The sequence below is a fragment of the Thauera sp. genome (assembly GCF_047601425.1).
Lineage (GTDB): Bacteria > Pseudomonadota > Gammaproteobacteria > Burkholderiales > Rhodocyclaceae > Thauera.
Genome location: NZ_JASGJL010000001.1, coordinates 504,504 through 727,642 on the forward strand (window position 1 = coordinate 504,504; position 223,139 = coordinate 727,642).

The following is a 223,139-nucleotide window of genomic DNA, read 5'->3' on the forward strand; positions in this document are numbered from 1 at the left end:
AACGCCTGCTCGGCGTTCAGGTGCCGGAGCGGGCGCAGTACATCCGCGTGATGTTCGACGAGATCACGCGCATCCTGAACCACCTGCTCAACATCGGCACCCACGCGCTCGACATCGGTGCGATGACGATGGTGCTCTACACCTTCCGCGAGCGCGAAGACCTGATGGACGTCTATGAGGCGGTGTCCGGCGCGCGGATGCACGCGGCCTACTACCGGCCGGGTGGCGTCTATCGTGACCTGCCCGACCGGATGCCGAAGTACGAGGTCAACAAGTTCCGCAACGAGAAGACGGTGCGCGAGCTCAATGCTTCACGCGACGGCTCGATGCTCGACTTCATCGAGGACTTCACCAACCGCTTCCCGACCTATTGCGACGAGTACGAGACCCTGCTGACCGACAACCGGATCTGGAAGCAGCGTACCGTGGGGATCGGCGTGGTCTCGCCGGAACAGGCGCTCGCCTGGGGCTTCACCGGCCCGATGCTGCGTGGTTCCGGCATCGCCTGGGATCTGCGCAAGAAGCAGCCCTATGAAGTCTATGACCGCATGGATTTCGACGTGCCCATCGGCAAGAACGGCGACTGCTACGATCGCTATCTGTGCCGGATGGAGGAAATGCGCCAGTCGAACCGCATCGTCAAGCAGTGCGTGGATTGGCTGCGCAAGAATCCCGGTCCGGTCATCACGGACAACCACAAGGTGGCGCCGCCTTCCCGCGAGGACATGAAGTCCAACATGGAAGAGCTGATCCACCACTTCAAGTTGTTCACCGAAGGCATTCATGTGCCCAAGGGCGAGGTCTATGCCGCGGTCGAGCATCCGAAGGGCGAGTTTGGCGTGTATGCGGTTTCGGACGGTGCGAACAAGCCGTATCGCCTCAAGCTGCGGGCGCCGGGCTTCGCGCACCTCGCCGCGATGGACGACATGACCCGCGGGCACATGATCGCGGACGTCGTCGCCATCATCGGTACGATGGATGTCGTGTTTGGCGAGATCGACCGCTGAGGTCGGATCACTTTACGCGCTATGGCGTGATTATCGGCGTGACATCGGCTAACAAGAGTCGGCAGGCTATCCGGAAGATCAAAACGAAATGCTGAGCCAGGAATCCTTGCAACAGATCGATCGAGAGATCGCCAAGTATCCACCAGACCAGAAGCAGTCCGCTGTGATGGCGGCGCTGCGCATTGCGCAGGTCGAGAAAGGGTGGTTGCCGAAGGAACTCATCGAGTTCGTTGCCCGCTATCTCGAGATGCCGCCGATTGCGGCCTATGAGGTGGCGAGCTTCTACAACATGTACGATCTGGAGCCGGTGGGGCGCCACAAGATCACGGTGTGCACGAACCTGCCCTGTGCCTTGTCAGGCGGCGTCCATGCCGCCGAGTACGTCAAGCAGAAGCTGGGAATCGATTTCAATGAAACCACGCCCGACGGCAAGTTCACGCTGAAGGAAGGCGAATGCATGGGTGCCTGTGGTGATGCGCCTGTACTGCTGGTGAACAATCACCAGATGTGCAGCTGGATGACTACGGAAAAGATCGACCAGATGCTGGCGGACCTGGACAAGAAATGAGCACGCAAGGAATGATCCTCGCCGGCTGTGACGGCGACCGCACCTGGCGGCTCCAGGACTATGTCGTGCGCGGGGGATACTCCGCGCTGAAGAAGATTCTCGCCGACAAGACGCCTCAGGACGCCATCATTGCCGAGTTGAAGACATCGGTGCTGCGCGGCCGCGGTGGTGCGGGCTTCCCCACCGGTCTCAAGTGGAGCTTCATGCCCCGTGCGTTCCCGGGCGACAAGTACCTCGCCTGCAACTCGGACGAAGGCGAGCCGGGGACGTTCAAGGATCGCGACATCCTGCGCTACAACCCGCACAGCGTCATCGAAGGCATGATCATCGCGGCCTACGCGATGGGGGCTGCCCGCGGCTACAACTACATCCACGGCGAGATCTTCGAGGTGTATTCGCGCTTCGAAGAGGCGCTGGCCGAAGCACGGGCTGCCGGCCTGCTCGGGCAGAACATCCTCGGCTCGGATTTCTCCTTCGAGCTGTTCGCCCATCATGGCTATGGCGCCTACATCTGCGGCGAGGAAACCGCGCTGCTGGAGTCGATCGAAGGCAAGAAGGGCCAGCCGCGCTTCAAGCCGCCGTTCCCGGCGAGCTACGGCCTCTACGGCAAGCCGACCACGATCAACAACACCGAGACCTTTGCCTCGGTGCCGTTCATCATGAACATGGGCGGCGAGGCCTTCCTGAACCTCGGCAAGCCCAACAATGGCGGCATGAAGCTGTTCTCGATCTCGGGCCACGTCAATCGCCCGGGCAACTACGAGATCCCGCTCGGCACGCCGTTCTCCGAGCTGCTGGAAATGGCCGGCGGCATGCGCGGCGGCCGCAAGCTGAAGGCGGTGATTCCGGGCGGTTCATCGTCGCCGGTGGTGCCCGGCAACATCATGATGGACTGCACGATGGACTACGATTCGATCTCCAAGGCGGGGTCGATGCTCGGGTCCGGCGCGGTCATCGTCATGGACGAGACGACCTGCATGGTGAAGGCGCTCGAACGCCTGTCCTATTTCTACTTCGAGGAATCCTGCGGTCAATGCACGCCGTGCCGCGAAGGCACGGGCTGGCTGTACCGCGTCGTCCATCGCATTGAGCACGGCTTGGGCCGCGCCGACGACCTCGAACTGCTGAACTCGGTCACGACGAACATCATGGGCCGCACGATCTGTGCCCTGGGCGATGCCGCCTCCATGCCGGTGCAGAGCTTCGTCAAGCACTTCGGCGCCGAGTTCGAGTACCACATCGAAAACAAGAAATGCCTCGTATCGCCTGAAGTGCAGTACGCTGGCAGCCAAATCTACGTGAGCCCGTCATGCTAGAGATCGAAATCGACGGCAAGCAGGTCCAGGTCGACGACGGCAGCACCGTGATGGATGCTGCCGCAGCCGCCGGCGCCTATATTCCGCACTTCTGCTATCACAAGAAACTGTCGATCGCGGCCAATTGCCGGATGTGCCTGGTGCAGGTGGAAAAGGCGCCCAAGCCGCTGCCGGCCTGTGCGACGCCGGTGACCAACGGCATGAAGGTGTGGACGCACTCGGAAGTCGCCGTGAAGGCCCAGAAGGGCGTCATGGAGTTCCTGCTGATCAACCATCCGCTCGACTGCCCGATCTGCGACCAGGGCGGCGAATGCCAACTGCAGGATCTGGCGGTGGGTTATGGCTCGTCGGCTTCGCGCTACCAGGAAGAAAAGCGCGTCGTCTTCAACAAGAACCTCGGCTCGCTGGTGTCGACCGACATGACGCGCTGCATCAACTGCACGCGCTGTGTCCGCTTCACCGCCGAGATCGCCGGCGAGATGGAGCTCGGTCAGGCCTTCCGCGGTGAGCACGCCGAGATCATGCCCTTCATCGAGAAGACCATCGACTCGGAGCTGTCGGGCAACATCATCGACCTCTGCCCGGTGGGCGCGCTGACCTCGAAGCCCTTCCGCTTCGCCGCGCGTACCTGGGAGCTGTCGCGGCGCAAATCGGTGAGCCCGCACGATTCGCTTGGCTCGAACCTCATCGTTCAGACCAAGCACGACGTGGTCAAGCGCGTGCTGCCGCTGGAAAACGAAGAGATCAACGAGTGCTGGCTGTCCGACAAGGACCGCTTCTCCTACGAGGCCCTCAACAGCGACGAACGCCTGACCGTGCCGATGATCAAGCAGGGCGGCGAGTGGAAGCGGGTCGACTGGCAGGCGGCGCTCGAGTTCGTCGCCAATGGCCTGCGCGGCATCGCCAAGGACCACGGTCCGGCTTCGATCGGCGCGTTGGGTTCGCCGCACGCCACGATCGAAGAACTGTATCTGCTGCAGAAGCTGGTGCGCGGTCTGGGTTCGGACAACGTCGATTTCCGCTTGCGCCAGTCGGACTTCCGTGCCGACGGCAAGCGTAGCGGCGCCCCCTGGCTCGGCATGCCGATCGCCGGCGTCAAGGAGCTGGACCGCCTGCTGGTGGTCGGCAGCTTCCTGCGCAAGGATGCACCGCTGCTGGCGCAGCGTGTCCGCCAGGCAGCGAAGAAAGGCCTGCAGGTGAACGCGCTCGGCCCGAATGCCGAAGAGTGGCTGCTGCCGGTGAGGAATCGTGCCCTGGTTGCCCCGTCGGCCATGGTATCGGTGCTGGCCCAGGTGGTCGTGGCGCTGGCCGAAGAGAAGGGCGGTGAAGTGTCGGTGGCGCTGCGCGGCAAGCTGCCCGAGCAGGTTTCGGACGAGGCGCGCACGATCGCCAAGAGCCTGGCTTCTGGTCGCAAGGCTGCGGTCTGGCTCGGCAACCTGGCCGTGCAGCACGCTCGTGCCAGCGAACTGCAGATGCTCGCGCAGGAAATCGCTCATCTAACCGGTGGTGTCTTCGGTTTCATCGGCGAGGCGGCCAATAGCGTTGGCGGTTATCTCGCTGGTGCCGTGCCGGCAAACGGCGGCCTCAACGCTGTGGCCATGATCGGACAGGCGCGCAAGGCCTATGTCGTGCTTGGAGCCGAACCGGCCTTCGATTTTGCCGATCCTTCGGCGGCCGCTGCCGCGTTGGGTTCGGCCCAGTTGGTCGTCGCCCTGAGCGCCTTCGATTCCGAGTCGCTGCGTGGCGTCGCCGACGTGATGCTGCCGGTCGCGCCCTTCACCGAAACTTCCGGTACCTACGTCAATTGCGAAGGGCGGGCACAGAGCTTCAATGCCGTCGCCCCTCCGCAGGGCGAGACGCGGCCGGCCTGGAAGGTGCTGCGCGTGTTGGGCAACCTGCTGTCGCTCGATGGTTTCTCGCAAGCCGATTCCGAAGCCGTGCGCGCCGAAGCGCTGGGTGACGGCGTGGCGTCGAAGCTCGGCAACGGTATCGAAGGAGTCGTCGTCAACTCGTCGGAAGCCTCGGGCGGAGTGCTGGAGCGCGTCACCGACGTGCCGATCCATTTTGCCGATCCGATCGTGCGCCGTGCCGGCGCGCTGCAGAAGACCCGCGATGCGAAGGCGCCGGCGGCGCGCGTCGCACCCGTGACGCTCGCAGCGCTGGGCATCGCCGAAGGCGAGCGTGTCCGCGTGACCCAGGGCTCCGCGTCGGCAGAACTGGTTGTGCAGGCCGATCCGGCACTTGCCGCCAATTGCGTGAGGATTGCGGCTGCGCACATATCGACCGCAACGCTCGGGGCGATGAGCGGTGAATTGAGCTTGGAGCGTGCCTGATGGAATCGATGCTGCAACCCGTCGCCGAGTTCTTCGGCTCTGCCTGGCCCGCAGTGTGGACGCTGGCCAAGATCGTCGCAATCATCGCGCCGCTGATGATCTGCGTGGCCTATCTGACGCTGGCCGAACGCAAGGTCATCGGCTTCATGCAGGTCCGTATCGGTCCGAATCGGGTTGGCCCGAAGGGGCTGCTCCAGCCGATCGCCGACGGCGTCAAGCTGCTGCTGAAGGAAATCATCGTTCCGAGTGGTTCCAGCAAGGGGCTCTTCATCCTCGGGCCGATTCTCGCCATCGCACCGTCGCTGGCGGCCTGGGCAGTGGTTCCGTTCGACGACGGTCTGGTGCTGGCCAACGTCAATGCCGGCCTGCTGTTCCTGCTCGCGATCACTTCGCTGGAAGTCTATGGTGTGATCGTTGCCGGCTGGGCCTCGAACTCCAAGTATCCCTTCCTCGGTTCGATGCGAGCTGCTGCGCAGATGGTGTCCTATGAGGTCTCGATGGGCTTTGCCCTGATCTGTGTGTTGTTGATCTCGGCCAGCCTGAATCTGAGCGACATCGTCACCTCGCAGGCGAACGGTACGTTTGCCGACATGGGCCTGGGTTTCCTGTCCTGGAACTGGCTGCCGCTGCTGCCGATGTTCGTCGTCTATCTGATCTCCGGCATCGCCGAAACCAACCGCGCGCCGTTCGACGTCGTCGAAGGCGAGGCCGAGGTGGTGGCGGGCCACATGGTCGAATATTCGGGCATGGCTTTTGCGCTGTTCTTCCTGGCGGAATACGCCAACATGATCCTGGTCTCGATCCTGACCTCGGTCCTGTTCCTGGGAGGCTGGCTGTCGCCGGTGGGTTTCCTGGCGGACGGCTTCCATTGGCTGGCGCTCAAGACCGCTGCGATTCTGTTCATCTTCCTGTGGGCACGTGCGACTTTCCCCCGTTTCCGCTATGACCAGATCATGCGCCTGGGCTGGAAGGTGTTCATCCCTGTGACCCTCGTGTGGGTGTTTGTGGTGGCGGTGTGGATGATGTCGCCGCTGTCGATCTGGAGTTGAGAAGACCATGGGTGCCAAGGATTACATCGGCAGTCTGTTCCTGAAGGAATTGGTCAAGGGCATGGCCCTGACAGGGCGGCATTTCTTCCAGCGCAAGATCACCGTCCAGTTCCCCGAGGAAAAGACGCCTCAGAGCAACCGCTTCCGCGGTCTGCACGCCCTGCGCCGCTATCCCAACGGTGAGGAGCGCTGCATCGCGTGCAAGCTGTGCGAAGCGATCTGCCCGGCGATGGCGATCACGATCGAATCCGATCAGCGTGACGACGGCTCCCGCCGTACCAGCCGCTACGACATCGATCTGACGAAGTGCATCTTCTGCGGTTTCTGCGAGGAAGCCTGTCCCGTCGATGCCATCGTCGAGACGCGCGTGTTCGAGTATCACGGCGAACAGCGGGGCGATCTCTATTACACCAAGCAGATGCTGCTGGCAGTGGGAGATCGCTACGAAGCGCAGATCGCGGCCGACCGCGAGCAGGACGCCAAATACCGCTAACGGAAGGCGCCCTGCGCGCCATGAGTCAAGAACATGGAATTCAAGACCTTCGTCTTCTACTTTCTCGCCGTGATCATGGTTTTTGCGGCGTTGAGGGTGATCACCGCCCGGAACCCGGTGCATGCCGCCTTGTTCCTGGTGCTGACTTTTTTCAACGCGGGCGGCATTTGGCTGTTGCTGCAGGCGGAATTTCTCGCCATCACGCTGGTGATGGTTTACGTCGGCGCGGTGATGGTGCTGTTCCTGTTCGTCGTGATGATGCTGGACATCAATCTGGACCGTATCCGCGAGGGGTTCTGGAGCTATCTGCCCGTTGGCGCTCTGGTCGGCATCCTGATGCTGGTCGAGATGGTGATGGTGCTCGGCGGCTCCTACTTCGGGCTCGAAGCGATGCCCGCGCCGCCGCCGGTGGGTGAGGGCTACAGCAATACCCGCGAACTCGGCCGCGTGCTCTACACCGACTACGTCTATCCGTTCGAGCTGGCTTCGCTGGTGCTGCTGGTGGCGATGGTCGCCGCAGTCACGCTGACCTTGCGCAAGCGCAAGGGCGTCAAGGGCATGCAGGCCTCCGAGCAGGTGGCGGTCAAGCGCGAAGGCCGCGTGGAGCTGGTCAAGATGCAGGCCGAGAAAGAAGACTGAAACAGCACGCGAACATAGAAACGCACCGGTGACGCACCGGTGCGATCAGGGAGTCACCACAGATGCTTTCGCTTTCCCACTACCTCATCCTGGGCGCGATCTTGTTCGCGATCAGCGTTGTCGGGATCTTCCTGAACCGGAAGAACCTGATCGTGCTGCTGATGGCCATCGAACTGATGCTGCTTGCGGTGAACATGAACTTCATCGCCTTTTCGCACTATCTGGGCGACATCGCCGGCCAGGTTTTCGTTTTCTTCATCCTCACGGTCGCCGCGGCGGAATCCGCGATCGGCCTCGCGATCCTGATCGTCATGTTCCGCAACATGCGCACGATCCACGTGGATGATCTGGACAGCCTCAAGGGTTAAGGAAGCGTCACGATGACGGACATGCAGACTCTCTATCTCCTCGTGCCGCTGGCGCCGCTCGCCGGCGCGATTCTGGCCGGACTGTTCGGCAAGGCGATCGGACGCACCGGCGCACACGTCGTCACCATTCTCGGTGTGGCGATCGCGCTGGCCGCCTCGGTGTACATCTACCAGGACGTGCAGGCGGGCAACACCTTCAACGGCACGATCTACACCTGGATGGTGGCGGGCGGGATCACCTTCGAAGTCGGCTTCCTGATCGACTCGCTGACCGTGATGATGATGCTGGTAGTGACCTTCGTGTCGCTGATGGTGCACATCTACACCATCGGTTACATGGCGGAAGACCCCGGTTACCAGCGCTTCTTCAGCTACATCTCGCTGTTCACCTTCTCGATGCTGATGCTGGTGATGTCCAACAACTTCATGCAGCTGTTCTTCGGCTGGGAAGCGGTGGGCCTCGTCTCGTATCTGCTGATCGGCTTCTGGTATGAGCGTCCGACTGCGATCTACGCCAACATGAAGGCCTTCCTGGTCAACCGTGTCGGCGACTTCGGCTTCCTGCTCGGCATCGGCCTTGTGGCTGCCTACACCGGTACCTTGAACTATGCCGAAGTGTTTGCCCAGGCAGACAGCCTGGCCTCGCAGGAGATGGCCGTCACCGGCTGGCCGCTGATCACCGCGATCTGCATCTGTCTGTTCATCGGCGCGATGGGCAAGTCCGCCCAGGTTCCGCTGCACGTCTGGCTGCCCGATTCGATGGAAGGCCCGACCCCGATCTCGGCGCTGATCCACGCCGCGACCATGGTGACCGCCGGCATCTTCATGGTGGCGCGCATGTCGCCGCTGTTCGAGCTGTCCGACACCGCGCTGTCCTTCGTGCTGGTGATTGGCGCCACGACCGCGCTGTTCATGGGCTTCCTCGGCATCGTCCAGAACGACATCAAGCGTGTCGTCGCCTACTCGACGCTGTCCCAACTCGGCTACATGACGGTGGCGCTCGGCGTGTCGGCCTACTCGGCAGCCGTTTTCCACCTCATGACGCACGCCTTCTTCAAGGCCCTGCTGTTCCTCGGCGCCGGCTCGGTGATCATCGGCATGCACCACGATCAGGACATGCGCAACATGGGCGGTCTGTGGAAGTACATGCCAATCACCTGGTTCACCTCGCTGCTGGGTTCGCTGGCGCTGATCGGCTTCCCCCTGTTCTCGGGTTTCTTCTCCAAGGACTCGATCATCGAGGCAGTGCATGCCTCGACCATCCCGGGCGCCGGCTACGCGCTGTTCTGCGTCATGCTGGGCGTGTTCGTGACCGCGTTCTACTCCTTCCGCATGTACTTCCTGGTGTTCCACGGCAAGGAGCGCTTCGGCCAGGCTCATCACGCACATGATGACCACCACGGGCATGACGACCATCATGCGGAAGCACATGGCGACGACGACCACGGCCATGACGACCATCATCACCACGGCCTCGCGCCGGGGCAGAAGCCGCACGAGTCGCCTTGGGTGGTGACGGTGCCGCTGGTGCTGCTGGCGATTCCTTCCGTGCTGATCGGTTTCTTCACCATCGAGCCGATGCTGTTCGGCGAATGGTTCAAGGGCGTCATCTTCGTCGGTGACAACCACGTCGGCCTGAAGGAACTCGAGGCGAGCTTCCACGGCCCGCTGGCGATGGCCCTGCACGGCCTGCAGACTGCGCCGTTCTGGCTGGCGATGGGCGGTGTCGCAGTGGCCTGGTTCTTCTACATGGTGAGGCCGGACATTCCGGCCGCGATCCAGCGCATCTTCAAGCCTATCCACAGCCTGCTGGAGAACAAGTACTTCTTCGATCGCTTCAACGAGATCTTCTTCGCCGGTGGCGCCCGTGCGCTCGGCAAGGGCTTGTGGAAAGTGGGTGATCAGGCGCTGATCGACGGTGTCGCCGTGAATGGCACGGCCAGGCTGGTGGGCTGGGTGGCGCAGATGTCTCGCCTGTTCCAGACCGGCCACCTGTACCAGTACGCCTTCGTCATGATCATCGGCGTGTTCATCCTGCTTACCTTCTGGTTCAACCGCGGGTAAGCGGGGCTGGGCGATCAGGAACTACACATAACAAGATGGAACGCGCCGTTCGCGGCGCACTGAACGGAAAGCAACGATGACGGACATTCCTCTCCTCAGTCTGGCGATCTGGGTGCCGATTCTCGGCGGCCTGCTGGTGCTCGCGACCGGCTCCGATCGCAATGCCCCGCTGGCACGGATGCTCGCCTTGGCGGTTGCCGTGGTGGGTTTCGTCGTCACCCTTCCGCTCTATACCGGCTTCGACACGACGACCAGTGCGATGCAGTTCGTCGAACTGACTTCGTGGGTGCCGCGCTTCAACATCAACTACAACCTGGGTGTCGATGGCATCTCGGTGTGGTTCGTCATCCTCAACGCCTTCATCACCATCATGGTCGTGCTGGCGGGCTGGAAGGTGATCGAGGATCGTGTGGCGCAGTACATGGCGGCCTTCCTGATCATGTCGGGCCTGATGAACGGCATCTTCTCGGCACTGGACGGCGTGCTGTTCTACGTGTTCTTCGAGGCCTCGCTGATTCCGCTGTACCTGATCATCGGTGTCTGGGGCGGCCCGAACCGCGTCTATGCCGCGATCAAGTTCTTCCTCTACACGCTGCTTGGCTCGCTGCTGATGCTGATCGCGCTGCTGTACCTGTTCATGCAGTCGGGCGGCAGCTTCAGCATCCTCGACTGGCACCAGCTGCCGCTGCCGATGGAGCCGCAGATCCTGATCTTCCTGGCCTTCCTGATCGCCTTCGGTGTCAAGGTGCCGATGTGGCCGGTGCATACCTGGCTGCCGGACGCCCACGTCGAAGCGCCTACCGGCGGCTCGGTGGTGCTGGCCGCGATCGCGCTGAAGCTCGGTGCCTACGGTTTCCTGCGCTTCTCGCTGCCGATCGTGCCGGATGCGGCTCAGGAGCTTGCCTGGCTGGTCATCACGTTGTCGCTGATCGCGGTGGTCTACATCGGCTTCGTCGCCCTGGTGCAGGCCGACATGAAGAAGCTGGTCGCCTATTCGTCGATTTCGCACATGGGTTTCGTCACTCTGGGCTTCTTCATCTTCAATCAGATGGGTGTGGAAGGCGCACTGGTTCAGATGATTTCGCACGGCTTCGTTTCCGGTGCGATGTTCCTGTGTATCGGTGTGCTGTACGATCGCCTGCATTCGCGCCAGATTGCCGATTACGGCGGTGTGGTGCACACCATGCCGAAGTTCGCGGCCTTCTTCATGCTCTTCACGATGGCCAACTCCGGCCTGCCTGCAACCTCGGGGTTTGTCGGCGAGTTCATGGTCGTGCTGGGCGCGGTGCAGTACAACTTCTGGATCGGCTTCGTCGCCGCGACCACGCTGATCGTCGGCGCAGCCTATTCGCTGTGGATGTACAAGCGTGTGGTGTTCGGCAAAGTGGCGAACAAGCACGTGGCGGAACTCGAGGATATCAGCGGCCGTGAGTTTGCTTTCCTCGCCATCCTTGCGTTCTGCGTGCTTGCGATGGGTCTGTATCCCTATCCCTTCACCGAAGTGATGCACGCTTCGGTCAACGAACTCCTGCGGCATGTTGCCGTGAGCAAGCTCTGAGTGCCGTCAGGCTCGAGGCACCTTTAGAGACACTTAACGGACTGGTCAGAAGATGAACTTTGTCGTCCCCGACTTCTACCCCGCCGCGGCAGAGATTTTCGTCGCCGTGATGGCCCTGGTGATCATGCTGGCGAGTACCTTCGCCCGCAGCATCGCGCGCACGTTGGCTTACTACGCAACGCAGGCGACGCTGATCGTCGCTGCCTTCATTACCATCTACACGATGCAAGGCGAGCCGGTTTACACCTTCAGCGGCCTGTTCATCAGCGACCTGATGGGCAGCTTCCTGAAGCTGATGATCTATTTCGCCACCGCCATCGCGTTGCTGTATGGCCGGGGCTACCTCGCCGACCGCAAGATCGACAAGCCCGAGTATTACCTGCTGGCGCTGTTGATGACCTTGGGCATGATGGTGATGGTCACGGCCAACCATATGCTGCCGATGTACATCGGCCTGGAAATGATGTCGCTGGCGCTGTACACCATGGTCGCCTTCGACCGCGATTCCGCGCGCTCGACCGAAGCTGCAATGAAGTACTTCGTGCTCGGTGCGCTGGCCTCGGGGCTGCTGCTGTATGGCATGTCGATGGTCTATGGCGCTACTGGTTCGCTGGAATTCTCCGCAGTGGCCCAGTCGATCTACAACCAGGCCGCGAACCAGACCGTGCTCACCTTCGGTCTCGTCTTCCTGGTGGCCGGCATCTGCTTCAAGCTGGGCGTGGTGCCCTTCCACATGTGGGTGCCCGACGTCTATCAGGGCGCGCCCACTGCGGTGACGCTGATGATCTCGGCCGCACCCAAGCTCGCCGCTTTCGCGATGGCTGTTCGCTTGCTGATCTGGGCGCTGTTCGACGTCGCCGAGGAATGGCAGGGCATGCTGATGCTGGTCGCGGTGGCTTCGATCGCACTCGGCAACCTCGCGGCGATTGCCCAGCAGAACATCAAGCGGATGCTGGCCTATTCGGGTATCTCCCACATGGGCTTCATGCTGCTCGGCCTGCTGGCGGGTGTCGTCGATGGTGACCGGCACTTCGCACTGAATGCCTACAGCTCGGCGATGTTCTACGCCGTGGCCTACGTCATCATGAGCCTGGCATCCTTCGGCATGCTGATCCTGTTGTCGCGCGCAGGCTTCGAAGCCGAGAACATCGATGACTTCAAGGGCCTCAGCAGGCGCAGCCCGTGGTTCGCGCTGATGATGCTGTTCGTGATGTTCTCGATGGCGGGCGTACCCTTCTTCATCGGCTTCTTCGCCAAGCTGGCCGTGCTGCAGGCGGTGGTGGCTGCGGGCTACTTCTGGCTGGCCGTGGTCGCGGTGCTGTTGTCGGTGGCTGGTGCGTTCTACTATCTGCGTGTCGTCAAGGTGATGTACTTCGATGCGCCGGTCGATGAGTCGCCGATCCATGCGCCGGCCGAAGTCCGGGTCATGCTGTCGGCGAACGGTATCGCGATTGCCGCTCTGGGCCTGGCACCACAGATGCTGATGTCGCTGTGCGCCTACGCTTTGCTCGGTTCGCTTTGATCCGGTGATTAGTTCCCAGCCCGATCCGCTGGAAGAACGGGAACTGTCGAGCGAGCAGCTTCTCGACGGCAGGCTGCTCAAGGTCTGGCGTGATCGGGTGTTGTTGCCTGACGGCAGCGAAGGAGTGAGGGAATATATCCGTCACCCTGGCGCCGTCGTCGTGGTTGCAGTTTTGCCGGATGGCCGTCTGCTGTTCGAGCGCCAGTTCCGCTATCCCTTGCGCAGGGTGTTCCTGGAATTGCCTGCAGGAAAGATCGACCCCGGCGAGGACATCCTCGCCTGCGCCCAGCGGGAACTTCGCGAGGAAACCGGCTACGAGGCGCAGCAGTGGCGCTATGTCGGTGTGATGCATCCATGTATCGGTTATTCCAACGAGCGGATCGAAATCTTCCTCGCCACCGGTCTGGGCCATGTCGGGCGCCAACTGGACGAAGGTGAATTCCTCGAATTGCTCGCGTTGAGTGTGGAAGAGGCGGAGGAAGCTATCCATCGCGGGGAGCTTACCGATGGCAAGTCGATCGCCGCGCTCTACCGCAGCCTGCCAGTGCTCGAAGCTGGAGTGGGCTGAGCAAGCTCGCGCCATCTCATCTCCGCCAAGGCTTCTCAGCGATCTTCAGGCTCGGTTCGCTTGTATGGAGCATGCTCGTCGAGTTCGTTCAGGTAGAAGCCCATCTGCGTGCGTTCCCGTTCGAGATAGTCATCCACCGCAGCACTGAAACGCGGATCGGCGATCCAGTGGGCTGACTGTGTCCTGACCGGCAGCAGGCCGCGCGACAGCTTGTGCTCGCCTTGCGCGCCGCCCTCGAAGCGTCGCAGCCCATGCTCAATGCAGTACTCGATCGCCTGGTAGTAGCACAGCTCGAAGTGCAGGAAAGGGAGGGCTTCGGTCGTTCCCCAGTATCGTCCGTAAAGGGCGCTGTCGTCGCGCAGGAAGAAGGCGCAGGCAAGCGGCTGCCGATCCCGTTCGGCGAGCAGCAGCAGGATCTTGTCCGGCAGGCCTGCAGCGAGCTGCAGGAAGAAATCGAGATTCAGATAAGGTGTCGAGCGGTGCGCTGCGTAGGTATTTGCATAGCATCGGTACAGGAAAATCCAGTCTTCTTCCCTGGCGCTATGGCCATCGAGCCAGCGCATCTGCAGGCCATGTGCGGTGGCACGGCGGCGCTCCTGGCGGATCTTCTTGCGCTTGTCGTGGTTCAGGCTGCCGAGGAAATCCTCGAAGTCGAGATACAGGCCTGCATCGTGTGTGTCCGCGGCCCTGGTGCCGTTTTCCCAATGGAATTGCACACCATGGCGCACGGCGAGTCCGCTGTCCTGCAGCAGTTTCAGATCCTGATCGTCCGGGAACAGGACGTGCAGCGACGACAGACCGCTGGCTTCGACATGGCGCAGCACGCCGTCGATGAGCAGCCCGCGCGCTGCAGGCGAACGCCCGAGGATGCGAGGCCCTGGAATCGGTGTGAATGGAATGGCTGCCAGCCACTTCGGGTAATAGTCCAGGCCGTGTTCCTGGTAGGCCTTTGCCCAGGCCCAGTCGAAGACGTATTCACCCCATGAGTGCGTCTTAAGGTACAGCGGCATTGCGGCGATCAGCTGCCCGTTTTCCCACAGCGTGGCATGCCGGGGGACCCAGCCGCTGTGCCTGCCCACACAGGCACTTGTTTCCAGTGTCTGCAGGTAGGCGTGGCTCAGATGCGGAGGGGCTGGATCCAGCGTCAGGGCATCCCAGTGCTGAGGATTGATTCTGGCGATGGAATCGAAAAAATGCAGGCCGTCGAGCAGGGGCATCGGGAGGAGTCGGTGAAGTGCCGGGAGCGTGGCAGTGTCGTGGCAGCACGACCGGGACGCTGCCCAAAAATTGTGCAGCGCAAAGATACGCTTTGGCGACGGCCACTTGCAAGCGCTGTCCACGGCTTATCCACAGGCTTGCGCACCCAGCGTGTGAGTTGTCCACGCCCGATGGCCGCAGCCGTGTCGATTCGGGCGGCCGTGGCTGAGGGGCAGGCGATGCTTCCGTGCTGAACGCTGCTCAAGCAAGGTGGCAGGAATTCGGTAAGGAGGGGCGTTATCCGATAACATCCCGACACCACAACGAATATCAGGATCAGGAGAGGCCGATGAAAAAGATCGAAGCGATTGTCAAGCCGTTCAAGCTGGATGAAGTCCGCGAGTCCCTGTCGGAAGTCGGCATTACCGGCTTGACGGTCACCGAGGTCAAGGGTTTCGGCCGCCAGAAGGGCCATACCGAGCTTTATCGCGGGGCGGAATACGTCGTCGATTTCCTGCCGAAGATCAAGGTCGAGGTGGTGGTGAGCGACGAACTGGTCGATGCCGCTGTCGAAGCGATCGTCAAGGCGGCCCATACCGGCAAGATCGGTGACGGCAAGATTTTCATCATGCCCGTCGAGCAAGTCATCCGCATCCGTACCGGCGAAACCAACGAAGCAGCAATCTGATCGACGAGAAGGGGGCAACGAAGCGGACGGCGAAGGGCCGTTCCAGCTTGCCTCCTCAGTTGCGTGCGGCGTTCTGCGCGCGCAGCAGCACCAGCAGGGCGCCTCCGCCGCCATCGTGCGGGCCGGCCTGGCAGAAGGCCAGGATTTCCTCACGCTGGGCGAGCCAGCCACGCGACAGCTGCTTGAGAATCGAGACTTTGCCGGGCGAGCCATGGCCCTTGCCGTGGATCACCCGGATGCAGCGCCTGCCTTGGAGCAGGCTGTCGCTCAGGAAGTGAGCCAGCGCGTCACGCGCCTCGTCGCGCACCAGGCCGTGCAGGTCGAGCTGGCCCTGCAACACCCAGCGCCCCCGCCGCAGGTCCGTCAGTATCCGCCGCGGCAGACCGGGGCGCAGGAAGGCTGCCTCTTCTCCCATGTCCAGCCTGTCCTCGAAGCTCAGTGGAGCCGCCAGGGATTCGCCGAGTGCCGCACGTTCATCCTCTTCGCGCTTTAACGGTGCGGGCTGGGGCGCGGGACGCTGCAGTTCGACACGGTTGCGGGTGTCGATGGGGCGAGCGTCGCCCACCATGCTGTGGAACAGGGACACGGGGTCGTCGCTGTCGGTGCCGGCGGGCAGAATGAGTCCGTCCGGGCGTTCCACCCGCGCTTTGTCCGCAGCCGGCATGCGCATGCCGTGCCTGAGCGGGGTGTCGAGCTCGACACGACCGCTTGCCCGCAGCGGCACCACACCTTCATAGGCGAGGCTCAGTGCATCCTGTCTTGCGGCTGATTTGCCCGGCCCGGCGTTTTCCTCGTCCTGCTGCGGCGCCCTCGGACGTGGCAGCGGTGCCGGCCGGGCCCGTTCGATCTCTGCGCGGTTGCCGCCGCGGATCGGAGTGGCCATGCCCACGCTCCTGTGGAACAGCGCCAGTTCGGCCTCATCGGGTTGCGGGGACGCTGCGGCTGCTTCTTCGGCAGTACCGGGAACGGAGGAGGGCCGTATTCGCTTGCCTGCAGCAGCTTGTGGCGCCGGTGCAGCCATGTCGCCACCGGTGCTTCGCAATTGCTTGCGCAAACCTGCGAACGGCGCGTTGCCGCTGGTTGGCCGGGACGGGCGGCCGTCGCCGGCATGCTTGTCCGCCGGTTCGGCCGGCGGGGCAGGCGGGCGCGGGCGACGGCTCATGGGGCTGTTCAGTTGCCGAGGCTGTCGAGGTAGCGCTCGGCATCGAGCGCCGCCATGCAGCCGGTGCCGGCCGAAGTCACGGCCTGGCGGTAGGTGTGATCCTGGACGTCGCCTGCGGCGAAGACTCCGGGAATGCTGGTCTGCGTGGCGTTGCCGTTGCGTCCGCCCTGGGTGACGAGATAGCCGCCTTCCATCTCGAGCTGGCCTTCGAAGAGGTCGGTGTTCGGCTTGTGGCCGATGGCGATGAACACGCCCTGCAGGCCGACGTCGCGGGTTGCACCGGTATTCACGTCCTTGATGCGCATGCCGGTGACGCCGCTGTTGTCGCCGAGCACTTCGTCGAGCGTGCTGTTGAGCGCCAGTTCGATCTTGCCCGCAGCGACTTTTTCCATCAGCTTGTCGATCATGATCTTCTCGGCGCGGAATTTTTCGCGGCGATGGACCAGGGTGACCTTCCTGGCGATGTTGGCGAGATACAGCGCTTCTTCGACCGCAGTATTGCCGCCGCCGATCACGGCAACGTCCTGGTTGCGGTAGAAGAAGCCGTCGCAGGTGGCGCAGGCCGACACGCCGCGGCCGGCGAACTTCTCTTCCGAGGGCAGGCCAAGATACTTGGCGGTTGCGCCGGTGGCGATGATCAGCGCATCGCAGGTGTACTCGCCCGAGTCTCCGACCAGACGGAAGGGCTTTTCCGCCAGTTTCACGGTGTGGATGTGGTCGAAGATCATCTCGGTGTTGAAGCGTTCGGCATGTTTCTGGAAACGTGCCATCAGGTCAGGGCCGAGCACGCCGTCGGCGTCTGCCGGCCAGTTGTCAACTTCGGTCGTGGTCATCAACTGGCCGCCCTGGGCGAGGCCGGTGATGAGAACGGGAGCGAGGTTCGCGCGTGCTGCATACACGGCTGCGGTGTAGCCGGCTGGGCCGGAACCGAGAATGAGCAGGCGGGCGTGTTTGGTGGTCATCGGAAGCTTTCCTGCGGGTTGCGGACGAAACTGGAATTATAGCCGAGCCTCGATGGGCCGGCCGCCGCCGCAGACCGGCACAAGCGTGATGACAAACGGCGATCTAGGTCAGCGCGATCGCCGGGGCAATATTCGTTTACACTTGTTGAATATCGTCCAGACAAGCCTGCCAGCGCAGGCTCTTCCATGGAGTCAGCATGTCGAAAACCGCTGCAGTGTCCATCATCGCCCTGAAGACCTTCCCGCTCTTTCACGGGCTGTCAGACGATGTGCTCGCCAACGTGGCCCGCGTCTCCATGATGCGGCGGATCGCGCGTGGCCAGCCGGTCGTCAATGCGGGTGACCGTTCCGATTTCGTCTATTTTGTCCTGACCGGAAGCCTCAAGGTCATCGTCAGCGACGAGGACGGACGCGAAGTGATCCTGTCGATCCTCGGCCAGGGCGAACTGTTCGGCGAAATGGGCATGTTCGACGAGCAGCCCCGTTCGGCCTCGGTCGTGGCGGTCGTGCCGGCCGACCTCGTGCTGATCGCCAAGCAGGATTTCCGCGTGATCATGCGCGACAACTTCGATATCGCCTGGCGGATCATGTGCAATCTGGCCAGCCGCCTGCGCAATGCCGATCGCAAGATCGAGAGCCTGGCGCTGATGGACGTGTATGGCCGCGTCGCCCGCCTGCTGATCGAGATGGCTGAGGACGTGGGCGGCGAGACGGTCGTGGTACGCAAGATATCCAAGCAGGACATCGCCAAGATGATCGGTGCCTCGCGCGAGATGGTCAGCCGGGTGATGAAGGACCTGGGACAGCAGGGCCTGATCGAGGAGCGTCCGCAGGGCATCATCCTGCGGGAACGCCTCAGCGAGGTCTGATTCCGAAAGCTGATCCGGCAGGGGCGCGCTGCCTGGGGCCGGCACGCCAGTACGGCCTGGGGCTTTGTGAGGATGCGCAACGCGGCGCGGGAGCTGGGGGGCGTATCGCTTATAATCGACGCTGTTGTTTCATTCAGGTTTAGCGCCGTCGTCCCATGCAGTCTCGCTCGTCCCGCCCCCAGCCCCTGCCCGAAAAGATCTCGCTGCTGCTGCAGGAGGCTCGCTGGCTGATCCTGGGCGTCATGTCCCTTTACGTCGGCCTGATCCTGCTTGGCTACAGCAAGACCGATCCGGGCTGGTCCCATGCCTCGGATGTTGCCAGCGTGATCAATCCCGGCGGGCGCTTCGGCGCGTGGCTGGCCGACCTGCTGCTCTACCTGTTCGGGCTTTCGTCCTGGTGGTGGGTGATCTTTCTCGGCTACAGTCTGCTGTGGGGCTTCCGGCGGCTGAAGAACCGGCTGACGCTGGACCACCGTTCCTTCATTTTCGTCATGGCCGGCTTCCTCGTCGTGCTGCTGACCAGCAGCGCGCTCGAGTTCCTGCGCTTCCACAGCCATGGCGCCCAGGTGCCGCTCGCGCCGGGCGGCCTGCTGGGGATGGAAATCGGCGGACTCATCCAGCGTTATTTCGGCTTCACCGGCGGTACGCTGCTGCTGCTCGCGCTGATGGCTTCGGGGTTGTCGCTATTCACCGGCGTTTCCTGGCTGGCCGTGGTCGAGCGGGTGGGGTTGCTGCTGGAGCAGACCGTGCTGGCCGTGCAACAGGGCTGGCAGCGCTGGCAGGACCGCCGTGTGGGCCGTGAAGTGGCGCAGAAGCGTGAAGCCGTGATCGAAACCCGGCGGCGCAAGACCGAGAAGGAGCCGCCCGCGCCATTGCGCATCGAGCCGCCGATGATCGCCGTGCAGAAATCCGAGCGCGTCGACAAGGAGCGCCAGCAGACGCTGTTCGCCGATGCAGGCGCAGGTGCGATGCCGCCTCTGGCGCTGCTCGATCCCGCCTCCGGAGATGTCGAGCCGCCCTCGGCCGATGCGCTGGAATTCACCTCGCGGCTGATCGAGACCAAGCTCGGCGACTTCGGCGTCGAGGTCAAGGTTCTGGCCGCTTATCCGGGGCCAGTGATCACGCGCTACGAAATCGAGCCGGCGATCGGCGTCAAGGGCAGTCAGGTGGTCAATCTGGCCAAGGATCTGGCGCGCGCGCTGTCGCTGGTGTCGGTACGGGTGGTCGAGACGGTGCCGGGCAAGTCCTGCATGGCACTGGAGCTGCCCAACCCCAAGCGGCAGACGGTGCGGCTGTCCGAGATCGTCGGCTCCAAGGTCTATCACGACATGAATTCGCCGCTCACCGTGGTGCTCGGCAAGGACATCGGCGGCCAGCCGGTGGTGGCCGACCTGGCCAAGATGCCTCATCTGCTGGTGGCCGGCACCACCGGTTCGGGCAAGTCAGTCGGCATCAACGCGATGATCCTGTCGCTGCTCTACAAGAGCGAGCCGGACCGCGTGCGGCTGATCATGGTCGACCCGAAGATGCTCGAGCTGTCGATCTACGAAGGCATCCCCCATCTGCTGGCGCCCGTCGTCACCGACATGAAGCATGCGGCGAATGCGCTGAACTGGTGCGTCGCCGAAATGGACAAGCGCTACAAGCTGATGGCGGCGGTCGGCGTGCGCAACCTGTCCGGCTACAACAAGGCCGTGCTGGAAGCGCGCAAGGCCGAGACGCCACTGACCAACCCCTTCTCGATCACGCCCGAAAACCCCGAACCGCTCGACACGCTGCCCTACATCGTGGTCGTGGTGGACGAACTGGCCGACATGATGATGGTGGTCGGAAAGAAGGTGGAAGAACTGATCGCGCGCCTTGCGCAGAAGGCGCGGGCGGCCGGCATCCACCTGATCCTCGCCACGCAGCGGCCGTCGGTGGATGTCATCACCGGCCTGATCAAGGCCAACGTGCCGACCCGCATCGCCTTCCAGGTGTCCAGCAAGATCGACTCGCGCACCATTCTCGACCAGATGGGCGCCGAAACCCTGCTCGGCATGGGCGACATGCTTTATCTCGCGCCGGGCACCGGCCTGCCGGTACGGGTGCATGGCGCCTTCGTCGCCGACGATGAGGTGCACAAGGTGGTGGATCACCTCAAGCGCGTCGGTCCGCCGGACTATGTCGAAGGCATCCTGTCGCCGCCCGAGGACGACCTGGAGGCCGCGCTCGGCGGCGGAGGCGATGGTGGCGATGGCGAGGCCGATCCGCTGTACGACCAGGCGGTCGAAGTGGTGATCAAGACCCGCCGGCCGTCGATCTCGCTGGTGCAGCGCCACCTTCGCATCGGCTACAACCGTGCGGCACGCCTGATCGAACAGATGGAACGTGCCGGCCTGGTATCGGCGATGGGCAGCAATGGAAACCGCGAAGTGATCGTCCCGGCCAAGGAGAGCGAATGATGGGAATGCATTTCGGTGCAGGGGCGATGGCTCGCCAACTGGCGGCCCATGCCCCGATGGTTGTGCGTGCGTCGCTGGCCCTCGCATTGGTTTGTGCCGGCGGTGCCGCGCTGGCTGCGGACGGCGTTGCCCAGCTGCGCCAGTTCGTGTCGGATACGCGCAGCGCCGAGGGCGATTTCGAGCAGATCGTCGTTGCCCAGTCCGGCCGCAAGCCGCAGCAGGCATCGGGCAGCTTTGCCTATTCGCGGCCCGGGCGTTTCCATTGGGAATACGAGCGTCCCTACCGCCAGGTACTGGTCGGTGACGGCAGCACGCTATGGACCTGGGATCCGGACCTGAACCAGGTCACGGTACGCACGATCGGCGATGCCCTGGGGGCGACGCCGGCCGCCATCCTGTTCGGCAGCGGCGACATCGATGAAGGTTTCGTCCTGGCCGAAGGCGGCAGTGACGGCCAGCTGGATTGGGTCGAAGCTCGCCCCAGGCAGACCGACAGCGGCTTCGAGTCCCTGCGCATCGGCCTCAAGGGCGGCCGTCTGCACAGCATGGAGATGCGCGACAATTTCGGCCAGACCACGCTGATCCATTTCACCCGTCTGCAGCCGAATCCCAAGCTGGCTCCCGACCGTTTCCGCTTCGAGCCGCCGGCGGGTGCCGACGTGATCGGTGAGCTGCCGGGTGCGGCGGGTGGCGCCGGCACCGCTCCGGCACGTTGACCGTGGCCGATCTGTTCGAGTCCATCGCACCGCCGCAGGTGCCGCTTGCCGAACGCATGCGGCCGAAATCACTCGACGAGGTCGCGGGCCAGGCTCACCTGCTGGGCGAGGGCAAGCCCCTTCGGCTGGCCTTTGCCTCGCGCAAGCCGCATTCGATGATCCTATGGGGCCCTCCGGGTGTCGGCAAGACCACGCTCGCCCGCCTGATGGCGCAGGGCTTCGACGCCGACTTCGTTGCGCTGTCGGCGGTGTTTTCCGGCGTCAAGGAGATCCGCGAGGCGATCCAGCAGGCCCAGGCCGCCAAGGCGCGGGGCCGGCACACCATCCTGTTCGTGGATGAAGTGCATCGCTTCAACAAGTCGCAGCAGGATGCCTTCCTGCCTTACGTCGAGCAGGGGCTGGTGACCTTCATCGGCGCTACCACCGAGAACCCGTCCTTCGAAGTCAATTCGGCGCTGCTGTCGCGCGCGGCGGTCTATGTCCTTGAACCGATCGATGCCGAGGCGATGACCGCGCTGTTCGAGCGGGCACGGCTGGCGGCATGTCCGGACCTGCCGTTCGACGACGACGCCCGCGAACGCATGATCGGTTTCGCCGACGGCGATGCACGGCGGCTGATGAACCTGATCGAGCAGGTTCAGGTGGCGGCCGAGACGGCTGGTGCGGCAAGGGTCGATGCGGCTTTCGTCGATGCCGCTCTGTCGCAGAACCTGCGCCGTTTCGACAAGGGCGGAGAGGCTTTCTACGACCAGATATCGGCCCTGCACAAATCGGTCCGGGGCTCGAACCCGGATGCCTCGCTCTACTGGCTGTGCCGGATGCTCGATGGCGGCGCGGATCCGCTCTATGTCGGCCGGCGTCTGATCCGCATGGCGGTGGAGGACATCGGCCTGGCCGACCCGCGGGCACTCGAAATGACCTTGAATGCCTGCGCCACATACGAGCGCCTCGGTTCTCCCGAAGGCGAACTGGCGCTGGCGCAGGCGACGATCTTCCTCGCCTGTGCGGCCAAGTCGAATGCGGCCTACAAGGCCTACAACGCGGCGCGCAACTTCGTCAAACACGACGGCTCGCGCCCGGTGCCGCTGCACCTGCGCAATGCGCCGACGAAATTGATGAAGAACCTGGGTTATGGCAAGGCTTACCGCTACGCCCATGACGAGCCGGGCGGCTATGCCGCCGGTGAAAACTACCTGCCCGAAGGCATGGAGCGTCCGGAGTGGTATCAACCCACGCCGCGTGGCATGGAAGGGCGCATCGCGGAGAAGCTCGCCCAGCTGCGTGCGCTGGACGAGGCGGCAGAAAGCCAGAACGCCCGGCCGTCCGGTAGGCGGACGGGCGAGCGTTCGGCGTCGGATGATGCTGCTAATGCGTCAGGGGATGATCAGCCATGAAGCGGGCGCACACGGATTTGGCCTTGGCGGCCTTGTCCTTGTCGCCGCATTCGTTGGCGCGCTCGACGAGATCGAGCATGAAGTTCGTCAGCAGCAGGACGCCTTCGCGAGTCTGGACCAGGCCGCAAACCACTTGTGCGGCGGCAACGTCCGGAATCCCTTCATGTTCGGCGACCAGTGCGACTTCGTCATCGGTAATGTCGCAGTAGTCCAGGCAGTCACGAATCGATAGCATAGTTACTCCTCCATTGTTGCGCCGTCTGATGCGGCTTGTTGATTCCTTAAACATATCCGACAAAGCGGAAATAGCAAGTTCAATTTACGTAGGGTCAACTTTGTAAGGAATTGATTTTTTTTAATCGATTGCTCCGACGCTACATTTTTGGAATGTCTGTTGCCCTGTGGCTACAGCCGCAACGACTCCCCGATTCCAGGCTTGTTCCAGGCCGATGACCCATCAACGATTTTCTTCAGGACAACCCGATGCTCGACATTCAGCTTCTGCGTAATCAGATCGACCTGGTCGCCGCCCGGCTGGCCAGCCGCGGCCTGCAACTGGACAGTGCTGCCTTCCTCGCGCTCGAGGAGGAGCGCAAGCAGCTCCAGACCCGGACCCAGGAACTGCAGGCGCGCCGCAATGCGCTGTCGAAACAGATCGGCATGCTCAAGGGCAAGGGCGAGGACGCCGGCCCGGTGATGGCCGAAGTGGCCCAGCTCGGCGATGAACTGAAAGCCTGCGAGCAGGCCTTGCCCGGGTTGCTTGAACGCATCAACGACTTCGTTGCCCGCCTGCCCAATCTGCCGCACGAGAGCGTGCCGGCGGGCGAGGACGAAAGCGGCAACATCGAGGTCCGCCGCTGGGGCACGCCGGCCAGCTTCGATTTCGAGGTGCGCGACCACGTCGACCTCGGTGCGCCGCTGGGGCTGGATTTCGAGACCGGTGCCAAGCTGTCGGGGGCGCGCTTCGCCTTCCTGCGCGGGCCGGTGGCACGGCTGCATCGCGCGCTGGCGCAGTTCATGCTCGACACTCACACCCGTGAGCACGGCTACACCGAGTGCTATACCCCCTACATCGTCAACCGCGATGCGCTGTTCGGTACCGGACAGCTGCCCAAGTTCAAGGAGGACCTGTTCTGGGTGCTGCGCGGCGGCGACGAGGAGGGGCTGGAGCAGTACCTGATCCCGACTGCCGAGATCACGCTCACCAACAGCGTGCGCGAGGAAGTGCTGGCGCTCGATGCACTGCCGATCCGCATGACGGCGCACAGCCCCTGCTTCCGCTCCGAAGCGGGCAGCGGCGGACGCGACGTGCGCGGCATGATCCGCCAGCACCAGTTCGACAAGGTGGAAATGGTGCAGGTGGTCGAGCCCTCGGCCAGCTACGAGGCGCTGGAGCAGATGGTCGGCCATGCCGAAGCCATTCTGCAGAAGCTCGAGCTGCCGTATCGGGTGATCACCCTGTGTACCGGCGACATGGGCTTTTCGGCGAGCAAGACCTACGATCTGGAAGTGTGGCTGCCGGCGCAGAACACCTATCGCGAGATTTCAAGCTGCTCGAACTGCGAGGCCTTCCAGGCCCGCCGCATGCAGGCGCGCTTCAAGAACGCACAGGGCAAGAACGAACTGGTGCACACGCTGAACGGCTCCGGCCTGGCCGTCGGCCGCACCCTGGTCGCGGTGCTGGAAAACTGCCAGCAGGCCGATGGCTCGATCGTGATCCCGAAGGCGCTGGTGCCCTACATGGGGGGCGTCGAGCGGCTCGAACCGGCGCTCTGAGTCCGGTCTCAGTCGGTCTTGCCCAGCCGCAGGCGGGGCAGGACCAGGCCCGGTTCGTAGGGCGGCTCCAGCCGGGTCAGGATGTCATGGTAATTGCGTACGTTCTCGGTCATCACCACCGCTTCGCCGCCGCGTGCCGGGCCCGACTTGAGCCGTTGCGCGTATTCCGGCCGGGATAGCAGCGGCAGCACCGATTTCATCTCCCACCAGGCGCGGTCGTCCTTGCCCAGCCGGCGGGCGATCGCACGGGCGCCGTTCATGTGTCCCATGCCCAGGTTGTAGGCCGCTGTCGCCATCCAGCTGCGATCCGGCTCGTCGATGTCTTCCGGCAACATGTCTTTCAGCATCGCCAGGTAGCGCGCGCCCCCCAGAATGCTCTGGCGAGGGTCGAGGCGATCGTTCACGCCCAGCCGGTCGGCCGTGTCAACCGTGAGCATCATCATGCCGCGCACGCCGGTGAAGGAGGTGGCTTGCGGATCCCAGTGGGATTCCTGGTAGGCCACGGCGGCGATGTAGCGCCAGTCGATGCCCGTCTGGGCCTCGGCCTCGTGGAAATGGGCGCGGTAACGGGGCAGGCGCTCCCGGATGCGGGCCAGAAAGGTGGCGATGTCGGTGTCGTTCAGGCGGCGCACGTAGTCGAAGTAGCGGTCGGCCAGGCGGGCGAGGCGGCCGTCTGCGCTGGCCCGGGCGATGAAGGTATCGACCTCGGCTGCCAGCCCGGTCCTATCGGCTGGCAGCGCCCAGGCGATGGCGGAGCGGCCCGGCAGTTCGTGGACGATTTCCAGCGCGGGATGGAGGTGGGTGGCAAGCGCGTAGTGCAGGCGGTCGGTGGCGACGAGATCGAGCCTGCCCGCAGCGAGGTCGGCAAGCAGTTGCTCTTCGCCGGCCTTGGTCGGGAAATGCACGTTGACGCCGGGCCGGCGCTTGCGGATGTCCATGATCTTTTCTGCCGCCAGCGAGCCGCGGCGGGCCGATATCGTCCGTCCCGCAAGGCCCGCTTCATCGGCAGGTCCTTCTGCCTGGCTGCCGCTGCGGCCGACGACGACGTACTCCACCTCGCGCAGTGGCTTCGACCATTTCAGCGGCAGGCGCTTGTTCATACCCAGGCTCGCGGCGGCCATGTGCGCCTGGCCGTTGATCACCGCATCCAGCGCCCGGGTGGTGTCGGGATAGGGCACGAAAGTGACCGTGATGTCGAGTTCGTCGCCGAGTGCCAGCAGCAGATCATGCTCGAAGCCGCTTGCCCGGCCGTCGTCGTCGAGCCGGTAGGAAATCGCGTCGTTGCGGGTGGCGATGCGCAATTCACCGAGGTCGCGGTAGTCGGCGATGCGCGGCTTTTCGGCCGGCCCGCAGGCCGCCAGCAGCAGGCCCAGCATGACGAGCCAGAACAGCCGGGCGGCTTGCACCGGTCCGGTCGGCGCATGGGGCAGGAACCTGTCCATTGGTGGGCTTCGCGTCAGGGGGTCGAGCGCTGTCTTGCGCCGAGCAGGATGCGGCGGGCAAGGGCTTCGTAGTCACCATCGAAATGATGTCCGCCGGTGGTCCGGATGATCTCCACGCCGGGATTCTTCAACTGCCGGCAGGCGGCCGCTTCGTCGTCCGCGCCATAGAAACATTGGAGAAGATGGGGATCGATGCGGGCAGTTTCGGGCAGCGTCTGCATGGTTTCTCCACGTTCGCGGCCCAGCCAGCCGGCGATGCTCACTTCGAAGCGGGCTGCCGACGAAAAGCCGAGCAACGAGAGCTGTACCACGTGCTGCCTGGTTTCAGGCGGAAGTCGATTGTAGATCGCGGGCAGCACGTCTGCACCGAAGGAGTAGCCGATCAGCACGACCTTGTCCGCCTGCCACTTGGCGCGATAGGCGCCGATGATGCGCGCCAGGTCGTGGGCTCCTTGTTCCGGGCTTCGCCGAGTCCAGAAGTAGCGCAGCACATCGACCCCGACCACAGGCATGCCTTCGCGTTGCAGCAGGGCGGCGACGTCCTTGTCGAGATCGCGCCAGCCGCCGTCGCCCGAATAGAGGACGGCCAGCGTGTCCGCTGCCGGCTGTGCAGCCGGAAGTGAGGCCGGAGGCAGTTCGATCAATGGCAGATCGGCGAGCGCGTCGCCGCCAGGCTGCTGGCCTGCCCGCATGATGCCTGCCAGCAAGGCGTCAAGCGGAGCCTGATTGCTGTCAGCGGAGCTGACATCCTGCCGCCCCGTGCCGAGCTGCCTGACGTAATCCCGCGTTGCCGGAGAGGCGCCCTGCGCAGTACGCAGCACCACTGCGTAAGGAAGGGGCGCCGGCTGCAGGAGATAGGCGCTTTCGTTCAGGCGGTCCGTACCAGGGCGGCCGTGGCCATCGCATAGCACGGCATGGATGGAAGGGAGCAGTGCCGGTGCGGGATTTACCGCAACTGCGCCGGCGATCGTTGCCGCAGCCGCCTGGCCCGCCACCGCGAGCGCGGCCGTTCCGCCGGCGCCGCTGCCTGCCAGAACGGGGAAATGGTAGGCAGCAGCGCCGGCCTGGCGCTGCATGCGATGGCTGACGGCCTCGATTTCGCCGATCAGCGTGGCACAGGCGACGCCATGCGCCTCGATGCGCTGCAGGGTTGCGGGCAGGTCGATGCCGATGACCGCGAATCCTCGCCCGGCCAGGGCAGCGGCGGCTGAGCGCTCGAAGGAGCCCCAACCGCCTGCGTCGGAGAACAGGACGACCGTTCCGGACGGCGCCGTGCCAGAAGGCTGGATCAACTCGGGCTGGCCGATTGCCATGCCGGCCTCGGACGCCCATGCGCTCCGCAAAGCGGCAAGCAGGATGATGGCGGCAAGCAGCGTGAGCTTCGATTTCATTTGCCGATGACTCCCTTCAGGCCGCCGCTGATCAGCACCGTGATGTCGGCCAGCGCCAGCATCGGATTGATTCCGCCGGCAACCGCGAGGTAGCGTGCTTGCCATTCAGGCTGGAATTTCGCCTTGAAGGCGCGCAGGCCGCTGAAATTGTAGAAACGTTCGCCATGCTCGAACACGGTCCGCCCCACACGGTGCCAGATCGGCGCGGCGGCGCTCGTTGACAGGCCGGACAGCGGCGCCATGCCGAGGTTGAAGCAGGCGTAGCCGGCATCCTTGAAGTGCAGGATCAGGCGCAGCAGCAGGATTTCCATGGTGCCGTTGGGTGCGTCGGGGGCGAAGCGCATCAGGTCGATGCTGCACTCCTCGCGCAGATCGGTCAGCAGCAGGGTCGTGAAGGCGACGATGCGTCCTTCCTGCCGCAGCAGCGCGACCGGCTGCCGGCCGACGTAATCCGGGGAAAAGGCGCCGAGCGAGAAGCGTTTCTCGCGCACCTTGTGGTGGGCCAGCCAGGCGTCGGAGACGGCGGCGAGTTCGGCCATGCAGGCACCCAGGCCGTCCGGCGCCACGATTTCGAACTGCAGTCCTTCGCGTTCCGCGCGGTTGAGCGCCGAGCGCAGGTTTGCCCGCTTGCCGCCTTTCAGTTCGAAGGAGGGAAGGTGCAGGCGGGCCTCCTCGCCGAGCTTGAAGGCCATCAGCCCCGTATCCGCGTACAGGCCCAGCGACTCGGGCGCCACCTGGTAGAAGACGGCCCGCCCTCCCGCATGGCGGGCCATCTCGGCAAAACGCCACACCAGCTCGGGCCAGCACTCACGGGGACCGACGGGGTCGGACAGCGCCACCCACGAGCGGCCCTGGCGCCCGTACATGATGAAGGCACGGCCGTCGTCGGAGAACAGCAGGAACTTGTCGCCCATCGCCACCAGCCCGGCATCGACCCGCGGCTGGGCTGCCACGATCCGGCATGCTCGCGCCAGCGCTTCGCGGTCGGGCTGTGCCGTCGCCGTGTTGACCGGCCGTATCAGCATCCACCAGGCGCCGAAGCCCGCGGTGAGGACGATGCCGACCAGCGCCCGCAGGCTGCGCGGCGCTTCGCTGGACAGTTCGAACTGCCACCAGAGCGCGTGGGTATATTCCACGTCCTTGTAGACGAACAACAGCAAGGCGATTGCCGTCACCAGCAGCACCGCCATCGTTGCCAGCCAGCCTGGCGTCATGGCCTGGTGCAGCAGCGAGGCCTGGCGCGAGAAGGCGCGTCGTGACGCCAGCAAGGCGGCGAACAGGGCCAGCAACAGCAGGACTTCGCCCAGCGCCAGCGCCTTGAACAAGGCCAGCACGGCGGAGATCGGCACGATGACGATCGCCAGCCACCATGCTCCATCGAGCCGGTAGACCAGCCCGCGGGCCACGATCAGCAGCATCATTCCCAGCACGCTGCCCAGGAAATGAGCGCCTTCGACCAGCGGCAGCGGGATATTGGCGCCAAGCGCTTCGAGCGCGTCATTGCTTGCCGGCGTCATGCCGGAGAACACCAGCAGTGCCCCCAGCACCAGCGTGAAGCCGCCGATCAGGGGCGGCGCCAGCCGATGCCCGGCCCGGAGCAGTGCGCTCATCGGTGGCGTTCTGGCGGCTTTCCCCAGTTCCAGCCCGGCGATCACGAGTACTGCCAGCACCAGCGGCACCAGGTGGTAGATCAGGCGATACAGGATCAGGGCGCCGAGTATCCTGTCCATCGGCAGCTGGCCGCCAAGTGCCGCGACGATCACCGTTTCGAAGATGCCCAGGCCTGCAGGCACGTGGCTCACCACGCCCAGGCCCACGGCCACTGCGTAAATGGCGATGAATGCCGGCAGGCCGATGCCGTCTGCCGGCAGCAGCGCCCACAGCACGGCGCCTGAAGCGCTGATATCGATGAAAGTGGCGCCGAACTGGCGCGCCATGATCCGCCACGAGGGCAGTCGCGGGGCTGCGCCGAAAAAGCGCACCGTCCTGCCGGGGCCGGCTGCGGCGCACAGCGCGATCAGCGTCGCGGCCATGCCTGCGCCGATCAGCCGCAGCGTGGCCGGCGAGAGCGGCAGCATGGCCAGATCGTCGGCCGCGAGCAGCAGGCCAAGGGCGGTCGTGCCGGCAAGGCCGAGGCCGAAGGCGAGGGTGACGAAGGCGACGACGCGGGCGACCGCGTCGGGCTCCAGGCCATAGGGCGTATAGAAGCGATAGCGGATGGCGCCGGCGGTCAGGGGGCCGAAGCCCACGGTGTTGCCCACCGCATAGGCGCAGAACGAGGTCAGCGCAACCGTAGCTGCCGGCACGCGCTTGCCGACGAAGTCCAGGGCGCCGCGATCGTAGATCGTCAGCGCTGCAAAGCTCAATGCAGTGCAGCCCAGCGCGATGGCAAGTGCCTGAGGTGGCGTGCCGGCCAGCGCGGCGGTGATCTCGGCGTAGGAAACTTCACCGACGAGGTGGCTGATTGCCGTCCAGGCAAGGACGAGAATGACGACCGTCAGCACCGGAATGGCGATCGGGCGCAGTCTTTGCAACCGACCAGTGATGTGCGAGGCCAGGCTGTGGGTGGATTCGATCTTCAAGATCACCTCGCTCCGGAGAGCGAAAAGCAGGGAGCGGCACGCTCGGGACGGAGCGGCATCGGGCAGCCAATATAGCCGAGTTTAGCGTGGCCTTTGTGCGCGGATGCCGCGTTTGCCGCAGGTATCCGGAGCGCGTGGTGGGCAGGGCCTTGGTGGCGCCCCTCAATGGCTGTCCGGCAGCCATCGGGCTTCCCAGGCGGCCAGTTCGGGCAGCGCGTCGGACAGCCGCCGCTGCAGCGCCGTTTCCAGTGCTTCGAGCGGCGCGCGCAGCTCGGCGCCGGCACGGGAAATCATCATCGGCAGGAAGTCGATCACCAGATCCCCGGCGGCCCGGCCGGCGCGGGCGGGAAAGCCTTCGCCCGGCAGGCGGATCCGGCGCGGTGCCGCGTCGCCGGCATCGAGCCTGATCCGGCGGGCTCCGGCGGGGTGGGGGAGATGTACCTCGCCGCCGAGTAGCAGCCGCAGCATGCTGATCGGGCGCTGCAGCAGCAGATCGCGCCCGCTGCGGGTGTAGATCGGGTGGGGAGAAAGCCGGATGCGGAGATGCAGGTCGCCGGAGCGGCCAGCAGGATCGGCGCAGGCCTCTCCTTCGCCTGCCAGGCGCAGGCTGTCGCCGTTGACCAGCCCGGCAGGGAGATTGACCGCCAGCCAGCGCGCGTGCTGCTGCTGTCCGCTGCCATCGCAGGCAGAACAGGGCTCGATGCTGCGATAGCCGCGGCCGTCACAGGCTGTACAGTGCTGCAGGCCCTTGCCGTTGCGGATGCGCCCGGAGCCGCGACAGGGTTCGCACAGGCGCGTGAAGGCCAGCTTGACCTCCCCGGTGCCGGTGCAATCCATACAGGCGGCTGAGCGGCTCAGGCAGATTTGCTTCGAGCCGCCGAGGAAAGCCTCTTCGAGGCTCAGTTCCAGCTCCATCGAGCGGTCTGCGCCGCGCGGACCGTCGCTGGCGGACGTATGGCGATCGTCGGTGGCGGCCGTTTCGTTCTTGTCCGACGGTGCGTCGGCGCCGTCCTCCGTCGTCCTGAACGCGGCAAGCAGGCGGTCGTGGGCCTGGCGAAGGGCCTTGAAATGCTCGGCTGCGGCGGGGGTGGGATTGCGGTCGGGGTGCCACTGCATCGCCAGCCGGCGGAACTTGCGCTTGATGTTGACCGGGGAGGCGCCCGGTACCAGACCGAGCAGTTCGTAGGCGTCGCGCATGGTGGCCTCTGTTGCGGGATGTGGGCACGTGAAACAGCAGCCCATACGCAAAAGGCCCAGTCCGGAGACTGGGCCTTTTGCGCGTATCTGGCGCGCCCGGAAGGATTCGAACCTCCTACCCCCTGGTTCGTAGCCAGGTACTCTATCCAGATGAGCTACGGGCGCAATCTCGAAAACGTTTATGGCCCGTCATCGAAAGGCCGGAAAGCTGGCGCGCCCGGAAGGATTCGAACCTCCTACCCCCTGGTTCGTAGCCAGGTACTCTATCCAGATGAGCTACGGGCGCTTTTTGCTGCACTGCGAAGGAGCGGGATTATAACTGCTATTTCCGCCTCTTCAACTGTTTTTTGGCGGAGAGGGTGGGATTCGAACCCACGGTAGGCTTGCACCTACGCCTGATTTCGAGTCAGGTACATTCGACCACTCTGCCACCTCTCCGCTCGAAGCTCGGCATTATAGGGCGTTTTCAGCGCAAGTAAACGCAGTCGGCGATTTTTTAGGCCGTCGTGGCCTTGGGAGACATCTCTTCCCAGGCGCGGACGGCTTCCGCCGCATACATCAGCGCCGGCCCGCCGCCCATGTAGGTGCATACGGAAAGGGTTTCCATCATCTGCTGGCGGCTGGCGCCGAGACGGATCAGCGCCTTCACGTGGAAGCCGACGCAGGCGTCGCAGCGCTGGGTGACGGCGATCGCCAGGGCGATGAGCTCCTTCTGCAATTCGCTGAGCTCGCCGTCCTGCATGGCCCCCTTGGCCATCGCATTGAAGCCCTGCATCGTATCCGGGGTTTCCTTGCGCAGCGTGGCGAGGGCTCTGGACACGTCGGTGGTGATCTGGACGAAGGACTTGGACATCGCAGTGGCTCCTTTGTTAAGAATTTAATTGAATTCTAATATTATCCCGAAACCAATGTGTTTGCCATCGAAGCGTAGCGACGCTGATGGCGCGGGCTGCATGGATTGAGCCAAAGGCGAAGCCCGCCACGACCGGCACGGGCCGTGCATCCCATGGTCGATGGGGCTTGCCTGCGTCCTGCCCCCACTGCTCATGCGGCGGGGGACGCGGGGGAAGGGAAGGTTCAGCCCTTGCGCTTGTCGCGTTCGATCAGCGCGTATGCCGAATGGTTGTGGATGGACTCGAAGTTCTCCGATTCGACCACGTAGGCGTCGACCCGCGCTTCGGCATTGAGCAGGGCCGCCACGTCACGCACCAGATCCTCGACGAACTTGGGATTGTCGTAGGCGCGTTCGGTGACCCACTTCTCGTCAGGGCGCTTGAGCAGGCCGAAGATCTCGCACGAGGCCTGGCTCTCGACCAGCTGCACCATGTCCTCGATCCACAGGTGGTCGTTGAGCACCGCGGTGACGGTGATGTGCGAGCGCTGGTTGTGCGCGCCGTAGTCGGAGATCTTCTTCGAGCAGGGGCACAGGCTGGTCACCGGCACCACGATCTTCATCGTGAACTCGTAGCGGCCGCCTTCACGGATTTCGCCGATGAAGCTGACCTCGTAATCGAGCAGGCTGTGCACGCCGGATACCGGCGCCGCCTTGTCGATGAAATAGGGGAAGCTCATCTCGACATGGCCGGTCTCCGCTTCGAGGCGCTCGACCATCATGCGCAGCATCGGCTCGAAGGATTCGACCGAGATGTCGCGCTCGTTGGTGTTCAGGATCTCGATGAAGCGCGACATGTGGGTGCCCTTGAAGTTGTGGGGCAGCCCGACGTACATGTTGAAGCTGGCGACGGTGTGCTGGACGCCGCCGGCCTTGTCGCTGACTTTGACGGGATGGCGGATCGACTTGATGCCGACCTTGTTGATCGCGATCTGCCGGGTGTCCGTGCTGCTCTGGACGTCCGGCATGACGGCGTCGATGGGGGTATTCATGGACGACTCTCGGGAAAGGCTGCGGAACGGCGCTCGTTCACGCAAGTAATGCAAGCCTGTTGCAACAGGCTTGCAATCTTAGCTTTCCCGACAAAAATACTCAACTATCGAGCTGATTTACCCTGGTTATGCTGGCGAGGATGCCTTCCTCGTCGAGACCAACCGAAGCCAGCAACTGCGCCTGGTCGCCGTGGTCGATGAAACGGTCCGGCAGGCCCAGGCGCAGCACGCGCGGGCGTGCGGCCAGGGTATCGACGAAGCGCGAAACCTCGGAACCGGCGCCACCGATGACGGCGTTTTCCTCGATCGTCACCAGCAGGTCATGGCTGGCGGCGAGTTCGCTCACCAGCGCCTCGTCGAGCGGCTTGACGAAGCGCATGTTGACCACGGTGGCGTCGAGTCTGTCGCCGACGCGCTGGGCGACATCCACCATGCTGCCCCAGGCGAGCAGGGCGATGCGCCTGCCCTGGCGCCGGACTTCGGCCTTGCCGATCGGCAGCGCGCTCATCCGTGCCTCGGGCGTCACGCCGCGGCCGCTGCCGCGCGGATAGCGCACGGCGGTCGGCCCGGGGTGCTGGGTGGCGGTGTAGAGCATCTGGCGGCATTCGTTCTCGTCCGCCGGCGCCATAACCACCATGTTGGGGATGCAGGCGAGGTAGGACAGGTCGTAGGCGCCATGGTGGGTGGCGCCGTCGGCGCCGACCAGGCCGCCGCGGTCGATGGCGAATACCACCGGCAGGTTCTGCAGCGCAACGTCGTGGATGAGCTGGTCGTAGCCGCGCTGCAGGAAGGTGGAATAGATCGCCACCACCGGCACGAAGCCTTCACAGGCCATGCCGGCGGCGAAGGTCACTGCATGCTGCTCGGCGATGCCGACGTCGAAATAGCGCTTCGGGTACTCCTGCGCGAAGCGCACCAGGCCCGAGCCTTCGCGCATCGCGGGCGTGATGCCGACGATGCGCGGGTCGATCGCCGCGATGTCGCACAGCCAGTCGCCGAACACCTGGGTATAGGTCGGCTTGCCGCCGCCCTTGCCGGTCTGGATGCCCGCGGTATGGTCGAACTTGGAGACGCCGTGGTACAGGATGGGATCGGCTTCGGCGAGCTTGTAGCCCTGGCCTTTTCTCGTCGCCACGTGCAGGAACTGCGGCCCTTTGAGCCGCTTCAGGTTCTGCAGCGTCGGGATCAGCGCGTCCAGGTCGTGGCCGTCGATCGGGCCGTAGTAGTGGAAGCCGAACTCCTCGAACAGCGTGCCCGGACTGATCATGCCCTTGGCGTACTCCTCGACCTTGCGCGCCAGTTCGGCGACCGGCGGCGCCATGCCCAGCACCTTCTCGCCGACGCGGCGGGCGGTGTTGTAGGTCGAACCCGACAGCATCCGGGCAAGGATCTTGGTCAGCGCGCCGACCGGCGGCGAGATCGACATCTCGTTGTCGTTGAGGATCACCAGCAGGTTGATGTCCTCGATGTCGCCGGCGTTGTTCAGCGCCTCGAAGGCCATGCCGGCCGACATCGCACCGTCGCCGATCACGGCGATGGCGTGGCGGTCTTCCTTCTTGTTGCGGGCAGCCACCGCCATGCCCAGCGCGGCCGAGATCGAGGTCGACGAATGCGCCGTGCCGAAGGTGTCGTACTCGCTCTCGCAGCGCCGCGGAAAGCCCGAGATGCCACCCCAGTGGCGCAGGCCGGCCATCGCCTCGCGGCGGCCGGTGAGTACCTTGTGGCCGTAGGTCTGGTGGCCGACGTCCCACACGATGCGGTCATGCGGCGTGTTGAAGACGCAGTGCAGCGCGATCGAGAGTTCGACGGTGCCCAGGTTGGACGACAGGTGGCCGCCGGTCTTCGAGACGGACTCGATCAGGAAGGCGCGCAATTCGTCGGCAACGGCGCCGAGCTCGCGGCGATCGAGGGCGCGAAGGTCGGCGGGGGAGCTGATGCGTTCCAGGGTGGGGTAGGCCATGTGCGGTCCGATGCGGAATCGTTGTTGTCGTGGGCGGCGGGCGTGGGCGAATTCTGCCGCCTCAGAAGGCGCGATGCACGATGTAGTCGGCCAGCGACTCGAGGCGCCCGGCGGCGTCACCGAAGGGCTGCAGCGTCGCCCGGGCGTCGGCCAGCATGTCCTCGGCAAGGCGTTTGGCATCGCTCAACCCCAGCAGGCTGACATAGGTCGGCTTGTCGTTGTCGGCGTCCTTGCCGGCGGTCTTGCCCAGCGTGGCGGTATCGGCTTCGGCGTCGAGGATGTCGTCCACCACCTGGAACAGCAGCCCGACCACCTTGGCGTAATGGTCCAGGCGCTGCATGTCGGCCTCGTCCAGCGCGCGCCCGGCCTGTGCGCCCAGCAATACCGAGGCGCGGATCAGTGCGCCGGTCTTGTGGATGTGCATGAACTCCAGTTCTTCACGGCTCAGCTGCAGGCCGACTGAAGCCAGGTCGATGGCCTGGCCGCCGGCCATGCCGCGCGAGCCCGATGCGGTGGCGAGCATGCCGACCATCTTCAACTGGGTCGCGGCATCGTCGGCCACCGGTCCATCGGCCAGCACCTGGAAGGCAAGCGTCTGCAGCGCATCGCCGACCAGCAGCGCGGTGGCCTCGTCGTATTCGACGTGCACCGTCGGCTTGCCGCGGCGCAGCACGTCGTTGTCCATACACGGCATGTCGTCATGGACCAGCGAATAGGCGTGGATCAGCTCGACGGCGCAGGACACGCGATCCAGCCGTTCCGGCGAGGCGCCCGCCAGCTCGCCCGCGGCATGCGCCAGCAGCGGGCGCACCCGCTTGCCGCCGCCGAGCACCGCATAGCGCATCGCCTGGTGCAGGCGCTGGGGGGCGAGCTCGGTGCCGGGCAGCAACGCTTCGAGCGCCTGTTCGGTGCGCTGCTGGACGAGTCCCATCCAGTCCTGGAACGAAGGGCTGCCGTTCATGACGTGCTGCCTCCATTGGCAAAGTCGGAAAGCGTCTCGCCTTCGAGGACCTTCACCCGCTGCTCCGCATCGGCCAGGGTTTCCTGACAGTAGCGCAGCAGGCCGACACCGCGCTGATAGCGCGCGAGCGCGTCTTCGAGCGGCAGCTTGCCGGATTCCATTTCCTGCACGATGGCTTCCAGCTCGGAAACCGCAGCTTCGAATGACTTGGGAGAGGTCGCCGACTTTGGCATGAATGAATAATCTGGCGCGGCAAAAGCGGGAAAATAACCGATCGCAGGTCTGGCGGTCAAACAGGGGCTGGCTTACACTAACCCGTTTATTTTTCCGGATTTCTTGTCCGCAAGGGAGGTTCGGGGATGTCCGACATCGCTTCCAAAGCTCAACTGGCCCAGGCCGCTTCCCAGCTGCCTGTCTCATGGTACTTCGACCAGAAGGTGTTCGAACTGGAGAAAAAGCTCCTCTTCGATGCCGGGCCGGGGTACGTCGGCCACGAGCTGATGGTGCCTGAAGTCGGCAACTACCGCTCGCTCGAATGGCTCGACCATTCCAAGCTGCTGTTCCGCACCGAGGCCGGCATCCACCAGATGTCCAACGTCTGCCGCCACCGCCAGGCCATCATGCTGCAGGGCAGCGGCAGCACCGAGCACGTCGTCTGTCCGGTGCACCGCTGGACTTACAACCAGCAGGGCGAACTGATCGGCGCGCCGCACTTCGCCGAAAAACCCTGCCTCGGCCTCAAGCGCGACGCGCTCGAGAACTGGCGCGGCCTGCTGTTCAAGGGGCCGCGCTCGGCCAATGCCGACCTCGCCGGCATGACGGTGGCGCCGGCGCTGGACTTCTCCGGCTACAAGCTCGACCACGTCGAAATCCACCAGTGCAACTACAACTGGAAGACTTTCATCGAGGTCTATCTGGAGGACTACCACGTCGTGCCCTTCCACCCAGGGCTGGGCAACTTCGTCACCTGTGACGACCTGAGCTGGCAGTTCGGCGACTGGTATTCGGTGCAGCAGGTCGGCATCACCTCGCTGGCCAAGCCGGGTTCGGCGACCTACGCCAAGTGGCACCAGGCGGTGCTCGACTACTACGGCGAGAAAAAGCCCGAACATGGCGCGATCTGGCTCACCTACTACCCCAATGTCATGGTGGAGTGGTATCCGCACGTACTGGTCGTCAGCACCCTGATCCCGACCGACGTCGATCGCACCACCAACGTCGTCGAGTTCTACTACCCGGAAGACATCGTCGAGTTCGAGCGCGAGTTCGTCGAAGCCGAGCAGGCCGCCTACATGGAAACCGCCATTGAGGACGACGACATCGCCGAGCGCATGGACCGCGGCCGCCTGGCGCTGATGAAGGAAGGGCGCAATGAAGTCGGCCCCTACCAGTCGCCCTACGAGGACGGCATGCAGCACTTCCACGAGTTCTATCGGCGGATCATGGAACCGCATCTCTGAGGCCCCGGCGACGGGGCCGGCCGATGGCCGCTTTCAGCGGTAAGCCGCCGCCGGCTCCTGCACGCCGCTGCCTGCCTGGGTGACGACGCGGACACGCAGCCAGCGGGCGAATTCGGCTTCGTCGATGGTGCCGTCGGCCAGGCCGATCATGGCGACGTATTTTTCCTCGTCGCTGGCGACCAGGTCGCAATTGTTGAGCTTGAGAAAGACGCGATAACACACATGCGCGGTCCGTTTGTTGCCATCGACGAACGGATGGTTGCGGGCCAGACCGAAGGCGAGGCTCGCCGCCAGATCGATCAGATCGGGCGGTGGTTCCCCATAGGCATGAAGTTGCTGCGGACGAGCGAGTGCGGACTCGAGCAACGCTTCGTCGCGCACGCCGCTCGCACCGCCATGCACGGCAAGCTGACGGTCGTGAATGGCCAGTGCAAGCGCTCTGCTGATCCAGACGATCATCGTTCCACCCCACTCATTTCGCCAGCAGGTGCAGAACCTGGCGGTCCTCGCGCATGATCTGTTCCGCTACCGCCATCTGCTCGGCCAGGGTCGGATCGTAGGCAACCAGCTTGATCCCGTCGGGCGTTTCCAGCGCGTACAGCTCGTCGCCCTTCTCGAGGCGCAGGTGTGCTAGCAGTTCCTTGGGCAGGATGACGCCGGCGGAGTTGCCGATGCTGGTGATCTTGAGCTTCATGGCGGGCCTCGCACTGGATGATGTTATAACCGATGTTATCACGTCGTTTCCAGGCCCGGTAAATCTCGGCAATCGGCAGCGTAGGCGCGCTGTTGGCACAGACGTCAGCGCAGTGCTTTGCAACACGGCGCGCTGACTGCAGCCCGAGCCGCCTGCCGGGCGTCAGCCGGCGGACGAAGCCCAAGGCAGCGCAGGCGCCACCAGCCGCTTGCCGCCATCCCCCGGAACGTGGCCGAAGCGTGCCGCGCCCGATTCCCAGTCGGCCTGGGCCTGGGCGACGTAGTCGCGGTCGTGGCCGACGAAGTTCCACCACATCGTGACGTCGCGCCCGAACGGAGCGCCGCCCACCAGCAGCGCACGGCTGGTGGCGGCGAACCCGAGGTCGAGGCGATCTGGCCCCGGGCCGAGATAGGCGAATTCATCCTCGGCCAGGCGCTCGCCGGCCACCGACACCCCGCCTTCCAGCGCCAGCACGCCGTACTCGAAGCCGGGCTCCAGCGCCACCGTGGTCGTGCCGCCCCCGGCGGATGCGAGGTCCATTCCCAGCAGCGGCGTGAAGACCCGCGTGGGCGCCTGGTGTTCCGCATGGCGGCCCGCCAGCAACGTACAGGCCACGCCGTCCTGCGACCAGTTCGGCAGCACAGGGTAATGCTCGAATGCGGCAGCGGTATCCGCATGCTCCGGCGGCAGCGCGATCCATAGCTGGGCCGCGTGCAGCCTTTCTTCCCCCGGCAGCGAGTCTTCGGTATGCACGATGCCCGTGCCGGCGGTCATCACGTTGACCTGGCCCGGCTGGATCACCTGTTCGCTGCCGAGGCTGTCGCGGTGCAGGATGCAGCCCTCGATCATCCACGTGAAAGTCTGCAGACAGGTGTGTGGATGGGCGCCCACGTGCATGCCCTGGCCGGCGCCGAAACTCACCGGGCCGAGGTGGTCGAGAAAACACCACGCACCCACCATCCGGCGCTGGCGCGTGGGCAGGGCGCGGAAGATGGCCAGGCCTTCTCCGATTTCGGCTTTCCGCAGTGAAATGCGCTCGATCGTGCTCATGGGGGACAGTCAGGCCGTGTGGTGGGGGATGCCTGTACTGTAGTGCTGGGGGTGGGAAAGGCCAAGCTTCAGTTTTCTGCGCCGTTCATGGGGCACAGCAAGCTCTGCTGGTGCTGGTACTTTCCCAGGTTTGCTGACGCGACGTGGTGTGGATAGTTCGACCGGGCGTTTATATCTCTACACACTGTGACGGTGCATAAGACATTGCTGTGCTCAATATGTCACACACAGTTCGCGAGCCTTTCGACTATCCTCTATTCGAATCGAATGGGTGAATGACTCTAATCGGCCAGAAGCGGTCATTGCAAGATGCATCACACAAAGACAGCTACTTGCATAATTTCGCTCGTGCCTGATTCAGTGGGTCAAGATCGGAATGGAATCACCGACCGCTCAACTTTCACATTGTTATAGGAGTGTGCTCTCAAAAGTGCGTTAATCGAAGCATAATTGCGCTGAAAATCGACTCCAGGGCCTACAACTATGCGTTCTAGAGGAAGGCGGGGTTCATGGCCATCTCTGAGGAGATTTAATGACATCGGTATATAAGGAATTACATCACTTCCTTTTGCCCTGAATTTAAGGGGTAACTCGTTATGGAAATTATTTTTACCGTCATCAGAATAACTGCACACTAAGCGACTCTCTTGTTCTTCGCTGTAGCTGGAGTCTTTGAAAGATTTAGCTAGAACACTCAATGTGTGAGCCCATTCATCGTGCATACTGTCCCCCCACTTTCCAGTGGCAGACACGAACAAATCAAGAAGGTCCAGAGCAAGATCCTTAAGTCCTTCGTCGCCGTAAATAATATCGTAATAACTAGCGATTTGAGGATGGGGCAGCATACCTTCAAAATTAAGCCCGACTGCGTAACCCTTGCCAAAACTGCCATACCCTCGCCATTGGCTAAGCAGATCACCGCTGATCGAAAGGCTGGCGGCGAAGGTGGAGTAATTCCAACGCGGGTTGAGTAGGGCCTTTTCAAGACCTGTAATGATGCTCTCCTCTATATCGCTGACGCCGCCAGGCTTCGAACTCATGAGTTCCAGCAACCGTTCTGGCAAAAATCCTCCCTCTGAAGGATCATTTAGGAAACGAATATCCGTCGCCCACAATCTACTGTTTTCAATAATTCCTAATAAGCCTGCCGCGTCAGTATAGTGATAACGAAGCCCCTTCCTTCGCCATCCATATTTAGGTAGCTCATGCTTTTCATGCAAGTACCCTAAAAGGACCATCATGTGTGGGCATTTCATTACTTCTTCACGGGAGCACATTTTCTTGAAGTTTTGCGACTGATCTTCACTAGCGGCAGTAAGTTCCGAGTTGTTCATTTGTCTTTGCTCTTCCTTCAAACGCCTGATAATAACTGACCTCTACAAGCTCGATTTAACCAGCTTATCGATTGGCAGCAAGAAATGCCATTGTGTTTCTGAAAGTATCGGGATGCCCCCCATCGCCGCAACTTGTTTGGAGCAAAGCATCCAACCTCACTGAGAACGTCCGGAATGGGTCGATTTCAGCCGCTTAAATTATCGCTCAATCCGTCCTATTACTCGTCCGCCGGAGTCCGCGCTTTCGCCATCAGCTGCCAAGTCATCCGGTCATCATCGAAACGATCCAGGCACTGATCCGGCGCCGGGCACGATTCCTACGCCGTTTCCCGGTTTTCTTCTTGTACGTGGAAAGCGCCGCTGTGCCTACGGCCTTTCCAGCCCGGCGATCTTCAGTTCCCGCAATCTGAAGCGCCCTTCGGCGAACTCATAGCCGATGCGCAGCGGATCGTCCGGGAAGGCGTTCAGCTCGCCGCTGTCGATCAGCGCCTGCGGGTTGGTCAGCGCCTGGCCGAAGCGCGCCTCGTAGCGCTGCTGGGCGGCACGCAGCGCCATCAGGCCCTGCAGCCGGATGATGCGTTTGTCCAGCATGCCCTGCAGCTTGGGATCGCTCGTCTGAGCATGCTCGCGCTGCAGGAACTCCAATGCAGCGCTGTCGTCCATCAACTCGCCCGCGGCCAGCATGATGGCGAACTTGCGAAAGCCGGCCGCGTTGTCGGTGGCACGTTCGGCGGCCGTCTCCAGCGCCGCGCGGGCACCGTCGACGTCGTGCAGGAAGAAATACTGGTTGAAGCCGTAGAAGAAGGGCGGCACCTCGTCCCAGAAGCGGCAATCGGTTGCGCGCCTGAGCAAGTCGTTGCCCTCGGCCACCGCGCCGCCCCAGGTCAGCAATGCATTGCCCTGGTAGTAGTTGTCCTCGTGGCAGGGATTCAACTGCGCCACGACGCGCCGCGCACGGATGGCGAAAGAGGCATTGGCTTCCGCCGCCTCCGGCGCGTCGCTGGCGGTGGCGACAGCGCGGATCGACTCGAAGTTCGCCGCCAGGAAGCGGTCGCCACCGGTCAGCAACAACTGCACCGGCGCCGACAGCACCACGCGGTCGAAGACTTCGGCCGGCGGTGCGGCATTGACGGGCGGACGCATCGCCCAGATCGCCGCGAACAGGCCGAAGCCGGCTACCGCGACCGCCAGTGGAGCGAGGTTCCTGCTATCCATCATGCGAACTTCTTGCGGTTCAGCGCCCACACCGACAGACCCAGCAGGGCCGCCGCATAAGCCAGCGCCGAGACCACGCGCAGCGCCCAGTCCTCGGGCAGGAACTGCCACTGGCCGTAGAGCGAGATCATCCGCACATCCAGTGCGGCCAGATCGGGCAGCAGGTAGCCGAGCAGGCTCAGCGACGACTGGTAAGTGTCGGCATGGCCGACCAGCGTGCTGTCGCGGGTCAACAGCGCGACGATGGCGGAATAGGAGCGGGCCACCAGCATGAAGCCGAGGGTGCCGATGAGGACGAAGCTGGGTGTGGTGGTAGTGACGGCGATCAGGGTGCCGATGGTGAGCACGACCAGCAGGTCGAGGGCGATGAAAGCGAGGGTGACGAGATAGGGCAGGCCGAGATCGGGGGGTGTGGACTGGGCGTAGCCGTGGCCGATCCAGGTGGTCAGGCCGGCGAGCAGGGCGCCGAGCACGGCGAGCAGGCCGAGCATCAGCAGCGCGATGGCGGCGACGCGGCCGAGCAGGAACTGATGGCGCGGGCGCGGATAGGTCAGGGAGGTGAGGTAGAGCTTGCGGTCGAGCTCGTGGGAGATGAGGATCTGGAGAAAGAAAGCGGTTGCAAAAGGTAGGACAAGGCGGATAACAGACAGGCTAACATCCAACCCCACAGTGTTAGGCTGGCGGCTACTGAATTGATAGCTGAATAACGTAGTGATGCCTAGTATGATTGCCGAGCAGAGGGTTAGTGGAATAAGGCGAGCACGACAAGCTAAGCGTAATGCGATGAAAAAATCCGACATTGAATTTTCTGGCCAATACTTACTTTTTGATTATGAGTAAGATGTGGTTATCGTTGATTACGTGCTCTGATTAGAATGGCCATTTCGTGAATTATGGAAATGGCCATTCTAAATTAGTTTTAAGGCCAGATTTTATTAAAGGCGACTGGAGGCAAAATCCTCGGCGTCACCTGCGCTGCAACTTCCTTCCGGATATTCGCTCGTCACCGTGCCGCGAAGAGTGGATGCAGTCGGCATTGCAGGGCCTGAAACACTCTGTGGAGCGGTCGTGCAAGTTGTGTTGTCATTGGGGTCGGTGCAGGTCGTAACGTCAGCACTACGGCTCGTCAGTCGTCCAGCGGTGTGGCATGCTGACATGACGATTTGAGCATCATTGCAGGCAACTCCAGCGACTACACCGGTTGTGAGGTTAATAGTCACATCTTCATTCAACAATTCGCAGTCTGTCATCAAGACACGACCGCTGGGCGCGGTGATTTCAACTGCGCTGGCGAGTCCGGAAAAAACCAAGCCAGCAAGTAGCAAGGAAAGCTTCTTCATTTTCTGTTCTCCGAGAGTTCGTAAAGTTAGCGCAGGGAAGAAATGATGGCGGTGACGCCATTCTTCACGTCTGCAACGGCCGATGTGTCATTCGCACGTTGCCGATACTCGTTAAATTGCGGAATCGCGATCGCAGCCAGAATGCCGATGATCGCCACGACGATCATCAGTTCGATCAGGGTGAAGCCTTTCTGCACTTTTTTCATTTTGTGCTCCCGTTGATTGGAATGCCGGGATGTCGAAGCACTATGCTTTCGCCACCTTCCGGCTTTCCTTTCGCAACTGCCGTGCCAGCCATTCAGGCGTGATCCATTTCACGGAATGTCGGCTGTGGCACAGGGTGGGGATGGCGTCGGCATTGCCGTGGCACGGGCGAGGTTGTGCCACGATGACGAGTGGCACGGCTGGGCGACTTCACATCAGTCAACAGCTTTTAGCTGTGCGATGAAGATGTGTCTGCGTAATGCCGTACATTGGAACCGCACTGATCCATGGAGGCGAGCGGGCTCGGTAAAGCAATGGGTCATGGCTAATCTAGCGATCATTGGTATTACCGACTAGGGCGTGACCCAGCCAGGCAGTGCTAAACTGCCGCAGCAGCAAGACCCTTGGGAAAACGGCATGGACTTCATCAACCTGAGCACGGCGATTTCGCTCACCGGCCTGAGCAAGCGCACTTTGTGGCGACGAATTGCTGATGGGGTCTTGCGAACTGAAGTGAATTCTGTTACCCCCCCCCCCCCCGCAAAACCCACAGACCCGCGTCTGTCTCGATGACGCGCTGAAGCTGTCTCCGCTCGAATTGGGGGCGGATGACCGGGCGCTGATCCTTGCTGCGGATGGTGGCGAGGCCGAAGCGCAGTGCGACCTGGGCCTGCTGTTGCTGGGCCAGGGGCGTGCGGAAGATGCGCTGGGCTGGTTCGAAGCGGCTGCGCGCCAGGATTATCCCGAGGGCATGCACTGGCTGGGGCGCTGCCTGATCGCGGGGCAGGGCGTGGCGGTGGACGAGAAGCGCGGCATCGACTGCATTGCCCGCGCGGCCAATCGGGGCCATCCGACTGCGCGGCGGATGATGCCCTTTCTGTACGATCCGGCGCGGCCGGTTCTGTCTCCTGCCGAAATGGATGCTGCGCTCGATCGCATCGAGCGCAGGCTGGTGCTGGCTACGCTCGAGGAGACGGCAGGGCGGTGAGCGGCTTCACGCCGCCCTCGCGCGTGCCACCATGTTCCTGACCCCCTCGGTCATGTTTATGGGCGTCATCTCGAGCGCCGGGTGTGAGGCTTGGAACACGCGGAATACTTCGTCTGCGAATGCCTGGCCGATTTCCTCGACTCCGGTGAAGTCGAGAACCACTGTCTGAAACCGTTCGAAGCGCATGGTCAATCGTTTGGCCTGCGAGCGTGACACGAGTTTTTCTCCTTCATGTTGCGCAAGCCGTACCGGGACGATCGTCTTTGCAAAGGTGTATTCCTCGGGTGCGGCGAATGTGTCGAACACAGCCTTCAGCGTGCGCGGGCTGTCGTTGGCGAGTGTCATCGCCACTTGGGTACCGGATGCTTCACTGCCGGTGTCCACCAGCCAGTCGGCGCTGGCCGCTTCATGCGAAAAAACCAGGCTGCGTGAAACGATCGAGAAATGATCGAACATGCGTGACGCAAAAAACACGCCTTCGCCGCTATGGCGTGCCGGATCGGTGGTCAGTTTTCCTTTTGCCAGTTCGAGGATCGATTCGCGCGGGTCGTAGAGACCCAGCAAGCGCTGGATGCGATGGAAGATACCTTCGCCGTCGTCGCTTACCTGCATGGCGGTATGCAGGGCAGTGCGCTCGACGGATACGATGACTTGCCGGCCTTCGGAGTGGTCGATTGCGTTATTGACCATTTCGGTGATGCCGTAGCGCCAGATGTCGACGACATTGGCCTGCAGGTCCGAGACGAGTGGTGCAATGTCCGACATCCAGAGGCGATGTTCGTCCAGGCCTTCCAGATCGTGGATCTTGCGAACGGACAGAATGGGGAGCAATTCGTAGCGGCGGCCGCGCCCGATGCCTTCCGCCTTGATGATGCCGTCTTCGGCCATACGCTTGAGGCGGGTGGCGATCGTCTGGCGCGATACCCCAAGCTCCCGGGCTGCCGTGGTGGCAACGTGCGGTTCACCGCTATCGATGATCCGCAGGATGAGTGTGTCGACGATGTCCATGGCCGTCCTGGTTTATGTAAAGCAGAGACAGCTTAAATGTAAAGTCTGGGCCAGGTAATGTAAAGCAGTTGTTTATCGCAAAGGGTCTGCGGCTTCCCTGTTCTGCAGTTCCTTCGGCAGCGGGAAGGTGACCTTCTCCGGCACGCCGTCCAGGTTGCGCACCTGGCCGCCGCTGAGCTCCTTCAGGCGTTCGATGACTTCGGCGACGAGCACTTCCGGGGCCGAGGCGCCGGCGGTGACGCCGACGCGGCGCTTGCCTTCGACCCATCCGGGGTCGATGCTGGCGGCGTTATCGACCAGGTAGGCCGGCACGCCGCGCAGTTCGGCCACTTCGCGCAGGCGGTTGGAGTTGGAGCTGTTCTTCGAGCCGACGACGAAGACCACGTCCGCATGCGGGGTCATGAACTTGACCGCATCCTGGCGGTTCTGCGTGGCGTAGCAGATGTCGTCCTTCTTCGGCCCGGTAATGTTCGGGAAGCGCTCGCGCAGCGCGGCGACGATGGCGGCGGCGTCGTCCACCGACAGCGTGGTCTGGGTGACGTAGGCCAGCATGTCGGGGTTGGCAACCTGCAGGCTGGCGACGTCGGCGGGGGTCTCGACCAGATGGATGCCGCTCTTGACCTGGCCCATGGTGCCTTCGACCTCGGGGTGGCCCTTGTGGCCGATCATGATCAGCTCACGGCCTTGCTCGCGCATGCGGCCGACTTCGATGTGCACCTTGGTGACCAGCGGGCAGGTGGCGTCGAACACGCGCAGGCCGCGCTGCTCGGCTTCCTGGCGCACGGCCTGCGATACGCCGTGGGCGGAGAAGATGACGGTGTTGCCGGCGGGGACTTCGTCCAGCTCCTCGACAAAGATGGCGCCCTTGTTGCGCAGGTCGTCGACGACGAACTTGTTGTGCACGACTTCGTGGCGCACGTAGATCGGCGCGCCGAAGCGCTGCAGTGCGCGCTCGACGATTTCGATGGCGCGCTCGACGCCGGCACAGAAGCCGCGCGGGTTGGCCAGCAGGATTTCCTTGTCGCTCATGTTCTCAACTCTGTCGGGAGAGGGTGTTGCTCAGGACACGCCGATCACTTCCACCTCGAAGCGGATGGATTTGCCGGCGAGCGGGTGGTTGAAGTCGATCAGCGCCGACTGTTCGTCGATCTCGCGCACGAGGCCGGAGTAGCGCGAGCCGTCGGGGGCGGTGAACTCCATGATGCTCATCGCTCCGATCTCTTCGTCGGGCATGTGTTCGCGCTTGACGCGCTCGACCAGTTCCGTGCGGTGCGGGCCGAAAGCCTCTTCGGCTTCGAGCTCGAAGACGTGGCGGGTGCCGGGCTCGAGGCCGATCATCAACTGCTCCATCGCCGGCAGCATTTCGCCGGCGCCGAGCTGCAGCGTGGCGGGCGTGGCGTTGAAGGTGCTGATCAGCGGCTGGCCGTTGGGCAGCGAGATGCGGTAGTGCAGCGTGACGAGGCTGTTGGCCTGGACGGTCTGGCTCACGAGGATTTCTCCGGGGACGGCGGGTTGCCGTGGCGGAACTGGCCCCACAGCATCAACACCACGCCGACGGTAATGGCCGAGTCGGCCAGGTTGAACGCAGGCCAGCTGTAGCCGGCGTAGTGGAAATGCAGGAAGTCCACCACCGCGCCATGCACCAGGCGGTCGTAGACGTTGCCGATGGCGCCGCCGATGATCATCGCGAAGGCCGTCGGCAGCAGCTTCTCGGCGCGATGGCGCCAGGTCTCGACCAGCAGCCAGCTGCAGATGATCACCGCCAGCCCGGTAAAGAACCAGCGCTGCCAGCCGCTGTGCTCGGCCAGGAAGCTGAAGGCCGCGCCGCGGTTGAACACCAGCACGAGGTCGAAGAAGCCGGTGACGGGTATCACCTGGCCGAGGTGCAGGCTGTCCAGCACCCACTGCTTGCTGAGCTGGTCCAGCACTGCAACGGCGATGGCCAGCGCCAGCCAGGGCAGCATGGCGACGAAACCAGGCGGCGAAGAGGCCTCGCGCATGATGGACGAGGGGCGGGGCAGGGCGTCAGGCATGGCGGCGGGTTTCGCCTTCGCCGAACAGGTTGCTCACGCAGCGGCCGCACAGCGTCGGATGCTCGGCATGCTTGCCGACCGATTCGACGTAGTGCCAGCAGCGCTCGCACTTCTGCGCCTCGCTCGGCGTGGCGGCGATGCCTTCGTCCTCGACACTGGCGGCTTCGCTCAGCGTCGCGGCCGAGGTCATGGTGACGAAGCGCAGGTCTTCGCCGAGGCTGGCCATGGCGCTGAACTTGTCGGCGGTCAGCGCCAGTGAGAGTTCGGCCTGCAGCGAGGAGCCGACCTTGCCTTCGGTGCGCAGCGCCTCAATGACCTTGAGGCTTTCGGCGCGCACCGCGCGGATGGTTTCCCAGCGCGCGATCAGGCCGGCTTCGCCTTCCTGGGCCGGCAGGGCGTGGAAGGTGTGCAGCATGATGCTGTCGGCCTCCTCGCCGTCCTTGACCGGGTTCAGGATGGCCCAGGCCTCCTCGGCGGTGAAGGACAGGATGGGCGCCATCAGTTTCAGCAGGGTCTGGGTGATGTGCCACAGTGCGGTCTGCGCGGCGCGGCGCGCCTGGCTGCCGGCGGCCGTGGTGTACAGGCGGTCCTTGAGGATATCGAGGTAGAAGGCGCCGAGGTCCTCGGCGCAGAACACCTGCAGCGCCTGCACGATGCGGTGGAATTCCATCCGTTCGTAGTCGGCCTCGGCCTGCTGCGCCAGTCTGCGGGTGAAGGCGAGCGCGTAGCGGTCGATGTCCATCCACTGTTCGAGCGGCACCGCGTCGCGGGCGATGTCGAAGTCGGCGGTGTTGGCGAGCAGGAAGCGCAGCGTGTTGCGGATGCGGCGATAGACTTCGACCACGCGGTCGAGGATTTCCTTGGAGATCGACAGTTCGCCGGAGTAGTCGGTCGAGGCGACCCATAGGCGCAGGATCTCGGCGCCGAGCTTGCCGGTGACTTCCTGCGGCACGACGACGTTGCCGAGCGACTTGCTCATCTTGCGGCCCTGGCCGTCGACCGCGAAGCCGTGGGTCAGCAGGCTGCGGTAGGGGGCGTGGCCGTCGATGGCGCAGCCGGTCAGCAGCGAGGAATGGAACCAGCCGCGGTGCTGGTCCGAGCCTTCCAGGTACATGTCGGCGCGCGGGCCTTCGGGGTGGCCGTCGTTGTGCGAGCCGCGCAGCACGTGCTTGTGCGTGGTGCCGGAGTCGAACCAGACGTCGAGGGTGTCGCTGATCTTGTCGTAGTGGGCGGCTTCGGCGCCGAGCAGTTCGGCGGCGTCGAGGCGGAACCAGGCTTCGATGCCTTCCTGCTCGACGCGCTTGGCGACTTCTTCCATCAGTTCGACGGTGCGCGGGTGCAGCTCGCCGGTTTCCTTGTGCAGGAAGAAGGGGATCGGCACGCCCCAGTTGCGCTGGCGCGAGATGCACCAGTCGGGCCGGTTGGCGATCATCGCGTGCAGGCGGGCCTGGCCCCAGCCGGGGTAGAACTTGGTGGCCTCGACCGCGCGCAGCGCGCGTTCGCGCAGCGTCGAGCCGTCGGTCGCGGTCCGGTCCATGCCGACGAACCATTGCGCGGTGGCGCGATAGACCAGCGGCGTCTTGTGGCGCCAGCAGTGCATGTAGCTGTGGGTGATCTTGCCGTTCGACAGCAGCGCACCGGCTTCTTCGAGCTTGGCGACGATGGCGGGACCGGCCTTCCAGATGTTCATGCCGCCGAAGAAGGGCAGGTCGGGCACGTATTCGCCGCCGCCCATCACCAGCGACAGGATGTCCTCGTTGCTGCGGCCGTAGGCGCGCCAGGAGTTGAAGTCATCCACGCCGTGGGCGGGCGCCGAGTGCACGATGCCGGTGCCGGCGTCCACGCCGACGTAGTCGGCCAGATAGACCGGCGACACGCGGTCGTAGAAGGGGTGGTGGAACTCGATGCGCTCGAGCGCCGCGCCTTTGGTCGTGGCGACGATGCGGCCCTCGCGCTGGTAGCGCTGCAGCGCGGATTCGACGAGTTCGCTGGCGATCACCAGCAGGCGGTCGCCGACGTCAACCAGGGCGTAGTCCAGCTCGGGGTGGGCGTTGAGTGCCTGGTTAGCGGGGATGGTCCACGGCGTGGTGGTCCAGATCACCGCGGCGGCGGGCTTGTCCAGCTTCGCCAGGCCGAAGGCGGCGGCGAGCTTTGCCGCTTCGCCGTCGGCCAGCGGAAAGGCGACGTCGATGGTCGGCGACTGCTTGTCGGCGTATTCGACTTCGGCCTCGGCCAGTGCCGAGCCGCAGTCGAAGCACCAGTTGACCGGCTTCAGGCCCTTGAACACGTAGCCGTTCTTCGTCATCTCGGCCAGCGCGCGGATCTCGTTGGCTTCGTTGGCGAAGTTCATCGTCAGGTAGGGATCGTTCCAGTCACCGAGCACGCCGAGGCGGATGAAGTCGGCCTTCTGGATCTCGACCTGCTCGGCGGCATAGGCGCGGCACAGTTCGCGCACCTTGTCGGCGGGCAGGTTCTTGCCGTGGGTGACTTCGACCTTGTGCTCGATCGGCAGGCCGTGACAGTCCCAGCCCGGCACGTAGGGCGCATCGAAACCGGCCAGGGTCTTCGAGCGGACGATGATGTCCTTGAGGATCTTGTTCAGCGCATGGCCGATGTGCAGGCTGCCGTTGGCGTAGGGCGGGCCGTCGTGCAGCACGAACTTGGGCCGGCCGGCGCTGGCCTTGCGGATGCGCTGGTAGAGCTTGCGCTGTTGCCAGTCGGCAATCCAGCCCGGCTCGCGCTTGGGCAGGTCGCCGCGCATCGGGAAGGAGGTGTCGGGCAGGTTGAGCGTCTTGCGGTAGTCGGCCATGGCGGAAAGGTCGGTCTCGTGGGGTTCTGTGGGGCGCGGGCGCCGCGGGTCAGGCTTGCAGACGGTCGGGGTGGTCGGCAAGCCACTGGCGTGCGTTGTCGGCGTCGAGCGCGATCTGGGCGCGCAGCGCATCGAAGGATTCGAATTTTCGCTCGGCGCGCAGTTTGTGCAGGAAATGGACGCGGATGTGGGCGCCGTAGCATTCCTGCGTCCAGTCGAAGAGGTGCACTTCCAGCCGGGCGCGGCCGCTCGAAGTGGCGGTCGGGCGCACGCCGATGTTGGCGACACCGGCGACCGGGCCGTCGGCGAGGCCTTCGACGCTGACTGCATAGACGCCGGTGAGCGCCGGGCGGCGGTGCTGCATCTGGATGTTGGCGGTCGGGAAGCCGATCTGGCGGCCGAGCTTGTCGCCGTGGCTGACGCGGCCGGCGATGCTGTAGGGGCGGCCGAGCAGGCGTGCGGCATGGGCCAGGTCGGCCTCCGCGAGGGCATCGCGTACAGCCGAGCTGGACACGCGTTCGCCAGCTACCGCCAGAGTGGGCATGGATTCGACGGCAAAGCCGTGCTGCGCACCGGCGGCCTGCAGCATGGCGAAATCGCCCTGGCGGCGGCTGCCGAAGCGGAAATCGTCGCCGACGAACAGGTGGCGCACGGCGAGGCCGCGAACCAGGGTGTCATCGATGAAGGCCTGTGCCGGCTGTGCGGCAAAGCGGGCGTCGAAGCGGCAGATGTGGGTGCGGTCAACGCCGGCAGCGTCGAGCAGCAGCAGCTTCTCGCGCAACGAGGCAAGGCGCGCGGGCGCATCGGCGGGGATGAAGTATTCGCGCGGATGCGGCTCGAAGGTGAGCACCACCGCCGGCAGGCCGAGCGAACGCGCCTTGCCGGTGAGCAGCTTGAGCAGTGCCTGGTGGCCGAGATGGACGCCATCGAAGTTGCCGATGGTGAGTACCGTGGCCGAGTCCGCGTGCTCGGGAATCCCGCGAAAAACCCGCATAAGCGCCTGAAAAAGGCGCAATTATAGCGGCAAAAAGGGGGCTTTGCGAAACGCTTGACCCACAAACGAACCGCTCAATTCGCTACATTTCTACATGGTGCTGCCAGCACTTCCGACGATCTGCCCCCCCCTGATTCTGCGTTGGGCGAAGGCTGCGGATCGTCTCGGCAGCGATCAGCCCAGGCTGGCGACCCGTGCCGGTCCGGCTGGCGGATTGGTCTCGAAGTAGCGCTTGATGCCGCGCAGCAGGGCGGTGGCCATCTTGTCCTGATAGGCCTCGTCATTGAGCCGCTTTTCTTCCTGCGGGTTGCTGATGAAGGCGGTTTCGACCAGCACCGAGGGAATGTCGGGCGCCTTCAGCACCGCGAAGCCGGCCTGTTCGACGTCGGACTTGTGCAGGCGGTTGATGCCGCCGATCTCGCCGAGCATGGCGCGGCCGAGCTTGAGGCTGTCGTTGATCGTCGCGGTCTGCGACAGATCGAGCAGGGTGCGGGCGATGTGGCCGTCCTGACGGGCGAGATTGACGCCGCCGACCAGGTCGGCGTCGTTTTCCTTCTGCGCCAGCCAGCGTGCCGCGGTACTGCTGGCGCCGCGTTCCGACAGCACGTACACCGAGCTGCCGTTGGCTTCCGGCTTGACGAAGGCATCGGCGTGGATGGAGACGAAGAGGTCGGCCCGCACCTTGCGCGCGCGGGTGACGCGCTGGCCGAGCGGCACGAAGTAGTCGCCGTCGCGGGTGAGCACCGCGCGCATGTTCGGCTCGGCGTCGATCTTGCGCTTCAGGCGGCGGGCGATCGACAGCGTGACGTTCTTCTCGTAGCTGCCGGCGCGGCCGACGGCGCCGGGGTCCTCGCCGCCATGGCCGGGGTCGAGCACCACGGTGTACAGGCGCTTGACCGCCGGTTCGGCGCGTTGGGCGGCGTTGCGTTCCTGCGGCACCGGACGGGTGTTGGAAGTGCTGGCCTGGACGCTGCTCTGCGCGCTGTCGCCGGCTGCGGCGTCCATCGGCGAATCCTTCATGATCAGCGCCAGCAGCGGGTCGTGTTCTTCGGTCGGGTGCAGGTCGAGCACCAGGCGATGGCCGTAGTCGCCGACCGGCGCCAGCGTGAACACCTGCGGGTTGATCGGCGCCTTCAGCTCGATCACCACGCGGACCACGCCCGGACGGTTCTGGCCGGCGCGGATCAGGCGGATGTAGGGGTCGGAGTCGAGCACCTTCGACGACAGCGATTGCAGCACGCTGTTCAGTTCCACGCCTTCGAGGTCCACCACGAGGCGGTCGGGATCCTGCACCAGCATGTGCGTGTAGCGCAGGCTGGTCGAGCCTTCGAGCGTGATGCGGGTATATTCCGGCGAGGGCCAGACGCGGACCGCGAGCAGGCTGGCGGGTGCGGCGAAACCCACCGGGCTGACCAGCAGCGCAAGCGTGGCACCGGCAAACTTCAACAGGCCGCGGCGGCCGACTCCGCGGCTGCCAGTGCCGGTTTCAGGGTTCAATCCGGCTTGGGCGCCGGGTCCGCGCCCCGCAATGCTCTCACCAGTTCGATCACGCATGTCTGCCCCGCATCGGTCCTTCCGTGGATCTCCACAAATCGCCCTGAATCCCGTGCGTCGAGCCGGATTTCGACGTCGGGCAACGGCAAATATGGAAGGGCCTTGTCCGGCCATTCCACGATGCACACGCCCTGATCGGCGAAGTATTCGTCCAGCCCCGCGTCCAGATATTCTTCTGGCGAATTGAAGCGATAAAAATCAAAGTGATATAAGTCTAATCTAGAAACTACGTAAGGTTCAATCAAGGTGTAGGTAGGACTTTTCACCTTGCCTTCGTGACCGAGTGCACGGAGCAGCCCTCGAGTGAGGGTGGTCTTGCCCATGCCGAGGTTGCCTTGCAGCCAGATCTTCAGCCCTGGGCGCAGAATGGCGGCCAGCGCGGCGCCCAGGGCCTCGGTGTCCGCTTCGGCCGGCAAGTGCGCGTGCAGGTGGGCACCGGCGGGGTGGCTACCGTTATCATCGGCGGCGTTGAGCAACTCGATCATGGAATCCTCTTGTCGATGGCGGTGAAGGGCCTGGATTCAGGTGTGGACGCGGGTCCGGTCGATGGACCGGCTGCCGCGGTGGATGGCGCAGCGCTGCTGGCGCAGATTCGCCTGTGGGCGGCCGAGCTGGGCTTCGGCGCCGTCGGCGTCGCCGGGGTGGACCTGGGCAGCGCCGAACCCGGGCTTGCCGCCTGGCTGGAAGCCGGTTTCCACGGCGAGATGGATTATATGTTGCGCCACGGCATGAAGCGCGCCCGGCCGGCCGAACTGCAGCCGGGCACCTTGCGCGTGATCAGCCTGCGGCTCGACTACTGGCCTGCCGCCGCCGAGGCGCGGGCCGCGCTGGCCGACGGCGCGCGCGCCTACGTGTCGCGCTACGCGCTGGGGCGCGATTACCACAAGGTGCTGCGCAATCGCCTGCAGAAGCTGGCCGAGCGCATCACCACCGAAGTGCCGCACACTTTCCGGGTGTTCACCGATTCGGCGCCGGTGCTGGAAGTCGAGCTGGCCAGCCGCAACGGCCTGGGCTGGCGCGGCAAGCACACCTTGCTGCTGGATCGCGGCGCCGGCTCGTGGTTCTTCCTTGGCGAGATCTTCACCGACCTGCCGCTGCCGCTCGACGAGCCGGTGCAGCCGCGCTGCGGCCGCTGTACGGCCTGTATCGACGCCTGTCCGACCGGCGCCATCGTCGCGCCCTACCGCGTCGATGCGCGCCGCTGCATCTCCTACCTGACGATCGAGCTGAAAAGCGCGATTCCGGAGGAGATGCGGACCATGCTCGGCAACCGCATCTATGGCTGCGACGATTGCCAGTTGGTATGCCCGTGGAACCGCTTCGCCAAGATGTCGAAGGAACCGGACTTTGCGCCGCGCCATCGGCTGGACAGTGCCGGCCTGGTCGAACTGTTTGCATGGGGCGAAGCGGACTTCGCCGAGCGCACCGCGGGCAGCCCCATTTACCGCATCGGCCACGAGCGCTGGCTGCGCAACATCGCCGTGGCGCTTGGCAATGCGCCGACCACGGCGGAAGTGCTGGCGGCGCTGCAGTCCCGCGCCGAGCATCCATCGGCACTGGTGCGTGAGCACGTCGCCTGGGCGTTGGCGCAGCATGGCCAGACGATGGCCGGCTAGAAACCCCCGGCCAGGCGCCCCCGCACTAGAATCTTCGCCCCTTGCCTTTCATCCCGGACCCGGACAGCCCATGCAAGACCGCCTCGAATCGCTCGAAACCAAGATGATGTCGGCCGAGGACCAGCTCGATGAATTGAACCGCACGGTGTGGCGGCAGCAGCAGGAGCTGGACCTGCTGCGAGAGCAGGTGCGCCACCTCGCCCAGCAGCTCAAGACCATCCAGCCCGGCGCGCCCGGCCGGCCGGAAGACGAGATCCCGCCGCACTGGTAGCGCCGGGCTGGCGTCATTGCGGCTGAGCGGCGGCCTGCTTCCTGGCCGCCGCCTGTGCGGTGGGATTGGGCGTGGGTTCGCCGATCTTGTGCAGCGTGTTGTGATCCGTGTGGCGGAAGGGTTCTGCCTGGCCCGGGATGATCAGCACGGTTTCCTGCTCGTAGGACCATGTGTCGTCGGCGTTGATCGACACCGTGATGGTGTAGCTGTCCGTTCTGAATGCGTACTCCAGGAAGGGGTTCGACACGATCCCGTTCATCTCGGAGCCGCGCACTGCCTGCAGGCGGAAGGTCTTCGCGTCCGTCGTGGCCTTGCCGACGGCCATCGCCGCCTGTCCGCGCGGTATCGAAAGCGTCTGGATCACGGCACCTGTCGCCGGCTCCCACAGCCAATAGCCGACCTGGTCGTGAAAGGTCTCGACGTCGTCGGGCTTGACGATGCGCGTGTGGTAGCGCAGGCCGTAGAACAGTTGCGGCCCGTTGGTCTGGGCGTCGATGGGCTGCAGTTCGATGCGTTCGATGAATGCCTGCCGTTCCGGGCCGTCGGCCTTCGGATTGACATCGAGGCCGATGGTGCCGGTCCAGATGCCCGCCATTCCCGCCAGCGGCCCCAGATTGGCAAGCGTATCGGGGTCTGGTTCGGGTTCGGTGTAGATGTCCTTGGGAAAGTCGGTCATGGCCGGTTCGGGAGAGATGGAAAGCTGCAAAGCTTGCCACAGCCGATCGGACTCCGGTACGCCTCACAGCAGCGCGCCGGTCACGCGCGCAAGGATGTCGCCGAAGGCGCTGGTCAGGATGACCACGATCGGCATGCCGTAGCAGAAGGTGTACATCGCCCGGCGGATGCGCCGCGTGGCGGTGGGAAGCTCGAGGTAGTAGCCGCAGACGATGCGGACCTTGAGGCCCATCACCAATGCGACCGCCACCGTGACGCCGAAGCCGTGGTCCTGGCCGCCGCCCAGCAAGGCGCCGCCGACGCTGAGCAGCACGAGGCCGAGCCAGGCCAGATCGAGTTTGCGGGTTTCGCTCATGTCGCGCTCTCCGTTCTCATCTCAGCACGTAGAACAGCGGGAAGATCATCAGCCAGATGATGTCGGTGGTGTGCCAATACACCGCGAAGGATTCGAGGCCGGAATATTCCTCGGCCGAGTAGGTGCCGGTCGCGGTGCGCAGCATCACCCAGATCATGCCGAGCAGGCCCCAGAAGACGTGGATCAGGTGGTTGAAGGTCAGGTAGTAGTAGGTGACGATGAACATGCCCGCTTCGCCGTTGAGGCCGTGGGCGAGGTTCCAGCGCACCTCGAACAGCTTGACCACCGGATAGCCGACGCCGAACACGAAGGCGCCGATCAGCCAGCGCAGGCAGGCGCTCTGGCGGCTGGCGCGCATCGAGTGCACCGCGCGCGCCACGCACCAGCCGCTGGTCAGCAGCGTCAGCGTGTAGCCTGTGCCGGCAAGCAGCGAAAGCTGCTCCGGACCGGCATGGAACACTTCCGGGTAATGGGCGCGGGCGATGAAATACACCGCGAACATCAGCACGAACTCGGTGACTTCGCAGAAGATGCCTACCCACATCGCCTTGCTGCCCGGTATGCGGCCGCCTGCGGAAGGGCCTTCGGTGGGCGGGGAGTGCGGCAGGGCGATGGCGGCGTCGGACATGGCAGCTGGGTGAGGCAGGCGGGGGCGGAGATGTCCACGATCTTCCTCCGCTTGACGCGCGCGCACCTTGACCCAGGGTAATTTGCGCCGCGTGATGCGATACTTGCGGCCCTTGCAATCGGAGTTCCGGGAAACGTGAAGAGGATCATGCTGGGCGCCGTGTGCGCCGCATCGCTGCTGCCGTTCTGCGCGCAGGCAGAAACCGTCGGCGCCGTGGATACGGCGTTTAAGTTCATCGGCCGCAACCATCAGATCGTCGTCGAGGCTTTCGACGATCCGAAGGTGAAAGGGGTGTCCTGCTACGTGTCGCGTGCCCGCACCGGCGGCATCAAGGGCACGCTGGGGCTGGCGGAGGATACGGCCGACGCGTCGGTGGCCTGCCGCCAGGTCGGCGAGATCAGCCTGACCGAGGCGCTCAAGCCGCAGGAGGAGGTGTTCTCCGAGCGTTCGTCGATCCTGTTCAAGAAGGTGCGGATCGTGCGCATGGCCGATGCGAAGCGCAACACGCTGATCTATCTCGTCTATAGCGACCGGCTCATCGACGGCAGCCCGCAGAACAGCGTGACGGCCGTGCCGCTGCCGGCTGGCGTGCAGATCAAGCTGCGCTGAGGCGCGTCAGGCCGCGGCGACTTCCTGCAGGCTGCACTTGGCGACGCCGAACTGGGTCTTGACCAGCAGCGGGTAACGCGCACCGCTGAAGCGGCCGTAGTGGCCGATGTTGTAGCCGACGATGCGGCCGGCGACGTGGCCGAGCCGTACCTTGCAGCCGACGCGGTAACCTGCGCCGATCGCGCGGTTGACGGCGATTTCGACACCGTCGGGACATATGGGGGCGTGGGGATGACGGCCCGAGCCTTCCACGACCGTCAGAGGATGGGCGCACATGGTGACCTCTCTGTCTCGATTCCTGAAGCGTGGTTTCTTGCTGCCTGGTTCCGATCTTAGGTCCGGTGACCTTGGGGGCGCGTGAGGCGCGTCACGTCCGGCATGCCCCGACAAGGGCTCCTGCATGGAGGCGTGACGTTTTACCGGCAGCGCGCCAGGCCGGCGCACGGACAGGGTTTTGAGCAAGTCTTTTACACTTTGACGACATCCACTCAGGTAGTCTGGCGCACCTGATTTTCCACCGACGCTTTTGCCCCGAGGAAGCCCCGCCGTGTTCGTGTCCGATCGCCGCCAGCGTGCGCTGTACTGGTTCTTCACCTGGATCGTCTTTGCCCTGCACCTGGGCCGTTTTTTCGACTTTGCCGCGCCGTCGGGGCTGCTGGTCTATCAGCTCGCGCTGGTCGGCAGCTATGCCCTGCTGTTCCTCGCCCCGGTATGGCTCATCGTCCAGCTTGCAGGCCGAATCGCCCCCCGGTCCGCCGCGGTGCTGGCCGTGGTGCTGGCGGGCATCGTGCAGATCGCGCTGTTCGGCGACCACATGTTGTGGAAGCTGTATGGCTTCCACCTCAACGGCTTCGTATGGAACATCCTGACCACGCCGGGAGGCATCGCCGCGCTGGGTTCGTCGGCTTCGACCGAGCGCGATTTTGCCCTGCTCGCCCTTGGCTTCCTCGTGCTGCAAGTCCTGGTCTTCCTCGCTGCACGGCTGCTGGCGCGGGGGGCGGTGCCGGCGCCGCGGCTGGCATGGGTGCTGCCGCTGTTCCTGGTCGTCACCGTCGGCGAGCGCCTGGGCTACGCGGTGAGCCATTTCTACGGTTATACGCCGCTGCTGGAAAACGCCCAGCGCGTGCCTTTCTACCAGCCGCTGACCATGCGCGGCCTGTTCGAGAAGCAGCTTGGCTGGGAGCGTCCGCAGCGGCTCACGGTGGCCGCCGCCAAGCTCGACGGCAGCCTGCGTTATCCGCAGGCACGGCTGCACATCGAGGCGCCGGCCAGGCCGCTGAACATCGTCTGGCTGGTTGCCGAATCGTGGCGGGCGGATACGCTCGATCCGCGGGTGATGCCGCAAACCCATGCGCTGGTCGGCCGGGCACAGCACTTCACCCGCCACTTCTCCGGCGGCAACGGCACCCGCATCGGCGTCTTCAGCCAGTTCTACAGCCTGCCGGCGAACCTGTGGTTCCCGGTGCTGGATGCGCGCGTCGGCAGCCCGCTGATCCAGGTGCTGCAGAATCAGGACTACCAGATCAAGCTGTTCACCAGTGCGCGCTTCACCTACCCGGAGTTCGACAAGACCGTGTTCGTGGACGTGCCGCGCGAGCAGATGGTGGAGGACTCGGAGGGCGAGGGCTGGATGCGCGACCGCCGCAACGTCGATCGCCTGATCGAATTCGTCGATCAGCGTGATCCCTCGCGCCCGTTCATGACTTTCCTGTTCTTCGAGTCGCCGCATGCCAACTACAACTTCCCGCCCGATGCGGTGATCGAGCCGGACTATCTCGAAGACTTCAGCTATGCCGACATGGATCTGCAGCGCAACATCGGCGGCATCCACAAGCGCTACATCAACGCCGTGCATCACCTCGACAGCCAGCTCGGCAAGCTGGTGGAGAATCTCGAACGCCGCGGCCTGCTCGAGACCACGCTGGTGGTCATCACCGGCGACCACGGCGAGGAGTTCATGGAAAAGGGCCGCTGGGGACACAATTCCACCTTCGTCGATGAGCAGGTGCGCGTCCCGCTGCTGCTCCTGGTCCCGGGCCGCGAACCCCGGCGCGTCGATCTCCGCACCAGCCATGCCGACCTGCTGCCCACCGTCCTGCCGCTGCTCGGCGTGACCAATCCGCCATCCGACTATGCCATCGGCCACAGCCTTTTCGATCCTCAGCCGAACCGCGTGCTGCTGGCCGGAGACTGGGACCGCCTCGCCTTCCTGGGTGAGGATTACAAGCTGGTGCTGCCTTTCACCAGCGGCAGCTTCACGGCGATGCAGATCAGCGGCGCCGACGATCGGGCGGTGGCCGACGAATCGGCGGTGCTGCGCGCGACGATGCCGACGGTGCAGGGGGAAATGGGGCGGCTGCGGCGTTTTCTCGGCCACTGAGATGCCGCAGCCGGGGTTCAGTGGCTGGCGTGAATCTCTTTTTGCGCCGCCGCTGGTTTGTTCGGGAAGAAACTCACCTTCTGCGCCACGACGCTGTCGCGCATTTTTGCGATGTGCGGCTTCAGCGCGCCGACGACGTGCATTTCGCAGCGTTTGCAGTCGAAGCGCAGCGTCAGCGTCTCGTTGCCGTTGACCAGCTGCATCGGCTCGGGGCGGATGCCCTTCACTTCCTTGGGGCAGAGGTTGAAGCTGTAGCGCAGGCAGTGCTTGGTGATCATCAGCGAGACCTCGTCGGTGCGCTGGTTCTCCTCGAAGGCGGCGTCGATCAGCTTGACGCCGTGGCGGGCGTAGAAGGCGCGCGCCTTGTCGTTGAGCACGTTGGCGAGATAGCTCAGCGCGTCCTGCGGATAGGGCACCGGCGGCTCGACCGGCTTGGCGCGCGGCGGGCGCGCATGGGCGGCGAGGCGGGCGGCCTCCAGTTGCTCGACGGCATCGCGGCGCAGTGCGTTGAGCTGGCTGGCGGGCAGGAAGGGCATTGCCGGCAGGTCGAGCGCCAGCTTGTCGAGCACGAACAGGGTGTTGCCCAGCTTGCCGATGTGATCGCGCAGCGTGGCCTGGGCGCGCTCGGCGTTCTGGGCCGGCTCGAAAGCGGCGGTGAGCGTGGTCGTGGCGCTGATGCCGTCCTCGTCGGTGAGCGTCAGCGCGAAGCCGTCCGCGGTCGCGGCAAAACGCGCATCGACACGGATGCGGCGCTCGGCGGATTTCTTCTCCAGCGCACGCTCGAATTCATGGTCGTGGTTGCGGAACACCGAAGTGCCGGGTACCAGCTCGGGCGGCAGTGCATCGGCAGGGAAGATGCGGTCGATGCCGTCGCCGCCGCCGTTCGTCTCGGCGCGGTTGACCCGCAGGCCGGCGAGTTCGCCCTTGGGGCCGTACCAGGTCAGGCCGTCGGCGTTGTGGATGGGCGCGCTGCGTTCGACGTCGAAGAACTTGCGGCCCTTGGCGTCGATCTTCGTCACCCGGCCGATCGGTTCGCCGACGAACTTGGGCGACTCGAAGGCCTCGATGCCGTGCCGGCGGTTGTCGGCGAAATAGTCGGTGTAGCCGCGGTTGAAGGTCTTGTCGGCCTGCGGCGTGAACAGGAAGGTGGTTCGGCCGCTGGATGCGCGTCGGTAGGCCGGGCCGTCGGCCTCGGGATGCTCGATGATCTCGTCGAGCAGCGTGCGGTAGTGGGCGGTGATGTTCTTGACGTAGGAGAGGTCCTTGTAGCGGCCCTCAATCTTGAACGAACTGATGCCGGCCGCCGCCAGCGCGCGCAGGTTGGCGCTCTGGTTGTCGTCCTTCATCGACAGCATGTGGCGCTGGCTGGCGATGGTGTTGCCGTCCTTGTCCTTGAGGTCGTAGGGCAGTCTACAGGCCTGCGAGCATTCGCCGCGGTTGGCGCTGCGGCCGGTGTGGGCGTGGCTGATGTAGCACTGGCCGGAGAAGGCCACGCACAGCGCGCCGTGCACGAAGTATTCGAGCTGACAGGAGGTGGCGTCGGCGACCCTGCGCACTTCGGCCAGCGACAGTTCCCGCGCCAGCACGATCTGCGAGAAGCCGACGTCCTGCAGGAAGCGCGCCTTGCTGGCGTCGCGGATGTCCGTCTGGGTGCTGGCGTGCAGCTGGATCGGCGGCAGGTCGAGTTCGAGCAGAGCCATGTCCTGCACGATCAGCGCATCCACGCCGGCGTCGTACAGTTGCCAGATCAGCTTGCGCGCCGGCTCCAGTTCGTGGTCGAACAGGATGGTGTTGGTGGCGACGAAGACTTCGGCGTGGTAGCGGTGGGCATGCGCTGCCAGGCGGGCGATGCCCTCGACGCTGTTGTCGGCCGCCGAGCGGGCGCCGAAAGCCGGGCCGCCGATGTACACCGCATCCGCGCCGTGGTTGATGGCCTCGATGCCGAAATCGGCGGTCTTGGCCGGGGCGAGGAGCTCAAGGGTGTGGCGAGCGGGGGTGTGGCGTGGGTTCATGTCACGGCTCGTCGGCGTTCGGCACGCAAACGCTTGATTGGAAAGGGCGCGATGATAGCAACAGGCCGGCGCGCTGACGAGCGGGAGGCTGTTGCGGAATGCGTTCAGGCCTGCTCGCCGGCGCTACGCCTGGACAGTGCGAAAGGGATCAGCACGAGCAGGCCGATGGCGTCGGCGACCCAGTCCCATGGGTCGGCGGTCCGGTAGCCGGTCTGGCCCTGGGCGATCTCCATCGCCGCGCCGTAGAGCAGCAGGCCGAGGGCGATGCGGAGGGGCCGGTCCGGCCAGCCCGCCAGACCCAGCAATGCGAGTGTGGCGAACAGAGCCGCATGTTCGATCTTGTCCTGCCAGGACACGATCTGCACGATGTCGGGGACCGGCATCAGGGCGAGGTAGAAGGCGGCGATGAGCGCGGCGGCGAAGGCGAAGCGGAAGATCGTGCGAACGGATGAAGTCATGGGGAGTCGGATGGAATGGCGTGCGCCGGTATCGAATGAGGGAGGCTGAAGGAATGAAGGCAACGAGAAAGGGGTTTTATGGTCTGGTATCGGCGGCAGCGTTCGTTGCCGGAGTGTTCGCCTGCGGTCCGGCGGCTGCGGCCGATGCCGTGCTGAGCACCGAGTCCGGACAGGTCAGGCTGGTCGAAGTGGCGCGTGGCCTGGATACGCCGTGGTCCATGGCCTTCCTGCCCGACGGCCGCCTGCTGCTGACCGAACGGCCCGGCCGCATGCGGCTGGTGGGCACGGACGGCACGGTTTCCGCACCGCTGGCGGGCGTGCCCGAGGTGCATGCCCGTGGACAGGGCGGCCTGCTGGACGTGGTGCTGAGTCCGGATTTTGCAACAGACCGGACGATCGTGTTTTCGTTCGCGCAGCCGACGGCCAACGGTGCGCGCACCGCCGTCGCACGGGCGCGGCTGGATGCCGAGGCCTTGAAGCTCGACGAGGTGAAGGTGATCTTTGTCCAGAACGAAGACCCGTCGGGCGGCCATCACTGGGGCTCGCGGCTGGTGTTCGACCGCGAAGGCCGGCTGTTCATCACGCTTGGCGACCGCTTCCATTCGCGCGACCGCGCGCAGGCGCTGGGCAGCCATCTCGGCAAGATCGTGCGCATCGAGCTGGACGGCGGCGTGCCCGGCGACAATCCTTTCGTGAAGCAGGCTGCAGGGGGGGCCAAGGCAGAGCCCGAGATCTGGTCGTGGGGACACCGCAACGTGCAGGGCGCGGCGCTTCACCCGCTGACCGGCGAGCTGTGGGCGCACGAGCATGGCCCGCAGGGCGGCGATGAACTGAACCGGGTGCTGGCGGGCCGCAACTATGGCTGGCCGGTGATCACCTTCGGCCGCGAGTACGTGATCGGCACCCGCATCGGCGAAGGCGCCGAGCGCGCCGACGTCGAGCCGCCGGTCAGGCAATGGACGCCGTCGATCGCGCCCTCCGGCATGGCTTTCTACACTGGCGACGTGTTCCCGCAATGGAAAGGCAACGTGTTCGTCGGCGCGCTGAAGTTCCAGCTGCTGGCGCGCCTGGTGCTGGAGGGCGGCAAGGTCGTGCATGAAGAGCGGCTCGACATCGGCAAGCGTGTCCGCGACGTGCGCCAGGGACCGGATGGGCATCTGTGGCTGCTCGACGAAAGCGACGGGCGAGTGCTGCGCCTCGATCCCGCCTGAACGTTTTTCTCACGTTTTTTGTGCAATGATCGCGCGCTCTTCAAACCACCACTTCAATCCGGAAGCAATCGATGGAAAGCCCGTTCAAAGGCAAGACCGGCCTGCGCAGGGTCTGGAATGCCTTTCACTATTCACTTGATGGGCTGGGTGCTGCCTGGCGCCACGAGGACGCCTTCCGCCAGGAGGCCGTGCTGGCGGTCGTGATGGTTCCGTTGGCGCTGTGGCTGGGCGAGGGCGCGATCGAACGCGTGCTGATGATCGGCAGCGTGCTGCTGGTGTTGATCGTGGAGTTGATGAACTCCGCTGTCGAAGCCACGGTTGACCGGATCTCGCTGGAACGTCATCCGCTGGCCAAGCGTGCCAAGGATGTCGGCAGTGCGGCGGTGATGATCGCCCTGATCAACGTCGCGGTGGTGTGGGGCTTGCTGCTGCTGGGCTGAATATCCGGCGGGCCGCGCAGGTCGGGCCGCGCAGGCCGGATCGGGTCAGGCAGACTTCGGGCCCCAGCTGCGCACCGGCCCGGTGTCGATGTGGACGAAGTCCGAATCCGGGTAATAGCCCACGCCACCGGCGCCGAGTGCCAGGGCCGCGTCGCGCAGGCGCTCGGTGTCGCAGCCGACCAGGCGGACGTCGACCGCCTTGCCGTCCATGTGCAGGCTGCGCTTGGCGACCCCGCCGCCGCCGGTACGGCGCAGCATGCTGTTGGTCTTCGGCGAACGGTAACCCGAGATGATTTCGAAGGTTCCCCCGCCACACGTCACACTCAAGGCGTGGAGGATGTCGTAGAGTCGGGGATCAATGCGGGCGATTTCTCCGGTGCGGAAATCGCGGAACAGCCGGTTCAGGTTCCGCAGCGCAGGTTCGACGTAGCCCTTGCGGTTGCGGTACAGGGTTTCGAGCCGTTCGTCGGTGTGTGTGTGGCGGAAAGCCAGATGGCGGTCCGTGGCAGCATGGGCGGACGAGAACGGCAAGGCCAGCGGCAGCGTGGCAAGCCCTTTCAGGAACAGGCGGCGATGCGCGCAGGCTTGATGGCGGGAAGTCGAGGCCATGGATATTCTTCAACCGACACAGACAGACTCGAAGGCGGCATGCTACCTGAACTCCTGATCGATTGGCGCAAATCATTCGCCACGGCCGGCACGGCATTGGCACTGGCTATGGCCTGTCCTCAGCCGGTGCTGGCGCTTGGCGCCGGACCGGTGGACGAGCGTGTCGTGGAGGACGGCATCGATGGCGGCGCGCTGCCTGAGGCCACCGGCCTGCCGGGCCTGGTCGAAAGCCGTCTGTCGATGCGCGCGGCCGACGATGTCGCCGTGCTGCTCTACCGCCAGCGCGGCTTCCAGCCCGTATGGACGCGGCCGGAACTGCTGCATGGGCTGGTCGAGGCGGTGGAGGCGATCGATGGACATGGCCTCGATCCGGCGGATTTTGCGCCGGAGGCCTTGCGCAGCGAAGCGCTGCGGCTGCAGCAGGAATTGCCGCCCGACAGCGTGGCTGAGCGCGAGCTGCTGTTTACCGACACGCTGGTGCGTCTGGTCCAGCAGCTGCGCTACGGCAAGGTGAATCCCCGCAGCCTTTACCGGGAGTGGAATTACTCCAGGCCGCCGGCACCCCGGGAGCAGGCCGGGCGGCTCGCGCAGCTGCTCGATGCCCAGGCGGGAACGCCCGGGCTGGCTGCGGCCGTACTGGCGCAGGCGCCGGACCTCGAGCTGTACCGGCAGCTGCAGCTCGCCTTGCATCAGTACCGCAGCATTGCTGCGGAAGCGGGTGACTGGCCAAAAGTGTCGATCGGCCCGACCTTGCGTCCGGGTGAGCGCGGCGCGCGGGTGGCCGAAGTGCGTGCGCGCCTGGCGGCCGAAGGCGAGACCGGACTGGCCTCGAGTCCGGATGCCGCGCTGTTCGACGTCGCGCTGGCCGAGGCGGTGAAGCGTTTCCAGCAGCGTGCTGGCCTGGCGGCGGATGCGGCGATCGGCCGCCAGACGGTGGAAGCGCTCAATCTGGGGCCGGCGCAGCGCGTGGCGCAGATCCGTGTCAATCTCGAACGCCTGCGCTGGGTGGCGCAGGACATGCAGGGCGATCATCTGCTGGTGGACCTGACCGGCTACCAGGCTCGGCTCCAGCGTGGCGGGCTGCTCGCATGGTCGTCGAAGGTGGTCGTCGGTTCGCCGAAGCGCGAGACGCCGGCGCTGCTCGACAGCGTGCAGTACCTGGTGCTGAACCCGAAGTGGGTGGTACCGCCGACGATCCTGCGCGAGGACCTGATCCCCGGCGTGATCCGCGATCCGGACTACCTCGCCAAGCGCCGCATGCGGGTGGTGAGCCATGCGGGGGAGCCGGTCGACCCGCAGCAGATCGACTGGGAGGCTGCGCGCAGGCACGGCCTGCCCTACCTGGTGGAGCAGAACCCGGGTGCGGACGGCTCGCTCGGCCGGGTCAAGTTCGCTCTTGCCAATCCTTATCTCATCTACCTGCACGATACCAATGCGCGTTCGCTGTTCAGGCGCGATACGCGGGCGCTCAGCTCGGGCTGCGTCCGGGTCGAGAAGCCGCTCGAACTGGCGGTGCTGCTGCTGGACGATGCGCGGCGCTGGAGTGCGGAAGCGCTGGAGGAGACTTTGGCGTCCGGCAAGACACGCACGGTGACGGTGGTGCGAAAGCTCCCCGTGCTGCTGCACTACGCCACCGCAGGCCAGGACGATGTCGGGCAGCTGCAGTTCCGGCCCGACATCTACGGCCGCGACACGGCAGTGCTGGGGGCGCTGGATGGCCGGGGGCGTCTGGCCGGGGGAGGAGCCTAGTCGCGGACGGCGAGCCGGGCGCGTTGCACCCCGCGCTATTGATCAGCGTTCGTTCGCGCCTGGCGCACCCGGCTCTTCGCGCATCAGGCCAATGGCAAGGCGCAGGCCGAGCCAGGCGTTCATCAGCGCGAAGCCCGCGACCACGGCCATTGCCAGCGGCACCAGCGGATAGCTGCGCAGGAGCCACGCCAGGATCGACGACAGGATGTTGAGCGCCAGCATCATCCAGAATGCCGGATTGCGTGGTTGCCAGAGACGGGAAAACTTCATCGAGGCTCCAGGGGCGAGCGCGTGCCGAGCGTGTTGCGGCGATGGAGGGCATAGACGAACAGCGCCAGCACGACTTCGATGGCGCCGATGCTGACGAACACCGGTGCATGCGGACTGGCGGTGAGGCTGCCGTAGATGGCCAGCAACAGGCTGCTGATCAGCGGTCCGGCGGCGAAGCCGAGCGAGCCGGCCATGTTGAAGGCGGCCAGAGCGCTGGCGCGGCAGTCCTCGCCGCCATAGTGCGCGGCCAGCACCAGTGAGGGAGCGTACATCAGCGCGGCGATGACCCCGCCGGCGGCCATGGTCCAGACGACCCAGGCTGCGGGCACGAAGGCCAGCGCGCCGAGGAATACGCCATACAGGATGCTGCCGACGACCATCATCGAGAATGGGTCCCAGTGGCGCGACAGGTGGCCGGCGGGCCAGGTCAGCAGCGAAAAGGGGATCAGGAAGGCGGCCATCGCCATGCCGATGGCGCGGGTGTCGAAGCCCAGCGTGAGGCCGAAGTAGAGCGACAGCGTCGAGACGATGAAGCCGACGGTGAGCCGGTCGGCGAAGGAGAAGGCGAGCGGTACCGCAAGCGCGCGGCGGGTCCGCAGCGTATCGAGGATCTCGCCGATGGCCATGCGTGGCCGCAGCGTCGTGGCCTCGCGCAGGCCGATGGCGCCGAGCGCCGCCAGAGCCAGCGACAGCAGCCCGCCGCCCAGCGGCACCCACAGCGGATCGATGCCGCCGACCAGACCGCCAAGCGGCGCGCCGGTAGCCACGCCCAGGCTGATCGAGGCGCCGATCGCGCCCATGCGGCCGCCCAGCCCGCCGCGGCCGACCTGGTCCGAACCCAGCGCCATCAGCAGCGACAGCGCGGACATGTGGGCGAAGCCTTCGATCAGGCGAAGACCGAGCAGCAAGGCGTAGCTGTCGAACTGGCGATAGGCGAAGGCGATGCCGAGCAGTGTGAGCCCGTTCAGGGCGAGCGCGCCCACCGCGAGTGTCTTCCGTCTGCCCAGCCGGTCGGACAGCAGGCCGGCGACCGGGGCGCCGATGAGGGCGCCGATCATGTTGATCGACATGAAGAAATGGCTGCCGAACTGCCCCAGGCCGTCGAAGCGCTGCGCGGTGAATGAGGACAGCACCGGCACCATGCCCGTGACCGGCAGCATCAGGCCGAACAGCAGCAGAAGCGGCGCCAGGGCCTGCCACGGAGAACCGTCGCGGGCAGGTGCTGCCGGGAAGGAAGTCGGAATGGCCATGGGCAAAGCGCGGAGGAAGACTGCGCAATGATACGACGCGGGCGCCTGACCAGCCGCGTAGTCAGGGTTTGCGCGTCGGGAACAGCGATCTTGCCGTGCGGTGGCTGGCAGCGAGTTTTTCCGCGGCGTTTTCCATTGCGCTCCAGGAGCCGCCATGCGCCAGATAGGCAGTGACCCAGTCGGGCATCGGATCTTCGCCGGTCCAGGTCAGCGTGCGGCTGGCTGGGTGAACGTAGCGGATCGCGGGCGCGGCTCCGCTTGCCGCTGCCTGGTCGGGCTGCGGGGAGGGCTCGTCCACCGGGGGAGGAGGTGCTGCCGCGGTCACGGCTTCGACTGCAGGCGGTACGGCGGGCGCTTGGGCCGCGCTTTCGCGTGCTGCAATTTCCTGCTTGATCTCGGCAAGCAGCGTCTCCAGTTCCGGGAGGGTGTGCTTGCTCAGGCTGAAAGGCATACGGGGCCGATGCAAAAAAGACCCTGGGAAGAAGCAGGGTCTTTTTGATGACTGTTCTGGCGGACAGGGCGGGATTCGAACCCGCGTCAGGGTATTACCCTGAACACGCTTTCCAGGCGTGCGACTTAAACCACTCATCCACCTGTCCGGGAAGCCGGCAATTATAGTCGCCCGAATGGGAATCGGGAAGAAGATTTTGCAAAGCTTGCGGATTTTCGCACAGGGTTGCCGTGCTGGCCGAATCCGGTATCCGGTGGCATCGGCAGCTCAGCTTCGTTCCAGATAGTCGGCGACTTCGCTGGCAACGGCTGCGAGTTCGTGCAGCAGCGCGTCGATGTCGGACGGTCCGGGCACGAAAGGCGGCGCGGAGGACTTGCAGCGCTGTTCGAGCGTTCTGGCCAGGTCGGCTCCCGCACTGGCGTGGATCTGCGCCAGCGTGCCGCGCAGCGTATGGGTGACGCGCGCGAGTTGCTGAGCGTTGCCTACTTCGGCCGCGGCACGAAGTTCGTGTTCGGCGGTGTTGCGCCAGTCGCCGAAGGCGCCGAGTACCGTGCCGACGATCTCGCGGTTGTCGAACAGGTCGGCGAGCAGGGCCTGGGGATCGAAGTGGGTGTAGGTGGGCATTCAGTCCTGTTCCGGGCTGCCGATGGCTTGCGTCAGCGATGCAAAGGTGATCGGCTTGATCAGGGTGGCGTCGAAGCCGTTGCTCAGAAAGCGCTCGGCATCCTCGCTCATGGCGTGCGCGGTGTAGGCGACGATGCGGATGCCTTGCCATTCGGGCCGGGCGCGGATCAACGCGCAGGCGGCCTCGCCACCCATGTTCGGCATCGAGATGTCCAGCAGTATCGCTGCCGGCTGGATGTCTTCCAGCCGTGCCAGCATGGCGGGCGCGCTGTCGAAGGTTTCGACCGTCCAGCCGAGCCGCTTGAGCAGGGCGCTGGCGACCTTGAGGTTGATGTCGTTGTCGTCGGTGACGAAAGCAAGCTGTGCCGAGATGTTCATGATGTGCTGCGCGTCTTGCTGGATGCGGCCGTGCGGGGCAAGGTCACGGTGAAGGCCGAGCCCGAGCCCGGCGTCGATTCGACGTCGAGCCTGCCGCCCATCATTTCCGTCATCTGGCGTGCCAGGGAGAGGCCCAGGCCGGTGCCGCGATGGCGCCGGGTCAGGAAGTTCTCTGCCTGGTAGAAGGGTTCGAAGATGTGAGGCAGCTCGTTCGCGGGAATGCCGATGCCCGAGTCGGCGACAGTGATCATGATATTTGAATTCTGTTCGCGGACGCGGATTGTAATACGGCCTTCGTGGGTGAACTTCACTGCGTTGGCGAGCAGGTTGTCGATGATCTGGCGCAGGCGGATCGGATCGGCGTTGACCTCACAGGCACTGTCGGGCAATTCGGTGACGAGTTCGACACCCTTGGTGCTGGCGCCGACGCGGTGCAGGGCGGCGATGGCCGACAGCAAGGGGGTGACGGCGACGCGCTGCAGGTCGAGCACCAGCCGGTTGGCCTCGATCTTCGCCAGGTCGAGCACGTCGTTGAGTACCGCCATGAGGTGCTGGCCGCTGTCGCGGATTGTCTCCGCATGCGCTCGCATCTCGTCGTCGGCGGTGTCGAGGCTGAGTACCTCGGCCAGGCCGATGATGCCGTTGAGCGGCGTGCGCAGTTCGTGCGACATGTTGGCGAGGAACTCGCTCTTCATGCGGTTGGCCTGTTCGGCGGTGCGGCGGGCGTCCTCGAGGCGGACGATCGAAGCCTGCACGGCATCGGCCATCCGGTTGAAGGAGTGGTTCAACTGGGCCATCTCGTCGTGGCCGCGGACTTTCAGCCGGTGATCGAGATCGCCGTGCTGGAAGCGGTAGATGCCGCTGATGACGTTGGTGATGCGCCGTGTCAGCAGGTGGGCCATCCAGATGGCGATCAGGATCACGGCGGCGATCATCAGCAGGGTGGATACCGTGATGCCGATGGTGGTCTGGTGCAGGTTGTGGTGGATGTCGGCGATCAGCGCGTCGCGTTCGCCGCGGGTCTTCTGGTCGGAAAGCGCGATCATGTCGGCGATCCGGCGCCCGGATTCGGTGGCGGCGCGGTGGAATTCATCGACGTTGGCGCCGATCGTCACGTAGCCGAAGCCGCGCGGCGTCTTGCCGTAGTCGCCGGTGTAGTAGGGGATCGTCGCCACCGTGGTGAGCTTGTTCAGGCCGCTGAAGAAGATGCTGAACGAACCCGAGCCGCCGTGTTCCGTCAGGTCGTGCCAGCCGCGGCATTGCGGCGAGAAGTTGAGGTAGCGGCAGTCCAGCGAAACCCAGCCGGACGACACCGACGCCGGGTGGGCCTGGCGCGACAGGCGCTGGTCCCGATAGGGTTCGATGCGCGGCGCGAATGCGTGCCAGGGCAGGCCGCTGGCCTGCCATTCGTCGTACAGCTCGGTGTCCAGCAGCGGCGGGGCCGGCTGGCCGGTCGCAGGATCGAAGCCGTGGATGTAGTAGTCGCGGGCGTGAGAGATGTTGCGGCCCAGGTAGTCCCACATGAAGGCGTAGTTGCCCGACTCCGGGTCGGCGATCGGTGCGCGGCGTGCGGCGGTGGGGCGCACATGGTCGGTGAAGGCCATCAGGTGCGCGTGGTCGAGCGCGAGCGTGACGTAGCCGACGATGCTGCCGTGCTGCACGACCGGCGTCGCCCAGCGGATGAGGCCTTCGAAGCGTTTGCCGACGGGATTTTCCAGGCCGGCGTAGCCGGACTGCTCGGGAGCGAAGGCTTGCTTCTTCCCGCGAGCCGCCTCGGGCGTATATGGGCCGATCCAGTGAGTCCGGACCTGGGCGCCGATCACGTCGGAGACGTGGATTTCCCCTGGCTGGAGTTTCTGCAGCGCAGGCCAGTAGCGTTCGGCGTGGACGAAAGTGTTCTCGGGGCGGCTGATGTCGCGCAGTGCGGGCGACAGCAGGCGCGCTCCGCTGGGGCTCAATTGCTTGATCTGCTCGACGCCGTCGAGTCCGATGAAAGTGATTTCGAGGAACAGCGGCTGGGGACGGGTCTTGGCGGCGCTGCTGGGGCCGCGATAGTGGAGATTGTGCGCGTTGTCCGGCAGCGGGGCACGCACCGGACGGGTGTCCGGCGCCGGGGGATCGACTTCGACCCAGCTCTTGCCGTCATCGCTCGGCCGGTAGGCGCCATGATCCTCGAGCAGGCGATGGTGGTTGTCGATGAAGCGCCGGTAGGGGGCCGCCGCGGGCTCGATGGCGGCGGCGCGGCGGATGTCCTGGTCCCGGTCGTAGAGGAATTGCGCGACTTCGTGGGCGATGCCGGTGGTGAGCTCCTCGATGGCTTCGCGCGAGCGGTTGTCGAGTGCTTCGATGGCGTCGTCGATCGCGGTCTTGCCGGTGATGCGCTGGGTCTCGCGCATCGCGTCCGACATCGATACCACGCGGTAGGTGACGCGGCGCGCCAAGTCGCTGGTGGCGCCCCAGGCGAAGAGCGCGAGCAGCAACAGCGGAACCACCTTGATCGCGACGAAGATCGCAATCAGTTTTGCGCGCAGGCTCAGCGCCTCGACCAGGGACAGGATGCGCATTCGCGAACCCGTTGCCGCGAAAAGCTAGCGCATGCGCTTGTGCTGGGCGACCATGGCCTGCATGTAACCCTGCAGCTGATGGAAGGGTACGGGTTTGCGATAGACGGTCACATCATCGGGCAGGCCGCCTTCGGCCTCGATCTCTTCGGCCGTCAGCGCCGAGACGACGACGATTGCGGTCTCGCTGGCGACCGGGTTCTCGCGCAGCCGGCGGATCATCTCGAAACCGTCCAGCCCAGGCATGCGAAGGTCGGATATCAGCAGATCGGGCGGTTGCCGGCCGAGCTCGACCAGGGCGTCGAGGCCGTGGTCCAGCACGCACAATTCGATGTCCATCGGCCAGTTGGCGAAGGTTTCGCGATAGAGCGTCTGCAGCAGGCTGTCGTCCTCGACCACCACCACGCGGAGCTTGCTGCCCTCGTGGCGCTGGCGGGCAGGCGTGCTGGCCTGCTGGCTGCGGGCGAGCAGGGCATCGACCGAGTCCTGCCGGATGCGGCGATGGCCACCGGCCGTCTTCCAGCCGGCCAGCGCACCACTTTCGACCATCTGCTGAACGGCTCCGAGCGACAGGCCGAGCTGGCGAGCGGCTTGGGCGGTACTGATGAATTCGCGATTGGAGTCAGTGTTGCGCGCCATGAGCAAGGAATCCGACAGATTTCGTAAAAGGGCTAAAATAACAGCAATCGCGATGCAGCAGCAAATGCGAATGTAATCTAATCGAGAATGCGTATCGGGCAGACGCATTCCGTAAGCAAAACTCTATCCTGTCCGCATTTCGGCGCAGGAGCGTGTTTGCCGCCGGGGCGGGCAGAGTTGACTGGACAGGCATGAACACCTCGAGAAACGTATTGGGCGGGCCGTTGCTCGCCTGCAGCTACGCACCGTTCACCGGTTTCTTTCGTACCGGCTGCTGCGAGACGGGTGCGGAAGACCTCGGGCGGCATGTCGTCTGCGTGCGCGTCACCGACGAGTTTCTCCGTTTCTCGCGCAGCGCCGGCAACGACCTGTTCTACGCCGAGGCCGGAATATCGCTTTGCCGGGCTGAAAGCGGGTGACCGCTGGTGCCTGTGCGCGCTGCGCTGGAAGGAGGCCTGGCAGGCCGGCGCGGCGGCGCCGGTGGTGCTGGAAGCGACCCACGAAGCCGCGCTGCAGGTTGTCGATCTCGACACCCTGAAGGCCCACGCCTACGGGGCTGCGACGGGACACTGAGCTTGCCGTCGATCCACGACGTCCTCGCCGAGCAGCGCATCGCCGATGCCTTGCGCCGCGGCGACTTCGATCACCTGCCGGGCGCGGGCAGGCCGCTGGTGTTCGGCGACGATGCGCTGGTGCCGCCGGAGCAGCGCATGGCCAACACGATATTGCGCAACGCCGGTTTCTCCCCGCCGGAGATCGGCTTGCGCAAGGAGATCGCCCGGCTGCGCAGCGAGATCGCGGGCCTGGAGGATGGGGAGCGGCGCACCGCCTTGCGCAGGCGGCTGGCGCTGCTGGTCCTGCAGTTGGCGGAAACGAGGCGCTGAACGGCGGCGCCAGCGCTGGCGCCGCCTCCATGTGGGTCAGCGCGCGATCGGCTTGTAGCGGATGCGCTTCGGCTTGGCGCCTTCCTCGCCCAGGCGTTTCTTCTTGTCTTCCTCGTACTCCTGGTAGTTGCCGGCGAAGAAGGTCCATTGCGAATCGCCTTCTGCCGCCAGGATGTGGGTGCAGATGCGGTCCAGGAACCAGCGGTCGTGGCTGATCACCAGCGCGCAGCCGGCGAATTCCAGCAGGGCGTCTTCCAGCGCGCGCAGGGTCTCGACGTCGAGGTCGTTGGACGGTTCGTCCAGCAGTAGCACGTTGCCGCCCTGGATCAGGGTCTTGGCCAGGTGCAGGCGGCCGCGCTCGCCGCCGGACAGGTTGCCGACGATCTTCTGCTGGTCGCCGCCCTTGAAGTTGAAGCGGCCGATGTAGGCGCGGCTCGGCATCTCGAAGCGGCCCACGGTCAGCACGTCGGCGCCTTCGGCGATGGCATCGAATACCGTCTTGTCGTTGGCCAGGCCGTCGCGGCTCTGGTTGACCGCGGCGATCTTCACCGTCTGGCCGACCTCGACGCTGCCGGAATCCGGCGTGTCGCGGCCCTCGATCATCCTGAACAGCGTCGATTTACCCGCGCCGTTGGGGCCGATGATGCCGACGATGGCGCCCGGCGGGATGCTGAAGCTGACGTTGTCCATCAGCAGCTTATCGCCGAAGGCCTTGCTGACCTTGTCGAACTCGATGACCTTGTCGCCCAGGCGCTCGCCGGGCGGGATGAAGATTTCCTGCGTCTCGTTGCGGCGCTGGTATTCGACGCTGGCCATTTCCTCGTAGCGGGCCAGGCGGGCCTTGGACTTGGCCTGGCGCGCCTTCGGGTTCGAGCGCGCCCATTCCAGCTCCTGCTTCATCGCCTTCTGGTGCGCGGCTTCCTGCTTGGCCTCCTGCGCCAGCCGCTCGCCCTTCTGCTCCAGCCAGGACGAATAGTTGCCCTTCCACGGGATGCCATGGCCGCGGTCGAGTTCGAGGATCCACTCGGCAGCGTTGTCGAGGAAGTAGCGGTCGTGGGTGACGGCCACCACGGTGCCGGGGAAGCGGGTCAGGAACTGCTCCAGCCATTCGACCGATTCGGCGTCGAGGTGGTTGGTCGGTTCGTCCAGCAGCAGCATGTCGGGCTTGGACAGCAGCAGCTTGCACAGCGCGACGCGGCGCTTCTCGCCGCCGGACAGATTGCCGATGACGGCGTCCCACGGCGGCAGGCGCAGTGCGTCGGCGGCGATTTCCATCTGGTGCTCGATGTCGCTGCCGGCGGTGGCGAGGATGTTCTCGTACTTCGCCTGTTCCTCGGCCAGCTTGTCGAAGTCGGCGTCCGGTTCGGCGTAGGCGGCGTAGACCTCTTCCAGCTTCTGGCGCGCCTCCATGATCTCGCCGAGCGCGGATTCGACTTCCTCCTTCACCGTCCTGGCGGGGTCGAGCTCCGGCTCCTGCGGCAGGTAGCCGATGCGCTGGCCGGCGAGCCATTGGACTTCACCGTCGTATTCCTTGTCCACGCCGGCCATGATGCGCAGCACGGTGGATTTGCCCGAGCCGTTGAGGCCGAGCAGGCCGATCTTGGCGCCGGGGAAGAAGGAGAGCGAAATATCCTTGATGATCTGACGTTTGGGCGGAACGATCTTGCTCACGCGCAGCATCGACATGACGTACTGGGCCAATTGCTTACCTCGCAGACGGTTGGGGTCGGGCGAAAAGGCGGCAGTCTACCCGAGCGGCGCGGCGCTGGCATCCTGGAGGGGAGGCTTCATGTGGCCTCATCTCTTGCAGGCTGGAGCGAAGTGCTGCCGTCCTCAAGCTTTCTCCGTGCGAGGAGTGCTTTAGCCGGGGGCGCCGAGCCGCGAACAGGGCTGCGATGCGGCTTCCACGGCCGTGTTCGCGGCTGAAGCCGCTCCGACACGCTCTTGCGGGGGACGGGATTTGTTTTTCAGTCCTGTGCTTCAGCCAGCATGGCTTCGATGTCCTGCACCAACTCCTCGGGCGTGGTCGTCGGTGCGTAGCGCTCGATGCGCTGGCCGTCGCGGCTGACGAGGAACTTGGTGAAGTTCCACTTGATCGCCTCGGTGCCGAGGATGCCCTTGGCGTGCTGCTTCAGCCAGACGTACAGTGGATGGGCGCCGTCGCCGTTGACGTCGATCTTGGCGAACATCGGAAAGCTGACGCCGTAGTTCTTCTCGCAGAAGGCGCCGATTTCCTCGGCGCTGCCCGGTTCCTGCGCGCCGAACTGGTTGCACGGAAAACCGAGCACCACCAGGCCGCGGTCCTCGTAGGTCCGGTACAGCTTCTCGAGTCCGGCGTAATGCGGGGTGAGGCCGCACTGGCTGGCGGTATTGACGATCAGCAGCACCTTGCCGGCGTATTCACCCAGCGTGGTGGAGCCGCCGGCCAGGCGTTCGACTTCGATGTCGTGGATGGAAGAAGACATGCGAGGCTCCGAAGGGGTTGGGGAGGGTTGGAGCCCCGCATGCTTGAAAAGGTTGCGCGTTTATTTCTCGACGAAGGCGCGCTCGATCACGTAGTCGCCCGGCTGGCCGATGCGCGGCGACATCTTGAAGCCACGGGCGTCGAGCATGGCGCAGCAGTCGGCGTTCATCGCCTGGCTGCCGCAGATCATCACCCGGTCCCGCGCGGGGTCGAGCGGCGGCAGGCCGATATCTTCGAACAGCTTGCCCGATTCGACCAGCGTGGTGATGCGGCCGTTGTTGCGGAAGGGCTCGCGGGTGACGGTCGGGTAGTAGATCAGCTTGTCGCGGACCTGTTCGCCGAAGAACTCGTTCTGCGGCAGTTCCTGGGTGATGAAGTCGGTGTAGGCCAGTTCGGACGTGAAGCGCACGCCGTGGATCAGCACCACCTTGTCGAAATGCTCGTAGGTTTCCGGGTCCTGGATCACGCTCAGGAAGGGCGCCAGGCCGGTGCCGGTGGCGAGCAGGTAGAGGTTCTTGCCGGGGTTCAGGTCGTGCAGCACCAGCGTGCCGGTGGGCTTCTTGCTGACGATGACCGGGTCGCCTTCGCGCAGGTGCTGCAGGCGCGAGGTCAGCGGGCCGTTCTGCACCTTGATGCTGAAGAATTCCAGGTGCTCTTCGTAGTTGGGGCTGGCGATGCTGTAGGCGCGTGTCAGCGGCTTGCCGTTGACGTCCAGGCCGATCATCACGAACTGACCGTTCTCGAAGCGCAGGCCCGGGTCGCGGGTGGTGCGGAAGCTGAACAGGGTGTCGTTCCAGTGATGGACGCTGATGACGCGTTCGGTAAGCAGGTTGCTCATGGCGGGCGCTCTTGCAGGGCGATTGAAAATGGCCTGCATTCTAGATGCGCCGATTTACTTGTTTAGTGGATAATTTTCATATGAGTTACCAGTGAAATAGATATGAGATTCACCTTGCGCCAGATCCAGGTCTTCGTCGCCATCGCCAGCAACGACAATGTGTCGCGCGCGGCGGAGGCGCTGAGCCTGTCACAGTCTGCCACCAGCGCGGCGCTGGCCGAACTCGAAGGCCAGTTCGACCAGCAGCTGTTCGACCGTCACGGCAAGCGCCTGCGCCTCAACGAACAGGGCAGGCTGCTGCTGCCGCGTGCGGTCGAACTGCTCGACCGCGCCGAGGAAATGGACGCGCTGCTGCGCGGCGAACGCGGCCTGGGCAGCCTGCGCGTCGGCGCCACGCTGACGATCGGCAACTACCTGCTGCCGCTGATCGTCTCCGAGTTCCTGCAACGCCACCCGGAGAGCCGGGTCAAGCTCGAAGTGCGCAACACCGCCACCATCACCGCGATGCTGGCGCGCTACGAGATCGACCTCGGGCTGATGGAGGGCCTGGTGGTCGACCGCGAGCTGGAGACCGAGCAATGGGTCGAGGACGAACTGGTGGTGTTCTGTGCCCCGGGCCACCGCCTGGCCGGTCGCGAGACGGTGGACTTCGGCGAGATCGCCAGCGAACCCTGGATCCTGCGCGAACACGGCTCCGGTACGCGCGAGACTTTCGACCAGGCCTTGCGCCACTGGCCAGGCGGCGTGCTGCCGCGGCTGGAGCTGGAGCACACCGAAGCGGTGAAGCGCGCGGTGGAAAGCGGCCTGGGGCTGGGCTGCCTGTCGCGGCTGTCGCTGCGCGACGCCTTTCGCCGCGGCAGCCTGGTGCCGCTCGAAACCCCCGGACTGGATCTGAAACGGCACTTCTGTTTCGCCTGGCACCGCGGCAAGTACCACAGCGCGGCCATCCGCCGCTTCCTCGACGATTGCCGCGCCTTTGCCGCCGGCGCCCGGCGCAGCGACGAGATTCCGCTGCCGGCGGTGCGCTGAGGCAGAATACACTCTCCCCCCAATGGAATTCCCCACGGTGCAGCCATGAGCCTCATCGAATCCGTCCGTCCCCTGCACGGCAAACTCACCGCCATCCGGCGCGACATCCACGCCCATCCCGAGCTCGCCTTCGAGGAACACCGCACCGCCGAACTCGTCGCCCGCCATCTCGAGGCGCTCGGCATCGAGACCCATCGCGGCATCGGCGGCACCGGCGTGGTCGGTGTCGTGCGCGGCGGCCGCGGCCTGCGTGCGATCGGCCTGCGCGCCGACATGGATGCGCTGCCGATCACCGAGCGCAACAGCTTCGCGCACAAGTTGACCATCCAGGGCTGCATGCATGCCTGCGGCCACGACGGCCACACCACGATGCTGCTCGGCGCCGCCGAGGCGCTGGCGACGCGCAAGGATTTCGACGGCACGGTGTATCTGATCTTCCAGCCCGCCGAGGAAGGCGAAGGCGGCGCGCCGGCGATGATCGTCAACGGCCTGTTCGACCGCTTCCCGATGGAAGCCGTGTTCGGCATGCACAACTGGCCGGGCATGGAGGCGGGCAGCTTCGCCATCCACAGTGGCGCGGTGATGGCCAGCGCCGACCGCTTCGACATCCGCTTCACCGGCGTCGGCGCCCATGCGGCGATGCCCCACCTGGGCGTGGACCCGGTGGTGGCCGGCGCGGCCTTCGTGCAGGCTGCGCAGACCCTGGTCAGCCGCACGCTCGACCCGATCGATGCCGGCGTGGTGTCGGTGACGCAGTTCCATGCCGGCGAGGCCTACAACGTCATTCCCGACCGCGCCGAGCTGTGCGGTACGGTGCGCACCTTCGCTCCTGAAGTGCGCGACCGTCTGGAGCGCGGCCTGCGCCAGATCGCCGAGGGCATCGCCGCCAGCCACGGTGTGCAGCTCGAATTCGAATACCGGCGCGGCTATCCGCCGACGATCAACACCGCCGACGAGGCCGCGCTGTGCGCCGAGGCGGCGCGTGCGGTGGCCGGCCCGGAGCGGGTGTTTACCGACCCCCGCCCGAGCATGGGTGCCGAAGACTTCGCCTATTTCCTGCAGGAGAAGCCCGGCGCCTACGTCTGGGTCGGCAACGGGCCGGGCGAAGGCGGCTGCATGCTGCACAACCCCAACTACGACTTCAACGACGAGGTGCTGCCGACCGGCGTCGCCTATTGGTGCCAGTTGGTGCGGACCCTGCTGTCGGCAGCACGCTGACGCCGACGGAGGAGCGGATGAAGACGCTGCGCCTGGCTTTCCGCATGATGCTGCGCGACCTGCGTGCGGGCGAGCTGCACCTGCTCGGGCTGGCGATCGTCATCGCCGTGGCCAGCCTGACCAGCGTGGGCTTCCTGGCCGACCGCGTCGGCCGCGCGCTGGACCGCGAGGCCAATCAACTGCTGGGCGGCGACCTGCTGTTGAGCGCCGACCGGCCGTGGCCGGCGGAGGTCGCTGGCGGAGCCCGGCAACGCGGTTTGCAGACTGCCGAAACGGTGTTGTTCACCAGCATGGCGAGCACCGAAGAGGCGGCGGTGCTGACCGGCGTCAAGGTCGTCGAGGACGGCTACCCGCTGCGTGGCGCGATCCGCATCGCAGTCGGCCCCAACCAGCCGGACGAAGTTGCCGGGCGCGTGCCGGCGCCGGGTGAAGTCTGGCTGGACGAACGCCTGTTCGCCGAGCTGGGAGTCGCGGTCGGCGATCGGGTCGGCCTCGGCGAAGTCGAATTCCGCGTCGGCGCGATGGTGACGTTCGAGTCCGACCGTGGCGCCAACTTCTTCAGCCTGCTGCCGCGCGCGATCTTCAATCTGAAGGATCTGGATGCCACCGGCCTGCTGGTCGAAGGCAGCCGCGCCACCTGGCGCCTGCATATCGCCGGCGGGCCGCAGGCGGTCGAAGCCTACGAGCAGTGGACACAGGGCAGTCTGGGCCGCGGCCAGCGCGTCGAGACGGTGGAAAACGCCCGCCCCGAAGTCCGTGCCGCACTCGACCAGGCGCAGCGCTTCCTGCGCCTCGCCGCGCTGCTGGCGGTGATTCTCGCTGCGGTCGCGGTGGGCCTGTCGGCACGGCGCTTCATGGCCCGCCACCTCGACGGCTGCGCGGTGATGCGGGTGCTGGGCGCCAGCCAGGCCCAGGTGCTGGGCGTGGTCGTCGGCGAATTCTTGCTGTTCGGCCTCGCCGCCGCAGTGGCTGGCACCGCGCTGGGTTGGATGGTGCAATGGGGGCTGGCCGGCGGTTTGCGCGAGATCCTCGCCACCGAGCTGCCGGCGCCTTCGCTGCTGCCGCTGGCGCACGGCGTGGTGGTCGGCATGGTGCTGCTGGCCGGCTTCGTACTGCCGCAGCTGCTGCGCCTGGGCAAGGTCAGCACCCTGCGCGTGCTGCGGCGCGAGTTCGACCTGGCGGAGCCGCTGTCGGGCACGGCCTGGGCGCTGGGGCTGGCCGCGCTGCTCGGCCTTATCTTCTGGATCGCGGCCGATGCCCGGCTGGGGGCGATGGTGGCCGCTGGCTTCGCGGTGGCGCTGGGCGTATTCGCGCTTGCCGCCTGGTGGGTGCTGAAGCTGGCGGGCAGCCTGAAGGGGCAGGGCAGCCTGCGCGGCGGCGGCTGGCGTTACGGCATCGCCGCGCTGGGCCGGCGCATGGGCGGCAGCGTGATCCAGGCTGCGGCGCTCGGCCTGGGCATGACGGCGCTGCTGCTGCTGACCCTGGTGCGGGCCGACCTGCTCGACAACTGGCGCGCGATGGCGTCGCCGGATGCGCCCAACCGCTTCGTCATCAACATCCAGCCCGACCAGCGCGCCGGCGTGGCGGCGCTGTTCGCCGAGGCAGGGATGCCGGTACCCGACATCCAGCCGATGATCCGCGGCCGCATGGTGGCGATCAATGGCGAGCCGATCGCGCCCGAAAGCTACGAGGACGAGCGCACCCGCCGCCTGGCCGAGCGCGAGTTCAACCTGTCCTATTCCGCCCGCTTGCCCGGCGGCAACGAAGTGCAGGCCGGCAACTGGCACGGCGGCGAGCGTACGCCGCAATTGTCGGTGGAGGCGGGGCTGGCGCAGACCTTCGGCCTGAAGCTGGGCGACCGCGTGAGCTTCGAGATCGCCGGCGAGCGCGTCGAGGCGCCGATCACCAGCGTGCGCAAGCTCGACTGGGACTCGATGCGGGTGAATTTCTTCTTCATCGCGTCGGAAGGGCTGCTGGAGGACTACCCCGCCAGCCTGATCACCAGCTTCAATCTGCCGGCGGCGAACCATGATTTCACCACCCGGCTGGTCAACGCTTTCCCCAACCTGTCGGTGATCGACGTCGCTGCGGTGCTGGCGCAGGTGCAGGCGATGACCGACAAGCTGATCGTCATCGTGCAGTTCGTGTTCGGCTTTGCGGTGCTGGCCGGCCTGGTGGTGCTGTATGCGGCGCTGCAGGCTACCCACGACGAGCGCGAGTATGAACTGGCGATGCTGCGCACGCTGGGCGCGCGCAACCGTCAGGTGCGGCAGGCGCTGCTGGCGGAGTTTCTCGTGCTCGGCGGCGTGGCGGGTGTGCTGGCCGGCATCGGCGCCAGCGCGATCGGCTGGGTGCTGGCCGAGCAGGTGTTCAAGATGAGCTACGTGCCGGCGCTGCTGCCGGTGGTGGTGGCGGTGCTGCTGGGTGCGGCGGGTGTCGTCGCCGGCGGCTGGCTGGGCACCCGCCGGCTGTTGTCGCGGCCGCCGCTGGCCAGCCTGCGTGCGCTGGCCTGAGGCGGCTTCATCGGCGTGGGCTCATTTCTCGACGAAGGCGTGCTCGATCACGTAGTCGCCCGGCTGGCCGATGCGCGGCGACACCTGGAAGCCGCGGCGGTCGAGCAGGTCGCGGGAGTCCTTCAGCATCGCCGCGCTGCCGCAGATCATCACGCGGTCCACCGCGGGGTCCAGCGGCGGCAGGCCGATATCTTCGAACAGCTTGCCGTCTTCGATCAGCGTCGTCAGGCGGCCCTGGTTGCGGAAGGGTTCGCGGGTGACCGTGGGGTAGTAGATCAGTTTTTCGCTGATCGCCTCGCCGAGGAATTCGTGCTGGGGCAGTTCGTGGGTGATGTAGTGGTTGTAGGCGAGTTCGCTGACGTAGCGCACGCCGTGGATCAGCACGACCTTGTCGAAGTGGTCGTAGACGTCGAGGTCGCGGATCACGCTCATGAAGGGCGCCAGGCCGGTGCCGGTGGAGAACAGGTAGAGGTGCTTGCCGGGCTTCAGGTCGTGCAGCACCAGGGTGCCGGTCGGCTTGCGCGAAACCAGCAGGCTGTCGCCCGGCTGCAGGTGCTGCAGGCGCGAGGTCAGCGGGCCGTCCTGCACCTTGATGCTGAGGAATTCGAGGTTTTCCTCGTAGTTGGGGCTGGCGATCGAGTAGGCCCGCATCAGCGGCTTCCCGTCCACTTCCAGGCCGATCATCACGAATTGGCCGTTCTCGAACCGCAGTGCGCGGTCGCGTGTGGTAGTGAAGGAGAACAGGGTGTCGTTCCAGTGATGGACCGAGAGGACTTTTTCAGTGATGAAGGCTGCCATGACGTGAGCGGGGACCTTGAGGTGAAAACGCGATTCTACAATGCGGCGGGCAGCGCTGCTGCCGGCGATAGGCCGCATTGTTCGGTAGAGTATTGGCCGATATGCCGATGATGAATGAAACCGAGCTGCTGCTGGCGGCGCTGGCTGCAGTCGCGCTGCTGCTGGTGTGGGTGCTGGTGCGCCTGCACGGCATCGAACGGGACGTGCCGCGGCGGGCGGTGGAATATCTGGAAGATGCGGTGGAACAGCAGCTCGGCGCCCAGCACCGCGAGATCCTGCGCGACCTGCACGAGGGCCTGGCACGCCAGACCGACCGCATCGGCGAGCATGCGCGTGCCGACCGGGATCTGCTGCAGCGCGGGCTGACTGCCGCGTCGATGCAGCTGTCGCGCGGCATGCAGGCGCTGACGCAAAGCGTGGACGGGCGCCTGGATACCTTGTCCGGCCAGGTCAACCAGCGTCTCGATGAGGGTTTCCGCAAGACCAACGAGACTTTTGCCAGCGTGATGGCGAGGCTGGCGACGATCGACGAGGCGCAGAAGAAGATCGACGGCCTCACCACCAACGTCGTCAGCCTGCAGGAACTGCTCGGCGACAAGCGTGCGCGCGGCGCCTTCGGCGAAGTGCAGCTCGAAGCCCTGGTGCGCAACATGCTGCCGCCCGACGCCTTCTCCTTCCAGCAGGTGCTGCCGAACGGCACGCGCGTCGATTGCCTGCTGAGCCTGCCGGAGCCGACCGGCTGCATCGCCGTCGATGCCAAGTTCCCGCTGGAGAACTACCACCGCATGTTCGATGCCGCCGGACCGGTCGAGCGGGATGCCGCGCAGCGCGCCTTCCGCATCGACCTCCGACGCCACGTCGATGCCATCGCCGGCAAGTACATCCTGCCCGGCACCACGTCGGATGGCGCGGTGATGTTCCTGCCGGCCGAGGCGGTGTTCGCCGAAGTCCATGCCTATCACCCCGAGATCATCGCCCATGCCCAGCTCAGGCGGGTCTGGATCGTGTCGCCGACCACGCTGATGGCAGTCCTGAACACCGCCCGCGCAGTGCTCAAGGACGTCGAGACGCGCAAGCAGATCCACGTCATCCAGGATGCGCTGGGCAAGCTGGCGAAGGACTTCCAGCGCTTCGACGAACGCATGGCGGCGCTGGCGCGCCACATCGAGCAGGCCAGCCGCGACGTGCAGGACGTGCAGACTTCCAGCCGCAAGATCAGCGCGCATTTCCACAAGATCGAGTCGGCGCGTCTCGACGAACTGGAACCCGAGCCCGGCGAGGCGGTCAGTCCCCGCACTTGATCCCTGACAGGTACAGGGCTTGCCTGCATGCCTAGACTGGAATCCTCCGTCCTTTGCCTTGCGAGACCGACGCCCATGTCCAAATTCGTGCCGATGCTGTTCCTGATGGGCTTGTTCTTCTTCATGTGGCTGCTGCTGTATGCGCACCAGCGCCAGGAGAAGCAGAAGCGCGCCCTGCCGCTGCGCGAGGATTTCCTCGCTGCGCACGGCCGCAGCGAACCGGCCTGCCATGCCTGCGGCAAGACCGAGCTGAAGGACGATGGGCTCGGCTCCGGCAAGGATCTGCGCCGCGTCGTCTCCTGCACCGCGTGCAACACCTTGCTCTACCGCTATGAACGGCCGGCGGAGGCGGAAGCGGATTGAACCGCAGCGGCCGGGCCCACGGCCACCGCCGCAGCACTCGTATTACCATGCGCACTCCGCGGTCGAATCGCGATTCCGCTTTCAAGGAGTGATTGCATGAAGCTGGGTACCCCTTTGTCGTCCGGCGCGCTGCGCGTGATGCTGCTCGGCGCCGGCGAGCTGGGCAAGGAAGTCGCCATTGCGCTGCAGCGCCTCGGCGTCGAGGTGATCGCGGTCGACCGCTATGCCGATGCGCCGGCCCATCAGGTGGCGCATCGCGCCCACGTGATGCCGATGACCGATGGCGCCGCGCTGCGCGCCCTGGTCGAGGCCGAGCGCCCGCACCTGATCGTGCCCGAGATCGAGGCCATCGCCACCGACATGCTGGGCGAGATCGAGGCCGCCGGCCTGGCCGAAGTCATCCCCACCGCGCGTGCCGCGCGGCTGACGATGAACCGCGAAGGCATCCGCCGCCTTGCCGCCGAGGAACTGGGCCTGCCCACTTCACCCTACCGCTTTGCCGATTCGCTCGAAGCGCTGCAGGCCGCCATCGACGGCGGCATCGGCTATCCCTGCATCGTCAAGCCGGTGATGTCCTCGTCGGGCAAGGGCCAATCGACGTTGCGCGGACCGGACGACGTGGCCAAGGCCTGGGATTACGCCGCAGCCGGCGGACGGGTGAACCAGGGCAGGGTGATCGTCGAGGGCTTCGTCGATTTCGACTACGAGATCACGCTGCTGACGGTGCGCGCACGCGATCCGGACGGCGTGGTCAGGACGCATTTCTGCGAGCCGATCGGCCACCGGCAGGTGGCCGGCGACTACGTCGAGTCCTGGCAGCCGCAGCCGATGAGCGCGGCGGCGCTGGCCGAGTCGCGCCGCATCGCCGAGGCAGTGACGGGCAATCTCGGCGGCCGCGGCCTGTTCGGTGTCGAACTCTTCGTCAAGGGTGACCAGGTGTGGTTCTCGGAAGTCAGCCCGCGGCCGCACGATACCGGCCTGGTCACGCTGTGCTCGCAGCGCTTCTCCGAGTTCGAACTGCACGCCCGCGCCATCCTCGGCCTGCCGGTGGATACCGCGCTGCGCGAGCCGGGCGCATCGGCGGTGATCTACGGCGGCATGGACGCGGCCGGCATCGCCTTCGAGGGCGTCGCCGAGGCGCTGGCGGTGCCGCGCAGCGATCTGCGCCTGTTCGGCAAACCCGAAGCCTTCGTCAAGCGCCGCATGGGCGTGGCGGTCGCCAATGGCGTTGATGTGACCGAGGCGCGCGAGCGCGCCACGCTGGCAGCGGGCAAGGTCAGGCCGGTCGAAGGCTGAGCGCAGGCAGGCAACGGGCCGGAACCGTGTTCAGGGCTGCGCAGGCTGGCTGCCCGGCGCCGAGGTGAACTGGTTCCGGCCGGCGTTCTTGGCGGCATACATTGCCGTGTCGGCCAGGTTCAGCAGGATGGCGATGTCGGTGCCATGCACCGGATACACGGCAGCGCCGACACTGGCCGAAACACGGATGACGGTGCTGCTGGCCTCGTTGGCTGCCAGGTCGAATGGCGTGGCCAGTGCCGTGATGATCTTCCGTGCCACGGCTTCGCAGTCCTCGGCCTTGCCCAGCGAGGCCAGCACGACACCGAATTCGTCGCCGCCGAAGCGTGCCACGGTATCCTCGGCGCGGACGCAGTTCTGCAGGCGCCGGCCGACTTCACACAGCAGCTGGTCGCCAGTCGCATGGCCGAGCCTGTCGTTGACCCCCTTGAAGCCATCCAGGTCGATGTACAGGATGCCGGCAAGTCCGCCGTGGCGGCGCGCCGATTCCAGCACCTGGTCGAAGCGGTCCATGAACATCAGGCGGTTGGGCAGGCCGGTCAGCGGATCGTGCAAGGCCGCATGCGAGAGCCGCTCTTCGAGTTCCTTGCGGGCCGTGATGTCCTGTGTCACCGCGACAAGGAATCGGGCCTGGCCGTTGACGTCGGTGACTGCGCTGAGGGCTTCGCAGACCCACAGGATGGAGCCATCCTTGCGCCGGTAGGTTTTCTCGATTTCGGGGAAGAACGCCGATAGCGGCGCCGACAGGCGTTGCTGCAGTTGCATGCGGACGCGTTCTTCATCGTGCCTGTCGCCCAGTTCGAAGATCGTCCGCGCGCGCAGTTCCTCCTCGCTGTAGCCGAGCATCAGGCAGAGTTTTTCGTTCGCACCGATGATGCGGCCATCCGGGGCGATGTGGGCAATGCCCATCGCTGCCTGGTGGAAGGTGGCCCGGAACAGGGCTTCGCTGGCCTGCACGGCGCTGACGGCCGTGCGCTGGCGTGCCAGCATCAGGATGAGCAGGCTGGCAAACAGCAACAGTGCCAGTGAAATACTGCCCGCCATCAACAGGTAACGTCCCTCCCGTTGCCGGGCTGCTGCGAGTTCATCCTCGTACGAGGTACCCACGGCCACCATCAGCGGGTAGCCCGCCAAGGTCCTGTAGCTGACGATGCGCGCCACGCCATCGAGGGCCTGGCCATCGTCCACGAAGCCGCCCTCGGGCTCCGTCTGGCGGCGGCTGAACCAGGCGAAGGGTGCGGCATCCTGGGCGGACTCGTTCCTGCCGCCGATTTTTCTGCTCAGCACCGCGCCGTCGAGCTTGCCCAGTTCCAGCAAGCCTTGCTGCCCGAGGTCGGCCTGTTCGTAGAAGTTGGTGAATTCGGCTGGCCGCACCGACATCACGACGACGCCGCCAAAGCTGCCGTCCGGCAGCGCGATGCGCATCGACATCGGAATCTGCCAATGCCCGGAGACTCGGCCGAGCACCGGTTGGCTGATGAACAGCGTGTCTGCGCCCGGTTCGCGCTGGGCGAAGAAGAATTCGCGGTCGGCGTAGTTGATGACGCTGCTTGCGCGCAGGCTGGTGCTGCTGAGGATGTCGCCATTTTCGCCCACCACGCTGACGATGCTGAACGCAGCTTCGCGGATGGTTCGCTGGTTGGCCAGTTGGCGCAGATCGACGGCGCGGCCCTGCTGCATGTAGAGGTCGCGCACGAAGACGGCGATCTGCTCGGCAGTCTTCAGCGTGCGGAAGACTTGCTGCTCGAAGGCGATCGCCAGGTTGGTGTTCGACTTCATCGCCGCAGCGACGGCCTGATCGCGCTCGAAGGCGATGCGCTGGAAGGTGATCAGCCACAGCGCTGCGACGGCGAGGAGACAAGCCACTGCGATCACGGCATTCAGCAGCCTGATGCGGCATCTGTACGAGAGGCCGCCTGCTGGCGGAGGTTCACCGTCGTCGCAGCCGGGCGGCCGGGTGGATGTCATCGTGCTCGCCTTTGGCGATCGGTTGGCTTCAGTTGCGCGCGGCGGCCTCGGGAGCAGGCAGGCTCTCGGGCTGCAGCGACGGCTCGTCCTGCTCGTCGAGCAGTTCGTGCAGCCAGTGCCCGTGCCGTGCGGCCTTGGTCGCCAGGTAGCGCTGGTTCTGCTGCGTGACTTCGCCGTAGATCGCCTGCCGCGCGGCGACCTTGATGCCGGCGCGCTGCAGAGCTTCCACCTTGCTGGGGTTGTTGGTCAACAGCAGGATGCGCGAGACGCCGAGCTGTTCCAGCATTTCGTGGGCGACGCGGAAGTTGCGCTCGTCCTTCGAGAAGCCGATGGTCTGGTCGGCGTCGATGGTGTCCAGGCCTTCGTCCTGCAGGCCGTAGGCGCGCAGCTTGTTGGCCAGGCCGATGCCGCGCCCTTCCTGCGACAGGTAGAGCAGCACGCCGCCGCCCTGCGCGTTGATCGCCGCCACGCCGCGGCGCAGCTGTTCGCCGCAGTCGCAGCGCAGGCTGCCGAACAGGTCGCCGGTGAGGCAGGACGAGTGCAGGCGCACCGGCACGTCCTCGGGCCAACTGGCCGGGTCGCCGATGACGACGGCGACGTGTTCATGGACGCCGTCGGCCTCGCGGAACAGCACGAAGCGGCTTTGCTCGGCTTCGGCCAGCGGCACGCGGGCCTCGCTGATGCGGTTCAGCGCAGCGGGACCGCCGACGCCCAGCTGCAGCGCGGTATCGGCATCGACCACCAGCAGGTTGCCGTTCGCCACCTCGGCTTCCACCTGCGCGGCCTGCGCTGCGGCAACGTCGCAGGCGATGGCGGCGGGCACCAGCAGCGCATGCGACAGCAGGCGGACGGCCGCGCGGTCGGCCTTGCCGGCCGGCGCATGGTGAGCGCCTTCGGGCAGGCGGGCATCGCGTTTGCTGGCCAGTTCGTGCAGGCCCTTGCTGTCGGGCAGCGGAGACAGCGAGACGGCGGCCGGCTGTTCTGTGTCGCCGAAGCCCAGCGCTGCCATGCGGTGGCTGGACAGCACCAGGCGGGGCTGGCTGGCGCCGAGCGCCTGCAGTTTGGCCAGCGCCTTGTCGTCCAGGCCTTCGACGGCCTGGATCAGGGTGGTGCTGCCGTTGTCGCGCACCAGGATGGGGAGGCCGCGTCGCAGGTCGAAGATGGCGCGTTCGGCTTGGCGCATCGGTTGTTCTCCGGTCGGGTATCAGGTTCGTTATCAGGCGTGTGCGCTCGAGGGCCGCTGGTTGGCGTCGAGAGCGGGCCGATTCCAGATTGGGGCGGATTCGCATTTTGCAATGCCTGCGAGTCCGCGGCCTTGATCAATCCGGCTTTCGCGGCATTTCGGATGAGAGTGCGGAGCCATGTTTCAGCCGCCGATGTAGGACATCTCGATCTTGCGCAGTGCCGCGGTCTCGGCGGTGCGGATCTCGGAATAGCGGTCTTCGCGCTGCTGCCACACGTGGGCGATCGCAGCGTCGAGGCGGGCGTCCAGTTGGGCATCGCCCGCATTCGCACGCAGCAGGCTGCGCAGGTCGTGGCCTTGCTGGGCGAACAGACAGGTGTAGAGCTTGCCTTCGGTCGATAAACGGATGCGGGTACAGGACGAGCAGAAGGCCTGCGTCACCGACGAGATCACGCCGATCTCTCCGGCACCGTCCTTGTAGCGCCAGCGCTGGGCGACTTCGCCCACGTAGTTGGCCGACACCGGCTCCAGCGGATGAAGGCGGTCGATGCGGGCGACGACTTCGCGAGAGGGCAGGACTTCGTCCATCTTCCAGCCGTTGGAGGCGCCGACGTCCATGAACTCGATGAAGCGCAGGATGTGGCCGCTGTGGCGGAAATGCGCCGCCATCGCCTCGATGTCGCCGTCGTTGGTGCCGCGCTTGACCACCATGTTGACCTTGATCGGGCCAAGGCCGGCATCACTGGCCGCGGCGATGCCTTCCAGCACCTTCTCCACCGGATAGTCGGCGTCGTTCATGCGGCGGAACAGGGCGTCGTCGAGCGCGTCCAGGCTGACCGTGACGCGGTTCAGGCCGGCATCCCTGAGGCGGCGGGCCATCTTCGGCAGCAGCACGCCGTTGGTCGTCAGCGTCACTTCGACGCCGTCGAGCCGGGCGAGCATTTCGATGAGGTTTTCCAGGTGCTTGCGCAGCAGCGGCTCGCCGCCAGTGATGCGGATCTTGCGCACGCCGCGGGCGACGAACAGCCGTGCCACGCGCAGGATTTCCTCGAAGCTGAGCAGTTCGCGCCGCGGCAGGAAAGCGTAGTCGTCGTCGAACACTTCGCGCGGCATGCAGTAGATGCAGCGGAAGTTGCAGCGGTCGGTGACCGAGATGCGCAGGTCGTGCATGCTGCGCCCGAGGCGGTCGAGCACGGCGCCGGCAGCGGGGGCCGCTGCCGTCTTGCCGGACGGCATGGGGACTGCGGCATCGTGGATGGGGATGACTTTCATGTGCGGCTGCTGTTCGGAGTGTGCGGATTATCGGCAGTGGCGCAGTGCGGCGCAAGGAAGGCAGCCAGGGAGCGCTGCCGGGGCTGACGCGGGCCACGGTGTATCATTCGGCTCCGGATCGAATCCGGCTTCTGGAGAACGACAACGATGGCCGAACCCGTGGCCCTGCCGGCATCGGCACTGCGTACCTATTGCGACCCCGCCTGCTTCACCTTCGACACCACTGAATCCCTCGACGATCCGTCCGGCGGCCACGCCGGCGACCTCGGCCAGGCGCGCGCCGTCGAGGCGATCAGGTTCGGCCTGGCCATGGGCCACAGCGGCTACCACGTCTTCGTGCTGGGCGAGCCGGGCAGCGGCAAGCACGCCACCACCTTCCGCCTGCTGCGCGAGCGCGCGGCGACCGAGCCGGTGCCGCCGGACCTGTGCTACCTGCACAACTTCGACGAGGCGCTGAAGCCCAGGCTGCTCGCGTTGCCGGCCGGCCGCGGCGCCACGCTGCGCAGCCACATGCAGACCTTCATCCGCGAACTCGGCCCCGCGCTGGGCGCGGCGCTCGACAGCGAGGCCCACAGCGAGCGCGTCGAGGCGCTGCAGAATGCCCACAAGGCGCGCGAGGACGGCGCGCTGCGCGAGCTCGGCGAAGCCTGCGGCGCGGAGTCGATCTCGCTGCTGCAGACGCCGGAAGGTTTCGTCTTCGCGCCCACGCGCGAAGGCGAGGTGATGTCGCCCGAAGCGTTCGAGGCGCTGCCCGAGGAGGAACGCAAGGCCATCGAGGCGCGCGTCACCGCCTGGAGCGAGAAGCTCGAAGACCTGCTCAACGATTTTCCCGGCTGGCGCAAGGCGGTGCGCGAATCGATCGAGCGCGCCGAAGCCGAAGTGCTGGGGCCGGCGGTGTCGCACCTGCTGCGCGATGTGCGCGAAGCCCACGCCGACCTGCCCGAAGTGCTCGCCTTTCTGGATGCGGTGCACAAGGATGTGCTCGACAGCGCGATCCGGGGCACGATGCTCGACGAGATGGACGAGGACGCCACCGAGTCCGAGGAGGCAGCACGTTACCAGCGCTACCAGGTCAAGCTGCTGGTCGATCATTCGGCTTCGCAGGGGGCGCCGGTGGTGTTCGAGAACAACCCCGGCTACGGCAACCTGATCGGCCGCATCGAACACGTCGTGCAGCAGGGCAACCAGGTCACCCATTTCAACCTGATCCGCGCCGGCGCACTGCACCGCGCCAACGGCGGCTACCTGGTGCTCGACGCCGAACGCCTGCTGACCCAGCCTTACGCCTGGGAAGGCCTGAAGCGCTGCCTGCGCGCGGGCGAGATCCGCATCGAGCCGCCGGCCGAGGCCCAGGGCTGGAGCGGCGCGCTGACGCTGGAGCCGGAGGCGGTGCCGAGCGCGCTGAAAGTGGTGCTGATCGGCGACCGCGACATCTACTACCTGCTGATGGACAACGACCCGGAGTTCGCCGACCTGTTCAAGGTCGCGGCCGACTTCGACGACGACCTGCCGCGCACGCCCGACAACGAATGCGAGTACGCCCGGCTGATGGCGCTGCTGGTGCGCAGCGCCAAGCTGCTGCCGGTCAACCGCAGCGGCGTCGCGCGGCTGGTGGAGGAGGGCGCCCGCCTGGCCGAGGACGCCGGCCGGCTGTCGCTGAACACCCGCGCGCTGTCCGACCTGATGCGCGAAGCCGATCATCAGGCCCGCCTGAAGGGCCTGGCCGCGACGGGCCGCGCCGAAGTCGAGGCCGCGCTCGAAGCACGCGCGCGGCGCTGCAACCGCTACCCGTCCCGCGTGCGCGAATCCATCCTCGACGGTACGACGCTGATCTCCACCGACGGCGAGCGCGCCGGCCAGATCAACGGCCTGGTGGTGGTCGAGCTGGCCGGCGAGCGCTTCGGCCATCCGGTGCGGATCACCGCGACGGTGCGCATGGGCGAGGGCGACGTGGTCAACATCGAGCGCGAGACCGAACTGGGCGGCGCCATCCACTCCAAGGGCGTGCTGATCCTGTCGGCCTTCCTCGCCGCACGCTACGCCCGCCACCAGCCGATGTCGCTGTCGGCGAGCCTGGTGTTCGAGCAGTCATATGCGCCGGTCGAAGGCGATTCGGCGTCGCTGGCCGAACTGTGCGCGCTGCTGTCGGCGCTGACGCAGATCCCGATCCAGCAGCGTTTCGCCATCACCGGTTCGGTGAACCAGTTCGGCGAAGTGCAGGTGATCGGCGGCGTCAACGAGAAGATCGAAGGCTTCTACGACCTGTGCATGGCGCGCGGGCTGGACGGCAGCCACGGCGTCGTCATCCCCGCGGCCAGCGTGCGCCATCTGATGCTGCGCGAGGACGTGGTGCAGGCGGCGGCGCAAGGCCTGTTCCACATCCATGCGGTGAAGACGGTCGATGAGGCGATGAGCGTGCTGACCGGCGTGGAAGCGGGCGAACCCGACGCCAAGGGCGTGATCCCCAAGGGCACGCTGAACCACAAGGTTGCCGCCGTGCTGGCCGAGATGACTGCGGCACGCCATGCGCATGCCGATGCCGAGGGGGCGGTGGGTTCGCGGCAGCACCGTCGGCGGCACAGCGTCTGATACCCGGGAAACGAGCGTGCAGATCACCGAGTGCAACGAAACACATCTGGAGGTGCTGGCCGGGCTGTTCAACGACTATCGGATTTTCTACGAGCAGCCCGATGACCTTCCGGCCGCGCGCGCCTTCATCCGGCAGAACCTCGTGGAGCAGCGCTCGCGGCTTTTTCTGCTGGTGGACGATCGCGGTGAACCCCTGGCCTTTTCCCAGTTGTATCCGGCGGTCTGCTCACTGGCGATGCGGCCCTATTACTACCTGTCCGATCTGTATGTGAGGGAGCCGTTCAGGAAGAAGGGGTATGCAAGGTACCTGATGAATCACCTCACGGATGTGTTCGCCAGAGAGGGCGCGCAGCGCCTGACGCTCGATACGGCGACGACCAACAGGATCGCGCAGAGTCTGTACGAGTCCCTGGGCTACGAGCGTGAAGAGGTCTACATCACCTATCACCAGTTGCTTGGATCAGCGGCCGAGCGCGCTGAATCTGGTAGGTGATGTGTCAGGGCAGGGGAAAGGGCAGCAGCTCCGTACAGTCCGCTGCAGGTATGCAGCGGCTGCTGACGAAATCGTAGTCGGCGATGCGGCTCAGTCTGCCGCCGATTTCCCCGCTGGCGTAGCCGAACAGGCTGATGCGGGTGATGCGCAGCCGCAAAGCGTCGCCTGCCGAGAAAGCCGCCAGCCGGGCATGGACGGCATCCAGCGGCCAGGCGCCGCCGTACAGGCCGACGGTGACGTGCGGGCGGTAATCGCCGTGGGCCAGCATCTGCGGGGCATGGCTCAGGCAGGAACGCAGGCGCTCGATGTGTCCGTTGTCGTCATGGACGGCGAGATAGGGCGCGGAGCTGAAGCCGTCGAGTGCGCCGATTTCGATGTCGAAGGCTTCGGGCCGCAGGCCGTTCAGCGCCTCGATCTGCTTGTGCAGCAGTTCGGGGCCGAAATCGTCCTCGTGCACCGGCGCCGGGCTGGGAAAGCCGCACAGGCCGACGGTGACGTGCGGCTGGCGCAGGTAGCCGTCGAGCAGAAGTCCGGACAGATGTTGCTGGGTCGCAGCCACGCGCTGGCGCACCGGCGTCACATCGACGTCCAGCGCCCATAGAAGGTAATAGGGGCGGCCCAGGTGCCATTCGCTGAAATCACGGCGGACGTTGCGGACCGTAGTGTTCGAGGTCGGCGGCAGGTCGTGGGAGAAGGGCATGGGGGGGAGCCGCTGAACAAACAGGTAGGAGCGGCTTTAACCGCGATAGCGGCCGTGGCAACAGGCCGTGGCGACAGTATCGCAGCTCTGTTCGTGGCTAAAGCCGCTCCTACGCAAAGCTGAAGCCGCCACCAATTACCTGGCGGCGGTATTGCCAAGCAGCGCCTGCGCATGATGGCGCAGGTGGTCGCCGATGAAGCTGGCGATGAAGTAGTAGCTGTGGTCGTAGCCCGGCTGCATGCGCAGTATCAGCGGATGGCCGGCGGCCTCGCAGGCGGCCTGCAGCAGTTGCGGCTTGAGCTGGCCGTCGAGGAATTCGTCGGCGTCGCCCTGATCGACCAGCAGCGGCAGCTTCTCGCCGGCCGAGGCGACCAGTTCCACGCTGTCGTACTGCTTCCAGGCTTCGCGGTTCTCGCCGAGGTAGTTCGAGAAGGCCTTTTCGCCCCAGGGCACCTGGGTCGGCGCGACGATCGGTGAGAAGGCCGACACGCTGCGGTAGCGGCCGGGGTTCTTCAGCGCGATGCTCAGCGCGCCGTGCCCGCCCATCGAATGGCCGCTGATGCCGCGCGCATCGCTGGCCGGGAAGCTGGCTTCGACCAGCGCCGGCAGTTCGGTGACGACGTAGTCGTACATCCGGTAATGCTGCGCCCAGGGCCGCTCGGTGGCGTTGAGGTAGAAACCTGCACCCTTGCCGAGATCGTAGCCGTCGGCATCGGCGACGTCGTCGCCGCGCGGGCTGGTGTCCGGCGCGACGATGATGAGGCCGTGTTCGGCGGCGTAGCGCTGCGCGCCGGCTTTGGTGATGAAGTTCTGCTCGGTGCAGGTCAGGCCGGACAGCCAGTACAGCACCGGCAGCTTCGTACCGCCCGCCGCCTGCGGCGGCAGGTAAACGGCGACGTTCATCTCGCAGCCCAGCACGTCGGAGCGGTGGCGATGGACGTCCTGCCAGCCGCCGAAGCAGGCGCGGTGTTCGATGCGTTGCATGCTCGCTTCCCCGCTTCGATCAGAAGTGGATGACCGAGCGGATCGACTTGCCTTCGTGCATCAGGTCGAAGGCGTCGTTGATCTTCTCCAGCCCCATGGTGTGGGTGACGAAGGGCGCGAGTTCGATCTTGCCCTTCATCGCGTCCTCGACCATGCCCGGCAGCTGGCTGCGGCCCTTGACGCCGCCGAAGGCGGTGCCCATCCACTTGCGGCCGGTCACCAGTTGGAACGGCCGGGTGGAGATTTCCTGCCCCGCGCCGGCCACGCCGATGATGACCGACTGGCCCCAGCCGCGGTGTGCGCATTCCAGCGCCGCGCGCATCACGTTGACGTTGCCGATGCACTCGAAGCTGTGGTCCACGCCCCAGCCGGTCATGTCGATGATGACCTGCTGGATCGGCTTGTCGTGGTCCTTCGGGTTCACGCAGTCGGTGGCGCCGAACTGCTTCGCCAGCTCGAACTTCGACGGGTTGGTGTCGATCGCGATGATGCGGCCGGCCTTGGCCTGGCGCGCGCCCTGGATCACCGCCAGGCCGATGCCGCCGAGGCCGAACACCGCGACCGAATCGCCTTCCTGCACCTTGGCGGTGTTGTGCACCGCGCCGATGCCGGTGGTGACGCCGCAGCCGAGCAGGCAGACGTGCTCGGGGTTGGCTTCCGGATTGACCTTGGCCAGCGACACTTCGGCGACCACGGTGTATTCGGAGAAGGTCGAGCAGCCCATGTAGTGGTAGATCGGCTGGTCGTTGTAGGAGAAGCGGGTGCTGCCGTCGGGCATCACGCCCTTGCCCTGAGTGGCGCGCACCGACACGCACAGGTTGGTCTTGCCGCTCTTGCAGAACAGGCATTCGCCGCACTCGGCGGTGTATAGCGGAATGACGTGGTCGCCCGGCTTGACGCTGGTCACGCCTTCGCCGACTTCGACCACGATGCCGGCGCCTTCATGGCCGAGCACGGCGGGGAAGATTCCTTCCGGATCGTCGCCGGACAGCGTGAACGCGTCGGTGTGGCAGACGCCGGTGTGGGTGATCTTCACCAGCACTTCGCCCTTGCGCGGCGGCTCGACGTCGATCTCGACGATCTTCAGCGGCTCGCCGGCGGCGAAGGCAACGGCGGCACGGGATTTGATGGTCATGGCTGCGGGCTCCTGTCGTTCTTCTGCACGGCCTGGCCGCAGGAGGCCAAGCGTCGGAACCCATGAGTATTCCAAGACGGATTGATCCAATGAATGAATAGTTTTTGATTTCAGAATTCCGATAAATGGAATAATTGGGACTGTCGTCAGATGCAGGAATCACACGATGCTGAACCGCCTGGAAATGCTGCGGATCTTTTGCACCGCGGCCGAAACCCGCAACTTCAAGGAGGCGGCGACCCGGCTCGGCGTGTCGCCGCAGGCGGTGACGCGGGCGGTGAAGGAGCTCGAAGGCCACGTCGGTGAACTGCTGTTCCACCGCAACACCCGCCACACCCGCATCACCGAATTCGGCGAGCAACTGGCGGCTCGCGCGCGCATCAGTGTCAAGGGCGTGGATGAGCTGTTCGAGAGAAGTGCGAAGGAGCAGGACAGCGGCCTCGGCGGCCTGGTGCGCATCACCGCACCGCGCGCGCTGCAACGCGACTGGCTGACCCCGGTGCTGGGCGAACTGTGTGCCCTCCATCCGGGGCTGCAGCTGGATCTGCGTCTGTCCGACCAGTTCGTGGACGTGGTCGATGAGCAGATCGACATCGGCGTGCGGCTCGGCTCGCTGCGCGACAGCCGCTTCGTCGCCCGCGCGGTGGCACAGGTGCCTTTCCACATCGTCGGCGCGCCCTCGCTGATCGAGCGGGTCGGTTTACCGCGGACTTTGCAGGAACTGGCCGAGCGGCCGGCCACTGCCGTCATCGACCCGAACACCGGCAAGCCCTGGGTGTGGTTCCTCGCGCGCGGCCAGCAATGGCTGCCGCGCGCGCCGGCCTTCGCCACCGACGATACCCGCGCCGAAGCCGATGCGGTGCTGGCCGGCATCGGCTTCGGTCAATTGGCGGCGCCGCTGGCCCAGCCGCACCTGCGTGCAGGCAGGTTGGTCGAGGTGCTGCCCGAGTTCCGCCCCGAACCCTGGGGGCTGTCGGTCTATCGTCCTCAGCGCGGGCCGGTGGCGGCGCGGATCAGGCTGGTATTCGACCGCCTCGTCGAGCATTTCGCTGCCGAGGCGGCATCCTGGCTGCGCGCCTGAAGCATCAGGCCTGCGACCTCTTCTTCGCGCTGTGCCACAGGCTCGCGCCGACGGCGATGGCGAGGATCACCGCGACCACGCCGAGCGACACCAGCACCGGAATCTTGATCCACTCGACGATCAGCATCTTGGTGCCGATGAAGACCAGGATCGCTGCCAGGCCGTACTTCAGCAGTTCGAAGCGGTCACCCAGGTCGGCGAGCAGGAAGTACATCGCGCGCAGGCCAAGGATGGCGAACAGGTTCGAGGTCAGCACGATGAAGGGGTCGGTGGTGATCGCGAAGATCGCCGGGATGCTGTTCGACCGCGAAGATCACGTCCGAGATCTCGACCAGCACCAGGGCGAGGAAGAGCGGGGTGATCATGCGCACGCCGTCGCGGACGACGAGGAAGCGTTCGCCTTCCAGGCGCTCGGTGACCGGGTAGTGGTTGCGGATCCAGCGCACGAAGGGGTTCTTGTCGAGGTCGGGGTCGTGCTCGGCGAACCACACCATCTTGATGCCGGTGATCACGAGGAAGGCGCCGAACACGTACAGCAGCCAGTGGAATTCGGCGATCAGCCAACTGCCGGCGAAGATCATGATCGTGCGCAGCACGATCGCGCCGACGATGCCGTACAGCAGCACCCTCCGCTGCAGTTCCAGCGGCACGGCGAAGAAGCTGAAGATCATCATCCAGACGAAGACGTTGTCGACCGCCAGCGACTTCTCGACCAGATAGCCGGTGACGAAGGCCAGCGCCTGCTCGTTGGCGATCGCGCGGCCCATCGTGCCGTCCAGATACCACCACAAGCCGCCGGCGAACAGCAGCGACACCGTCACCCAGGCCAGCGACCAGCTGGCAGCCTCCTTCAGCGACACCCGGTGCTGCTTGCCGCCGCCAAAGGCGAACAGGTCCACCAGCAGCATCACCAACACGATGGCGGCAAACGCCGCCCACATCCACCACGTACCGATCGATTCCATTGCGTGCTCCGCACAAAACAAAAAGGGCCTGCTCCCGAAGGACACAGACCCAGCATGTGTTTGACGTGCACGGACCTTGCCCTTGGGCAAGGTCTCGCTTGCAAGGAATCAGGGCTCAGAAGAACCGGTGATTCCCTTGCCCGCAGCACCGGGAGCGTGTCTGATGACAGGCTGCCGTGATGACGATGTTGCGGCTTGAGAAGCTACTCCCCTTGAAGGCCGGGAGTCTATGCGAAGCGGGGCAAAAGTCAAGCGGAGCCGATCACGAGGCTCAGCCGTACCACTTCGCCAGCTTTGCCGCCGTCGCGTTCGGGCCGAATTCGGCCATCATCGAACGCTGGTTCTCCGCCGCCCACGCCACGGCGCGTTCGGCGTTGCCGATGCGGCGGTCCAGCAGGTGGCCGTCGGCGGCGAGCAGTTCTGCCGCAGTGGAGAACGCCCCGGCGACGTTGTGCAGCGTATGCAGCGCGCTTTCACGCCCCGACTGCAGTGCTGCATCGAAAGCCCGTTCGTCGAACGTCAACTGGCCGTCGGGCGTGAAGCTGACGCCCATGTCGGTCAGGCCGAGGGCGAAGCCGCCGCTGCCCGCACCATGAAAGATCGAGCCGACTTCGCGGCGCATCGAAAAGCGCGCGACTTCGCCCGCCTGGTTGTCGTCGAGCAGGGCGCCGTCCTCGAAGTAGGGGTCGAACTCGGCGTCCCAGGCGTTGTAGCGTTCGATGAAGTTCTTCAGTGCGGCCTTGATGTCGGCATCCGGGCTGTCCACCGTGAGCTGCTTCAGCTCGTCGCCGGCGCTGCCCAGTTCGGCCAGCCGTTCGCGAAGTTGCGTCAGTACCTTGGCCTCGTCGCCGATTGACTCGACCCGCGCATTGTAGCGCCGCAGGAAGGCGCTGTTGTTCGCTTCGAGCTGGGAGAGCACGAACTCCATCTGCGCCGAAGTATCGCCCAACAGCACGTTGTTCACACCATTATTTCCGGAAGTGCCAAGCAGGCGCATGGTCTGCAGCTTCAGCAGCGCTTCGAACAAGCCGGCCTGGCCGGAGTTTGTAGTCTTGCCGCTGCCATCGGTACGCGTCAGCAGGGCGAGGGCATTGAGGCGGAAGGCGGCGAGGTCGATGTCCATGGCGCGTCTCGGAAGGAGGCTTGAATTTCAGTCTAGCAGCATTGTGAAGTGTTGCTGCAGGCGGTAATTCTTGGCCTACCGTCGTTTGTCCTGCTCCAGCCAGCGAGTCAGCATGTGTTCGGCGCTGGTGTCCAGGCTTGCAGGGCGGCTGTAGCTGATGCGGTAATCAGTCAGGCCATGCGGAGACACATTGAGCAGCAGGCGGCCGCTGTCGCGCTCCAGCCGCAACACTTCCACTGTTTCCCGACCACTTGTCGCTGGAATCCGGTAGGAGCGCGTGTTGCTGCCATCGTTGCTCACGCGTGCCTTGTGGATGACGCCATCGAGTTCATGGTCGATGCCGGTGACCTGCAGCAGGGCTTCTGCCCGTGCTGCAGGTCCAAGGCGTACGACGTAGACGGTCACGTTTTCCTCGCCTTGATAGGCCTGCACATAGCGGCCTACCTCGGGGCGTTCGGTAGCGCTGGCGTGCAATGCTGCTGCCAGCGACAGGACAGTGAAGGCTGATTTCAGAATGCTTGTAAATTGCATGATTCGTCTTCCGCTTCAATAGGTCTGGCCGAATTTGGGCCTGACTGAATTTTCTTGTGTGGTCTGCGTATGAGGCAGAATTATCTGCCGAACGGTAAAAAATAGCATTCTTTCCATACCGCTCGGGTAAATGTGAAAATGCGTGCTGTCTGGTTGGCCGAGGTTGAACCATCCCTATGCCACGAACCTGCTTCAATTGAGTTTCCGGTGCCGTATGTCAGCGCCGAACGAATGAACTTCAGTGCCTTCTGGAAAACCTCATGCCACTCTGAACACCAGACTCTTCCGCAAGTTCACGTATGGCGGCTTCCTCCGGACTTTCGCCTTCCTCGATGCTGCCTTTCACGATCTGAAAGCCGGCGATCGGATGCTGGAACGCAAGTATCCCGACCTCGCCGTCCCTGCGCAGAAGCACAGGGCAGGATTTCGTCGGCTTCATTCGTTTGCGCCTGGGGGTCGATGGGACTTCGGCAGCATCCGCATGTGGATTACCTACCGATTGGCGTGCAACCAGGGCGCACCGGACTCCAGGTGAATATCCTCGATGTTCATGGGCACAAAAGCCGTGTCGAGCGATGCCAGGGGTATCGATACCCAGTCAGCGAATTCATTGCTGCCGCTCCATTCGATATTGGAGCCGCAAATGCTGCAGAACTTCCTGACGATGCTTCCAGATGAGTTGTAAGCGGTGAGAAGCTCCTGTCCGGACAGATACTCCAGGTCGGCCCTGGGTATGCTTGCATACGTGGCGAATGCTGCGCCATGCTGCTTCTGGCACATCCTGCAATGGCAGTTCGTCACCGCCTTGGGTTCGGACCGCAAGCGGAATGAAATTGCGCCACAGAGACAGCTGCCGTTGTGCATTTTTTTCCTGAAGACCAGTGATGCTTGCGTAACCGGATTTTTATGGGGAGATCGGCTACCAGCCGAGCCGATCGGTTGTGGCGATGAGTGCGTCGAACAATTCGAGACTGAAACGATCTGCCCGCAAGCGTGCCGGTGTCCATTCTTGGGCTTGATGTGCATTGAAAAGCACGCTGCCCGGCGATAAGGTTTCCAATTGCAGGTACCAGCGTCTCAGCGGTCCATATAAGCGGATATGTGTCTCGAAGCTGCGACGCAGCCGCGCCTTATCGTCCGCTCTCTGCAGCCGGATGATTTGCTCCGGCGGCTCGAGAAATACGACTTGATCCGCGAACCCGAGCTGCTTCTCCGAAATCCGCTTACGGGTGGCTTGGACGTTCGCCATCCAGGTTTCGCGCGAACCGCTTCCGATCTGCCACAGGCACCATGCGTAGTGGATCTTCAGCGGGTCAGTGTCGAAACAGACGACGTCATGAGTGCGTTCAAGCTCCAGCCCGCGTAGCCAGCGTTCGCTGTGCTTGTCGCTCCAGTATTGGGCTGCTGACATGTCATCTGCAGTTGGCGGGGTGGCTGTTGTTTCGTTGACGACCGCTGGAGCGTACCGCGACGCCCATGTGGTCTTTCCCGCAGCACTGACGCCTTCAATGACTATGATCATGATGCTAGTCGAAAGTGTGAGTCCATCATCGTGGAGCAGCGGATGTGTCGTTCTTGCGCAGCCTGGTAGTGGGATCCTCAGCGTAGGATCATTTCTGCTGGTTGGACTCTTGCATGGTGAAGCGCAAGCGTACCTTTCACCAGTACTTCATCCACATCGGAGAATCCGGCTTGTTCGAGAGCTGCGCGTTGCTCGGTCACCGACATGTAGAGCTGGTCATTGGACATTCCGCCTTCACCGGCAAAGTGATCGCAGACAAGATAGCTTCCGTCCGGGCTGAGGATTTGCCTTGCTTGGGAATGAAGCCCAGCTGCATGGCCCTTGTGACGGAGTTCGTGAACGGCTTGAAGCGTGACGACAGCCTCGAAGCTGCCCAAGCCCTCGGCCCAGGATGCGTCGCGAAAGCTTCGTTCCACGAATTGGACTCGTTCTGCAAGAGGACCAAGCCTCTGTGCAGCAAGCTCGTGCATTGCAGGTGAGAAGTCCAGTGCGACATATTCCACCGAAGGCAAGGCCTTCAGCAGATGCTCCGCCAGAAGGCCCGGCCCCGAGCCAAGCTCGAGAACACGGATAGGCCGTCCCTGTGCTACCTGGCTGATCAAGGATGAAAACAGTTCGAAGAACTCGACGCGCCAGGGCCTTTTTGTCATCGCCGTGTCGGCCCATTCGCGTGCATCGTCCATGCGGCGCAGATCGATGGGACTGGGAATGTCCGGGAACATGGTTTTACCTTCATAACTGCAATTGCTGAAATGGGGCGCCGGACAGATGAATGCAGTCCGATACGCAGCCCATTGGGCGAGGAGGGGAGCTCCGGGTACGCAATGAAAAAGGCCAGTATCCTCGACACCGAAGTGTGCTGGATGACTGGCCTTGAATTTGGCTCCCCGACCTGGGCTCGAACCAGGGACCTACGGATTAACAGTCCGGCGCTCTACCGACTGAGCTATCGGGGAATTGAAACTTGTGCTGAAACTCGGTCTTTGCTGCTGCCTGTCGTTTCCATGGAAAACGGCAGGTTCTGAAACTTTGGCTCCCCGACCTGGGCTCGAACCAGGGACCTACGGATTAACAGTCCGGCGCTCTACCGACTGAGCTATCGGGGAACAGAGGCGCGCATTATAGGAATGGCGCCTTGCAGCGTCAAGGTGGAGCGGTGATTTTTATGCCTTCACCGCCCCATCCCGATCGTCGCTCAGCCCTTGACGACCTGGGCGATGGCCTTGGCGACGTAGCCGATGTTCTTCGAGTTCAGCGCGGCCAGGCAGATGCGGCCGGTCGACACGGCGTAGATGCCGAAGTCGGTCTTCAGCTTCTCGACCTGGTCGGCGCTGAGGCCGGTGTAGGAGAACATGCCGCGCTGCTTGATGACGAAGGAGAAGTCCTGCGCCACGCCTGCGGCCTTCAGCTGCTCGACCAGGCTGGTGCGCATGGCGCGGATGCGGTCGCGCATGCCGGCCAGTTCGTCTTCCCACTGCTGGCGCAGTTCGGGCGAGTTCAGCACCGCGGCGACGATGGCGCCGCCGTGGATCGGCGGGTTGGAGTAGTTGGTGCGGATCACGCGCTTGACCTGCGACAGCACGCGGCCGGCTTCTTCCTTGCTGGCGGTGATGATCGACAGCGCGCCGACGCGCTCGCCGTACAGCGAGAAGCTCTTCGAGAACGAGCTGGAGACGAAGAACTGCAGGCCGCTGGCGGAGAAGGCGCGCACGGCGACGGCGTCGGCGTCGATGCCGTCGGCGAAGCCCTGGTAGGCCATGTCGAGGAAGGGCACCAGGCCGCGGCTGCGGCACACGGCGACGACTTCATCCCATTGGGCGTCGGACAGGTCGGCGCCGGTGGGGTTGTGGCAGCAGGCGTGCAGCACGATGATCGAGCCGGCGGGGGCGGCTTCGAGGCTGGCCTTCATGCCGGCGAAGTTCACGCCGCGGCTGGCGGCGTCGTAGTAGGCGTAGGTCTGAACCGGGAAGCCGGCCGACTCGAACAGCGCGCGGTGGTTTTCCCAGCTCGGGTCGGAGATATAGACGGTGGCGCCGGGCAGCAGGCGCTTCAGGTAGTCGGCGCCGACCTTCAGCGCGCCGGTGCCGCCGAGCGCTTCGACGGTGACGACCTGGCCGCTGGTGGCCAGTTCGGAGCCCTTGCCGAACAACAGGTTCTGTACCGCGCCGTTGTAGGCGGCGGGGCCTTCGATGGGCTGATAGCCGCGCGGCGGCATGGCTTCGAGGCGGGCCTTCTCGGCGGCGCGGACGGCGGCCAGCAGCGGAATCTTGCCGTTGTCGTCGTAGTACACGCCGACGCCGAGGTTGACCTTCTCGGCGCGGGTGTCGGCGGCGAAGGCCTCGTTCAGGCCAAGGATCGGGTCACGGGGTGCCATCTCGACGGCGGCGAAGATCGAAGCAGACATGAAGACTCCAGGGTTCTACGGTGGCGAGACCGCGCAACAGGAACGGCAGGCCGTGCCTTGTTGCGCGATTTGGGAAATAATCGGCGTTTTCGTCCGGTCCACCGTTCTTGGTGCACCGCACACGCAAGGCGAAATATTAGCATGACGAGTCAAGGCAACAGCGCGGGAAACACCATGTCGGACAGCCCGGCGAACGGGCCGCAGGTGGTGAGCTACGAAGGCAGCCCTTTCCGCCTGCACCAGCCGTTTCCGCCCGCCGGCGACCAGCCCGAGGCGATCCGCCTGCTGTGCGAAGGCGTCGAGGACGGGCTGATGTACCAGACCCTGCTGGGGGTGACCGGCTCGGGCAAGACTTACACGATGGCCAACGTCATCGCCCGCATGGGGCGGCCGGCGCTGGTGCTGGCGCCGAACAAGACGCTGGCGGCGCAGTTGTACGCCGAGTTCAAGGAGTTCCTGCCCGAGAACGCGGTGGAGTACTTCGTCAGCTACTACGACTACTACCAGCCTGAAGCCTACGTGCCCTCGCGCGACCTCTTCATCGAGAAGGATTCGTCGGTCAACGAGCACATCGAGCAGATGCGGCTGTCGGCGACCAAGAGCCTGATGGAGCGGCGCGACGTGGTCATCGTCGCCACGGTGTCGTGCATCTACGGCATCGGCGATCCGGTCGATTACCACGCGATGATCCTGCACTTGCGCGAAGGCGAGCGCATGGCCCACCGCGATCTGATCCAGCGCCTGGTGGCGATGCAGTACACCCGCGCCGACATCGACTTCCGCCGCGGCACCTTCCGCGTGCGCGGCGACGTCATCGACGTGTTTCCGGCGGAAAACGCCGAACTCGCGGTGCGGATCGAGATGTTCGACGACGAGATCGAACACCTGACCCTGTTCGACCCGCTCACCGGGCATCTGCGCCACAAGCTGGCGCGCTTCACCGTGTATCCGTCCAGCCACTACGTGACGCCGCGCGCCACGGTGCTGAAGGCGGTCGAGGCGATCAAGGAGGAGCTGCGCGAGCGCGTCGCCTTCTTCCAGCGCGAAGGCAAGCTGGTGGAGGCGCAGCGCCTTGAGCAGCGCACCCGCTTCGACCTCGAGATGCTCAACGAGATGGGTTTCTGCAAGGGCATCGAGAACTACTCGCGCCATCTTTCCGGCCGCGGCCAGGGCGAGCCGCCGCCGACGCTGATCGACTACCTGCCGTCCGACGCGCTGCTGTTCGTCGACGAATCGCACGTCGCCATCGGCCAGGTCGGTGGCATGTACAAGGGCGACCGCTCGCGCAAGGAGAACCTGGTCGGCTACGGCTTCCGCCTGCCCTCGGCGCTGGACAACCGGCCGCTGAAGTTCGACGAGTTCGAGCGCCTGATGCCGCAGACGATCTTCGTCTCGGCCACGCCGGCGAAGTACGAGGAGGAGCACCAGGGCCAGGTGGTCGAGCAGGTGGTGCGTCCGACCGGCCTGATCGACCCGCTGGTCGAGGTGCGGCCGGCGCTGACCCAGGTCGACGACCTGCTGAGCGAGATCAAGAAGCGGCTCGCGGTGAATGAGCGTGTGCTGGTCACCGTGCTGACCAAGCGCATGGCCGAGGACCTGACCGACTACCTCGCCGACAACGGCATCCGGGTGCGCTACCTGCACTCGGACATCGACACCGTGGAGCGGGTCGAGATCATCCGTGACCTGCGCCTGGGCGAATTCGACGTGCTGGTCGGCATCAACCTGCTGCGCGAGGGCCTGGACATTCCCGAAGTGTCGCTGGTGGCGATCCTCGATGCCGACAAGGAAGGCTTCCTGCGTTCCGAACGCTCGCTGATCCAGACCATCGGCCGCGCCGCGCGCCACCTGCACGGCACCGCCATCCTCTACGCCGACCGCATGACCGACTCGATGAAGGCGGCGATCGGCGAGACGGAGCGCCGCCGCCAGAAGCAGATCGACTTCAACGAGGTCCATGGCATCGTGCCGAAGTCGGTGACGAAACGGATCAAGGACATCATCGATGGCGTTTATGATTCGGACGGCGCCAAGCGCGACACCGCGCGCGTGGCCGAGAAGGAAGCCGACTATGCGGTGATGGACGAGAAGGCGCTGTCGCGGGCGATCAAGCGCCTGGAGAAGGAGATGCAGGAACACGCCCGCAATCTGGAGTTCGAGAAGGCTGCCGCGGCGCGCGACGAGCTGTTCAAGCTTCGCCAGCGTGCATTTGGCGCGGACCAGCACGGAAGTGTCTGAGGAGAAGGGGGAGGAGTGATGGTAAGAATTCTGTTCGTTTGTTCCGGCAATATCTGTCGATCGCCGACGGCAGAAGGCATTGCGCGGTATTTCATCCAGACGGGCGGGCTCGAGAGCCTGATCGAGGTCGACTCGGCGGCCACGCACGGCTCCCATGTCGGCGAAGCGCCCGATTCGCGTGCCCGCAAGGCAGCGCAGCAGCGTGGCTACGACCTGTCGGACCTGCGCGCGCGCAAGCTGCACGTATCCGATTTTCAGCGCTTCGACCTCGTGCTGGCGATGGATCGCGGTCACCTGGAATACATGCAGCGTATGTGCCCCGAGGTTTACCAGTCGCGCCTGGGGCTGTTCATGGACTATGCGCGTGACAGCGAACTCGATGAAGTGCCTGACCCGTACTACGGCGGCCCGAAGGGTTTCGAGGTCGTGCTGGACTTGTGCGAGAGCGGCGTGCGCGGTCTGCTGGAAAGCGTGACGACCCAGGCTTGAGTGGAGCGGCCTCCCGCTGCTTCTGCATGGAACGAAAAGGCCGCCCCCGTTGCAACGGGGGCGGCCTTTTCACTGGCCCGGACGGTGCGCCTGCTTAGTTGCGCGTTTCGACCTGCTGCAGCGGTTCCTCGATGATGACGGGTGCCGGGCGTGGCTTGCGGCCGAGGCGAACCGGTTGTTCCGGGGCACCGGTACCGAATGCCGCGCATTTGGTCGGATCGGTTTCGATCATGACCAGGCCGCTTTCGGCCGGTGCCGGCACCGAGATCGGGGCGCTCGGTGCCATTGCTTCGGGATTGCCGGTCCGGGCTGCCATGGCCGCACGCTCGATCAGCGACGGGGCTGCGCCGGCTGCAGCCGGCGATGCGGCAGCGATGGGCTCGGCGGCCCGTGCGTTTTCCCCGGCGGCAGACTGGACGGCAACTTCCTCGACCGGTGCCTGGCTTGCCGGTGCCTCGATTGCTGCAGGCTGCTCCGTCTCGATTTCGCTTGCGAGCATGGCCGGGAACGGCGCTTCTGCTTCACCTGCTGCGGTTTCGACCGGCGCGGTTTCAACTGGCGCAGTGTGGCTTGTCTCGACTTCCGCGGCGACGACCGGCAACGGCGCAGCTTCTTCTGCTACGGGGGTTGCAGCCGTTTCAACCGATTCCGCTTCAACTGCGGCCTGCATTTCAGCCGGCAGCGCTTCGGTTGCCTCAGGCTCGGCTTGCTCCAGCGGAGCTTGCTGCGTTTCGGCCTGGACGGGCTCCGTCGAAGCGGGCGGTTCGGTCGCTTCGGCTGCAGTTTCAGCGGAGGCGGCAGCGCCTTCCTCGACTGGAGTGGCGAGAACGGTGCTGGCGCCTTCTACTGCTGCGTCTTCGGATCCTGCGCCGTCTTGTGCTGCAGCATCCGCCACGGCTTCGCCTGAACGGCGGCCACGGCCACGACCGCGGCGGCGGCGTTTCTCGCCGGCGGCGCCTTCTTCGCCGGCGGTGGTATCGGCCGGGGCGGCTTCAGCAGCGGTGGTGGCGGCAACGGCGGTCAATGCGGCAGCCGATTTCAGCAGTTCGTCGTTGCTTTCGGGCGCCGGGCTGCCGGCGGCCGGCGTTCCGGTGGCCGGCAAGGGTTCCGCCGCACGTTCGCTGTTGCGCTCACCACGGCTGCGGCCACGGCGTCCTTCCGCACGTTCGTTGCTGCGCTCGGTTTTTTCTGCGCGTTGCGGCTTGTCCGTCGCCTCGGTGCGTTCCTGGCGTTCGCTGCGTGCGCTGCGGCCGGGTTGCACCTCGCCATCGCGTTCGCCACGGCGGCCGCGGTTGCCGCCGTTGCGGCGCCCGTCGCCATTGCGCTCGCCGCGTGCGCGGGGTTCGCGCTTCGGTGCCGCTTCGGCGACGGGTTCGGGTACGGGGGCGGCCTGCGGCTTGCTGCCGGAGAACCAGCTCATGATGCGTGCCAGCAGCCCCTTCGGCTCGGCCGGAGCGATGTTTTGCTCGACTGGCTGTGCCGCGCTGGCTGTGACCGGTGCGGGCTGGGCTGGCGCGATGCCCTTGACGGCGGCTTCCTGGCGGGCAGGGCGGTCGTTGGCCTTGTTCGGCAGGCGCTCGGATTCCTCGGCAGGCTTCTGCACCATCTGGTAGCTGGCCAGGGCGATGTCCTCGGCGTTGAGCTGGTCGTGGCGCAGGCGGATGATTTCGTGCGCCGGGGTTTCGAGGTGGCGGTTGGGCACGATGATGAGCTGCACCTTGTGGCGCATCTCGATGCGGGCGATGTCGACGCGCTTCTCGTTGAGCAGGAAAGTGGCAACGTCGACCGGCACCTGCAGGTGCACCGCGCCGGTGTTCTCCTTCATCGCCTCTTCTTCGAGGATGCGGACGATGTGCAGCGCCGACGATTCGGTGCTGCGGATGTGGCCGGTACCGTTGCAGCGCGGGCAGGTGATGTAGCTGGTTTCGGCCAGGGCCGGGCGGAGGCGCTGGCGCGACAGTTCGAGCAGGCCGAAGCGGCTGATCTTGCCGGTCTGCACGCGGGCGCGGTCGTGGCGCAGGGCGTCGCGCAGGCGGTTTTCGACTTCGCGCTGGTTCTTGGCCGACTCCATGTCGATGAAGTCGATCACGATCAGGCCGCCGAGGTCGCGCAGGCGGAGCTGGCGGGCGATTTCGTCGGCGGCTTCGCAGTTGGTGCGGAAGGCGGTTTCCTCGATGTCCGAGCCCTTGGTGGCGCGGCCGGAGTTGACGTCGATCGACACCAGCGCCTCGGTGTGGTCGATGACGACGGCGCCGCCCGAGGGCAGGCCGACCTGGCGCGAGTAGGCCGATTCGATCTGGTGCTCGATCTGGAAGCGCGAGAACAGCGGCACGTCGTCGCTGTAGCGCTTCACGCGGGCGACGTTGGCGGGCATGACGTGGCCCATGAACTGGCAGGCCTGCTCATAGACGTCGTCGGTGTCGATGAGGATCTCGCCGATGTCCGGCTGGAAGTAGTCGCGGATGGCGCGGATGACCAGGCTGCCTTCCTGATAGATCAGGAAGGCGCCGCTCTGACCCTGTGCCGCGCCTTCGATCGCGCGCCACAGTTGCAGTAGGTAGCTCAGGTCCCACGACAGCTCTTCGGCGCTGCGGCCGATCGCGGCGGTGCGGGCGATCAGGCTCATGCCCTGCGGCACGTCGAGCTGGTCCATCGCTTCGCGCAGCTCGGCGCGTTCGTCGCCTTCGACGCGGCGCGACACGCCGCCGCCGCGCGGATTGTTCGGCATCAGCACCAGGTAGCGGCCGGCCAGCGAGATGTAGGTGGTGAGCGCCGCGCCCTTGTTGCCGCGCTCGTCCTTCTCGACCTGGACGATCAGTTCCTGGCCTTCCTTCAGTGCCTCCTTGATCGAGGCCTTGCCGGCGTCCACGCCGGGCTGGAAGTAGGAGCGGGAAATTTCCTTGAACGGCAGGAAGCCGTGGCGCTCGGCGCCATAGTCGACGAAGGCCGCTTCGAGGCTGGGCTCGATACGAGTGATGACCGCCTTGTAGATGTTGCTCTTGCGTTCTTCCTTCGAGGCCGATTCGATATCGAGGTCGATCAGTTTCTGACCATCCACGATCGCGACGCGCAGTTCTTCGGCCTGCGTCGCATTGAAAAGCATGCGCTTCATTTGGATCGTTCTCCCGCGTCAAGAGCACGGGCAGGACGAACGGCGCGCACCATCGCGCTTTCCGGGTTCAGGAGCGATTGGGTAGGGCTTCTGTTTGCATCCGGTGGGTTAGTCGGGCTGTGATGGGTCGGCTGGTCGATATTCTCTTGTTCCCGCCAGCGGGCCGGTGGAGGGGCCGCCGGGCCGGAACATTTGATCCTGCATGTGCGAGTAACGCGTCAAAATCCAACCCAGGGGCTGGACGGGTGTATCGAAGTTGGCGATTGCGTTACCATCGGCGCCTTTTTCGGCATTGGATGGCACGCAGCGGCGACGCCGGGAGCGCTCTTCAGGGCTCATCGCCAGCAGTTTGCCGTCGTCGGGGGTCCGTCGTTTCGACGTACGGAGCCTCGACGTGATGCACTTGGCTGGCAGCGACCGGGTCGACCGCCCGAAAGTATATTTCATGACGACTATCGAAGGCAAAAGCATTGCGGTAAGACACGAGCGCATCGACGAGGCCTCGGCCGGGCAGCGCATCGACAATTATCTGCAGCGTATCGCCAAGGGTGTGCCCAAGAGCCACATCTACCGCATCCTGCGCAGCGGCGAGGTGAGGGTGAATGGCGGCCGGGTGCAGCAGACCTACCGCCTGGCCGAAGGCGACGAAGTGCGCATTCCGCCGATCCGCACCGCCGAGCCCGTGCGCAGCACGCCTGCGCCGGCAGGCAGGCCGTTGCCGGTGGTGTACGAGGACGACGCCTTGATCGTCATCGACAAGCCGGCGGGAAAGGCTGTGCATGGCGGCAGCGGCGTCAGCTACGGCGTCATCGAGCAGTTGCGGGTGCAGCGGCCGGAAGTGCGCATGCTGGAACTGGCGCACCGCCTCGACCGCGAGACCTCGGGCCTGCTGATCGTGGCCAAGAAGCGTTCGGCCCTGACCGTGCTGCACGACATGCTGCGCGAGGGGCGCGTCGAGAAGCGCTACCTGACCCTGGTGCCGGGGCGCTGGAACAACCCCTTGCAGCACGTGAAGGCGCCGCTGCTGAAGTACCTGACCGCCGAGGGCGAGCGCCGCGTGCGCGTCAGCGACGAGGGCAAGCCTTCGCACAGCATCGTGCGGCTGGTGAAGCGCTGGCGGGACTACAGCCTGCTCGAGGTGGAACTGAAGACCGGCCGCACCCACCAGATCCGGGTGCATCTGACCCACCTCGGCTTTCCGCTGTGCGGCGACGACAAGTACGGTGATTTCGCCCTCAACAAGCGGCTGGAAGGCGAGGGCCTGAAGCGCATGTTCCTGCACGCGGCGCAGCTGTCCTTCCAGCACCCGCTGACCGGCGAACCGCTGTCCTTCGAGGCGGCGCTGCCGCCGGAGCTGCAATCCTTCATCGATGGCCTGGGCGCCGCGGAGAAAGTGAATGGCTGAGCGCTTCGATCTGATCGTGTTCGACTGGGACGGCACGCTGCTGGATTCGGCAGCGGCCATCGTCCATGCCATCCAGGCTTCGTGCCGCGACCTGAATCTGCCCGAGCCGAGCGACGAGCAGGCGCGCTACGTGATCGGGCTGGGCTTGGGCGAGGCCTTGCGTTATGCGGTGCCCGCGCTGCGCGAAGCCGACTACGACTCGATGATCGAGCGTTACCGCCATCACTTCCTCGCCCGGGATCGCGAACTGCGGCTGTTCGACGGTGTGCCGCAGTTGATCGCCGAGCTTGCCGGCCGCGGCCGCATGCTGGGCGTGGCGACCGGCAAGAGCCGGGTCGGCCTGGACCGGGCGCTGGCGCATACCGGGCTGGGGGAATATTTCCTGGCGACGCGTTGTGCCGACGAATGCTTCTCGAAGCCGCATCCGGCGATGCTGGAGCAGTTGATGGACGAACTCGGCGCCGATCCGGCGTGCACGCTGATGGTGGGCGACACCACCCACGACATGCAGATGGCGCGCAACGCCGGCGTGGCCGGGCTGGCGGTGGGCTTTGGCGCGCATCCGCTGGCGGCGCTGGAGGCCGAACGGCCGCTGGCCTGCGTCCGCACGCCAGGCGAGATGGTGAGCTGGCTGCTGGAGCGCGCCTGAACGTAGGCCCGGCTCAAAGCCAGAGGGCGTCGGCTGTTTTCAGCAGCCCTGCAAGCTTTGCCAGCACGAAGCGCAGCTGGCCGCGTGTGCCGCCCATGATCGCGATGCGGATGAAGGCCTGGGCTTCGCCGTCACGGTTCATCGCGAACGATGATCCCGGGGCGACGATCAAGCCGTGGCTGCGGGCCATGCTGGCGAACTGATCGCCGCTCGACCACCGCGGCGGCAGTTTCAGCCAGATGTGGAAACCGGCCGGTTGTGTGCGGAACTCGAACTCCCCGAGCGCTTCGCGCACGATCTGTTGCCGCGCGCGTGCCTCCTGTTGCTGCGCCCGGCCGAGTTCTTCGGCCTTGCCGCCATTGATCAGGATCGTGGCGATCTGTGCCGCGAGCGGAGAGACCATCCATATGCTCGTCCGCACGCTCGCCGCAAGCCCGGGCAGCCATTCGGCCGGCGCATGGATGTAGCCGAGCCGCACGGTTGACAGGACCGACTTCGAGAGGCTGGTGAGATAGACGGAACGCTCGGGCGCAAAGCTGGCGAGCGGTGCGGCGCCGGTAGGCACGAGAAATCCGTATATGTCGTCATCGACCAGCGTGGTGTCGAATTCACGCACGATTTCGGCGATCTGGCGTCGTCTGTCCGCAGGCATCACGCTGCAGGTGGGGTTCTGGCAGTTGGCGATGCAGATGACCAGGGCGGGGCGCTCTTCACGGCAGGCTTCGCGCAAGGTGTCCGCCTGCATGCCTGCCTCGTCGAGTTTGATCCCCTTCAGACGCCGGCCGAGGCCATGTACCACGGAAGCGACGCCCGGATAGCAGAGGGATTCGCAGAAAACGAGGTCGCCGGGGCGGGTCAGTGCGTTGATCACCACCCATAGCCCATGCTGGCCGCCCGCGGTCAGTACGACCTGCTCCGCCCGGGCTGGCAGGCCGGCCTGCTGCATCCATGTCGCGCCTGCCTGGCGATGAGGCGGCAGGCCCCCGTCCGGCGTGTAATCCAGCATCTCAGGCAGGTAGGAAGCCTGTGCCAGATCAGCCAGTGCGGCGCGGAGATAAGGCTCCTGAATCTCCAGGTTGGGTTTGACGATGGACAGGTCGACCCGGTCGCTGGCCAGATCGGAAGCGGTTGCCGGAATGGGCCGCGAAAGAGGGGGCGATCCGGTGGAGAGCGGCCGAACGTCGCCGCCATTGCCTGCCTCCCTGACGAAGGTGCCACGCCCCACCTCGCCGTCGACCAGCCCACGGCGCTGGGCCAGTTCGTATGCGCGACCGACCGTGCCTGGCGTCACCCCCAACTGGGCTGCCAGCTCCTTCAGCGTCGGCAGCCGGCTGCCGCTAGCCAGCCGGCCCGCCTGGATGTCACGTTCGAGGGACGCGGCTATGCGTTCATAAAGAGGGCCGTCGGACTCGAAAAGCGTTGGCTGCCACATGGTCGAGATTCATTGATTGGGTGCAATGGAGCAGGGGCTCAATCATAGCATCCGCTCTGATCGCGTAATACTTGTAAATTGAATCGATGTGTTGACGTTATTTGATTGGTGTTTTAATGTTATTTGACCGATTTAATCGAATCAATTTATCATTGACCACATGTAAGGATTGCCATGTTTGCGCATGAAACTCACAACATTTCGCGAATCGATCCCGAGATCGCAGATGCCATCCAGCGCGAGAATCTGCGCCAGGAGCGACATATCGAATTGATTGCCTCGGAGAACTATGTCTCGCCGGCCGTCCTCGAGGCGGTGGGGTCGCAACTGACCAACAAATACGCAGAAGGCTATCCGGGTAAGCGTTACTACGGTGGTTGCGACTTCGTGGATGAGGTGGAACGGCTTGCCATCCAGCGTCTGAAGGAGCTGTTTGGTGCCGAAGCGGCGAACGTCCAGCCGCATTCGGGTTCGCAGGCCAACCAGGCGGCGTTCTTCGCGCTTCTGAACCCGGGTGACACCATCCTGGGGATGAGTCTTGCCGAAGGGGGGCATCTCACCCACGGCATGCCGCTCAACATCAGCGGAAAGTGGTTCAAGGTCGGTAGTTATGGCCTGAACGCGCGGCAGGAAATCGACTACGATGCGATGGAGCGCCTGGCTCATGAGCTGCGGCCGCGGTTGATCATCGCCGGCGCGTCGGCCTATGCGTTGCGCATCGACTTCGAGCGTTTCGCCAGGGTGGCCCGCGACGTCGGCGCCTTTTTCATGGCGGATGTCGCGCACTACGCCGGCTTGATTGCCGGCGGGGTCTATCCCAATCCCGTGCCCTGGGCGGATGTCGTGACATCCACCACCCACAAGGGGCTGCGAGGCCCTCGCGGCGGCGTCATCATGGTGAAGGAGGAGCACGAGAAGGCGATCAATGCCGCAATCTTCCCCGGCATGCAAGGCGGCCCGCTGATGCACGTCGTCGCGGGCAAGGCGGTTGCATTCAAGGAGGCGTTGCGTCCGGAGTTCAAGGCCTACCAGCAGTCGGTCCTGGACAATGCTGCGGCGATGGCAGCCGTGCTGGTGGAGCGGGGCCTTTCCATCGTGTCGGGCCGGACCGAAAGCCATCTGATGCTGGTCGATTTGAGCGCTGTCGGGCTGACGGGCCAGGAGGCCGAACGCATTCTCGGGCGGGTGGGCATCACCTGCAACAAGAATGCGATCCCGAACGATCCGCGGAAGCCGATGGTCACCAGCGGCATCCGCCTGGGCAGCCCGGCCATCACGACGCGAGGCTTTGGTGCCGGCGAGGCCCGCCTGGTCGGTCGCCTGATCGCCGACGTCCTGCATGCCCCGCATGATGGCGGCGTGCTGGAACGGGCGGGAAGCCAGGTTCGCCGCTTGTGCGACGAATTTCCTGTCTACGCCTGAGCGGCAGGCCCATCGATGGGCTTGCTTCGTTCCTCAGGCCAGCAGCAGGAACAGGCAGGGCCGCTTCGCCAGCACCGGGCGGGCCGTCTTCTTCCATTCGCGCACGCTACGGGTGTGAATGGCTTCCTCGGCAGTGTTGAGCTCGCGGGCGACGCAGATGCGGGTGTCCGGCTTCAGTGTCTTCAGCAGTGCGTCGAACATGCGTTCGTTGCGATAGGGCGTCTCGATGAAGATCTGCGTGCGGCCGAGCTTGCGCGATTCGTCTTCCAGCGCACGCAGCGCGGCGTCGCGGCCGATTTCCTCGACCGGCAGGTAGCCGTGGAAAGCGAAGCTCTGGCCGTTCAGGCCCGAGCCCATCAGGCCGAGCAGGATGGATGACGGCCCGACCAGCGGCGCGACGCGGATGCCGAGCGCGTGGGCGCGCGCCACCAGGCGGGCGCCTGGGTCGGCGACGGCGGGGCAGCCGGCGTCCGACATCAGGCCCAGGTCGCGGCCTGCCAGTGCGGGCGCGAGCAGGGCGTCGAAAGCCGCGTCCTGTGCGCTTGAGGGGTCGGACGGCAGTTCGCGGATGTCGGTGTCGCGCAGTGGGCGAGGGTAGTCGAGCCGTTTCAGGTGGGCGCGCGCGGCACGGGCGTTTTCGACGACGAAGTGCTCCAGGCCGGCGGCGACCGCCTGCGCCTGGGCAGGCAGGAAGCCGGGCCAGGGCGTCTCGCCGAGGGAAACAGGCACCAGGAACAGCGTGCCGTGTACGGCGGCGGGAGCTTGGGCGGTGTTCATGGCAGGGCGAGGCCTTCGGCACGCAGCATGCGCGACAGGGCGATCAGCGGCAGGCCGATCAGGGCCGTGGGGTCGTCGCCGGACAGGGCTTCGAGCAAGGTGATGCCGAGGCCTTCCACCTTGGCGCTGCCGGCGCAGTCCAGTGGCCGTTCGGTGGCGACGTAGCGGCGGATTTCGTCGTCGCTCAGGGTGCGAAAGCGCACCTGTGTCGGCACGCCTTCGACCTGCAGTCGGCCGCTGCGGGTGTTGAGCAGCGCCAGTGCGGTATGGAAAACCACGGTCTGGCCGCTCATCTGCCGCAGTTGGGCGATGGCGCGCTCCTCGCTGCCCGGCTTGCCGAAGATCCGGTCGCCGATGTGGGCAACCTGGTCGCTGCCGATGATCAGCGCGTCCGGCCAGGCCGATGCCACGGCGCGTGCCTTGTCGGCGGCGAGGCGCTCGGCCGTGGCGTCGGGGGCTTCGCCGGGCAGCGGGCTTTCGTCGGTGTCGGGGCGTGCGGTCTCGAATGGGATGGCCAGGCGTTCGAGCAGCATCCGCCGGTAGGCGGACGTGGAGGCAAGGATCAGCTTCATCGGGTGCTTCGGCGGGAGGGATGGGGGCGGCGTGAGGAGTGGCGCCTTTGATTGCTTTGACACAAAGCCTGAAAAAATAATATCATGCTCGGCTATGTCGCAACGAAGCGCGTCGCTCGGCAGGATTGCCGATCCCTTCCGTTTCGCCGCCGAGGCACGGACCCTGTCGGGCGAGGTCGAGGTGGCGGAATTGTCGCGTCTGGCCGATGTGCTGGCCAGTGCTGCGGGCGTGGTGAGCTGGAGGGTCGAAGGTTCGCTGGCCGAACGGGCGCTCGCCGGAGGCGGCTTGTCCGGTCGGCAGGAACCCCGGCTCAGGCTGACGCTCGAAGGGCTGCTGGACTTGCGTTGCCAGCGCTGTCTGGCGGGTTTCGACTGGCCCCTGGCTGTCGAAACCCTGCTGCAGCCGGTGCGAGCGGGCCAGCCGATTCCCGACGAGGAACTCGAAGACGACGAAGTCGATGCGATCGAGGTCGAAGAGGATCTCGACGTGCTGGCGCTGGTCGAGGATGAAATCCTGCTGGCCCTGCCGATCGCACCGCGACACGAACAATGTGAGGCGCCCCGGGGAATCAACGGGGCCAACGAAGAATCGCCTTTCGCTGCGCTGGCGTCGCTGCGAGGCAGTCATCGCGCAGACTAGGCGCATCAATTTGTCTCAGGAGTATTTCCATGGCCGTCCAACAGAACAAGAAGTCCCCCTCGAAGCGTGGCATGCACCGTTCCCACGATTTCCTGACCGCCCCGGCACTGGCTGTCGAGCCGACCACCGGTGAGGTCCACCTGCGCCACCACGTCAGCCCGAGCGGCGTCTATCGTGGCAAGAAGGTCATGAAGGCCAAGGGCGAGTAATCCCGCTCCCAGTACGCGAAGGCGGCGTATGGCGCTTTGCGCCTGCGCCGCTTTTTTTCCGCGCATCTCCCACACTTTCCGCCTGAGTCACGCCAGATGCCGATAGGTGTCACCATTGCGATCGACTGCATGGGTGGCGATCACGGCCCGGCCGTGACCGTGCCCGCCGCGCTGTCCTTTCTTCGCAGTCATGCCGATGCAAACGTAATCCTGGTCGGCCGGGAGGAGGCGATCCAGCCTCTGCTCGGCACGGCCCAGTCCCAATTCGGTGCCCGCCTGAGGCTGCACCCGGCGTCGGAGGTCGTCACCATGGACGACCCGCCGGCGATCGCCATGCGCAACAAGAAGGATTCCTCGATGCGCGTGGTGATGGACCTGGTCAAGGCCGGGGAGGCGAGCGCCGCGGTGTCGGCCGGCAATACCGGCGCGCTGATGGCGATTTCGCGCTTCGTGCTGAAGACGCTGCCTGGCATCGACCGGCCGGCCATTGCTTCCGTGCTGCCTTCGATGAAGGGGCATACCTACGTGCTAGACCTCGGCGCCAACGTTGACTGTTCGGCCGAGAATCTGCTGCAGTTCGGCGTCATGGGTTCGTCGCTGGTTGCTGCCATCGAGCACAAGGAGCGGCCGAGCGTCGGCCTGCTCAATATCGGCGAAGAAGCCATCAAGGGCAACGACGTGGTGAAGGAGGCTGCCGATCTGCTGCGCGTCAGCGGACTGAACTTCTACGGCAACGTGGAGGGCGACGACATCTACGAAGGCACGGTGGATGTGGTGGTGTGCGACGGTTTCGTCGGCAACGTTGCGCTCAAGTCCTCGGAAGGACTGGCACAGATGCTGGGGGCGATGCTCAAGCAGGAGTTCAGCCGCTCGCTGCTGACGAAGCTGATGGCCGCGGTGGCTCTGCCGGTGCTCAAGCGCTTCAAGCAGAGGGTCGATCATCGCCTCTACAATGGTGCGCCGCTGCTGGGCCTGCGCGGAGTGGTACTCAAGAGTCATGGGTCGGCCGACGTGCTTGCTTTCAGCAATGCGCTTTCCCGCGCAGCCGAGGCGGCGTCGAACCGGCTCGTCGAACGGATTTCCGAACGGATGGCGAGCATGAATGAGGTGAAGGCATGATCTATGCAAGGATCGCGGGCACGGGCAGCTATCTGCCTGGTGAGCCGGTCAGCAACGACGATCTGGTCGCACGCGGCATCGATACCTCGGATGAATGGATCATCAGCCGCTCGGGCATCCGCAGCCGTCATCTGGCCGCTGCGGACGTCGGCGCCAGCGATCTGGCGAGGGTCGCCGCCGAGCGTGCGATCGAGGCGGCAGGCTGCGAGGCCGAGGACGTCGATCTGATCATCGTCGCGACCTCGACGCCGGACTACATCTTTCCGAGCACGGCAACGCTGCTGCAGTCCAAGCTCGGCATCCGCAACGGCGGGCCTGCATTCGACGTGCAGGCGGTGTGCAGCGGCTTCGTCTACGCCTTGTCGGTGGCGGAAAAATTCATCCGTTCCGGCAGTCACAGACGCGCGCTGGTGGTCGGCGCCGAAGTGTTCTCGCGCATCCTCGACTGGTCGGATCGCGCCACCTGCGTGCTGTTCGGCGACGGCGCCGGCGCGGTGGTGCTCGAAGCGTCTGAGCAGCCGGGGATTCGTGCCTCGGCACTGCACGCCGATGGCAGCCATCATCCGATCTTGTGCGTGCCCGGCGGCGTCGCTTCGGGTCAGGTGATCGGCGACCCTTTCCTGCGCATGGATGGCCAGGCGGTGTTCAAGTTCGCGGTCAAGGTGTTGGGCGAAGTGGCTCACGAAGTGCTCGAAACTGCAGGCGAGAGTGCCGGCAGCGTCGATTGGCTGATTCCGCACCAGGCCAACATCCGCATCATCCAGGCCACGGCAAAGCGCCTGGGCCTGTCCATGGACAAGGTCATCACCACGCTCGATCATCACGGCAATACTTCCGCTGCGTCGATTCCGCTGGCGCTGGACGAAGCGGTGCGCAGTGGCCAGATTCGCCCCGGACAGCGCATCATCGTCGAAGGCGTCGGCGGCGGCTTTACCTGGGGCGCGGCCCTGATCGACTTCTGATTCCTCATTCCAACTTCTGACAGCCGGAGAGCAGGCATGGCATTTGCACTGGTTTTTCCCGGGCAGGGTTCGCAATCGGTCGGCATGATGGCCGCTTACGGCGAATCCGCAGTGATTCGTGAAACCTTCGCCGAAGCGTCCGATGCGCTGGGCGAGGATCTGTGGGCCATGGTGTGCGAAGGCCCGGCCGAGCGCCTGGCGCTGACGGTCAATACCCAGCCGCTGATGCTGACGGCCGGTGTCGCCGCCTGGCGTGCCTGGCTGGCGGCGGGCGGTCCCAGGCCGGCGCTGGTGGCCGGGCACAGCCTGGGCGAATATTCCGCATTGGTCGCTGCCGGTGCGATGGCCTTCAAGGACGCGGTGCCGCTGGTGCGCTTCCGCGCCCAGGCGATGCAGGAGGCGGTTCCCGCCGGCGAAGGCGCGATGGCCGCGGTGATGGGCCTGGATGCCGACGCGGTGCGCGAAGCCTGTGCCGAAGCCGCGCAGGGGCAGGTGGTCGAGGCCGCCAACCTGAATGCGCCGGGCCAGATCGTCATCGCCGGGGCCAAGGCCGCGGTCGAGCGCGCCGGCGAGATCGCCAAGGCCAAGGGTGCCAAGCGTGCCGTGCTGCTGCCGGTGTCCGCGCCTTTCCATTGCGCGCTGATGCGCCCGGCGGCCGAACGGCTGGCCGAGCGGCTGGCGAATGTCGTCATCAGCCGGCCGGAAATCGACGTCATCAACAACGTCGATGTCGCCGTCTACGACGATCCCGAGAATATCCGCGACGCCCTGGTGCGCCAGGCCTATTCGCCGGTGCGCTGGATCGAGCTGGTCCAGGCGATGGCGGCGCGCGGCATGAGCCACGTCATCGAATGCGGCCCGGGCAAGGTCCTGGCCGGCATGACCAAGCGCATTGCCAAGGACGTGGAAGGCGGTTCGGCGCACGATGCGGCGAGCCTCGAACAGTCGATTGCGGCGGTGAGGTGAATATGAGTTTCTCGCTTGAAGGGCAGGTTGCGCTGGTCACCGGCGCATCGCGCGGCATCGGCCGCGCCGTGGCGCTGGAACTGGGCCGGCTCGGCGCGACCGTGGTCGGTACCGCCACTTCCGAGGCCGGTGCTGCCGACATCGACAAGGCGCTGGCCGACGCGGGTATCAAGGGTGCGGGCATGGCACTCAACGTGACCGATGCGGCGTCCTGTGAGGCCCTGGTTGGTGAAGTCGAGAAGCGCTTCGGCGCGGTCTCGATCCTGGTGAACAATGCCGGCATCACCCGCGACAACCTCGCGATGCGGATGAAGGACGACGAGTGGGATGCGGTGCTCGACACCAATCTGCGCGCGGTCTTCCGCATGAGCAAGCTGGTCATGCGCGGCATGATGAAGGCCCGCACGGGCAGGATCATCAACATCACTTCGGTGGTGGCCAGCGCCGGCAATCCGGGCCAGGCCAACTATGCCGCCGCCAAGGCCGGCGTCGCCGGCATGACGCGCGCGCTGGCGCGCGAGCTGGGCAGCCGCAACATCACCGTCAATTGCGTGGCGCCCGGTTTCATCGATACCGACATGACGCGTGCGCTGCCGGAAGCCGCGCGCGACGCCCTGCTGGGCAACATCGCGCTCGGCCGTCTGGGCCGCCCGGAAGAGATCGCCGGGGCAGTTTCTTTCCTTGCCTCGCCTGCCGCCGCCTACGTGACCGGGACCACCCTGCACGTCAATGGCGGTATGTACATGTCCTGATCGTTGGTCAGGATAGCGGTTCGGCCGGGTTTTGGTAGAATACGCCGGCTTTTTCAATACACCCGTTACCCTCAGGGAAGGAGTTAGTTCATGGAGAACATCGAACAGCGCGTCAAGAAGATCGTCGCTGAGCAACTTGGCGTGAACGAATCGGAGATCAAGACCGAATCTTCGTTCGTCGATGATCTGGGCGCGGATTCGCTGGACACCGTGGAGCTGGTCATGGCCCTCGAAGAAGAATTCGAGTGCGAGATCCCGGACGAAGAGGCCGAGAAGATCACCACCGTCCAGCAGGCGATCGACTACGTCAACGCCCACCTCAAGAAGTAATTCACTTCTCGTCAGTGAACGCAGTCCGGGCATCGCTGTAGCGGTGTCCGGATGCGCTTGTCTTCATTCCATCGATTTCAACGGAGTTGCCCGTGTCGCGTCGTAGAGTCGTCGTCACCGGTCTGGGTGCCATTTCGCCAGTCGGCAATACTGTTCCCGAAGCCTGGGAAAACCTGCTTGCCGGCAAGAGCGGCATCGGACCGATCACCCGTTTCGACGCGAGTGCGTTTTCGGCCAGGATCGCGGGCGAGGTCAAGAACTTCGACGTCACCGAATACCTGTCGGCCAAGGAAGCGCGCCGCATGGACGTGTTCATCCACTATGGCATGGCGGCGGGTATCCAGGCCATTCGCGACTCCGGCATCGTGGTCGATGAAAGCAACGCCGATCGCATCGGCGTGAACATCGGCTCCGGTATCGGCGGCCTGCCGATGATCGAGGAGACGCACGACGATTTCCTCGGCGGCGGGCCGCGCAAGATTTCGCCTTTCTTCATTCCGGGCACCATCATCAACATGATCTCGGGCAACCTGTCGATCATGTACGGCATGAAGGGGCCCAACCTGGCAGTGGTCACCGCCTGCACCACCGGTCTTCATGCCATTGGCATGAGTGCGCGCATGATCGAGTACGGCGACGCCGACGTGATGGTCTGCGGCGGCGCCGAATCGACCGTCACCAATCTCGCCATCGGCGGCTTCGGCTCGGCCAAGGCGCTGTCCACCCGCAACGACGATCCGGCGACGGCCAGCCGGCCGTGGGACAAGGACCGCGACGGCTTCGTGCTGGGCGAGGGCGCCGGCGTGATGGTGATCGAGGAGTACGAACACGCGGTGCGACGCGGCGCGAAAATCTACGCCGAAATCGCCGGCTTCGGCATGAGCGGCGACGCCTACCACATGACTGCGCCGGACACCGACGGTCCGCGCCGCAGCATGGTCAACGCGATGAAGAACGCCGGTGTGACGCCCGACCAGGTTCATTACCTGAATGCGCACGGCACTTCGACGCCGCTGGGCGACAAGAACGAGACCGATGCGATCAAGCTCGCCTTTGGTGCCGATGCGGCGAAGAAGCTGGTGGTCAATTCGACCAAGTCGATGACCGGCCACCTGTTGGGCGGCGCAGGCGGTCTGGAGTCGGTGTTCACCGTGCTCGCGGTGCATAACCAGATTTCGCCGCCGACGATCAACATCTTCGAGCAGGATCCGGAGTGTGACCTCGACTACTGCGCCAACGTCGCCCGCCCGATGAAGATCGATGTCGCACTGAAGAACAACTTCGGTTTTGGCGGCACCAACGGCACCCTGGTGTTCCGCAAGGTCTGAATGGAAGGCGCATGGTGATGCCATGCACTTTCCGCTGAGCGTTCCGCTTGCCCCTTCGAGGGCCGTGATGGCGTCAATCCTGGCCGCGCATGTCGTGGCGGGATTGGCGCTTTTTCATGTGCCGGGGCTGATGCCGATACCCTTGGGCGAACCGTGGCCGCCGCTGCGCATGTTGGGTGGCGTGCTTTGGTGCATGCTGCCCTTGTCGCTGTTCCTCGCCCTTGCCCAGGAGCGGGCCAAGCAGGATCTGGTACTCGTGCTCGGGGGCAATGGCGGTTTGAGTCTGCAATGCCGTGCCGCTGGTGGAGTCTCTGCCATTGGCGGCTATCGGCTCGCCCCCGGCGCGGTCGATTTTGGCTGGGCCATCTGGCTGCCGCTCGTCGGCCCATTGGGCGAGGCCAGTTCGCCGCCGGCGAAATTCCGGCGGCGGCTGATGCTGCTGCGGGCCAACATGGCGCCGGTGCATTGGCGGTTGCTGAGGATATGGCTGCGGCACAAGGCCGCGCCGTTGCCCAGCGCCTGATCAGGTCTGGCGCTTGCGTGGCGGGCGCAGGATGGTTTCACGCGCCCGCGGCAGCAGATCCGGGTAGTCGCGCGAGTGGTGCAGGCCGCGGCTTTCCTTGCGCTTGAGCGCGCAGGAGACGATCAGGTCGGCGGTGACCACCAGGTTGCGCAGTTCGATGAGGTCGTTGGTGACGCGGAAGTTCGAGTAGAACTCGTGGATCTCGCGTGCCAGCAGGCGAATGCGATGCTGTGCCCGCTTCAGGCGTTTGGTGGTGCGGACGATGCCGACATAGTCCCACATCGCGCGGCGCAGTTCCGCCCAGTTGTGCGAGATCACGACTTCCTCGTCGGCATCGGTGACGCGGCTCTCGTCCCAGGCGGGCAGCGCCGGGGCCGGGCGCTTCGGCTTCGCCAGGATGTCGTTCGCCGCCGCTTCGCCATAGACCAGGCATTCGAGCAGGGAATTGCTCGCCAGGCGGTTGGCGCCATGCAGGCCGGTGTGGGCCGATTCGCCCACCGAATACAGGCCGGGCACGTCGGTGCGCGCCGCCAGATCGGTGACGATGCCGCCGCAGGAATAGTGCGCGGCGGGCACCACCGGGATCGGCTCGCGGGTGATGTCGATGCCGAGTTCCAGGCAGCGGGCATATATGTTGGGGAAGTGCGAGCGCAGCCACTCGGTCGGCTTGTAGCTGATGTCCAGATACACGCAGTCGAGGCCGCGCTTCTTCATCTCGAAGTCGATCGCGCGGGCGACGATGTCGCGCGGCGCGAGTTCTTCGCGCGGATCGTGCTCGGGCATGAAGCGGGTGCCGTCGGGCAGCTTGAGCAGGCCGCCTTCGCCGCGCACGGCTTCGGAGATCAGGAACGACTTGGCCTGCGGATGGTAGAGGCAGGTCGGATGGAACTGGATGAACTCCATGTTCGCCACCCGGCAGCCGGCACGCCAGGCCATCGCCACGCCGTCGCCGGTGGCGACGTCGGGGTTGGTCGTGAACAGGTAGACCTTGCCGGTGCCGCCGGTCGCCAGCACGGTATTGCGCGCGGCGAAGGTCACGACCTTGCCGGCTTCGATGTCGAGCACGTAGGCGCCGAGGCAGCCTTCGTCCGGCTGGCCGACCTTGTCGCCGAGCACCAGATCGACGGCGATGTGATGCTCGAAGATGTCGATGTTCGGATGCGCGCGCACCTGGGCCGACAGCGTCGACTGCACCGCGGCGCCGGTGGCGTCGGCGGCATGGATGATGCGCCGGTGCGAGTGGCCGCCTTCGCGGGTGAGGTGGTAGCCCAGCTGCGAGTCGGCTTCGCGGGTGAAGGGCACGCCGCGATCGATAAGCCACTCGATGGCACGCTTGCCGTTCTCGACGACGAAGCGGGTGGCCTCGGCGTCGCACAGGCCGGCGCCGGCGGTGAAGGTGTCCTGGACGTGGGCTTCGATGCTGTCGGCGGTGTCGAGCACCGCGGCGATGCCGCCCTGGGCCCAGTTGCTGGCGCTGTCGGACAGTTCGCGCTTGGTTACGAGGGCGACACGCAGGCTGTCGGCGAGCCTGAGCGCCATGGACTGGCCTGCCGCGCCGCTGCCGAGGATGAGTACGTCGTACTGTTTCAGCAAGATGTCGCTCGCGCTCAAGGGAAAGGGCCAAAAATATAGCACGCGGCGCGACAGTCAAGGGCGTGCCGGCGCACTGCACGCAGCTTGCCGGATCGCCCGTCCGGTGCATGAACTAATCCAGGAGGGGCGTGTCTGTCCCTCTGTCTTCGATCTTTGGTGAGAGCAGGGGTGCTCGCTTATAATCCGGCGGCTTTGTCATTCGAATATCCGGAAAGAACGAACACTCCATGACCGATCGCGAAATCGATCAGCAACTCGTCGAGCGCGTGCAGCGCGGCGACAAGCAGGCTTTCGGCTTGCTGGTATCCAAATACCAGCGCAAGCTGCATCGCCTGCTGTCGAGGTTGATCCGCGATCCAGCCGAAGTCGAAGATGTGGCGCAGGAAACCTTCATCAAGGCTTACCGTGCGCTGGGGTCGTTCCGCGGGGATAGTGCGTTCTATACGTGGTTGTACCGGATCGGTATCAACACCGCGAAGAACTATCTGGTCTCGCAGGGACGCAGGGCACCGACTTCGACGAGTTTCGACTCCGAAGAAGCGGAGACCTTCGAAGACGGCGATCAACTGCGTGACATCAACACGCCCGAGAGGCTGATGATGACGCGCCAGATCGGCGAAACCGTCGAGGAGGCGATGGCGGCTCTACCCGAAGAACTGCGGACAGCCATCATGTTGCGCGAACTGGAAGGCCTCAGCTACGAGGAGATCGCCAACATCATGGAGTGCCCGATCGGTACGGTGCGCTCGCGGATCTTCCGCGCGCGCGAAGCGATTGCAGAACGCCTGCGGCCGTTGCTGGACACGGCCCAGGACAAACGTTGGTAGGTGCAGGAATGAAGGACAAACTGTCGGCCCTGATCGATGGAGATCTCGACGAGAACGCGGTACGCCAGGTTTTCGACGGCTTGCGACGCGACACATCGCTGAGGAAGGATTGGGATGCTTATTGCCTGATCGGCGACGTCATCCGTGGCGAGCAGGCCGGTTCGGCGGATTTCGTCGGGCGTGTGATGGCCGGTCTCGACGACGAGCCCATCGTGTTTGCACCTGCGGCATCCAAGGAATCCGCCGCCCGGCGCAGCGTCGTGCGGACCTTGATGCCGGTTGCGGCTTCGGTGATGGGAGTGGCGGCAGTGGGCGTCGTCGCGGCGACGCTCTACTCGCAGGAGGCGAGCGGACCTGCGGCAGTGGAAGTCCAGCGGATTGCCGCGCAGCCGCTCATCGCCACTGTCAGTGTGCCTCCACCGGCATCGCTTGCGGCAGGAATCCAGAACGCAGCTGACGACCCCCTGCGTGAATATGTTTTCGCCCATCAGGGTGTCAGTAGCGGGCCGGTGCCCGCTGGCGTGCAGTATGTGAGATCTGTCTCTGCATCGGGTGGAGCGGGCCGATGAGGCGTCTGGCCGCCGTCTTTGGCGTCTGCGCCGCCTTGCTGCATCTCCCTGTCCTGGCCGAAGCGCCGGGCGACCCCCTGTCCTGGATGGCTCGCATCGCATCGGCCGGGCAGCGGCTCAATTATGTCGGTACTTTCATGTACCAGTCCGGAACGCATGTCGAAACCTCGCGCATCGCGCACCGGGTGGATGGCGGTGTGGAGTACGAGCGCCTCGAGGCGCTGGACGGCAGTCCGCGCGAAGTGATCCGCAGAGGCATGGAAGTGCGCTGCATGCTGCCGGACCAGAAGCTTGTCATCATCGACGAAGCCTCCAGCCGGCGTGCCTTCCCGGCGCGGATCCCGGCCTCGCCCGTCGGTCTTGCCGAAAGCTATCGCATCCGCAAGGGCGGCATCGTCCGTGTCGCCGGCATGGAAGCGCAGGCGCTCATCTTCGAGCCGCGGGACGATCTGCGCTATGGCCACACGCTGTGGGCGGAGGTCCAGTCAGGGCTGCTGCTCAAGGCGCGCACCGTCGATGAAGCGGGCCGACTGATCGAGCAGTTCGTCTTCAGTGACGTACGCATCGGTGGCGAGGTCGGCGACGAGTTGCTTGCGCCGCACTTCAAGGATGTCGATGACTGGCGCTTCGTCAATGCGCGCGGCAGCGATCTGGCGCGCGCCGACAGTGGCTGGACAGTGGCGGAAGAGGTGCCCGGTTATACCTTGACCTCGGTGATGCGCAGGCCGCTCGGCCCTGAGCGGGGCCAGGCGGTGCATATGGTCTTCAGCGATGGTCTGGCTTCGGTCTCGGTATTCATTGAGCCGGCCGCCGATGGCGCGTCGGTAGGTCTCGGGCCGCTGGCCAGCGGCGCCATCAATGTTTACAAGCGCTCGCTCGAAGGGCATTTGATCACCGTGCTTGGTGAAGTACCCGAGCGGGCGGTCAAGCGCATCGGCGACGCGATTCGGCCTTCCGTAGAGTAATGCAGGCCGTGGCGCAGGTGCTGCGCGTCGAGGAAGGGCGCGTTCGGCTGCGTGTGTCCGATATGGGCGGTGGCTGCGGGCGCTGCGACGAGCCGGGCGGATGCCGTTCGCTGCAGATCGCCCGGGTGTTTGGGCGGTCCAAGGCCGAATTCGTGCTGCCGACTGAGTTGCTGCTGCAGGCCGGTGATACCGTTCTCGTCAGTATTCCCGACGGCTCGCCGCTCAAGGCCGCGATGGCGAGCTATGGACTTGGCGCTGTCCTGCTGATGGCGGGGGCTGCGCTCGGCAGCGTGGCCGCAGGGCAAGAGGGGGCCGATTTCGGTGCCGCCTGCGGCGCTCTTGCCGGCCTGGCGCTGGCGTTCGCGGCCAACCGCCTGTTGTTTCGCAGCCGTGGCTGGCGTTCTCGGCTGAGCATGGAAGTCCTGCCGCTACCCCGGCCCCACCAAAACGCTTCGCAGGCCGCGTGCCTGCAGTCGCTCCAGGAACCCCGATGAGCTTCGTCACCTTTCGCTGCAGTCTGGCCTTCGCTGCAACCCTGCTGTTCGTGCCGTTCGCGCCAGCGGCGAGTCCGGCCGCAAGTCTGCCTGATTTCTCCGCCCTGGTCGAAAAGCAGGGGGCTGCCGTGGTCAATATCAGCGCCATCCAGGTGCGCGGGGAGCGGCCGCAATCGTCGACGCCTTTTCCGGGGCTCGACGAGTCGGATCCGATGTTCGATTTCTTCCGCAAATTCATCCCGCGCCGGCATGAATACCCAGGCGCCGACCCCGAAAACCAGTCGCTGGGATCGGGCTTCATCATCAGCGACGACGGCTACATCCTGACCAATGCCCACGTCGTCGAGGAGGCAGAGGAAATCCTCGTCCGTCTCGCGGACAAGCGCGAGTACACGGCCAGGGTGATCGGCGCGGATGTGCGCAGCGACGTCGCGCTGATCAGGATCGAGGCCAGTGGCTTGCCGCACGTCGTGCTGGGTGATCCGGATAGGCTCAAAGTGGGCGAGTGGGTGGTGGCGATCGGCTCTCCGTTCGGCTTCGACCAGTCGGTGACGGCCGGCATCGTCAGCGCGAAGGGGCGTTCGCTGCCGGACGAGAATTTCGTGCCCTTCATCCAGACCGACGTAGCGATCAATCCGGGCAATTCCGGTGGTCCGCTGTTCAACCTTCGGGGCGAGGTCGTCGGCATCAACTCGCAGATATACAGCCGTACCGGCGGCTTCATGGGGCTGTCGTTCGCGATCCCGATCGATGTCGTGATGGATGTGCAGCAGCAGTTGCGCACCAAGGGGCGGGTGCAGCGCGGCCGTATCGGCGTGGCCATCCAGGAAGTGACGCGAGACCTGGCCGATGGTTTCGGCCTGCCGGGCGCGTCGGGCGCTCTGGTCAGTTCGGTCGAGCCCGGTGGGCCGGCCGCCAGAGCGGGGGTGCAGCAGGGCGATGTCATCGTGCGTTTCGCCGGCAGGGGGGTGGATGCTTCCAGCGACCTGCCGCGCATCGTCGCGGCCGTCCAGCCGGGAGAGAATGCGGAACTGGAGGTGTTCCGCGATGGCAAGCCCATGACGCTCAAGGTTCAGGTCGGTGAATGGCAGGATCCGAAGGAGGCAACTGCCGCCAGCGCTGCACCACGTGCCGTCCCGGCGGCGAACAAGCTCGGGCTCGCGCTGTCGGCGCCGACCGCGGCGCAGCGGCGCGAGCGGGGGATCGAGGGCGGGCTCATCGTCGATCGTGTCCAGGGCGCTGCAGCCAGGGCAGAGATCCAGCAGGGCGACGTGATCCAGGCCATCGTCTTCGGCGGGCGCCAGATCAAGCTGGCGTCGGTGGAAGAATTCAACCGCCTGATCGGCGGCGTGGAGCAGGGCCAGAAAGTGACGCTGCTGGTCATGCGCGGCGAAACCACCTCCTACGTCAGCCTGCGAGCAGGGAAATGAGTGCGGCCGGCGGCGGTCCGGCCGGTCAAGGCCCTGCCGGCGCAGCCATGGCCGGCCAGCCCCGCACATTCACCGTCCTCAGCCGCGAGTGGTGCCACTTGTGCCACGATCTCGTCGCTGCGCTGGAGCCCATTGCAAAGGAATATGGCTGGGCGATCGAAGTCATCGATGTCGACCAGCATCCCGAACTGGAAGCACGCTGGGACGAACTCGTCCCCGTCCTGCTGGCGGGGGAGGCGGAACTCTGCCATTACCATCTGGACGAGGCGGCGGTGCGCGCTTACTGCACTGGTTTTCCGCTAGAATCGCAGGCTTGACGACGCCAACCATTCCGAAAACGGGTGCTGCAAGGCACCCTTTTCGTTTCGCATGAACCACATCAGAAATTTCTCCATCATCGCCCACATCGACCATGGCAAATCGACCCTGGCCGACCGACTCATCCACTTCTGCGGCGGCCTGTCCGACCGCGAGATGGAGGCGCAGGTGCTCGACTCGATGGACATCGAGCGCGAGCGCGGCATCACGATCAAGGCACAGACGGCTGCGCTGAGCTACAAGGCGAAGGATGGGCAGGTCTACAACCTGAACCTGATCGACACGCCGGGACACGTTGACTTTTCCTACGAGGTCAGCCGCTCGCTGTCCGCCTGCGAGGGCGCGCTGCTGGTGGTCGACGCGTCGCAGGGGGTCGAGGCGCAGACGGTGGCGAACTGCTACACCGCGCTCGACCTGGATGTCGAAGTGGTGCCGGTGCTGAACAAGATCGACCTGCCGGCGGCCGACCCCGACAACGCGCGCAGCGAGATCGAGGACGTCATCGGTGTCGATGCTTCCGAAGCCATCCTGTGCTCGGCCAAGACCGGCCTGGGCGTGGAGGATGTGCTCGAAGCCATCGTCGCGCGCGTGCCGCCGCCCCAGGGCAACGCCGACGGCCCGCTGAAGGCGCTGATCATCGATTCGTGGTTCGACAACTACGTCGGCGTGGTGATGCTGGTGCGGGTGGTCGATGGTGTGCTGAAGCCCAAGGACCGTATCCTGCTGATGTCGACCGGCGCGCAGTATCCCTGCGACCAGGTCGGCGTGTTCACGCCGCGTTCGGTCGCGCGCGAGCAGCTGTGCGCGGGCGAGGTGGGTTTCATCATCGCCGGCATCAAGGAGCTGGAGGCCGCCAAGGTCGGCGATACGGTGACGCTGGCGAACCGCCAGGCCGCCGAGCCGCTGCCCGGCTTCAAGGAAATCAAGCCGCAGGTGTTCGCTGGCCTGTATCCGGTGGAATCGTCCGAGTACGACCAGCTGCGCGACTCGCTCGAGAAGCTGCGGCTCAACGACGCCTCGCTGCAGTTCGAGCCGGAAGTGTCGCAGGCGCTGGGCTTCGGCTTCCGCTGCGGCTTCCTCGGCCTGCTGCACATGGACATCGTGCAGGAGCGGCTGGAGCGCGAGTTCGACATGGACCTGATCACCACCGCGCCGACGGTGGTGTACGAGGTGGTGCTGAACGACGGTTCGGTGATCCACGTCGAGAACCCGGCCAAGCTGCCGGATTCGGGCAAGTACCAGGAAATCCGCGAGCCGATCATCACCGCGACGATCTTCCTGCCGCAGGACTACGTCGGCCCGGTGATCACGCTGTGCAACCAGAAGCGCGGCAACCAGGTCGACATGCGCTACCACGGCCGCCAGGTGCAGCTGATCTACGAACTGCCGATGAACGAAGTCGTGATGGACTTCTTCGACAAGCTGAAATCGGTATCGCGCGGCTACGCCTCGCTCGACTACGATTTCAAGGAGTACCGCACGGCCGACCTGGTCAAGCTCGACCTGATGGTCGGCGGCGAGAAGGTCGATGCGCTGTCGGTGATCGTGCACCGCGCCAGCGCGCAGTACCGCGGCCGCGAACTGGCCGCCAAGCTGCGCGGCCTGATCCCGCGCCAGATGTTCGACGTGCCGGTGCAGGCGGCGATCGGCGCCCACATCATCGCCCGCGAGACGATCAAGGCGCTGCGCAAGAACGTGCTTGCCAAGTGCTACGGCGGCGACATCACGCGCAAGAAGAAGCTGCTCGAGAAGCAGAAGGAAGGCAAGAAGCGCATGAAGCAGGTCGGCAACGTCGAGATTCCCCAGGAGGCCTTCCTGGCGGTGCTGCGCACCGACGAAGGCAAGTGACGGACAACACATGAATTTCGCCCTCATCCTTTTCCTGCTGCTGGTCGTCAGCGGCGTGCTGTGGTTCTTCGACCGTTTCCATGCGCGCAAGCTGCGTGCCGCCAATGCCCCCGCGCCGTGGTGGGTCGAATACGGCGCCAGCTTCTTCCCGGTGATCCTGATCGTGTTCGGCCTGCGCTCCTTCGTCGTCGAGCCGTTCAAGATTCCGTCCGGTTCGATGATTCCCACCCTGCTGGTGGGTGATTTCATCCTGGTGAACAAATGGACCTACGGCATCCGCCTGCCGGTGATCAACAAGAAGATCGTCGAGGTGAACATGCCGCAGCGCGGCGACGTGATGGTGTTCCGCTACCCGGCCGATCCTTCGCTGGACTACATCAAGCGCGTCGTCGGCCTGCCGGGCGACCGCGTCGAATACCTCGACAAGCGGCTGACGATCAACGGCGAGGCCGTGCCCATCACCGAGGCAGGCAGCTATCTGCACCCGGACCGGCTGTACTACTCACCGCAGTACACCGAGAAGCTGGGTGCGGTCGAGCATTCGCTGCTGATCGAACGCGATGCGCCGGCCTTCGTGCCGCAGGTGATGAATTTCCCGCAGCGCGAGCTCTGCACCTACACCAGCCGAGGCGTCGCCTGCACCGTGCCGCCGGGCCATTATTTCGTGCTGGGCGACAACCGCGACGCCAGTGCAGACAGCCGGGTATGGGGTTTCGTGCCGGAAGAGAACATCGTCGGCAAGGCCTTCTTCATCTGGTTCAACTTCAACGACATGAAGCGTATCGGCAGCTTCCACTGAGGGAGACGGGCATGGGCATGAAGCATCAACGCGGCGTCAGCCTGATCGGCGTGCTGCTGTTCGGAGCCATTGGCGTGTTTGTGCTGCTGATGGTCTTCCGCACCATTCCGGCCATCACCGAGTACATGGCGATCCAGCGCATCGTCGGCGTGCTTGCCACCGAGGGCGACAATGGCGCGAGCCCGGCCGAACTGCGGCAGAGCTTCAGCCGCCGTGCCGAGGTCGACGACGTGTCGTCGGTCGCAGCGGCCGATCTCGACATCGTCAAGGACGGCAATCAGACCGTCATCGAAGTCGATTACGAACGCGTGGTGCCGATGGTGGCCAATGTCAGCCTGCTGATCGAATTCAACGTCAGCAGCAAGGCGCGCTGACCGCATGACGCTGGAAACCTTGCAGAACCGGCTGGGCCATCGTTTCGCCGACACCAGGCTGCTGACCGAGGCGCTGACGCACCGCAGCTTCGGCCAGCCCAACAACGAGCGCTTCGAGTTTCTCGGCGACAGCATCCTCAACTGCGTGATGTCGATGGCGCTGTTCGCCCGCTTCGAACAACTGCGCGAAGGCGAGCTGTCGCGGGTGCGCGCCTCGCTGGTGCGGCAGGACGCGCTTTACCGCATCGCACGCGAGCTCGATCTCGGCGACGCCCTGCGCCTCGGCGAAGGCGAGCTGAAGTCCGGCGGTGCCAGCCGGCCGTCGATCCTGGCCGATGCGCTCGAAGCGGTATTCGCCGCAGTGTTCCTCGACGGTGGCTTCGACGCTGCCAAAGCGGTCATCGACCGCCTGTACGTGCCGCTGCTGGCCGAAGTCGATCCGCGCCGGCCGAACAAGGATCCCAAGACGGCCTTGCAGGAATGGCTGCAGGCGCGCAAGGTTGCGCTGCCGAGCTACGTGATGGTGCAGGCGCTGGGCGATGCGCATGCGCAGGAATTCGAAGTGGCGTGCGAAGTACCGAAGTTCGGCGTCCGCACGCTTGGCCGCGGCCCCAGCCGCCGCATCGCGGAGCAGCAGTCGGCCGAGCTTGCACTGACAGCCTTGAGGGCGAAATGAACGAACAGCAACAGGACCAGCGACAGCAGGAGGGGGCCTTCCGCACGGGCTTCGTCGCCATCGTCGGCCGCCCCAATGTCGGCAAGTCGACCCTGCTGAACCGCCTGATCGGGCAGAAGATCAGCATCGTCTCGAGCAAGGCGCAGACCACCCGCCATCGCGTCACCGGCATCCTCACCGAAGCCGATGCGCAGTTCGTCTTCGTCGATACGCCGGGTTTCCAGACCCACCATCGCAATGCGCTGAACCGCTCGATGAACCGCACCGTGTCGCAGGTGCTGGCCGACGTCGACCTGGTGTTCTTCGTCATCGAGGCCGGCCGCTGCAGCGACGACGACCGCAAGGTGCTGTCGGTGATTCCCGAGGATTCCAAGGTGATCCTGGTCATCAACAAGGTCGACCAGTTGAAGGACAAGGCCCGCCTGCTGCCCTTCATCGACGAAGTGCGCCAGCTGCGCGACTTCATCGAGATCGTGCCGTTGTCGGCCGAGAAGGGCCGCAACGTCGACTCACTGATCAAGGCCGCCACGCCGCTGCTGCCGGCCGGTGCGCCGATGTACGAGGAAGACGAGATCACCGACCGCAGCGAGCGCTTCCTCGCCTCCGAATTCCTGCGCGAAAAGCTCTTCCGCCTGCTCGGCGACGAGCTGCCCTACGGCATCGCCGTCGAGATCGAGAAGTTCGAGGTCGAAGGCCGGCTGCGCCGCATCCATGCGGCGGTGATCGTCGACAAGCCGGGCCACAAGGCGATGGTGATCGGCCGCGGCGGCGAAAGGCTCAAGCGCATCTCGTCCGAGGCCCGCGTCGAGCTCGAGAAGCTGTTCGACGGCAAGGTTTTCCTCGAGGTCTGGGTCAAGGTCAAGAGCGGCTGGGCCGACGACGAGCGGGCGCTGAAGAGCCTCGGCTACGAGTAGCCGGTAGCATTCGCTGATGGCAGCCCCCAAGCAGCGTGTCGAGCAGCAGACGGCCTGGGTGCTGCACACCTATCCCTGGCGCGAGACCAGCCTGATCGTCGAAGTGTTTTCGCGCGACCACGGCCGCGTCGCGCTGGTTGCCAAGGGTGCGCGGCGGCCGCATTCGCAGCTGCGCGGCGTGCTGATGGCGTTCCAGCCGCTGCTGATGGACTGGTCGGGCGGCGGCGAGGTCAAGACCCTGGTGCGCGCCGAATGGCAGGGCGGCCAGCCGCTGCTGAGCGGGCGGGCGCTGATCTGCGGCTACTACCTCAACGAACTGCTGGTGCGCCTGACCGCGCGTGAAGACCCTCATCCGCGCCTGTTCGCGGCCTATGCCGAGGCGGTGCGCGCGCTGGGCCGCGGTGAGCCGGAATCGCCTCTCCTGCGCCGCTTCGAACTCGCGCTGCTGCAGGACCTCGGCTACGAGGCCGGCCTGGAGCACGAGGCCGACGGCGGCGAGGCGGTGCGGCCCGAGGGGCGCTACCTTTATATAATCGAACGCGGTCCGGTCCGGCTGGAAGTCCTCGAAGAGGAAATCCGCGACAGCGGCGGCGAAGGCGCTGCCGCCCTGGGCGAGCAGCCGCTGCTGTCCGGCCAGACCCTGCTCGACATGGCCGCCGACGACTTCTCCCGCGCAGAGACACTGGCCCAGTCCAAGCAGTTGCTGCGCATGCTGATCAACCACACCCTGGGCGGCCAGCCCTTGCAGTCGCGCCGGGTGCTGAAGGAATTGCAGGAGCTTTGATGATCGAACTCGGCGTCAACATCGACCACGTCGCCACGCTGCGCCAGGCGCGCCGCACCTGGGAGCCCGATCCGGTATGGGCGGGCGTCGAAGCCCACCTCGGCGGCGCGGACGGCATCACCATCCACCTGCGCGAAGACCGCCGCCACATCAACGACGACGACGTGCGCCGGCTGCGCGAGCTGACCCAGGTCAAGCTCAACCTGGAAATGGCGGCGACCGACGAGATGGTCGGCATCGCCTGCAGCACGAAACCCGAGATGGCGATGCTGGTGCCCGAAGGCCGCCACGAAGTCACCACCGAAGGCGGGCTGGACATCGTCAGCCAGGAAGCGCGGCTGAAGGACGTCATTGCCCGCCTGGCCGAAGCCGGCATCGTCACCAGCGTGTTCATCGATGCCGAGATCGAGCAGATCGAAGCCGCCGGGCGCATCGGCGCGCGCGTCTGCGAAATCCACACCGGCCCCTATGCCCACGCCTTCCATGCCGCCGGCCGCGATGCCGAGTCGCCGGCGGTGCTGGCCGAGCTTGCCAAGGTCCGCGAGGCCGGTGAAGCGGTGCGCCGGCTGGGCATGCGCTTCAACGCCGGCCATGCCCTCAACTACTACAACGTCGCTCCGATTGCCCGCCTGCACGGCATCCGCGAACTGCACATCGGTCATTCCATCGTCAGCCGCTCGGTCTTCGTCGGCCTGCGCCAGGCCGTGGCCGAGATGAAGCGGCTGATGCGCGAAGCCCAGGTGGCCTGAACGGGCAGGGCAGCGTGATCCACGGCATCGGCACCGACATCGCGCACGTGCAGCGCATGCGCGACGCGCTCGAACGCCACGGCGAACGCTTCGCGCTGCGCATCCTCGCTCCCTCCGAAGTCGAAGCCTGGCGTGCCCATCGCGACCCTGCGCGCTTCCTCACCAAGCGCTTCGCCGCCAAGGAAGCCTTCGGCAAGGCGCTCGGCACCGGCGTCGCCGTGCCCGCCACGCTGCACGCGGTCGCCGTTGCTCACGATGCGCTCGGCAAGCCCGGCTACCGCTACGACGAACGCCTCGCCACGCACATGCGCGACAAGGGTTTGCGTGCGCATCTGAGCATCAGCGACGAAGGTGATACGGTCGTGGCTTTTGCGGTCATCGAGGTTTCGAGCGGCGATTGAAGCATCGCACCATCTTTGCTGATGGATTCCATGCGGCGATTGTCTGTCTTATTCGCCGCGGATCATGCGGTGAATAGCTTGCTGCCGCAGGCCATCTTCGCCACAATCGCTGCATGAGCAACGGAGATTGGCTATACATCTGGCAGGCGAATGACTGGCCACAGTGGCGTTACGACTTGCCCGTGCTGGCGAATCGGCTGGCTGCAGTCAGCCGCAGCCAGGGCGTGCTGCTCGGCCGCCTGGCCGACGTCGGTGTCGGCCTGCGCGATCAGGCCAGCCTCGCTGCGCTGACGGAAGACGTGTTGCGGACGAGCGAGATCGAAGGGGAAGTCCTGAAGGCCGAGTCCGTACGCTCGTCCATTGCCCGCCGGCTCGGCGTCGATATCGGTGCACTTGCCCCTGTAGAACCGCCACGTCGAAGGTGTGGTCGAAACCGTGCTCGATGCGACCTTGCACTGCGAGGCGCCGATCACCGAGGAACGGCTTTTCGGTTGGCACGCTGCTTTGTTTCCTACCGGCTACAGCGGCTTGAGTCGAATTATGGTCGGCAGGTGGAGGGACGATGCCAAGGGGCCGATGCAGGTCGTTTCCGGGCCGCCCTATCGGCAGAAGGTACACTATGAAGCGCCGCCCGCTGCAAGCCTGCCGATGGAAATGGCACGCTTCCTGGCCTGGGCCAATGGCGACAGTGGCGAGCCCGTGCTCATAAAGGCAGGGCTGGCTCACCTCTGGTTCGTCACGCTGCACCCTTTCGACGACGGCAACGGCCGTATCGCCCGGGCGATCGGCGACCTTTTCCTGGCCCGCGCCGATGCCAGCCCACAGCGCTTCTACAGCCTGTCCGCGCAGATCCAGCGTTCACGGGGCGATTACTATGATGTGCTGGAACGCACGCAGAAAGGTGATCTGGAAGTCACCGAATGGCTGTGCTGGTTTCTCGATGCCTTGCAGCAGGCGGTCGATGATGCGCAGACTGAGCTCGACGCCGTGTTCTTCAAGGCCCGCTTCTGGCTTCGCTGGAGCTGCACGCCGATGAACGTGCGCCAGGTCAAGCTGCTCAACCGCCTGCTCGATGGTTTCGATGGCAAGCTCACCAGCCGTAAATGGGCGGCGATCGCGAAGTGTTCACCGGATACCGCACTGCGCGACATCAATGAACTGATCGCACAGGGCGTACTGTGCAAGACGGCGGACGGTGGGCGCAGTACGGCCTATGAACTGAACCGCAACGATACGCCTGCACCTTGATGAGGCATCCCCGATGACTTTTCCCGTTTCCCTTCCCCGTGGCCCCGTCATGATCGACGTCGCCGGCACCGCGTTGACCGATGAAGAGCGCGAGCGCCTGCGCGATCCGCTGGTCGGCGGGGTGATCCTGTTCGCGCGCAACTACACCGGTTCGGAGCAGTTGCGCGTGCTGACGGCCGACATCCGCGCGTTGCGTGATCCGGCGCTGATCATTGCCGTTGACCACGAAGGGGGCAGGGTACAGCGCTTCCGTTCGGATGGCTTCACCCGCTTGCCGTCGATGCGTTGCCTCGGTGCCTCGTGGGAGCAGGACCATACCGCCGCGCTCGATGCCGCGCGGGCTGCCGGTTTCGTGCTGGCGGCCGAGCTGCGTGCGCATGGCGTTGACCTCAGCTTCGCGCCGGTGCTCGATCTCGACTATGGTGCCTGCCGTGCCATCGGCTGCCGCGCTTTCCACCGTGATCCGCAGGCCGTCGCCGCGTTGGCGCAGGCGGTGGTTGCCGGCATGGCGCAGGCCGGCATGGGGGCGGTCGGCAAGCATTTTCCCGGCCACGGCTTCGTCGAGGCCGATTCGCACCATGAAGTGCCGGTGGATGAACGCGACTTCGGTACGCTCTGGAACGAAGACATCGTCCCTTACCGCCACCGTCTCGGCCGCCAGCTTGCCGGGGTGATGCCTGCCCACGTCATCTATCCGAACGCCGATCCCAGCCCGGAACCGCAGCCGGCCGGCTTTTCGCCGTTCTGGCTCAAGGACGTGCTGCGCACCCGGCTCGGCTTCCAGGGCGTGGTGTTCAGCGACGACCTGAACATGGAAGGCGCCCGCGTCGCCGGCGACATCGTCGGCCGCGCCAGGGCCGCCTACGAGGCCGGCTGTGACATGCTGCTCGTCTGCAACCGGCCCGACCTTGCCGCCGAACTGCTCGACCGCTGGGCGCCGCTGCCAGATGCGGAAAACCTTGCCCGGCTGGCGGCGGTCGTGCCGGCCGCTGCGGTCCCTGCATGGCTGGCCGATCCTTTTACGCTCGAACTGCATCCCACCTATGTGCAGGCGCGCCAGGCCGTGGCGGAGATTCAGGACGATGCCGGCACTGCGCCGGTGATGACCGCTGCAACCATCGGTGAGCAGCGCACCGAAATCCTGCGCAAGGATGGATAATCCAGGCGCATGACCGAGCCGACCCCGACCCCTTCTGCCTTCGACGCCAAGCCCTTCCTGCGTACCCTCACCGAGGAGCCGGGCGTCTATCGCATGATCGGCGCGGACGACAAGGTGCTCTACGTCGGCAAGGCCAAGAACCTCAAGCGCCGCGTCTCCAGCTACTTCCAGAAGACCCTCTCCAGCCCGCGCATCGCGATGATGGTGGCGCAGATCCAGCGCGTCGACGTCACTGCCACGCGCTCCGAGGCCGAAGCGCTGATCCTGGAAAACAACCTCATCAAGAGTCTGGCGCCGCGCTACAACATCCTGTTCCGTGACGACAAGACCTATCCCTACATCGAACTTTCGGCCGACGAATTCCCGCGCCTGGCCTACTACCGCGGGGCGCTCGCCAAGCGTGCGCGCTACTTCGGGCCTTTTCCCAATGCCTGGGCGGTGCGCGAAAGCATCCATCTGCTGCAGAAGACTTTCCAGTTGCGCACCTGTGAGGAGAGCGTCTTCGCCAACCGCTCGCGCCCCTGCCTGCTGCACCAGATCAAGCGCTGCACGGCCCCCTGCGTCGGCCTGATCGACGCCGAAGCCTATGCGGCCGACGTCAGGCTCGCCACCCGCTTTCTCGACGGCCAGACCAGCGAAGTCATCGACGACCTCACCGGGCGCATGCACGCCGCATCCGAGCGCCTGGCCTTCGAGGAAGCCGCGGCCTGCCGCGACCAGATCCGCATGCTGCAGGCGGTGCTGCACAAGCAGTTCGTCGATAGCCGCAAGGACGAGGACGTCGACATCCTCGCCGCGGTCGAGGAGGACGGGCTGACCTGTATCAACATCGCCATGGTGCGCGGCGGCCGCCATCTCGGCGACCGGCCGCAGTTTCCCAGCGGCGGCGCGTCGTCGGGCGCGGCCGACTGCCTGCTGGCCTTCGTCGAGCAGCACTACGGCCTGCATCCGATCCCGGCCCGGCTGCTGGTCAATCTGCCGCCGGAGCCGGTGCGCGAAGCGATGGCCGAGATCACCGACCGTCCGCCCGGCGTGGTGGCGCCGCGCTTCGCCGCGGAAAAGGCCTGGATGGAGATGGCCGAGAAGAACGCCCGGCTGACGATCCAGGCGCGTGCCCGCGACGCCGGCCGCATCGAGCAGCGCCTCGAAGCCCTGCGCGTGGCGCTCGGCATCGACGAAGCGCCGCAGCGCATCGAATGTTTCGACATCAGCCACACCATGGGCGAGGCCACGGTGGCGTCATGCGTGGTCTGCGAGGCCGGCGCGATGAAACGTGCCGAATACCGCCGCTACAGCATCAGCGGCATCACCCCGGGTGACGACTATGCCGCGATGCGCCAGGCGCTGGAGAAGCGCTACGGCAAGGTCGCGGCGGGAGAGGGGATCTGTCCCGACCTGATCCTGATCGACGGCGGCAAGGGCCAGGTCAGCGCCGCGCGCGAAACCCTGGCCGACATCGGCCTGGAATCGGTGGCGATGGTCGGCGTGGCGAAAGGCGAGGGCCGCAAGGCCGGCCTGGAGACGCTGATCTTCCCCGACGGCCGCGAAGGCCTCGCGCTGGGCGGCGAGTCGGCGGCGCTGCACCTGATCGTCGAGATCCGCGACGAAGCCCACCGCTTCGCCATCACCGGCCACCGTGCGGCACGCAGCAAGGCGCGCATCGGCTCGAAACTGGAAGACATCCCCGGCGTCGGTCCTTCGCGCCGCCGCAACCTGCTCGCCGCTTTCGGCGGCCTGGACGGCGTGCGCGAGGCCACGGTGGAAGACCTGTGCCGCGTGGATGGCGTCAGCCGCAAGCTGGCCGAGCAGATCCACGCCGCACTGCACTGAGCGGGGACGGTTCAGCCCAGCGCTTCCTTCACCCAGGCGTTGGCCTGCTTGGCGTCGAAGCCGGTGCCGAACTTCGCTTTCAGCGCGCCCATCACCACGCCCATCTGCTTGGGCGAGCGCTCGGCGAGGCCGGCGATGGTGTCGGCGATGAAGGCCTTCACGTCTTCCTCGCTCGCCATCGGCGGCAGGTAGGCGGTCAGGATGGCGGATTCCTGCTCGAGTACCGCACGGCGCTCGGCGTCCTGGATCACGCCGAGCGCTTCCTGGTTGTTCTTCAGGAACTTGCGGATGGTCTGCTGAACCTCGTCGTCGGTGCTTTCGCGGTTGCCCGCGTTCTTGCCGACCATCTCGGCCTCGCCGATCAGGGTGCTCAGCAGGGTGGCGCGGACCTTGTCGGCGGCTTTGCGTGCGAGCAGGGAGTCTTTCTTCAGTTGGGCCAGCAGGCTCATCGGGGGCTCCGGGAACGATGTGTGTGGAAACGAAGGACAGAAGTTTACCGCAGTCGATGTGTGCCCAAGGCTTGCTTCCACCTGCTGCGATGCGCTAAATGGTCCCCATGCTCAACTTGATGGAATTCCCCCGATGAAGGCATGGATGCAGTACTGGGTCGATGTGGCGAAAACCACGGTGCGCGTGTGGCTGGAGGCACAGGTGTTCGTGCATGCAGCAGCACTGGCGTTCTTCACCGTGTTTTCGGTGGCGCCAGTGATGATCGTGGCGGTGAGCATCGTCGGTCTGGTACTGGGGGAGCGCGCGGCGCAGGGCGAGATCGTGCAGCAGCTTCAGGCGGCGATTGGTGTCGAGGCGGCGACCGCGGTGCAGACCGCGGTGGAGAACAGCCGCATCCAGCACAGCGGCCTGCTGCCGACCATCGCCGGCTTCGGTGCGATGATCTTCGGTGCGACGACGGTGTTCGCGCAGATGCAGGGTGCGCTGAACGCGATCTGGAGCGTGGCGCCGCGGCCCACGCGCAGCGGCATCGTCAATTACGTGAAGACGCGCCTGCTGTCGCTGACCGTGGTGCTGGCGATCGGCTTCGTGCTGCTGGTGTCGCTGGCGCTGAGCGTGGCGATGCGGACGGTGGTGGCCTTTGCGCAGGACTGGCTGCCGGTGCCCGGCTTCGTGCTGCTGGGGCTGGACTGGACGGTGTCGCTGGTCGTCATCACCTTGCTGTTCGGCGCCATCTTCCGCGTGCTGCCGGACGTGGTGCTGAGCTGGCGCGACGTCTGGCTGGGGGCGCTGGTGACGGCGCTGCTGTTCGTGCTGGGGCGATCGCTGATCGCGTTGTACCTGTCGACCACCGCCACCGCGTCGTCCTATGGCGCGGCGGGTTCGCTGGTGCTGCTGCTGATGTGGGTGAATTACTCGTCGCTGATCCTGCTGCTGGGCGCCGCCTTCACCCGCGCGACGATAGAGGCGAGCGGGCGCTGCATCGTGCCGCGGGCGACGGCGGTATGCGTGGTGCGGGCGCCCGTGCAGGATGCCGACCCGGTGGTCTGAAGAGGCGCCGCCTTCCGGCGGCACTGCCATGTAGGCGCGACTGCGGTCCGCCCCCAGCTCAGTTGCGCAGCAGATGCAGGCGGAAGTGGTGCTTGACGAAGTCCTGGAAGCGGGCCACCTGCTCGAGCGCCAGCCGCAGTTCCCCCTGCTGCATGGTGTTGAGGTTTTCCAGGGCGACGAAGTTGCTGGGCTCGGCGCCGGCGCGCAGGGCGTCAACCTGGCCGCGCAGGCGCGTCGTCACCAGGAAGTCGAAGCTCGCGATCAGGTTGCGGGCATCCTGCGGGTTGATCACGTTGGCGGCGACCAGCATCTCGATGCGGTCATGGGTGCTGCCCTCGAGCTTGCGTGCTTCCATCGCCAGTACCTTGACGCCGTCGGTGATGGCGAAGATGCCGGCCTTCTTGACGTCGAGCCTGCCGCGATTGGGACCGTCCTTTTCCAGCTTGATCTTGCCGAACCAGCCCAGCGGCGGCACGAAGTGGGTCATGTTCTGCGCCATGCGCATCAGGAAGCCCTGGTCGGTACTCAGTACCGAGAAGGCATGGTCCCTGAGCGATTTCACCAGGTCCTCGCGGCCGTACAGCGCGCGCAGATCCATGAACATGCTGCCGGTCATGACGTTTTCCGGCTTCGGCGTCGTCAGCCAGCGGTTGAGCTCTTCCTTCCAGCCGGACAGGCTGCGCCGCCATTCCGGGTTGCGCGCCATGATGCCGCCCTTGCAGGCGGGGACGCCGATCGAGATCAGCGCGCCGATGAGGTCGTGCGAGAAGGCTTCCAGGCGCGAGACGTCGGCGGGAGGCAGATCGTCGGCGTAGATGATGGCGTTGTCCTGGTCGGTGGTCAGGGTCTGCTCGCCGCGCCCTTCGCTGCCCATGACAACGAAGGCGAAGTCTTCGGTGAGGTCGGCGTAGCGTTCGGCGCGCAGCAGGCCGATGAGGCGGATCAGTACCTGGTCGTTGAGGTGGGCGATCAGCTTGACCATGTCGCGGATCGGCACGCCGGTGCCCGACAGGTGCAGCACCAGCGCCTGGATGCGGTGATGCAGCATGCGCAGGTCATCGAGGGAAGCGGCTTTCTCGATGTCGAGCACGAGCTGGTGCGGCGAATGCGACTGCAGGCGCAGGATGTCGGTGTCGGTGATGATGCCGGCCAGCGCGCCGTGCTCATCGACCACCACCAGGCGGTGGATCTTCAGCCGCGACATGCGGTACAGCGCTTCGTACAGCATGTCGTCCTCGCCGATCGTGGCCAGCGGCGAGTGCATGACGTCGCGTACTGCCAGTTCGGCCGGCGAGAGGCCGAGGGCGACGACCTTGTTGCGCAGATCGCGGTCGGTGAAGATGCCCACCGGCAGGCCGTCGCCGGCCACCACCATGCTCGAGATGTTGCGTTCGCGCATCACGGCGACGGCCGATACCAGACTGTCGCCCGCGCTGCAGGTCATGACCTGGCGCTGGCAGAAATCTCTTACGGGACGGAAAAACTGGTTCTCTTCGGCCATGGGCGCTATCCGCGGATCAGGTCATGAAACGTGGATTATACCCATGGCCCGAGTACAGTCATTGCATTGCAGCAATGCTTTGTCCAGCCAGGGTACAGGCGGACTGGAGCGTGCCCTGGCCGATGGCGACGACATCGCCGATGACGATCAGCGCCGGCGGGCGAAGGCCGGCTTCGACGACGGCTTCCGGCAGCTTGCCGAGCGTGCTGTAGACCTCCCGCTGCTCGGCAGTGGTGGCGCCGTGGATGACTGCCGCGGGTGTGCCGGCCGGCAGGCCGTGGACGATCAATTCGCGGCAGATGATGTCCAGCGCGCCCAGGCCCATGTAGATGACCACGGTCTGCTTCGGGCGCGCGAGCGCTTCCCAGTCGAGATCGACGGTGTCGTCCTTCAGGTGCCCGGTGGCGAAAACCAGCGTCTGTGCATGCTCGCGGTGGGTCAGCGGGATGCCGGTGGTCGCGCCCGCACCGGCTGCGGCGGTGATGCCGGGAACGATTTCGCACTGCAGGCCGGCGGCCTGCACGGCCTGCATTTCCTCGCCGCCGCGGCCGAAGATGAAGGGGTCCCCGCCCTTGAGCCTGACCACGCGCAGCCCTTCGCTTGCCAGTTCGACCAGCAGGCGGTTGATCTCGTGCTGGGGCAGGGCGTGGTTGCCGGCTTCCTTGCCGGCATAGACGCGCCGCGCCGTCGGCGGGATCAGCTTGAGCACGGCCTGGCCGACGAGGTGGTCGTAGACCACGGCTTCGGCCGACTCGATCAGGCGTGCGGCTTTCAGAGTCAGCAATTCGGGGTCGCCCGGACCTGCGCCCACCAGATATACACAGCCGCGCATGGAGGCATCGTGCTCGTCTTCCATCTGCGGTGCCAGCGCACCGGGCCGGCCGGGCGTTTCGTAGCCGCCCGGCTGGCGGGCGGATGCGGCCTGAACGGATGGAAAGGGGATCGCTGGGGCGAAGGTGGCTGCGCGCATGGACGACTCCGGCTTGTACAGGGGATCGGAAACCGCGTGTACGCGCGGCCTCGACATTCGATTTTGCTTATTCACTCAACGGTTTGGCGCTGTCGAGCGTGTGACGGCACTTTATCCGTACAAGGCGTAGGGAAAATTAACTCAAATCAAGGATCGGGGAGCGCATGCAATTCGATACTGGCGCCGCAGTGTTACTTCGACGTCCCGTGCTTAAGGAGAGGGCAATGCACAACAAGAGCTGGATTGGAAAAACCCTGGCGCTGGCGATTCTGCCGATGGCGCTGGGAAGCGCATGGGCGCAGACGGCGCCGAAAATGACGCCGGAAGAAATGGAGCAGGCGAAGCAGATCTATTTCGAGCGCTGTGCGGGTTGCCATGGCGTGCTGCGCAAGGGCGCCACTGGCAAGAACCTGGAGCCGCACTGGAACAAGACGCTGGCGGACGGCACCAAGATGGAAGGCGGCACGCTGAAGCTGGGCACCGACCGTCTGGAAAAGATCATCGCCTATGGTACCGAAGGCGGCATGGTCAACTACGATGACATCCTGACGCCTGAAGAAATCAACCTGATGGCGCGCTACATCCAGAACGAGCCGCCGATTCCGCCCGAGTTCTCGCTCAAGGACATGAAGGAAAGCTGGAAGCTCATCGTTCCGGTCAACCAGCGTCCGAAGAAGCAGCTGAACAAGGTCAACCTGAACAACGTGTTCGCGATCACCCTGCGCGACGCGGGCAAGCTGGCCCTGGTCGATGGCGACACCCACAAGATCTGGAAGATCCTTGACACCGGCTACGCGGTGCACATCTCGCGCCTGTCGGCTTCGGGCCGCTATGTGTATACCGTCGGCCGCGACGGCCTGACCACCATCATCGACATGTGGTACGAAGAGCCCACCACCGTCGCCACGGTGCGCCTGGGTTCGGACGCCCGCTCGGTCGATACCTCCAAGTTCAAGGGCTACGAAGACAAGTACCTGATCGGCGGTACCTACTGGCCGCCCCAGTACTCGATCATGGATGGCGAGACGCTCGAACCGATCAAGGTCGTCTCGACCCGCGGCCAGACGGTGGATGGCGACTACCACCCCGAGCCGCGCGTGGCCTCCATCGTCGCTTCGCTGCAGAAGCCCGAGTGGGTGGTCAACGTCAAGGAAACCGGCATGATCATGCTGGTGGACTACAGCGACATCAAGAACCTGAAGTCGACGACCATCGAATCCGCCAAGTTCCTGCATGACGGCGGCTGGGATGCCTCGGGCCGCTACTTCATGGTGGCTGCCAACGCGTCGAACAAGGTTGCGGCGGTCGATACCAAGACCGGCAAGCTGGCCGCGCTGGTCGACACCGCGAAGATTCCGCACCCGGGCCGCGGCGCCAACTTCGTCCATCCGCAGTACGGTCCGGTGTGGTCGACCGGCCACCTCGGCGACGAAGTCGTGTCGCTGATCTCGACGGCGTCCGACGATCCCAAGTTCGCCAAGTACAAGGAGCACAACTGGAAGGTCGTGCAGGAACTGAAGATGCCGGGCGCGGGCAACCTGTTCGTCAAGACGCATCCGAAGTCCAAGCACTTCTGGGCCGATGCGCCGATGAACCCCGAGCGCGAGGTCGCCGAGTCGGTGTATGTGTTCGACATGAACGACCTGACCAAGCAGCCGGTGCAGCTCAACGTCGCCAAGGATTCCGGCCTGCCGGAAAGCAAGGCGATCCGCCGCGCGGTGCAGCCCGAGTACAACCAGGCGGGCGACGAAGTGTGGATCTCGCTGTGGGGCGGCAAGACCGACCAGTCGGCAATCGTCATCTATGACGACAAGACGCTGAAGGTGAAGAAGGTCATCACCGATCCCGAAGTCGTCACGCCGACCGGCAAGTTCAACGTCTATAACACGATGCACGACGTCTATTGATCGCCTAGCCGATCATTGACCCGAATCCCCGCGCTTCGGCGCGGGGACTCAAGGGGAGTCCCATGACAGATCGAGACAGCTCCAAACAAGAAGATTCCGGCGGCCTGATGGCCCGCCTGCGCCGGCCCTCCACGAAGTACTCGCTGGGCGGCCTTTTGTCTGTCGGCATTCTGCTCGGCGTGCTTTTCTGGGGCGGCTTCAACACCGTGCTGGAAGCCACCAACACCGAATCCTTCTGCATTTCGTGCCACGAGATGGAGGAGAACGTCTACCAGGAATACAAAGAGACCATCCACTACAACAACCGCACCGGTGTGCGTGCGACCTGTCCGGATTGCCATGTGCCCAAGGACTGGACGCACAAGATGATCCGCAAGATCCAGGCCTCGCGCGAAGTGTGGGGCAAGCTCACCGGCAGCATTTCCACGCCCGAGAAGTTCGAAGCCAAGCGCCTGACGCTGGCACGCAGCGAATGGGCGCGGATGAAGGCCGCCGACTCGCGCGAATGCCGCAACTGCCACGGTTTCGAGAGCATGGATCCCGAGAAGCAGAAGCAGCGCGCCCGCAAGCAGCACGAGATGGCCATCGAGGACAAGATGACCTGCATCGACTGCCACAAGGGCATCGCCCACCACAAGCCCGAGGGCATGACCGACGAAGACGAGGAGTGATCCGGCAAGCGCCTGCGATGCAGGCGCCCGGCTTTCTTCCCGACCCATCCACAGTGAGGAAACGAACATGAAGAAGACGATGATCGCAGCCGCTGTCGGCACCGTTCTCGCCCTTGGCACCGGATCGGCGCTGGCCGCGGCGCCCGACTGGGGCAAGGTCGAGGCCAAGGACATCACGCTGTTCTATCCCGGCGTGTCGCCGCTGGAATGGATCCAGAAGGGCAGCGCCCACGGCGGCGCGCGTGCGCTGAAGAAGGGCGAGACCTGTGCCGACTGCCACCATGAAGAAACGGCCGACATGGGCAAGAAGATCGCCAGCGGACAGAAGATCGAACCCAGCCCGATCGCCGGCAAGGCTGCCTTCATCCCGGTGAAGGTGCAGGCCGCGCACGATGCCGACAACCTCTATCTGCGCTTCTCCTGGAAGCAGCCCGCAGCCTCGGGCGCAGCCAAGATGGACGACAAGAACCCGGTCAAGATCGCGTTCATGCTCGAATCCGGCGGCAAGGTGGAGCTGGCTGACCAGGCCGGTTGCTGGGCCACCTGCCACACCGACTCGCGCACCATGCCGGACGCGGCCGATACCAAGACCAAGTACGTCAAGGGCGCGTCGCTGGCCGAGGGCAAGTTCTACGACCTTTACCAGTGGCGCAGCGGAGAGAAGAAGGGCTTCGATGGCCATGTCGCCGACACCCGCGTGATGGAAGGCGGCAGCGCACTGGTCAGCGCCGAAGGCAAGCAGGACGGCGACAACTGGACGGTGGTGTTCACCCGCAAGCTGGCTGCCGGCGGGAAGGGCGACGTTGCGCTCGAGGCGGGCAAGACCTACAACTTCGGTTTCGCCATCCACGACGACAGCGCAGCCGGCCGTTTCCACCATGTGTCGCTGGGCTACAAGCTCGGCATCGACACCAAGGCCGACATCACTGCCGCCAAGCAGTAAACTCGGGCAGCTGCGTGCGGCAGCGATGCCGCACGCCTGGCAAGAAGACGGGAATCCGTGCGTGTGCACGGGTTCCCGTCATGCGTTTTCCGGACGGGAGGGAAGCATGAAGACGGAGTGTATTGCCCGGTACCTGCGTGCGGGTCTGCTGGCTGGGCTGCTGGCCGCCGGCAGTGCGTGGGCGGCCGAGCACGAGGTTCGCATCGTCCAGTACACCTACACGCCTGCCGAACTCACGATCAAGGCCGGCGACTCGGTGACCTGGTTCAACGACGAGAAGCGCGTCAGCCATTCGGTACTGTTCAGAGGAAGCGGAGAGGAATCCGAGCGCTTCTTCCCCGGCGAGCGCTGGTCGCGCAAGTTCGAGCAGCCCGGCAGATACGAATACACCTGCGGCCCGCATCCGGAAATGAAGGGACTCATCGTCGTCGAACCCTGATTCCCGTCCGCCAAGACCGTGGCGGTGTCAGGGTTGATTCGAGTCAAGGTATCTCTGCGCCGCCGGCGCCATCCTTCACGCACTGCCCCGCCAACGGAATGCGTGATGAGAATCCCACCCCTGTTCGCTCATGTCGCCGTCTTCATCGGCGCCGCGCTGGTCGCAGCGTTTGCTTCGGCATCGGCGCAGGAAATGCAAGCGGCCGGAGCCGCACCCCGGCCGGCCGCACCCGAGTCCCAGCGTGCGCGCGAACTGATCCACATCGTGCGCCAGGATTGTGGCTCCTGTCATGGCTTGACCCTGGCAGGTGGCCTCGGTCCGGCGCTGACACCGGAGGAACTGGCCGACAAGCCTTTCGAAGGCCTCGTCGCCACCGTCTTCAGCGGCCGGCCGGGCACGCCGATGCCGCCCTTCCACAGCATCGTCAGCGAGGCCGAGGCCGAATGGATCGTCGATCAGCTGATGCGCGGCTTCCCGCCCGACCAGGGCCTGCCGCCCGTGCGCTGATCCGCAAGCCAAGCATTCAATCTGCAACCGGAGTCTTCCGATGTCCTCGCAAAGCACGGTCCGTCTCGCGCCACCCTTCCTGTGGGCAGTGATCCTGCCGGCGATCGTCTGGCTGCTGTCCGCCTGCTCCACGGTTTCATCCGGCACCACGTCGGGCGCCGCCGCGTCGGACACCGCGCTGCGCGGCACCGGCGATCTGGGCGTGGTCATCGAGCGTGCCGACGGGCGGGTCAAGATCGTCGAGACCAGCGGCCGCTCGGTGCTCGCCACGGTCGAAGGCCTGGGCGACCTGTCGCATGCCTCGGTGGTGTTCTCGCGCGACGCGCGCTACGCCTTCGTGTTCGGCCGCGACGGCGGCTTGACCAAGGTCGATCTGCTGCAGGCGAAGATCGTCGGCCGTGTGCTGCAGGCGGGCAACTCGATCGGCGGCTCGATCTCCCACGACGGCCGCCTGATCGTCGCCCAGAACTACACGCCAGGCGGGGTGAAGGCCTTCGACGCCGACACCCTCGAACTGCTCGCCGAAGTGCCGGCGATCACCGAAGGCGGCCTGCGCTCCAAGGTCGTCGGCTTGGCCGACCTGACTGGCAGGCGCTTCATCTATTCGCTGTTCGAGGCGGGCGAGATCTGGATCACCGACTTCTCCGACCCGAAGAACCCCCAGACGCAGCGCTTTGCCGGCGGCAATCAGCCCTACGACGCGCTGGTGACGCCCAACGGCCGCCACTACATCGCCGGCCTGTTCGGCGAGGATGGCCTGGCGATGCTCGACCTGTGGAACCCGGAGCAGGGCAGCCGCAAGATCCTCGCCGGCTACGGCAAGGGCGAGGAGCCGCTGCCGGTGTTCAAGATGCCCCACCTGCGTGGCTGGTCGGTGGCGGGCGATCGCGCCTGGTTGCCGGCCATCGGCCGCCACGAGGTGCTGGTGGTCGATACCAGGACCTGGCAGGAAGTGGCCCGCGTGCCGGTGCGCAGCCAGCCGGTGTTCGTCATGGCGCGCCCCGACGGCCGCGAGATCTGGGTCAATTTCGCCTTCCCCGACAATGGCTGGGTGCAGGTCATCGACACCGTCAGCGGCAAGGTGACGCACACGCTGCAGCCGGGGCGCGGCATCCTGCACATGGAGTTCCTGTCCAAGGGGCACGAAGTCTGGCTGTCGGCACGCGACGACAACAAGGTCGTCATCTACGACACCGCCACCAAGCAGCAGATCGGCGGCTTCGATTCCGCCAGCCCGAGCGGCATTTTCTTCACCACGCGCGCCGCGCGGACGGGCTTCTGATGCCGCGCGCCATCACTCTGCCAGGCGCGGTCGATGCGACCGCCTTCCGCCTGCTCAACGAATGGCAGCGCGGCTTCCCGTGCGAGCTGCAACCCTTCGCCCGCATCGGCGAAAGCGTGGGGCTGGACGAAACCGAGGTGATCGCGGCCTACCGCCGCCTGATCGGCGAGGGTGTGGTGAGCCGCGTCGGTGCGGTGTTTGCGCCGCGCCGGCTGGGCGCCAGCGCCCTGGCCGCGCTGGCGGCGCCGCCAGCGCAGCTCGAAACCGTCGCCGCCCGAGTCAGCCGCGAAGCGGCGATCAACCACAACTACCAGCGCGAACACCACTACAACCTGTGGTTCGTCGTCACCGCCGCATCGGAGCAGCATCTGCACGAGGTGGTGGAAGGCATCGAGCGCGACACCGGCTGCGCCGTCATCGTGCTGCCGCTGGAAGAGGAATACCACATCGACCTCGGCTTCGATCTCGGCGCCGAAGGGCAGCGGCGGGCAGCCTGCCATTCCGCCGGCTCGGCACCGCCGGCCGCGGCCCGTACGCTGTCCGACATCGAGCGCAGGCTCGCCACCGTGCTGCAGGCCGGGCTGCCCTTGGCTCCGCGTCCTTATGCCGTGCTGGCCGAGCAGGCCGGGATCGCCGAGCACATGGCGATCGAACTGATCGAAGGCTGGCTCGCCGACGGCCTGGTCCGCCGCCTGGGTGTGGTGGTACGCCACCATGAGCTCGGTCTGGGCGCCAACGCGATGTGCGTGTGGGACATCCCGGACGAGCAAGTCAGCGAACTGGGCCGCCGCCTGGCGCGCGAGCCGGCGGTGACGCTGTGCTACCGCCGCCGCCGGGTGCTGCCGGGCTGGTCCTACAACCTGTTCTGCATGATCCACGGCCATGCGCGTGACGAAGTGCTCGCTGCCCGCGATGACATCGCCGCCCGCTTGGGCCTGGATGCGGCACCGCACGACGTGCTGTTCAGCTGCCGCCGCTTCAAGCAGACCGGCGCGCGCTATCTGCCCGAGAAGGAAGCGGCCCATGTCTGAACAGGTCCTTGCCGTTGCTTCGGATGCCTCCAGAAGCCGCCGTGGCGTGGCCGCTGCGCGCGAACCCGACGCGATCGATCGCCGCCTGATCAATGCGCTGCAGGGCGATTTCCCACTGACCGCAACGCCTTTCGCCGACGTCGCTGCCACGCTCGGGCTGGCTGAAACCGAGGTCATCGCCCGCATCCGCTCGATGCTGGACGACCGCGTGCTGACCCGCTTCGGGCCGATGTTCCAGATCGAACGCATGGGCGGCGCTTTCTGCCTGGCGGCGATGGCCGTGCCGGAGGCGGAGTGGGGCGCGGTAGTCGAGGCGGTCAATGCCTTTGCCGAAGTCGCGCACAACTATCGGCGTGAACACCGCCTGAACATGTGGTTCGTGCTAGCCACCGAGCGGCCGGAGGGAATCTCCGACGTGGCCCGGCGTATCGAGGCTGTCACCGGCCTGCAGGTGCGCCTGTTCCCGAAGGAGCGCGAATACTTCGTCGAGATGAAGCTGGAGGCCTGAGGACGATGCACAAGCGTAGGCCCAAAGCTGTTGCCGCTGCTGCCATTCCGTCCGCTGATCCAGTGCCGGAGGCTGCGCCGCTGGACGACCTCGACCGCCGCATCGTCCTCGCCACTCAGGACGGCCTGCCGCTGGCGGCGCGACCCTATGCGGTGCTGGCCGGGCAGATCGGCTGCGACGAGGAAACGCTGCGCGCGCGCCTGGCAAACATGCTGGAAAGCGGCCGCATCCGCCGCATCGGCGTGGTGCCCAACCATTACGCCATCGGCTACACAGCCAACGGCATGAGCGTGTGGAACATCGACGACGCGGTGATCGATGCCGTCGGCGAGCGCGTTGGCGCGCTCGAATTCGTCACCCACTGCTATCGCCGTCCGCGCCACCTGCCGGACTGGCCCTACAACCTGTTCGCGATGGTGCACGCCGCCTCGCGCGATGCGGCGCTGGTGCGCGTGGCCGAGATCGCCGCCCTGCTCGAACGGGAATTCCGCGGCGCCTGCAAGGGGCGCGACGTGCTGTTCTCGGCGGGAATCCTCAAGAAGACCGGGTTGCGGATCGGCGCTTGAGCGGCGGGCCTCGCATGGGGCGGGAAATGATTTCCATGCTCCGTGTAAATGCGATGCCGACGCCAGCGTGAAGCAAAAATTTGCTACATCATATTGCGCGAGGAATCTTTCCGAGAAGTGGATTTGATGCCACCATCAACAGTGGAAATGACGTGATGTGCGAGTAGGCCGCTCCCGGCGATGCCATATGCGCGCGGGGGCGTTCGTTGGCAGTCTCAACTCTGAAGGAGGAGCGACCATGACCGACAACATCTATGAAGCCCTGCGCGAAAGCCATGAAATCCAGCGCTCGCTGTGCCGCAAGCTGCTGCGCAGCAAGGCCGGCGATCCGCGGCGCAAGGAACTCTTCGAAGAACTGCGCATCGAGCTGGCCGCACATGCCGCTGCCGAGGAGCGTTTCCTCTATGCCCCGATCCTGATGGACGACATGGGCCTGTCGCCTTCGCGCCATGCGCTGGCCGAGCACCACGAGATCGATGAATGCATCGAGACCCTCGAGAAGCTGGACATCGACGGCGATGCGTGGATCGAGCACGCGAAGAAGCTTTCCGAGGAAGTGCACCACCACCTTCGGGAAGAAGAGAAGAAATTCTTCCAGGTGTCCGGGAAAATCCTCACCGATACGCAGAAAAGCCGCCTGGCCACCAAGTACCGCCACGACTATGCACGCATGCATCAGTCGCTGGAGGCTGGTGCCTGACGCGACGCTCAGTCATGCTGGCAAGTCTGGATGCCGATGCACCAGTGGCCCCGAAACTGCCAGCGTGATTGCGCCGAACCAGCCGGTGAACAGGACGAACAACAGATTCAGCCCATGCGGCAGATGGCCGTGACGTCGCCGGCACCAAAGGATATGGGCGCATAGCGCGGCGGCGATGCCTGCCAGCGTCACCCACCAGCGTGCGCCGAAGGTGCTGAAGTACAGCTGGTGCTGGGTGCGTTCGTCGATCTGGAATTCGAGCTTGAAGGGAAACAGGAAGCCCATGACCGTGGCGCGCAGGGTCCGTTTGCCGGCGTCGGCGTCGCCTTCATGCCAGGTGTGGCGCAGCAGGGGTTCGAGCTGCCGGCCGGCGAGGACGAATTGCCGGACTCCGGTCTCATGCCCGGTGTGGGAAAACTCCCAGTGCAAGGGGGTTTCCTCGACGGAAAGGGATTCGGTCGCGGGCTTGTGGCCGTCCAGCGGCAGGCGCTGCGGCGCGTGGTTTGCCCAATCCAGGAACAGGACCTGATCCGGCAGCGTGACGATGCCGTGGTATTCGCGGCTGGGCAGCTGCAGCACGCGGATGGCAAGCACGGATGGCGGCAGCACGGTACCGGTGCGCAGCACCCGGGGAGTACCGTGGACCTGCCAGAGATGGAAGACGCGCCCTTCGGCATCCACCAGCAGGGCGCCGTTGTCGTAGGCTTTCTGCGTGCTGGCATTGTCGGCGACCAGCCTGGCCGGGTGCGTGAAACCTGCTTCGGCCAGGGCCAGGCTGTAGCGCTGGCTCTTGGCCTCGTCGATGCGGTTCGACGCAGCGTCGATGAACTCGATGCGATCCGCCATGCGGAACATGTCGGGCGGCGTCTGCAGGCCCTTGGCGCCCGGCATCGATTCCATCAGCGTGTAGAGCGGAAAATCGGGCTTGTCCAGCTGGCGCGGCATCAGCCGCATGCGGGTGCCGTGCCTTGCGGCCGCCTCGGGGTCGAAGCGCCAGCCGGCAACTTCTGCGGGCAACTGGCCCAGCCTTTCCAGCTCGCGGAGATGGGCGAAGGGCAGCGCCGCGCGCATTTCGTCCTCGCTCAGCGGATTGCCCTGCTCGTCGCTCCAGGACCAGTTGCCGCTGCGGTAATGCTTGAATATCAGGCGCTGCTGGCCTGCGCTGTAGGCGATGAGGACGGTTTCGTAATCCCGCGGAAACACCTGCCCGACGTAGCCGGGCAGCAGTTTTGCCAGCGCGAGCACGGATAGGACCGCCAGTGCCAGACGTGAAATCAGGATCATGACCTGCCTCTCTTGACGCGGTCGAGCACGTTGCCGATGGCGGCGAACCAGAGCATGGCGATGAGGCCGAACCACGGCAGGCCGTCGATGTGGCTGCCATAGCCGCGGCCGTCGACCAGCGCCAGCACGAATACCGCGGCGATGCCTGCATGCCACAGCCGCCGCATGACCGAGGTTTCGATGAAGATCAGCGCGGTGGCGGCATAAGCGACGAAACCCGCCAGGCACCAGGGGGCGAGCGTGAGGAGCGACAGCCTGGCGGCTTCGACAGGCATGAACAGGCTGGTGATGCCGGCCTGGGCAAGGCAGAGGATGCCGACCAGCAGCGACAGCAGGCCGGCGCCCAGGCCGAGGATGAGGAAGAGTGCCTTGTGTTCGTTGACCGGCAGGTGGAAGAACAGCCGCAGCCGCCGGTTGCGGCATTCGGGCGCGAACTGGATGGCGGCCAGCCATACGCCGGAGAACAGCGGCAGGTAGCGCATCGTCTCGAAAGGCATGTGAGAGCGGAAGATCACCGCATGCCACAAGGCCTGTCCGCCATTGGCCGATTTCATGCCGTGCATGTCGTAGAACGAATTGCCCAGCGCGATCAGCAGCAGCGCAAGGGGCAGCAGCCCAAGGTAGCGCAGCTTGATCCATTCCTTGTACAGCAGACCCCGCATGGCCATCACTGCATGTGTCTTTTTCATGGTCCCGGGCTCAGTATTTTCCGGTCAGGCTCAGGAAGGCATCCTCGAAGCTCAGCGGGATTTCCTGCCATTCTTCCGGCATGACACCTTTCTGCAGCATGGCCTGGCGCACCTGATCCTCGTCGCGGAAGGAGCAGACGATGCTGTGCCTGCCGATATGCTCGACGCTGGTCAATACATCCGTCTTTTCCAGCTGGTCGGACTGCGGGGAGCGCCGGAAACGCCATTGCCTGAGCGATTCGAAGAAACGGCCCCGATCTGCCGAATACAGCAGGCTGCCGTTCTGGATGATGAACATGTGGTCGATCAGGCGCTCGAGGTCCTGCACCACGTGCGAGGTCAGCAGGATCGTCGTGCCGTACTCCTCCGCATAGGCGTGCAGGTAGTCCAGCAACAGCCGGCGGTAGCCGGCGTCCAGGCCCATCGAATAGTCGTCCAGGATCATCAGCTCGGGCAGCTGCGCCATGACCAGCGCCAGGCACACCTGCGAACGCTGCCCGAACGAAAGCTTCGACAGCCGCCGGCTGGATGGCACCGGCAGCTTCTGCACCAGTTGCGTGAACACCTGGGGCTGCCAGTGGGGGTAGAAATGGCGATAGAACTTCTCCAGCTCCGCGATCGTCATGAAGTCGTGCTGGGTGAAGCCCTCATGCAGCAGCCCGATCCTGCGCCGCGTCTCGGGCCGCAGCCGGTGGCTGGGATCGCCCAGCACCCGGCAGCTGCCGCCAGACGGCTCCAGGAAACCCATCAGGATGTTGATCGTGGTGGTTTTCCCGGCGCCGTTCTTGCCCAGCAGGCCGTGGATGCCGCCCTTGCGGACCTGGAAGGACAGGCCGTTCAGCACCTGTTTCCCGGCGTAGCTGTGGCGGAGCCGATCGCATTCGATCAGCGCCGGCGCGGACTGTGTCTGCATCGGACTCGTCGAGCTCAGAAGCTGTATTCCAGCCTGGCCGCGACCGAGCGGCCCGGTGCGTAGTAGTCGAAGAACACCGGCTGGCCGCCGACGGTATACGAGCCGATACCGTTCTGGATCTTGCGGTTGAACACGTTATAGACGTCCACCGTTGCCCGCAGATTCTGGTCCTTGTTGCGGTACAGATCGATGCCCAGGGACATGTTGACGGTGAAGCGCGAAGGCAGCTTGCCCTTGGTGTAGGAATTCACCCGCCAGCCATCGTCGAGCGTAACCCGGGGGCTATTGACCAGCACGTCGGTTTTCTGTGTCCAGATGCCGGTCGTCGTCAGATGGATGCGCTCCGACAGCGCGGCGCTCCACAAGCCGACGATCTGCAGCGGACGGTTGAAGTTGCTCAGGTCCAGTTCGTTGGCGTCGATCAGCTTGCCGTTGTAGATGACCCGGCTGCGGTCGATTTTCTGGGTGATGTCGGACCAGCTGCCGGCGTCCGCCGTGTAGTCGAGGTAGTTCGACTCGCTGTCGGCAAAGGTGGTGCTGAGGCGGAAGAAATGGTTCCTGAAGTAGTTGTTCGAGATCGAGATGGTGTGGCCGGCATAGGTGCTTTCGCCGTCGTTGGTGGCCGCATAGCCCCCGTCCCGCTGGAAGCGGCGCATGATGCCGTCCTTGCCCTTGCGGTAAACGTAGTTGTAATTGACCACGAAGCCGCCTTGGAGCTGCAGATCGAAGCCGAGGCTGGTTTCGTCCGAATAAGGTGTTTTCAGGTCCTTGGCCTCGTAGTCCGCGCCGGCCGAGCCACTCGAACTCTTCGTCCATGCGGGCAGCATGCCATCGGGGCCAGCGGTGGTGCCACGGATGTAGCGATCGGCACTGCCTTGGTTCTTGAACAGGGAGTAATAGAGGTTGGGGCCGCCGTAGTAGCGGGCCTGACCGGCGTGCAGCACGGCAACGTTCCTGCCGAGCACATTCCAGCTGCCGGCGACACGGGGGGCAAAGTTCGTGTTGCGGAACTGGTCGTCGTAATCGATGCGGATACCGGGGCGCAGCATGAAATCGGAGAAGGTGATGGTGTCCTGCAACCACAGCGACCAGGTCTGCACTTCAGCGTCACGGTCATAGGGCGCGTACACATTCTTGACACGGAAAAACTGGTCGTAGAGGGCGCCGCCCGTACGCGCGTTGTCGTAGCTCACGCCGTCCTGGCCTGGGGCGAGCGGGCCACGCACTGCTGCATGAGAGTTCTGGTACTGGACGGAGCCGCCGCCGACGGCCTCGCCCTTCACGATTTCGTTGCTCAGGCCGACCGAGAAGCTGTGTTTGGCATTCCCCAGTTGCAATGCGTTGAACTCGAAGTCCAGCACCGTCTGAAAGGTGCGCTGCTTGAAGTCCAGATCGTTGGCCAATGTGTTGCCGCCGGCGGAATAGCCGCAGATCGTCATGGCGCCGGTGATGGGATTGACCGCGCAGGGGATGGCGGAACCCCAGTTGGTTTCACCATAGGTGATCCATTGTTTGTTGACGTTGGATTCGACCTCCCGGTTCGAAACCATGTTGCCGTACTTGAATTTGGCGCTGGCCTTGCCGGCGGACAGGACTTTCGACAGATTGAGGGCGAAGTCGTAGGTGCGCTGCTCCTGGTCGTATTCCGAATTGATCGCGCGTGGATTGAAGTAGTTGCCGTTGTATTTGTAATAAACGCCAGTCAGGTTCACATCGAGTCCGGATTCGGTGCGGCCGCCGATCGAGGTGAAGAAGGTTTCGGCGGAGCGGGTCTGATCCTTGGTCGTGGCGTTGTCGGTGTCGATGGTGTTGGCGGAACGGGTCGTGTACTTGAGGGGAATCTTCGACAGCGTCTTGTCATAGGCAACGATGGCCGCGAAGTTCTCGCTGATCGGCACGTTGAGCATGAAGCCGCCGGTGTTTCGGGTGTATTCCGGCTGGCGCAGGGCGCTGAACGATTCGTCGAAGGATTCGCCGCGCAGACCCGCTTCATCGTAGAAGCGCTTGTCCCAGCCGCTGCGATTGTGGCCCCAGCGGACCTTGCCGCCGAAGCGGGTGGGGTCGGGCTTGCGTGTGTCGGCGGACACGACGCCGCCGGTGAAGCCGCTGTGATTGACCGAAATGCGTGAATCCTGCAGTTCGATGTTGTCGAGCAGGTCGGGATCCAGGTTGTAGGACTGTGCCGTGCCTACCGGCTGGCTGCCCACCTTGATGTCGTCGAGGTAGGCCGATTGGGTGCTGCCGTTCGAGGCCACCCCCGAGCTGGAGGTGGGCGGCGCGACATGGTTGTTGTTGCCCAGGCCGTTGATGACGTAGCGGTTTTCGTAGGGCTTGCCGCCCGAGATGGAAATCTGCGGCGGCTTGATCTCGCCGCCCTGCATCGAGCGTTCCGCGCTGTTGCTGGTCTGCACCTGGGAATGGAGCGCCAGCGCTCCTTCGATCGAGCTGGATTTGTTCGGCATCCTGTCCAGCAGCTCGCGGTCGATGCTCCATTCGGCCTTGTTGACCACCACGACCGGCGGCAGCGTGCTCTCGCGGGACCTCGCCGCCGCCCTCAGGGTGAACACCCCCGGCCGCGACAGGCTCGCGGTGATACCGCTCCCCGCCAGCAGCCGCGCAAGGGCTTCGCCGGTGGAGTAGCTGCCCTTGAGCGCGGGGGCCCGCAGTCCGGCAACCGTCGCTTCGTCGAACAGCACCTGGGCCTTCGACTGCTGGGCGAAAGCGCGCAGGCTGCTGTCCAGCGCCTGGGCCGGAATGTCGAATTCGGTACGCGCCTCTTGCGCACTTGCCGGTGCTGCCATCACCGCCAGCGCCGACGCCACCATCAGCGAAACCGTCGCCGGCCGGAATGCCGCCGCGCAACCGCGCAGATGTGCGGCCAGCAGCCGCCCCTTGAACTTGCCTGCCTTCATTACGACTCCATCCGTCATCGAGATGAAGCGCGATCCCCGTCGCGCTTCGGACGCACGCCAGGTGGACATGGCGTACAGCGAAAGCGGCCGGTGGCTAGTCTGGGATTTTCCGTGACGTGGCTGGCAGCCGTTGGGTCCGAAAAACCGGGCCCTGATAGCTAGAACGGTGTTTTCACCGAAATGAGAACCATGTCGGTGAAAATTTTTTGCGGCTGCTTAGCGTCTGGTGATCACGTAGCCGCCGTCGCCCTGCCGCTGAACCCGCACCGGCAGCAGATCGGGCAGCGACTCGAGGAAGGCTTGCGGGGCACGGGTGGCTGCGTAGCCCGACACGCGCAGATCGGCGACGTCCTTGCCGTGCAGCTCGACTGGCTGGCCGAGATAGCGGCCGAGTTCTTCGGCGACTTCGGCGAGGCGGCTGCGGCGGAAGACGAGTTGGCCGTCACGCCAGTCGCCGACGGTTTCGGCGAGCAGGGGAGTGGTCTGGTAGCGGCTGCCGGCCTGATCGAAGAGCAGGCCCTGCCGTGCGGCAAGCCTGACCGGCGCTTGCTTGGAGGATGCATTGATGCGGACTTCGACCTCGCCTTCGAGCACCTTCACGCTCAGTCCGGGCGGCACGGCACGGACGTTGAAAGCGGTGCCGACGACGCGCACCTCGCTGTTGCCGGTGCGCACGATGAACGGGCGCTCGGGCCCGGCCTCGACGCGGAAGAAGGCTTCGCCGCGGCCGAGCCGGACTTCGCGGCGGCGGGGATAGTAGCGAACCTGCACCTGGCTGTCCATGTTGAGGAGGATGCTGGAGCCGTCGGGCAGGGCGAGCTGTTCGGTCCGGCCATGGGCGGTGGCGAGTTCGGCGCTGTAGCGTGGGATGTTGTCCCAGGCGAACCAGCCGCCCACCACCAGCGCGATGCAGGCGGTGGCGATGGCCGGGGCGGGGAGGCTGCCGAACAGGGCGCCGAGCCAGTGCCGGCGCGGGCCGGGCGATGGGCGGGCCGTGTCGACGGGCTGGCGGGCGGGTGCGTCCAGTGATGTTGCACCGATGTCTGCCGCCAGCGCCGGGCGCCGGACATGGTCGAAGTCGTCCCAGGTACGGGCGAGCTTGTCATAAACCAGCCGATGTGCCGGATCGGCAGCCAGCCACTCGGTGAACGCCGTCTCGTCGGCCGGCGTCCACGGCGCCTCGCGGCGGTGCAGGAACCACTCGGCAGCGGTTTCGTGGAGTTCCACGTTCGGAGTCGGGGCGGTCATGAGTCGTCATCCACGCGCCTGGATGTGGCGGGATGCAGGCGTTCCATCTGTTCCAGGCTGGCATAGTGGACGCGAATCTCGCAATAGGCAAAGGCGCGGGCCAGGTGCTTGACCACCATCCGCCGGGAAATGCCCATGCGCTCGGCGACCTCGTCCTGCGGCAGGCCGTCGAAACGGTGAAGTATGAAGGCCTCCCGCTGGCGTTCCGGAAGTTCGTCGAGCGCCTGTTGCAGGCGTTCGAGGCGCTGGCGCTGCTCGGTACGGGAGCAGGGGCAGACGCCATCGGTTGCGATGCCGTCTGCCGTCATTTCACAATCGTCGTAGGCGATGACTTCGATCTGTTGCCGGGCCGGGCTGTTGCGCCACTGGTCGTGCGACAGGTTCTGCGCGATCCGCTGAAGGTAAGGCCCCTGTTCGTCGAGCGGCAGCGCTTTGCCGGCAGCCGCGAGTCGGGCGAAGGATTCCTGGGCGATATCCTCGGCGTCGTCGCGGTTGCCCAGCCGCCGGAAAAGCGTCCTCAACAGCTTCGGCTGCCAGTGGGCAAAGGCGTCGGCGAGGTCGCTTGCTGATTCGGCGCGGTTGCCCATGGATATATTGAAATGAGAAGTAATCTCAATTATCTACGGTGTTGGCGATGATGGCAATTTCCATGGCTCGGCAATCGAGTGACGCCCGGTTCTGCAGTGAATCGCTTCCTGTGCGGATCGCTGCGCTCAAGCGGGCTGCATCGAGACTGCCGCATGCTCATTCGGTCCGGTACCGCTCCAGCCAATGCGCATACGGCGCCGGCAGCACCCAGGTCGGGCGCTTGACCTTCAGCGCCTTCGCCGCGTGCATCGGCCAGTGCGGATTGGCGAGGTGGGAGCGGCCGACCATGACGAGGTCGAGCTGGCCGTCGGCGATGGCGGTTTCGGCCAGTTCGGGCGTGCCGAAACCCCAGGCCGAGGCAACCGGAATGGCGGCCTCCTCGCGCACGCGGGTAGCGACCGGGGCAAGGAAGGCGGGGCCCCAGGGCACTTTGGCTTGCAGCGTGGAAAAGCCGACGCTGACGCTCAGCAGGTCCAGCCCGCCACGCTTGAGGTTGCGGGTCAGGCCGATGGCTTCGGCCAGCGTCTCCTCGTCGCGGCCGTCGTACTCGATGACGCCGAAGCGGGCGGTGAGGGGGAGGTTTTCCGGCCAGACTTCGCGCACCGCGGCCAGCGTCTCGAGCAGGAAGCGGCCGCGGTTTCCGGCGCTGCCGCCGTAGGCGTCGGTGCGCTGGTTGGCATGCACCGAGAAGAAGCTCTGGCCCAGGTAGCCGTGGGCGAAGTGCAGTTCCAGCCATTCGAAGCCGGCGTCGCGGGCGCGGCGGGCGGCCTCGGCGAAGTCGGCGCGGACGCGGGCGATGTCGTCCAGCGTCATGGCCTTGGGCACTTTCGGCAGGTTGGCGCCGAAGGCGACCGCCGAGGGCGCGATCGTCGGCCAGGCGCGCGGATCGCCGTCGGCGATGTGGTCGTCGCCTTCCCACGGCAGGTTGGAACTGGCCTTGCGGCCGGCGTGGCCGATCTGGATGCCGGGCACGGCGCCGGCGGCCTTGATCGAGGCGGCGATGGGGGCGAGGGCGTCGGCCTGGGCGTCGTTCCACAGGCCGAGGCAGCCGGGCGTGATGCGGCCTTCCGGCGAGACCGCGGTGGCCTCGACGATGACCAGGCCGGCGCCGCCGCGCGCCAGCGCGGGGTAATGCACCCGGTGCCAGTCGTTGGCGACGCCGTCGATGGCCATGTACTGGCACATCGGCGGGACGGCGATGCGGTTGCGGAGGGTGGTGTTCTTGAGCGTGAAGGGCTGGAAAAGTGCCGACATGGGGCGAGGGTCCTTTGGTCCGGGCGAAGGGGGCGGCGAGAGGTGTCGAAGGCCGCCGAGGAGGGGTTCAGCTTTGCATCTTGCCGATGGTACTGCGCAGGCGGCGGAGGGCGAGGGCGAAGAAGACGCCGCCGATCAGCGCGACCATGGCGAAGGCGGGCCAGACCACGTCGAGGCCGGCGCCGCGGAACAGGATGCCTTGGGCGAGGCTGACGAAGTGGGTGGTGGGGGTCAGCGACATCAGCCACTGCACCAGCGCGGGCATGCTTTCGCGCGGCGTCAGCGCGCCCGACAGGATCTGCAGCGGCAGCAGCACGAGGATGGTCATGAGGCCGAACTGCGGCATGTTGCGTGCCAGCGTACCCATGAAGATGCCGATCGAGGCGGCGGCGAACAGGTAGAGCAGGGAGGCGGCGCCGAACAGCAGCGCCGAGCCGGGCACGACGACGCCCAGCACGCCCTTGACCATGACCTGCAGCGAAAAGGACGAGGCCAGCAGCACGACCACGCCCATCGACCAGACCTTGGACAGCATGATCTCGAAGGGCGTCACCGGCATCACCAGCAGATGCTCGATGGTGCCGTGCTCGCGTTCGCGGATCAGCGCGGCGCCGGTGAGCAGGATGCCGAGCATGGTGATGTTGTTGATGATCGCCGTCACCGCCGCGAACCAGCCGCCGCTGAGATTGGGGTTGAACATCGCGCGCTCGACCAGTTGCACCGGCTGCGCGGCGGTGCTGCGGTAGCGCTGCACGAAGCTGCGGATCTCATCGTTGACGATGTTCTGGATGTAGCCGGTGCCGGTCTGTGCCTGGCTCTGGCGGGTGGCGTTGACGTTGAGCTGCAGCGCCGGCGAGCGGCCGGCCAGCACGTCGCGCTGGAAGTTGGGCGGAATGTCGAGCACGAAGGTGTGCCGGCCGGCATCCATCGTGGGGTCGATCTCCGCCAGTTCGATCCGCTCCGGGTCGATGAACTGCGGCGGGTGCAGCGCGGCGATGATGCGGCTGGACAGCTGCGACTGGTCCTCGTCGACCACCGCGATCGAGGCCCGGTGCAGGCTTTCGGGCTTGGCGGTGGCGTCGGCATACACCGAGACGGTGAACATGAACACGATCATGAACAGCATCGGCCAGTCGCCGATCAGGCTGTGGAACTCCTTGATGCCCAGGTACCAGGTGTTGTGCAGGGTGCCGTTGCGTGTGCCCATGGTCTTCCTCTTCAGCGGGCCTGCTTCTTCAGCAGCAGCGCGGACAGCAGCGTCAGCACCGGAATGGCCACCAGCAGCGGGATGAAGGCGCCGCCCAGGTCACCGAAGTCGAGCGCCTTCGAGAAGGTGCCCCGGCTGATGGTGAGGAAGTGCGTGGTCGGATACATTTCGCCGATCAGCGCGCCGCCGCCTTCGAGCGAGGACACCGGATCGAGCATGCCGGAGAACTGGATCGCCGGCAGCAGGGTGCCGATCGAGGTGCCGGCCATCGCCGCGATCTGGCTGTTGGTCAGCGTCGACATCAGCAGCCCCAGGCCGGTGGTGGCGGTGACGTAGAGCAGCGCGCCGGTGAAGAAGGCCGTCAGGCTGCCCTTGAACGGCACGTCGAACAGGGTGATCGCGAGCACGAACATCAGCACGCAGTTGAACATCGACAGCGCGATGTAGGGCAGCTGCTTGCCGAGCAGAAATTCGAGCTTGGTGACCGGCGTGGTGTAGACGTTGAGGATGGAGCCCAATTCCTTCTCGCGCACCACGCCGAGCGCGGTCAGCATCGCCGGGATGAACACCAGCAGCATCGGGATCACCGCCGGCACCATCGCGATCAGGCTGCGCATGTCCGGGTTGTAGCGGTAGCGCACGGCGATGTCGGCGAGCGGCGCGGCGGAGAGGCCGGCGCCGGCCATCGCCTCGGTCAGCGTCTGCGCATGCACGCCCATGACGTAGCCGCGCGCGACCTCGGCCCGCATCGGCATCGCGCCGTCCAGCCAGACGCCGACCTCCGGCCGCGCGCCGCGCGCCAGGTCGCGGCCGAAGTTGGGCGGAATCTCCAGCGCCATCGCCAGTTCGCCGGCGCGCATGCGGCGGTCGATGTCGGCATGGCTTTCGAGCGGCGGCTGTTCATGGAAGTAGCGCGAGCCGGCGATGTTGAGGGTGTAGCTTTCGCTCGCGGTGCTGCGGTCGAGGTCGAGCACGGCGTAGCTCAGATCCTCGACGTCGGTGGTGATGCCGTAGCCCATCACCAGCATCAGGATCACGGTGCCGAGCAGCGCCAGCGTCAGGCGGAAGGGGTCGCGGCGCAGTTCGGTCGCCTCGCGGGCGCTGAAGCTGAACAGGCGGGCAAGGCTGAAGCGCGGCGGACGCGTGTGCGCGGCGCCGGCGGGGTTTTCTCCTTCTCCCCCTGCGGGAGAGGGGGTGCGCGAGCCGGCACGTTCATCGCTTCCCGCCAGTTTCACGCCGCTGGCTTCCGCCAGGTAGCCGACGAAGGCATCTTCCAGCGAGGCGGCGCCGCGCTGCGCAGCCAGTTCGTCCGGTGCGCCGCTGGCGAGGATGCGGCCGGCGTGCATCAGCGAGATGCGGTCGCAGCGCTGCGCCTCGTTCATGAAGTGGGTGGTGATGAAGATCGTCACGCCGTCCTTGCGCGACAGGTCGATGATCAGTTCCCAGAAGTGGTCGCGCGCGACCGGGTCGACGCCCGAGGTCGGTTCGTCGAGGATCAGCACGTCGGGCCGGTGCAGCACCGCGACCGCCAGCTGCAGGCGCTGGCGGATGCCCAGCGGCAGCGCCTCGGGCACTTCGTCCATGACCGGGGCGAGGTCGAAGCGTTCGGCCAGTTCGGCGATGCGGGCTTCGCCTTCGGCTTCCGGCAGGTTGAACAGGTCGGCGTGCAGCTGCAGGTTGCGCCGCACCGACAGTTCGGCGTACAGCGAGAAGGCCTGCGACATGTAGCCGACCCGGCGCCGGGTGTCGATGTTGCGGGCGTCGAGGACTTCGCCCAGCAGCAGCGCCTCACCGCGGGTGGGCGGCAGCAGGCCGGTGAGCATCTTCATCGTCGTCGACTTGCCGCAGCCGTTGGAGCCGAGGAAACCGAAGATCTCGCCGCGCCGCACGTCGAGGTTGATGTCGTCGACCGCGATGAAGTCGCCGAAGCGCATCTGAAGACTGCGCGCCTCGATGACGGTGTCGCCGGCTTCGAGCGGCGGAATCGTCAGCGGCGTGTGGTCGCCGAGCCGTTCGGGCGGCAGCAGGGCGAGGAAGGCGCCCTCCAGCGTGTCGGCGCCCGTCCGTTCACGCAGTTCCGCCGGGCTGCCGGTGGCCAGCACGCGGCCGGCGTCGACCGCGACCAGCCAGTCGTAGCGTTCGGCTTCTTCCATGTAGGCGGTGGCGACGAGCACGCTCATGCCCGGGCGCCGCGCGCGGATGCGGTCGATCAGCTCCCAGAACTGGCGGCGCGACAGCGGATCGACGCCGGTGGTGGGCTCGTCGAGGATCAGCAGGTCGGGGTCGTGGATCAGCGCGCAGCACAGGCCGAGTTTCTGCTTCATGCCGCCGGACAGCTTGTTGGCCGGACGGTCGGCGAATTCGGCGAGTCCGGTCGAGGCCAGCAGGTCGGCGATGCGCTCTTCGCGCTCGACACGCGACTGGCCGAACAGGCGGCCGAAGAAGTTGAACGTTCTCGAACACCGACAGCGTCGGGTAGAGGTTCTTGCCCAGGCCCTGCGGCATGTAGGCGATGCGCGGGCAGACGTCGCGGCGGTGGCGGGCGCTGGCCATGTCTCCGCCGAGCACCTCGACCTTGCCTTGCTGGATCTGGCGCGCACCGGCGATCAGCCCCAGCCAGGTGGATTTGCCGACGCCGTCGGGGCCGATGAAGCCGACCATGCAGCCGGCCGGAATGTCGAGCGTGACATGGTCGGCGGCGAGCGTGTCGCCGTAGCGGTGTTCGACGTCGACGAGGCGGACGACGGTTGGGCGGACGACCGGCGCCGTGGAAGGCGCCGCCGATCCGGTCGTGGAATTCACGGCAGCCTCGTCTGCAGCTCGCCGGGCCAGGGTTTGCTGTCGTCGAGGCGGACGTGGGCGACGCCGGGCAGGCCGGTCTTGACGTGCTCGGGGTACTTGGCGAGCAATTCGGGATCGATGCGGGCCTTGACGCGGAACACCATCTTCTGCCGTTCGCTCTGGGTTTCGACCGTCTTCGGGGTGAACTGGGCGACGCTGGCGACATAGGAGATGTGCGCCGGAATCACGTAGTGCTGGGCGGCATCGAGCACGATGCGCGCCTCGGTGCCGATGGCAACGCGGCCGGCGGCCATTTCGGGCAGGAAGAAGGTCATGTAGACGTCGCCGATGTCGACCAGGCTGACGATCTTGCCGCCACCGCCGACGACTTCGCCCGGCTGCACGATGCGGTACTGCACGCGGCCGCCGCGCGGCGCCTTCAGCACGCCGTCCTCCAGCTCCGTCTCCAGCCGGGCGACGACGGCGAGCGTGGCCTGGATCGCGGCTTCGGCCTGCTCGACCTGTGCTTCGGCGGCCTTGACGCCGGCCTGGGCGGCAGCGATCTGGGCCTGGGCGACGTTGATGTTGGCTTCGGCGTTGCGCACGCGGGCGAGGTTGTCGTCGGCGACCTGCTCGGAAATGGCGCGGTCGGCGCGCAAGGCCTGCGAGCGGGCGCTGGTCTTGCGCGCGATGTCGAGTTCGGAACGGCGCTGCACCAGTGTCGCCTCGGCCATGGCGACGTCGGCCTTGCGCTGGGCGACCTGGGCGAGGGCGGTTTCGCGCGCGCTGCGGGCATTGGCGGCTTCCGCGCGGGCCTGGGCGAGCTGGGCCTCGACCGTCTTCATGTCCATGCGGGCGATGACCTGGTCGGCGGCGACGAAATCGCCTTCGTTGACCAGGATGTCCTGCACGCGTCCGGCAGCCTTGGCGGCGACGTCAACTTCGGTGGCCTCGATGCGGCCGTTGCCGTGGACGAAGCTGCCGTCGTCACCGTTGCGGCCGAGGACTTGCCACGCGATGGCGGCCGAGACGGCGAGGAGGGCGGCGACGATCCATGCCGCCTTGTTCTTGATGTCGATTTTCATGGCATTTTTCCGCTCATCGGGCCATATTTCCGGGCCGCGTTTCGGGTTGAGGCGCGGTCCGGATGCCCGCAGCAGCCGTCCCAGGCCGGCTTGGTGCAATCTATGCGGACAGGCAAGAAAAATGCTGCGGTGCACTTGCATTCCAACATTTGCCGAATATCATCGTCAAGCGCCGCATCGTTGCAATAGCTGGCTTCATATGACGATAAGGTGGGGTCTGATGCCGGATGGCAATCACCGGGAACGGTCATGGCAAGGGCGGGTCCGCCAGGGGGTGGCGGCGCCAGGGATAGTGGAGCAAAGACGTTTTGGCTGACTCGATGAGCGGTTTCGCGGATTTGTCCGGCGCGGGCGGCGAAAGCCGGCTCGTGCTGGGCGGTGACTGGACGCTTGCGAACTATCGTTCGCTGGCGGGCCGTGTCGCTGCATTGCGGAAAACGATCGGGCCGGCTACGCGGGTCGATGCCGCCGGCCTGGGGGCGCTCGACACCGCTGGCGTCGCGCTGCTGAACGAACTGCTGGGGCCCGATCGCCTGCAGTGGCTGGCGGGCGATGAAAGCCCGCTGGGCACCGAACGCCGCGCATTGCTGAGAACCGTGTCGGCTGCGCTTGCCACCGAGGAGACTCCGCCAGCAAAGCAGGGCAGTGCGCTGGCTGACGTGCTCGAACACATCGGCCAGGCGACGACGGTGTTCTGGCACCACGTGGTCGGCACCCTGGGTTTCATCGGCATCACCCTGCAAACCGCTTTCTCCCTTCTGCTGCGGCCGCAGCGCTGGCGCGTCACTTCGCTCGTCGCCAACCTGGAGCAGACTGCGCTCAACGCGGTGCCGATCGTCGCGCTGCTGACCTTCCTGGTCGGTGCGGTGATCGCCTTCCTCGGCTCGACGGTGCTGTCGGCCTTCGGCGCCAGCATCTTCACCGTGGACCTGATCGCGTTTTCCTTCCTGCGCGAGTTCGGCGTGCTGCTGACTGCGATCATCGTCGCCGGCCGTACCGCCAGCTCCTTCACCGCGCAGATCGGCTCGATGCGCGCCAACGAGGAAGTCGACGCCATCCGCGTGCTGGGGCTCGATCCGATCGAGCTGCTGGTGCTGCCGCGGGTGTCGGCGCTGATGCTGGCGCTGCCGATGCTGACCTTCGTGGCGATGATCTCGGGCATTGCCGGCGGCATGCTGGTGTGCGCGGCCAAGCTCGACATCTCGCCGGTGATGTTCATGTCGGTGGTCGAGAACGACGTCAGCCTCAAGCATTTCGTCATCGGCATGGCCAAGGCGCCGATCTTCGCCTTCCTGATCGGCATCATCGGCTGCCTTGAAGGCTTCCGCGTCAGCGGCAGCGCGCAGTCGGTCGGCGAGCACACCACGTCGTCGGTGGTGCAGTCGATTTTCATCGTGATCGTGGTCGATGCGGTGGCGGCGCTGTTCTGCATGGAGATGGGCTGGTGAGGCGGGGCTGGTGAGATGGGGACGGTGACGGGGGTGACGCGATGACTGCGGCCATGGAGAACATCATCGAGGTGCGCGGCGTGCGCAACCAGTTCGGTGCGCAGGTGGTGCACGACAAGCTGGACCTCGACGTGCGCCGCGGCGAGATCCTGGGCGTGGTCGGCGGCTCGGGCACCGGCAAGTCGGTGCTGCTGCGGACCATCGTCGGCCTCAACCGCCCAGCGGCGGGCAAGGTGAGCGTATTCGGAGAAGATCTGCTGACGCTGCCGGAGGGCAGGCGTGCAGAGATCGAGCGGCGCTTCGGCGTGCTGTTCCAGCAAGGGGCGCTGTTCTCGTCGCTGACGGTGACCGAGAACGTGGCCTTGCCGATGATCGAGCATGCCGGACTGAAGACGGCGGAAGCGGCGGCACTGGCGCGGCTGAAGATCGCGCTGGCGGGCCTGCCGGCCAATGCGGGCGACAAGTACCCGTCCGATCTGTCGGGCGGCATGGTCAAGCGCGCCGCGCTCGCGCGTGCGCTGGCGCTCGACCCCGACATCCTGTTCCTCGACGAGCCGACCGCCGGCCTCGACCCGATCGGCGCCGCCGCCTTCGACCAGCTCATCCTCACGCTGCGCGACGCCCTCGGCCTGAGCGTGTTCATCGTCACCCACGACCTCGACACCCTTTACACCATCACCGACCGCATCGCGGTGCTGTCGCAGAAGCGGGTGCTGATCAACGACACGCTCGAAGCCGTGGCGGCGACCGACGATGCCTGGATCCGCGAGTATTTCCACGGGCCGCGCGGCCGTGCCGCGGCGGATGCCGCGCAGGCGCTGCAGCACGTCCCGCAAACCTGATTCAACCCGGAGCAACCCGAAATGGAAACACGTGCCCATCACGTGCTGATCGGCCTCTTCACCCTGCTGGTGGTCGGTGCGGCGCTGGTATTCGCGCTATGGCTCGGCAAGAGCCACAGCGACACCCAGTTCCACGCCTATGACATCGTCTTCCAGGAGGCCGTCAGCGGCCTGTCGAAAGGCAGCACGGTGGAGTTCAACGGCATCAAGGTCGGCGACGTCTCGAGCCTGCGGCTCGACCCGAAGGATCCGCACCGCGTCATTGCCCGTGTCCGCGTCGATAGCGAGGCGCCGGTGCGCAGCGATACCCAGGCGCGGCTGGTGCCGGCCGGCATCACCGGCATCTCGATCATCCGCCTGAGCAGCGGCGACGACGCGAACAGCGTGTCGCTGCCGGTCGGGGACGAAGTGCCGGAGATCGTCGCCACGCCGTCGCCGCTGACCAAGCTGATGGCCGATGGCGAGGACGTGATGGTCAACATCAATGGCGTGCTGTTCCAGATGCGCCAGCTGTTCTCGGAAGAGAACATCGCCAGCATCGCGCAGACGCTGAAGAGCCTGGAGCAGACCTCCGGCGCGATTGCCGCCGAGCGCGAGGGGATCACGGCTGCGGTGCGCCAGCTCGCCCAGGTCGGCGAACAGGCGACGCTGGCGCTGGGCGAAGCCTCCAGGCTGGTCGGCAGCGCCAATCGTCTGATCGATGTGGAAGGCGAGCAGACGCTGCGGAGTGCGCAGCGGTCGATGGAGGCCTTCGAACGGGCGATGAGCACCGTCGATATGCTCGTCGGCGAGAACCGCGGCCCGCTCAACAACGGCATGCGCGGCCTGGCCGAACTCGGCCCGGCGCTGGCCGAGCTGCGCGACACCCTGGCCTCGATGCGCGCGATCACGCGCCAACTGGAAAACCGCCCGACCGAATACCTGCTCGGCCTCGAGCCGGTGAAGGAGTTCACACCATGAAATCCCGCAAGTCTGCGATGCGTACCCTGCACCGTGCCGGCCTGGCCGCTTCGCTGCTGATCCTGTCGGCCTGCTCGGTGCTGCCGCGCCCTGAGCCGGTCGATACCTACAGGCTGCCCGCCGCAGAGTGGCGCAAGGCCGAAGGCGCGGCGCTGCCGCTGTCGCTGCGCATCTCGCGCCCGGCTGCCGGTACCAGCTTGTCCGGCCAGCGCATCGTGGTCGTGCCCGAGGGCGACCGGCTCAGCGTTTACAAGGGCGCAAACTGGAGCGATCCCGCGCCGGTGCTGGTGCGCGAGCGCATCATCGATGCCTTCCGCGCCGACGGCCGCATTGCGGCGCTGAGCAGCGACGAAGTCCGCCTGCATGCCGACTACGAGGTCGTCAGCGACCTGCTGGCTTTCCAGAGCGAATACCGCGATGGCGCACCCGAAGTCGTGGTCAGGCTGGATGCTCGCCTGGTGCGGCGCGATGGCCGTCAGATCGTTGCCTCGCGCCAGTTCGAGGCTCGCCATCGTCCGGCGGGCGCCGACGTGCCGCAGGTGGTGGATGGGTTCGGCCAGGCATCGGCGACGGTGGCGGGGCAAGTGGTGGAGTGGGCGACGGCCGAATTGGCCCGCTGAGCGTTTCCGTAGGAGCGGCCTCGGCCGGGGGCGCCGAGCCGCGAAGCGGGCCGGAGGCCGTTAAGCGCCCTGTTGTTGCGGCTGGCTGCCTCCGGCGGAGGACGCTCCGAAAAAGCGCTTTCGCGGCTCGGCGCCTCCGGTTGACGCCGCTGGCAAATAGCTGGGCTGGCGATCTTCAGGAACGCCAGCCCTTTCAGCCTCAGTTCGCCGGCAATGTCATGTAGCCCATCCACGACCAGTAGGTCAGCGCGAACACCACCAGCAGCGCCGTGGCCGCCACGGTGAGCGCCAGTCCGGTGCGGATGTAGTCCTTGATGTCGAAGGTGTCCGTGCCGTAGGCCAGCATGCCCTGGGGCGAGTTCACTGGCAGGATGAAGCCGAAGCTCACCACGAACTGCAGCAGCATCGTCATGCCGATGGGGTTGATGCCGGGTGTTTCCACTGCCTGCAGCACGCTGATGATGATCGGGATCATGGTCGATGCCAGGCCGGTCGCGCTGGCGAAGCCGAGGTGGATCACGATCAGGAACAGTGACAGCAGCATGAAGATGGCGAAGGCAGCCGCGTTCGTCAGGCCTAGATGCTCGACGATCAGGCGTGCCAGCCAGGGCGCGGCTTCTGTCCTGAGCAGGGCCGAGCCCATCGCGATGCCCACCGCGAACAGCAGTACCGTGCCCCACGGAAAGCCTTTCTGCGATTCCTTCCAGTCCATCACGCCGATGCGCGGCAACAGCATCAGCGCCACCGCGACGATGGTGGACGAGGTGGTATCCACGCTGTGCAGCACGCCTTCGGTGGCCCAGAAACCCAGCAAGACGACGGTGATGGTGAGCAGCTTCCATTGCTTTGGTGTGGTCGGCCCGAGGGCGTCGAGCTGCTGGCGGATGGCTTCGCGCCCGCCGGCGATGTGATCCATCTCGGGCTTGAGCATGCGCGTCATGATGAAGTACAGCATCACCGTCAGCACGGCGGAGAACGGCGCGCCGGCGATGAACCATTCGCCCCAGGTGATGGTTTCGCCGAACTGCCTTTCGATGAAGCCGATCGCCACCATGTTCTGCGCGGCGGCGGTCTTGATGCCGATGTTCCACACGCTGGCCGTCTGCGCGGCGGTGATCACCACCAGCGCGGCGAACTTGCTGCGGCGGTCGGCGCCGAAGGCGGTCAGGAAACCCAGCATGATCGGCATCAGGCAGGCCACGCGCGCGGTGGCGCTGGGCACGATGAAGGACAGCAGGAAGCCCACCGCGATCGCGCCCATCGCCACATGGTTGGCGCGCGCCGGAACGTAGGACAGCACCTGCAGCGCAATGCGCTTGTCGAGCTGGGTGGCGGTCATCGCCGAGGCGATGAAGCACGCCGCTGCCACCAGCACCGCCGCGCTGTTGCTGAAGCCCGACAAGGCGTAGGGCAGCGCACCGCGGGTGCCCATCATGGTGTCCGCCGCGTCCTGCCCCGGCGCGGGGCTGAGCGCCAGCAGGGCGATCATCAGCGCACCGATCACCAGCGCCGAAACCGAGTAGTCCAGCGCTTCGGTCATCCACAGGATCACCGCGAAGGCCAGGATGCCCAGCATCATCTGCCCCGCCTGCGGCAGGCCGGCCAGCGGGGGCATGAACACCACGATCAGCAGCGCGGCGATGGCCGCTGCCAGGCCGGCACGCTGCATGAAGCTGAGGGAAGGAGGTGGTGCCTTGGCGGCAGGGCTCGAGGACATGGACGGCTCCTTGCATGTTTTGTCAGGCATTGTGTGACTGCGAAATGTCATGTCATTTTGATGAAAATCAAGAATGGGAGCCATTGCCCGGTATTGCCGGACAGTCGTTTCTGGTCGTCGAATGTGCCGGAACTCGGCGTCGGCCATGCTGCATGCGAGCAGGTTTCAGTGGAAATCCCGGCTCTTCGCAGCCAGGCCCTGCAGCAGCCCGGAATGGTCCACCACCCGGTTAGCGATCAGATGCACGACCTGGCCCTGGCGGCTGATCTGGCCATAGACGCCGAGCAGGTGGGCGCCGAGCAGGGGGCGGCGCTGGCGTTCGAGGAGTTCGGGGCGGACGATGACGTTGGTGAGGCCGGTTTCGTCTTCCAGGGTGATGAACAGCGTGCCCTTGGCGGTGCCGGGGCGCTGGCGGCAGGTGACCAGGCCGGCGCCGCGGGCCAGCATGCGGTCGGGTGCGGCGGCGATGTCGGCGGCGGTGATGAAGCGCAGCCGGGCGAGTTCGCCGCGCACGAAGGACAGGGGGTGGCGGCCCAGGGTGAAGCCGAGGCGGGCGTAGTCGGCGAACAGGTCTTCGGCGGCAGCCGGTGCGGCGAGTCTGGCTGCGGCATCGCCGCCGGGCGCCGTGGCCAGCAGGCCGGGCAGCGGTGCGGCGCCGGTGGCCTGCCACAAGGCCTGGCGCCGGTGGCCGGCCAGCGTGGCAAGCGCGCCGCCTGCCGCCAGCACACGCAGTGCGCCGCTGTCCAGCCGGGCACGGATGGCGAGATCCTGGGTGTCGGCAAAGGCCCGCTGGCGCCGGGCGGCGGCGATGCGCAGCGCGGTGTCCTGGCCCAGGCCGTGGATCATGCGCAGGCCGAGGCGCACGGCTGGCTGGGGAGGCGCGGACTGCCGGCCCGTTTTTGAAGACGGTTTGCCGCAGTGGGGGGCGGTGCTCTCGATCGGAGCCATGCCAGCGCTGGCGGCCACCGTTTCTTCGAGCGTGCATTCCCAGTCGCTGGTCGTGACGTCGGCCGGGCGCACTTCGACGCCGTGGCGGCGGGCGTCCTGGATCAGTTGCGAAGGGGCGTAGAAACCCATCGGCTGGCTGTCGAGCAGCGCGGCGAGGAAGGCGGCCGGTTCGAAGCATTTCAGCCAGGCCGAGGCATAGACCAGCAGCGCGAAGCTGGCGGCGTGCGACTCGGGGAAGCCGTATTCGCCGAAGCCTTCGATCTGCTGGCTCAGGCGCTGGGCGAAGTCGGCGTCGTAGCCGTTGCGGGCCAGGCCTTCGAGAAGCTTCTTGCGGTGGCGTTCGAGTTCGCCCTTGCGCCGCCAGGTGCCCATCGACCGGCGTAGCTGGTCGGCTTCGCCGGCGCTGAAATCGGCGGCGACCACGGCAAGCTGCATGACCTGCTCCTGGAAGATCGGTACCCCCAGCGTGCGCGCCAGCGCACCGTGGATTTCGGCACGCACCTCTGCCATCGGGTTTTCGCCGCGCGCGACGCGTTCGCGCGCACGCAGGTAAGGGGGGACCATGCCGCCCTGGATCGGGCCGGGGCGCACGATGGCGACTTCCACCACAAGGTCATAGAAGCAGTGGGGCTTGAGGCGCGGCAACATGCTCATCTGCGCGCGCGACTCGACCTGGAACACGCCGATTGCATCTGCGCGCGACAGCATTTCATAGACCTCCTTCCGTTCGCGCTCGATGCTGGCCAGGTTCAGCAACTGCCCGCGCCAGGCCGAGGCCAGCGCCAGGCCGCGGCGCAGCGCCGACAGCATGCCGAGCGCGAGCACGTCGATCTTCATCAGCCCGACGGTGTCGAGGTCGTCCTTGTCCCACTGGATGACGGTGCGCTCGGGCATCGCGGCGTTTTCCACCGGCACCAGTTCGTCGAGCCGGCCGCGGGCGATGACGAAGCCGCCGACGTGCTGCGACAGGTGGCGGGGAAAGCCGATCAGTTCCTCGGTGAGCGCGGCCAGCCGCCGGCTGATCGGACTGTCGGGATCGAGCCCGGCGGCGGCGAGGCGTTCGGGCCGCACGCGGCGGCCGTCGAACCAGTGGTGCTCGCTCGTGATGCGGTCGACCTGGGCCTCGCCGAGGCCGAGGGCGCGGCCGACGTCGCGCAATGCGCTGCGGGCGCGGTAGGTGATGACGGTGGCGGCAAGCGCGGCGCGGTCGCGGCCGTACTTGCGATAGACGTACTGGATGACTTCCTCGCGCCGCTCGTGCTCGAAATCGACGTCGATGTCGGGCGGCTCGTTGCGTTCGCGCGAGATGAAGCGCTCGACCAGCATGATGCCGAGCCCGGGATCGACTTCGGTGATGCCCAGCGCCCAGCACACCGCCGAATTGGCCGCCGAGCCCCGCCCCTGGCACAGGATGCCGACGCTGCGGGCGAAGCGGACGATGTCGTGCACGGTGAGGAAGTAGGGTTCGTAGTCGAGCTCGGCGATCAGTGCCAGCTCGTATTCGATCTGTTTGCGCACGGCTGGCGGTACAGGGTCCGTGGCTGGAGGCGGTGGGGCCGCGCGGGCGGCGGGGCGGGCAAGGGCATGGATTGCGGGTGGATCATCGGCAGGGCGGCCGTCATCCTGCCGGTAGCGCCAGGCCAGGCCGCCTTCCACCAGGCGGCGCAGCCAGCTGGCGGGCGTTTCGCCGTCGGGCACGAGTTCGGCCGGGTATTCGTAGCGCAGCTCGTCGAGGCTGAACGTGCAGCGCGCGGCCACGGCCAGGGTCTCGGCCAGCAGGGCGGGCGGGTAGCGGCTGGCGAGCGTGGCGCGGTCGTGCAGCCGGCGTTCGGCATTGGGCGCGAGCGCCAGGCCGGCTTCGGCCACGCTGCAGTGCAGCCGCAGCGCCGTCATCACGTCGGCCAGCGGCCGGCGGCCGGCGTCGTGCATCAGCGCGCCGCTGGCGGCCACGGCCGGGATGCCGGCGCCCCGGGCGATGCGGCGCAAGCGGGTGATGCGCTGGCGGTCGCGGCCGTCGAGCAGCACCGTGACCGCCATCCAGGCGCGGCCTGGGAAGCACTGGGCGAGCCAGGCGGCATCGGCTTCGAGGGTGGCAGCGGAGTCGGTGGCGGCAGAGCCGGCGGCAGGCGGCTCGGCACGCGCCGGGACAGGCCAGTCCGGCGGTGGAAAATCGGCGGGCGGAATCAGCAGGGCCAGGCAGTCGGGGCAGGCGCCGTCGAGCATCGCCCGTGTGAGCTTGTATTCGCCCTTGCCGGCAGCGCGCCGGGCGCGGGTGATGAGCCGCGACAGCTGGCCGTAGCCGGCGCGGCTGGCCGCCAGCAATACGATGCGGGGGCCGTCGGTCAGTTGCAGTTCGCTGCCGATGATCAGCCCGGGCCGGCCTTGTTCGGGCAGCTCGCGCAGCGCGCGGTGGGCGCGCACCACGCCCGCCAGGGAACATTCGTCGGTGATCGCGATCGCGGCGTAGCCGAAGGCGGCTGCCTGGACGACGAGTTCCTCGGGATGCGAGGCGCCGCGCTGGAAGCTGAAATTGCTGAGACAGTGGAGTTCGGCATGGTCGGGAAGCATGCGGTTGACTGTAAAAAAATACAGTCATTGGCGCAATCATGTTGCCCGTCTTCTGTGCGAACGCCATGAGATCGCCTGCCTCCAGGTTCGCGGCAGTCGCCTAAAGCAGCGATGACCTGTAGACTCCAGGGGTTTCGTTCTGCTGCGGCAGGGCGAGTCTTGCCAACTTTCCTGGCCGAGATGGCCGCTGAGGAGTCCTGAATGCCTTTCATCAAGTCCCGCAATATCCTGTTCGGTGCGCTGACGCTGGCTTTCGCAATCGCGGCCCCGGTCCATGCCCAGCAGAAATCCGTCGCCGTCACCGCGATCGTCGAACACCCGGCGCTGGATGCGGTGCGTGATGGCGTCAAGCAAGGCCTGGCCGAAGCGGGCTTCGAGGAAGGCAAGAACCTGAAGTGGCAGTACCAGAGCGCCCAGGGCAATACCGGCACCGCTGCCCAGATCGCGCGCAAGTTCGTCGGCGACAAGGTCGATGTCATCGTTGCCATCGCCACGCCTTCGGCGCAGGCCGTCGTCGCCGCGACCAAGAGCATCCCGCTGGTGTATTCGGCCGTGACCGACCCGGTCGCCGCCAAGCTGGTGCCGTCGATGGCGCCGTCGGGCACCAACGTCACCGGCGCTTCCGATGCGCTCGAACTGGACAAGCAGATCGACCTCATCAAGCGTGTCGCGCCCAACGCCAAGCGTGTCGGCATGGTCTTCAACCCCGGCGAGGCGAATTCGATCGTGGTGCTCGAACAGATGCGCGAAGCGCTGCCCAAGCATGGCATGAGCCTGGTCGAAGCCGCCGCGCCGCGCTCGGTCGACGTCGGCTCGGCCGCGCGCAGCCTGATCGGCAAGGCCGATGTCTTCTACACCAACACCGACAACAACGTGGTGTCGGCCTACGAGGCCCTGGTCAAGGTCGGCATGGATGCCAAGATTCCGCTGGTGGCCGCCGACGTCAACAGCGTCTCGCGCGGCGCGGTGGCGGCCTATGGCATGGACTACCGCGGGCTGGGCGTGCAGACCGGCAAGATCGTCGCCCGCATCCTCAACGGCGAGAAGCCGGGCGACATCGCTTCCGAGACCAGCAGCAAGCTGGAACTCCACGTCAACCCGGGCGCAGCGGGCAAGCAGGGCATCACGCTGTCCGACGAACTGGTGAAGTCCGCCGCCAAGGTCGTCCAGTAAGCCCCGCGGCAGGCGTGCTGCCGGCGCTCGGCCGGCGGCGCCTGATGCCGACTTTCAGCCTACGGTAGTTCCCCATGTCTCTCTACACCCTGCTCGGGGCCCTGGAGATCGGGCTGATCTTCAGCCTCGTCGCCCTCGGCGTCTATATTTCCTTCCGCCTGCTGCGCTTCCCCGACCTGACCGTCGATGGCAGCTTCCCGCTCGGCGGCGCGGTGGCCGCCACGCTGATCGCAAGCGGCACCGACCCCTTCGTCGCCACGATCGCGGCGACCCTGGCCGGCGCCGTGGCCGGCCTGATCACCGGCTGGCTCAACGTGCGGCTGAAGATCATGGACCTGCTCGCCAGCATCCTGATGATGATCGCGCTGTACTCGATCAATCTGCGCATCATGGGCAAGCCCAACGTGCCGCTGATCACGGAGCCGACGGTCTTCAACATCCTGCAGCCCGAATCGCTGGCGGACTACGTGTTCCGGCCCTTGCTGCTGGTCTTCCTGGTGCTGGCGGCAAAGCTGCTGCTGGACAGCTTCTTCGCCACCCAGAGCGGCCTGGCGATCCGCGCCACCGGCTCCAACGCGCGCATGGCGCGGGCGCAGGGCGTCAATACCGGGCTGGCGGTGCTGGCGGGCATGGCGCTGTCCAACGCGCTGGTCGGGCTGGCCGGCGCGCTGTTCGCGCAGACCCAGGGCGGGGCGGACATCTCGATGGGCGTGGGCACCATCGTCATCGGCCTGGCGGCGGTGATCGTCGGCGAAAGCCTGCTGCCTTCGCGCAAGCTCTACCTGGCGACCATCGCGGTGATCGTCGGCGCCATCGTCTATCGCTTCTTCATCGCGCTGGCGCTCAACTCCGACTTCATCGGCCTGCAGGCGCAGGATCTCAACCTCGTCACCGCCTTGCTGGTGACGGTGGCGCTGGTGGTGCCCAAGCTGCGCCAGCACTGGTCCGGAAAGAAGGCGAACTGAGATGACGACCCCCACGCTCACTTTGTTCGCGGAGGGCCGGCTTAGTACAGCCGACCCGTTCGGCAGGCACGACGCAGTGCGTCGTGAAACCCCTGCCTCACCCCCCCGAGGGGGCTCCAGCCTCCCTTGGGGCGGCCCGGCGGGAGTCTAATATGCTCAAAGCCCAGGATCTGCACCTCACCTTCAACCCCGGCACGCCGATCGAGACCCAGGCCCTGCGCGGCATGTCGCTCGAGATCCCGTCCGGGCAGTTCGTCACCGTGATCGGCTCGAACGGCGCCGGCAAATCGACCTTCCTCAATGCCGTGTCCGGCGAGCAGAAGATCGACAGCGGCAGCATCGAGATCGACGGCATCGACATGACCCGCCAGCCGGTGTGGACGCGGGCGCGCCACGTCGCGCGCGTGTTCCAGGACCCGCTGGCGGGCACCTGCGAAGACCTCACCATCGAAGAGAACATGGCGCTGGCGAAGATGCGCGGCCGCCGCCGCGGCCTGTCCTTCGCCGTCAAGCCGGCGCTGCGCGAGGAATTCCGCGCCCAGCTGTCGAACGCTCGGCCTCGGCCTGGAAAACCGCCTGTCCGACCGCATCGGCCTGCTCTCCGGTGGCCAGCGCCAGGCCGTCAGCCTGCTGATGGCGGCGCTGCAGCCTTCGCGCCTGCTGCTGCTCGACGAACACACCGCCGCGCTCGATCCGCGCACCGCCGCCTTCGTCCTCGAACTGACGGTGCGCATCGTCGCCGAGCACAAGCTGACGACGATGATGGTGACCCACAGCATGCGCCAGGCGCTCGATGTCGGCCAGCGCACCGTGATGCTGCACCAGGGGCGGGTCGTGCTCGACGTCTCGGGCAAGGAGCGCGAAGGGATGGACGTGCATCACCTGCTCGCGATGTTCGAGAAGGTGCGCGGTGAAGTGCTGGACGACGACAAGCTGCTGCTCAGTTGAACACCGGCTCCGGCAAGTCGCGGGCGCCTGTCCGGCGCAGGGTGCCCGCGCCGCAAATGGCCACAATCGCTTAGAATCCGCGCCTTCGCCCAAGCTTCACGACGAAATCACCAATGTCCCAGCCTTCCGCTTTCCGTCCCGTCCGCACCCGCTTCGCGCCCAGCCCCACCGGTTATCTCCACATCGGCGGCGCGCGCACGGCGCTGTTCTCATGGGCCTTCGCCCGCCGCCATGGCGGCAGGTTCATCCTGCGCATCGAGGATACCGACGTCGCCCGTTCCACGCCCGCGGCGGTGCAGGCCATCCTGGACGGCATGCAGTGGCTGGGCCTGGAGCATGACGAAGGCCCGTTCTACCAGATGCAGCGCATGGCGCGGTACAAGGAGGTGATCCAGCAGATGCTGGCCGCCGGCACCGCCTACCACTGCTACATGTTGCCGGAAGAACTCGACCGCATCCGCGAGGAGCAGCGCGCCCGCGGCGAGAAGCCGCGCTACGACGGCCGTTGGCGGCCGGAGGCCGGCAAGGCGCTGCCGCAGCCGCCCGAAGGCGTGCAGCCAGTGGTGCGCTTCCGCAACCCGGTGGAGGGCGCCGTGGCCTGGGACGATCTGGTCAAGGGCCGCATCGAGATCGCCAATGCCGAGCTGGACGACTTCATCATCGCCCGCGCCGACGGCACGCCGACCTACAACTTCTGCGTGGTGGTGGACGACTGGGACATGGGCATCACCCACGTCATCCGCGGCGACGACCATGTGAACAACACGCCGCGCCAGATCAACGTGCTGCGGGCGCTGGGCGCCGAGGTGCCGCTGTACGCCCACCTGTCGATGATCCTCGGCGACGACGGCACCAAGCTGTCCAAGCGCCACGGCGCGGTCAGCGTGATGCAGTACGACGAGGACGGCTACCTGCCGGACGCGGTCATCAACTACCTGGCCCGCCTGGGCTGGAGCCACGGCGACGACGAGGTGTTCAGCCGCGCGCAGTTCGTCGAGTGGTTCGACCTCGACCACATCACGCCTTCGGCGGCGCAGTTCAACACCGAGAAGCTGAACTGGCTCAATGCCCAGTACATCAAGAAGGCGGACGATACTTTCCTGGCCGCCCAGGTCGCCAACCGCCTCGCGCGGCGCGGCGTGAATCCCGAGACCGGCGTTTCGCTGGAAGCGGCCATTGCGCTGTACAAGGACCGCGTTTCCAACCTGAACGAGCTGGCCGATGCGGCCGAGCTGTTCGTCGCCGACGTGCATCCGGCGCCGGAAGTGATCGGCCAGCACCTGAACGAAGCCGCGAAGGCCGCGCTGACCAGTCTGCGCGGGCGCCTGGCGGGGGCGGAGTGGAACAAGGCGGCGCTGTCCCAGGCGATCAAGGACACCATGGCCGAGCACGGCCTGAAGATGCCGCAGGTGGCGATTCCGCTGCGCGTTGTCGTGCTGGGCGTGCCGCAGACGCCGTCGATCGACGCGGTGCTGGAGGTGCTGGGGCGCGAGCGGGTGCTGATGCGGCTCGACCGTTATCTCTGAGCGAAGGTTTGCCCTCAGGCAGGCGGTAAACGGCGAAGGCCCCGAAGTTTTTTCGGGGCCTTCGCCGTTTACCGCTTCAGTGCAGCTCAGGCAGCCTTGCGCGTGCTGTTGCGTGCATTCGCCGTCGGTGTGACGAAGGTTTCCAGCGTGCTCGCGGGTGTCAGCTTGGAGACTTCGTTGAACAGCGATTGCATCGAGCTGCTGATTTCGTTGAAGTGGCGGGTACTGATTTCGGCGAACTCAGTCTGCGTGCGCAGGCAGATTTCATTCACGTTGCGCAGGTATTCGGTGGCCTGTTCGAAGCCTTCGTTGTTTACGTTGATGCTGTTGGTGAAGCGGCTGCGGAACTCTTCGCCATCGAGCGGCAGGGTCTGGGCCGAGGCGTGGGCGCACAGCGAGCGGGCTGCTTCGACGTTGAGCGAGAGCAACTGCTCCGAAGCGTTGAGGATGGTGTCGGCCAGCGACTGGAAAGTCTGCAGGCTGGCGTTGGCAGTCGCTGTGAACTGCTGTACGGACGGATGGGTGGTCATCTTGGCTTCCTCGCGGGTGGCAGTGAATTGCTTGAAGCCTCGGATGCTAATGTCAAAGGCAGAGGGGGGATATACCCCGTTATGGGTGTTTGGATGTACCGGTAAACAGGTAGGCCGTGTAACGCAGCGTAAATACGCTTCGAGTAGTTCCGGTCTCATTCGCTCACCTGGCAGATGCCGTTGCGGATGGCATAGCGGGTGAGTTCGGCGACGCTGTGCAGATCGAGCTTGCGCATGATGTTGCGCCGGTGCACCTCGATGGTCGATGGGGCGATGTACAGCCGCTCGGCGATGCGCGCCGAGGTATGGCCTTCGGCGATCAGCTGCAGCACCTGGCGCTCGCGCGCGGTCAGCTGCGGCGCTCCGGTACGCGGTTCGGTGCCGGAGCGCAGTGCGTTGGCCACCGCACCGGCCACTTCCGGGCAGAGATAGCTGCGGCCATGCCGGACGTTGTCGATGGCGCGCAGCAGATCGTCGCTGGCGGCGGCCTTCGTCACGTAGCCCTGGGCGCCGGCATTGAGCAGGTCGATGACGAACTGCTGGTCGGAATAGGCCGACAGCCCGATCACCCGGATGCCGGGGTACAGCGCCAGCAGGCGGCGCGTGGCCTCGATGCCGTTCATGCCCGGCATGCCGATGTCGATGCAGACGATGTCCACCGGCTGCCTGGCGAGCAGGCGGAGCAGGTCTTCGCCGTTTGCCGCCTCGCCGACGACGGCCAGGCCGGGCTCTCTTTCCAGCAGGGCGCGCAAGGCATGGCGGAACATCTGGTGGTCGTCCGCGAGCACGATGTTCAGTTGTTTCATGGCCTGCCTCCCGGAAAGCGATGCGCATGGGGTGCGAGCACGACTTCGATTTCGGTGCCGGCGCCGGGTGCGGCGCGCAGCGTGAAGCGGCCGCCGGCGAGTTCGGCGCGCTCCCGCATGGTGATGAGCCCGAGGCCGGGCGCGCCGGCAGGCTGGCCGGGCCGTTCCGGGTCGAAGCCGCAGCCGTCGTCGGCGATGCGCAGGATGATGTCCCTGCCGCGGCGCCGCAGCTCGATCCTGATCCGGCGTGCGGCGGCGTGTTTGGCGCAGTTGGTCAAGGCTTCCTGGGCGATGCGGAACAGCATGGCCTGCAGTTCCGCGGACAGGCCGCCCATGTCCTCGTCCAGCTCGAGCAGCACGCGGGTATCGCTGTGGCGGGCGACCAGCCTGGCATACTCGCGGATCGCGGCGGCCAGGCCGGCGTAGTCGAGCGTGGCCGGATGCAGGGTCGCGCAGATGTCGCGGATGCCGGCGTCGGTGTCGGCGAGCAGCGCGGCGGCATCGTCCAGCAGGGGTTCCAGCTCTCGGTGTATCGAGTCCGGCAGCGCCTTGCGGAGGTTGGTGAAGATCAGCTTCAGCGCCGCGAGATTGGGGCTCGCCTGGTCATGGAGGGCCGCGGCGAGCCGGCGGCGTTCATGCTCGCCGACTTCGAGCAGGCGGCGCGACAGTTCAGCGACGCGGCCCACCTGGCGCAGGCGCTCGGCTTCCAGCGCCTTGCGCTCGGTGATGTCCTGCACCGTGCCGTAGAGCATGTACACGCGGCCCATGGCGTCTGCGACCGGCACGATCTCGGTGACGTAGTGTGCGGTGGTGCCGGACGGCAGGTGCGCAGTCTGTTCGAGCGTGCAGCGCTCGCCCTTGTCGATCGCATACCAGAAGGCGGTGCGGGTGAGTTCGAGCGATTCCGGGCTGAAGTAGGCGAGGGCTTCGTTGATGTCGGGCACGCCTTGCGCGACGGGCCGTTCGAACAGGCGGAACAGTTCGGGCGACCAGGTCATGCGGGCGGTATCCCGCTCCAGTGTCCAGTCGCCGACGCGGGCAAGCGCCTGGGTGGCTGCCAGGCGGCGTTCGGTATCCGCCAGTGCGGATGCGAGATGGGCATCGTGTGCAAGCATGTTCATCTCCCGATACGAAGGTGAGCCGTCTGCAGAACCCGATCCGCCACACCATGGCGGCCTGTTCTCCCGTGGCCCCCATGCGTTGCGGACGCAGCAGGAAGCGTGCTGGGTCGACAGTGCCGGAAAGATTTTGTTCGGGCGGCGGCAGTTCGCCGTTTGGCTGGCCAGCAAGACGGCTGCGAGCGCGAACCATGCAGACCAGAGATCATCAGCCGGGCATCGGCCAAGCGGAGGGCGTGAGGGCAGGCCAGGAACGGCCCTTTCAAGGGCCGTGTCAGTGGGTGCCGCTCTCCCGCGGCGGCGTCGAGGACGCCACCGCGTCCGCCGCCATCCTGGCTGCACGGCGGGCGACATCGAGGCGCCTGCGCAGCGCAACTTCCGCGAGGTCGAGTTCGGCGACCAGGCTGCGCAGCGATTCGTCGTTGATCCGGTGGGCGTGACGCTCGGCGTAGAGCGTGTTGCGTTCGGCGTGCAGCGCCTGCAGCCGCAGTTCCTGTTCGACGACGTAGCGCTGGCGGCGCTGGAGGATCGCGTCGGGCGCTTCGGCCTGTGCCTCGGGCGTTGCCGGCGGAGTGTCGTCGTCGAGCAGATCGATGCGCTTGCGGTATTCCTGCGTCAGGCGGCCGGCGGATTCCTGGTATTGCGCCAGCCATTGCGGATCGGCCGCTTCGGCCTGGGCCTTGTCCAGCACCATGCTGGCGATCGCGGCCTTGCATGCGGCCAGCCGGGCCTGGCGTTCTTCCTGCACCGATGCAGGCTCGCCGCTCGGCGGCAGGCGCCGCAATACCAGCGGCAGGCCGATGCTGCCGATCAGCAGCGTGAACAGGATGGTGCCGGTGGCGAGGAAGACCAGCTGGCTGCGGCCGGGGAAGGGGCTGCCGTCGTTCAGCAGCAGCGGCACCGACAGCGCGCCAGCCAGTGTCACCGCGCCGCGGATGCCGGCCAGCGTGGTCGCCAGGGTCAGCAGCCGCGATGGTTTTTCGGCCAGTTTGCCTTCGGCGTGCGCGCGCCACAGGCTGGTGTGCACGCCGGTGCTGAGCCAGAGCCAGCGCATCAGCAGCAAGGCCGTCGAGATCGCCACGACCTGTCCGACAGGTACCCACCAATGATCGCCCGCCTGCTCCAGCGTGGTGCCGATGATGGAGGGCAGCTGCAGGCCGAGCAGCAGGAAGATGGCGCCGTTGAAGGCGGATTCCACCATTGCCCAGGTGCCTTCGGTCTGCATCCGTTCGGTGATGAATTCGCTGCGGTTCAGGTCGGCGAAATTGGTCGTGATGCCGGCGGCCACTGCCGCCAGGATGCCCGACACGCCGATGAACTCGCCGACGATGTAGGCGGCAAAGGGGAGCAGCACGAGCAGCAGCACCATCTGGGTGGCGGCGACGTCGCCTAGCTTGCGGGTCACGGTGTCGCGTGCCACGGCGAAGCCCCAGCCGATCAGCGCGCCGGCGGCGAGCCCGCCGACTGCCATCCAGACGAACTCCTTGGCTGCTTCGCTCCACGAGAACAGCCCGGTGAGCGTCGCGGCGATGGCGAATTTCAGGGCGACCAGGCCGGATGCGTCGTTCAGCAGCGATTCGCCTTCGAGCACGTGCATGGTCTTCGACGGCATGCCGAGATTGCGCGTGATGGCCGACACGGCCACCGCATCGGTGGGGGAGACCACCGCGGCAAGGGCGAAGGCGACCGTCAGCGGCATCTCGGGAATCAGCCAGTGGATGAGGTAGCCGAGTCCAAGCACCGTCACCAGCACCAGGCCGAAGGCTAGTTTCAGGATCGGTTTGTAGAGCGAGAAGAACTCGCGCTTCGGAATGCGCCAGCCGTCGGCGAACAGCAGCGGCGGGATGAACAGCAGCAGGAACAGCTCCGGGTCGAAGGCGATGTGCAGGCCTTGCTGGGGCCAGGCCAGCAGCGTGCCCAGGCCGATCTGGATCAGCGGCAGCGGAATGGCACGCAGGTAACGGGCGGTGATGCCGGTCAGCGCACCGAGCATCAGCACCAGCAGCACGGTTTCGACGGTATGCACGGATGTTCCTCAGTTCATGCCCGGGGCCGCAGCAGGAAGCGGGCCGGATCGATGGCATCGCACAGATTGCGTTCGAGCGGCAAGGGCTCGCCTTCGATCTGGCTGGCCAGCAGTTCGGCGGCGAGCGCGGACCACACCAGGCCGCGCGCGCCGTAGCCCGACAGCACCCAGGCGCCGGGCTGGCGGGGTACGTCCGGCAGCGGCGTGCCGGGGGCCGGCGCACCGGGCAGCGGCAGGGCGCCGACCATCGGCAGGCGGTCGGGCGAGGCAGGGCGGAAGCCGACGCGGCCGGCCACATCATCTGGTGTCAGGCCGGCGGCGATGCCAGGCAGCATGCCGTCGAGCTTGGCGAGGTTTTCGGCATGGTCGGCGTCGCGCAGACTGGTGTCCTCGTCATCCACCGAGAAAGTTGCGCCAGCGCAGCGTTGACCATCGACTTCGGGGCTGACGTAGCCGCCGCGGCAGACGACGAGGCGGGGCGGGCTGCCGGCCGCGGCGGGCAGGATCGATACCTGTCCGCGTGCGCTGACCACCGGCAGCAGGCCGGACGGCAACAGCTCGCGCACGCCGGTACCGGCGGCAAGTACCATCACCGGCGCCCGGGCGATCGTGCTGCCCTCGGCATCGACGGCCTGCCAGGCTTCGCCGTCGTGTTGCAGTCGGATGACCTCGCGGCCGAAGTGGCCGTCGATCCGTCCCGCGTGGATATTTCCGGCTTGGGCGCGCCCAGCGTGGCGGGCCAGGTTGGCCGCGCACAGGCTGGGCGGCTGCACCCAGCCGCTGTCGCCGAAATGCCAGCCGCCGATCGGCAGCGGCCAGCCTGCCAGTTCCGATGCCGTGGTCGCGTCGACGTAGCGCAGGTGTCCGGTGGGCAGGGCGAGGCGTTCGACGACCCTGCCCATCTTTGCCGCCTGGAGGTCGTCGCGCGCCAGGTGCAGCACGCCGCAGGCTTCGGCCTTGAGTTGGAGGCCGTCGCGCTGCAGCCGGGCGATGTGGCGCCAGCCGTACAAGGTACCGGCGCGGGTCAGCCGGCTCATCGGGTTGTCGTCGAGGCTGGGCAGCGGACGCAGCACGCCGGCGAGGTTGCCGGAGGCGCCTGTCGCCGGCGCGTCGGCGGCATCGACGAGATCGACGGCCCAGCCACGTGCCGCCAGCCGTTCGGCCAGCGCGCAGCCGGCCAGGCCGGCGCCGATCACCAGTGCATGGCGCACGGGCGGCGATGTGGCTGAAGAGGGCAGGACGGCGGGAGCAGGTGAAGAGCTGCCGGCGGCGCTTCCAGGCCGCCGGTCCTGCCGCCGTCCGCGCAGCATCTGCCGCTTGCCGCCGAAGCCGGGCGCCTTCTCCACCTCGAAGCCGGCGTGGCGCAGATGCTCGCGCACCTTGCCGGCGACCGACCAGGTCGCCAGCGTCGCGCCCGGCGCCGCCAGGCGGGCAAGCAGGTGGCAGATCTTCGGCGACCAGAGTTCCGGGTTCTTGGCCGGTGAAAAGCCGTCGAGGTAGAAGGCGTCGGCACGGGCAGCGAGCTGTTCCAGGCCGTCGCGGGCGTCGCCGAAATACAGCGTCAGCGTCACCTGTTCGTTGTCCAGGTGCAGCCGATGCAGGCCGGGCGCCAGCACGGGCCATTGCAACAGCAGTTCGGCGCTGAGCTCGGTCAGCGCGACCCACTCGGCCGGCCAATCAGCGGGCTGGACCGCCTGCAGGCGCGCATGCAGCGTGGCGAGGTCGTCGCGGCTGAAGGGGTGCAGTTCGCAGGAGACGAAATGCAGCCGTCCGCAGCGCTGCGGGTCGGCCCGCCAGGCCGCCCAGGTGGCGAGGAAGTTCAATCCCAGGCCGAAGCCGGTCTCCAGCACGACGAAGCGGTCGCGGCCCTGCCAGCGCTGCGGCAGGCCGTTGCCGGCGAGAAAGACGTGGCGGCTCTGGCCGAAGCCGCCGTCGCTGGAGTGGTAGATGTCCTCGAAGGTGTCGGAGCGCGGCGTGCCGTCGTCGGCAAAGGCGAGGCGTGCCGGGATGATGGGCATCGGTGTTCAGTGTGCGGCGGACTTGGCAGGCAGCAGGCGCTTGACGATGCCGACCACGGCCAGCACCAGCGCACCGACGATGATGCCGAACACGCCGTCGAGCAGGCTGGGCAGCAGGGCGCCGGCGATTCCGCCCATGCCGGCGGTGAGCGTCTCGATGAAATGATGCACTGGCGGCAGGCCGTGCGTCAGGATGCCGCCGCCGACCAGGAACATCGCCACCGTGCCGATCACCGACAAGGCGCGCATCAGCCACGGCGCGACCCACAGGATGACCTTGCCCACGGTCTGGGCCAGCGCATTGGCGCGCTGGCTGAGGTAGAGCCCGGCGTCGTCGAGCTTGACGATGCCGGCCACCAGGCCATACACGCCGATCGTCATCATGATGGCGATGGCGATCAGCACCGCGACCTGGGTGGCGAAATCCATGCCGCCGACCACGCCCAGGGCGATGACGATGATTTCGGCCGACAGGATGAAGTCGGTGCGCACCGCACCCTTGATCTTGTCCTTCTCGAAGGTGACCAGATCGACCGCCGGGTCGATCCGGACCTGGACGGCTTCGGCGTGGCGCTCACCTTCTTCCTTGCCGTGCAGGAATTTGTGCGCCAGCTTCTCGAAGCCCTCGAAGCATAGGAAGGCGCCGCCCAGCATCAGCAGCGGCGCGATCAGCCACGGGATGAAGGCGCTGATCGCCAGCGCCGCCGGCACCAGGATGGCCTTGTTCAGCAGCGAACCCTTGGCGACCGCCCATACCACCGGCAGTTCGCGCTCGGCACGCACGCCGGTGACCTGCTGGGCGTTCAGCGCCAGGTCGTCGCCGAGCACCCCGGCGGTCTTCTTGGTCGCCACCTTGGTCATCGTGGCGACATCGTCGAGCATGCTGGCAATGTCGTCCAGCAGCATGAACAGGCTGCTTCCGGCCATGGTGGTCTTACTCCGAAAAATTGAAAGTCATGAGGGAAGACCTGCCTGTGTTGCCGTGATTCATGGAGGCCTGTGCCAGCGTGATTGGGGAGGAAATTGTAGCCGCGCGGTGTCCGGCAAGGTTGTTTCCCGTGATGTCAATCAAAAACCCGCAAGGTTTGCGGCCCTGCGGGTTTCGTGAGTGTTCCGGGACTGCCATGGGCAGACTGCTTCTGCCCTTACTCCGGCCGCATCTGCGGAAAGAGGATGACGTCGCGGATCGACGGCGAGTCGGTCAGCAGCATCACCAGGCGGTCGATGCCGATGCCGCAGCCGCCGGTCGGGGGCAGGCCGTATTCGAGCGCACGGATGTAGTCGGCGTCGAAGTACATGGCTTCCTCGTCGCCGGCTTCCTTGGCCTCGACCTGGGCACGGAAGCGCGCGGCCTGGTCTTCGGGGTCGTTCAGCTCGGAGAAGCCGTTGGCGATCTCGCGGCCGACGATGAAGAGCTCGAAGCGCTCGGTGATCTCGGGGTCGCTGTCCGAGGCGCGGGCCAGCGGCGAGACTTCGACCGGATAGTCGATGATGAAGGTCGGCTCCCACAGCTGGCTTTCGGCGCAGGCTTCGAACAGCTGCAGCTGCAGGCTGCCGAGGCCGCCCGGCTTGACCTTCTCGCCGAAGGCGACGATCTGCTGCCTGACCCATTCGGCGTCGGCCAGCTGCACCTCGGTGAACTCCGGGTGGTACTTGCGGATGGCCTGGACGATGGTCAGGCGGTGGAAGGCCTTGGACAGATCCAGTTCGCGGCCCTGGTAGACGAAGCTCTCGGCGCCCAGCGCCTCGCGCGCGGCCTGGCGGATCAGGCCTTCGGTGAAGTCCATCAGCGTGCGGTAGTTCGCGTACGCCTCGTAGAACTCCATCATCGTGAACTCGGGGTTGTGGCGCGGGCTGAGGCCTTCGTTGCGGAAGTTGCGGTTGACCTCGAACACCTTCTCGAAGCCGCCCACCACCAGGCGCTTCAGGTAGAGCTCGGGCGCGATGCGCAGGAACAGCTCCATGTCGAGCGCATTGTGGTGGGTGACGAAGGGCTTGGCCGCGGCGCCGCCGGGAATGGGGTGCATCATCGGCGTCTCGACTTCGAGGAAGCCGTGGCCGGTCATGTAGTTGCGGATCGACTGCACGATGCGGCTGCGCGCGGCGAAGGTGAAGCGCGACTGCTCGCTGACGATCAGGTCGACGTAGCGCTGACGGTACTTCTGCTCGACGTCGGTGAGGCCGTGGAACTTGTCCGGCAGCGGGCGCAGGCTCTTGGTCAGCAGGCGGATCTCGCTGGCCTTGATCGACAGCTCGCCGGTCTTGGTCTTGAACACGGTGCCGACGCAGCCGACGATGTCGCCGATGTCCCAGGTCTTGAACTGGGCGTAGACGTCCTCGCCGACGCCGTCGCGCTGCACATAGAGCTGGATGCGGCCCGACAGATCCTGGATGGTGACGAAGCTCGCCTTGCCCATCACGCGCTTGAGTATGATGCGGCCGGCCACCTTGACTTCGACCGGCAGCGCTTCCAGTTCCTCGGCTTCCTTGTCGCCGTACAGCTCGGCGAGCTTGCCGGCGGTGTTCTCGCGCGAGAAGTCGTTGGGGAAGGCGCGGCCGCTGCTGCGCCAGGCGGCGAGCTTGTCGCGGCGCTCGGCGATCAGGTGGTTTTCGTCCTGGGGCGGGGTATTCGTCTGGTCGGACATGTTTTCGGTTCGAGAGATGAGGATGCGGGGCACCGGCGTGGGGCACCGGCGGCAAAGGCGTGATTGTCGCAGGCGGAGGGGGGGCAGGGCAATTGCGGGGCCAGGAGCAGGAAGGCCGGGCACCAGGGCTGGTGCCGCCGCCATCGATTCGCCGGAAGTGAGATTTATGCCCTTGTTTCGCCCACTTGCGTGCGGAATATTTCCCGAAACGTTTTCGCGCCCGTCGTCGAAATGTTCACACATCCATTCTAAAGAGCGGGGTTCAGGGGCCGATAACGGGGATGGAGACAGACGATAACCCTATATTTCCTGCTCGAGGGCTACACCAAATGAGCGCATTGAGACAGCTGTACGAGACTGTCGAGAAGACTTTCTGGAACACGCTGAGCAAGAAACTGTGCAGTTTTCTGCTGCTGTTCTGCTTCAATCTGGGCTATCTGGCGGTTCAGGTCTGGCAGACGGCGCGCATCGAGCAGGCCCTGGCCGACGGTAGCATCGCGCCTGAGTTCGCGGCGCGCATCCTCGGTACGCTCGAAGCCGGCCAATGGGTGATGATCGTCATCAGCGCCGTGGCACTGGCCTGCATCGCGGGGCAGATCGCCTATCTGCGCCACCTGATCGTGCGACCGATCCGCGGCATGATCGACATCTTCGAGGAAATCGGCCGCGGCGAAGGCGATTTCTCGCGCGACCTGCCGCTGCTCACTCATGACGAGTTTCGCGAACTCGCCTGTAGCTACAACCGCTTTGCCGACAAGATGCGCCACATCATCGGCGAAGTGCGTACCACCAGCGTCGGCATCGCCCGCGAGGCGGTGCAGGTCAAGCTGCGTGTCGAGGCCGCAGCCAGGCATGCGCGCGAACAGGAACAGATGACCACGGCGGTGTTCGATGCCAGCAGCGCATCGACCACCGCGATCGAGCAGGTCTCCCAGAGCGCGCGGCAGATCGCCGAATCGACCGCCGACAATCTGCGCATCGCACGCGGTTCGCTGGGCGAGATGCAGGACATTGCCGGCAAGATCAACTCGGTCAGCGACAAGGTGACGGCCTTCAACCGTACGGTGGACGATCTGTCGCAGCGTTCCGAGAGCGTGAAGCAGATAGCCGCGCTGATCCGCGAGATTGCCGACCAGACCAACCTGCTTGCCCTCAATGCGGCGATCGAGGCCGCACGGGCAGGCGAGGCCGGGCGCGGCTTCGCCGTGGTCGCCGACGAGGTGCGCAAGCTGGCCGAGCGGGTCAATAAGGCGACTGCCGAAATCGTCGGCAATATCAACGGCATGCTCCAGCTGGTGTCGGAGACGCGCAGCGAGAATGAGGTGATCAATGCCGACGTGCTGCAGACGCGCGAAGTCGTCGGCCGCTCGGCGACCCAGTTCGGGCACATGGTCGGCGAATTCGAGTCGACCGGGAAGCAGCTCGAGCAGATCGCCACGGCGATGGCCTCGCTGGCCGACACCAATGCCAGCGTGCATGACAAGGTCAGCGCCATCGATGTCTTGTCGCGCACCGTCGCCGGGCAGATGGATGAAAGCGAGCAGGGCACGGAGCAACTGGCGAAGGCCACCGAAGGCGTGCAGGAGCTGGTGTCACGCTTCAAGACCGGGCGCGGCGTTTTCGATCAGGTGGTCGAGCAGACGCGCCGCTTCCGCGACGCCGTGCAGGAACAGCTCGATCAGATGTCTGCCAGCCGCATCGACATCTTCGATCGCCGCTATCAGGCCATCCCCGGCACCAACCCGCCCAAGTTCCGGGTGGCATGGGGCGAGGAGTTCGCCCGCCGCTGCCAGGGCTTGCTCGACGACAGCCTGGCCTCGACCCGGGGGGCCGTATTTGCCGTCGCAGTCAATACCGACAGCTACCTGTCGAACGCACAACACCAAGTTCTCCCGGCCATTGACCGGCAACTACGAGCAGGACCTGGTGGGCAACCGTACCTGCCGCAAGTTCGAGAGCCCGTCCGAACTGCGCGCCGCGCGCAATACCGAACCCCTGCTGCTGCAGACCTACCGCCGTGATACCGGCGAGGTCCTGTGCGACATCGCCATGCCGATCGTGGCCGGCGGCCGCCACTGGGGCAACGTGCGCATCGGCGTGCCGGCCGAGAGCCTGCTCGGCGATTGAATCCGACCGGGGAACGCATTGCCCGCGGGACCGCTGCGGGCGTATAGTGCGGCCCGCATCGATCGGGAGCTTTCGCGGGCATTCGCGCGCGGAGCGAAACAGGAAGTCCGGTGAAGCGGGGGGCGTCTGCCCATTTTTCCCGCCATTCCGGCGCAGTCCCCGCTGCTGTAAGCCGGACGGTGCCGCCATTTCGGCCACTGGAGCGTGCTGCTTCGGGAAGGCGGCGGCAACCGGATGAAGGCGAGCCAGAAGACCGACCCGTTCGACGAGACAGGTGAATGCCCCGGGGTGCGGGCGGACTGCCGATCGGTCGCGCGGGCCTTGCCTGCGCCTTGCTCCGGCTGCTTTCGAGCGGCTTTGCTGCGCATTCACCGTCGTCATTCTTCCCCCTCCGGTTCCGACAGAGACGTCATGGAGGCCGGACCGATGGAAGAGGACAAGAAGCAGAGCCACAACGCGCGCATGCAGCGCAAGAAGGAAGTCGTCGATGCCGCCATCGAACGGGCGCAGGAAGAGCGCGGCATCGTCATCCTGATCACCGGCAACGGCAAGGGCAAGACCACTTCGGCCTTCGGCACCCTGTATCGCGCGCTCGGCCACGGCCAGCGCGCCGGCGTGGTGCAGTTCATCAAGGGCACGCACGCCACCGGCGAAGTCATCTTCCTGCAGAAGCAGGGGCTGGACAGCGCGGTCCAGTACCACGCCATGGCCACCGGCTTCACCTGGAACACGCAGAACTGGGACGCCGACAAGCGCGCCGCCGACGAAGCCTGGGCGCAGGCCAGCCGCATGCTGGCCGATCCGGCGCTCGACCTGGTGCTGCTCGACGAACTGACCTACATGCTCAAGTACAACTACCTCGACACCGACCAGGTGCTCGCCGCCATCCGCGCCCGCCCGCCGCGCCAGACCGTCATCGTCACCGGCCGCGCGGCCAAGCCGGAACTGGCCGAGCTGGCCGACACGGTCAGCGAGATTGCCGACCGCAAGCACGCTTTCAAGGCGGGCGTGAAGGCGCAGGCGGGTATCGACTTCTGATGTCTTGCAGATCCTCAAGCGCAGCCGACCGGCGATCGGGGACGGGTTTGTCGCGTTCGCCGGAAGCTGCCTCGTGAGTCTTTCGGATGTGAGTCCCGTGACGCCTCCGCGCGTGCGCGGCTGGTGCCCCGGCGCCTTGCGGCCGATGATGTCCGGCGACGGCCTGGTCATGCGCCTGCGGCCGCGGCTGGCGCGCTTCACGCGCGCGCAGGTGCTGGGCATCTGCGAGGCGGCGGCACGCCACGCCGCCGGCCTGATCGACCTCACCAGCCGTGCCAACCTGCAGGTGCGCGGCGTCGGCGAGGCCGACTGGCCGAAGCTGCTCGAGCTCTTCGGCGGGCTGGATCTGCTCGATGCCGACGTCCGCCTGGAATCGCGCCGCAACCTGCTGGTGGCGCCGGACTGGATCAGCGGAGACGACACCGAGCGGATCGCCACCGGGCTGCTGGCACGGCTGGGCGAACTGCCCGAGCTGCCGGCCAAGGTCGGTTTCGCCATCGACGCCGGCCCGGCGCCCCGCCTGCAGGGCGATTCGGCGGATTTCCGCATCGAACGCGGCGTGGACGGCGGCCTGATCTTGCGCGCCGACGGACGCGCGGCCGGCGTGGTGCTCGAGCCTGGCGAAGAAATCGGCGCGCTGATTGCGATTGCGCGCTGGTTCATCGACAGCGGCGGCAAGGCGGCCGGCCGCATGGCCCGGCATGCCGCGCCGCTGCCGGACTGGGCGCGCGGAGCAACATTGCCGGCGCGAGCCGCCGAGCCGCTGCGCTGCGGCGGGTATGCGCTTGGTGCCATCCATGCGCTTCCGTTCGGCCAGGTGAGCGCCGACGAGCTCGCTGAAGCCATGTTGCGCAGCGGTGCGCACGCCATGCGCATCACGCCGTGGCGGCAGGTACTGCTTGAAGGGGCCGAGCCGCAGCATGCCTCGCGGCTGGCATCCGGCTCGCTGGATGTCGAAAAGGCCGCCGCTGCCGGCTGGCGGGTGGAGGCCTGCGCCGGCGCACCGTTCTGCCCGCAGGCTAGTGCGGAAACGCGTCCGCTCGCCTTCCACCTGCTGGATCTCGCCGCGCGCGGCCGGCTGCAGGCAGGGCAGGGCGGTGCGCCCGCTGGCGGCAGCGGAGTCTGCACGCTGCATGTGTCGGGCTGTGCCAAGGGCTGTGCCCATCCGGATGCCGCCACCGTCTGCCTGACCGGCCGGGACGGCGTTTTCGACCTTGCTTACGATGCCCGTCCGGGCGAAACCCCGTGCGCGGCGGGCTTGGCGGTCGACGCCGTGCTCGCCCGCCTTGGAGCCGATTGATGCCTCATGTTTATGAAACCGACGGTGCGGCGATCTACCGCCAGTCCTTTGCCATGATCCGTGCCGAGGCCGAGCTGGCGCGCTTCTCGCCGGAAGAGGAGCCGGTGGCGGTGCGCATGATCCACGCCGCCGGCATGGTCGAACTGGCCCCGTTCATCGATTTCACGCCCGACTTCGCCGTCCGCGCGCGCGCCGCGCTGGCGGCCGGCGCGCCGATCCTGTGCGATGCCCGCATGGTGTCGGAAGGCGTCACCCGCGCCCGCCTGCCGGCCGACAACCCGGTGGTGTGTACGCTGAACGATCCCGGCGTCGCCGAACTGGCGGCGTCGATGAACACCACCCGTTCGGCGGCTGCGCTGGAGCTGTGGCGGCCGCTGCTGGACGGCGCGCTCGTCGCCATCGGCAATGCGCCGACCGCGCTGTTCCACCTGCTGAACATGCTGGAAGACCCGGCCTGCCCGCGCCCGGCGGCGATCATCGGCTGCCCGGTCGGCTTCGTCGGTGCCGCCGAATCCAAGGCAGCGTTGTGGGAAGCGCACCCGGTGCCGTGCTGCGTGGTGCGCGGCCGCCTGGGCGGCAGCGCCATCACCGTCGCCGCCATCAACGCACTCGCGAGCCGCAAGGAATGAGCACGATCACCGCAATACCTGTTTCCGCCGCAGACGGCAGCTTTCCCCAATCGGGCTCACCGGCCGCCGGGCTCGGCACCGTCCATGGCGTCGGCCTCGGTCCGGGCGCGCAGGACCTGCTGAGCGTGCGCGCCGACCGCCTGGTGCGCGGCGCGCGCCACATCGCCTACTTCCGCAAGGAAGGCCGTGCCGGCCGGGCGCGGCGCATCGTCGAGGGCATGCTGCGCGAGGACGTCGTCGAGCTGCCGCTGGAATACCCGGTGACCACCGAGATCCCGCTCGCCGATCCGCGCTACAACGCCGCGCTGTCGGCCTTCTATACCGACAGCATCGAACGGCTGCGGCGCGTCGTCGAGGCCGGCGAGGACGTCGTCGTGCTGTGCGAGGGCGACCCCTTCTTCTACGGTTCCTTCATGCATCTCCACACCCGCCTGCAGGGCGTGGCGCCGGTGCGGGTGGTGCCCGGCATCACCGGCATGTCGGGGGCGTGGACCGCGAGCGGCACGCCGATCACCTGGGGCGACGACCTGCTCACGGTGCTGATGGCGACCCTGCCGGAAGAGGAGCTGGCGCAACGCATCCGCAACACCGACGCGCTGGTGGTGATGAAGGTCGGCCGCAACCTGCCCAAGCTGTGCCGCGCGGTGGCCGCTGCCGGCCGCGAGGACGAAGCCTGGCTGGTCGAGTACGCAACGATGCCGGAACAGAAGGTCACGCGCCTGCGCGAGGCCGACAAGGCCGCGCCGTACTTCTCCATCCTGCTGATCCACGGCCAGGGGCGGCGGCCATGAGCGCTGTGTTCGCTGCGTCGCGTCCGTCCGCCGGCGGCTGGCTGGCGATCGTCGGCCTGGGGCCGGGCGCGGACGAACTGCTGACGCCGCAGGCGGCGCAGGCGCTGGCGCAGGCCACCGACGTGTTCGGCTACTTCCCCTACGTCGAGCGCGTGCCGCAGCGGCCCGGCCTCGTCCGCCATGCCTCGGACAACCGCGAGGAACTGGTCCGTGCCCGGCAGGCGATCGAGCTGGCCGCGGCCGGCCGGCAGGTGGTGGTGGTGTCGTCCGGCGATCCCGGCGTGTTCGCGATGGCCTCGGCGGTGTGCGAAGCGCTCGACGCCGGCCCGCTGGCCTGGGGCGAGGTCGATGTGCGGGTGCTGCCCGGCATCACCGCGATGCTGGCCGCGGCCGCCCGCGCCGGCGCGCCGCTGGGGCACGACTTCTGCGCCATCAACCTGTCGGACAACCTGAAGCCCTGGGCGCTGATCGAGCGCCGGCTGCGGCTGGCAGTGGAAGCGGATTTTGCCATCGCGCTGTACAACCCGCGCTCGAAGGCGCGGCCCGAAGGTTTCGCCCGCGCGCTGCAGGTGCTGCGCGAAGCGGGCGGCGGCGCGCGTCTGGTGCTGTTCGCGCGCGCGGTGACGACGCCGGACGAGCAACTGAAGGTGGTGAGCCTGGCCGAGGCCAGACCGGAAATGGCCGACATGCGCACCGTCGTCATCGTCGGCTCCAGCCAGACCCGGCTGATCGAACGCCCGGCCGGCGCGCTGCTCTACACGCCGCGCTCGGCGCCGGGAATGCCGGAATGATGGATTCAGGCCTGCGCCAGCCAGTCGAACACCGCGTTGAACGTCATGCACTTCGCTGCGGGCGGGCAGGGCGGGGCGCTGCACCATCAGCACAGGCAGGCCGAGCCGGCGCGCGGCGAGGAGCTTGGCGCGCGCACCTTCGCCGCCGGCGTTCTTGCACACCACCAGCTCGATGCGGTGGCTGCGCAGCAGCGCGGTGTCGCCGTCAACATGGAAAGGGCCGCGGTCGATCACCGCATGATGGTCGGGCAGCGGAATCGGCGCGGACGGCGGATCGACCAGGCGCAGCAGGTAATGATGCTGGGGCTGCGCGGCGAAATCGGCCAGATGCATGCGGCCGAGCGCCAGCATCACGCGCCGCGGCGGCCCGGCCAGCGCGGCGACGGCGGTATCGATGTCGGCCACGCTGTCCCAGCGGTCGCCGGCTGCGGCCGTCCAGGGCGGGCGGGTCAGCGCCAGCAGGGGGATGCCGGCCATCTGCGCGGCCTGCACCGCATTGGCGCTGATGCGCGCGGCGAAAGGATGGGTGGCGTCGATCAGGTGGGTGATGCCTTCGTCGGCCAGATAGCGCGCCAGCCCTTCGGCGCCGCCGAAACCGCCGATGCGGGTCGGCAGCGGCTGGGGTTTGGGCGAGTCCACCCGGCCGGCGTAGCTGAAGCGGGCCTTGAAGCCGCGCTCGGCCAGCGCCCTGGCCAGCGCGCTGGCTTCGGTGGTGCCGCCGAGCAGCAGGATGTCGTGGTTAGGATCGGACATGGATGAATTGAAAGGCGGAACGGCCTGGTTGAGCATCGTCGGGATCGGCGAGGATGGCATGGCGGGTCTTTCCGCCGCAAGCCGCGCCGCGCTGGTCCAGGCCGAGGTCGTCACCGGCGCGCCGCGCCATCTCGCGCTGCTGGCGGCGGAGGCTGCGCCGCAGGCTGAATGCTTGACATGGCCGACGCCGTTCGCCGACGGCATCGAGCGCCTGCTGGCGCTGCGCGGCCGACGGGTGGTGATGCTGGCTTCCGGCGATCCCTTCTGGTTCGGCGCCGGCAGCGTGGTCGCGCGCCATCTGGCGGCGGACGAATGGATCGCGCTGCCGGCGCCGTCGACCTTCAGCCTTGCCGCGGCACGTCTGGGCTGGGCCCTGGAGCAGGTGCGCTGCATCGGCCTGCACGCCGCGCCTTTCGAGCGCCTGCGTCCGCTGCTTGCGCCGGAAACGCGCCTGCTGGTGCTGGTGCGCGATGGTGCGGCGGTGGGCGAGCTGGCGGCCTGGCTGGTCGCACAGGGTTTCGGCGACAGCGTGCTGCACGTTTTGGAGGCGCTCGGCGGTGCGTGCGAGCGGGGGCGCCGTGTGGTGGCGGCGGAATATGCGCTGGACGACGTGCAGCATCCGGTCGCGGTCGGCATCGAGGCCCATGCCCGGATCGAAGATGCCCTGCCCTGCGTGGCCGGCCTGGCGGACGACTGGTTCGAGCACGACGGCCAGATCACCAAGCGGCCGATGCGCGCGCTGACGCTGTCGGCGCTGGCGCCGCGGCCGGGCGAGCGGCTGTGGGATGTCGGTGCCGGTTCCGGCTCGATCGGTATCGAGTGGCTGCTGGCCCATCCGGCCAACGAGGCCATCGGCTTCGAGGCCGATCCGCAGCGCGCCGAGCGTGCGCGGACCAATGCGCGGGCGCTCGGCGTCGATCGGCTGAAGATCGTCACCGGCCGGGCGCCGCAGGTGTTCGACGGCCAGCCGTTGCCCGACGTGGTGTTCATCGGCGGCGGCCTGTCGGAAGCGCTGCTGCTGGAACTCTGGGCCAGGCTGGCGCCGGGCACGCGGGTGGTCGCCAACGCGGTGACGCTGGAATCCGAGGCACTGCTGGCCCGATGGCATGCCGCCCACGGCGGCAGCCTGCTGCGGGTGGAACTGGCCGAAGCGGCGCCGCTGGGCGGGCGGCGCGGCTGGAAGTCGGCCTATCCGGTGGTGCAGTGGAGCGTGAGCCGATGATCGTCGCCGGTTTCGGCTGCCGTGCGGCCGCTTCGCCCGAGGCTTTGCGGGCGGCGCTCGATGCTGCGCTGGCAGCCGCCCGCATCCAGTTGCCGATGCTGGCCGGGCTGGCCGTGCCCGCCGACAGGCTGGTCCAACTCGAATCGCTCGCCGTGTCGCTGGATCTGCCGCTGCATGCCTTGACTGAAGCTGCGTTGCGCGCACCAACCACGATCACCCGCTCGCCGCGCAGCCTGGCCGCACGCGGCTGCGGCAGCGTCGCCGAGGCCGCGGCGCTGGCCGCCGCAGGCAAAGGCGCGCGCCTGCTCGCGACCCGCCAGATTTCGCCCGATCGCAGCGCGACCTGCGCGATCGCACAAGGAGAATCCTCATGACCGTTCATTTCATCGGCGCCGGCCCCGGCGCCGCCGACCTGCTCACGCTGCGCGGCCGAGACCTGATCGCGGCCTGCCCGGTCTGCCTCTACGCCGGCTCGCTGGTGCCCGAAGCGGTGCTGGCGCACTGCCCGCCGGGCGCGCGCATCGTCAATACCGCAGCGATGTCGCTGGACGACATCGCCGCCGAATTCCAGGCTGCGCACGCGCGCGGCCTGGATGTGGCCCGCCTGCACTCCGGCGACCTGTCGGTGTGGTCGGCGATGGGCGAACAGCTGCGCCGCCTGCGCGAGCTGGGCATTCCCTACACCGTGACGCCGGGGGTGCCGTCCTTTGCCGCTGCTGCTGCTGCGCTGGGCACCGAACTGACGCTGCCGGGCGTGGCCCAGTCGGTGGTGCTGACCCGCACTTCGGGCCGGGCGAGCGCGATGCCGGCCGGCGAGACCCTGGCGAATTTCGCCGCCACCGGCGCCACGCTGGCGATTCACCTGTCCATCCACAAGCTGGCCGACGTTGCGGCCGAACTGCAGCCGCACTACGGCGCCGGCTGCCCGGTCGCGGTGGTATGGCGCGCAAGCTGGCCGGACCAGCGCATCGTCCGCGGCACGCTCGCGACCATCGCCGGGGCGGTGGATGAAGGCATCGAGCGCACCGCGCTGATCCTGGTCGGCCCGGCGCTGGCCGCCGAAGGCTTCGACGAGAGCCGGCTGTACGCCGCCGACTACGAGCGCCGTTTCCGGCCGCAGTCGGCAACCGGCAGCGGCACCGTGGCCGCCCGCATCGACGGCATCGACACGGCGCGGAGCTGAGGCATGGTCAACGCGCTCGAACTCCACCTCGTCGGCATCGGCACCGGCAACCCCGAGCACCTGACGCTGGCGGCAATCCGCACGCTCGATGCGGCGGACCTGATCCTGCTGCCGCGCAAGGGCGAGGACAAGGCCGAACTGCTCGACCTGCGCCGCGACATCTGCGCCCGGCTGCTGAACGGCCATGCCCGCATCGTCGAGTTCGACCTGCCGGTGCGTGCCGCCGATGGCGACTACCTGGCGGCGGTGGCGGACTGGCACGATGCGATCGCAACCGAGTGGCGGCGGCAGATCGATGCCCATCTGCCCGGCGGCGCCGGCAAGGTGGCGCTGCTGGTGTGGGGCGACCCCTCGCTCTACGACAGCAGCCTGCGCATCGCCGCGCGGCTGGAAGGTATCGGCGGAACACTCCGGGTGCAGGTGGTGCCGGGCATCACCGCGGTGCAGGCGCTGACCGCGGCGCACTGCATTCCGCTCAACGACCTTGCCGCGCCGGTTCTCATCACCACCGGCCGGCGGCTGCGCGAAGGCGGCTGGCCCGCCGGCGCGGATGCAGTGGTGGTGATGCTCGACAGCGGCGGCGCTTTCCAGGCGGTCGAGCCGGACGGCGTGAGGATCTGGTGGGGCGCCTACCTCGGCATGCCGCAGCAGACCTTGCTGTCCGGGGCACTCGGTGAGGTGGCTGCGGATATCCTGCGTACGCGCGCAAAGCTGCGCCAGGCCCACGGCTGGATCATGGATGTCTATCTGATGAAGCGCGGGCAGGGGGTGTAAGCCTGAGGCAGTTCGGTACCCTAGCCAATGCTGCAGACTCTGCAGGCGCAGCACGATTTCGGTTATGCATGGAGAACCGAAGCTAGGTTTCCTCGAGTATGCGCAAAGCCCGTAGCGCCTGCTTCAACTCAGCTTCGAGGCTTTGAAACGCAGTCAGTTGGCGTAGGCAGTTCAACGCCACTTGCTCGCCCAGAGCGCTCATACGCTCGTGTACGCCATGTGGCCGCTTGCGGCGTCCTCCAGCATGGCTGGCCCTGAAAGAGGCCTCCAGGCATTGCTTCGGCTCGGCCAGCCTTTCGAGCGCTCTGAAAGATGAGGGCAAACCCAGGGAGCTGTCGTCCAGTGTGGTGCCGAACACTTTCCGTAATGCGTCACCGTCACATAACATCCATGCTTCGACCGCCTGCACCGGAATGACGGCGACACCCTGGCAGCTTTCATCGAATTCCGTTCTCAGCCGATCAAGGGCCGGTTGTACCCGTTCATGCCGGGCCTTGACGGCGTCGCCATCGGCATCCGCATGCACGAAAAGAATCGACCATGCGCCCTTGGCTTGGCGTGCTGCACCGACGATGCGCTCGTCCCTGCGAGCGTGTTTCAACCTGGGTGCGTCCGGCAGAATCAATACTTCGTCGTTGAACTCTACGAGATACGGTGATGCTGCGCAGACCTCTCCGCACAGCCGTCGCAAAACGGGTCCCAGGAAACGATCGTCGGTACGGCCTTCGGCATACAGTGCCAATCCCAGATAGTGCATGTCCTATCCTTCCGCACTGACTGTGCCTAGAACGTTATTCACTTCCAGGGTAGAAACATGGCCTTGAGGAATATCCTCGAATAAGCTGGCCTGGGGCGAGTTGGGGCGGACGACGGGGCGCAAGCGGGTTTTTCGCCGCAACTCCTTTCGCTGCGGGTCGCTCACAGTGGCCGTATCGGCAAACAGTATCTCAGGGTTCAGCGGTTGGCCATTCTCATCCGGCTCCAGCAGGGCGGAGAGCACGACAGGCGAGTGGCTGTTCAGCAGCAACTGACACAGCGGAGGTGCCGCTCCTTCGTCAGGAGCAAAATCTGCCGGAGTTGAAACCATGTCATTCAGGCGGCGTACGAGTTGCCGCACCCTGCCTGGATGCACGCCGTTCTCGGGCTCCTCGAAGCAGATCAGCCCCCGGTGCTGCGGATCGTTGAGCAGCGTCAGCAAGGCCAGCACGCGCAGGGTGCCGTCGGAAATGACCCGCGACGTGTAGGGCAAACCATCGCGCATGGTCAATTCGATGCGGTATTCGCGGCTGGCGTCGTGCAATCCGGCATCGAGTTGCAGAACGCCGGGGATCAGATTGTTGAGTTCGCCGGCAATGTCGCTCAGGACGCCATTGGGGCGCTCGGATGTTGCAGTTTCGGCCTTGAGCCGGGCCAGCACGGCAGCCAGGTTCGCACCATCTACATCGAGTACGTCGGAGGCTGTGGCTGGCACAGGTTTGCGCAGTAATGCCGGATCGAGCTGAAGCAGGCGCCAGTTGCGCATTTCCTCACGCAAGGCGAAAAGGTGAGGGAATTCCGCATTGGTAATGCTGTAGAGCACCGTCGCTTCAGCCGCACTTGCCGGGCGGTTGCGGCCCTGCTTTCCATCCTGGTGAATGCTGAATGACAATCCTTCCAGAAGCGTTTCGGTTGTCAGCCATGGATTTTGCCGGCTGTATTTCAGATAGGAATCCTTGAACGCTTTGCTGGGCTTGTGCGCCTTGGCCCATTGGTCGTCTTTGCTTTTGACGGGATAGACAGCTTCCTTTGCCACCTGGACCCGTTCCAGGCCATTCTTCAGTTCTCGCCGCTCCAGCGTAACTTCATAGCGCATGCGCGTATGTGTCAGTCTGACTTCGCTTCCCCAGGGGTCACGTACAAGCGGATCTACAAGTACTTCCGCAGCGAGGTAAATCTGTTTGACGCGTCCCTGGCTCGTCGTTTGGCGAAACAATTCCAGCGGTTCGCCCCGCATATCCTTGAGTGCTTCATTGACGTCCTTGGTCGCCAGGTTCGACAGCAGCTTGATGGCATCGAAGAGGTTGCTCTTGCCTGCAGCATTGCTGCCCAGAATGACCGTGAAAGGGCTGAAACTGATGTCCAGGTCCTCGAAGGTCTTGAATCCGTTGATTTCCAGGCGGGTCAACATGCGGGCGCGTCCTTGTCTTGCGTAGAGAACGGATTGTGGCCTACCAGTTGGGCTTTTAGCCAGCCGCGCAGGCTGTTGATGAAGGCCCAAGCCTGCACGCGCGGCAGGTCCTGCATGCGCACCACGGCCTCCACCACGCGGCCTTCGTGCAGCGCGACGGCGCGGCCGACGCCGGGCAGCAGGCCGCAGGCGAGGGGCGGCGTGACCCAGCGTCCGTCGATCAGCATGGCGAGATTGCCGAAAGTGGATTCGGTGATCTCGCCGGCCTCGTTGTAGAGCACGGTGTCGAACACGCCCGAGCCCGCTGCGGGCGCGAAGGCGGCGTAGTGCGCGCGGCGGGTGGTCTTGTGGCGGCTGAATTCGCTGTGCGCCTGGAGAAAGGGGCGGTCGGCCAGCGCCAGCAGTACCGGTTCCGGCGTGGGCGCGAGAGCAGCGGCTTCGGCGCGGGGTGCGCCCTGCGCATTCAGCAGTAGGCGCACGCGCCAGGCGCCCTGGCCGTGCGTGCGGACGAACTCGTCGAGGCAGGCGTCGATGCGCGATTCATCCCAGGGGTGGCCGAAGTGCGCGGCGGCGGTCCGCATGCGGGCGAGGTGCTCGCTGCGGTGGCGCAGCTCGCCGTCGTGCAGGCCCAGGGTTTCCAGCAAGTCGAAGGGCGCGCTGGCGCGTTCGACGAAGGCGCGCTTGGCGGCCCATTCCGCCCATTCGTCGCGGGCGCCGGCGCCCCAGACGATGCCGCTGCCGATGCCGCAGCGGGCGTCGCTGCCTTTCAGTTCGATGCTGCGGATCGGCACGTTGAAGGTGGCGGCGATGCCGTGCCGGCCGTCGGGCGAAACGTGGGGACGCACCACGCCGACGGCGCCGCAGTAGACGCCGCGCGGCCCGTCTTCGAGGGCGCGGATCATGTGCATCGCCTCCACCTTGGGGGCGCCGGTGACCGAACCGCAGGGAAACAGCGCGGCGAACACGTCGGCGAGCCGCGTGCCGGTCCGGGTGCGCGCCACCACGTCGGAAGTCATCTGCCACACCGTGGGCAGGGCCTGGGTGTGGAACAGCGCGGGCACGCGCACGCTGTGCGGCTCGGCGATGCGCGAGAGGTCGTTGCGCAGCAGGTCCACGATCATGACGTTCTCGGCGCGCTCCTTGGGGCTGGCGCGCAGCCCTGCGGCAAGCGCGGCGTCTTCGTCGGGTGTGGCGCCGCGCGGGGCCGTGCCTTTCATCGGCCGCGTGAGGATTTCGTCCCCGCGCCAGTCGAAGAACAGTTCGGGCGAGACGGACAGCACCTGCACGCGATCCTCGTCGCTGCCGCCGCAGTCGATGTGGGCCGCATAGCCGCCCGGCTGCGCCCGCCGCAGCGCGGCGAACAGGGCGCGGCCGTCGCCCGCCAGCCGTCCGCGCAGCTGCGCCGTGTGGTTGACCTGATAGAGCACGCCGTCGGCGATCGCCTGCTGGATGCGGGAGTGGGCTGCATCGAAGGCGGTGCGCTCGGGCAGGGTGTGCCAATCGACCACTGCTGCACCGCCCTCCGGTTCGCCGTTCCAGGGCAGCGGGGCGTCGTGGATGGCGAACCAGGCCAGCGGCCCGTCCGCTGCATGCGCGCTCAGCGCCGCATCGAACGCGGGCGCGGCTTCGTAGCGCAGATAACCCAGCGCCCACGCGCCGGCGCGGGCAGCGGCCTCGACCGCATCGAGCAGCGGACGCACCTTGTCAAGGCTGTGCGCGGCCAGTATCGCGCGAGGCTGGCCGAAGGCATGGCGCAGGCGCGGCGCGCTGCTGTCACGGGGATCGGTGAAGTCGATGAGGCTGGTCACGGCGAAGGCGCTGGGGCTCGTCAGGATGTCAGGCCTGCATTTTGCACGCTGGGCGCACTCGGGGTGTGCTATAAGCCCGCGCAATCGCTCTTCCGCGCATTCCACATGACTCAAACCCCCTCCAGCGTCGCCGATGGCGACCTGCCGTCGCGCCGCCTGCTGCTTTCCACCCAACTGGTCTTCAACATCGGCTTCTATGCCATCGTCCCGTTCCTGGCTTTGCACATGAGCCAGAACCTGGCGCTGGCAGGCTGGATGGTGGGGCTGGTGCTGGGGGTGCGGACCTTCTCGCAGCAGGGCATGTTCTTCATCGGCGGCACGCTGGCCGAGCGCTATGGCTGCCGCACGCTGATCCTGTGCGGCTGCGTGGTGCGCATCGCCGGCTACCTGTGCTTCGCCGCAGCCGACTCGGCGGCGATGATGCTGCTCGGCGCCTGCCTCACCGGCATCGGCGGTGCACTGTTCTCGCCCTGCATGGAGGCGCTTGCTGCACGCATCGACGCCCAGCCGGATGGCAAGGAGCGCAACATCTTCGCCCAGTTCGCGGTGTATGGCGAAGTGGGCGCGGTGGCCGGGCCGCTGCTCGGCAGCCTGCTGTTCGACATCGGCTTCATGTCGATGGCACTGGTGAGTGCGGGCGTGTTCCTGCTGGCGCTGCTGGTGCTGTGGTCGCGGCTGCCGGCGCTGAGGCCGGCCGCACCGGGGGCGGGCGGCTGGGGCTGGCGCGAACTGTTCGCCAATCGCCCTTTCCTGCTGTTCATGCTGTTCTACAGCAGCTACCTGCTGAGCTACAACCAGATGTACCTGGGCCTGCCGGTGGAGATGGCGCGTTCGCACGGCAGCGCGCGCGACATGGCCTGGCTGTTTGCGCTGGCCTCGGTGCTGGTAGTGGGCTGCCAGATGCCGCTGGCAGCCTTGTGCAGGCGCCTGCCGCCGCGCCTGCCGCTGGTGCTGGGTTTCGGTCTGCTGGCAGCGGCCTTCGTCAATCTGGCGCTGTGGTCGGCGATCCCGCCGCTGACCGGCATCTGGCGATTGCTGCCGGCGGCGCTGACGGTGGTATTGCTGACGGCCGGCCAGATGTGCGCGGTGCCGGTGGCGATGTCGCTGGTGCCGGTTTTCGCCCGCCAGCGCCTGCTGCCGGTGCATTACGGTGCGTTGGCCTCGGCCGGCGGTCTGATGGTGCTGTTCGGCAACATGCTGCTGGGCAAGCTGTTCACCGGGACGCCGGCCGAGCCGGGCGCCGGCGTGCTGGCCTGGAGCGTGGCGGCGGCCTTTCCTGCCCTGAGCATGCTGTTTTTCGCCTTTGCCCGCGGTGCGCTGCCCCGTCCGGCATGATGCCAGTGCAGCGCATGACGATGGTGCAATGCGCCAAATGCTCGGGCTATAATCCCGCCGCACCGGTTTCCGCAAGGAAATAATTGGGAATCCGCAGGGGCTGCACGGCCCCCAAACGGAACTGCCCCCGCAACTGTAGGCGCCGAGCCTGCTCCACGATGCCACTGGGATCCCCCCGGGAAGGCTGGAGCGAGGCGGTGAAGCGCGAGTCAGGAGACCTGCCGGCCGCATCGTTCACCATAGACCGGCGGGGTGTCCGGGAAGGGCAGTCCCGCTGCGGCTTCGGCCCAATCTCGTCCGGGATGTGCTTTCCATGCTGCACACCGCCATGTGTACGCCCAATTGGAGATCGCATCCATGGCACTGCCCAGCCTCAAAGTTTCCCGCCTTGCCGTCCTGTTTGCCAGCCTCGGCCTGGCGACTGCCGCCTTCGCCGCGCCGACCCAGTATCCGCTCACCATCGAGAACTGCGGCCAGCAGCTGAAGTTCGCCAAGGCGCCGACCAAGGCCGTGACCATCGGCCAGGGCGGTACCGAGGCCTTCTACGCACTGGGCCTGGGCGGCAAGCTGGCCGGCACCTCGCTGTGGTTCAATTCGGTGTCGCCGGAATACGCCGAGCAGAACGCCAAGGTCGAGCGCCTGGCCGACAACGACCCGAGCTTCGAGGCCGTGATCGGCAAGCGCCCCGAGCTGGTCGCCGTGCAGTTCGAGTGGATGGTCGGCCCGCAGGGCGTGGTCGGCACCCGCGAGCAGTTCCATGAAGTGAACATCCCGACCTACATCCTGCCGTCCGACTGCGAAGGCAAGGACAACCTGGTCGGCGCCGACGGCACCCGCCTGGAAGCCTTCGACATCGCCAGCGTGTACAAGGGCGTGCAGCAGCTCGCGCAGATTTTCGACGTGCAGGCGCGTGGCGAGGAACTGGTGAACAGCTACAAGGCCCGTGTCGCCGCCGCCCAGGAAAAGGCGCGCGCGAACGGTGCTGACAAGCTGTCGGCGGTGTTCTGGTTCTCCAGCGCCGATCTCGAGATCGATCCCTACGTTGCCGGCCGCAAGGGCGTCTCCGACTACATGCTGTCGGTGCTGGGCATCCGCAACGTCATCGAGTCCAACGAGGAGTGGCCGACCGTGGGCTGGGAAACCATCGCCAAGGCCAATCCGGACATCCTGATCATCGCGCGCATGGATCGCCGCCGCTTCCCGGCCGACGACCATGAGAAGAAGCTCGAATTCCTCAAGTCCGACCCGGTGACGCGCAACATGGAAGCGGTCAAGCACAACCGCATCGTCATCATGGACGCCGACGCCATGCAGGCCAGCACCCGCATGGTCGCCGGCATCGAGCAACTGGCCGAAGAAGCCGCCAGGATCAAGCGATGAGCCGTTCCGGCCATTCCCTGGCCGTGCCCGTTTTCGGGCACGGCCTGTGGGTTGTTCCGCTGCTGTGCCTGGCGGTGGCCGCCGGCGTGGCGATCGGCGAGACGCCGATCAGCCTGCCGGTGATCGGCCAGGTGCTGGCGAACAAGCTGTGGGAGGCCGGTTATGTGCTCGACCCGATCGACGAGGGCATCGTCTGGAACTACCGCCTGACGCGCACCATCGTCGCCGCCGCCTGTGGCGCGGGGCTGGCGATTTCGGGCCTGATCCTGCAGTCGCTGCTGCGCAACCCGTTGGCCGAACCCTATCTGCTGGGCATCTCGGCCGGTGCGTCGACCGGTGCGGTGCTGGTCACGCTCGCCGGCATCGGCGCCGGCGCGATCTCGCTGTCGATGGGCGCTTTCGTCGGTGCCATCGCCGCCTTCCTGCTGGTGGCGATGCTGGCGCATTCGGCGCGTGGCGGTTCCGGCGGCGGCCAGATCATCCTCGCCGGCATCGCCGGTTCGCAGCTGTTCAACGCGCTCACCGCCTTCCTGATCACCAAGTCGGCGAGCGCCGAGCAGGCGCGCGGCATCATGTTCTGGCTGCTGGGCAACCTCAGCGGCGTGCGCTGGCATTCGGTCACGCTGGCGGTGCCGGTGGTGCTGGTCGGCCTGCTGGTCTGCATCTGGCATCGCCGGTCGCTGGACGCCTTCACCTTCGGTGCCGATTCGGCCGCCAGCCTCGGCATTCCGGTGCGGCAGGTGCGCCTGGTGCTGATCGGCTGTGCGGCGCTGGTGACGGCGGTGATGGTGTCGATCGTCGGTTCGATCGGTTTCGTCGGGCTGGTCATTCCGCACGCGGTGCGCCTGGTGGTGGGCGTGCGCCATGCCCGCCTGGTGCCGCTCAGCGCGCTGGCAGGGGCCCTGTTCCTGATCGCCGCCGACGTGCTGTCGCGCACCCTGATCAAGGGCCAGGTGCTGCCGATCGGCGTCATCACCGCGCTCGTCGGTGCGCCGGTGTTCGCGCTGATCCTGATCCGCGGAGGACGCCGCTGATGGACATGTCGGCTGCCCGCCCGCCGGTGCTGGTGTGCGAGAACCTGAGCTATGCGGTGGGGGAGGCCTGGCTGTTGCGCGACGTCGGCTTCAGCGTGCATGAGGGCGAGAACCTCGGCATCGTCGGCCCCAACGGTTCCGGCAAATCCACCTTGATCAAGCTGCTGACCGGCATCCACAAGCCGGCCAGCGGCGTGGTGCGCCTGCTCGGCCAGCCGCTGGCCAGGATGCGCCGCCGCGACGTCGCCCAACTGCTGGCGGTGGTCGAGCAGCACGCCGAGACGGGCGATGCCATCCACGTGCGCGACGCGGTCGAACTGGGGCGTACGCCCTGGCTGTCGGCGCTGGCGCCGTGGACCGAGGAAGACGAGCGCATCGTCCTCGAAGCGATGCGCGACGTCGCCATCGAGCACCTGCAGAGCCGCGTCTGGCACAGCCTGTCCGGCGGCGAGCGCCAGCGTGTGCATATCGCCCGCGCCCTGGCGCAGAAGCCGACCGTGCTGGTGCTGGACGAGCCGACCAACCATCTCGACATCCAGCATCAGCTCTCGTTGCTCAAGCTGGTCCATACCCTGCCGGTGACCACGGTCGCGGCGCTGCACGACCTCAACCAGGCCCTCGGCTGCGACCGCCTCGCAGTGATGGAGCGCGGCAAGATGGTCGCGCTCGGCGCGCCGCACGACGTGCTGACGCCCGAACGCCTGCAGACCACCTTCGGCGTACAGGGCCACTGGCTGACCGATCCGCTGGACGGCGCGCGCGTGCTGCGCCTGCGCCAGCTTTCAAACCCGAAATCCAGACAAGGAAATACCGTTCATGCTCAATAAGCTGTTCTGCGCGTTTGCGCTGTGCGCGCTGCTTCCCGCCACTGCCGCGGCCGAAGTCCATGAAATCAAGATGCTCAACCGCGGCGCTGCCGGCGCGATGATCTACGAGCCGGACTTCGTCCGCATCTCGCCGGGCGACACCGTCAAGTTCATTGCCGCCCACCGTACCCACAACGCTGCTTCCATCCCCGGCATGCTGCCGGAAGGGGCGGCGCCCTTCAAAGGTAAGATCGACGAGGAAATCGAACTGAAGCTGGACGTTCCCGGCTACTACGGCGTGCAGTGCATTCCGCACATCGGCATGGGCATGGTCATGCTGATCCAGGTCGGCAAGCCGGAATTGCCGATGCAGACCTTGCCGGCGAGCCTGCCGAAACGGGCTGCCGAACGCTTCAACACGATCATCGAGCGCGAGGCGATCATGAAATGAGGATGATCCGGCTACCCATGGTGAATTGATCGGCAAATAAGTTTGGGTGATGAGATTAACTATCATTTTCATTGATGGCTGGAATGGGCTGCTATAGACTCCGCCCGACTTCAACCCGCCGTTCATGGAAATTACTCATGATGAATCTCAAGCACCTGGTCAAAAGCCTGCTCGTCTCTGCCTGCATCAGTGCATCGGCATTTTCCGCTCATGCCGAGGTCAAGACCCTGACCGACATCAGCGGCCAGCAGGTCACACTCGACCTGCCCGCCAAGCGCGTGGCGCTGGGCTTCTATTTCGAAGACTACATGGCCGTGGCCGGCGAGCAGGGCTGGGCCAAGGTGGTTGGTATCTCGAAGGAGGCGTGGAAGGGCTGGCGGCCGGCGAGCTGGAAGCTCTACACCGGGCACATGCCCGCCATCGACCAATTGCCCGACATGGGTGAGGTGGAGATCATGACTTTCTCGGTCGAGAAGGTCATCGAGCTGAAGCCCGACGTGCTGGTGCTGGCCGAATGGCAGGTGCTGGGTCTGGGCGGCGACGTCGACCAGATCAAGGAAGCCGGCATTCCGATCGTGGTGGTGGACTACAACGCGCAGAAGCTGGAGAACCATCTGAAGAGCACCGAGCTGTTCGGCGAGATTGCCGGTCAGCCCAAGCGCGCCGCCGCGATCAGCAAGGACTACAAGGACGCGATCGACGACATCAATGCGCGCCTGGCCAAGGCCGGCCTGCCCAAGCCCAAGGCTTACGCCGAGTTCGGCAACAAGGGTCCGGGCGAAGTCGGCTTCACCTACGGCAAGAACATGTGGGGCGGCATGATCGAGCAGGCCGGCGGCGTCAACATCGCCAAGCCCTTCGTCGAGTGGTGGGGGCCGATCAACCCCGAGCAGGTGATCGCCTCGATGCCGGACGTGGTGTTCATCAGCGGCACGGAAGGCGGCAACCTGTCCAAGACGTCCACCGCGATGCGCATCGGCCAGGGTGTGGACCGCAAGGAAACGGCCGAGCGTCTGGCTGGCTACACCAAGCGTCCTGGCTGGGATGCGCTGCCGGCGGTCAAGAACCGGCGCCTTCATGCGCTGTACCAGGGGGCATCGCGTACCCAGGCCGACTACACGATGGTGCAGTACATCGCCAAGGCGTTGTATCCCACGGTATTCGCCGACCTGAACCCCGAGCAGAACTACATCGACTTCTACAAGAAGTACCTGCCGGTGGTGCCGCAGGGCACTTTCGCTACCAACCTGGACGCGCAGTAAGCACGGTTGGCCGTCATGCAGGGGAAAGCCCTGCGTGACGGCCATGGAGTTCCCATGCAACTTTCCGCACAACTGGAGTCGGCACAGCTGACACACCGCCGCCGCGAACGCCGCCGCGGCGGCTTTTTGCTCGTGTCCGCGGTGCTCTGTCTGTTCACCCTGGTGCTGGACATTGCCACCGGACCGTCGATGATCGGCCTGGTCGATGTGGTGCAGACGCTGCTCAACCTCGATGAGGCCGACAGTTCCACCCGCGCGATCGTCATGAACATGCGGCTGCCGATCGCCGCGATGGCGCTGGTCGTTGGCGCGTCGCTGGCGCTGGGTGGTGCCGAGATGCAGACTTTGCTGAACAATCCGATGGCCAGCCCCTACACCCTGGGCCTGGCGGCGGCGTCAGGTTTCGGCGCGGCGCTGACACTGTATTTCGACGGCTTCGGCCTGCCGCACCTGGTCGCCGTGCCGCTGGGCGGTTTCGTCTTCTGCATGCTCGCTGCGGGGCTGCTGTTCGTGCTGGCCTCGGTGAGAGGCATCAGCACCTACGTGCTGGTGCTGGCGGGCATTTCGCTGCTGTTCCTGTTCCAGGCGATGCTGAGCCTGCTGCAATACATGGCCTCGCCGGAACTGAGCCAGCAGATCACGTTCTGGCTGTTCGGCAGCCTGCTCAAGAGCCACTGGTACAGCGTGGCCTGCGTGGCCGGGGTGCTGGCGTTCTGCACCGTGCTGCTGATGCGCGATTCCTGGAAGCTCACCGCGCTGCGCATGGGCGAGGAGCGTGCCGCGAGCCTGGGCGTGAACGTGCGCTGGCTGCGGCTGAAGACGCTGGGGCTGGTGTCGCTGATCACCGCCACGGCGATCGGCTTCGTCGGCGTGATTGGCTTCATCGGCCTGGTGGCGCCGCACATCGCCCGCATGCTGGTGGGCGAGGACCAGCGCTACTACGTTCCGCTGTCGATGCTGTGCGGCGCCTGCCTGCTGTCGGCTTCGTCGGTGCTGTCCAAGACCATCCTGCCGGGTGCGATCTTCCCGATCGGCATCGTCACCGCGCTGATCGGCGTGCCGTTCTTCTTCATCTTGATCCTGCAGAGCCTGCGCAAACATGCTTGATATCACCGACGCCACCGTGATGCGGGGCAAGGACACCATCCTCGAAGGCATTTCCCTGCAACTGCATCCCGGGCGGCTGTACGCCATCATCGGTCCCAACGGCGCTGGCAAGTCCACCCTGCTGAAGATGGTCACGGGACAGTTGCAGCAAGTGAGGGGGCAGGTGCGTTACGGCGATGTGCAGAAAGACCATTCCCGCCTGACGCAGTGGCAGGCCGAAATGGCCTACATGCCGCAGGACATCAACCTGGACGTGGATCTGAGCGCGGTGGAAGTGGTGCTGCTCGGACGCCTGACCAACCTCGGCATGCACATCAGCGACGAACTGCTGCAACAGGCGCTGACCGCCCTGCAGACCGTCGGCCTGCTGCATCTGGCCAACCGTTCGGTCGCCCGCCTCAGCGGCGGACAGCGCCAGATGGTGCTGTTCGCCCAGTTGCTGATGCGGCAAAGCCCGCTGATGCTGCTCGACGAGCCGGTCAGCGCGCTGGACCTGAAGCACCAGGTGCAGTTGCTCGACATCCTGCTGGAGCAGACGCGCCAGCGCAACTGCATCACCCTGACCGTGCTGCACGACCTGAACCTGGTGGCGCAGTACGCGGATGAGGCCATCGTCATCGCCGAGCGCGGCGTTCAGGCGCAAGGCGCGCCGAACGAAGTGATGAGCGTCGGCTTCCTGGAGCGCATCTACGGCATCCGCACCGACGTCGTCACCGGCTGCGACGGCCTGCCGCGCGTCACGCCGCTGCGCGGCGCCTCCGGCGGTACTGCCGGCAGGGCCATGGAAGCTGCGTCCATGGAAGCTGCGTATCAGCCCGCCTGATCTGCGCCTCGAGACCGTTTTCCCTTGTTTAACCCACTCGACTCATCAACCATGAAAACTAGAAACTGGATGGCTGCCCTAGCCTGCATCGCAGCTACGACCCTGGCCCCCCAAGCCTGGGGGGCCGATCACGTCGTGGAAATGCTCGACATCGACGATGCCGGTGCCACGATGGCCTTCAAGCCCATGTACCTCACGGTTCAGCCGGGCGATACCGTCACCTTCAAGCCGACGCACAAGACCCATTTCGTCAAGCTGATGACCGCGCCTGCCGGCGTCAAGAAATTCACCAGCAAGGAAGACGAGGAATACAGCGTCACCTTCGACAAGGCCGGCGTGTATTTCTATGTCTGCCCGCCGCACATGATGATGGCGATGATCGGCGCCATCCAGGTCGGCGAAGGCGAGGAGATGCAATCGCAGATTCCCGCAGCCGTGAAGTCGGTGCAGGGCCTGCGTGGGCGCATGATGACCAATGCCAACCGTGCCGACGAGCTCATCGGCTTGATGGAGGCTGCGAAGTGAAAGCCATGAAGAACAGGAATATCCCGCTGGCGCTGTGCGCGCTGGCCGCTGCGATGGCGGCCTCCCTCCCGGCCCACGCGGGTGCTCAGGACGATGCCAAGGGCCTCGTCGAAGGCGCAACGCTGAAGATGCAGAACCGCCTGCTGTACGAGCGGCTGAATTATCAGCACGGCGACACCACGCGCGTGGTGAAGGGGCCGCGCTCGGACAAGGCCGAGGAAATCGGCTATGGCCTGATGCTCAACTTCGAATCGGGCTACACGCAGGGTACGGTCGGCTTCGGCGTCGATGCGCATGCCTATGGCGGGCTGAACCTGGGCGCCGACCCGGACACCGTGCGCAGCAACCCACGCTATCTCGCGCGGGACGACGACGACCTGAAGGATGCCTTCGGCCGCGCCGGCGCGGTGGTGAAAGTGCGCTTCTCCAATACCGAACTGAAGTACGGTGAAATGCGCACCAAGAATCCGATCTTCCACTCGTCGGATACCCGCTTGCTGCCCGAAACCAACCGCGGCTGGCTGCTGAGCAGCAACGAGATCAAGAACCTGTCGCTGCAGGCCGGTCGCTTCACCCAGTGGGCCGACCGCAATTCGCGCAAGAACGGCGGCGAACTGCTGGCCAACTACTCGGGCGTCAACGGCAATTCCTTCACCTTCGCCGGTGGCAACTGGACCACGCCGGTCGCGGGGCTGAGCGTCTCCGGCTACTACGGCCGCTATGAGGACGTGTGGAACACCGCCTATCTGGGCGGCTTCTACAAGATGGCGCTGGCCGACAAGCAGTCGCTGTCGTTCAGCCTGAACCTGTACCGCAACACCGACACTGGCAAGGCCAAGGCCGGCAAGGTGGACAACACCACCTGGAGCCTGATGAGCACTTATGCCTTCGGCGTGCACAAGCTGGGGCTGGGCTATCAGAAGGTGGATGGCGACACGCCGTTCGATTACGTCAACCGCGGCTCGATCTGGCTGGAAAACGCCATGCAGATCTCCGACTTCAATGCGCCGAACGAAGCATCGTGGCAACTGAAGTACGACGTCGATCTCGGCCAGATGGTCACGCCGGGCCTGACGGCAGGCGTGGCCTACACGCGCGGTTCAGACATCGATTACCGTCGCATGAACAGCGTCTACACCAGCTTCCTCGGTGCGCCGGGCTCGGGTGGCAAGCACTGGGAACGCGACATGATCGTTCGCTACACGGTGCAGGAAGGCAAGGCCAAGGGTCTGGCCCTGCAACTGCGCTACAGCGTTCATCGCCCGAACAAGGCGCAGGGCGAACTGAGCGTGGATCAGATCCGCCTGGTGGCGGAAATGCCGTTGAGCATTTTCTGATGTGAAAGGCGCGGCCGGCTCCGGTTACGGGGCTGGCCGTCGTTCGCCGGCCGCACCTCGCCGGCCGCACTGTTTGTCGCTGTTCTATCCCATGCGGTCGTCGGACAGCCTGCCCGGTAACTGCCCCAGACGTCCGGCGAACCAGCCGATACGCTCGGTGTGGCGGACGTCGAATGCGGGCAAGTAAGGCTTGATGTCCAGTACCGGCGTGCCATCGACCATGTCGTTGCCCTCGAATGACAGCCGTGTGCCATCGACGCCAGTGAGCCGCACGATCGACAGGCCGATCCGGTTCGGGCGGCTGGGCGAGCGCGTCGCGAACACGCCGTGGCTGGCATCGTCGAGGAAGGGCACCACCTCCAGCGGCTCGTCCGTTCCCAGATGGAGGCGGGTGAGCAGGATGATGTATTCGAAGTCAGCCAGATCCTTCAGCCCGGCGGCGAATTCGGCAAAGACTTCGATTTCTCCCTTCACCTCCGGTGCGCCGGCAGTCTGGATCGGAACGCCTTCCTTCGACGTGAAGGGGCTGAGTACCCGGCCGATGGGGCGCATGAGAATCAGGTCGGAGTCATTCATGGGATATCGGGCTGGGCGTGGTCGGCAAGACGAGGGAATAGCTGGATGCACGATCCTGCGTGGCGTGCATCGGGATGGGCCTCACGAAGCGGGTTTCATGCCGCGTCGCCATCAGGCGCCAACTGCTCGAATACCTGCTGGCCGGTGAGCTTGTGCGTCTCGTTCCTGAAGTCGTAGAACGGTGGCTTCTCGTCGATGAAGATTTCATTGGTGAGCCGGAATTGAGTGTCCTGGAAAAGCCCGGCTGGAAGGATGTACTCGTTGCTCGGCAGCAGGTGGTAGAACAGATGTGTTCCGCATGTGGAGCAGAAGCCGCGCTCGGCCCAGTCGGATGAGCGATACGTGGAGGGTGTATTACCACTGAAGCGCACGCCTGCTCCGCAGTGGACCGCGAACATCGGCCCGCCCGACCAGCGTCTGCACATGGAGCAGTGGCACAGCCCCACTTCAGTGCGATCCTCGGCTTCGACTTCGATGGCGCCGCACAGACATGAGCCCTTCATGGCAATCTCCTTGGTTGTTGGCTGACGAAAACCGGATTCTTCAGCCTTTTTGTTCGCGCGATCGAGCCTGGACAAGCGCAAAGGCCTGAGTGGCGAAGAGCAGCGCGAGTCCGGAAAAGAGCCAGGCTGGCCCGTGAGTGCCCATGAGCGAGTGCATGACGCTGTATATATAGGAAAACTTTCCGCTGAATGGCGGTAGCGAAGGCTGGAACCATTGGGCCGCCGCCATGATCGCCATCATCAGACTCACGCCAAGGATACCGAGAAATTTCGGATCGGAATAAGGGGCTTGTTTTCCGGGCGTGATTTTTGAAACCGTCAGACGATGGCGGTCCCAGGCGATGAATGCCAGCAGCGCGAGCATCAGGCCGATGAAGATCAGAATAGGCATGGAATGGCAATATTTTTATGTTGCGAAGTACAAAACCGGGCTCTGCGTCAAGAATGATCGGGTGGTTATCTCTGCTTGCGAGGGAAGAAATAATGGTAAGTCAGAAAGAGCGGAACCCCGAGAATGACTAAAAAACCATATCTACCAGCTGGAACGCCCAGAAACCAGGAAAACAGAAAGGCCAGCAGCCATGCCGCTGAAACGAGAGTCGTCGCTTTGTAACGGGCAGTTTTTTCATTTTCGGAGGGCGAGCTTGCCCAGAGATAGCCGAACACCAGTACGACGGGGGTGGACGCGAGGGCGAGAGCCAGTAGCAGAATCATACGAAGGTGGTGCGTCAGGTTTTGCTCGCCAGGGATGGCTTGATCATCAGGATGACGAGGAAGATCAGGGTTCGGATCACTTTCTGGATGGAAGCGAAACCTCACCCGCTTGATCCGAACCTGACCCAGCCACGTATATTGAGGTAATCGTCAGATTGAGAGTCAAGATAGGAATACATCTTCTCGAGTATCTGTGCGCCAGACGCTCCATTTGATTTCCCCTCCTCAAAGATTCTCTTCATGCCCTCGTTGACTTTAGCGGCCTCCGCTTTGAATGAAGCTAGATTACTATCCGTAACTACCTCTCCCGTATATGTATATCTAATTATCGGGTAAGACGATATGTTGACTAAAGGACCTTGCTGCGAATAAGTGTCAGCATGAACAAAGTCACTGGCTGTTTTCATGGCATCACTTGGATTAGCTTCTGCATTCTTGAGAGAAGCTGCTCTGGATTCTGGGGTTGGGCCAGAAGCGTGCTGCGCAGCAAGATGGCGTGCCGTTTGGGAAAGTGTGACATGCGTTGAAGTTTCTGTAGTCTCTCCGGCAGAACTTGCCGGCGAGGCAGAACTTGCCGAGGAGCTAGAGATCGTCTTTGTCTGCGCTGACTGCGCCTGATATAGAGAGAGGGCGGCGCCTATCGTCGAGGCTAAATTTGCCAGCATGATGGAGTCTCTATTGTGTCGGAGTATTTTATATAAGCAATTTTCATGCCTATTGAGAAAATATCAAGAGCGATCGAGTCCATTATGTCATACATGGTTTTGATAGTCACAAATTGCCCGAGCCCACCACTTATGATCAGGCTTTACTGACGAGTGAGGGCTTGACCACCAGAACGATCAGGAAGATCACGGTTCGGATCACTTTCTGGATGGAAGCGAAGCACAGCAGGAAGACCAGGATCTGGCTCGCCTCGAAAGATCCTTCAAGTACGTCGAAACCGACCGACCTCGTCAGCCAGTGGGAAAGCATGAATGCAAGGTAGAACGTTATGCCTTGCATCCACCATTTGTTTTCGATTTTCGGGATGGAGATATCGAGCATGGGTGTGGTGCCTGTGTCGAGTCGCGTGATGAAATGCTTGCCTGGTTCGAGGGCGTACGTGAAGACCGCTCGGGCCTTGTTGCTACGGTTTTCTGACGATGAGATCGAAGCGATGCCAATGGTGAGGCACATGCCCGCCATCGCCCTCGGCTTCGCGCAGCAGTTCGACCGTCAAGTCTTTGCACAAGGCTTCGACATCTTCCTTGTCATGAAAGCTCATTTCGGTGTGTTCAGCCCAATCATGTCTGTTGCCAAAGAGATGGCCGACGAATACCCCGCCGCCGGGTTCGAGTGCCGCGACGATCGAGGTCCAGAGGGACGGAAAGCTCGCAGGGGCACAGAACGGCAGGCTGAGCCCTGCGTGGATGAGCGCAGCGGGTGGCAGTTCATCCAGATCCTCGAAGCGCGAGACGAGGGTAAGCAGGTTGCCGCCGGAACTCTTGGCTGCCAATGCTTCGACACGCCGGATGGCTTTCGGCTCCTTGTCGATGGCCAGTACGTGCCAGCGCGCGTTCAGTAACAGTGAGGTCTCGATGCCGGCGCCGCAACCAAGATCGATGGCGTGGCCGTTGCCATGGGGGATGAGTTCGGTACCGAGCGCGCGACGGAGGAGCGGCGAGGCCGCACGACCCTGATTGGCGCGATAGAAAACTTCCCATCCGGTCTCAGTTTCCGTGGCTGACATGGGAGTCGTCCTTATCCGTGTTGTGGCGAAAATGTTCGAAGCAGCCTTATCGTCCAGCGCCCGGGCTGCTCGCCGGCTCGGGCGGCAAGGCCTCGATGGAGCGGAGTATGGAGCGCCCGATCGCCTCTCTCTTATAGAGATCGTCCATTCTGTTTGGCGTATCGATGTTCAGCGCGAAGAAGACCGGACCGCCTGGCCACTCGACCCAGCCGACCCACCAGCCGATGCGGCCTTCCCAGCCCGTCTTCGCACGCAGTATCCAGTTGCGGCCGGCTTCCACGATCATGAGGTCCTTGACCAGGCGCTGGTGCTCCACCTGGAAGGGCTGCTCGTTTCGATAGAGTTTCCTGAGAAAAGCGACCTGCTCCTGTGCCGAGATCGCAAGCTCTCCATCTATCCAGTAGTTGCCCTCCTTCGTCGAGGGCCTGGCGTTGCCATAGCCGATCTGCCCGAGATAGCGCCTGGCGCGGCTCTCACCGATTTCCTCCGCAAACAGTTCATAGACCCAGACGGCGGAGTTCCGCATCGCGGACCGCAAGTCCTGATCCTGGTTGTGGGCAGCGAAGCTCCGCTCGATACCATCCCAGCGAAAAACCTGAAATTCGTCGCGGACGGCGCCTGCGTCGAGCGCGAAAAGCGTATGGGGGATCTTGAAGGTAGAGGCCGGTGAATAGCGCTTCTCCGACCTGGCTCGGTCGAAGACTGTCAAGGCGGGAGCGGCCGGGCGCTCGTCCAGTACAACGATCGTGCCTTTGGCCTGAAAGTCATTGAAGAACCTTGCCCAGTCGGCTCGCTCCTGCACGTCTCCCTGGGCATGCGAGAAAGAGATCAGAGCAAATGCGGATAGCAGAACCGCGAATATCCGGATTGCCACCGATTCTCCCTTGCGGCTCGACGGCCGTCGCGCCCGGCGGACGCAGCTGTTCGGCATGCTGGATCAGAACTGCGGATTGATGCTCAGCGACAGCATGGCGGACAGTTGGCACAACTGCCTGCCGGAGTCTTGCTGCAGCGTGTTGAAGGCATCCTGCACGATCTGCAGGTCGCGCTGGCTGCTGGGCTCGTGGTCGATGATGCCGGCGGCGGCCAGGCGGGCAACCACGTCGCTGGTCAGGAGGAACGTATCCTTTCCGACCAGGCGCAGGAAGCCGGCGGCGGAGCGTCCGCCCAGGCGGGAACCGCGCTTGGCCAGCAAGCGCCACAAGCCGATGATGTCGGAACTTGGCCAGTCGGCGATGAATTCACCGAAACTCATGTCCTGCTCCTGGCGGATATCCAGGATGAAGCGGGCGTTCTTCGGAATGCTCTGCAGCTTGGTGCGGTCGCGGATGATCCGCTCGTTCTTCATATGGGCTTCGATCTGCTCGGGGCCGAGCAGTACCATCTGCTCGGGTGCAAAACCGTCGAAGGCTTCTTCGAAGGCAGGCCACTTGGCGTCGACCACCGAATGCTGTATCCCGGCCTGGAATACCCTCTGGCTCATGGCCGAGAGGTAGCGGTCATCACCCTTGCGCTTCAATTCTCCGGAAGTGAATGCCTTGGGCAGAAAGGCCTCCATGGCCTCATCCGATTCAAAACGCTTGCGTACGGTGTCGTAAAGCCAGGGGTAGCTGAGAGCCGTGCTGGTTTCTTGTCGTTTCGGCATGTAGGTGTCGTGCAAAAGCGGCCTTAAGGTTTGAACGTACCCGAATCCGGCTTCAGCGCATGCTGGACGGGCATCGGCGGCACCCTTATCCCGTCCGGCCCGATCGTCAGGTTGCTGGCCGCCAGGGTTTGCGCACGATGACGCTCGCGGCAACCGCGACGAAACCCAGCACAACCAGTGACAAGAAGATGGGGAGGCCGATCAGCTCGAACAGCCGGATGGGGCTGACGGCAAGTGCGGTAGCGCAAAGGATGGCGACGATTGCGCTGGGCAGCATCTGGCCTTTCCAGGCCGTGACAGCCGCCAGGAGCAGGAGGGGAGCGACCAGGAACACCGCAGCAGTGAATGGAGCTGCCGCCAGTGGAACGACGAGTGCGGAGATGGCAGCCAAAGTCCATGCGATAACTCGGGTCATGTGAGTGTCTCCTCGGAGCTCGGAGTGGTCTGCATTACGCCGACTCATAACTGATCAGATCGATGTCCGCCGCCTGAGTGCGCAGAGGGACGAGTGCCTGATATGCGCCTGAATTGTACCATTCGGCAATGGCCTTCGAGTCTGGGAAGCATATGACGACTGTATCCGTATGCCTGTGCTGTCCACTGAGTACTTCTGCCTGATGTCCGCGAAGCACGAGTTCGGCTCCCCAGGGCGTGAGCGTTTCCGGTACCTGGCTTCTGTATTCAGCCCATTTGTCCGGGTCTTTCACCGTGATGTGGCCAATAACATATGCTGTCATTTCATTAAGATCCTCGATATTCGGGCCAGCTGTGCCGCCTGCCCTGGCGCCCGGTCGAGCAGGACCCGGACTGCACTGAGAGAATGGTGCAGGGCTTGCTTGTTACAGTGCGTTCGGAAAGTGATTGTGACGTTCATGGTATGTGCCAATCAAATACCTGGACAAGAAACCCCGAAGCCAGAAGCAAGGCGCCGACGATGTAGGCGATTGCATCGAACCACGAAAATCTCACGAAATTCTGGACTTGTGTTTCGCTGATTAGAACCTGGATACTCTTCAAAGTCTGCTTTTTTGGCTTGGCCTTTGCAGCTGAGGAAAAAGGAAAATTGTCCATCATCTGCCGGGCCGGAGGTATCACCAATATGAGGGACCCCAGGAAAGCGAGAAAATTACCCTGCTGGGCAGGGGGGACTGTTGTCAGAGCCAGACAGGACACGACAATCCCTGCTGACAAGGCTGCACATGTCCAGCCAAGCCGTCGCCTGGAGCGGGCCGAATCGTGATTTGACGGGTTGTCCATGGAGGTTGCGGTTGCCGGGAATCAGTAGTTCCGAGTTCGACGACCTCGATAGATTCTCGGGGCCTGCAGCATATTGAGCGTAGTCGCGCGCCGATACTTCCTTGGGGACGAAGTTGAATCCGAAACGATAGCCAACTGCTGCAGCAATCTTCGCTAGCGTGGCGATGGATGTAGCTCCCGAGGTTGTCCCTGACAATATGCTGTCGAGTTCGTCCAGGGAAATCCCTGCCAGCTTTGCGACATGTTCGTGAGCCATATTGCGACTCTCCAGAACCTCCGATACTGCCGCAGCAACCGAGAGAGCAGCGCGCTCTTCCTGCAGCGCATGCGCAATGACAGGATCCCGTTCAGCTGCCGCAACGATTTCGGCTTCCAGCTGGGCGAGGGGAGAGGCAGGGTGGAGAGGTCGTGACATGGGAGCGTCCTTCCTTGATGTTTGCGCCTCACGGCATTGCGTTGTGCCGTTTGGCTGATGTGTCAGCGCTTACGGCACTCGGCGATACATCTGCAGCGACCAGAAGCATTCTCGCTTCACCTTGAGGTGCCGTGGGGCGCGCAATGAAGGTGAAGTACAGGTGATGCCCCTCTGACGAACGAACCCAGAGCGCAGCGCGGGGCGTGAACGATAATCCATTGATCAGGTTGTAGGGCACGGTGTTGCCGTATAGGCGGTCATCGCGCTCCATTTGGGTCATGGCAACGAAGAACCTTGCGGCGGCGCGTTTTGCACCGTCGTTATTACTCCGCAGCATTTGACGAAGCTCGTCAATGATGTTGTCCGGGCCGTAAACGTGATCATAGATACGAAATTCCATGTTCCCCCTCCGGCCGCGTAGTGTTGTCCCAGTTCCAGCATCAGCGACTGCAGCTTTGACCGTAGGTCGTACGATTTGCGATGTCAAGCAGTCGTTCTGAATGTCGACGATGATGGACGCTAGTGCTCCGTTCCCGCATATATCCACATCGGCACCGTTCGCCCCGCGCGGGCAAACCCCATCGTTTCGTAGAACTGCACAGCGTCTCCGTCTGCAGTCAACATGAGCTGATGGAAAAGGCGATAGCGTTCCAGCATGGCTCTCATCATCAAGCGGCCAATTCCCTGCCGTTGAGAAGCCGGATGAACCAGCATGTGCGGGAAGTAAACCACGAGATGCCCATCCGATATTGCGTTCGCAAGACCAAGCAGCCGACCTCCAGCCCTGGCCGTGGCCAGCGAGTGGGATCCCCTCAATGCGGCCATCAGTTCGGTCGGCTTGTCTGCCGAGGACCAGCCGTTGGCGCGATAAAGCTCGATGACTTCATCCTGCCCGATTGCATCTTCCAGGCTTATGACTACATTCATTGTTTCACCATGGCGCCCAATGTGACAACTCGGCGGCTTGCAGCCAGTTTTTCGGTAAAGCATCCTCCTGCAGCCGGGGAGCAGGCTCAGGCAGGAATGAACCGGGTGTGAACATGGCGGTTTCGCCCCAGCTTCTTTGCTTCATACAGCGCATCATCGGCCAATCGCAGCAGTACGTCAGCGGGAGCCGCATGATCCTCAAGCATGACGGAACCAACACTGACAGTGAGGTATGGAGAGATTCCCGATTTGTCATGGGGAATTCGCTTTGCTTCTATTGCTTCCGATATTCTTCTGGCGATTTTCCGGGAGCCTGCTTCATCCGAATTTGTTATTACGGCAATAAACTCCTCCCCGCCAAGGCGTGCGACAAGATCGCTTTCCCGCGATACGCTGGCCTTGATGCATTCTGCGACCGCTTTGATGGCGGAGTCGCCCAGGAGATGGCCGTAATGGTCATTGTACTGTTTGAAGTAGTCAATATCGAACATCATGACGCAGACGGAATGCTGATTGCGTCTTGCCGAATTCAATGTTCTGGTGATTTCTCTGTCAAAGTAACGTCTGTTGTTCAGTCCGGTCAGCGGGTCGGTTGTTGCTTCCAGGGCCAATGCAACGTTGGCCGTGGCAAGCTCTTCCTTTAATGCTTGCAGATTGTTGAAAGCGCTGTTCGCCAAGTCGAGGATGCCGGCATTGTATTCATCGCGTAGTTTGGACAGGTTTAACTGGTGCCGGTATCGCCACAGCAGATCGTCGGCTTCCTCTCTTGTCTGTACTGAGGCTTCATTATCAGGTATGCCGAAAGAGGCAATTCTGGATTTTGGGATCGATCCATTGGCTGTCTTGAAGATCAGTTTGACGACGGTGCGCTGGAATGGAAGCTTTGGGTCGTTGCTGACGCTTTCAATTTCGGTGTTGTAATAAGCCATGTCGTCGAACAGGCAGAATCCGCCGAAAAATATTCCACGAAGGTATGAGGCTGATATCGGCATCACGTTTTCAACCAGCGCGAAACCTTGTTGTACGTTGGTGACAATGTTTCTGCACCAGCCAACCTGGGCGCCCCTGACCACTGAACTGTAACCGCCGCCCTTGTCGTTGCAGTAGACCCAGTCCAGGCTGCTGGTAACCATCTCTTTGCCGGGGCCATGCTGGTACCATAACTCGATGAATTTCACTCCTGCCCAGAACAGAATACTGCTGGCGGCAGGTGTTGACTCCTCGATAAGTGTATTCAGCTTGATCAGGTAGTCGTAGGGATACCACGCATCTGCCAACAAGTTCTCTACTGGAAAATCAATCTGTTCCGACTCGATGACGTGAGTTTTCGAGAATGAATCGAGCATTCCGAGTAGAAAGGCGCCAGAGACCTCGCCCAATGGGGCCGAAGAATTAAGAATGGTCATTTGGCGGGAGTACTGTGTTTTTAAAATAATTCTAGCAAGATGCTGCTGGTGCGGGGACGGAGGTGCCGGCGTGCAAAATCCGTTTGAACCGGCAATCTGGTTCAGATTATTAGGTGAGCGCTCGCTGCAGTACCCCGATCGCCGGTGCCCAATCATCCCCTGGCTGCTTCTTGCGCGTCACCAGCGTCAGCTGCGCAGGCGCGAACACATTCGCGTTGTGCGTGACCGGCGTGGTGATCAGGTATTGCGCCCGCGTGGCGCGCAGGAAGGTGCCGACGCGGTCGATGTTGGCGATGTCGAGGTGGGCGAAAGGTTCGTCGATGAAGACGAAGCCGCCAGGGCGGGCCTCGTCCATCAGCAGACCGATCAGCAGGATCAGCGATTTCATCACCTGCTGGCCGCCGGAGGCTTCGCCGTCGTTGAGGCCGACGGCGCCCTTGCGGTCGAAGTCGAAGCGGACTTCCAGGCCGGCCTGGGCCAGCGACAGATCGTCGTTGTCAAGGTGTGGGGTGGGGCAGTCGACGCTGACGTTGGCGAGTTCGCCGAGTGCTTTCAGGTTCTTGGCGTACTGCCGTACGGTGGCGCGCAGCTTGGCGATGTAGGCGGCGCGGGCGTTGTCGGTGTGGCGGCGGGCGGTGGCGCAGTAGCCCTGGCGGTCGAGGTAGTCGCGCTCGCGCAGGGCGACGTCGGCGGCGAGGCGGTCGCGGACGACGAGCACGGCGGGGTCGGTGATCCAGTCGCCTTCTTCGAGGCGGCGGCGCAGGCGCTCGAGTTCGGCGCGGGCGCCGCGGGCATCGCCGTAGCGTTCGGCGAGCAGGGCGAGTTCGCCGCTGTCGAGCCAGTGCGGCGGCATGCCGCGCCGGCGGCGGCGGAGGCTGAGGATGCGCTCGGCCTGGGCGTGGCGGCGCGGGCTGTGCTCGCGGGCGATGTCGGCCAGGCGCTGGTCGATGGCCTTGAGCGCACTTTGACGGTGGGAAAGCTCGATCTGAATGCCGTTGAGCTTTTCGTTCAGGGCGTCGAGCGTGCCGCGCATGCCGGTCCGTTCGGCGATCGCCGCGGTCAGCGCCTTGCGTGCCTGCGGCAGTTCGGTTTCGGCGGCGGCGTAGATTTCGGCCCTGGCGGCGAGCAATTGCGCCGATTGCAGGCCGAGCATGCGCTGGCGCAGCGCGGTGACGCGCTCGGTGGCTTCGTCCAGCTTGGGGCGCAGGGCTTGCAACTGCTTGTCGAGCGCGGTGATTTCGTCCTGCAGCGCGGTCATGCGCGACTGGCGGGCGAGTTCGCCGAAGTGGAATTCATGCGGCCGGCCGAGGTGGCGGGCGCCGCGGCGTTCGCGGTGGTAGCCGTCGCGGGTGATCCATTCCTGTTCGCGCGGCAGGTCGCGGGCGGCGTCGGCGTCTTCGACGCGGCGGATGCGGTTCAGCAGGTCGCTGAGCCAGCGCGG

Annotated in this window: 209 protein-coding genes, 6 tRNA genes, 7 pseudogenes and 2 riboswitches (1 of these 224 only partly in view); of the genes and pseudogenes, 110 read left to right on the plus strand and 112 right to left on the minus strand. The window is 65.4% G+C overall.

Annotated features, from left to right (window positions below; all coding sequences use genetic code 11):
* The 12 genes from QM748_RS02500 to QM748_RS02555 all read left to right on the plus strand — a co-directional run.
* Nucleotides 1–1,007, plus strand: the 3' portion of a protein-coding gene (locus tag QM748_RS02500; RefSeq protein WP_415245499.1) for an NADH-quinone oxidoreductase subunit D. It extends 247 nt beyond the left edge of the window; the window shows 1,007 of its 1,254 coding nt (coding positions 248–1,254); the start codon falls outside the window, past its left edge; the stop codon is at nt 1,005–1,007.
* An 88-nt stretch (nt 1,008–1,095) separates the two neighbouring features.
* Nucleotides 1,096–1,575 (plus strand): NADH-quinone oxidoreductase subunit NuoE, encoded by a 480-nt coding sequence (nuoE, locus tag QM748_RS02505; RefSeq protein ID WP_004333791.1) that lies wholly within the window; start codon nt 1,096–1,098, stop codon nt 1,573–1,575.
* Nucleotides 1,576–1,586: 11 nt separating this feature from the next.
* The gene (gene nuoF / locus QM748_RS02510) at nt 1,587–2,891 is read left to right on the plus strand and encodes an NADH-quinone oxidoreductase subunit NuoF (protein WP_415247999.1); all 1,305 of its coding nucleotides are present in this window, start codon (nt 1,587–1,589) and stop codon (nt 2,889–2,891) included.
* On the plus strand, nt 2,885–5,224 hold the full coding sequence (gene nuoG / locus QM748_RS02515) for an NADH-quinone oxidoreductase subunit NuoG (protein WP_415245500.1): 2,340 nt from the start codon (nt 2,885–2,887) through the stop codon (nt 5,222–5,224). Before nuoF ends, nuoG begins: the two co-directional genes overlap by 7 nt.
* A complete protein-coding gene (nuoH, locus tag QM748_RS02520) occupies nt 5,224–6,273 on the plus strand; it encodes an NADH-quinone oxidoreductase subunit NuoH (protein ID WP_415245501.1) in 1,050 nt (349 codons plus the stop codon). The genes nuoG and nuoH overlap by 1 nt, the downstream gene beginning before the upstream one ends.
* A gap of 7 nt (nt 6,274–6,280) precedes the next feature.
* Complete coding sequence (nuoI, locus tag QM748_RS02525; RefSeq protein ID WP_415245502.1) at nt 6,281–6,766, plus strand: NADH-quinone oxidoreductase subunit NuoI; 486 nt, start codon at nt 6,281–6,283, stop codon at nt 6,764–6,766.
* Nucleotides 6,767–6,799: 33 nt separating this feature from the next.
* Nucleotides 6,800–7,405 carry an NADH-quinone oxidoreductase subunit J gene (locus tag QM748_RS02530; protein ID WP_415245503.1) on the plus strand — a complete coding sequence of 202 codons (606 nt, stop codon included), beginning with the start codon at nt 6,800–6,802 and terminating at the stop codon, nt 7,403–7,405.
* Nucleotides 7,406–7,467: 62 nt separating this feature from the next.
* Nucleotides 7,468–7,773, plus strand: coding sequence for an NADH-quinone oxidoreductase subunit NuoK (nuoK, locus tag QM748_RS02535; protein ID WP_004333802.1), 306 nt, complete (start codon nt 7,468–7,470; stop codon nt 7,771–7,773).
* A gap of 12 nt (nt 7,774–7,785) precedes the next feature.
* On the plus strand, nt 7,786–9,837 hold the full coding sequence (nuoL, locus tag QM748_RS02540; RefSeq protein ID WP_415245504.1) for an NADH-quinone oxidoreductase subunit L: 2,052 nt from the start codon (nt 7,786–7,788) through the stop codon (nt 9,835–9,837).
* 76 nt (nt 9,838–9,913) lie between these two features.
* Complete coding sequence (locus tag QM748_RS02545; RefSeq protein WP_415245505.1) at nt 9,914–11,395, plus strand: NADH-quinone oxidoreductase subunit M; 1,482 nt, start codon at nt 9,914–9,916, stop codon at nt 11,393–11,395.
* Nucleotides 11,396–11,447: 52 nt separating this feature from the next.
* The gene (gene nuoN / locus QM748_RS02550) at nt 11,448–12,917 is read left to right on the plus strand and encodes an NADH-quinone oxidoreductase subunit NuoN (RefSeq protein WP_415245506.1); all 1,470 of its coding nucleotides are present in this window, start codon (nt 11,448–11,450) and stop codon (nt 12,915–12,917) included.
* A gap of 4 nt (nt 12,918–12,921) precedes the next feature.
* Nucleotides 12,922–13,485: an NUDIX domain-containing protein gene (locus QM748_RS02555; protein WP_415245507.1), complete on the plus strand. Its 564-nt coding sequence runs from the start codon at nt 12,922–12,924 to the stop codon at nt 13,483–13,485.
* Between the two features lie 35 nt (nt 13,486–13,520).
* Here the strand turns inward: QM748_RS02555 and QM748_RS02560 are convergent, their stop codons facing one another.
* Nucleotides 13,521–14,702 carry a GNAT family N-acetyltransferase gene (locus tag QM748_RS02560; RefSeq protein ID WP_415245508.1) on the minus strand — a complete coding sequence of 394 codons (1,182 nt, stop codon included), beginning with the start codon at nt 14,700–14,702 and terminating at the stop codon, nt 13,521–13,523.
* Between the two features lie 329 nt (nt 14,703–15,031).
* Between QM748_RS02560 and QM748_RS02565 the strand changes: the two genes are divergently transcribed.
* Nucleotides 15,032–15,370, plus strand: a complete 339-nt coding sequence (locus QM748_RS02565) for a P-II family nitrogen regulator (protein WP_068634781.1) — start codon at nt 15,032–15,034, stop codon at nt 15,368–15,370.
* Nucleotides 15,371–15,425: 55 nt separating this feature from the next.
* On the opposite strand, the gene QM748_RS02570 is transcribed toward QM748_RS02565, so the two are convergent.
* Together QM748_RS02570 and trxB are read right to left on the minus strand one after the other, a co-directional pair.
* On the minus strand, nt 15,426–16,253 hold the full coding sequence (locus QM748_RS02570) for a Smr/MutS family protein (RefSeq protein WP_415245509.1): 828 nt from the start codon (nt 16,251–16,253) through the stop codon (nt 15,426–15,428).
* A 287-nt stretch (nt 16,254–16,540) separates the two neighbouring features.
* On the minus strand, nt 16,541–17,494 hold the full coding sequence (gene trxB, locus QM748_RS02575; RefSeq protein WP_415245510.1) for a thioredoxin-disulfide reductase: 954 nt from the start codon (nt 17,492–17,494) through the stop codon (nt 16,541–16,543).
* A 197-nt stretch (nt 17,495–17,691) separates the two neighbouring features.
* Between trxB and QM748_RS02580 the strand changes: the two genes are divergently transcribed.
* The 4 genes from QM748_RS02580 (at nt 17,692) to QM748_RS02595 (ending at nt 22,917) form a co-directional block, all read left to right on the plus strand.
* Nucleotides 17,692–18,363, plus strand: a complete 672-nt coding sequence (locus QM748_RS02580; protein ID WP_415245511.1) for a Crp/Fnr family transcriptional regulator — start codon at nt 17,692–17,694, stop codon at nt 18,361–18,363.
* Nucleotides 18,364–18,518: 155 nt separating this feature from the next.
* On the plus strand, nt 18,519–20,807 hold the full coding sequence (locus tag QM748_RS02585) for a DNA translocase FtsK (protein ID WP_415245512.1): 2,289 nt from the start codon (nt 18,519–18,521) through the stop codon (nt 20,805–20,807).
* A gap of 26 nt (nt 20,808–20,833) precedes the next feature.
* On the plus strand, nt 20,834–21,523 hold the full coding sequence (gene lolA, locus QM748_RS02590) for an outer membrane lipoprotein chaperone LolA (protein WP_415248000.1): 690 nt from the start codon (nt 20,834–20,836) through the stop codon (nt 21,521–21,523).
* A 2-nt stretch (nt 21,524–21,525) separates the two neighbouring features.
* On the plus strand, nt 21,526–22,917 hold the full coding sequence (locus QM748_RS02595; RefSeq protein WP_415245513.1) for a replication-associated recombination protein A: 1,392 nt from the start codon (nt 21,526–21,528) through the stop codon (nt 22,915–22,917).
* On the opposite strand, the gene QM748_RS02600 is transcribed toward QM748_RS02595, so the two are convergent.
* Nucleotides 22,889–23,152, minus strand: coding sequence for a hypothetical protein (locus QM748_RS02600; RefSeq protein ID WP_415245514.1), 264 nt, complete (start codon nt 23,150–23,152; stop codon nt 22,889–22,891). The two genes, QM748_RS02595 and QM748_RS02600, sit on opposite strands and share 29 nt — an antisense overlap.
* Nucleotides 23,153–23,400: 248 nt before the next feature.
* Here QM748_RS02600 and serS point away from each other — a divergent pair, with 248 nt between their 5' ends.
* Nucleotides 23,401–24,693, plus strand: a complete 1,293-nt coding sequence (gene serS, locus QM748_RS02605) for a serine--tRNA ligase (protein WP_415245515.1) — start codon at nt 23,401–23,403, stop codon at nt 24,691–24,693.
* 8 nt (nt 24,694–24,701) lie between these two features.
* Here serS and mltF read toward each other — a convergent pair whose 3' ends face one another.
* The 12 genes from mltF to QM748_RS02665 all read right to left on the minus strand — a co-directional run bounded on the left by mltF (nt 24,702) and on the right by QM748_RS02665 (nt 36,343).
* Nucleotides 24,702–26,135, minus strand: a complete 1,434-nt coding sequence (gene mltF / locus QM748_RS02610; protein WP_415245516.1) for a membrane-bound lytic murein transglycosylase MltF — start codon at nt 26,133–26,135, stop codon at nt 24,702–24,704.
* A 14-nt stretch (nt 26,136–26,149) separates the two neighbouring features.
* On the minus strand, nt 26,150–27,526 hold the full coding sequence (locus tag QM748_RS02615) for an AcvB/VirJ family lysyl-phosphatidylglycerol hydrolase (RefSeq protein WP_415245517.1): 1,377 nt from the start codon (nt 27,524–27,526) through the stop codon (nt 26,150–26,152).
* A complete protein-coding gene (gene mprF, locus QM748_RS02620; RefSeq protein ID WP_415245518.1) occupies nt 27,523–30,108 on the minus strand; it encodes a bifunctional lysylphosphatidylglycerol flippase/synthetase MprF in 2,586 nt (861 codons plus the stop codon). Before mprF ends, QM748_RS02615 begins: the two co-directional genes overlap by 4 nt.
* Before the next feature lie 162 nt (nt 30,109–30,270).
* Nucleotides 30,271–31,305: a DnaJ C-terminal domain-containing protein gene (locus QM748_RS02625; protein ID WP_415245519.1), complete on the minus strand. Its 1,035-nt coding sequence runs from the start codon at nt 31,303–31,305 to the stop codon at nt 30,271–30,273.
* Nucleotides 31,306–31,393: 88 nt separating this feature from the next.
* Nucleotides 31,394–31,470 (minus strand) — tRNA-Arg (locus QM748_RS02630).
* A gap of 44 nt (nt 31,471–31,514) precedes the next feature.
* Nucleotides 31,515–31,591, minus strand: a tRNA-Arg gene (locus QM748_RS02635).
* A gap of 62 nt (nt 31,592–31,653) precedes the next feature.
* Nucleotides 31,654–31,743: transfer RNA gene (locus QM748_RS02640), tRNA-Ser, on the minus strand.
* 58 nt (nt 31,744–31,801) lie between these two features.
* The gene (locus tag QM748_RS02645; protein ID WP_415245520.1) at nt 31,802–32,158 is read right to left on the minus strand and encodes a carboxymuconolactone decarboxylase family protein; all 357 of its coding nucleotides are present in this window, start codon (nt 32,156–32,158) and stop codon (nt 31,802–31,804) included.
* Nucleotides 32,159–32,382: 224 nt separating this feature from the next.
* Complete coding sequence (folE2, locus tag QM748_RS02650) at nt 32,383–33,189, minus strand: GTP cyclohydrolase FolE2 (protein ID WP_415245521.1); 807 nt, start codon at nt 33,187–33,189, stop codon at nt 32,383–32,385.
* A 100-nt stretch (nt 33,190–33,289) separates the two neighbouring features.
* Nucleotides 33,290–35,149, minus strand: coding sequence for a 1-deoxy-D-xylulose-5-phosphate synthase (gene dxs, locus QM748_RS02655; protein ID WP_415245522.1), 1,860 nt, complete (start codon nt 35,147–35,149; stop codon nt 33,290–33,292).
* A gap of 61 nt (nt 35,150–35,210) precedes the next feature.
* A complete protein-coding gene (locus QM748_RS02660) occupies nt 35,211–36,110 on the minus strand; it encodes a polyprenyl synthetase family protein (protein ID WP_415245523.1) in 900 nt (299 codons plus the stop codon).
* A complete protein-coding gene (locus QM748_RS02665) occupies nt 36,107–36,343 on the minus strand; it encodes an exodeoxyribonuclease VII small subunit (protein ID WP_415248001.1) in 237 nt (78 codons plus the stop codon). Before QM748_RS02665 ends, QM748_RS02660 begins: the two co-directional genes overlap by 4 nt.
* A gap of 126 nt (nt 36,344–36,469) precedes the next feature.
* Here QM748_RS02665 and QM748_RS02670 point away from each other — a divergent pair, with 126 nt between their 5' ends.
* Nucleotides 36,470–37,570, plus strand: coding sequence for an aromatic ring-hydroxylating oxygenase subunit alpha (locus QM748_RS02670; protein ID WP_415245524.1), 1,101 nt, complete (start codon nt 36,470–36,472; stop codon nt 37,568–37,570).
* Between the two features lie 33 nt (nt 37,571–37,603).
* Here QM748_RS02670 and QM748_RS02675 read toward each other — a convergent pair whose 3' ends face one another.
* From QM748_RS02675 to QM748_RS02710, 8 genes are all read right to left on the minus strand, one after another.
* Nucleotides 37,604–38,029, minus strand: a complete 426-nt coding sequence (locus QM748_RS02675; RefSeq protein WP_415245525.1) for a type II toxin-antitoxin system death-on-curing family toxin — start codon at nt 38,027–38,029, stop codon at nt 37,604–37,606.
* Nucleotides 38,030–38,042: 13 nt separating this feature from the next.
* Nucleotides 38,043–38,264, minus strand: a complete 222-nt coding sequence (locus tag QM748_RS02680) for an AbrB/MazE/SpoVT family DNA-binding domain-containing protein (protein ID WP_263459924.1) — start codon at nt 38,262–38,264, stop codon at nt 38,043–38,045.
* A 162-nt stretch (nt 38,265–38,426) separates the two neighbouring features.
* Nucleotides 38,427–39,314: a pirin family protein gene (locus QM748_RS02685; RefSeq protein ID WP_415245526.1), complete on the minus strand. Its 888-nt coding sequence runs from the start codon at nt 39,312–39,314 to the stop codon at nt 38,427–38,429.
* A 365-nt stretch (nt 39,315–39,679) separates the two neighbouring features.
* The gene (locus QM748_RS02690; RefSeq protein WP_415245527.1) at nt 39,680–40,648 is read right to left on the minus strand and encodes a DUF2971 domain-containing protein; all 969 of its coding nucleotides are present in this window, start codon (nt 40,646–40,648) and stop codon (nt 39,680–39,682) included.
* A gap of 366 nt (nt 40,649–41,014) precedes the next feature.
* Nucleotides 41,015–41,866, minus strand: coding sequence for a hypothetical protein (locus QM748_RS02695; protein ID WP_415245528.1), 852 nt, complete (start codon nt 41,864–41,866; stop codon nt 41,015–41,017).
* Nucleotides 41,863–42,531, minus strand: a complete 669-nt coding sequence (locus tag QM748_RS02700; RefSeq protein ID WP_415245529.1) for a hypothetical protein — start codon at nt 42,529–42,531, stop codon at nt 41,863–41,865. The genes QM748_RS02695 and QM748_RS02700 overlap by 4 nt, the downstream gene beginning before the upstream one ends.
* 267 nt (nt 42,532–42,798) lie before the next feature.
* A complete protein-coding gene (locus QM748_RS02705; protein WP_415245530.1) occupies nt 42,799–43,203 on the minus strand; it encodes a hypothetical protein in 405 nt (134 codons plus the stop codon).
* A gap of 26 nt (nt 43,204–43,229) precedes the next feature.
* Nucleotides 43,230–43,409, minus strand: a complete 180-nt coding sequence (locus tag QM748_RS02710) for a prepilin-type N-terminal cleavage/methylation domain-containing protein (protein ID WP_415245531.1) — start codon at nt 43,407–43,409, stop codon at nt 43,230–43,232.
* Nucleotides 43,410–44,005: 596 nt separating this feature from the next.
* On the opposite strand from QM748_RS02710, the gene QM748_RS02715 reads away from it, so the two are divergent.
* Nucleotides 44,006–44,395: a hypothetical protein gene (locus tag QM748_RS02715; RefSeq protein ID WP_415245532.1), complete on the plus strand. Its 390-nt coding sequence runs from the start codon at nt 44,006–44,008 to the stop codon at nt 44,393–44,395.
* Between the two features lie 6 nt (nt 44,396–44,401).
* On the opposite strand, the gene QM748_RS02720 is transcribed toward QM748_RS02715, so the two are convergent.
* The 8 genes from QM748_RS02720 to tsaE all read right to left on the minus strand — a co-directional run bounded on the left by QM748_RS02720 (nt 44,402) and on the right by tsaE (nt 53,278).
* Nucleotides 44,402–45,403 (minus strand): STAS-like domain-containing protein, encoded by a 1,002-nt coding sequence (locus tag QM748_RS02720; RefSeq protein ID WP_415245533.1) that lies wholly within the window; start codon nt 45,401–45,403, stop codon nt 44,402–44,404.
* A gap of 72 nt (nt 45,404–45,475) precedes the next feature.
* Complete coding sequence (ispH, locus tag QM748_RS02725) at nt 45,476–46,432, minus strand: 4-hydroxy-3-methylbut-2-enyl diphosphate reductase (RefSeq protein WP_415245534.1); 957 nt, start codon at nt 46,430–46,432, stop codon at nt 45,476–45,478.
* 30 nt (nt 46,433–46,462) lie between these two features.
* The gene (locus tag QM748_RS02730; protein WP_415245535.1) at nt 46,463–46,891 is read right to left on the minus strand and encodes an FKBP-type peptidyl-prolyl cis-trans isomerase; all 429 of its coding nucleotides are present in this window, start codon (nt 46,889–46,891) and stop codon (nt 46,463–46,465) included.
* The gene (lspA, locus tag QM748_RS02735) at nt 46,888–47,403 is read right to left on the minus strand and encodes a signal peptidase II (protein WP_415248002.1); all 516 of its coding nucleotides are present in this window, start codon (nt 47,401–47,403) and stop codon (nt 46,888–46,890) included. Before lspA ends, QM748_RS02730 begins: the two co-directional genes overlap by 4 nt.
* A 25-nt stretch (nt 47,404–47,428) precedes the next feature.
* The gene (ileS, locus tag QM748_RS02740) at nt 47,429–50,245 is read right to left on the minus strand and encodes an isoleucine--tRNA ligase (protein WP_415245536.1); all 2,817 of its coding nucleotides are present in this window, start codon (nt 50,243–50,245) and stop codon (nt 47,429–47,431) included.
* 49 nt (nt 50,246–50,294) lie between these two features.
* Entirely contained in the window at nt 50,295–51,239 is a 945-nt protein-coding gene (locus tag QM748_RS02745; RefSeq protein ID WP_415245537.1) for a bifunctional riboflavin kinase/FAD synthetase, read from the minus strand.
* A gap of 174 nt (nt 51,240–51,413) precedes the next feature.
* A complete protein-coding gene (locus QM748_RS02750; RefSeq protein WP_415245538.1) occupies nt 51,414–52,793 on the minus strand; it encodes an N-acetylmuramoyl-L-alanine amidase in 1,380 nt (459 codons plus the stop codon).
* On the minus strand, nt 52,733–53,278 hold the full coding sequence (gene tsaE / locus QM748_RS02755) for a tRNA (adenosine(37)-N6)-threonylcarbamoyltransferase complex ATPase subunit type 1 TsaE (RefSeq protein ID WP_415245539.1): 546 nt from the start codon (nt 53,276–53,278) through the stop codon (nt 52,733–52,735). Before tsaE ends, QM748_RS02750 begins: the two co-directional genes overlap by 61 nt.
* Before the next feature lie 15 nt (nt 53,279–53,293).
* On the opposite strand from tsaE, the gene queG reads away from it, so the two are divergent.
* The gene (queG, locus tag QM748_RS02760; RefSeq protein ID WP_415245540.1) at nt 53,294–54,409 is read left to right on the plus strand and encodes a tRNA epoxyqueuosine(34) reductase QueG; all 1,116 of its coding nucleotides are present in this window, start codon (nt 53,294–53,296) and stop codon (nt 54,407–54,409) included.
* 70 nt (nt 54,410–54,479) lie between these two features.
* Nucleotides 54,480–54,680, plus strand: coding sequence for a SlyX family protein (locus QM748_RS02765; RefSeq protein ID WP_263459944.1), 201 nt, complete (start codon nt 54,480–54,482; stop codon nt 54,678–54,680).
* A gap of 13 nt (nt 54,681–54,693) precedes the next feature.
* On the opposite strand, the gene QM748_RS02770 is transcribed toward QM748_RS02765, so the two are convergent.
* The 3 genes from QM748_RS02770 to QM748_RS02780 form a co-directional block, all read right to left on the minus strand.
* Nucleotides 54,694–55,356: an FABP family protein gene (locus QM748_RS02770; RefSeq protein ID WP_415245541.1), complete on the minus strand. Its 663-nt coding sequence runs from the start codon at nt 55,354–55,356 to the stop codon at nt 54,694–54,696.
* A 63-nt stretch (nt 55,357–55,419) separates the two neighbouring features.
* Complete coding sequence (locus tag QM748_RS02775; protein ID WP_415245542.1) at nt 55,420–55,710, minus strand: hypothetical protein; 291 nt, start codon at nt 55,708–55,710, stop codon at nt 55,420–55,422.
* Between the two features lie 16 nt (nt 55,711–55,726).
* Nucleotides 55,727–56,254, minus strand: coding sequence for a cytochrome c oxidase subunit 3 family protein (locus QM748_RS02780; protein ID WP_415248003.1), 528 nt, complete (start codon nt 56,252–56,254; stop codon nt 55,727–55,729).
* Nucleotides 56,255–56,485: 231 nt separating this feature from the next.
* On the opposite strand from QM748_RS02780, the gene QM748_RS02785 reads away from it, so the two are divergent.
* A complete protein-coding gene (locus QM748_RS02785; protein ID WP_415248004.1) occupies nt 56,486–56,947 on the plus strand; it encodes a CreA family protein in 462 nt (153 codons plus the stop codon).
* A 6-nt stretch (nt 56,948–56,953) separates the two neighbouring features.
* Here the strand turns inward: QM748_RS02785 and QM748_RS02790 are convergent, their stop codons facing one another.
* Entirely contained in the window at nt 56,954–57,223 is a 270-nt protein-coding gene (locus QM748_RS02790; RefSeq protein ID WP_415245543.1) for a hypothetical protein, read from the minus strand.
* A 271-nt stretch (nt 57,224–57,494) separates the two neighbouring features.
* On the opposite strand from QM748_RS02790, the gene QM748_RS02795 reads away from it, so the two are divergent.
* Nucleotides 57,495–59,327, plus strand: coding sequence for a sulfatase-like hydrolase/transferase (locus QM748_RS02795; RefSeq protein WP_415245544.1), 1,833 nt, complete (start codon nt 57,495–57,497; stop codon nt 59,325–59,327).
* A 17-nt stretch (nt 59,328–59,344) separates the two neighbouring features.
* On the opposite strand, the gene QM748_RS02800 is transcribed toward QM748_RS02795, so the two are convergent.
* Nucleotides 59,345–61,339, minus strand: a complete 1,995-nt coding sequence (locus QM748_RS02800) for a peptidase U32 family protein (protein ID WP_415245545.1) — start codon at nt 61,337–61,339, stop codon at nt 59,345–59,347.
* A 104-nt stretch (nt 61,340–61,443) separates the two neighbouring features.
* On the minus strand, nt 61,444–61,797 hold the full coding sequence (locus QM748_RS02805; protein WP_415245546.1) for a hypothetical protein: 354 nt from the start codon (nt 61,795–61,797) through the stop codon (nt 61,444–61,446).
* 53 nt (nt 61,798–61,850) lie between these two features.
* Here QM748_RS02805 and QM748_RS02810 point away from each other — a divergent pair, with 53 nt between their 5' ends.
* Nucleotides 61,851–63,008: a PQQ-dependent sugar dehydrogenase gene (locus tag QM748_RS02810; RefSeq protein WP_415245547.1), complete on the plus strand. Its 1,158-nt coding sequence runs from the start codon at nt 61,851–61,853 to the stop codon at nt 63,006–63,008.
* A gap of 71 nt (nt 63,009–63,079) precedes the next feature.
* Entirely contained in the window at nt 63,080–63,448 is a 369-nt protein-coding gene (locus tag QM748_RS02815) for a diacylglycerol kinase (protein WP_415245548.1), read from the plus strand.
* 45 nt (nt 63,449–63,493) lie between these two features.
* On the opposite strand, the gene QM748_RS02820 is transcribed toward QM748_RS02815, so the two are convergent.
* Complete coding sequence (locus tag QM748_RS02820; protein WP_415245549.1) at nt 63,494–64,057, minus strand: YcbK family protein; 564 nt, start codon at nt 64,055–64,057, stop codon at nt 63,494–63,496.
* Nucleotides 64,058–64,096: 39 nt separating this feature from the next.
* Between QM748_RS02820 and QM748_RS02825 the strand changes: the two genes are divergently transcribed.
* The gene (locus QM748_RS02825; RefSeq protein ID WP_415245550.1) at nt 64,097–65,806 is read left to right on the plus strand and encodes a L,D-transpeptidase family protein; all 1,710 of its coding nucleotides are present in this window, start codon (nt 64,097–64,099) and stop codon (nt 65,804–65,806) included.
* Between the two features lie 42 nt (nt 65,807–65,848).
* On the opposite strand, the gene QM748_RS02830 is transcribed toward QM748_RS02825, so the two are convergent.
* The 8 genes from QM748_RS02830 to QM748_RS02865 all read right to left on the minus strand — a co-directional run bounded on the left by QM748_RS02830 (nt 65,849) and on the right by QM748_RS02865 (nt 71,979).
* The gene (locus QM748_RS02830; RefSeq protein ID WP_415245551.1) at nt 65,849–66,076 is read right to left on the minus strand and encodes a hypothetical protein; all 228 of its coding nucleotides are present in this window, start codon (nt 66,074–66,076) and stop codon (nt 65,849–65,851) included.
* Nucleotides 66,073–67,326 (minus strand): MFS transporter, encoded by a 1,254-nt coding sequence (locus QM748_RS02835; RefSeq protein WP_415245552.1) that lies wholly within the window; start codon nt 67,324–67,326, stop codon nt 66,073–66,075. The genes QM748_RS02830 and QM748_RS02835 overlap by 4 nt, the downstream gene beginning before the upstream one ends.
* A 61-nt stretch (nt 67,327–67,387) precedes the next feature.
* Nucleotides 67,388–67,777, minus strand: coding sequence for a DNA-binding protein (locus tag QM748_RS02840; RefSeq protein WP_415245553.1), 390 nt, complete (start codon nt 67,775–67,777; stop codon nt 67,388–67,390).
* A 57-nt stretch (nt 67,778–67,834) separates the two neighbouring features.
* Nucleotides 67,835–67,925 (minus strand) — tRNA-Ser (locus tag QM748_RS02845).
* A gap of 119 nt (nt 67,926–68,044) precedes the next feature.
* Entirely contained in the window at nt 68,045–68,401 is a 357-nt protein-coding gene (locus tag QM748_RS02850; RefSeq protein ID WP_415245554.1) for an Hpt domain-containing protein, read from the minus strand.
* Nucleotides 68,402–68,779, minus strand: coding sequence for a response regulator (locus QM748_RS02855; protein WP_415245555.1), 378 nt, complete (start codon nt 68,777–68,779; stop codon nt 68,402–68,404).
* Nucleotides 68,776–71,343: a sensor histidine kinase gene (locus tag QM748_RS02860; RefSeq protein ID WP_415245556.1), complete on the minus strand. Its 2,568-nt coding sequence runs from the start codon at nt 71,341–71,343 to the stop codon at nt 68,776–68,778. The genes QM748_RS02855 and QM748_RS02860 overlap by 4 nt, the downstream gene beginning before the upstream one ends.
* Nucleotides 71,344–71,367: 24 nt before the next feature.
* A complete protein-coding gene (locus QM748_RS02865; protein ID WP_415245557.1) occupies nt 71,368–71,979 on the minus strand; it encodes a response regulator in 612 nt (203 codons plus the stop codon).
* A 191-nt stretch (nt 71,980–72,170) separates the two neighbouring features.
* On the opposite strand from QM748_RS02865, the pseudogene QM748_RS02870 reads away from it, so the two are divergent.
* The 3 genes and pseudogenes from QM748_RS02870 to QM748_RS02880 all read left to right on the plus strand — a co-directional run.
* Nucleotides 72,171–72,233 (plus strand): annotated as a pseudogene (locus QM748_RS02870) (DUF2237 domain-containing protein); the annotation flags it as partial.
* 52 nt (nt 72,234–72,285) lie between these two features.
* On the plus strand, nt 72,286–72,552 hold the full coding sequence (locus tag QM748_RS02875; protein ID WP_415245558.1) for a DUF2237 family protein: 267 nt from the start codon (nt 72,286–72,288) through the stop codon (nt 72,550–72,552).
* A gap of 2 nt (nt 72,553–72,554) precedes the next feature.
* Nucleotides 72,555–72,863, plus strand: a complete 309-nt coding sequence (locus tag QM748_RS02880) for a DUF1992 domain-containing protein (protein ID WP_415245559.1) — start codon at nt 72,555–72,557, stop codon at nt 72,861–72,863.
* Between the two features lie 36 nt (nt 72,864–72,899).
* On the opposite strand, the gene ettA is transcribed toward QM748_RS02880, so the two are convergent.
* From ettA to QM748_RS02895, 3 genes are all read right to left on the minus strand, one after another.
* On the minus strand, nt 72,900–74,564 hold the full coding sequence (gene ettA, locus QM748_RS02885; protein ID WP_415245560.1) for an energy-dependent translational throttle protein EttA: 1,665 nt from the start codon (nt 74,562–74,564) through the stop codon (nt 72,900–72,902).
* Between the two features lie 266 nt (nt 74,565–74,830).
* Nucleotides 74,831–75,328 carry a glutathione peroxidase gene (locus QM748_RS02890; protein ID WP_415245561.1) on the minus strand — a complete coding sequence of 166 codons (498 nt, stop codon included), beginning with the start codon at nt 75,326–75,328 and terminating at the stop codon, nt 74,831–74,833.
* 60 nt (nt 75,329–75,388) lie between these two features.
* The gene (locus QM748_RS02895) at nt 75,389–76,165 is read right to left on the minus strand and encodes a ferredoxin--NADP reductase (RefSeq protein ID WP_415245562.1); all 777 of its coding nucleotides are present in this window, start codon (nt 76,163–76,165) and stop codon (nt 75,389–75,391) included.
* Between the two features lie 102 nt (nt 76,166–76,267).
* Between QM748_RS02895 and QM748_RS02900 the strand changes: the two genes are divergently transcribed.
* Genes QM748_RS02900 through QM748_RS02910 form a run of 3 tightly spaced genes read left to right on the plus strand, consistent with a single transcriptional unit; the run spans nt 76,268 to nt 80,925 of the window.
* Nucleotides 76,268–77,194 (plus strand): LysR family transcriptional regulator, encoded by a 927-nt coding sequence (locus QM748_RS02900; RefSeq protein WP_415245563.1) that lies wholly within the window; start codon nt 76,268–76,270, stop codon nt 77,192–77,194.
* Between the two features lie 45 nt (nt 77,195–77,239).
* The gene (locus tag QM748_RS02905; protein WP_415245564.1) at nt 77,240–78,412 is read left to right on the plus strand and encodes a M20 aminoacylase family protein; all 1,173 of its coding nucleotides are present in this window, start codon (nt 77,240–77,242) and stop codon (nt 78,410–78,412) included.
* Between the two features lie 17 nt (nt 78,413–78,429).
* Nucleotides 78,430–80,925 (plus strand): ABC transporter permease, encoded by a 2,496-nt coding sequence (locus QM748_RS02910; RefSeq protein WP_415245565.1) that lies wholly within the window; start codon nt 78,430–78,432, stop codon nt 80,923–80,925.
* A 21-nt stretch (nt 80,926–80,946) separates the two neighbouring features.
* Here the strand turns inward: QM748_RS02910 and QM748_RS02915 are convergent, their stop codons facing one another.
* The gene (locus QM748_RS02915) at nt 80,947–81,723 is read right to left on the minus strand and encodes a ferredoxin--NADP reductase (RefSeq protein ID WP_415245566.1); all 777 of its coding nucleotides are present in this window, start codon (nt 81,721–81,723) and stop codon (nt 80,947–80,949) included.
* A gap of 110 nt (nt 81,724–81,833) precedes the next feature.
* Between QM748_RS02915 and QM748_RS02920 the strand changes: the two genes are divergently transcribed.
* From QM748_RS02920 to purT, 3 genes are all read left to right on the plus strand, one after another.
* Nucleotides 81,834–83,024 carry a DNA recombination protein RmuC gene (locus QM748_RS02920; RefSeq protein WP_415248005.1) on the plus strand — a complete coding sequence of 397 codons (1,191 nt, stop codon included), beginning with the start codon at nt 81,834–81,836 and terminating at the stop codon, nt 83,022–83,024.
* A 75-nt stretch (nt 83,025–83,099) separates the two neighbouring features.
* Nucleotides 83,100–83,387, plus strand: a complete 288-nt coding sequence (locus QM748_RS02925; RefSeq protein WP_415245567.1) for a hypothetical protein — start codon at nt 83,100–83,102, stop codon at nt 83,385–83,387.
* A 96-nt stretch (nt 83,388–83,483) separates the two neighbouring features.
* Nucleotides 83,484–84,683 carry a formate-dependent phosphoribosylglycinamide formyltransferase gene (gene purT, locus QM748_RS02930; protein WP_415245568.1) on the plus strand — a complete coding sequence of 400 codons (1,200 nt, stop codon included), beginning with the start codon at nt 83,484–83,486 and terminating at the stop codon, nt 84,681–84,683.
* Nucleotides 84,684–84,713: 30 nt separating this feature from the next.
* Here purT and QM748_RS02935 read toward each other — a convergent pair whose 3' ends face one another.
* The 3 genes from QM748_RS02935 to moaA all read right to left on the minus strand — a co-directional run bounded on the left by QM748_RS02935 (nt 84,714) and on the right by moaA (nt 89,106).
* Nucleotides 84,714–86,549, minus strand: coding sequence for a diguanylate cyclase domain-containing protein (locus tag QM748_RS02935; protein ID WP_415245569.1), 1,836 nt, complete (start codon nt 86,547–86,549; stop codon nt 84,714–84,716).
* Nucleotides 86,550–86,679: 130 nt separating this feature from the next.
* Entirely contained in the window at nt 86,680–87,834 is a 1,155-nt protein-coding gene (locus QM748_RS02940; protein ID WP_415245570.1) for a GTP cyclohydrolase II, read from the minus strand.
* Between the two features lie 183 nt (nt 87,835–88,017).
* Nucleotides 88,018–89,106, minus strand: coding sequence for a GTP 3',8-cyclase MoaA (gene moaA / locus QM748_RS02945; protein ID WP_415245571.1), 1,089 nt, complete (start codon nt 89,104–89,106; stop codon nt 88,018–88,020).
* 147 nt (nt 89,107–89,253) lie between these two features.
* Here moaA and QM748_RS02950 point away from each other — a divergent pair, with 147 nt between their 5' ends.
* Complete coding sequence (locus QM748_RS02950; protein WP_415245572.1) at nt 89,254–91,695, plus strand: Lon protease family protein; 2,442 nt, start codon at nt 89,254–89,256, stop codon at nt 91,693–91,695.
* Nucleotides 91,696–91,711: 16 nt separating this feature from the next.
* The gene (locus tag QM748_RS02955; RefSeq protein WP_415245573.1) at nt 91,712–92,188 is read left to right on the plus strand and encodes a GNAT family N-acetyltransferase; all 477 of its coding nucleotides are present in this window, start codon (nt 91,712–91,714) and stop codon (nt 92,186–92,188) included.
* 4 nt (nt 92,189–92,192) lie between these two features.
* On the opposite strand, the gene QM748_RS02960 is transcribed toward QM748_RS02955, so the two are convergent.
* The 3 genes from QM748_RS02960 to QM748_RS02970 all read right to left on the minus strand — a co-directional run bounded on the left by QM748_RS02960 (nt 92,193) and on the right by QM748_RS02970 (nt 95,001).
* Complete coding sequence (locus QM748_RS02960) at nt 92,193–92,888, minus strand: 2'-5' RNA ligase family protein (RefSeq protein WP_415245574.1); 696 nt, start codon at nt 92,886–92,888, stop codon at nt 92,193–92,195.
* A gap of 135 nt (nt 92,889–93,023) precedes the next feature.
* Nucleotides 93,024–93,872 carry an S-formylglutathione hydrolase gene (gene fghA, locus QM748_RS02965; protein ID WP_415245575.1) on the minus strand — a complete coding sequence of 283 codons (849 nt, stop codon included), beginning with the start codon at nt 93,870–93,872 and terminating at the stop codon, nt 93,024–93,026.
* A 19-nt stretch (nt 93,873–93,891) separates the two neighbouring features.
* Nucleotides 93,892–95,001 carry an S-(hydroxymethyl)glutathione dehydrogenase/class III alcohol dehydrogenase gene (locus QM748_RS02970; RefSeq protein WP_415248006.1) on the minus strand — a complete coding sequence of 370 codons (1,110 nt, stop codon included), beginning with the start codon at nt 94,999–95,001 and terminating at the stop codon, nt 93,892–93,894.
* 172 nt (nt 95,002–95,173) lie between these two features.
* Here QM748_RS02970 and QM748_RS02975 point away from each other — a divergent pair, with 172 nt between their 5' ends.
* Nucleotides 95,174–96,088: a LysR family transcriptional regulator gene (locus QM748_RS02975; protein ID WP_415245576.1), complete on the plus strand. Its 915-nt coding sequence runs from the start codon at nt 95,174–95,176 to the stop codon at nt 96,086–96,088.
* A gap of 4 nt (nt 96,089–96,092) precedes the next feature.
* Here QM748_RS02975 and QM748_RS02980 read toward each other — a convergent pair.
* From QM748_RS02980 to QM748_RS03025, 10 genes and pseudogenes are all read right to left on the minus strand, one after another.
* Nucleotides 96,093–97,053 (minus strand): annotated as a pseudogene (locus tag QM748_RS02980) (TerC family protein).
* A gap of 271 nt (nt 97,054–97,324) precedes the next feature.
* A complete protein-coding gene (locus tag QM748_RS02985) occupies nt 97,325–98,176 on the minus strand; it encodes a hypothetical protein (RefSeq protein ID WP_415245577.1) in 852 nt (283 codons plus the stop codon).
* A 75-nt stretch (nt 98,177–98,251) separates the two neighbouring features.
* Nucleotides 98,252–98,707: a hypothetical protein gene (locus tag QM748_RS02990; RefSeq protein WP_415245578.1), complete on the minus strand. Its 456-nt coding sequence runs from the start codon at nt 98,705–98,707 to the stop codon at nt 98,252–98,254.
* A 238-nt stretch (nt 98,708–98,945) separates the two neighbouring features.
* Complete coding sequence (locus tag QM748_RS02995) at nt 98,946–99,146, minus strand: NUDIX domain-containing protein (RefSeq protein ID WP_415245579.1); 201 nt, start codon at nt 99,144–99,146, stop codon at nt 98,946–98,948.
* A 53-nt stretch (nt 99,147–99,199) separates the two neighbouring features.
* Nucleotides 99,200–99,571 (minus strand): GFA family protein, encoded by a 372-nt coding sequence (locus QM748_RS03000; RefSeq protein ID WP_415245580.1) that lies wholly within the window; start codon nt 99,569–99,571, stop codon nt 99,200–99,202.
* A 55-nt stretch (nt 99,572–99,626) separates the two neighbouring features.
* Nucleotides 99,627–100,229 (minus strand): hypothetical protein, encoded by a 603-nt coding sequence (locus QM748_RS03005; RefSeq protein WP_415245581.1) that lies wholly within the window; start codon nt 100,227–100,229, stop codon nt 99,627–99,629.
* Nucleotides 100,230–100,306: 77 nt separating this feature from the next.
* Nucleotides 100,307–100,951 (minus strand): class I SAM-dependent methyltransferase, encoded by a 645-nt coding sequence (locus tag QM748_RS03010; protein WP_415245582.1) that lies wholly within the window; start codon nt 100,949–100,951, stop codon nt 100,307–100,309.
* A gap of 158 nt (nt 100,952–101,109) precedes the next feature.
* Nucleotides 101,110–101,185, minus strand: a tRNA-Asn gene (locus QM748_RS03015).
* Between the two features lie 74 nt (nt 101,186–101,259).
* Nucleotides 101,260–101,335, minus strand: a tRNA-Asn gene (locus QM748_RS03020).
* A gap of 89 nt (nt 101,336–101,424) precedes the next feature.
* Entirely contained in the window at nt 101,425–102,633 is a 1,209-nt protein-coding gene (locus QM748_RS03025) for an amino acid aminotransferase (RefSeq protein WP_415245583.1), read from the minus strand.
* Nucleotides 102,634–102,774: 141 nt separating this feature from the next.
* Between QM748_RS03025 and uvrB the strand changes: the two genes are divergently transcribed.
* Both uvrB and QM748_RS03035 read left to right on the plus strand, forming a co-directional pair.
* A complete protein-coding gene (gene uvrB / locus QM748_RS03030; protein WP_415245584.1) occupies nt 102,775–104,871 on the plus strand; it encodes an excinuclease ABC subunit UvrB in 2,097 nt (698 codons plus the stop codon).
* 18 nt (nt 104,872–104,889) lie between these two features.
* A complete protein-coding gene (locus QM748_RS03035; protein ID WP_415245585.1) occupies nt 104,890–105,360 on the plus strand; it encodes a low molecular weight protein-tyrosine-phosphatase in 471 nt (156 codons plus the stop codon).
* 94 nt (nt 105,361–105,454) lie between these two features.
* Here the strand turns inward: QM748_RS03035 and QM748_RS03040 are convergent, their stop codons facing one another.
* On the minus strand, nt 105,455–108,472 hold the full coding sequence (locus QM748_RS03040; RefSeq protein ID WP_415245586.1) for an Rne/Rng family ribonuclease: 3,018 nt from the start codon (nt 108,470–108,472) through the stop codon (nt 105,455–105,457).
* A gap of 445 nt (nt 108,473–108,917) precedes the next feature.
* On the opposite strand from QM748_RS03040, the gene QM748_RS03045 reads away from it, so the two are divergent.
* Together QM748_RS03045 and QM748_RS03050 are read left to right on the plus strand one after the other, a co-directional pair.
* Entirely contained in the window at nt 108,918–109,877 is a 960-nt protein-coding gene (locus QM748_RS03045; protein WP_415245587.1) for an RluA family pseudouridine synthase, read from the plus strand.
* A complete protein-coding gene (locus QM748_RS03050) occupies nt 109,870–110,526 on the plus strand; it encodes an HAD-IA family hydrolase (protein WP_415245588.1) in 657 nt (218 codons plus the stop codon). The genes QM748_RS03045 and QM748_RS03050 overlap by 8 nt, the downstream gene beginning before the upstream one ends.
* A gap of 13 nt (nt 110,527–110,539) precedes the next feature.
* Here the strand turns inward: QM748_RS03050 and QM748_RS03055 are convergent, their stop codons facing one another.
* Complete coding sequence (locus QM748_RS03055) at nt 110,540–111,958, minus strand: PLP-dependent aminotransferase family protein (protein ID WP_415245589.1); 1,419 nt, start codon at nt 111,956–111,958, stop codon at nt 110,540–110,542.
* 174 nt (nt 111,959–112,132) lie between these two features.
* Between QM748_RS03055 and glyA the strand changes: the two genes are divergently transcribed.
* Entirely contained in the window at nt 112,133–113,380 is a 1,248-nt protein-coding gene (glyA, locus tag QM748_RS03060; RefSeq protein ID WP_415245590.1) for a serine hydroxymethyltransferase, read from the plus strand.
* 33 nt (nt 113,381–113,413) lie between these two features.
* Here the strand turns inward: glyA and QM748_RS03065 are convergent, their stop codons facing one another.
* On the minus strand, nt 113,414–114,157 hold the full coding sequence (locus QM748_RS03065) for an SAM-dependent methyltransferase (protein ID WP_415245591.1): 744 nt from the start codon (nt 114,155–114,157) through the stop codon (nt 113,414–113,416).
* Nucleotides 114,154–114,729 (minus strand): Maf family protein, encoded by a 576-nt coding sequence (locus QM748_RS03070; RefSeq protein WP_415245592.1) that lies wholly within the window; start codon nt 114,727–114,729, stop codon nt 114,154–114,156. Before QM748_RS03070 ends, QM748_RS03065 begins: the two co-directional genes overlap by 4 nt.
* 94 nt (nt 114,730–114,823) lie before the next feature.
* On the opposite strand from QM748_RS03070, the gene QM748_RS03075 reads away from it, so the two are divergent.
* The 9 genes from QM748_RS03075 to QM748_RS03115 all read left to right on the plus strand — a co-directional run bounded on the left by QM748_RS03075 (nt 114,824) and on the right by QM748_RS03115 (nt 121,558).
* Nucleotides 114,824–115,369, plus strand: a complete 546-nt coding sequence (locus tag QM748_RS03075; RefSeq protein WP_415245593.1) for a YceD family protein — start codon at nt 114,824–114,826, stop codon at nt 115,367–115,369.
* A gap of 29 nt (nt 115,370–115,398) precedes the next feature.
* A complete protein-coding gene (gene rpmF / locus QM748_RS03080; RefSeq protein ID WP_068634644.1) occupies nt 115,399–115,578 on the plus strand; it encodes a 50S ribosomal protein L32 in 180 nt (59 codons plus the stop codon).
* 102 nt (nt 115,579–115,680) lie between these two features.
* On the plus strand, nt 115,681–116,697 hold the full coding sequence (gene plsX, locus QM748_RS03085) for a phosphate acyltransferase PlsX (protein ID WP_415248007.1): 1,017 nt from the start codon (nt 115,681–115,683) through the stop codon (nt 116,695–116,697).
* Nucleotides 116,694–117,659, plus strand: coding sequence for a beta-ketoacyl-ACP synthase III (locus tag QM748_RS03090; RefSeq protein WP_415245594.1), 966 nt, complete (start codon nt 116,694–116,696; stop codon nt 117,657–117,659). The genes plsX and QM748_RS03090 overlap by 4 nt, the downstream gene beginning before the upstream one ends.
* 36 nt (nt 117,660–117,695) lie before the next feature.
* On the plus strand, nt 117,696–118,625 hold the full coding sequence (gene fabD, locus QM748_RS03095) for an ACP S-malonyltransferase (RefSeq protein WP_415245595.1): 930 nt from the start codon (nt 117,696–117,698) through the stop codon (nt 118,623–118,625).
* 2 nt (nt 118,626–118,627) lie between these two features.
* Nucleotides 118,628–119,377, plus strand: coding sequence for a 3-oxoacyl-ACP reductase FabG (gene fabG / locus QM748_RS03100; protein ID WP_415245596.1), 750 nt, complete (start codon nt 118,628–118,630; stop codon nt 119,375–119,377).
* A 90-nt stretch (nt 119,378–119,467) separates the two neighbouring features.
* Nucleotides 119,468–119,707 (plus strand): acyl carrier protein, encoded by a 240-nt coding sequence (acpP, locus tag QM748_RS03105; RefSeq protein WP_002930040.1) that lies wholly within the window; start codon nt 119,468–119,470, stop codon nt 119,705–119,707.
* Between the two features lie 92 nt (nt 119,708–119,799).
* Nucleotides 119,800–121,035 carry a beta-ketoacyl-ACP synthase II gene (gene fabF / locus QM748_RS03110; protein ID WP_415245597.1) on the plus strand — a complete coding sequence of 412 codons (1,236 nt, stop codon included), beginning with the start codon at nt 119,800–119,802 and terminating at the stop codon, nt 121,033–121,035.
* Between the two features lie 22 nt (nt 121,036–121,057).
* Nucleotides 121,058–121,558, plus strand: a complete 501-nt coding sequence (locus tag QM748_RS03115; protein WP_415245598.1) for a protein YgfX — start codon at nt 121,058–121,060, stop codon at nt 121,556–121,558.
* Here the strand turns inward: QM748_RS03115 and nadB are convergent, their stop codons facing one another.
* On the minus strand, nt 121,559–123,151 hold the full coding sequence (gene nadB / locus QM748_RS03120) for an L-aspartate oxidase (protein WP_415245599.1): 1,593 nt from the start codon (nt 123,149–123,151) through the stop codon (nt 121,559–121,561).
* Nucleotides 123,152–123,378: 227 nt separating this feature from the next.
* Here nadB and rpoE point away from each other — a divergent pair, with 227 nt between their 5' ends.
* The 18 genes and pseudogenes from rpoE to uvrC all read left to right on the plus strand — a co-directional run bounded on the left by rpoE (nt 123,379) and on the right by uvrC (nt 138,536).
* Complete coding sequence (gene rpoE, locus QM748_RS03125) at nt 123,379–123,978, plus strand: RNA polymerase sigma factor RpoE (protein WP_415245600.1); 600 nt, start codon at nt 123,379–123,381, stop codon at nt 123,976–123,978.
* An 8-nt stretch (nt 123,979–123,986) separates the two neighbouring features.
* Complete coding sequence (locus QM748_RS03130; protein ID WP_415245601.1) at nt 123,987–124,547, plus strand: sigma-E factor negative regulatory protein; 561 nt, start codon at nt 123,987–123,989, stop codon at nt 124,545–124,547.
* On the plus strand, nt 124,544–125,512 hold the full coding sequence (locus tag QM748_RS03135; protein WP_415245602.1) for a MucB/RseB C-terminal domain-containing protein: 969 nt from the start codon (nt 124,544–124,546) through the stop codon (nt 125,510–125,512). The genes QM748_RS03130 and QM748_RS03135 overlap by 4 nt, the downstream gene beginning before the upstream one ends.
* Nucleotides 125,512–126,006, plus strand: coding sequence for a SoxR reducing system RseC family protein (locus tag QM748_RS03140; RefSeq protein ID WP_415245603.1), 495 nt, complete (start codon nt 125,512–125,514; stop codon nt 126,004–126,006). The genes QM748_RS03135 and QM748_RS03140 overlap by 1 nt, the downstream gene beginning before the upstream one ends.
* Entirely contained in the window at nt 126,003–127,436 is a 1,434-nt protein-coding gene (locus tag QM748_RS03145; RefSeq protein WP_415245604.1) for a Do family serine endopeptidase, read from the plus strand. Before QM748_RS03140 ends, QM748_RS03145 begins: the two co-directional genes overlap by 4 nt.
* Before the next feature lie 47 nt (nt 127,437–127,483).
* Nucleotides 127,484–127,753: a glutaredoxin family protein gene (locus QM748_RS03150; RefSeq protein WP_415248008.1), complete on the plus strand. Its 270-nt coding sequence runs from the start codon at nt 127,484–127,486 to the stop codon at nt 127,751–127,753.
* A gap of 52 nt (nt 127,754–127,805) precedes the next feature.
* On the plus strand, nt 127,806–129,602 hold the full coding sequence (lepA, locus tag QM748_RS03155; RefSeq protein WP_415245605.1) for a translation elongation factor 4: 1,797 nt from the start codon (nt 127,806–127,808) through the stop codon (nt 129,600–129,602).
* Between the two features lie 10 nt (nt 129,603–129,612).
* Nucleotides 129,613–130,401, plus strand: coding sequence for a signal peptidase I (gene lepB / locus QM748_RS03160; RefSeq protein ID WP_415245606.1), 789 nt, complete (start codon nt 129,613–129,615; stop codon nt 130,399–130,401).
* A gap of 11 nt (nt 130,402–130,412) precedes the next feature.
* Nucleotides 130,413–130,775 (plus strand): DUF4845 domain-containing protein, encoded by a 363-nt coding sequence (locus QM748_RS03165; protein ID WP_415245607.1) that lies wholly within the window; start codon nt 130,413–130,415, stop codon nt 130,773–130,775.
* Between the two features lie 4 nt (nt 130,776–130,779).
* Entirely contained in the window at nt 130,780–131,451 is a 672-nt protein-coding gene (gene rnc, locus QM748_RS03170) for a ribonuclease III (RefSeq protein WP_415245608.1), read from the plus strand.
* Entirely contained in the window at nt 131,448–132,365 is a 918-nt protein-coding gene (era, locus tag QM748_RS03175) for a GTPase Era (RefSeq protein WP_415245609.1), read from the plus strand. The genes rnc and era overlap by 4 nt, the downstream gene beginning before the upstream one ends.
* A gap of 16 nt (nt 132,366–132,381) precedes the next feature.
* Nucleotides 132,382–133,149: a DNA repair protein RecO gene (gene recO / locus QM748_RS03180; RefSeq protein WP_415245610.1), complete on the plus strand. Its 768-nt coding sequence runs from the start codon at nt 132,382–132,384 to the stop codon at nt 133,147–133,149.
* Entirely contained in the window at nt 133,149–133,898 is a 750-nt protein-coding gene (locus tag QM748_RS03185) for a pyridoxine 5'-phosphate synthase (protein ID WP_415245611.1), read from the plus strand. The genes recO and QM748_RS03185 overlap by 1 nt, the downstream gene beginning before the upstream one ends.
* A 14-nt stretch (nt 133,899–133,912) precedes the next feature.
* Entirely contained in the window at nt 133,913–134,299 is a 387-nt protein-coding gene (gene acpS / locus QM748_RS03190) for a holo-ACP synthase (protein ID WP_415245612.1), read from the plus strand.
* Between the two features lie 113 nt (nt 134,300–134,412).
* Nucleotides 134,413–134,619 (plus strand): annotated as a pseudogene (locus QM748_RS03195) (DUF4172 domain-containing protein); the annotation flags it as partial.
* 115 nt (nt 134,620–134,734) lie between these two features.
* Nucleotides 134,735–135,547 carry a Fic family protein gene (locus QM748_RS03200; RefSeq protein WP_415245613.1) on the plus strand — a complete coding sequence of 271 codons (813 nt, stop codon included), beginning with the start codon at nt 134,735–134,737 and terminating at the stop codon, nt 135,545–135,547.
* A 13-nt stretch (nt 135,548–135,560) separates the two neighbouring features.
* Complete coding sequence (nagZ, locus tag QM748_RS03205; protein WP_415245614.1) at nt 135,561–136,706, plus strand: beta-N-acetylhexosaminidase; 1,146 nt, start codon at nt 135,561–135,563, stop codon at nt 136,704–136,706.
* 9 nt (nt 136,707–136,715) lie between these two features.
* A complete protein-coding gene (gene uvrC / locus QM748_RS03210) occupies nt 136,716–138,536 on the plus strand; it encodes an excinuclease ABC subunit UvrC (RefSeq protein ID WP_415245615.1) in 1,821 nt (606 codons plus the stop codon).
* Between the two features lie 11 nt (nt 138,537–138,547).
* Here the strand turns inward: uvrC and QM748_RS03215 are convergent, their stop codons facing one another.
* Nucleotides 138,548–138,985, minus strand: a complete 438-nt coding sequence (locus tag QM748_RS03215) for a GatB/YqeY domain-containing protein (RefSeq protein ID WP_415245616.1) — start codon at nt 138,983–138,985, stop codon at nt 138,548–138,550.
* Between the two features lie 133 nt (nt 138,986–139,118).
* Between QM748_RS03215 and QM748_RS03220 the strand changes: the two genes are divergently transcribed.
* Nucleotides 139,119–140,036, plus strand: coding sequence for a YihY/virulence factor BrkB family protein (locus QM748_RS03220; RefSeq protein ID WP_415245617.1), 918 nt, complete (start codon nt 139,119–139,121; stop codon nt 140,034–140,036).
* A gap of 58 nt (nt 140,037–140,094) precedes the next feature.
* Here QM748_RS03220 and QM748_RS03225 read toward each other — a convergent pair whose 3' ends face one another.
* Nucleotides 140,095–141,537, minus strand: coding sequence for a putative nucleotidyltransferase substrate binding domain-containing protein (locus QM748_RS03225; RefSeq protein WP_415245618.1), 1,443 nt, complete (start codon nt 141,535–141,537; stop codon nt 140,095–140,097).
* A gap of 58 nt (nt 141,538–141,595) precedes the next feature.
* Nucleotides 141,596–142,507, minus strand: a complete 912-nt coding sequence (cobA, locus tag QM748_RS03230) for a uroporphyrinogen-III C-methyltransferase (RefSeq protein WP_415245619.1) — start codon at nt 142,505–142,507, stop codon at nt 141,596–141,598.
* A 224-nt stretch (nt 142,508–142,731) separates the two neighbouring features.
* Between cobA and QM748_RS03235 the strand changes: the two genes are divergently transcribed.
* The 10 genes from QM748_RS03235 to QM748_RS03280 all read left to right on the plus strand — a co-directional run bounded on the left by QM748_RS03235 (nt 142,732) and on the right by QM748_RS03280 (nt 151,061).
* Complete coding sequence (locus tag QM748_RS03235; protein WP_415245620.1) at nt 142,732–144,414, plus strand: cytochrome D1 domain-containing protein; 1,683 nt, start codon at nt 142,732–142,734, stop codon at nt 144,412–144,414.
* A gap of 107 nt (nt 144,415–144,521) precedes the next feature.
* A complete protein-coding gene (locus QM748_RS03240; RefSeq protein ID WP_415248009.1) occupies nt 144,522–145,085 on the plus strand; it encodes a NapC/NirT family cytochrome c in 564 nt (187 codons plus the stop codon).
* Between the two features lie 67 nt (nt 145,086–145,152).
* The gene (locus tag QM748_RS03245) at nt 145,153–146,028 is read left to right on the plus strand and encodes an ethylbenzene dehydrogenase-related protein (protein WP_415245621.1); all 876 of its coding nucleotides are present in this window, start codon (nt 145,153–145,155) and stop codon (nt 146,026–146,028) included.
* A 106-nt stretch (nt 146,029–146,134) separates the two neighbouring features.
* On the plus strand, nt 146,135–146,467 hold the full coding sequence (locus QM748_RS03250) for a plastocyanin/azurin family copper-binding protein (RefSeq protein WP_415245622.1): 333 nt from the start codon (nt 146,135–146,137) through the stop codon (nt 146,465–146,467).
* A gap of 105 nt (nt 146,468–146,572) precedes the next feature.
* Nucleotides 146,573–146,974 carry a c-type cytochrome gene (locus QM748_RS03255; protein ID WP_415245623.1) on the plus strand — a complete coding sequence of 134 codons (402 nt, stop codon included), beginning with the start codon at nt 146,573–146,575 and terminating at the stop codon, nt 146,972–146,974.
* A gap of 40 nt (nt 146,975–147,014) precedes the next feature.
* Complete coding sequence (locus tag QM748_RS03260; protein ID WP_415245624.1) at nt 147,015–148,256, plus strand: cytochrome D1 domain-containing protein; 1,242 nt, start codon at nt 147,015–147,017, stop codon at nt 148,254–148,256.
* Nucleotides 148,256–149,287: an Lrp/AsnC family transcriptional regulator gene (locus QM748_RS03265; RefSeq protein ID WP_415245625.1), complete on the plus strand. Its 1,032-nt coding sequence runs from the start codon at nt 148,256–148,258 to the stop codon at nt 149,285–149,287. Before QM748_RS03260 ends, QM748_RS03265 begins: the two co-directional genes overlap by 1 nt.
* Nucleotides 149,280–149,795 (plus strand): Lrp/AsnC family transcriptional regulator, encoded by a 516-nt coding sequence (locus tag QM748_RS03270; RefSeq protein WP_415245626.1) that lies wholly within the window; start codon nt 149,280–149,282, stop codon nt 149,793–149,795. The genes QM748_RS03265 and QM748_RS03270 overlap by 8 nt, the downstream gene beginning before the upstream one ends.
* A 5-nt stretch (nt 149,796–149,800) precedes the next feature.
* Nucleotides 149,801–150,361, plus strand: a complete 561-nt coding sequence (locus tag QM748_RS03275) for an Lrp/AsnC family transcriptional regulator (RefSeq protein WP_415245627.1) — start codon at nt 149,801–149,803, stop codon at nt 150,359–150,361.
* 238 nt (nt 150,362–150,599) lie between these two features.
* A complete protein-coding gene (locus tag QM748_RS03280) occupies nt 150,600–151,061 on the plus strand; it encodes a hemerythrin domain-containing protein (RefSeq protein ID WP_415245628.1) in 462 nt (153 codons plus the stop codon).
* Between the two features lie 12 nt (nt 151,062–151,073).
* Here the strand turns inward: QM748_RS03280 and QM748_RS03285 are convergent, their stop codons facing one another.
* The 10 genes and pseudogenes from QM748_RS03285 to QM748_RS03330 all read right to left on the minus strand — a co-directional run bounded on the left by QM748_RS03285 (nt 151,074) and on the right by QM748_RS03330 (nt 165,022).
* Nucleotides 151,074–152,345: a DUF4857 domain-containing protein gene (locus QM748_RS03285; RefSeq protein WP_415245629.1), complete on the minus strand. Its 1,272-nt coding sequence runs from the start codon at nt 152,343–152,345 to the stop codon at nt 151,074–151,076.
* Nucleotides 152,342–153,034, minus strand: a complete 693-nt coding sequence (locus QM748_RS03290) for a hypothetical protein (RefSeq protein WP_415245630.1) — start codon at nt 153,032–153,034, stop codon at nt 152,342–152,344. Before QM748_RS03290 ends, QM748_RS03285 begins: the two co-directional genes overlap by 4 nt.
* A 10-nt stretch (nt 153,035–153,044) precedes the next feature.
* On the minus strand, nt 153,045–153,947 hold the full coding sequence (locus QM748_RS03295; RefSeq protein ID WP_415245631.1) for an ABC transporter ATP-binding protein: 903 nt from the start codon (nt 153,945–153,947) through the stop codon (nt 153,045–153,047).
* Nucleotides 153,948–153,961: 14 nt separating this feature from the next.
* Nucleotides 153,962–156,859 (minus strand): secretin and TonB N-terminal domain-containing protein, encoded by a 2,898-nt coding sequence (locus QM748_RS03300; RefSeq protein WP_415245632.1) that lies wholly within the window; start codon nt 156,857–156,859, stop codon nt 153,962–153,964.
* Nucleotides 156,860–157,075: 216 nt separating this feature from the next.
* Complete coding sequence (locus tag QM748_RS03305; RefSeq protein WP_415245633.1) at nt 157,076–158,107, minus strand: FecR family protein; 1,032 nt, start codon at nt 158,105–158,107, stop codon at nt 157,076–157,078.
* The gene (locus tag QM748_RS03310; RefSeq protein ID WP_415245634.1) at nt 158,104–158,694 is read right to left on the minus strand and encodes an RNA polymerase sigma factor; all 591 of its coding nucleotides are present in this window, start codon (nt 158,692–158,694) and stop codon (nt 158,104–158,106) included. The genes QM748_RS03305 and QM748_RS03310 overlap by 4 nt, the downstream gene beginning before the upstream one ends.
* 157 nt (nt 158,695–158,851) lie before the next feature.
* Nucleotides 158,852–159,949: an NADH:flavin oxidoreductase/NADH oxidase gene (locus QM748_RS03315; RefSeq protein ID WP_415245635.1), complete on the minus strand. Its 1,098-nt coding sequence runs from the start codon at nt 159,947–159,949 to the stop codon at nt 158,852–158,854.
* 67 nt (nt 159,950–160,016) lie between these two features.
* The gene (locus tag QM748_RS03320) at nt 160,017–161,156 is read right to left on the minus strand and encodes an ABC transporter permease (protein ID WP_415245636.1); all 1,140 of its coding nucleotides are present in this window, start codon (nt 161,154–161,156) and stop codon (nt 160,017–160,019) included.
* Nucleotides 161,157–161,167: 11 nt separating this feature from the next.
* Nucleotides 161,168–163,817: pseudogene (gene rbbA / locus QM748_RS03325) on the minus strand (ribosome-associated ATPase/putative transporter RbbA).
* 137 nt (nt 163,818–163,954) lie between these two features.
* On the minus strand, nt 163,955–165,022 hold the full coding sequence (locus QM748_RS03330; RefSeq protein ID WP_415245637.1) for an HlyD family secretion protein: 1,068 nt from the start codon (nt 165,020–165,022) through the stop codon (nt 163,955–163,957).
* Nucleotides 165,023–165,342: 320 nt separating this feature from the next.
* On the opposite strand from QM748_RS03330, the gene QM748_RS03335 reads away from it, so the two are divergent.
* The 4 genes from QM748_RS03335 to QM748_RS03350 are packed head-to-tail and all read left to right on the plus strand — an operon-like array spanning nt 165,343 to nt 168,892.
* Nucleotides 165,343–166,470: an MlaE family lipid ABC transporter permease subunit gene (locus QM748_RS03335; protein WP_415245638.1), complete on the plus strand. Its 1,128-nt coding sequence runs from the start codon at nt 165,343–165,345 to the stop codon at nt 166,468–166,470.
* 53 nt (nt 166,471–166,523) lie between these two features.
* Nucleotides 166,524–167,312 (plus strand): ABC transporter ATP-binding protein, encoded by a 789-nt coding sequence (locus tag QM748_RS03340; protein WP_415245639.1) that lies wholly within the window; start codon nt 166,524–166,526, stop codon nt 167,310–167,312.
* 21 nt (nt 167,313–167,333) lie between these two features.
* Entirely contained in the window at nt 167,334–168,272 is a 939-nt protein-coding gene (locus QM748_RS03345) for an MlaD family protein (RefSeq protein WP_415245640.1), read from the plus strand.
* Nucleotides 168,269–168,892, plus strand: coding sequence for an ABC-type transport auxiliary lipoprotein family protein (locus QM748_RS03350; protein ID WP_415245641.1), 624 nt, complete (start codon nt 168,269–168,271; stop codon nt 168,890–168,892). Before QM748_RS03345 ends, QM748_RS03350 begins: the two co-directional genes overlap by 4 nt.
* Before the next feature lie 199 nt (nt 168,893–169,091).
* Here QM748_RS03350 and QM748_RS03355 read toward each other — a convergent pair whose 3' ends face one another.
* Both QM748_RS03355 and QM748_RS03360 read right to left on the minus strand, forming a co-directional pair.
* Nucleotides 169,092–170,609, minus strand: a complete 1,518-nt coding sequence (locus QM748_RS03355) for an SLC13 family permease (RefSeq protein WP_415245642.1) — start codon at nt 170,607–170,609, stop codon at nt 169,092–169,094.
* Between the two features lie 165 nt (nt 170,610–170,774).
* Nucleotides 170,775–174,125 (minus strand): error-prone DNA polymerase, encoded by a 3,351-nt coding sequence (locus tag QM748_RS03360; protein WP_415245643.1) that lies wholly within the window; start codon nt 174,123–174,125, stop codon nt 170,775–170,777.
* 201 nt (nt 174,126–174,326) lie between these two features.
* Between QM748_RS03360 and QM748_RS03365 the strand changes: the two genes are divergently transcribed.
* The 4 genes and pseudogenes from QM748_RS03365 (at nt 174,327) to gltX (ending at nt 178,737) form a co-directional block, all read left to right on the plus strand.
* Entirely contained in the window at nt 174,327–175,298 is a 972-nt protein-coding gene (locus QM748_RS03365) for an ABC transporter substrate-binding protein (RefSeq protein ID WP_415245644.1), read from the plus strand.
* Between the two features lie 74 nt (nt 175,299–175,372).
* Nucleotides 175,373–176,263: an ABC transporter permease gene (locus QM748_RS03370; protein WP_415245645.1), complete on the plus strand. Its 891-nt coding sequence runs from the start codon at nt 175,373–175,375 to the stop codon at nt 176,261–176,263.
* Between the two features lie 152 nt (nt 176,264–176,415).
* Nucleotides 176,416–177,211: pseudogene (locus QM748_RS03375) on the plus strand (ABC transporter ATP-binding protein).
* Nucleotides 177,212–177,324: 113 nt separating this feature from the next.
* Nucleotides 177,325–178,737 carry a glutamate--tRNA ligase gene (gene gltX, locus QM748_RS03380; RefSeq protein WP_415245646.1) on the plus strand — a complete coding sequence of 471 codons (1,413 nt, stop codon included), beginning with the start codon at nt 177,325–177,327 and terminating at the stop codon, nt 178,735–178,737.
* A gap of 86 nt (nt 178,738–178,823) precedes the next feature.
* Here gltX and QM748_RS03385 read toward each other — a convergent pair whose 3' ends face one another.
* The 7 genes from QM748_RS03385 to lysS form a co-directional block, all read right to left on the minus strand.
* Nucleotides 178,824–179,267 carry a phasin family protein gene (locus QM748_RS03385; RefSeq protein ID WP_415245647.1) on the minus strand — a complete coding sequence of 148 codons (444 nt, stop codon included), beginning with the start codon at nt 179,265–179,267 and terminating at the stop codon, nt 178,824–178,826.
* Between the two features lie 155 nt (nt 179,268–179,422).
* Nucleotides 179,423–180,073, minus strand: coding sequence for a response regulator (locus QM748_RS03390; RefSeq protein WP_415245648.1), 651 nt, complete (start codon nt 180,071–180,073; stop codon nt 179,423–179,425).
* Nucleotides 180,070–181,188: an ATP-binding protein gene (locus QM748_RS03395; RefSeq protein WP_415245649.1), complete on the minus strand. Its 1,119-nt coding sequence runs from the start codon at nt 181,186–181,188 to the stop codon at nt 180,070–180,072. The genes QM748_RS03390 and QM748_RS03395 overlap by 4 nt, the downstream gene beginning before the upstream one ends.
* Nucleotides 181,189–181,465: 277 nt before the next feature.
* Complete coding sequence (locus QM748_RS03400) at nt 181,466–183,217, minus strand: Na+/H+ antiporter (protein WP_415245650.1); 1,752 nt, start codon at nt 183,215–183,217, stop codon at nt 181,466–181,468.
* A 14-nt stretch (nt 183,218–183,231) separates the two neighbouring features.
* On the minus strand, nt 183,232–185,235 hold the full coding sequence (gene mnmC, locus QM748_RS03405; RefSeq protein WP_415245651.1) for a bifunctional tRNA (5-methylaminomethyl-2-thiouridine)(34)-methyltransferase MnmD/FAD-dependent 5-carboxymethylaminomethyl-2-thiouridine(34) oxidoreductase MnmC: 2,004 nt from the start codon (nt 185,233–185,235) through the stop codon (nt 183,232–183,234).
* A 6-nt stretch (nt 185,236–185,241) separates the two neighbouring features.
* Nucleotides 185,242–186,162 carry a DUF808 domain-containing protein gene (locus QM748_RS03410; RefSeq protein WP_415245652.1) on the minus strand — a complete coding sequence of 307 codons (921 nt, stop codon included), beginning with the start codon at nt 186,160–186,162 and terminating at the stop codon, nt 185,242–185,244.
* Nucleotides 186,163–186,380: 218 nt separating this feature from the next.
* Entirely contained in the window at nt 186,381–187,880 is a 1,500-nt protein-coding gene (gene lysS, locus QM748_RS03415) for a lysine--tRNA ligase (protein ID WP_415245653.1), read from the minus strand.
* A gap of 329 nt (nt 187,881–188,209) precedes the next feature.
* Between lysS and QM748_RS03420 the strand changes: the two are divergent.
* The 6 genes and pseudogenes from QM748_RS03420 (at nt 188,210) to cobJ (ending at nt 194,556) form a co-directional block, all read left to right on the plus strand.
* Nucleotides 188,210–190,007 (plus strand): annotated as a pseudogene (locus tag QM748_RS03420) (methyl-accepting chemotaxis protein).
* A gap of 59 nt (nt 190,008–190,066) precedes the next feature.
* Nucleotides 190,067–190,284: riboswitch (cobalamin riboswitch) on the plus strand.
* Between the two features lie 149 nt (nt 190,285–190,433).
* Complete coding sequence (gene cobO / locus QM748_RS03425) at nt 190,434–191,045, plus strand: cob(I)yrinic acid a,c-diamide adenosyltransferase (protein ID WP_415245654.1); 612 nt, start codon at nt 190,434–190,436, stop codon at nt 191,043–191,045.
* Nucleotides 191,046–191,142: 97 nt separating this feature from the next.
* Entirely contained in the window at nt 191,143–192,345 is a 1,203-nt protein-coding gene (locus QM748_RS03430; RefSeq protein ID WP_415245655.1) for a cobalamin biosynthesis protein CobG, read from the plus strand.
* Nucleotides 192,345–192,974 (plus strand): precorrin-8X methylmutase, encoded by a 630-nt coding sequence (locus tag QM748_RS03435; RefSeq protein ID WP_415245656.1) that lies wholly within the window; start codon nt 192,345–192,347, stop codon nt 192,972–192,974. Before QM748_RS03430 ends, QM748_RS03435 begins: the two co-directional genes overlap by 1 nt.
* Nucleotides 192,971–193,765 carry a precorrin-2 C(20)-methyltransferase gene (gene cobI / locus QM748_RS03440; RefSeq protein WP_415245657.1) on the plus strand — a complete coding sequence of 265 codons (795 nt, stop codon included), beginning with the start codon at nt 192,971–192,973 and terminating at the stop codon, nt 193,763–193,765. Before QM748_RS03435 ends, cobI begins: the two co-directional genes overlap by 4 nt.
* Entirely contained in the window at nt 193,762–194,556 is a 795-nt protein-coding gene (gene cobJ, locus QM748_RS03445; protein WP_415245658.1) for a precorrin-3B C(17)-methyltransferase, read from the plus strand. The genes cobI and cobJ overlap by 4 nt, the downstream gene beginning before the upstream one ends.
* 84 nt (nt 194,557–194,640) lie before the next feature.
* Here cobJ and QM748_RS03450 read toward each other — a convergent pair.
* Nucleotides 194,641–195,369 (minus strand): annotated as a pseudogene (locus tag QM748_RS03450) (cobalt-precorrin-6A reductase); the annotation flags it as partial.
* Between QM748_RS03450 and cbiE the strand changes: the two are divergent.
* The 4 genes from cbiE to cobF are packed head-to-tail and all read left to right on the plus strand — an operon-like array spanning nt 195,308 to nt 198,488.
* A complete protein-coding gene (cbiE, locus tag QM748_RS03455; protein ID WP_415245659.1) occupies nt 195,308–196,531 on the plus strand; it encodes a precorrin-6y C5,15-methyltransferase (decarboxylating) subunit CbiE in 1,224 nt (407 codons plus the stop codon). The pseudogene QM748_RS03450 and the gene cbiE overlap by 62 nt on opposite strands.
* Nucleotides 196,528–196,905: a cobalamin biosynthesis protein gene (locus QM748_RS03460; RefSeq protein WP_415245660.1), complete on the plus strand. Its 378-nt coding sequence runs from the start codon at nt 196,528–196,530 to the stop codon at nt 196,903–196,905. The genes cbiE and QM748_RS03460 overlap by 4 nt, the downstream gene beginning before the upstream one ends.
* Nucleotides 196,902–197,714, plus strand: coding sequence for a precorrin-4 C(11)-methyltransferase (gene cobM, locus QM748_RS03465; RefSeq protein ID WP_415245661.1), 813 nt, complete (start codon nt 196,902–196,904; stop codon nt 197,712–197,714). The genes QM748_RS03460 and cobM overlap by 4 nt, the downstream gene beginning before the upstream one ends.
* A gap of 3 nt (nt 197,715–197,717) precedes the next feature.
* Entirely contained in the window at nt 197,718–198,488 is a 771-nt protein-coding gene (gene cobF / locus QM748_RS03470; protein WP_415245662.1) for a precorrin-6A synthase (deacetylating), read from the plus strand.
* 82 nt (nt 198,489–198,570) lie between these two features.
* Here the strand turns inward: cobF and QM748_RS03475 are convergent, their stop codons facing one another.
* The 3 genes from QM748_RS03475 to QM748_RS03485 are packed head-to-tail and all read right to left on the minus strand — an operon-like array spanning nt 198,571 to nt 202,463.
* Nucleotides 198,571–199,245 carry a hypothetical protein gene (locus tag QM748_RS03475; protein WP_415245663.1) on the minus strand — a complete coding sequence of 225 codons (675 nt, stop codon included), beginning with the start codon at nt 199,243–199,245 and terminating at the stop codon, nt 198,571–198,573.
* Between the two features lie 3 nt (nt 199,246–199,248).
* The gene (locus tag QM748_RS03480) at nt 199,249–200,655 is read right to left on the minus strand and encodes an AAA family ATPase (protein WP_415245664.1); all 1,407 of its coding nucleotides are present in this window, start codon (nt 200,653–200,655) and stop codon (nt 199,249–199,251) included.
* A complete protein-coding gene (locus QM748_RS03485; RefSeq protein WP_415245665.1) occupies nt 200,649–202,463 on the minus strand; it encodes a chorismate-binding protein in 1,815 nt (604 codons plus the stop codon). The genes QM748_RS03480 and QM748_RS03485 overlap by 7 nt, the downstream gene beginning before the upstream one ends.
* Nucleotides 202,464–202,568: 105 nt before the next feature.
* On the opposite strand from QM748_RS03485, the gene QM748_RS03490 reads away from it, so the two are divergent.
* From QM748_RS03490 to QM748_RS03535, 10 genes are all read left to right on the plus strand, one after another.
* Entirely contained in the window at nt 202,569–203,798 is a 1,230-nt protein-coding gene (locus QM748_RS03490) for an MFS transporter (RefSeq protein WP_415245666.1), read from the plus strand.
* A 46-nt stretch (nt 203,799–203,844) separates the two neighbouring features.
* A riboswitch (cobalamin riboswitch) is annotated at nt 203,845–204,039 on the plus strand.
* A 116-nt stretch (nt 204,040–204,155) separates the two neighbouring features.
* Nucleotides 204,156–205,178: an ABC transporter substrate-binding protein gene (locus QM748_RS03495; RefSeq protein WP_415245667.1), complete on the plus strand. Its 1,023-nt coding sequence runs from the start codon at nt 204,156–204,158 to the stop codon at nt 205,176–205,178.
* Entirely contained in the window at nt 205,175–206,212 is a 1,038-nt protein-coding gene (locus tag QM748_RS03500; RefSeq protein ID WP_415245668.1) for a FecCD family ABC transporter permease, read from the plus strand. Before QM748_RS03495 ends, QM748_RS03500 begins: the two co-directional genes overlap by 4 nt.
* Nucleotides 206,212–207,039 carry an ABC transporter ATP-binding protein gene (locus QM748_RS03505; RefSeq protein WP_415245669.1) on the plus strand — a complete coding sequence of 276 codons (828 nt, stop codon included), beginning with the start codon at nt 206,212–206,214 and terminating at the stop codon, nt 207,037–207,039. The genes QM748_RS03500 and QM748_RS03505 overlap by 1 nt, the downstream gene beginning before the upstream one ends.
* The gene (locus QM748_RS03510) at nt 207,029–207,469 is read left to right on the plus strand and encodes a pseudoazurin (protein ID WP_415245670.1); all 441 of its coding nucleotides are present in this window, start codon (nt 207,029–207,031) and stop codon (nt 207,467–207,469) included. Before QM748_RS03505 ends, QM748_RS03510 begins: the two co-directional genes overlap by 11 nt.
* Before the next feature lie 137 nt (nt 207,470–207,606).
* Nucleotides 207,607–208,731 carry an ABC transporter substrate-binding protein gene (locus QM748_RS03515; protein WP_415245671.1) on the plus strand — a complete coding sequence of 375 codons (1,125 nt, stop codon included), beginning with the start codon at nt 207,607–207,609 and terminating at the stop codon, nt 208,729–208,731.
* A 54-nt stretch (nt 208,732–208,785) separates the two neighbouring features.
* Complete coding sequence (locus tag QM748_RS03520) at nt 208,786–209,838, plus strand: FecCD family ABC transporter permease (protein ID WP_415245672.1); 1,053 nt, start codon at nt 208,786–208,788, stop codon at nt 209,836–209,838.
* Nucleotides 209,831–210,661 carry an ABC transporter ATP-binding protein gene (locus tag QM748_RS03525; RefSeq protein WP_415245673.1) on the plus strand — a complete coding sequence of 277 codons (831 nt, stop codon included), beginning with the start codon at nt 209,831–209,833 and terminating at the stop codon, nt 210,659–210,661. The genes QM748_RS03520 and QM748_RS03525 overlap by 8 nt, the downstream gene beginning before the upstream one ends.
* A 69-nt stretch (nt 210,662–210,730) precedes the next feature.
* Nucleotides 210,731–211,186: a plastocyanin/azurin family copper-binding protein gene (locus QM748_RS03530; protein WP_415245674.1), complete on the plus strand. Its 456-nt coding sequence runs from the start codon at nt 210,731–210,733 to the stop codon at nt 211,184–211,186.
* Nucleotides 211,187–211,191: 5 nt separating this feature from the next.
* The gene (locus tag QM748_RS03535) at nt 211,192–212,523 is read left to right on the plus strand and encodes an OprD family outer membrane porin (RefSeq protein WP_415245675.1); all 1,332 of its coding nucleotides are present in this window, start codon (nt 211,192–211,194) and stop codon (nt 212,521–212,523) included.
* An 84-nt stretch (nt 212,524–212,607) separates the two neighbouring features.
* Here the strand turns inward: QM748_RS03535 and tsaA are convergent, their stop codons facing one another.
* The 14 genes from tsaA to QM748_RS03605 all read right to left on the minus strand — a co-directional run bounded on the left by tsaA (nt 212,608) and on the right by QM748_RS03605 (nt 221,698).
* Complete coding sequence (gene tsaA / locus QM748_RS03540; protein ID WP_415245676.1) at nt 212,608–213,099, minus strand: tRNA (N6-threonylcarbamoyladenosine(37)-N6)-methyltransferase TrmO; 492 nt, start codon at nt 213,097–213,099, stop codon at nt 212,608–212,610.
* A gap of 95 nt (nt 213,100–213,194) precedes the next feature.
* Nucleotides 213,195–213,677: a GFA family protein gene (locus QM748_RS03545; protein ID WP_415245677.1), complete on the minus strand. Its 483-nt coding sequence runs from the start codon at nt 213,675–213,677 to the stop codon at nt 213,195–213,197.
* Complete coding sequence (locus QM748_RS03550; protein ID WP_415245678.1) at nt 213,643–213,993, minus strand: hypothetical protein; 351 nt, start codon at nt 213,991–213,993, stop codon at nt 213,643–213,645. Before QM748_RS03550 ends, QM748_RS03545 begins: the two co-directional genes overlap by 35 nt.
* Before the next feature lie 65 nt (nt 213,994–214,058).
* A complete protein-coding gene (locus tag QM748_RS03555; protein WP_415245679.1) occupies nt 214,059–214,421 on the minus strand; it encodes a hypothetical protein in 363 nt (120 codons plus the stop codon).
* Nucleotides 214,422–215,117: 696 nt separating this feature from the next.
* The gene (locus QM748_RS03560) at nt 215,118–215,495 is read right to left on the minus strand and encodes a hypothetical protein (protein ID WP_415248087.1); all 378 of its coding nucleotides are present in this window, start codon (nt 215,493–215,495) and stop codon (nt 215,118–215,120) included.
* The gene (locus QM748_RS03565) at nt 215,446–216,048 is read right to left on the minus strand and encodes a class I SAM-dependent methyltransferase (protein WP_415245680.1); all 603 of its coding nucleotides are present in this window, start codon (nt 216,046–216,048) and stop codon (nt 215,446–215,448) included. Before QM748_RS03565 ends, QM748_RS03560 begins: the two co-directional genes overlap by 50 nt.
* A gap of 46 nt (nt 216,049–216,094) precedes the next feature.
* Nucleotides 216,095–216,922, minus strand: coding sequence for a class D beta-lactamase (blaOXA, locus tag QM748_RS03570; protein ID WP_415248010.1), 828 nt, complete (start codon nt 216,920–216,922; stop codon nt 216,095–216,097).
* Between the two features lie 63 nt (nt 216,923–216,985).
* Nucleotides 216,986–217,693, minus strand: coding sequence for a DNA-3-methyladenine glycosylase I (locus tag QM748_RS03575; protein WP_415245681.1), 708 nt, complete (start codon nt 217,691–217,693; stop codon nt 216,986–216,988).
* A gap of 106 nt (nt 217,694–217,799) precedes the next feature.
* On the minus strand, nt 217,800–218,108 hold the full coding sequence (locus QM748_RS03580) for a hypothetical protein (protein WP_415245682.1): 309 nt from the start codon (nt 218,106–218,108) through the stop codon (nt 217,800–217,802).
* 34 nt (nt 218,109–218,142) lie between these two features.
* On the minus strand, nt 218,143–218,430 hold the full coding sequence (locus tag QM748_RS03585) for a DUF1330 domain-containing protein (RefSeq protein WP_415245683.1): 288 nt from the start codon (nt 218,428–218,430) through the stop codon (nt 218,143–218,145).
* Between the two features lie 389 nt (nt 218,431–218,819).
* Nucleotides 218,820–219,365 carry a helix-turn-helix domain-containing protein gene (locus QM748_RS03590; protein ID WP_415245684.1) on the minus strand — a complete coding sequence of 182 codons (546 nt, stop codon included), beginning with the start codon at nt 219,363–219,365 and terminating at the stop codon, nt 218,820–218,822.
* Nucleotides 219,366–219,393: 28 nt separating this feature from the next.
* Complete coding sequence (locus QM748_RS03595) at nt 219,394–219,765, minus strand: hypothetical protein (protein ID WP_415245685.1); 372 nt, start codon at nt 219,763–219,765, stop codon at nt 219,394–219,396.
* Between the two features lie 119 nt (nt 219,766–219,884).
* A complete protein-coding gene (locus QM748_RS03600) occupies nt 219,885–220,292 on the minus strand; it encodes a GNAT family N-acetyltransferase (RefSeq protein WP_415245686.1) in 408 nt (135 codons plus the stop codon).
* Between the two features lie 86 nt (nt 220,293–220,378).
* Nucleotides 220,379–221,698, minus strand: coding sequence for a GGDEF domain-containing protein (locus QM748_RS03605; protein ID WP_415245687.1), 1,320 nt, complete (start codon nt 221,696–221,698; stop codon nt 220,379–220,381).
* Nucleotides 221,699–223,139 lie beyond the last annotated feature (1,441 nt).

Excerpts from the sequence above, each read along its gene's own strand:
- QM748_RS02625 (WP_415245519.1), bottom strand. The coding sequence starts at position 31,305 with ATGCGCGACGCCTACGAACTGCTCGGTCTGGTACCGGGCGCCTCCCCG.
- QM748_RS03575 (WP_415245681.1), bottom strand. The coding sequence starts at position 217,693 with ATGCCGAAACGACAAGAAACCAGCACGGCTCTCAGCTACCCCTGGCTT.
- QM748_RS02905 (WP_415245564.1), top strand. The coding sequence starts at position 77,240 with ATGAGCCTCATCGAATCCGTCCGTCCCCTGCACGGCAAACTCACCGCC.
- QM748_RS02995 (WP_415245579.1), bottom strand. The coding sequence starts at position 99,146 with ATGAAGCCGACGAAATCCTGCCCTGTGCTTCTGCGCAGGGACGGCGAG.
- QM748_RS03090 (WP_415245594.1), top strand. The coding sequence starts at position 116,694 with ATGATCTATGCAAGGATCGCGGGCACGGGCAGCTATCTGCCTGGTGAG.
- gltX (WP_415245646.1), top strand. The coding sequence starts at position 177,325 with ATGTCCCAGCCTTCCGCTTTCCGTCCCGTCCGCACCCGCTTCGCGCCC.
- QM748_RS03560 (WP_415248087.1), bottom strand. The coding sequence starts at position 215,495 with ATGTGCCTCACCATTGGCATCGCTTCGATCTCATCGTCAGAAAACCGT.
- QM748_RS03220 (WP_415245617.1), top strand. The coding sequence starts at position 139,119 with ATGAAGGCATGGATGCAGTACTGGGTCGATGTGGCGAAAACCACGGTG.
- fabD (WP_415245595.1), top strand. The coding sequence starts at position 117,696 with ATGGCATTTGCACTGGTTTTTCCCGGGCAGGGTTCGCAATCGGTCGGC.
- QM748_RS02680 (WP_263459924.1), bottom strand. The coding sequence starts at position 38,264 with ATGAAGCTCAAGATCACCAGCATCGGCAACTCCGCCGGCGTCATCCTG.
- QM748_RS03045 (WP_415245587.1), top strand. The coding sequence starts at position 108,918 with ATGACGACTATCGAAGGCAAAAGCATTGCGGTAAGACACGAGCGCATC.
- QM748_RS03585 (WP_415245683.1), bottom strand. The coding sequence starts at position 218,430 with ATGACAGCATATGTTATTGGCCACATCACGGTGAAAGACCCGGACAAA.
- QM748_RS03350 (WP_415245641.1), top strand. The coding sequence starts at position 168,269 with ATGAAATCCCGCAAGTCTGCGATGCGTACCCTGCACCGTGCCGGCCTG.
- QM748_RS03040 (WP_415245586.1), bottom strand. The coding sequence starts at position 108,472 with ATGAAGCGCATGCTTTTCAATGCGACGCAGGCCGAAGAACTGCGCGTC.
- QM748_RS03365 (WP_415245644.1), top strand. The coding sequence starts at position 174,327 with ATGCCTTTCATCAAGTCCCGCAATATCCTGTTCGGTGCGCTGACGCTG.
- acpP (WP_002930040.1), top strand. The coding sequence starts at position 119,468 with ATGGAGAACATCGAACAGCGCGTCAAGAAGATCGTCGCTGAGCAACTT.
- QM748_RS03510 (WP_415245670.1), top strand. The coding sequence starts at position 207,029 with ATGCTCAATAAGCTGTTCTGCGCGTTTGCGCTGTGCGCGCTGCTTCCC.
- cobA (WP_415245619.1), bottom strand. The coding sequence starts at position 142,507 with ATGCGCGCAGCCACCTTCGCCCCAGCGATCCCCTTTCCATCCGTTCAG.
- ispH (WP_415245534.1), bottom strand. The coding sequence starts at position 46,432 with ATGAGCGACAAGGAAATCCTGCTGGCCAACCCGCGCGGCTTCTGTGCC.
- recO (WP_415245610.1), top strand. The coding sequence starts at position 132,382 with ATGGCAGCCCCCAAGCAGCGTGTCGAGCAGCAGACGGCCTGGGTGCTG.
- QM748_RS02900 (WP_415245563.1), top strand. The coding sequence starts at position 76,268 with ATGAGATTCACCTTGCGCCAGATCCAGGTCTTCGTCGCCATCGCCAGC.
- QM748_RS03065 (WP_415245591.1), bottom strand. The coding sequence starts at position 114,157 with ATGAACACCGCCCAAGCTCCCGCCGCCGTACACGGCACGCTGTTCCTG.
- nuoK (WP_004333802.1), top strand. The coding sequence starts at position 7,468 with ATGCTTTCGCTTTCCCACTACCTCATCCTGGGCGCGATCTTGTTCGCG.
- QM748_RS03435 (WP_415245656.1), top strand. The coding sequence starts at position 192,345 with ATGCCTCATGTTTATGAAACCGACGGTGCGGCGATCTACCGCCAGTCC.
- nuoN (WP_415245506.1), top strand. The coding sequence starts at position 11,448 with ATGAACTTTGTCGTCCCCGACTTCTACCCCGCCGCGGCAGAGATTTTC.
- QM748_RS02560 (WP_415245508.1), bottom strand. The coding sequence starts at position 14,702 with ATGCCCCTGCTCGACGGCCTGCATTTTTTCGATTCCATCGCCAGAATC.
- QM748_RS03410 (WP_415245652.1), bottom strand. The coding sequence starts at position 186,162 with ATGGCCGGAAGCAGCCTGTTCATGCTGCTGGACGACATTGCCAGCATG.
- QM748_RS03245 (WP_415245621.1), top strand. The coding sequence starts at position 145,153 with ATGAAGAAGACGATGATCGCAGCCGCTGTCGGCACCGTTCTCGCCCTT.
- QM748_RS02950 (WP_415245572.1), top strand. The coding sequence starts at position 89,254 with ATGGCCGAACCCGTGGCCCTGCCGGCATCGGCACTGCGTACCTATTGC.
- fabG (WP_415245596.1), top strand. The coding sequence starts at position 118,628 with ATGAGTTTCTCGCTTGAAGGGCAGGTTGCGCTGGTCACCGGCGCATCG.
- QM748_RS03320 (WP_415245636.1), bottom strand. The coding sequence starts at position 161,156 with ATGGGCACACGCAACGGCACCCTGCACAACACCTGGTACCTGGGCATC.
- QM748_RS02570 (WP_415245509.1), bottom strand. The coding sequence starts at position 16,253 with ATGGCCACTCCGATCCGCGGCGGCAACCGCGCAGAGATCGAACGGGCC.
- QM748_RS02765 (WP_263459944.1), top strand. The coding sequence starts at position 54,480 with ATGCAAGACCGCCTCGAATCGCTCGAAACCAAGATGATGTCGGCCGAG.
- uvrC (WP_415245615.1), top strand. The coding sequence starts at position 136,716 with ATGACCGAGCCGACCCCGACCCCTTCTGCCTTCGACGCCAAGCCCTTC.
- cobF (WP_415245662.1), top strand. The coding sequence starts at position 197,718 with ATGGTCAACGCGCTCGAACTCCACCTCGTCGGCATCGGCACCGGCAAC.
- QM748_RS03305 (WP_415245633.1), bottom strand. The coding sequence starts at position 158,107 with ATGACCGCCCCGACTCCGAACGTGGAACTCCACGAAACCGCTGCCGAG.
- QM748_RS02895 (WP_415245562.1), bottom strand. The coding sequence starts at position 76,165 with ATGAGCAACCTGCTTACCGAACGCGTCATCAGCGTCCATCACTGGAAC.
- QM748_RS03310 (WP_415245634.1), bottom strand. The coding sequence starts at position 158,694 with ATGGGCAACCGCGCCGAATCAGCAAGCGACCTCGCCGACGCCTTTGCC.
- QM748_RS03300 (WP_415245632.1), bottom strand. The coding sequence starts at position 156,859 with ATGAAGGCAGGCAAGTTCAAGGGGCGGCTGCTGGCCGCACATCTGCGC.
- cobJ (WP_415245658.1), top strand. The coding sequence starts at position 193,762 with ATGAGCGCTGTGTTCGCTGCGTCGCGTCCGTCCGCCGGCGGCTGGCTG.
- QM748_RS02790 (WP_415245543.1), bottom strand. The coding sequence starts at position 57,223 with ATGTGCGCCCATCCTCTGACGGTCGTGGAAGGCTCGGGCCGTCATCCC.
- nuoH (WP_415245501.1), top strand. The coding sequence starts at position 5,224 with ATGGAATCGATGCTGCAACCCGTCGCCGAGTTCTTCGGCTCTGCCTGG.
- QM748_RS03605 (WP_415245687.1), bottom strand. The coding sequence starts at position 221,698 with ATGACCATTCTTAATTCTTCGGCCCCATTGGGCGAGGTCTCTGGCGCC.
- mnmC (WP_415245651.1), bottom strand. The coding sequence starts at position 185,235 with ATGCCCATCATCCCGGCACGCCTCGCCTTTGCCGACGACGGCACGCCG.
- QM748_RS02810 (WP_415245547.1), top strand. The coding sequence starts at position 61,851 with ATGAAGGCAACGAGAAAGGGGTTTTATGGTCTGGTATCGGCGGCAGCG.
- QM748_RS03515 (WP_415245671.1), top strand. The coding sequence starts at position 207,607 with ATGATGAATCTCAAGCACCTGGTCAAAAGCCTGCTCGTCTCTGCCTGC.
- rpoE (WP_415245600.1), top strand. The coding sequence starts at position 123,379 with ATGACCGATCGCGAAATCGATCAGCAACTCGTCGAGCGCGTGCAGCGC.
- QM748_RS03050 (WP_415245588.1), top strand. The coding sequence starts at position 109,870 with ATGGCTGAGCGCTTCGATCTGATCGTGTTCGACTGGGACGGCACGCTG.
- QM748_RS03530 (WP_415245674.1), top strand. The coding sequence starts at position 210,731 with ATGGCTGCCCTAGCCTGCATCGCAGCTACGACCCTGGCCCCCCAAGCC.
- QM748_RS03270 (WP_415245626.1), top strand. The coding sequence starts at position 149,280 with ATGTCTGAACAGGTCCTTGCCGTTGCTTCGGATGCCTCCAGAAGCCGC.
- QM748_RS02685 (WP_415245526.1), bottom strand. The coding sequence starts at position 39,314 with ATGAGCACGATCGAGCGCATTTCACTGCGGAAAGCCGAAATCGGAGAA.
- QM748_RS02835 (WP_415245552.1), bottom strand. The coding sequence starts at position 67,326 with ATGGCCATTCCGACTTCCTTCCCGGCAGCACCTGCCCGCGACGGTTCT.
- QM748_RS03595 (WP_415245685.1), bottom strand. The coding sequence starts at position 219,765 with ATGGAATTTCGTATCTATGATCACGTTTACGGCCCGGACAACATCATT.
- QM748_RS03340 (WP_415245639.1), top strand. The coding sequence starts at position 166,524 with ATGGAGAACATCATCGAGGTGCGCGGCGTGCGCAACCAGTTCGGTGCG.
- QM748_RS03580 (WP_415245682.1), bottom strand. The coding sequence starts at position 218,108 with ATGACCCGAGTTATCGCATGGACTTTGGCTGCCATCTCCGCACTCGTC.
- nuoG (WP_415245500.1), top strand. The coding sequence starts at position 2,885 with ATGCTAGAGATCGAAATCGACGGCAAGCAGGTCCAGGTCGACGACGGC.
- QM748_RS02750 (WP_415245538.1), bottom strand. The coding sequence starts at position 52,793 with ATGCGTGATCGAACTGGTGAGAGCATTGCGGGGCGCGGACCCGGCGCC.
- nuoL (WP_415245504.1), top strand. The coding sequence starts at position 7,786 with ATGACGGACATGCAGACTCTCTATCTCCTCGTGCCGCTGGCGCCGCTC.
- QM748_RS02875 (WP_415245558.1), top strand. The coding sequence starts at position 72,286 with ATGTCGTCTGCGTGCGCGTCACCGACGAGTTTCTCCGTTTCTCGCGCA.
- QM748_RS02615 (WP_415245517.1), bottom strand. The coding sequence starts at position 27,526 with ATGAAATCGAAGCTCACGCTGCTTGCCGCCATCATCCTGCTTGCCGCT.
- QM748_RS02600 (WP_415245514.1), bottom strand. The coding sequence starts at position 23,152 with ATGCTATCGATTCGTGACTGCCTGGACTACTGCGACATTACCGATGAC.
- QM748_RS03290 (WP_415245630.1), bottom strand. The coding sequence starts at position 153,034 with ATGAAAAAGACACATGCAGTGATGGCCATGCGGGGTCTGCTGTACAAG.
- QM748_RS03010 (WP_415245582.1), bottom strand. The coding sequence starts at position 100,951 with ATGTTCCCGGACATTCCCAGTCCCATCGATCTGCGCCGCATGGACGAT.
- QM748_RS02975 (WP_415245576.1), top strand. The coding sequence starts at position 95,174 with ATGCTGAACCGCCTGGAAATGCTGCGGATCTTTTGCACCGCGGCCGAA.
- QM748_RS03335 (WP_415245638.1), top strand. The coding sequence starts at position 165,343 with ATGAGCGGTTTCGCGGATTTGTCCGGCGCGGGCGGCGAAAGCCGGCTC.
- QM748_RS02675 (WP_415245525.1), bottom strand. The coding sequence starts at position 38,029 with ATGATCGTCTGGATCAGCAGAGCGCTTGCACTGGCCATTCACGACCGT.
- QM748_RS03460 (WP_415245660.1), top strand. The coding sequence starts at position 196,528 with ATGATCGTCGCCGGTTTCGGCTGCCGTGCGGCCGCTTCGCCCGAGGCT.
- QM748_RS03240 (WP_415248009.1), top strand. The coding sequence starts at position 144,522 with ATGGCCCGCCTGCGCCGGCCCTCCACGAAGTACTCGCTGGGCGGCCTT.
- QM748_RS03000 (WP_415245580.1), bottom strand. The coding sequence starts at position 99,571 with ATGCACAACGGCAGCTGTCTCTGTGGCGCAATTTCATTCCGCTTGCGG.
- queG (WP_415245540.1), top strand. The coding sequence starts at position 53,294 with ATGGCGGTGAAGGGCCTGGATTCAGGTGTGGACGCGGGTCCGGTCGAT.
- QM748_RS03070 (WP_415245592.1), bottom strand. The coding sequence starts at position 114,729 with ATGAAGCTGATCCTTGCCTCCACGTCCGCCTACCGGCGGATGCTGCTC.
- lspA (WP_415248002.1), bottom strand. The coding sequence starts at position 47,403 with ATGCGCGAGGCCTCTTCGCCGCCTGGTTTCGTCGCCATGCTGCCCTGG.
- era (WP_415245609.1), top strand. The coding sequence starts at position 131,448 with ATGAACGAACAGCAACAGGACCAGCGACAGCAGGAGGGGGCCTTCCGC.
- serS (WP_415245515.1), top strand. The coding sequence starts at position 23,401 with ATGCTCGACATTCAGCTTCTGCGTAATCAGATCGACCTGGTCGCCGCC.
- QM748_RS03495 (WP_415245667.1), top strand. The coding sequence starts at position 204,156 with ATGGCACTGCCCAGCCTCAAAGTTTCCCGCCTTGCCGTCCTGTTTGCC.
- QM748_RS02545 (WP_415245505.1), top strand. The coding sequence starts at position 9,914 with ATGACGGACATTCCTCTCCTCAGTCTGGCGATCTGGGTGCCGATTCTC.
- QM748_RS03315 (WP_415245635.1), bottom strand. The coding sequence starts at position 159,949 with ATGTCGGCACTTTTCCAGCCCTTCACGCTCAAGAACACCACCCTCCGC.
- lepB (WP_415245606.1), top strand. The coding sequence starts at position 129,613 with ATGAATTTCGCCCTCATCCTTTTCCTGCTGCTGGTCGTCAGCGGCGTG.
- QM748_RS03490 (WP_415245666.1), top strand. The coding sequence starts at position 202,569 with ATGACTCAAACCCCCTCCAGCGTCGCCGATGGCGACCTGCCGTCGCGC.
- QM748_RS02780 (WP_415248003.1), bottom strand. The coding sequence starts at position 56,254 with ATGTGGGTAGGCATCTTCTGCGAAGTCACCGAGTTCGTGCTGATGTTC.
- QM748_RS02815 (WP_415245548.1), top strand. The coding sequence starts at position 63,080 with ATGGAAAGCCCGTTCAAAGGCAAGACCGGCCTGCGCAGGGTCTGGAAT.
- QM748_RS03250 (WP_415245622.1), top strand. The coding sequence starts at position 146,135 with ATGAAGACGGAGTGTATTGCCCGGTACCTGCGTGCGGGTCTGCTGGCT.
- QM748_RS03280 (WP_415245628.1), top strand. The coding sequence starts at position 150,600 with ATGACCGACAACATCTATGAAGCCCTGCGCGAAAGCCATGAAATCCAG.
- QM748_RS02580 (WP_415245511.1), top strand. The coding sequence starts at position 17,692 with ATGTCGAAAACCGCTGCAGTGTCCATCATCGCCCTGAAGACCTTCCCG.
- QM748_RS02645 (WP_415245520.1), bottom strand. The coding sequence starts at position 32,158 with ATGTCCAAGTCCTTCGTCCAGATCACCACCGACGTGTCCAGAGCCCTC.
- QM748_RS03215 (WP_415245616.1), bottom strand. The coding sequence starts at position 138,985 with ATGAGCCTGCTGGCCCAACTGAAGAAAGACTCCCTGCTCGCACGCAAA.
- QM748_RS03005 (WP_415245581.1), bottom strand. The coding sequence starts at position 100,229 with ATGATCATAGTCATTGAAGGCGTCAGTGCTGCGGGAAAGACCACATGG.
- tsaE (WP_415245539.1), bottom strand. The coding sequence starts at position 53,278 with ATGATCGAGTTGCTCAACGCCGCCGATGATAACGGTAGCCACCCCGCC.
- nuoI (WP_415245502.1), top strand. The coding sequence starts at position 6,281 with ATGGGTGCCAAGGATTACATCGGCAGTCTGTTCCTGAAGGAATTGGTC.
- QM748_RS03600 (WP_415245686.1), bottom strand. The coding sequence starts at position 220,292 with ATGAATGTAGTCATAAGCCTGGAAGATGCAATCGGGCAGGATGAAGTC.
- QM748_RS03075 (WP_415245593.1), top strand. The coding sequence starts at position 114,824 with ATGTCGCAACGAAGCGCGTCGCTCGGCAGGATTGCCGATCCCTTCCGT.
- QM748_RS03520 (WP_415245672.1), top strand. The coding sequence starts at position 208,786 with ATGCAACTTTCCGCACAACTGGAGTCGGCACAGCTGACACACCGCCGC.
- QM748_RS03480 (WP_415245664.1), bottom strand. The coding sequence starts at position 200,655 with ATGTTGACCCGCCTGGAAATCAACGGATTCAAGACCTTCGAGGACCTG.
- lolA (WP_415248000.1), top strand. The coding sequence starts at position 20,834 with ATGGCTCGCCAACTGGCGGCCCATGCCCCGATGGTTGTGCGTGCGTCG.
- QM748_RS03285 (WP_415245629.1), bottom strand. The coding sequence starts at position 152,345 with ATGATCCTGATTTCACGTCTGGCACTGGCGGTCCTATCCGTGCTCGCG.
- QM748_RS03150 (WP_415248008.1), top strand. The coding sequence starts at position 127,484 with ATGGCCGGCCAGCCCCGCACATTCACCGTCCTCAGCCGCGAGTGGTGC.
- QM748_RS02985 (WP_415245577.1), bottom strand. The coding sequence starts at position 98,176 with ATGGACATCGACCTCGCCGCCTTCCGCCTCAATGCCCTCGCCCTGCTG.
- QM748_RS03345 (WP_415245640.1), top strand. The coding sequence starts at position 167,334 with ATGGAAACACGTGCCCATCACGTGCTGATCGGCCTCTTCACCCTGCTG.
- QM748_RS03275 (WP_415245627.1), top strand. The coding sequence starts at position 149,801 with ATGCACAAGCGTAGGCCCAAAGCTGTTGCCGCTGCTGCCATTCCGTCC.
- QM748_RS02705 (WP_415245530.1), bottom strand. The coding sequence starts at position 43,203 with ATGAAGAAGCTTTCCTTGCTACTTGCTGGCTTGGTTTTTTCCGGACTC.
- QM748_RS03255 (WP_415245623.1), top strand. The coding sequence starts at position 146,573 with ATGAGAATCCCACCCCTGTTCGCTCATGTCGCCGTCTTCATCGGCGCC.
- QM748_RS02825 (WP_415245550.1), top strand. The coding sequence starts at position 64,097 with ATGCTACCTGAACTCCTGATCGATTGGCGCAAATCATTCGCCACGGCC.
- QM748_RS02565 (WP_068634781.1), top strand. The coding sequence starts at position 15,032 with ATGAAAAAGATCGAAGCGATTGTCAAGCCGTTCAAGCTGGATGAAGTC.
- QM748_RS02745 (WP_415245537.1), bottom strand. The coding sequence starts at position 51,239 with ATGCGGGTTTTTCGCGGGATTCCCGAGCACGCGGACTCGGCCACGGTA.
- QM748_RS03535 (WP_415245675.1), top strand. The coding sequence starts at position 211,192 with ATGAAGAACAGGAATATCCCGCTGGCGCTGTGCGCGCTGGCCGCTGCG.
- QM748_RS03140 (WP_415245603.1), top strand. The coding sequence starts at position 125,512 with ATGCAGGCCGTGGCGCAGGTGCTGCGCGTCGAGGAAGGGCGCGTTCGG.
- QM748_RS02805 (WP_415245546.1), bottom strand. The coding sequence starts at position 61,797 with ATGACTTCATCCGTTCGCACGATCTTCCGCTTCGCCTTCGCCGCCGCG.
- QM748_RS02770 (WP_415245541.1), bottom strand. The coding sequence starts at position 55,356 with ATGACCGACTTTCCCAAGGACATCTACACCGAACCCGAACCAGACCCC.
- moaA (WP_415245571.1), bottom strand. The coding sequence starts at position 89,106 with ATGAAAGTCATCCCCATCCACGATGCCGCAGTCCCCATGCCGTCCGGC.
- QM748_RS03505 (WP_415245669.1), top strand. The coding sequence starts at position 206,212 with ATGGACATGTCGGCTGCCCGCCCGCCGGTGCTGGTGTGCGAGAACCTG.
- nuoE (WP_004333791.1), top strand. The coding sequence starts at position 1,096 with ATGCTGAGCCAGGAATCCTTGCAACAGATCGATCGAGAGATCGCCAAG.
- QM748_RS03145 (WP_415245604.1), top strand. The coding sequence starts at position 126,003 with ATGAGCTTCGTCACCTTTCGCTGCAGTCTGGCCTTCGCTGCAACCCTG.
- QM748_RS02585 (WP_415245512.1), top strand. The coding sequence starts at position 18,519 with ATGCAGTCTCGCTCGTCCCGCCCCCAGCCCCTGCCCGAAAAGATCTCG.
- QM748_RS03295 (WP_415245631.1), bottom strand. The coding sequence starts at position 153,947 with ATGCAGACACAGTCCGCGCCGGCGCTGATCGAATGCGATCGGCTCCGC.
- QM748_RS03130 (WP_415245601.1), top strand. The coding sequence starts at position 123,987 with ATGAAGGACAAACTGTCGGCCCTGATCGATGGAGATCTCGACGAGAAC.
- QM748_RS02960 (WP_415245574.1), bottom strand. The coding sequence starts at position 92,888 with ATGCCCTTCTCCCACGACCTGCCGCCGACCTCGAACACTACGGTCCGC.
- QM748_RS02855 (WP_415245555.1), bottom strand. The coding sequence starts at position 68,779 with ATGAACATCTCGGCACAGCTTGCTTTCGTCACCGACGACAACGACATC.
- QM748_RS02865 (WP_415245557.1), bottom strand. The coding sequence starts at position 71,979 with ATGGCGCGCAACACTGACTCCAATCGCGAATTCATCAGTACCGCCCAA.
- QM748_RS02665 (WP_415248001.1), bottom strand. The coding sequence starts at position 36,343 with ATGCCAAAGTCGGCGACCTCTCCCAAGTCATTCGAAGCTGCGGTTTCC.
- QM748_RS02690 (WP_415245527.1), bottom strand. The coding sequence starts at position 40,648 with ATGAACAACTCGGAACTTACTGCCGCTAGTGAAGATCAGTCGCAAAAC.
- QM748_RS03165 (WP_415245607.1), top strand. The coding sequence starts at position 130,413 with ATGGGCATGAAGCATCAACGCGGCGTCAGCCTGATCGGCGTGCTGCTG.
- fghA (WP_415245575.1), bottom strand. The coding sequence starts at position 93,872 with ATGCAACGCATCGAACACCGCGCCTGCTTCGGCGGCTGGCAGGACGTC.
- lepA (WP_415245605.1), top strand. The coding sequence starts at position 127,806 with ATGAACCACATCAGAAATTTCTCCATCATCGCCCACATCGACCATGGC.
- QM748_RS02830 (WP_415245551.1), bottom strand. The coding sequence starts at position 66,076 with ATGAAGTTTTCCCGTCTCTGGCAACCACGCAATCCGGCATTCTGGATG.
- QM748_RS02840 (WP_415245553.1), bottom strand. The coding sequence starts at position 67,777 with ATGCCTTTCAGCCTGAGCAAGCACACCCTCCCGGAACTGGAGACGCTG.
- QM748_RS03135 (WP_415245602.1), top strand. The coding sequence starts at position 124,544 with ATGAGGCGTCTGGCCGCCGTCTTTGGCGTCTGCGCCGCCTTGCTGCAT.
- QM748_RS02530 (WP_415245503.1), top strand. The coding sequence starts at position 6,800 with ATGGAATTCAAGACCTTCGTCTTCTACTTTCTCGCCGTGATCATGGTT.
- rpmF (WP_068634644.1), top strand. The coding sequence starts at position 115,399 with ATGGCCGTCCAACAGAACAAGAAGTCCCCCTCGAAGCGTGGCATGCAC.
- QM748_RS03355 (WP_415245642.1), bottom strand. The coding sequence starts at position 170,609 with ATGTCCTCGAGCCCTGCCGCCAAGGCACCACCTCCTTCCCTCAGCTTC.
- QM748_RS02940 (WP_415245570.1), bottom strand. The coding sequence starts at position 87,834 with ATGCGCCAAGCCGAACGCGCCATCTTCGACCTGCGACGCGGCCTCCCC.
- nuoF (WP_415247999.1), top strand. The coding sequence starts at position 1,587 with ATGATCCTCGCCGGCTGTGACGGCGACCGCACCTGGCGGCTCCAGGAC.
- QM748_RS02670 (WP_415245524.1), top strand. The coding sequence starts at position 36,470 with ATGTCCGACATCGCTTCCAAAGCTCAACTGGCCCAGGCCGCTTCCCAG.
- cobI (WP_415245657.1), top strand. The coding sequence starts at position 192,971 with ATGAGCACGATCACCGCAATACCTGTTTCCGCCGCAGACGGCAGCTTT.
- dxs (WP_415245522.1), bottom strand. The coding sequence starts at position 35,149 with ATGGCCTACCCCACCCTGGAACGCATCAGCTCCCCCGCCGACCTTCGC.
- QM748_RS02910 (WP_415245565.1), top strand. The coding sequence starts at position 78,430 with ATGAAGACGCTGCGCCTGGCTTTCCGCATGATGCTGCGCGACCTGCGT.
- cbiE (WP_415245659.1), top strand. The coding sequence starts at position 195,308 with ATGGATGAATTGAAAGGCGGAACGGCCTGGTTGAGCATCGTCGGGATC.
- mltF (WP_415245516.1), bottom strand. The coding sequence starts at position 26,135 with ATGGACAGGTTCCTGCCCCATGCGCCGACCGGACCGGTGCAAGCCGCC.
- QM748_RS02890 (WP_415245561.1), bottom strand. The coding sequence starts at position 75,328 with ATGTCTTCTTCCATCCACGACATCGAAGTCGAACGCCTGGCCGGCGGC.
- QM748_RS02800 (WP_415245545.1), bottom strand. The coding sequence starts at position 61,339 with ATGAACCCACGCCACACCCCCGCTCGCCACACCCTTGAGCTCCTCGCC.
- QM748_RS03475 (WP_415245663.1), bottom strand. The coding sequence starts at position 199,245 with ATGCACTATCTGGGATTGGCACTGTATGCCGAAGGCCGTACCGACGAT.
- QM748_RS03390 (WP_415245648.1), bottom strand. The coding sequence starts at position 180,073 with ATGAAACAACTGAACATCGTGCTCGCGGACGACCACCAGATGTTCCGC.
- QM748_RS03260 (WP_415245624.1), top strand. The coding sequence starts at position 147,015 with ATGTCCTCGCAAAGCACGGTCCGTCTCGCGCCACCCTTCCTGTGGGCA.
- QM748_RS02720 (WP_415245533.1), bottom strand. The coding sequence starts at position 45,403 with ATGGACATCGTCGACACACTCATCCTGCGGATCATCGATAGCGGTGAA.
- QM748_RS02990 (WP_415245578.1), bottom strand. The coding sequence starts at position 98,707 with ATGCAATTTACAAGCATTCTGAAATCAGCCTTCACTGTCCTGTCGCTG.
- QM748_RS02925 (WP_415245567.1), top strand. The coding sequence starts at position 83,100 with ATGTCCAAATTCGTGCCGATGCTGTTCCTGATGGGCTTGTTCTTCTTC.
- uvrB (WP_415245584.1), top strand. The coding sequence starts at position 102,775 with ATGACGAGTCAAGGCAACAGCGCGGGAAACACCATGTCGGACAGCCCG.
- trxB (WP_415245510.1), bottom strand. The coding sequence starts at position 17,494 with ATGACCACCAAACACGCCCGCCTGCTCATTCTCGGTTCCGGCCCAGCC.
- QM748_RS02920 (WP_415248005.1), top strand. The coding sequence starts at position 81,834 with ATGAATGAAACCGAGCTGCTGCTGGCGGCGCTGGCTGCAGTCGCGCTG.
- cobO (WP_415245654.1), top strand. The coding sequence starts at position 190,434 with ATGGAAGAGGACAAGAAGCAGAGCCACAACGCGCGCATGCAGCGCAAG.
- QM748_RS03565 (WP_415245680.1), bottom strand. The coding sequence starts at position 216,048 with ATGTCAGCCACGGAAACTGAGACCGGATGGGAAGTTTTCTATCGCGCC.
- QM748_RS03525 (WP_415245673.1), top strand. The coding sequence starts at position 209,831 with ATGCTTGATATCACCGACGCCACCGTGATGCGGGGCAAGGACACCATC.
- rnc (WP_415245608.1), top strand. The coding sequence starts at position 130,780 with ATGACGCTGGAAACCTTGCAGAACCGGCTGGGCCATCGTTTCGCCGAC.
- nagZ (WP_415245614.1), top strand. The coding sequence starts at position 135,561 with ATGACTTTTCCCGTTTCCCTTCCCCGTGGCCCCGTCATGATCGACGTC.
- cobM (WP_415245661.1), top strand. The coding sequence starts at position 196,902 with ATGACCGTTCATTTCATCGGCGCCGGCCCCGGCGCCGCCGACCTGCTC.
- folE2 (WP_415245521.1), bottom strand. The coding sequence starts at position 33,189 with ATGAATACCCCCATCGACGCCGTCATGCCGGACGTCCAGAGCAGCACG.
- QM748_RS03360 (WP_415245643.1), bottom strand. The coding sequence starts at position 174,125 with ATGCTTCCCGACCATGCCGAACTCCACTGTCTCAGCAATTTCAGCTTC.
- ileS (WP_415245536.1), bottom strand. The coding sequence starts at position 50,245 with ATGGCCGACTACCGCAAGACGCTCAACCTGCCCGACACCTCCTTCCCG.
- glyA (WP_415245590.1), top strand. The coding sequence starts at position 112,133 with ATGTTTGCGCATGAAACTCACAACATTTCGCGAATCGATCCCGAGATC.
- QM748_RS03225 (WP_415245618.1), bottom strand. The coding sequence starts at position 141,537 with ATGGCCGAAGAGAACCAGTTTTTCCGTCCCGTAAGAGATTTCTGCCAG.
- QM748_RS02860 (WP_415245556.1), bottom strand. The coding sequence starts at position 71,343 with ATGCGCATCCTGTCCCTGGTCGAGGCGCTGAGCCTGCGCGCAAAACTG.
- QM748_RS03370 (WP_415245645.1), top strand. The coding sequence starts at position 175,373 with ATGTCTCTCTACACCCTGCTCGGGGCCCTGGAGATCGGGCTGATCTTC.
- QM748_RS02820 (WP_415245549.1), bottom strand. The coding sequence starts at position 64,057 with ATGGCCTCGACTTCCCGCCATCAAGCCTGCGCGCATCGCCGCCTGTTC.
- QM748_RS03185 (WP_415245611.1), top strand. The coding sequence starts at position 133,149 with ATGATCGAACTCGGCGTCAACATCGACCACGTCGCCACGCTGCGCCAG.
- QM748_RS03395 (WP_415245649.1), bottom strand. The coding sequence starts at position 181,188 with ATGCTTGCACACGATGCCCATCTCGCATCCGCACTGGCGGATACCGAA.
- QM748_RS03590 (WP_415245684.1), bottom strand. The coding sequence starts at position 219,365 with ATGTCACGACCTCTCCACCCTGCCTCTCCCCTCGCCCAGCTGGAAGCC.
- QM748_RS02775 (WP_415245542.1), bottom strand. The coding sequence starts at position 55,710 with ATGAGCGAAACCCGCAAACTCGATCTGGCCTGGCTCGGCCTCGTGCTG.
- tsaA (WP_415245676.1), bottom strand. The coding sequence starts at position 213,099 with ATGAATGACTCCGACCTGATTCTCATGCGCCCCATCGGCCGGGTACTC.
- QM748_RS02785 (WP_415248004.1), top strand. The coding sequence starts at position 56,486 with ATGCTGGGCGCCGTGTGCGCCGCATCGCTGCTGCCGTTCTGCGCGCAG.
- QM748_RS03550 (WP_415245678.1), bottom strand. The coding sequence starts at position 213,993 with ATGCCTATTCTGATCTTCATCGGCCTGATGCTCGCGCTGCTGGCATTC.
- QM748_RS02695 (WP_415245528.1), bottom strand. The coding sequence starts at position 41,866 with ATGATGGATAGCAGGAACCTCGCTCCACTGGCGGTCGCGGTAGCCGGC.
- QM748_RS03025 (WP_415245583.1), bottom strand. The coding sequence starts at position 102,633 with ATGTCTGCTTCGATCTTCGCCGCCGTCGAGATGGCACCCCGTGACCCG.
- QM748_RS03385 (WP_415245647.1), bottom strand. The coding sequence starts at position 179,267 with ATGACCACCCATCCGTCCGTACAGCAGTTCACAGCGACTGCCAACGCC.
- QM748_RS03035 (WP_415245585.1), top strand. The coding sequence starts at position 104,890 with ATGGTAAGAATTCTGTTCGTTTGTTCCGGCAATATCTGTCGATCGCCG.
- QM748_RS03055 (WP_415245589.1), bottom strand. The coding sequence starts at position 111,958 with ATGTGGCAGCCAACGCTTTTCGAGTCCGACGGCCCTCTTTATGAACGC.
- QM748_RS02710 (WP_415245531.1), bottom strand. The coding sequence starts at position 43,409 with ATGAAAAAAGTGCAGAAAGGCTTCACCCTGATCGAACTGATGATCGTC.
- QM748_RS02660 (WP_415245523.1), bottom strand. The coding sequence starts at position 36,110 with ATGAACGGCAGCCCTTCGTTCCAGGACTGGATGGGACTCGTCCAGCAG.
- QM748_RS03265 (WP_415245625.1), top strand. The coding sequence starts at position 148,256 with ATGCCGCGCGCCATCACTCTGCCAGGCGCGGTCGATGCGACCGCCTTC.
- QM748_RS02915 (WP_415245566.1), bottom strand. The coding sequence starts at position 81,723 with ATGGCAGCCTTCATCACTGAAAAAGTCCTCTCGGTCCATCACTGGAAC.
- purT (WP_415245568.1), top strand. The coding sequence starts at position 83,484 with ATGAAGCTGGGTACCCCTTTGTCGTCCGGCGCGCTGCGCGTGATGCTG.
- QM748_RS02850 (WP_415245554.1), bottom strand. The coding sequence starts at position 68,401 with ATGCCCACCTACACCCACTTCGATCCCCAGGCCCTGCTCGCCGACCTG.
- QM748_RS03235 (WP_415245620.1), top strand. The coding sequence starts at position 142,732 with ATGCACAACAAGAGCTGGATTGGAAAAACCCTGGCGCTGGCGATTCTG.
- QM748_RS03500 (WP_415245668.1), top strand. The coding sequence starts at position 205,175 with ATGAGCCGTTCCGGCCATTCCCTGGCCGTGCCCGTTTTCGGGCACGGC.
- QM748_RS03330 (WP_415245637.1), bottom strand. The coding sequence starts at position 165,022 with ATGAAAATCGACATCAAGAACAAGGCGGCATGGATCGTCGCCGCCCTC.
- QM748_RS03115 (WP_415245598.1), top strand. The coding sequence starts at position 121,058 with ATGCACTTTCCGCTGAGCGTTCCGCTTGCCCCTTCGAGGGCCGTGATG.
- lysS (WP_415245653.1), bottom strand. The coding sequence starts at position 187,880 with ATGTCCGACCAGACGAATACCCCGCCCCAGGACGAAAACCACCTGATC.